General features: G+C 41.8%; 213 protein-coding genes, 15 tRNA genes, 6 rRNA genes, 1 other RNA gene and 2 pseudogenes (2 of these 237 running past the window's edge). 35 read left to right on the top strand and 202 right to left on the bottom strand.

What is annotated here, in order from left to right:
• The 4 genes in view from LPB220_RS03090 to LPB220_RS03075 are tightly spaced (at most 2 nt apart) and all read left to right on the top strand, a layout consistent with a single transcriptional unit that may run on beyond the window.
• Nucleotides 1–319, top strand: the final stretch of a protein-coding gene (locus LPB220_RS03090) for a helix-turn-helix domain-containing protein (RefSeq protein WP_041826243.1). It extends 359 nt beyond the left edge of the window; 319 of the gene's 678 nt are visible here — the last part of the coding sequence; the start codon falls outside the window, past its left edge; the stop codon is at nt 317–319.
• Nucleotides 320–321: 2 nt separating this feature from the next.
• Nucleotides 322–1,734, top strand: a complete 1,413-nt coding sequence (locus LPB220_RS03085) for a Y-family DNA polymerase (RefSeq protein WP_150905480.1) — start codon at nt 322–324, stop codon at nt 1,732–1,734.
• Nucleotides 1,731–2,102 (top strand): hypothetical protein, encoded by a 372-nt coding sequence (locus LPB220_RS03080; RefSeq protein WP_013903193.1) that lies wholly within the window; start codon nt 1,731–1,733, stop codon nt 2,100–2,102. Before LPB220_RS03085 ends, LPB220_RS03080 begins: the two co-directional genes overlap by 4 nt.
• Entirely contained in the window at nt 2,083–2,409 is a 327-nt protein-coding gene (locus LPB220_RS03075) for a DUF5960 family protein (RefSeq protein WP_003005875.1), read from the top strand. The genes LPB220_RS03080 and LPB220_RS03075 overlap by 20 nt, the downstream gene beginning before the upstream one ends.
• A 52-nt stretch (nt 2,410–2,461) precedes the next feature.
• On the opposite strand, the gene LPB220_RS03070 is transcribed toward LPB220_RS03075, so the two are convergent.
• The 12 genes from LPB220_RS03070 to LPB220_RS03015 form a co-directional block, all read right to left on the bottom strand.
• Nucleotides 2,462–3,178 (bottom strand): YebC/PmpR family DNA-binding transcriptional regulator, encoded by a 717-nt coding sequence (locus tag LPB220_RS03070; RefSeq protein WP_049514178.1) that lies wholly within the window; start codon nt 3,176–3,178, stop codon nt 2,462–2,464.
• A 174-nt stretch (nt 3,179–3,352) separates the two neighbouring features.
• The gene (locus tag LPB220_RS03065; protein WP_013903192.1) at nt 3,353–3,607 is read right to left on the bottom strand and encodes a Txe/YoeB family addiction module toxin; all 255 of its coding nucleotides are present in this window, start codon (nt 3,605–3,607) and stop codon (nt 3,353–3,355) included.
• A 3-nt stretch (nt 3,608–3,610) separates the two neighbouring features.
• Nucleotides 3,611–3,865 carry a type II toxin-antitoxin system Phd/YefM family antitoxin gene (locus LPB220_RS03060; RefSeq protein WP_191904618.1) on the bottom strand — a complete coding sequence of 85 codons (255 nt, stop codon included), beginning with the start codon at nt 3,863–3,865 and terminating at the stop codon, nt 3,611–3,613.
• Between the two features lie 229 nt (nt 3,866–4,094).
• Entirely contained in the window at nt 4,095–5,189 is a 1,095-nt protein-coding gene (locus LPB220_RS03055; protein WP_150905476.1) for a nucleotidyltransferase, read from the bottom strand.
• A 6-nt stretch (nt 5,190–5,195) separates the two neighbouring features.
• Complete coding sequence (locus LPB220_RS03050) at nt 5,196–5,936, bottom strand: class I SAM-dependent DNA methyltransferase (RefSeq protein WP_150905474.1); 741 nt, start codon at nt 5,934–5,936, stop codon at nt 5,196–5,198.
• A 208-nt stretch (nt 5,937–6,144) separates the two neighbouring features.
• Complete coding sequence (gene rsfS / locus LPB220_RS03045; protein ID WP_150905472.1) at nt 6,145–6,498, bottom strand: ribosome silencing factor; 354 nt, start codon at nt 6,496–6,498, stop codon at nt 6,145–6,147.
• A 14-nt stretch (nt 6,499–6,512) separates the two neighbouring features.
• A complete protein-coding gene (locus tag LPB220_RS03040) occupies nt 6,513–7,013 on the bottom strand; it encodes a cysteine hydrolase family protein (RefSeq protein ID WP_150905470.1) in 501 nt (166 codons plus the stop codon).
• Entirely contained in the window at nt 7,014–7,610 is a 597-nt protein-coding gene (gene yqeK / locus LPB220_RS03035; protein WP_150905468.1) for a bis(5'-nucleosyl)-tetraphosphatase (symmetrical) YqeK, read from the bottom strand. It lies immediately after the preceding gene.
• A complete protein-coding gene (locus tag LPB220_RS03030) occupies nt 7,607–8,239 on the bottom strand; it encodes a nicotinate-nucleotide adenylyltransferase (RefSeq protein ID WP_003012335.1) in 633 nt (210 codons plus the stop codon). Before LPB220_RS03030 ends, yqeK begins: the two co-directional genes overlap by 4 nt.
• Before the next feature lie 21 nt (nt 8,240–8,260).
• Nucleotides 8,261–8,572 (bottom strand): ribosome assembly RNA-binding protein YhbY, encoded by a 312-nt coding sequence (gene yhbY, locus LPB220_RS03025; RefSeq protein WP_150905466.1) that lies wholly within the window; start codon nt 8,570–8,572, stop codon nt 8,261–8,263.
• Between the two features lie 225 nt (nt 8,573–8,797).
• Nucleotides 8,798–9,904 (bottom strand): ribosome biogenesis GTPase YqeH, encoded by a 1,107-nt coding sequence (gene yqeH / locus LPB220_RS03020; protein WP_150905464.1) that lies wholly within the window; start codon nt 9,902–9,904, stop codon nt 8,798–8,800.
• A 2-nt stretch (nt 9,905–9,906) separates the two neighbouring features.
• Nucleotides 9,907–10,434: a YqeG family HAD IIIA-type phosphatase gene (locus LPB220_RS03015; protein WP_045759146.1), complete on the bottom strand. Its 528-nt coding sequence runs from the start codon at nt 10,432–10,434 to the stop codon at nt 9,907–9,909.
• 182 nt (nt 10,435–10,616) lie between these two features.
• Here LPB220_RS03015 and LPB220_RS03010 point away from each other — a divergent pair, with 182 nt between their 5' ends.
• Entirely contained in the window at nt 10,617–11,231 is a 615-nt protein-coding gene (locus LPB220_RS03010; RefSeq protein ID WP_150905462.1) for a TVP38/TMEM64 family protein, read from the top strand.
• Nucleotides 11,232–11,299: 68 nt separating this feature from the next.
• On the opposite strand, the gene LPB220_RS03005 is transcribed toward LPB220_RS03010, so the two are convergent.
• From LPB220_RS03005 to rlmD, 13 genes are all read right to left on the bottom strand, one after another.
• Complete coding sequence (locus LPB220_RS03005; protein ID WP_150905460.1) at nt 11,300–12,874, bottom strand: hypothetical protein; 1,575 nt, start codon at nt 12,872–12,874, stop codon at nt 11,300–11,302.
• Between the two features lie 77 nt (nt 12,875–12,951).
• Entirely contained in the window at nt 12,952–14,172 is a 1,221-nt protein-coding gene (locus tag LPB220_RS03000) for a DNA cytosine methyltransferase (protein WP_150905458.1), read from the bottom strand.
• A gap of 46 nt (nt 14,173–14,218) precedes the next feature.
• Nucleotides 14,219–16,717, bottom strand: coding sequence for a DEAD/DEAH box helicase (locus LPB220_RS02995; RefSeq protein ID WP_150905456.1), 2,499 nt, complete (start codon nt 16,715–16,717; stop codon nt 14,219–14,221).
• A complete protein-coding gene (locus tag LPB220_RS02990) occupies nt 16,710–17,486 on the bottom strand; it encodes a hypothetical protein (protein ID WP_150905454.1) in 777 nt (258 codons plus the stop codon). Before LPB220_RS02990 ends, LPB220_RS02995 begins: the two co-directional genes overlap by 8 nt.
• Nucleotides 17,487–17,558: 72 nt before the next feature.
• Complete coding sequence (locus LPB220_RS02985; RefSeq protein WP_150905452.1) at nt 17,559–20,210, bottom strand: valine--tRNA ligase; 2,652 nt, start codon at nt 20,208–20,210, stop codon at nt 17,559–17,561.
• Nucleotides 20,211–20,237: 27 nt separating this feature from the next.
• A complete protein-coding gene (locus LPB220_RS02980; RefSeq protein WP_150905450.1) occupies nt 20,238–20,807 on the bottom strand; it encodes a GNAT family N-acetyltransferase in 570 nt (189 codons plus the stop codon).
• A complete protein-coding gene (locus LPB220_RS02975; RefSeq protein ID WP_049473000.1) occupies nt 20,794–21,372 on the bottom strand; it encodes a flavin reductase family protein in 579 nt (192 codons plus the stop codon). Before LPB220_RS02975 ends, LPB220_RS02980 begins: the two co-directional genes overlap by 14 nt.
• Nucleotides 21,373–21,745: 373 nt before the next feature.
• Nucleotides 21,746–22,093 (bottom strand): helix-hairpin-helix domain-containing protein, encoded by a 348-nt coding sequence (locus LPB220_RS02970; RefSeq protein WP_021152722.1) that lies wholly within the window; start codon nt 22,091–22,093, stop codon nt 21,746–21,748.
• 180 nt (nt 22,094–22,273) lie between these two features.
• Nucleotides 22,274–22,528: a DUF1912 family protein gene (locus LPB220_RS02965; RefSeq protein ID WP_021152721.1), complete on the bottom strand. Its 255-nt coding sequence runs from the start codon at nt 22,526–22,528 to the stop codon at nt 22,274–22,276.
• A 2-nt stretch (nt 22,529–22,530) separates the two neighbouring features.
• Nucleotides 22,531–23,877, bottom strand: coding sequence for a DUF438 domain-containing protein (locus LPB220_RS02960; RefSeq protein ID WP_150905448.1), 1,347 nt, complete (start codon nt 23,875–23,877; stop codon nt 22,531–22,533).
• Nucleotides 23,874–24,110: a DUF1858 domain-containing protein gene (locus LPB220_RS02955; protein ID WP_003014300.1), complete on the bottom strand. Its 237-nt coding sequence runs from the start codon at nt 24,108–24,110 to the stop codon at nt 23,874–23,876. Before LPB220_RS02955 ends, LPB220_RS02960 begins: the two co-directional genes overlap by 4 nt.
• Before the next feature lie 13 nt (nt 24,111–24,123).
• On the bottom strand, nt 24,124–24,567 hold the full coding sequence (locus tag LPB220_RS02950; RefSeq protein WP_150905446.1) for a cytidine deaminase family protein: 444 nt from the start codon (nt 24,565–24,567) through the stop codon (nt 24,124–24,126).
• A gap of 7 nt (nt 24,568–24,574) precedes the next feature.
• Nucleotides 24,575–25,927, bottom strand: a complete 1,353-nt coding sequence (gene rlmD / locus LPB220_RS02945) for a 23S rRNA (uracil(1939)-C(5))-methyltransferase RlmD (RefSeq protein ID WP_150905444.1) — start codon at nt 25,925–25,927, stop codon at nt 24,575–24,577.
• Between the two features lie 37 nt (nt 25,928–25,964).
• Here rlmD and recX point away from each other — a divergent pair, with 37 nt between their 5' ends.
• Both recX and LPB220_RS02935 read left to right on the top strand, forming a co-directional pair.
• Nucleotides 25,965–26,747 carry a recombination regulator RecX gene (recX, locus tag LPB220_RS02940; RefSeq protein ID WP_150905442.1) on the top strand — a complete coding sequence of 261 codons (783 nt, stop codon included), beginning with the start codon at nt 25,965–25,967 and terminating at the stop codon, nt 26,745–26,747.
• Between the two features lie 95 nt (nt 26,748–26,842).
• A complete protein-coding gene (locus LPB220_RS02935; RefSeq protein ID WP_118396820.1) occupies nt 26,843–27,376 on the top strand; it encodes a DUF402 domain-containing protein in 534 nt (177 codons plus the stop codon).
• Nucleotides 27,377–27,472: 96 nt separating this feature from the next.
• Here LPB220_RS02935 and LPB220_RS02930 read toward each other — a convergent pair.
• From LPB220_RS02930 to LPB220_RS02850, 17 genes are all read right to left on the bottom strand, one after another.
• A tRNA-Pro gene (locus LPB220_RS02930) sits at nt 27,473–27,546 on the bottom strand.
• Nucleotides 27,547–27,565: 19 nt separating this feature from the next.
• A tRNA-Arg gene (locus tag LPB220_RS02925) sits at nt 27,566–27,639 on the bottom strand.
• 36 nt (nt 27,640–27,675) lie between these two features.
• Nucleotides 27,676–27,749, bottom strand: a tRNA-Arg gene (locus LPB220_RS02920).
• 19 nt (nt 27,750–27,768) lie between these two features.
• Nucleotides 27,769–27,854, bottom strand: a tRNA-Leu gene (locus tag LPB220_RS02915).
• A 7-nt stretch (nt 27,855–27,861) separates the two neighbouring features.
• Nucleotides 27,862–27,933: transfer RNA gene (locus LPB220_RS02910), tRNA-Gly, on the bottom strand.
• Nucleotides 27,934–27,956: 23 nt separating this feature from the next.
• Nucleotides 27,957–28,029 (bottom strand) — tRNA-Thr (locus LPB220_RS02905).
• A gap of 17 nt (nt 28,030–28,046) precedes the next feature.
• A tRNA-Leu gene (locus LPB220_RS02900) sits at nt 28,047–28,128 on the bottom strand.
• Between the two features lie 6 nt (nt 28,129–28,134).
• Nucleotides 28,135–28,207: transfer RNA gene (locus LPB220_RS02895), tRNA-Lys, on the bottom strand.
• A gap of 24 nt (nt 28,208–28,231) precedes the next feature.
• Nucleotides 28,232–28,304: transfer RNA gene (locus LPB220_RS02890), tRNA-Asp, on the bottom strand.
• Nucleotides 28,305–28,306: 2 nt separating this feature from the next.
• A tRNA-Val gene (locus tag LPB220_RS02885) sits at nt 28,307–28,379 on the bottom strand.
• Nucleotides 28,380–28,510: 131 nt separating this feature from the next.
• Nucleotides 28,511–28,626 (bottom strand): 5S ribosomal RNA (gene rrf / locus LPB220_RS02880).
• Nucleotides 28,627–28,705: 79 nt separating this feature from the next.
• Nucleotides 28,706–31,605 (bottom strand): 23S ribosomal RNA (locus LPB220_RS02875).
• A gap of 124 nt (nt 31,606–31,729) precedes the next feature.
• Nucleotides 31,730–31,802 (bottom strand) — tRNA-Ala (locus LPB220_RS02870).
• A gap of 53 nt (nt 31,803–31,855) precedes the next feature.
• A 16S ribosomal RNA gene (locus tag LPB220_RS02865) occupies nt 31,856–33,403 on the bottom strand.
• Together the 16S, 23S and 5S rRNA genes with 11 tRNA genes alongside form the textbook arrangement of a ribosomal RNA operon.
• 310 nt (nt 33,404–33,713) lie before the next feature.
• Complete coding sequence (gene hpf / locus LPB220_RS02860; protein WP_021154569.1) at nt 33,714–34,256, bottom strand: ribosome hibernation-promoting factor, HPF/YfiA family; 543 nt, start codon at nt 34,254–34,256, stop codon at nt 33,714–33,716.
• An 81-nt stretch (nt 34,257–34,337) separates the two neighbouring features.
• A complete protein-coding gene (locus LPB220_RS02855) occupies nt 34,338–35,003 on the bottom strand; it encodes a ComF family protein (protein WP_150905440.1) in 666 nt (221 codons plus the stop codon).
• Nucleotides 35,000–36,298: a DEAD/DEAH box helicase gene (locus LPB220_RS02850; protein WP_061591378.1), complete on the bottom strand. Its 1,299-nt coding sequence runs from the start codon at nt 36,296–36,298 to the stop codon at nt 35,000–35,002. Before LPB220_RS02850 ends, LPB220_RS02855 begins: the two co-directional genes overlap by 4 nt.
• A gap of 55 nt (nt 36,299–36,353) precedes the next feature.
• Between LPB220_RS02850 and LPB220_RS02845 the strand changes: the two genes are divergently transcribed.
• The 3 genes from LPB220_RS02845 to cysK all read left to right on the top strand — a co-directional run bounded on the left by LPB220_RS02845 (nt 36,354) and on the right by cysK (nt 39,482).
• Nucleotides 36,354–36,995: a YigZ family protein gene (locus LPB220_RS02845; RefSeq protein ID WP_070664862.1), complete on the top strand. Its 642-nt coding sequence runs from the start codon at nt 36,354–36,356 to the stop codon at nt 36,993–36,995.
• A 70-nt stretch (nt 36,996–37,065) separates the two neighbouring features.
• Nucleotides 37,066–38,414 (top strand): IS3 family transposase gene (locus LPB220_RS02840; protein WP_118398572.1). Its coding sequence is split into 2 segments (ribosomal slippage): nt 37,066–37,507 and nt 37,507–38,414, totalling 1,350 coding nucleotides; the frame shifts between segments, so codons are not numbered across the junction.
• A 144-nt stretch (nt 38,415–38,558) separates the two neighbouring features.
• On the top strand, nt 38,559–39,482 hold the full coding sequence (gene cysK, locus LPB220_RS02835) for a cysteine synthase A (RefSeq protein ID WP_003004014.1): 924 nt from the start codon (nt 38,559–38,561) through the stop codon (nt 39,480–39,482).
• A 50-nt stretch (nt 39,483–39,532) separates the two neighbouring features.
• Here cysK and LPB220_RS02830 read toward each other — a convergent pair whose 3' ends face one another.
• The 13 genes from LPB220_RS02830 to LPB220_RS02770 form a co-directional block, all read right to left on the bottom strand.
• The gene (locus tag LPB220_RS02830; protein WP_023920312.1) at nt 39,533–39,898 is read right to left on the bottom strand and encodes a S1 RNA-binding domain-containing protein; all 366 of its coding nucleotides are present in this window, start codon (nt 39,896–39,898) and stop codon (nt 39,533–39,535) included.
• A gap of 1 nt (nt 39,899) precedes the next feature.
• Nucleotides 39,900–41,300, bottom strand: coding sequence for a bifunctional Cof-type HAD-IIB family hydrolase/peptidylprolyl isomerase (locus tag LPB220_RS02825; protein WP_150905438.1), 1,401 nt, complete (start codon nt 41,298–41,300; stop codon nt 39,900–39,902).
• Between the two features lie 44 nt (nt 41,301–41,344).
• Nucleotides 41,345–41,977: a response regulator transcription factor gene (locus tag LPB220_RS02820; RefSeq protein ID WP_021154562.1), complete on the bottom strand. Its 633-nt coding sequence runs from the start codon at nt 41,975–41,977 to the stop codon at nt 41,345–41,347.
• Complete coding sequence (locus tag LPB220_RS02815) at nt 41,974–42,990, bottom strand: sensor histidine kinase (RefSeq protein ID WP_150905436.1); 1,017 nt, start codon at nt 42,988–42,990, stop codon at nt 41,974–41,976. Before LPB220_RS02815 ends, LPB220_RS02820 begins: the two co-directional genes overlap by 4 nt.
• A complete protein-coding gene (liaF, locus tag LPB220_RS02810) occupies nt 42,987–43,682 on the bottom strand; it encodes a cell wall-active antibiotics response protein LiaF (RefSeq protein WP_049474474.1) in 696 nt (231 codons plus the stop codon). Before liaF ends, LPB220_RS02815 begins: the two co-directional genes overlap by 4 nt.
• A gap of 116 nt (nt 43,683–43,798) precedes the next feature.
• Entirely contained in the window at nt 43,799–45,670 is a 1,872-nt protein-coding gene (gene pknB, locus LPB220_RS02805; RefSeq protein ID WP_150905434.1) for a Stk1 family PASTA domain-containing Ser/Thr kinase, read from the bottom strand.
• A complete protein-coding gene (locus tag LPB220_RS02800; RefSeq protein ID WP_021154558.1) occupies nt 45,667–46,407 on the bottom strand; it encodes a Stp1/IreP family PP2C-type Ser/Thr phosphatase in 741 nt (246 codons plus the stop codon). Before LPB220_RS02800 ends, pknB begins: the two co-directional genes overlap by 4 nt.
• Nucleotides 46,408–46,428: 21 nt before the next feature.
• A complete protein-coding gene (gene rsmB / locus LPB220_RS02795) occupies nt 46,429–47,742 on the bottom strand; it encodes a 16S rRNA (cytosine(967)-C(5))-methyltransferase RsmB (protein ID WP_150905432.1) in 1,314 nt (437 codons plus the stop codon).
• Entirely contained in the window at nt 47,732–48,667 is a 936-nt protein-coding gene (gene fmt / locus LPB220_RS02790) for a methionyl-tRNA formyltransferase (protein ID WP_150905430.1), read from the bottom strand. Before fmt ends, rsmB begins: the two co-directional genes overlap by 11 nt.
• An 11-nt stretch (nt 48,668–48,678) precedes the next feature.
• A complete protein-coding gene (locus tag LPB220_RS02785; protein ID WP_150905428.1) occupies nt 48,679–51,087 on the bottom strand; it encodes a primosomal protein N' in 2,409 nt (802 codons plus the stop codon).
• A 63-nt stretch (nt 51,088–51,150) separates the two neighbouring features.
• The gene (gene rpoZ, locus LPB220_RS02780; protein ID WP_003010339.1) at nt 51,151–51,465 is read right to left on the bottom strand and encodes a DNA-directed RNA polymerase subunit omega; all 315 of its coding nucleotides are present in this window, start codon (nt 51,463–51,465) and stop codon (nt 51,151–51,153) included.
• Nucleotides 51,466–51,490: 25 nt separating this feature from the next.
• Nucleotides 51,491–52,123 (bottom strand): guanylate kinase, encoded by a 633-nt coding sequence (gmk, locus tag LPB220_RS02775; RefSeq protein WP_003003905.1) that lies wholly within the window; start codon nt 52,121–52,123, stop codon nt 51,491–51,493.
• A 106-nt stretch (nt 52,124–52,229) separates the two neighbouring features.
• Complete coding sequence (locus LPB220_RS02770; protein ID WP_049492366.1) at nt 52,230–53,837, bottom strand: ribonuclease Y; 1,608 nt, start codon at nt 53,835–53,837, stop codon at nt 52,230–52,232.
• Between the two features lie 234 nt (nt 53,838–54,071).
• Between LPB220_RS02770 and LPB220_RS02765 the strand changes: the two genes are divergently transcribed.
• On the top strand, nt 54,072–54,554 hold the full coding sequence (locus LPB220_RS02765; RefSeq protein WP_150905426.1) for an S-ribosylhomocysteine lyase: 483 nt from the start codon (nt 54,072–54,074) through the stop codon (nt 54,552–54,554).
• Between the two features lie 356 nt (nt 54,555–54,910).
• On the opposite strand, the gene LPB220_RS02760 is transcribed toward LPB220_RS02765, so the two are convergent.
• The 5 genes from LPB220_RS02760 to LPB220_RS02740 form a co-directional block, all read right to left on the bottom strand.
• The gene (locus LPB220_RS02760) at nt 54,911–56,335 is read right to left on the bottom strand and encodes a cell division site-positioning protein MapZ family protein (RefSeq protein ID WP_150905424.1); all 1,425 of its coding nucleotides are present in this window, start codon (nt 56,333–56,335) and stop codon (nt 54,911–54,913) included.
• 11 nt (nt 56,336–56,346) lie between these two features.
• Entirely contained in the window at nt 56,347–57,504 is a 1,158-nt protein-coding gene (locus tag LPB220_RS02755; protein ID WP_150905422.1) for a THUMP domain-containing class I SAM-dependent RNA methyltransferase, read from the bottom strand.
• Nucleotides 57,505–57,570: 66 nt separating this feature from the next.
• Nucleotides 57,571–57,936, bottom strand: an RNA gene (gene rnpB, locus LPB220_RS02750) — RNase P RNA component class B.
• A gap of 16 nt (nt 57,937–57,952) precedes the next feature.
• Nucleotides 57,953–58,294: a cell division regulator GpsB gene (gene gpsB, locus LPB220_RS02745; protein WP_003010351.1), complete on the bottom strand. Its 342-nt coding sequence runs from the start codon at nt 58,292–58,294 to the stop codon at nt 57,953–57,955.
• A 69-nt stretch (nt 58,295–58,363) separates the two neighbouring features.
• Nucleotides 58,364–58,891, bottom strand: a complete 528-nt coding sequence (locus tag LPB220_RS02740; protein ID WP_023920293.1) for a DUF1273 domain-containing protein — start codon at nt 58,889–58,891, stop codon at nt 58,364–58,366.
• A gap of 64 nt (nt 58,892–58,955) precedes the next feature.
• Here LPB220_RS02740 and recU point away from each other — a divergent pair, with 64 nt between their 5' ends.
• A complete protein-coding gene (recU, locus tag LPB220_RS02735) occupies nt 58,956–59,549 on the top strand; it encodes a Holliday junction resolvase RecU (protein ID WP_003010355.1) in 594 nt (197 codons plus the stop codon).
• Entirely contained in the window at nt 59,550–61,667 is a 2,118-nt protein-coding gene (gene pbp1a / locus LPB220_RS02730) for a penicillin-binding protein PBP1A (RefSeq protein ID WP_150905420.1), read from the top strand.
• Nucleotides 61,668–62,101: 434 nt separating this feature from the next.
• Here the strand turns inward: pbp1a and pepC are convergent, their stop codons facing one another.
• The 33 genes and pseudogenes from pepC to LPB220_RS02560 form a co-directional block, all read right to left on the bottom strand.
• Nucleotides 62,102–63,436 (bottom strand): aminopeptidase C, encoded by a 1,335-nt coding sequence (gene pepC / locus LPB220_RS02725; RefSeq protein WP_009732326.1) that lies wholly within the window; start codon nt 63,434–63,436, stop codon nt 62,102–62,104.
• Between the two features lie 67 nt (nt 63,437–63,503).
• Nucleotides 63,504–64,055, bottom strand: a complete 552-nt coding sequence (locus tag LPB220_RS02720) for a GNAT family N-acetyltransferase (RefSeq protein WP_031575284.1) — start codon at nt 64,053–64,055, stop codon at nt 63,504–63,506.
• Between the two features lie 209 nt (nt 64,056–64,264).
• Complete coding sequence (nadE, locus tag LPB220_RS02715) at nt 64,265–65,089, bottom strand: ammonia-dependent NAD(+) synthetase (RefSeq protein WP_150905418.1); 825 nt, start codon at nt 65,087–65,089, stop codon at nt 64,265–64,267.
• Nucleotides 65,086–66,546, bottom strand: coding sequence for a nicotinate phosphoribosyltransferase (locus LPB220_RS02710; protein WP_023920286.1), 1,461 nt, complete (start codon nt 66,544–66,546; stop codon nt 65,086–65,088). The genes nadE and LPB220_RS02710 overlap by 4 nt, the downstream gene beginning before the upstream one ends.
• Nucleotides 66,547–66,685: 139 nt before the next feature.
• Nucleotides 66,686–67,597: a thioredoxin-disulfide reductase gene (gene trxB, locus LPB220_RS02705; RefSeq protein ID WP_125826973.1), complete on the bottom strand. Its 912-nt coding sequence runs from the start codon at nt 67,595–67,597 to the stop codon at nt 66,686–66,688.
• Nucleotides 67,598–67,655: 58 nt separating this feature from the next.
• Nucleotides 67,656–67,883 (bottom strand): DUF4059 family protein, encoded by a 228-nt coding sequence (locus LPB220_RS02700; protein WP_003003995.1) that lies wholly within the window; start codon nt 67,881–67,883, stop codon nt 67,656–67,658.
• Between the two features lie 81 nt (nt 67,884–67,964).
• Entirely contained in the window at nt 67,965–68,708 is a 744-nt protein-coding gene (locus LPB220_RS02695; RefSeq protein ID WP_003003991.1) for an amino acid ABC transporter ATP-binding protein, read from the bottom strand.
• A complete protein-coding gene (locus tag LPB220_RS02690) occupies nt 68,708–69,508 on the bottom strand; it encodes an amino acid ABC transporter permease (protein ID WP_049498839.1) in 801 nt (266 codons plus the stop codon). The genes LPB220_RS02695 and LPB220_RS02690 overlap by 1 nt, the downstream gene beginning before the upstream one ends.
• Nucleotides 69,509–69,704: 196 nt before the next feature.
• Entirely contained in the window at nt 69,705–71,048 is a 1,344-nt protein-coding gene (locus LPB220_RS02685) for a DEAD/DEAH box helicase (protein WP_150905416.1), read from the bottom strand.
• Between the two features lie 134 nt (nt 71,049–71,182).
• Nucleotides 71,183–72,175 (bottom strand): phospho-N-acetylmuramoyl-pentapeptide-transferase, encoded by a 993-nt coding sequence (mraY, locus tag LPB220_RS02680; protein ID WP_009732320.1) that lies wholly within the window; start codon nt 72,173–72,175, stop codon nt 71,183–71,185.
• Between the two features lies 1 nt (nt 72,176).
• The gene (gene pbp2X / locus LPB220_RS02675; protein WP_150905414.1) at nt 72,177–74,459 is read right to left on the bottom strand and encodes a penicillin-binding protein PBP2X; all 2,283 of its coding nucleotides are present in this window, start codon (nt 74,457–74,459) and stop codon (nt 72,177–72,179) included.
• Nucleotides 74,452–74,787 (bottom strand): cell division protein FtsL, encoded by a 336-nt coding sequence (ftsL, locus tag LPB220_RS02670; RefSeq protein ID WP_003003929.1) that lies wholly within the window; start codon nt 74,785–74,787, stop codon nt 74,452–74,454. The genes pbp2X and ftsL overlap by 8 nt, the downstream gene beginning before the upstream one ends.
• A gap of 11 nt (nt 74,788–74,798) precedes the next feature.
• Entirely contained in the window at nt 74,799–75,749 is a 951-nt protein-coding gene (gene rsmH / locus LPB220_RS02665) for a 16S rRNA (cytosine(1402)-N(4))-methyltransferase RsmH (protein ID WP_024054758.1), read from the bottom strand.
• A 587-nt stretch (nt 75,750–76,336) separates the two neighbouring features.
• On the bottom strand, nt 76,337–77,719 hold the full coding sequence (locus LPB220_RS02650; RefSeq protein WP_150905410.1) for an amino acid permease: 1,383 nt from the start codon (nt 77,717–77,719) through the stop codon (nt 76,337–76,339).
• 163 nt (nt 77,720–77,882) lie between these two features.
• Nucleotides 77,883–78,140, bottom strand: a complete 258-nt coding sequence (locus LPB220_RS02645) for a DUF896 family protein (RefSeq protein ID WP_003010384.1) — start codon at nt 78,138–78,140, stop codon at nt 77,883–77,885.
• A gap of 33 nt (nt 78,141–78,173) precedes the next feature.
• Nucleotides 78,174–80,210 carry a glycine--tRNA ligase subunit beta gene (gene glyS / locus LPB220_RS02640; RefSeq protein ID WP_150905408.1) on the bottom strand — a complete coding sequence of 679 codons (2,037 nt, stop codon included), beginning with the start codon at nt 80,208–80,210 and terminating at the stop codon, nt 78,174–78,176.
• Nucleotides 80,211–80,418: 208 nt separating this feature from the next.
• Entirely contained in the window at nt 80,419–81,336 is a 918-nt protein-coding gene (gene glyQ, locus LPB220_RS02635) for a glycine--tRNA ligase subunit alpha (RefSeq protein WP_002886077.1), read from the bottom strand.
• 509 nt (nt 81,337–81,845) lie between these two features.
• On the bottom strand, nt 81,846–86,276 hold the full coding sequence (locus tag LPB220_RS02630; RefSeq protein WP_150905406.1) for a S8 family serine peptidase: 4,431 nt from the start codon (nt 86,274–86,276) through the stop codon (nt 81,846–81,848).
• Between the two features lie 269 nt (nt 86,277–86,545).
• The gene (locus LPB220_RS02625) at nt 86,546–87,388 is read right to left on the bottom strand and encodes an aldo/keto reductase (RefSeq protein ID WP_150905404.1); all 843 of its coding nucleotides are present in this window, start codon (nt 87,386–87,388) and stop codon (nt 86,546–86,548) included.
• Nucleotides 87,385–87,603: a hypothetical protein gene (locus LPB220_RS02620; protein ID WP_049515157.1), complete on the bottom strand. Its 219-nt coding sequence runs from the start codon at nt 87,601–87,603 to the stop codon at nt 87,385–87,387. Before LPB220_RS02620 ends, LPB220_RS02625 begins: the two co-directional genes overlap by 4 nt.
• Before the next feature lie 172 nt (nt 87,604–87,775).
• On the bottom strand, nt 87,776–88,933 hold the full coding sequence (gene nagA, locus LPB220_RS02615; protein ID WP_150905402.1) for an N-acetylglucosamine-6-phosphate deacetylase: 1,158 nt from the start codon (nt 88,931–88,933) through the stop codon (nt 87,776–87,778).
• A gap of 153 nt (nt 88,934–89,086) precedes the next feature.
• Nucleotides 89,087–90,718 (bottom strand): Na/Pi cotransporter family protein, encoded by a 1,632-nt coding sequence (locus LPB220_RS02610; protein ID WP_150906783.1) that lies wholly within the window; start codon nt 90,716–90,718, stop codon nt 89,087–89,089.
• Between the two features lie 450 nt (nt 90,719–91,168).
• Entirely contained in the window at nt 91,169–91,519 is a 351-nt protein-coding gene (gene rbfA / locus LPB220_RS02605) for a 30S ribosome-binding factor RbfA (RefSeq protein ID WP_003003976.1), read from the bottom strand.
• 73 nt (nt 91,520–91,592) lie between these two features.
• Nucleotides 91,593–94,085 (bottom strand): annotated as a pseudogene (gene infB / locus LPB220_RS02600) (translation initiation factor IF-2); the annotation flags it as partial.
• 98 nt (nt 94,086–94,183) lie between these two features.
• Nucleotides 94,184–94,307 (bottom strand): annotated as a pseudogene (locus LPB220_RS10960) (translation initiation factor IF-2 N-terminal domain-containing protein); the annotation flags it as partial.
• A gap of 16 nt (nt 94,308–94,323) precedes the next feature.
• Nucleotides 94,324–94,623, bottom strand: a complete 300-nt coding sequence (locus LPB220_RS02595) for a YlxQ-related RNA-binding protein (RefSeq protein WP_003010399.1) — start codon at nt 94,621–94,623, stop codon at nt 94,324–94,326.
• The gene (rnpM, locus tag LPB220_RS02590; protein WP_003010401.1) at nt 94,616–94,912 is read right to left on the bottom strand and encodes an RNase P modulator RnpM; all 297 of its coding nucleotides are present in this window, start codon (nt 94,910–94,912) and stop codon (nt 94,616–94,618) included. The genes LPB220_RS02595 and rnpM overlap by 8 nt, the downstream gene beginning before the upstream one ends.
• Before the next feature lie 14 nt (nt 94,913–94,926).
• Nucleotides 94,927–96,069 carry a transcription termination factor NusA gene (gene nusA / locus LPB220_RS02585; protein ID WP_031575236.1) on the bottom strand — a complete coding sequence of 381 codons (1,143 nt, stop codon included), beginning with the start codon at nt 96,067–96,069 and terminating at the stop codon, nt 94,927–94,929.
• A gap of 44 nt (nt 96,070–96,113) precedes the next feature.
• Entirely contained in the window at nt 96,114–96,593 is a 480-nt protein-coding gene (gene rimP, locus LPB220_RS02580) for a ribosome maturation factor RimP (RefSeq protein WP_101771032.1), read from the bottom strand.
• A 97-nt stretch (nt 96,594–96,690) separates the two neighbouring features.
• Nucleotides 96,691–97,326, bottom strand: coding sequence for a tRNA (guanosine(46)-N7)-methyltransferase TrmB (trmB, locus tag LPB220_RS02575; protein WP_101771033.1), 636 nt, complete (start codon nt 97,324–97,326; stop codon nt 96,691–96,693).
• The gene (ccrZ, locus tag LPB220_RS02570) at nt 97,323–98,117 is read right to left on the bottom strand and encodes a cell cycle regulator CcrZ (RefSeq protein WP_003003852.1); all 795 of its coding nucleotides are present in this window, start codon (nt 98,115–98,117) and stop codon (nt 97,323–97,325) included. Before ccrZ ends, trmB begins: the two co-directional genes overlap by 4 nt.
• Nucleotides 98,118–98,157: 40 nt before the next feature.
• A complete protein-coding gene (locus tag LPB220_RS02565) occupies nt 98,158–99,213 on the bottom strand; it encodes an ABC transporter permease (protein WP_150905398.1) in 1,056 nt (351 codons plus the stop codon).
• Nucleotides 99,210–99,941 (bottom strand): ABC transporter ATP-binding protein, encoded by a 732-nt coding sequence (locus LPB220_RS02560; RefSeq protein WP_024056396.1) that lies wholly within the window; start codon nt 99,939–99,941, stop codon nt 99,210–99,212. The genes LPB220_RS02565 and LPB220_RS02560 overlap by 4 nt, the downstream gene beginning before the upstream one ends.
• Before the next feature lie 67 nt (nt 99,942–100,008).
• On the opposite strand from LPB220_RS02560, the gene LPB220_RS02555 reads away from it, so the two are divergent.
• The gene (locus LPB220_RS02555) at nt 100,009–100,422 is read left to right on the top strand and encodes an HIT family protein (protein WP_003012582.1); all 414 of its coding nucleotides are present in this window, start codon (nt 100,009–100,011) and stop codon (nt 100,420–100,422) included.
• A 12-nt stretch (nt 100,423–100,434) separates the two neighbouring features.
• The gene (locus LPB220_RS02550) at nt 100,435–100,725 is read left to right on the top strand and encodes a hypothetical protein (protein ID WP_070659639.1); all 291 of its coding nucleotides are present in this window, start codon (nt 100,435–100,437) and stop codon (nt 100,723–100,725) included.
• A 21-nt stretch (nt 100,726–100,746) separates the two neighbouring features.
• On the opposite strand, the gene brpA is transcribed toward LPB220_RS02550, so the two are convergent.
• The 4 genes from brpA to LPB220_RS02530 all read right to left on the bottom strand — a co-directional run bounded on the left by brpA (nt 100,747) and on the right by LPB220_RS02530 (nt 104,532).
• The gene (brpA, locus tag LPB220_RS02545; RefSeq protein WP_150905397.1) at nt 100,747–101,940 is read right to left on the bottom strand and encodes a biofilm formation/cell division transcriptional regulator BrpA; all 1,194 of its coding nucleotides are present in this window, start codon (nt 101,938–101,940) and stop codon (nt 100,747–100,749) included.
• Between the two features lie 13 nt (nt 101,941–101,953).
• The gene (locus LPB220_RS02540) at nt 101,954–102,484 is read right to left on the bottom strand and encodes a GNAT family N-acetyltransferase (RefSeq protein ID WP_150905395.1); all 531 of its coding nucleotides are present in this window, start codon (nt 102,482–102,484) and stop codon (nt 101,954–101,956) included.
• Nucleotides 102,477–102,932 (bottom strand): tRNA (adenosine(37)-N6)-threonylcarbamoyltransferase complex ATPase subunit type 1 TsaE, encoded by a 456-nt coding sequence (tsaE, locus tag LPB220_RS02535; RefSeq protein ID WP_031575203.1) that lies wholly within the window; start codon nt 102,930–102,932, stop codon nt 102,477–102,479. Before tsaE ends, LPB220_RS02540 begins: the two co-directional genes overlap by 8 nt.
• Before the next feature lie 178 nt (nt 102,933–103,110).
• Entirely contained in the window at nt 103,111–104,532 is a 1,422-nt protein-coding gene (locus tag LPB220_RS02530; RefSeq protein ID WP_101771036.1) for an NCS2 family permease, read from the bottom strand.
• A 175-nt stretch (nt 104,533–104,707) separates the two neighbouring features.
• On the opposite strand from LPB220_RS02530, the gene LPB220_RS02525 reads away from it, so the two are divergent.
• The 7 genes from LPB220_RS02525 to serS all read left to right on the top strand — a co-directional run bounded on the left by LPB220_RS02525 (nt 104,708) and on the right by serS (nt 111,802).
• Entirely contained in the window at nt 104,708–105,520 is an 813-nt protein-coding gene (locus LPB220_RS02525; RefSeq protein ID WP_049471729.1) for a Cof-type HAD-IIB family hydrolase, read from the top strand.
• Between the two features lie 190 nt (nt 105,521–105,710).
• Nucleotides 105,711–106,733 (top strand): alcohol dehydrogenase AdhP, encoded by a 1,023-nt coding sequence (gene adhP / locus LPB220_RS02520; protein WP_150905393.1) that lies wholly within the window; start codon nt 105,711–105,713, stop codon nt 106,731–106,733.
• A 374-nt stretch (nt 106,734–107,107) separates the two neighbouring features.
• Nucleotides 107,108–108,097 carry a PTS sugar transporter subunit IIB gene (locus LPB220_RS02515; RefSeq protein WP_150905391.1) on the top strand — a complete coding sequence of 330 codons (990 nt, stop codon included), beginning with the start codon at nt 107,108–107,110 and terminating at the stop codon, nt 108,095–108,097.
• Between the two features lie 27 nt (nt 108,098–108,124).
• Complete coding sequence (locus tag LPB220_RS02510) at nt 108,125–108,928, top strand: PTS mannose/fructose/sorbose transporter subunit IIC (RefSeq protein WP_003003888.1); 804 nt, start codon at nt 108,125–108,127, stop codon at nt 108,926–108,928.
• 18 nt (nt 108,929–108,946) lie between these two features.
• Nucleotides 108,947–109,858 (top strand): PTS system mannose/fructose/sorbose family transporter subunit IID, encoded by a 912-nt coding sequence (locus tag LPB220_RS02505; protein WP_150905389.1) that lies wholly within the window; start codon nt 108,947–108,949, stop codon nt 109,856–109,858.
• An 80-nt stretch (nt 109,859–109,938) separates the two neighbouring features.
• A complete protein-coding gene (locus LPB220_RS02500; RefSeq protein ID WP_023920226.1) occupies nt 109,939–110,307 on the top strand; it encodes a DUF956 family protein in 369 nt (122 codons plus the stop codon).
• Nucleotides 110,308–110,524: 217 nt separating this feature from the next.
• Nucleotides 110,525–111,802: a serine--tRNA ligase gene (gene serS / locus LPB220_RS02495; RefSeq protein WP_150905387.1), complete on the top strand. Its 1,278-nt coding sequence runs from the start codon at nt 110,525–110,527 to the stop codon at nt 111,800–111,802.
• Between the two features lie 42 nt (nt 111,803–111,844).
• Here the strand turns inward: serS and LPB220_RS02490 are convergent, their stop codons facing one another.
• The 13 genes from LPB220_RS02490 to LPB220_RS02430 form a co-directional block, all read right to left on the bottom strand.
• Nucleotides 111,845–112,615: an acetyl-CoA carboxylase carboxyl transferase subunit alpha gene (locus tag LPB220_RS02490; protein ID WP_021154504.1), complete on the bottom strand. Its 771-nt coding sequence runs from the start codon at nt 112,613–112,615 to the stop codon at nt 111,845–111,847.
• Nucleotides 112,608–113,474, bottom strand: coding sequence for an acetyl-CoA carboxylase, carboxyltransferase subunit beta (gene accD / locus LPB220_RS02485; protein WP_003003810.1), 867 nt, complete (start codon nt 113,472–113,474; stop codon nt 112,608–112,610). The genes LPB220_RS02490 and accD overlap by 8 nt, the downstream gene beginning before the upstream one ends.
• A gap of 103 nt (nt 113,475–113,577) precedes the next feature.
• Nucleotides 113,578–114,942, bottom strand: a complete 1,365-nt coding sequence (locus tag LPB220_RS02480; RefSeq protein WP_003003860.1) for an acetyl-CoA carboxylase biotin carboxylase subunit — start codon at nt 114,940–114,942, stop codon at nt 113,578–113,580.
• 13 nt (nt 114,943–114,955) lie between these two features.
• Entirely contained in the window at nt 114,956–115,381 is a 426-nt protein-coding gene (gene fabZ / locus LPB220_RS02475; RefSeq protein ID WP_003004019.1) for a 3-hydroxyacyl-ACP dehydratase FabZ, read from the bottom strand.
• Nucleotides 115,378–115,866, bottom strand: coding sequence for an acetyl-CoA carboxylase biotin carboxyl carrier protein (gene accB, locus LPB220_RS02470; protein ID WP_049485573.1), 489 nt, complete (start codon nt 115,864–115,866; stop codon nt 115,378–115,380). The genes fabZ and accB overlap by 4 nt, the downstream gene beginning before the upstream one ends.
• 3 nt (nt 115,867–115,869) lie before the next feature.
• Nucleotides 115,870–117,102, bottom strand: coding sequence for a beta-ketoacyl-ACP synthase II (fabF, locus tag LPB220_RS02465; protein ID WP_003010454.1), 1,233 nt, complete (start codon nt 117,100–117,102; stop codon nt 115,870–115,872).
• 61 nt (nt 117,103–117,163) lie between these two features.
• A complete protein-coding gene (gene fabG, locus LPB220_RS02460; protein WP_003010456.1) occupies nt 117,164–117,898 on the bottom strand; it encodes a 3-oxoacyl-[acyl-carrier-protein] reductase in 735 nt (244 codons plus the stop codon).
• A gap of 12 nt (nt 117,899–117,910) precedes the next feature.
• The gene (fabD, locus tag LPB220_RS02455; RefSeq protein ID WP_118228674.1) at nt 117,911–118,831 is read right to left on the bottom strand and encodes an ACP S-malonyltransferase; all 921 of its coding nucleotides are present in this window, start codon (nt 118,829–118,831) and stop codon (nt 117,911–117,913) included.
• Nucleotides 118,832–118,853: 22 nt separating this feature from the next.
• The gene (gene fabK / locus LPB220_RS02450; protein ID WP_118228673.1) at nt 118,854–119,819 is read right to left on the bottom strand and encodes an enoyl-[acyl-carrier-protein] reductase FabK; all 966 of its coding nucleotides are present in this window, start codon (nt 119,817–119,819) and stop codon (nt 118,854–118,856) included.
• 114 nt (nt 119,820–119,933) lie between these two features.
• Nucleotides 119,934–120,158 (bottom strand): acyl carrier protein, encoded by a 225-nt coding sequence (locus LPB220_RS02445; RefSeq protein WP_003003892.1) that lies wholly within the window; start codon nt 120,156–120,158, stop codon nt 119,934–119,936.
• Between the two features lie 54 nt (nt 120,159–120,212).
• A complete protein-coding gene (locus LPB220_RS02440) occupies nt 120,213–121,190 on the bottom strand; it encodes a beta-ketoacyl-ACP synthase III (RefSeq protein WP_150905385.1) in 978 nt (325 codons plus the stop codon).
• Nucleotides 121,190–121,624 carry a MarR family winged helix-turn-helix transcriptional regulator gene (locus tag LPB220_RS02435; protein ID WP_003003993.1) on the bottom strand — a complete coding sequence of 145 codons (435 nt, stop codon included), beginning with the start codon at nt 121,622–121,624 and terminating at the stop codon, nt 121,190–121,192. The genes LPB220_RS02440 and LPB220_RS02435 overlap by 1 nt, the downstream gene beginning before the upstream one ends.
• 96 nt (nt 121,625–121,720) lie before the next feature.
• Nucleotides 121,721–122,512, bottom strand: coding sequence for an enoyl-CoA hydratase (locus LPB220_RS02430; protein ID WP_191904617.1), 792 nt, complete (start codon nt 122,510–122,512; stop codon nt 121,721–121,723).
• Nucleotides 122,513–122,752: 240 nt separating this feature from the next.
• On the opposite strand from LPB220_RS02430, the gene LPB220_RS02425 reads away from it, so the two are divergent.
• Nucleotides 122,753–124,108 carry an aspartate kinase gene (locus LPB220_RS02425; RefSeq protein WP_003010473.1) on the top strand — a complete coding sequence of 452 codons (1,356 nt, stop codon included), beginning with the start codon at nt 122,753–122,755 and terminating at the stop codon, nt 124,106–124,108.
• A gap of 94 nt (nt 124,109–124,202) precedes the next feature.
• Here the strand turns inward: LPB220_RS02425 and LPB220_RS02420 are convergent.
• The 10 genes from LPB220_RS02420 to LPB220_RS02370 all read right to left on the bottom strand — a co-directional run bounded on the left by LPB220_RS02420 (nt 124,203) and on the right by LPB220_RS02370 (nt 135,925).
• A tRNA-Asn gene (locus LPB220_RS02420) sits at nt 124,203–124,276 on the bottom strand.
• Nucleotides 124,277–124,281: 5 nt separating this feature from the next.
• Nucleotides 124,282–124,397, bottom strand: a 5S ribosomal RNA gene (gene rrf, locus LPB220_RS02415).
• A 79-nt stretch (nt 124,398–124,476) separates the two neighbouring features.
• Nucleotides 124,477–127,376, bottom strand: a 23S ribosomal RNA gene (locus tag LPB220_RS02410).
• Between the two features lie 124 nt (nt 127,377–127,500).
• A tRNA-Ala gene (locus LPB220_RS02405) sits at nt 127,501–127,573 on the bottom strand.
• A 53-nt stretch (nt 127,574–127,626) separates the two neighbouring features.
• Nucleotides 127,627–129,174: ribosomal RNA gene (locus tag LPB220_RS02400) — 16S ribosomal RNA — on the bottom strand.
• Between the two features lie 250 nt (nt 129,175–129,424).
• Nucleotides 129,425–130,351, bottom strand: a complete 927-nt coding sequence (locus LPB220_RS02390) for an ATP-binding cassette domain-containing protein (protein ID WP_003010296.1) — start codon at nt 130,349–130,351, stop codon at nt 129,425–129,427.
• A 10-nt stretch (nt 130,352–130,361) separates the two neighbouring features.
• A complete protein-coding gene (locus tag LPB220_RS02385) occupies nt 130,362–131,429 on the bottom strand; it encodes an ABC transporter ATP-binding protein (RefSeq protein WP_150905381.1) in 1,068 nt (355 codons plus the stop codon).
• Between the two features lie 11 nt (nt 131,430–131,440).
• Nucleotides 131,441–132,367 carry an oligopeptide ABC transporter permease OppC gene (gene oppC, locus LPB220_RS02380; RefSeq protein ID WP_003010290.1) on the bottom strand — a complete coding sequence of 309 codons (927 nt, stop codon included), beginning with the start codon at nt 132,365–132,367 and terminating at the stop codon, nt 131,441–131,443.
• Nucleotides 132,367–133,866: an ABC transporter permease gene (locus LPB220_RS02375; RefSeq protein ID WP_150905379.1), complete on the bottom strand. Its 1,500-nt coding sequence runs from the start codon at nt 133,864–133,866 to the stop codon at nt 132,367–132,369. Before LPB220_RS02375 ends, oppC begins: the two co-directional genes overlap by 1 nt.
• Before the next feature lie 73 nt (nt 133,867–133,939).
• Complete coding sequence (locus tag LPB220_RS02370) at nt 133,940–135,925, bottom strand: peptide ABC transporter substrate-binding protein (RefSeq protein WP_150905377.1); 1,986 nt, start codon at nt 135,923–135,925, stop codon at nt 133,940–133,942.
• Between the two features lie 205 nt (nt 135,926–136,130).
• Here LPB220_RS02370 and LPB220_RS02365 point away from each other — a divergent pair, with 205 nt between their 5' ends.
• Nucleotides 136,131–137,372: a serine hydrolase gene (locus LPB220_RS02365; protein ID WP_150905375.1), complete on the top strand. Its 1,242-nt coding sequence runs from the start codon at nt 136,131–136,133 to the stop codon at nt 137,370–137,372.
• A gap of 56 nt (nt 137,373–137,428) precedes the next feature.
• On the opposite strand, the gene sufB is transcribed toward LPB220_RS02365, so the two are convergent.
• The 9 genes from sufB to LPB220_RS02320 form a co-directional block, all read right to left on the bottom strand.
• Entirely contained in the window at nt 137,429–138,841 is a 1,413-nt protein-coding gene (gene sufB / locus LPB220_RS02360; protein WP_150905374.1) for a Fe-S cluster assembly protein SufB, read from the bottom strand.
• Between the two features lie 32 nt (nt 138,842–138,873).
• Nucleotides 138,874–139,308 carry a Fe-S cluster assembly sulfur transfer protein SufU gene (gene sufU, locus LPB220_RS02355; RefSeq protein ID WP_003010276.1) on the bottom strand — a complete coding sequence of 145 codons (435 nt, stop codon included), beginning with the start codon at nt 139,306–139,308 and terminating at the stop codon, nt 138,874–138,876.
• Entirely contained in the window at nt 139,295–140,521 is a 1,227-nt protein-coding gene (locus LPB220_RS02350) for a cysteine desulfurase (RefSeq protein ID WP_150905372.1), read from the bottom strand. Before LPB220_RS02350 ends, sufU begins: the two co-directional genes overlap by 14 nt.
• A 9-nt stretch (nt 140,522–140,530) precedes the next feature.
• Complete coding sequence (gene sufD / locus LPB220_RS02345) at nt 140,531–141,793, bottom strand: Fe-S cluster assembly protein SufD (protein WP_024056229.1); 1,263 nt, start codon at nt 141,791–141,793, stop codon at nt 140,531–140,533.
• A 66-nt stretch (nt 141,794–141,859) separates the two neighbouring features.
• Nucleotides 141,860–142,630 (bottom strand): Fe-S cluster assembly ATPase SufC, encoded by a 771-nt coding sequence (gene sufC / locus LPB220_RS02340; protein ID WP_003004238.1) that lies wholly within the window; start codon nt 142,628–142,630, stop codon nt 141,860–141,862.
• Between the two features lie 135 nt (nt 142,631–142,765).
• Nucleotides 142,766–143,923 (bottom strand): glycosyltransferase family 4 protein, encoded by a 1,158-nt coding sequence (locus LPB220_RS02335; protein ID WP_042760185.1) that lies wholly within the window; start codon nt 143,921–143,923, stop codon nt 142,766–142,768.
• Nucleotides 143,920–144,657, bottom strand: coding sequence for an adaptor protein MecA (gene mecA / locus LPB220_RS02330; RefSeq protein ID WP_049503933.1), 738 nt, complete (start codon nt 144,655–144,657; stop codon nt 143,920–143,922). The genes LPB220_RS02335 and mecA overlap by 4 nt, the downstream gene beginning before the upstream one ends.
• 135 nt (nt 144,658–144,792) lie before the next feature.
• Nucleotides 144,793–145,629, bottom strand: coding sequence for an undecaprenyl-diphosphate phosphatase (locus LPB220_RS02325; RefSeq protein ID WP_003010265.1), 837 nt, complete (start codon nt 145,627–145,629; stop codon nt 144,793–144,795).
• 108 nt (nt 145,630–145,737) lie between these two features.
• The gene (locus LPB220_RS02320) at nt 145,738–147,645 is read right to left on the bottom strand and encodes a DUF2207 domain-containing protein (protein WP_150905370.1); all 1,908 of its coding nucleotides are present in this window, start codon (nt 147,643–147,645) and stop codon (nt 145,738–145,740) included.
• 117 nt (nt 147,646–147,762) lie between these two features.
• Between LPB220_RS02320 and LPB220_RS02315 the strand changes: the two genes are divergently transcribed.
• Together LPB220_RS02315 and LPB220_RS02310 are read left to right on the top strand one after the other, a co-directional pair.
• The gene (locus LPB220_RS02315) at nt 147,763–149,325 is read left to right on the top strand and encodes an ABC transporter substrate-binding protein/permease (protein ID WP_049497670.1); all 1,563 of its coding nucleotides are present in this window, start codon (nt 147,763–147,765) and stop codon (nt 149,323–149,325) included.
• Nucleotides 149,325–150,065 carry an amino acid ABC transporter ATP-binding protein gene (locus tag LPB220_RS02310; RefSeq protein WP_125826529.1) on the top strand — a complete coding sequence of 247 codons (741 nt, stop codon included), beginning with the start codon at nt 149,325–149,327 and terminating at the stop codon, nt 150,063–150,065. The genes LPB220_RS02315 and LPB220_RS02310 overlap by 1 nt, the downstream gene beginning before the upstream one ends.
• Nucleotides 150,066–150,182: 117 nt before the next feature.
• Here the strand turns inward: LPB220_RS02310 and LPB220_RS02305 are convergent, their stop codons facing one another.
• The 49 genes from LPB220_RS02305 to LPB220_RS02040 all read right to left on the bottom strand — a co-directional run bounded on the left by LPB220_RS02305 (nt 150,183) and on the right by LPB220_RS02040 (nt 195,822).
• Nucleotides 150,183–150,398, bottom strand: coding sequence for a hypothetical protein (locus tag LPB220_RS02305; RefSeq protein ID WP_006594972.1), 216 nt, complete (start codon nt 150,396–150,398; stop codon nt 150,183–150,185).
• 108 nt (nt 150,399–150,506) lie between these two features.
• Complete coding sequence (locus tag LPB220_RS02300; protein ID WP_003010253.1) at nt 150,507–151,400, bottom strand: SPFH domain-containing protein; 894 nt, start codon at nt 151,398–151,400, stop codon at nt 150,507–150,509.
• 110 nt (nt 151,401–151,510) lie between these two features.
• Nucleotides 151,511–152,761 carry a threonine ammonia-lyase IlvA gene (gene ilvA / locus LPB220_RS02295; RefSeq protein WP_150905368.1) on the bottom strand — a complete coding sequence of 417 codons (1,251 nt, stop codon included), beginning with the start codon at nt 152,759–152,761 and terminating at the stop codon, nt 151,511–151,513.
• A gap of 76 nt (nt 152,762–152,837) precedes the next feature.
• Nucleotides 152,838–153,860, bottom strand: coding sequence for a ketol-acid reductoisomerase (gene ilvC / locus LPB220_RS02290; protein WP_003004157.1), 1,023 nt, complete (start codon nt 153,858–153,860; stop codon nt 152,838–152,840).
• Nucleotides 153,861–153,928: 68 nt separating this feature from the next.
• The gene (ilvN, locus tag LPB220_RS02285; protein ID WP_003010242.1) at nt 153,929–154,405 is read right to left on the bottom strand and encodes an acetolactate synthase small subunit; all 477 of its coding nucleotides are present in this window, start codon (nt 154,403–154,405) and stop codon (nt 153,929–153,931) included.
• On the bottom strand, nt 154,398–156,098 hold the full coding sequence (locus LPB220_RS02280) for an acetolactate synthase large subunit (protein ID WP_023919317.1): 1,701 nt from the start codon (nt 156,096–156,098) through the stop codon (nt 154,398–154,400). The genes ilvN and LPB220_RS02280 overlap by 8 nt, the downstream gene beginning before the upstream one ends.
• A gap of 188 nt (nt 156,099–156,286) precedes the next feature.
• The gene (locus tag LPB220_RS02275; protein WP_150905366.1) at nt 156,287–156,886 is read right to left on the bottom strand and encodes a response regulator transcription factor; all 600 of its coding nucleotides are present in this window, start codon (nt 156,884–156,886) and stop codon (nt 156,287–156,289) included.
• Between the two features lies 1 nt (nt 156,887).
• Nucleotides 156,888–157,613 (bottom strand): sensor histidine kinase, encoded by a 726-nt coding sequence (locus LPB220_RS02270; RefSeq protein WP_225305924.1) that lies wholly within the window; start codon nt 157,611–157,613, stop codon nt 156,888–156,890.
• Nucleotides 157,614–157,981: 368 nt separating this feature from the next.
• Nucleotides 157,982–158,722: an ABC transporter permease gene (locus LPB220_RS02265; protein ID WP_150905362.1), complete on the bottom strand. Its 741-nt coding sequence runs from the start codon at nt 158,720–158,722 to the stop codon at nt 157,982–157,984.
• Nucleotides 158,691–159,608, bottom strand: coding sequence for an ABC transporter ATP-binding protein (locus LPB220_RS02260; RefSeq protein ID WP_150905360.1), 918 nt, complete (start codon nt 159,606–159,608; stop codon nt 158,691–158,693). The genes LPB220_RS02265 and LPB220_RS02260 overlap by 32 nt, the downstream gene beginning before the upstream one ends.
• The gene (locus tag LPB220_RS02255; protein WP_150905358.1) at nt 159,595–159,792 is read right to left on the bottom strand and encodes a hypothetical protein; all 198 of its coding nucleotides are present in this window, start codon (nt 159,790–159,792) and stop codon (nt 159,595–159,597) included. Before LPB220_RS02255 ends, LPB220_RS02260 begins: the two co-directional genes overlap by 14 nt.
• Nucleotides 159,789–159,980 carry a hypothetical protein gene (locus tag LPB220_RS02250; protein WP_014712940.1) on the bottom strand — a complete coding sequence of 64 codons (192 nt, stop codon included), beginning with the start codon at nt 159,978–159,980 and terminating at the stop codon, nt 159,789–159,791. Before LPB220_RS02250 ends, LPB220_RS02255 begins: the two co-directional genes overlap by 4 nt.
• Nucleotides 159,981–160,115: 135 nt before the next feature.
• On the bottom strand, nt 160,116–160,670 hold the full coding sequence (locus LPB220_RS02245; RefSeq protein ID WP_070449821.1) for an SP0191 family lipoprotein: 555 nt from the start codon (nt 160,668–160,670) through the stop codon (nt 160,116–160,118).
• Nucleotides 160,671–160,954: 284 nt separating this feature from the next.
• Nucleotides 160,955–162,619 (bottom strand): DAK2 domain-containing protein, encoded by a 1,665-nt coding sequence (locus tag LPB220_RS02240; RefSeq protein WP_150905356.1) that lies wholly within the window; start codon nt 162,617–162,619, stop codon nt 160,955–160,957.
• 2 nt (nt 162,620–162,621) lie between these two features.
• Nucleotides 162,622–162,987 carry an Asp23/Gls24 family envelope stress response protein gene (locus tag LPB220_RS02235; RefSeq protein ID WP_003004393.1) on the bottom strand — a complete coding sequence of 122 codons (366 nt, stop codon included), beginning with the start codon at nt 162,985–162,987 and terminating at the stop codon, nt 162,622–162,624.
• Between the two features lie 142 nt (nt 162,988–163,129).
• Entirely contained in the window at nt 163,130–163,318 is a 189-nt protein-coding gene (gene rpmB, locus LPB220_RS02230) for a 50S ribosomal protein L28 (protein ID WP_001140948.1), read from the bottom strand.
• Between the two features lie 118 nt (nt 163,319–163,436).
• On the bottom strand, nt 163,437–164,132 hold the full coding sequence (locus tag LPB220_RS02225) for a LiaF transmembrane domain-containing protein (protein WP_150905354.1): 696 nt from the start codon (nt 164,130–164,132) through the stop codon (nt 163,437–163,439).
• Between the two features lie 4 nt (nt 164,133–164,136).
• Complete coding sequence (locus LPB220_RS02220; protein WP_003004160.1) at nt 164,137–164,583, bottom strand: LytTR family DNA-binding domain-containing protein; 447 nt, start codon at nt 164,581–164,583, stop codon at nt 164,137–164,139.
• Between the two features lie 300 nt (nt 164,584–164,883).
• On the bottom strand, nt 164,884–165,195 hold the full coding sequence (locus LPB220_RS02210) for a LiaF transmembrane domain-containing protein (RefSeq protein WP_191904624.1): 312 nt from the start codon (nt 165,193–165,195) through the stop codon (nt 164,884–164,886).
• Nucleotides 165,196–165,391: 196 nt separating this feature from the next.
• Nucleotides 165,392–165,464: transfer RNA gene (locus LPB220_RS02205), tRNA-Thr, on the bottom strand.
• Nucleotides 165,465–165,510: 46 nt separating this feature from the next.
• Nucleotides 165,511–165,972 carry a GNAT family N-acetyltransferase gene (locus tag LPB220_RS02200; RefSeq protein WP_150906781.1) on the bottom strand — a complete coding sequence of 154 codons (462 nt, stop codon included), beginning with the start codon at nt 165,970–165,972 and terminating at the stop codon, nt 165,511–165,513.
• 38 nt (nt 165,973–166,010) lie between these two features.
• Nucleotides 166,011–166,796, bottom strand: a complete 786-nt coding sequence (locus LPB220_RS02195) for an ABC transporter permease (protein ID WP_003004561.1) — start codon at nt 166,794–166,796, stop codon at nt 166,011–166,013.
• A 1-nt stretch (nt 166,797) separates the two neighbouring features.
• Complete coding sequence (locus tag LPB220_RS02190) at nt 166,798–167,616, bottom strand: ABC transporter permease (RefSeq protein WP_003017344.1); 819 nt, start codon at nt 167,614–167,616, stop codon at nt 166,798–166,800.
• Between the two features lies 1 nt (nt 167,617).
• Nucleotides 167,618–168,610: an ATP-binding cassette domain-containing protein gene (locus LPB220_RS02185; protein ID WP_013904684.1), complete on the bottom strand. Its 993-nt coding sequence runs from the start codon at nt 168,608–168,610 to the stop codon at nt 167,618–167,620.
• A gap of 359 nt (nt 168,611–168,969) precedes the next feature.
• Entirely contained in the window at nt 168,970–169,908 is a 939-nt protein-coding gene (locus LPB220_RS02175) for an alpha/beta fold hydrolase (RefSeq protein WP_150905350.1), read from the bottom strand.
• A gap of 83 nt (nt 169,909–169,991) precedes the next feature.
• Nucleotides 169,992–170,873, bottom strand: a complete 882-nt coding sequence (locus LPB220_RS02170; protein WP_003004573.1) for a class II fructose-bisphosphate aldolase — start codon at nt 170,871–170,873, stop codon at nt 169,992–169,994.
• Between the two features lie 191 nt (nt 170,874–171,064).
• On the bottom strand, nt 171,065–171,517 hold the full coding sequence (locus LPB220_RS02165) for a hypothetical protein (protein ID WP_150905348.1): 453 nt from the start codon (nt 171,515–171,517) through the stop codon (nt 171,065–171,067).
• 81 nt (nt 171,518–171,598) lie between these two features.
• Nucleotides 171,599–171,684 (bottom strand) — tRNA-Leu (locus tag LPB220_RS02160).
• A gap of 124 nt (nt 171,685–171,808) precedes the next feature.
• Nucleotides 171,809–173,422, bottom strand: coding sequence for a CTP synthase (locus LPB220_RS02155; RefSeq protein WP_003004055.1), 1,614 nt, complete (start codon nt 173,420–173,422; stop codon nt 171,809–171,811).
• A gap of 173 nt (nt 173,423–173,595) precedes the next feature.
• A complete protein-coding gene (locus tag LPB220_RS02150) occupies nt 173,596–174,291 on the bottom strand; it encodes a B3/4 domain-containing protein (protein WP_150905346.1) in 696 nt (231 codons plus the stop codon).
• A gap of 387 nt (nt 174,292–174,678) precedes the next feature.
• Nucleotides 174,679–175,263: a DNA-directed RNA polymerase subunit delta gene (gene rpoE / locus LPB220_RS02145; RefSeq protein WP_021154455.1), complete on the bottom strand. Its 585-nt coding sequence runs from the start codon at nt 175,261–175,263 to the stop codon at nt 174,679–174,681.
• A gap of 370 nt (nt 175,264–175,633) precedes the next feature.
• Nucleotides 175,634–176,917: a trigger factor gene (tig, locus tag LPB220_RS02140; RefSeq protein ID WP_003004508.1), complete on the bottom strand. Its 1,284-nt coding sequence runs from the start codon at nt 176,915–176,917 to the stop codon at nt 175,634–175,636.
• Between the two features lie 128 nt (nt 176,918–177,045).
• Nucleotides 177,046–177,609 carry a TIGR01440 family protein gene (locus LPB220_RS02135; protein ID WP_150905343.1) on the bottom strand — a complete coding sequence of 188 codons (564 nt, stop codon included), beginning with the start codon at nt 177,607–177,609 and terminating at the stop codon, nt 177,046–177,048.
• Nucleotides 177,610–177,612: 3 nt separating this feature from the next.
• Nucleotides 177,613–178,083 carry an ECF transporter S component gene (locus tag LPB220_RS02130; RefSeq protein ID WP_150905340.1) on the bottom strand — a complete coding sequence of 157 codons (471 nt, stop codon included), beginning with the start codon at nt 178,081–178,083 and terminating at the stop codon, nt 177,613–177,615.
• The gene (locus LPB220_RS02125) at nt 178,073–178,834 is read right to left on the bottom strand and encodes a bifunctional hydroxymethylpyrimidine kinase/phosphomethylpyrimidine kinase (protein ID WP_150905337.1); all 762 of its coding nucleotides are present in this window, start codon (nt 178,832–178,834) and stop codon (nt 178,073–178,075) included. Before LPB220_RS02125 ends, LPB220_RS02130 begins: the two co-directional genes overlap by 11 nt.
• The gene (truA, locus tag LPB220_RS02120; protein WP_003004657.1) at nt 178,827–179,573 is read right to left on the bottom strand and encodes a tRNA pseudouridine(38-40) synthase TruA; all 747 of its coding nucleotides are present in this window, start codon (nt 179,571–179,573) and stop codon (nt 178,827–178,829) included. Before truA ends, LPB220_RS02125 begins: the two co-directional genes overlap by 8 nt.
• Nucleotides 179,574–179,862: 289 nt before the next feature.
• A complete protein-coding gene (locus LPB220_RS02110) occupies nt 179,863–183,399 on the bottom strand; it encodes a family 20 glycosylhydrolase (RefSeq protein WP_150905335.1) in 3,537 nt (1,178 codons plus the stop codon).
• 161 nt (nt 183,400–183,560) lie between these two features.
• Nucleotides 183,561–184,694 (bottom strand): molecular chaperone DnaJ, encoded by a 1,134-nt coding sequence (gene dnaJ, locus LPB220_RS02105; protein WP_150905333.1) that lies wholly within the window; start codon nt 184,692–184,694, stop codon nt 183,561–183,563.
• 216 nt (nt 184,695–184,910) lie between these two features.
• Nucleotides 184,911–185,543, bottom strand: a complete 633-nt coding sequence (locus tag LPB220_RS02095; protein WP_150905329.1) for a DJ-1/PfpI family protein — start codon at nt 185,541–185,543, stop codon at nt 184,911–184,913.
• A gap of 214 nt (nt 185,544–185,757) precedes the next feature.
• Entirely contained in the window at nt 185,758–187,581 is a 1,824-nt protein-coding gene (gene dnaK, locus LPB220_RS02090; protein ID WP_150905327.1) for a molecular chaperone DnaK, read from the bottom strand.
• A gap of 367 nt (nt 187,582–187,948) precedes the next feature.
• Entirely contained in the window at nt 187,949–188,473 is a 525-nt protein-coding gene (gene grpE / locus LPB220_RS02085; protein ID WP_301355021.1) for a nucleotide exchange factor GrpE, read from the bottom strand.
• Nucleotides 188,474–188,497: 24 nt separating this feature from the next.
• Nucleotides 188,498–189,532, bottom strand: a complete 1,035-nt coding sequence (hrcA, locus tag LPB220_RS02080) for a heat-inducible transcriptional repressor HrcA (protein WP_150905325.1) — start codon at nt 189,530–189,532, stop codon at nt 188,498–188,500.
• A gap of 168 nt (nt 189,533–189,700) precedes the next feature.
• Nucleotides 189,701–190,474, bottom strand: a complete 774-nt coding sequence (locus LPB220_RS02075) for a M15 family metallopeptidase (protein ID WP_037607303.1) — start codon at nt 190,472–190,474, stop codon at nt 189,701–189,703.
• Entirely contained in the window at nt 190,464–191,165 is a 702-nt protein-coding gene (locus tag LPB220_RS02070; protein WP_150905323.1) for a histidine phosphatase family protein, read from the bottom strand. The genes LPB220_RS02075 and LPB220_RS02070 overlap by 11 nt, the downstream gene beginning before the upstream one ends.
• A gap of 123 nt (nt 191,166–191,288) precedes the next feature.
• A complete protein-coding gene (locus tag LPB220_RS02065; protein ID WP_150905321.1) occupies nt 191,289–191,978 on the bottom strand; it encodes a histidine phosphatase family protein in 690 nt (229 codons plus the stop codon).
• Between the two features lie 81 nt (nt 191,979–192,059).
• Nucleotides 192,060–193,397 (bottom strand): PFL family protein, encoded by a 1,338-nt coding sequence (locus LPB220_RS02060; RefSeq protein WP_150905319.1) that lies wholly within the window; start codon nt 193,395–193,397, stop codon nt 192,060–192,062.
• Nucleotides 193,398–193,415: 18 nt separating this feature from the next.
• Complete coding sequence (locus tag LPB220_RS02055) at nt 193,416–193,682, bottom strand: ACT domain-containing protein (RefSeq protein ID WP_003004214.1); 267 nt, start codon at nt 193,680–193,682, stop codon at nt 193,416–193,418.
• Nucleotides 193,683–193,965: 283 nt separating this feature from the next.
• Nucleotides 193,966–195,087, bottom strand: coding sequence for a VanZ family protein (locus tag LPB220_RS02045; protein WP_070449772.1), 1,122 nt, complete (start codon nt 195,085–195,087; stop codon nt 193,966–193,968).
• Between the two features lie 144 nt (nt 195,088–195,231).
• On the bottom strand, nt 195,232–195,822 hold the full coding sequence (locus tag LPB220_RS02040) for a rhomboid family intramembrane serine protease (protein WP_150905317.1): 591 nt from the start codon (nt 195,820–195,822) through the stop codon (nt 195,232–195,234).
• Nucleotides 195,823–196,148: 326 nt separating this feature from the next.
• Here LPB220_RS02040 and LPB220_RS02035 point away from each other — a divergent pair, with 326 nt between their 5' ends.
• Complete coding sequence (locus LPB220_RS02035; protein ID WP_150905315.1) at nt 196,149–196,352, top strand: CsbD family protein; 204 nt, start codon at nt 196,149–196,151, stop codon at nt 196,350–196,352.
• Nucleotides 196,353–197,056: 704 nt separating this feature from the next.
• Here LPB220_RS02035 and LPB220_RS02025 read toward each other — a convergent pair.
• The 8 genes from LPB220_RS02025 to LPB220_RS01990 all read right to left on the bottom strand — a co-directional run bounded on the left by LPB220_RS02025 (nt 197,057) and on the right by LPB220_RS01990 (nt 204,507).
• Nucleotides 197,057–198,106, bottom strand: a complete 1,050-nt coding sequence (locus LPB220_RS02025) for a DUF389 domain-containing protein (protein WP_150905313.1) — start codon at nt 198,104–198,106, stop codon at nt 197,057–197,059.
• Nucleotides 198,103–198,426, bottom strand: coding sequence for a potassium channel family protein (locus tag LPB220_RS02020; RefSeq protein WP_001253404.1), 324 nt, complete (start codon nt 198,424–198,426; stop codon nt 198,103–198,105). The genes LPB220_RS02025 and LPB220_RS02020 overlap by 4 nt, the downstream gene beginning before the upstream one ends.
• Before the next feature lie 13 nt (nt 198,427–198,439).
• A complete protein-coding gene (locus LPB220_RS02015; RefSeq protein WP_000397556.1) occupies nt 198,440–198,781 on the bottom strand; it encodes a hypothetical protein in 342 nt (113 codons plus the stop codon).
• A complete protein-coding gene (locus LPB220_RS02010) occupies nt 198,706–199,008 on the bottom strand; it encodes a TMEM175 family protein (protein ID WP_004240734.1) in 303 nt (100 codons plus the stop codon). Before LPB220_RS02010 ends, LPB220_RS02015 begins: the two co-directional genes overlap by 76 nt.
• A 620-nt stretch (nt 199,009–199,628) precedes the next feature.
• On the bottom strand, nt 199,629–200,264 hold the full coding sequence (locus LPB220_RS02005; protein ID WP_225305923.1) for a PBECR4 domain-containing protein: 636 nt from the start codon (nt 200,262–200,264) through the stop codon (nt 199,629–199,631).
• Between the two features lie 390 nt (nt 200,265–200,654).
• The gene (locus tag LPB220_RS02000) at nt 200,655–201,821 is read right to left on the bottom strand and encodes an HNH endonuclease family protein (protein ID WP_150905309.1); all 1,167 of its coding nucleotides are present in this window, start codon (nt 201,819–201,821) and stop codon (nt 200,655–200,657) included.
• Nucleotides 201,818–202,984 (bottom strand): adenine-specific methyltransferase EcoRI family protein, encoded by a 1,167-nt coding sequence (locus LPB220_RS01995; protein ID WP_150905307.1) that lies wholly within the window; start codon nt 202,982–202,984, stop codon nt 201,818–201,820. Before LPB220_RS01995 ends, LPB220_RS02000 begins: the two co-directional genes overlap by 4 nt.
• A gap of 179 nt (nt 202,985–203,163) precedes the next feature.
• Nucleotides 203,164–204,507, bottom strand: a complete 1,344-nt coding sequence (locus LPB220_RS01990; protein WP_150905305.1) for a hypothetical protein — start codon at nt 204,505–204,507, stop codon at nt 203,164–203,166.
• A 174-nt stretch (nt 204,508–204,681) separates the two neighbouring features.
• On the opposite strand from LPB220_RS01990, the gene LPB220_RS01985 reads away from it, so the two are divergent.
• The 6 genes from LPB220_RS01985 to LPB220_RS01960 all read left to right on the top strand — a co-directional run bounded on the left by LPB220_RS01985 (nt 204,682) and on the right by LPB220_RS01960 (nt 209,938).
• Nucleotides 204,682–204,996 carry a hypothetical protein gene (locus LPB220_RS01985; RefSeq protein WP_150905303.1) on the top strand — a complete coding sequence of 105 codons (315 nt, stop codon included), beginning with the start codon at nt 204,682–204,684 and terminating at the stop codon, nt 204,994–204,996.
• On the top strand, nt 204,983–205,324 hold the full coding sequence (locus tag LPB220_RS01980; RefSeq protein ID WP_150905301.1) for a hypothetical protein: 342 nt from the start codon (nt 204,983–204,985) through the stop codon (nt 205,322–205,324). Before LPB220_RS01985 ends, LPB220_RS01980 begins: the two co-directional genes overlap by 14 nt.
• 250 nt (nt 205,325–205,574) lie before the next feature.
• Nucleotides 205,575–206,672 (top strand): cell division protein FtsK, encoded by a 1,098-nt coding sequence (locus LPB220_RS01975; RefSeq protein WP_225305922.1) that lies wholly within the window; start codon nt 205,575–205,577, stop codon nt 206,670–206,672.
• 279 nt (nt 206,673–206,951) lie between these two features.
• The gene (locus LPB220_RS01970) at nt 206,952–208,325 is read left to right on the top strand and encodes a Rep family protein (RefSeq protein WP_150905297.1); all 1,374 of its coding nucleotides are present in this window, start codon (nt 206,952–206,954) and stop codon (nt 208,323–208,325) included.
• A 63-nt stretch (nt 208,326–208,388) separates the two neighbouring features.
• Entirely contained in the window at nt 208,389–208,649 is a 261-nt protein-coding gene (locus tag LPB220_RS01965) for a helix-turn-helix domain-containing protein (protein ID WP_150905295.1), read from the top strand.
• Between the two features lie 71 nt (nt 208,650–208,720).
• On the top strand, nt 208,721–209,938 hold the full coding sequence (locus LPB220_RS01960) for a tyrosine-type recombinase/integrase (RefSeq protein WP_150905293.1): 1,218 nt from the start codon (nt 208,721–208,723) through the stop codon (nt 209,936–209,938).
• Nucleotides 209,939–210,049: 111 nt separating this feature from the next.
• Here the strand turns inward: LPB220_RS01960 and rpsI are convergent, their stop codons facing one another.
• From rpsI to rlmB, 5 genes are all read right to left on the bottom strand, one after another.
• On the bottom strand, nt 210,050–210,442 hold the full coding sequence (rpsI, locus tag LPB220_RS01955) for a 30S ribosomal protein S9 (protein WP_002893764.1): 393 nt from the start codon (nt 210,440–210,442) through the stop codon (nt 210,050–210,052).
• Between the two features lie 18 nt (nt 210,443–210,460).
• On the bottom strand, nt 210,461–210,907 hold the full coding sequence (gene rplM / locus LPB220_RS01950; RefSeq protein WP_002876943.1) for a 50S ribosomal protein L13: 447 nt from the start codon (nt 210,905–210,907) through the stop codon (nt 210,461–210,463).
• Between the two features lie 152 nt (nt 210,908–211,059).
• A complete protein-coding gene (locus LPB220_RS01945; RefSeq protein ID WP_134974611.1) occupies nt 211,060–211,923 on the bottom strand; it encodes a DegV family protein in 864 nt (287 codons plus the stop codon).
• Nucleotides 211,923–212,435 carry an NYN domain-containing protein gene (locus LPB220_RS01940; RefSeq protein WP_003004212.1) on the bottom strand — a complete coding sequence of 171 codons (513 nt, stop codon included), beginning with the start codon at nt 212,433–212,435 and terminating at the stop codon, nt 211,923–211,925. Before LPB220_RS01940 ends, LPB220_RS01945 begins: the two co-directional genes overlap by 1 nt.
• 18 nt (nt 212,436–212,453) lie before the next feature.
• Nucleotides 212,454–213,182 carry a 23S rRNA (guanosine(2251)-2'-O)-methyltransferase RlmB gene (gene rlmB / locus LPB220_RS01935; RefSeq protein WP_031576142.1) on the bottom strand — a complete coding sequence of 243 codons (729 nt, stop codon included), beginning with the start codon at nt 213,180–213,182 and terminating at the stop codon, nt 212,454–212,456.
• Between the two features lie 96 nt (nt 213,183–213,278).
• On the opposite strand from rlmB, the gene LPB220_RS01930 reads away from it, so the two are divergent.
• Both LPB220_RS01930 and LPB220_RS01925 read left to right on the top strand, forming a co-directional pair.
• Nucleotides 213,279–214,241 (top strand): aromatic acid exporter family protein, encoded by a 963-nt coding sequence (locus tag LPB220_RS01930; protein ID WP_150905291.1) that lies wholly within the window; start codon nt 213,279–213,281, stop codon nt 214,239–214,241.
• A gap of 114 nt (nt 214,242–214,355) precedes the next feature.
• Nucleotides 214,356–217,577, top strand: a complete 3,222-nt coding sequence (locus LPB220_RS01925; protein ID WP_150905289.1) for an LPXTG-anchored zinc carboxypeptidase — start codon at nt 214,356–214,358, stop codon at nt 217,575–217,577.
• Nucleotides 217,578–217,636: 59 nt separating this feature from the next.
• On the opposite strand, the gene LPB220_RS01920 is transcribed toward LPB220_RS01925, so the two are convergent.
• From LPB220_RS01920 to LPB220_RS01865, 11 genes are all read right to left on the bottom strand, one after another.
• Entirely contained in the window at nt 217,637–219,304 is a 1,668-nt protein-coding gene (locus tag LPB220_RS01920; protein ID WP_150905287.1) for an alpha-glucosidase, read from the bottom strand.
• 66 nt (nt 219,305–219,370) lie between these two features.
• On the bottom strand, nt 219,371–220,501 hold the full coding sequence (locus tag LPB220_RS01915) for an ABC transporter ATP-binding protein (protein WP_003010064.1): 1,131 nt from the start codon (nt 220,499–220,501) through the stop codon (nt 219,371–219,373).
• Between the two features lie 124 nt (nt 220,502–220,625).
• Nucleotides 220,626–221,486, bottom strand: a complete 861-nt coding sequence (locus LPB220_RS01910) for a helix-turn-helix domain-containing protein (RefSeq protein WP_049516411.1) — start codon at nt 221,484–221,486, stop codon at nt 220,626–220,628.
• Nucleotides 221,483–221,881, bottom strand: a complete 399-nt coding sequence (locus LPB220_RS01905) for a Mini-ribonuclease 3 (protein ID WP_003004765.1) — start codon at nt 221,879–221,881, stop codon at nt 221,483–221,485. Before LPB220_RS01905 ends, LPB220_RS01910 begins: the two co-directional genes overlap by 4 nt.
• Nucleotides 221,874–223,217 (bottom strand): cysteine--tRNA ligase, encoded by a 1,344-nt coding sequence (gene cysS, locus LPB220_RS01900; RefSeq protein ID WP_049516408.1) that lies wholly within the window; start codon nt 223,215–223,217, stop codon nt 221,874–221,876. The genes LPB220_RS01905 and cysS overlap by 8 nt, the downstream gene beginning before the upstream one ends.
• Before the next feature lie 20 nt (nt 223,218–223,237).
• Nucleotides 223,238–224,104, bottom strand: coding sequence for a GNAT family N-acetyltransferase (locus LPB220_RS01895; protein ID WP_049516407.1), 867 nt, complete (start codon nt 224,102–224,104; stop codon nt 223,238–223,240).
• Nucleotides 224,105–224,116: 12 nt separating this feature from the next.
• A complete protein-coding gene (cysE, locus tag LPB220_RS01890; protein ID WP_049516406.1) occupies nt 224,117–224,734 on the bottom strand; it encodes a serine O-acetyltransferase in 618 nt (205 codons plus the stop codon).
• A gap of 24 nt (nt 224,735–224,758) precedes the next feature.
• The gene (pnp, locus tag LPB220_RS01885) at nt 224,759–226,981 is read right to left on the bottom strand and encodes a polyribonucleotide nucleotidyltransferase (RefSeq protein ID WP_150905285.1); all 2,223 of its coding nucleotides are present in this window, start codon (nt 226,979–226,981) and stop codon (nt 224,759–224,761) included.
• A gap of 584 nt (nt 226,982–227,565) precedes the next feature.
• Nucleotides 227,566–228,303, bottom strand: coding sequence for a hypothetical protein (locus LPB220_RS01875; protein ID WP_150905283.1), 738 nt, complete (start codon nt 228,301–228,303; stop codon nt 227,566–227,568).
• 18 nt (nt 228,304–228,321) lie between these two features.
• Nucleotides 228,322–229,647 (bottom strand): DUF6287 domain-containing protein, encoded by a 1,326-nt coding sequence (locus LPB220_RS01870; RefSeq protein ID WP_150905281.1) that lies wholly within the window; start codon nt 229,645–229,647, stop codon nt 228,322–228,324.
• Between the two features lie 77 nt (nt 229,648–229,724).
• Nucleotides 229,725–230,686 carry the end of an SEC10/PgrA surface exclusion domain-containing protein gene (locus tag LPB220_RS01865; RefSeq protein ID WP_150905279.1) on the bottom strand. Its footprint extends 1,684 nt past the window's final position, so the window shows 962 of its 2,646 coding nt (coding positions 1,685–2,646); the start codon falls outside the window, past its right edge — the gene reads right to left on this strand; it ends in the stop codon at nt 229,725–229,727.

Below are 230,686 nucleotides of genomic sequence, written 5' to 3'. Positions count from 1 at the left end.
CGAAACGGACTATGAAACCGTCTATTTTGACCAAGAGATCCAGCACGATTTCGCTTCTTGGGTATCCGGAGATTCGATGGAACCTCTCTATCCCAACGGCTCTGTTGCCCTCATGAAGCAGACTGGGTTTGACTACGATGGGGCAGTCTACGCCCTCATGTGGAACGGGAAGACCTATATCAAGAAAGTCTATCGGGAAGCGGAAGGTTTGCGCTTAGAATCCATCAACCCTGACTACGATGATTTATTTGCTCCCTATGAAGACGAGCCCAAAATCGTCGGCATTGTGGTCGGGCATTTTCTTCCACTCGAGGTTTAAATATGCTATTTGATTATTCACGTGAGCCTCATTCTGATATTGCTTTTGTGGATATGAAAAGTTTTTATGCTAGCTGTGAATGTGTCCGTCTGGGGCTCAATCCCTTGACGACTTCCCTTTGCGTCATGAGTCGGAGTGACAATTCTGCTGGTCTGATTTTGGCGAGCTCTCCCGTTTTCAAACAAGTCTTTGGCAAGAAAAATGTCAGCCGTAGCTACGACCTACCTTTTGACCTCAAAACTAGAAAATTTAATAGCTACGTCGCCCAAAAGCAAGGATTGCCAACGGATCCATCCTTTGTTTCCTACATTGAATCCTGGGCCAAGAGGACCCTGATTGTTCCTCCACGGATGAATGCCTATATTCAGGTCAATATGGAAATTCAGAAGGTCTTTCAGGAATTTGCGGCACCAGATGATATTTTCCCTTACTCGATTGACGAAGGCTTTATCGATCTGACTTCTTCCTTAAATTATTTTATTCCAGATCCCTCCCTCTCTCGAAAGGAGAAACTGGATCTCCTTTCTGCCAGGATCCAAAAAAGGATCTGGCAGGAAACTGGAATCTACTCTACCATCGGCCTCAGCAATGCCAATCCCCTTCTTGCCAAGCTAGCCTTGGACAATGAAGCCAAGCATTGCCGAAATATGCGCTCCAATTGGTCTTATGAAGATGTAGAAAGTAAGGTCTGGAAACTTCCCCAGCTCACTGATTTTTGGGGCATTGGACGTCGTACGGAAAAGCGATTGCAAAAGATCGGGATCACGTCGATTAAAGAACTGGCCCAGGCTCACCCAGATCTCTTAAAGAAAGAATTCGGAGTCATGGGCCTGCAACTCTGGTTCCATGCTCATGGCATTGATGAAAGCAATGTCCACAAGCCTTATCGTCCGAAGTCACGAGGCATTGGCAATTATCAAATCTTGCCCTATGACTACCACCTACAAACAGACATTGAACTGGTGTTTCGTGAGATGGCTGAACAGGTGGCTATCCGCTTGCGACGGAAAAAAAAGAAGACCCAACTGGTCTCCATTCATGCCTCCTACTCCAAAATTGAGGGGCTTCCGTCCATTCATTGTCAGCAAAAGATTGAACCCACGCAATCCACCAAGATTTTATCCGATACTGTTCTGCGGCTCTTTCGCTCCAAGTACGAGGGCGGAGCCATTCGGCAGATTGGTGTTTTTTATGGCGAACTTGTCGAGGAATCTCTCCAACTTTTTTCTCTCTTTGATGATCCGATAGCCCTAGAAAAAGAGGAAAAACTCCAGCAGACCATTGACCGCATTCGGGATCAATTTGGCTTTACCTCTCTTCAGAAAGGCTCCTCATTACTAGAAAACTCACGCGCCATTGCACGCAGTAAACTAACAGGCGGACATTCCGCAGGAGGCTTAGATGGATTAATATGATCGACCGTTCTTATCTCCCTTATCAATCCGCCCGAGAATTTCAAGATCGTGGCATGGCCAAATGGGCCGGCTTCTTTTTATCCGAGCACACAACCGCCCTGCAGACAAAAGAAATTGACCGCAGTCAGCTCACGGTTCTTCCACTTGCTGAACAGATCCAGCTCCTGGAGCAGGCCTTTCAACAACAAACGACGATCTCGATCACAACTCTAGAGGGGAATCAATTTGCAACCTACACAGGTTCGATTCACACCTTATCTGCTTCTGAGCTTCTTCTCAAAAGCGATGGCCACTACCACCGTCTCCTCGTAGACTCTATCATTTTTATTGAATCTGAGGAAACACCCTATGAAACCTATTCAGACTAAACACGAATTACAATTTGATTATTTTTCGGAGAATTACCACCAATTTGAGATGGACTTTTACAAGTGGGCCGCTACTTCTACGCCACTCGTCTTTTTAGAAGACGATATTCTCCACTCTATGGCAGCAGGCCAGCGAAACTACTTTCGTCTTCACCACACCAAAAGTCGGGATCATCGAGACCATTATTTCTATTTTAAAGTTTCCACACTCTCCCAATCACCCCTGACCCGTATTTACGCTTATACAGGACATCACTTACAAAAGATAGATCCTCATCAGACAGAGAAAAAGGATAGCTTGATCTGAGAAGCTATCCTTTTTCTTAATTTATGGGATTCACTACAGTCCTTACGAGTGATTAGAATCCATCTACGTTTGTGTAGATTTTTTGTACGTCCTCGTCGTCTTCAAGAACGCTGTAAAGTTTTTCAAATGTTTCCAAATCTTCACCTGACAACTCAACTTCTGATTGAGGAATCATTTCCAATTCAGTTACTTGGAATTCTTCAACACCTGATTCACGTAAAGCAACGATTGCTTTGTGAAGATCAGTTGGAGCAGTGTAAACAGTGATGCTTCCTTCTTCTGCTTCAACATCATCTACATCCACATCTGCTTCAAGCAAAAGCTCAAAGATCGCATCCGCATCATCACCAGCAAAGACAATGACACCCTTGTTGTCAAAGAGGTAAGATACAGAACCAGAAGCTCCCATGTTACCGCCGTTTTTACCAAAAGCCGCACGGACATTGGCAGCTGTACGGTTAACGTTTGACGTCAAGGTATCAACGATCAACATGGAACCATTTGGTCCGAACCCTTCGTAACGCCCTTCTGTAAAGGTTTCGTCAGTGTTTCCTTTTGCCTTATCGATCGCTTTATCAATCACGTGTTTTGGCACTTGCGCTTGTTTAGCACGGTCGATAACGAATTTCAAAGCAGTATTCAATTCTGGATCTGGTTCACCCTTTTTAGCGGCTACATAGATCTCAACACCAAATTTGGCATATACTTTTGAGTTAGCACCATCTTTGGCAGTTTTCTTGGCTACAATATTGGCCCATTTACGTCCCATGAGGATTCTCCTTAATTTTTTTCAAATTATTTTCAATCTTTAACATTATATCACAAATCGTCCACATTAGACTAGATTTTTCTATTTTTAACGGGTGAATTCATGGGAATTTTCTATGAGTGGGATACTTTAAAATAGCTATTCTAACCATCAAACATCTCCTCTTTTAAAGACTTAATAATGATCTTTAAATGACAGAAAGGCAACTCCTGACTCATCTAGCATATAAATCAGGCGATTTTCTGCATCAATCCGCCTTGACCATGCTCCTTGAAAGTCATATTTCAAGGGCTCAGGTTTACCAATCCCTGCAAATGGATCCCTTTGGATCTCCTTAATCAGGGTATTGATTCGCTTCAATGTCTTTTTGTCCTGACTTTGCCAGTAACAATAATCCTTCCAGGCATCTTCTGTAAACTTGAGTAACATCCGTTACCCCTCAATCTCATGGAGTTGAACCTGGCCAGCTCGGACTTCTGCCATGCCCCGCAAGACCTTATCCGACAATTCCTTGTTCTGGGCTAGTCTTAGGGTTTCTTGAATGCTATCCCACTCGCTCTTAGAGATGACCACAATATCTTCATCTGGATTCTTATTCACAACCGTCAAAGGCTCAAACTCATCGTTCACCTTCTTCATATAATCCTTCAAATGATTGCGGAATGTTGAATAAACGACTGCTTCCATTACCATACCTCATTCTACCTCTTTTCTTTTATTATACATGAAAAAGATAAACTTGTCAGGAACTTGTACAAGTTTATCCCCCTCCACCTAATTATTCGTAAAAGTTTCTAAATTTGGTAAAAAAATCTACTGTCTAAAAATTTTTGACAGTAGATTAATACTGGTTTCGTGCACCATCACTTTCTTGCCTAACGTGAATGTGGGCAGAGAAAATTTTACGTAAGACTGTTTATTCTTCTACTCTCACTGGCACGCGACCCCAGGTTTGTTCCGGTAGTTGGGGATGGCCTAGCTGATACACCTGATCCGCTTGCTGGCTCAAAACATCCCAAGGTTCCTTACCAATCCGCGTTACCAAGTCCACTTGACCTTTTAGTGACTTGAGGTGGGCCTGTCCTTTTTCAGTGAAACCCAAGACATGGATAGCGGTCGGCAAGATTTCTTCTTTCGCACCTACTAAAATATAAGTCAAAATGCGGCGGACACGCGCCTTGGTATAGCGCTTGGTTGCGACTTTCTCCACCAGATCTTCCACAGAGCTAGCACTTCGAATCGCATCCTTTATCCGATTGGCCAGTTCCTCATTGACCTGAAAAATCTGTGTCAGATCCGGATGGGTTAGGATTTGATAACGGAGCAGTTGGTCATAATCCTCCCAAGACACCTGCGGAGCCGACTGAAAGAGTTGGCTATTAGGCATAAATTTGTCAACAAAGTCCTGATCATCCTTGTGTAGGCGTAGACTAGTCGCAGAAGCATAGGCCACTTCTTTTTCTTCCGAATGGTAACCCGCACCTTGACGTTGGATAGGCTTGAGCGCAATCCCCTTCCCAGCACAAGCCTTAGCATAAGCCAGCCCTAGAATATGATTGGGAGTATCCCCTGTGAACTCCACTCCAGCAAAGGTTTCCCACATTTTTTGGGTCTTTTGTGGATAGGATAAGTCTTCTGGAAGATTTCGCAAGAAAGCTTCCATTTCCACTTCTTTCTCAGAGTAAATAGTTGCAATCGCTTGGTAATCTAAGACCTCTTCTGTCCCAAAGGTCAATTGGTCGATTCCCAGACGGGACAAGATCTCCACCGCTCCCTTGGCAAAATGATCCGCCGACTGAACAGATACGAGAAAGGGGAGCTCGACCACCAGGTCCGCTCCATTTTCCAAAGCCATCTGCGCCCGTGTCCACTTGTCTACAATGGCAGGCTCACCACGTTGGACAAAATTTCCAGACATGGCAACAATCTTCAGCCCTTCTGCCTGTTTCAGCAGGTACTTATGTCCATTATGAAAGGGATTAAATTCTGCAATAATACCTGTAACTGTCATGCCATCCTACTTCTGCGCTACGAAAAACCATCGTTTGCTGGTCTTTGTTGGCTCTTTATCTTCAAAGTCAGCATACAATTTGAAAGATTTAAAGCCAGCCTGCTCCAGCAAAATGTCATAAGTTAAGACCTCATAGGTCCGCTCCTCATGAACTTCATCGTGCCGACTAAAGGATCCATCTTCTTCTTGGACAAAGAAGGTCAGCTCATGGACAATCGAGTGAGGGGCTTCATCCTCATAGGTATCCCAGAGCATGGCAAAGTCTTCTGCATTTTCGTGATAAGAATAGCCCGGGAAAACCTCATCCGTCTGGTAGGTCGAATGCACATCAAAGATAAAGACCCCGTCTTCCTTAAGAGCATTGTAGACTTCTTTGAAGACATCTCCCACTTCCACCTCGTCCTGCATATAGCAGATGGAATCAGAGTAGCAGGTCACAAAATCGTAGGTACCCGCTTGCGACAGGTCCAGCATATTGCCCTCTATAAAATCAATCTTTTGCTTGGCTGAAGCCGCTCTTTTTTCAGCAATCTTCAGCATGTCAGCACTCAAGTCTAATCCCGTCACATCAAAACCGGCTTGAGAAAAACGTACAGACTGAATCCCTGTTCCACAAGCCAATTCCAGTAATTTTTTCTTATCTTTTGTCTTTGGGAGATGGCGGAGGGAAAAATCCGTCCACAAATCATACAGACTGTCATCCATGACCGCATCATAGACCGCTGCAAACGTTTCATAAGTCGCCATAAATCAAGATACAAAGAGCGTTAAAAGCATAGAGAAAATAGGAAACTTTCCGCCGTATCGCCAGATACAAAGGAAGTTACTCTTTTTCTCTCAGCTTTTAGCTCGTGTTCCGTTACCAAACTGACTTAACACGAGGCCCCATCCTTTCTTTCCATAGAATTTCAATTTAACCAACAAAACTCAGTTGCTACCAACTGAGTTTAGCTGCTTATGCTAAGGCTGCTGAAAGATCGACAGCACTTGCTTCGTGCCATAGCTTTTCTAGGTTATAGTGGGCACGCATTTCTTCTGAGAAGACATGGACCACCACACCACCTAAGTCAAGAAGGACCCAACCTCCTGCTGAGTCACCTTCGACGTGGCTTGCATTGCCACCACCTTCAACGACTTTCTCGCGAATATTTTCTGCGATCGCTTCCAATTGACGGCTGTTCATAGAGCTTGCGATAACAAAGTAATCCGTCACACTGGTCAAGCTTTGAACATCCAAAGCTACAATGTCTTCTGCACGTTTTTCATCGGCAGCTTTAACAACAAGTTCAAGTAATTCTTTTTCTTTCATTTAGTCCTCTTTCTTTAAAAAATTGTTTTGTAGTCTAAGACATCCGCAAAACGTTCTGCCCAAATATTTTCATAAAATTCATTGAGGGTTTCTGCTGGGATGTCCTCTCCATCAAAGGTTGTGACAGCTCCTTCTGGAATGACCAGCTTATAGCCGTATTCAAACCCCACTTTGACGGATGTATCGACACAATATTCTGTCTGCATGCCACACAGTACCAGTTGTTCAATCCCTTGTTGATCCAAGTATTCTTTTAATCCTGTCTCTTTAAACATACTATTGTATCGCTTCTGAAATACCTTTTCATTCGCCTGTCTCTTCAACAGAGGCGATAACTGCCAATCTTCTGAAGTTAAAGCCTCTGGCGTTTCAATATGCTGAATGTAGATGATTTCAATCTGCTGTTTTCTTGCCTGATCTTGCAAATAAGCAATCTTCTCTAAGAGCTTATCTGTCTCAAAACCTGTCTCCACGAGGATATTTTGTACATCAATAATGATTAAAGCTGTTTTCACTCACTGCTCCTCTTTCAAATACTTCACAAAGGCATTGTAGGTTTCAAGGGTTTTGGGATAAATAGGCAATCCTTGGTGAGCCAGGTGTTCGACTGTGCGAGCCGTCTCATAGGCCACGGCACGATCCAAGGAGACTTGAGCGATGTCACGTGCTTGCTCTACCCCCGGAAAGACCCGATTGTGCTCAATGTAATCTGCTACATAGACAATCTTATCTAAGGTTGACATTTGCCCGCTCCCAACCGTGTGAATCTCAATACTGCGAAGAATGGCTGGATCTGTCAATCCCAGATCTTCTTGGATCTTATAAATCCCGACCATCCCATGCCAGACATTATTGCCCCAGTTCTTTAATGCTGGATCCAGCTCATAGCGATCAATCAAGTCCAAAAATTCCTGATCCGATAATTTCTTGGCGTAGTCATGTAACAAACCTGCTAGACCAGCCTGCTCTTCATCAGCCCCATAGCGTTTAGCCAAGTCACGCGCAGCCTTCTCAACCCCTAAACAGTGGGTTAGCCGTTTTTCTGGCAGGATTTGACGCATTTTTTCAAGCAAGACCTCACGAGAAAAGCCTAGGTAGTTTTCATAGGTCATTGATACAATCCTTCTTTCTTGATGTAGTCCAAGACTGGTTTTGGCAACATAAAATTCGGCGTCCGACCTTTGGCTACAAAATCACGCACCATACTAGAAGAGATGTCCATGAGAGGAACATCCACCCAGATCACCGGATAAGAAGTCCCCGCCTTATAGCGTGGCCGCTGGACCCCGACAAATTGCACAATCTCCACCAATTCATCGATGCGGTGCCATTTTGGTAAATAATCTACCATATCTGCACCAATAATGAAGTAATAATCTGTGTCTGGATCCCGTTCATTGAGCAAGAGCATGGTGTCGTAGGTATAGGAAATCCCTTTACGCTCGAGTTCAATCGTCTCGATCTCCAGACCTTCAATGCCTTCAATGGCTAATTCCAACATCTTGAGACGATGGTGCTCTGCAATCGTCCCCTTAGCATCGACATGCGGCGGCTCATACTCAGGCATCAAGAGCACCTTATCTAACCCTAATTGTTGGCGCACTTGATCCGCAACGACCAAATGGGCATTATGGACCGGATTGAAATTTCCACCCAAAATACCAACTTGTTTGCGTTTCTTGTCTTTGATCTCTGGCTCTAACTCTACCTTGGTAAAGGGAGTCAATAGTTCAATTGCCATAGGTTTGCTCTCCTCAATGTCTTAGATTTCTTTTACTTTGACTGAAATCTTCCGATTTTCTTTTTTGCTCGATTGTTTGAACAAGATGAGGATGCGTCCAATTTTTTGAACCGTATCCACACCGATTTCTTCTTCCAAGATTTCCGCTACTTCATGGATATTCTCGTCCGTATTTTGAAGGAGGGTGACCTTGATCAGTTCGCGAGCGTCTAGTGCTTGGCGAACACTGGTTTTGATTTGATCGTTAAGCCCGTTTTTCCCGATTTGGATAATCGGTTTGAGGCTGTGGGCTTGGCTATTGAGGAAAGCCCGTTGTTTGGATGTTAATGTCATGTTTTTACTTCCTTATTTTTTGATCGTTATTTTAAGTGGTAGGGACGACCGGAACTAATTTTTCAAAGATCTCATCTTTGAAAAATGGATTTTCTTACCTCAAAATGGAGCCTTGGTCTCCATTTTGCCCTTGCCAATCTATCGATTGGCAACTACACCACGGCAATAACGATCCCTATTTGAGCTCACTTCGTTCGCTCTTCAATTTCATTCTATTTCAAATTTTTAAATAATAGCTTTGCGACTTACGACGGCGACGCCTTCTGGTGCCCACACAGCTACTTTTGCTTTCCCATTGACGCGGATCCAGCCGAGTCCTGAGATGACGAGGTCTGTCTTGTCCTTGATGGTAAACTCATGGGAAACCAAGGGTGGAAATTCTTCTTTTTCCTTGCTGTTAGGGGGTGTTAGTAAGCTACCGACATGCTTGTCATAAAAGGCGGTCGCTCCTTCGAGTTTGGTCCGATGAAGCTTGAGTTCGTTATCAAAGAAGGCGGTGAAACCTTGCTTTTCTCCCTTGATAAAGTCAAAGCGTCCCAGACCACCCAAGAAGAGGGTTTGCTCTGGATTGAGCTGGTAGGTCTTGGGCTTGATTTCTTTTTTAGGGCTGACATACTTGAGGTTTTTCGCCGTCAAGTAGTGAGCCATCTGGTGGCGATGGATAATCCCTGGTGTATCATAGATGTAGGATCCATCGTCCAGAGGGATTTCGATCTTGTCCAGTGTCGTCCCTGGGAAGCGAGAAGTTGTAATAATATCCTTATCGCCTGTGATTTCTTGGATAATCGCATTGATGAGGGTCGATTTCCCTACGTTGGTCACACCCACCACATAGACATCACGTCCCTTGCGGTGCTGCTCAATTTTTTCCATCAAGTCCTTAATGGCACTCTTGTTTTGGGCAGAGGTGAGGACCACATCGACAGGACGCATACCTTCTTCATGGGCCCGCTCCATCAACCAGTGGGTCACCTTGCTGTCCTTGACAGACTTGGGCAAGATATCTTTTTTGTTCCCGACCAAGAGGACATCATTTCCTGCTACAAAACGGGGCAAGCCAGGAATGACGGAGCCATTAAAGTCAAAAATATCGACTACATTGACCACAAGAGCATCACTATCTCCTACCTCGTGTAGCAATTTCAGGAAATCATCATCTGTCAGATGCACATCTGTGATTTCATTGTAGTGACGAAGACGGAAACAGCGTTGGCAATAGACTTCGCCTGTTTCCAAGCCCTTTTCAAGAGCTGATTGGGGAGTATAGCCTAGCCCCTCTTTGTTTTCTGTCTGAATGGGGGCTCCACAGCCAATACAGAATAATTCTTCCATTCTTAAATTCCTTTTTTGTATACAATTGGACCATATTTTTCGGCCATTTGCTTCATGACACGGCGTTCACGCGCCCGGTTGATCTGCGTCTTGATCGAGTCATGCTCAACCAAAGGCTTGACCAAAATCGAACGAATGCCTGCACGATGGGCAGCCCGGATATCCGTCATCAGTTGATCCCCGACCATGACCACTTCATTTTTCTCATAGTGGAAACGTTTGAGGGCACGATCAATCCCAAAAGTAAAGGGCTTAAGCGACCAGGCTTCATAGTCAATATCAAATTTCTCAACAGCGCGCTTGACCCGTTTGGGACTATTATTAGACACCACGATAACCCGAATCCCGCCATCACGAAGGTCATGCAACCACTGGCGCATCTCAGGAGTCCCATCCGGATTATTCCATGCAATCAAGGTGTTATCCAAATCCACGAGGACTGCCTTGATGCCCTGTTTCTTCAAGTCTGCAACGGTGAGATCATAAGCTGCTTCCACCGCAAAATCTGGTTTGTAATTTTCGATTGACACGTTTTTCTCCATTTTTTATACTCCTTTCATTGTAGCATAAAAAGGCCCGTTTTGCACTCGCTTGACGACTAAAACAACGACAGACTCCTATCAGGTTAATTTCACTGCTCAAAAAATAGACAAAATCCTTACAAAGTTCCAAAAACATGGTATAGTAGAAGAAAAAGAACTCGGAATTTTTTATGAAACAAACAAGCTTAAAAGAGGTCTCTCCTCTTCTCCAGCGCATCATTAATTGGTCCTCCATCATTGGAGCTCTTGGGACCTTGGCCTTTTGTATCTGGGCCTACTTTGCTGGCATCCTTCAATCCAAGGAAACTTTGTCAGCTTTTATTCTCCAAGCAGGCATCTTTGGACCCCCTCTCTTTATCTTTCTTCAGATCCTTCAGACAGTGGTCCCTATTATTCCCGGCGCCCTGACATCTGTAGCAGGTGTTTTCATCTACGGCCATATTATCGGGACTATTTATAACTACATCGGCATCGTAATTGGTTGTGCTATTATCTTCCATCTCGCCAGAATGTACGGACCTAAGTTCGTCCAATCTATGGTCAGCCAGAAGACCTATGACAAGTACATCGGCTGGCTCAATGAAGGCAAGCGGTTCGATCGCTTCTTTATCTTCATGATGATTTGGCCGGTTAGTCCCGCCGACTTCATCTGTATGCTGGCAGGTCTGACCAATATGACCTTCAAACGCTACATGACCATCATCATCCTCTGCAAACCTATCACCCTCGTCATCTACACCTACGGCCTGACCTATATCATCGATTATTTCTGGCAAATGGTCTAAAGCATAACACCACCTCCTAAAGACTAGGAGGTGGTGTTTTTGTAGTTCTATGAATAGTTTATTACTCTCTATTTCGCAACCCAACCAATCGCGTCTGCAGGAGGATTGTCCACATCGATCCAGATGAAATCAATGCCGATTTCACCGTTTTTGAATTTAGTAAGACGGATACCATTGATTTCTAACTGAGATAATTTCTTACCCGTTAAGATCTCTCTGTCTTTTAACTGAAAGACCCCACGAAGAATCCAATTTCCAAGGATTTCTTGCTTATCAGTTGATTGAATGGCCTTCCCAGCTTCTTGGTTGATATAGGCCGTAATCACATCACCTGATGATAAAAATCGTAGCTTAAAGGTCCGTTCTTCTTTTGGGAGCACAAGTTTACTTGTACCTGTCTCAAACCTTCCAATATCTTTACCAAAAAAGTCCGGACGCTCCTCATGAAAATGTTTGGAGTCTGGAAGAGGAATATACACTTCACTGACTGGACGATACACCAGCTGTTCAATTTCTTTGATTAGTTTTTCATTCCCCGTCTCGTGTACAAAGCGAATCAAGTCTTCACGAATGGACTTCATCTGGGCTTTTTCTTCCTTGGTAGACCATTTTTTCAAGAGGATTTCTTCTAAAGAAAAAGTCACAAAAGCTAGTTCTTCTGGAGCCAGACTGTCTTTAAATTTTTCCTGAATCTTTAAAATCCGTGGCAAGCGATCCTTCTTGGCCAACTTTGATCCACCATTAAAGGCATTAAAACCAGAATTTTCTTCTACATTTCCATGCTTGTCTATGATCACCCACGACACCGTCTCAAGAATCTCAGTATCACTTTTTTCTGAGGTCAATAAGTGAAGATGTTCAAAGAGATAAAAGGGATCTTCGACATAATTCACATCCCAGGTATCAACCACAATCTCCTTATTCCTAAAGGTCATATGGAGCTGACTATCTGCAGCCGTATATTTGTAATCATGCTGGCCGTCCGTAAAACGGAAATTTGTCGGATTGTTTTTGGTCGTTGATCCTAGAATCTTGAGATGGTCTAAATCAACCGGCAAATAAGTTGTCTCTCCTACATGGATCTGAGGCTTGTGTCCTTTCGAGGTCGGCATCAAAACATGATAGACGGCTTCTACATGACTAGCATCATCATGAAATCCCTTTATAAGTGCTTTGGAGGATTCAATCCGTTGATTTCGCAAAGACGCAATCTCACGGGCCAGTTTTTCATAACGGGCATCATTTTCTTTATCAGCTGTTTCCTTGTCCGGTGAAATCTCAGCCTGAAATCGGATTTCACTCAACAGCTCATTCCAAGACTGCGAATCTTTCTTAAACTGAGCAATCTTTTGATCCCCTGAATCCAAACCAAAGGATTTAATCCCAACCAAATACTTATGTTGCTCATCAACGACAACCGAAGCATCATAGGAGGTATTAGCAATATCCTCACCAACCGCATGAAAAGCTTTTTGGAAAACAGTCTCTTGGAATTTTGAATTGACAATCGGAGCAACATAGCTTTCTCGATCATCAGAATCTTCACCTTCTGCTTTTTGAGAAAATGCTTCACTCAGACTAGCAAAATTGGTAATGAGAGTCTTATATTTCTCTTTTTGTTCTTTTTTTAAGTGTTCCCACATCTATTCATCCTCACTTCTTATTTAAGTATATCAAAAGAAGACTAGATTTTCACTAGTCCTCTTACTTATATAATTCGTTAAATAATGCTGTAAAACTCCAAATTCCCACGTTTTTTTACCAATCTGAAATAATCTTCATCTGATAAAATTGCAAGCCCATCCTCATAGGAGGCAATCTTCTTCTCTGCTTCCTCATAAGTGGAGACAAAATCTTTCACATAAGACTGACCTTCAAATTGACCATTCATCTTGGTGTAGATAATGGCAAATTTTCCTGAACGATCCAGTTGAGACGGCCCATTGCTCTCATTAAGGGCAAAAGCAATCCGCTCTGCAATGCGTTTAATCACAGGAACAACTACGCTATTTCCAGCTTGTTTGTAGAGCTGACCATTGGAAACCCCCTCAGGGATTTTAAAGGATTTAGGATAGCCTTGAACATTAAAGGTTTCTTTGGGAGTTAACTTCCGAATCTCGCCACTGTCTGTCAAGATCAATGGAACATTGTGTCCACCTGTTCCCATATTGGCTGTCAAGGTAGGGACTACACCGTTTTTGTTTTCACGGACATACTGACGACGCCATTGATAAACCGTATCTTGACTAGTCACTTCAAACTTCAACTGATCGTAGAAATTTTGTTTCCCTTCTCGATAATAGTAGGCCTCATCAGGCTTGGCACCAAAATCAATGACATCAGCCAAGGTCGTTGTTAGTTTGATTTCCTCTGGGAATTCAAATAAGTCGTAGGCTTCTTTAGTATCAAAACCAACAATGTAGATCCGCTCACGGTTTTGTGGGATATTTCCATAGTCTTTCCCATTGAGTACCTTCCACTTGATGAAGTAGTTGTTCTCAGTCAAAGCCTCACGAATAACCTTGAAGGTATTGCCATGGTCATGACCGACCATGTTTTTGACGTTTTCGATGAAGATGGCACGAGGTTTACGTCCTTCAATCATACGAAGCAACTCAAAGAAAAGATCGCCACGATCATCATCAAAGCCCTTGCGATACCCCGCAATACTAAAGGCCTGACAAGGGAAACCTCCCATAATGACATCCACGCGCTCAGCTGGAATTTCTTCCGGCTGCACCGCATGAATATCACGACTATCCAAATGCGTATTTGGATAATTTAAACGATAAGTCTGACGCGCATACTTATCAAATTCATTGGCATACACCACTCTGAACTCGTTGGTCTGTTCAAATCCCAACTCAATTCCCCCAACACCTGAGAAGAAAGCTGCAATGTTGTACTTCTCAGGTCGGCTCGAACTTACAGAATTTGTCATGTAGTAACCTGCTTTCTAAAATAAAAGATATATGGCTCTATATAGTTTATAAAAAATATTGTTCTAATTCAAATTTTTCAATTCCTTGCTTTGAAAGTATGTACTCTCTTAAATGTTGATTTGCTCTTGGATTATAAAAATCATCAAACTCTATGTTTTGAATTTGGTTATCCTTTTTTAGCGTGTTATATAGATTTTTACTTAATCCTAGTTGCGAAATTTGCAACTCTTTTATGTCATTTGTTCCAAACATAAACAAATTATACAAATCATCAGAGATAATATTAAATTCTCTTAATGAATTTACTAATAAACCAATTTCAAAATCTACAAATTCATCATCGATTTGGAGTTTAATAATGGCGATGTTATACATATCATATTCTCTAGTTTTATAGTCATTTAAATCTATATAGACTTTTGCCCTGGAATCATTATAATCATTCGACTGATATGCCTTTTCTCCAAATTGGCTACCAACATATTGCATTAAATTTTTTTCATGATCCGAAGGAGAACTTAAAATATCTTTCCAATATGATACTAAATTATTTACTCTATCCTTTAGAGGAGAATAGGCGCTTGGAATAAAACCTGAATAATAATTAATCGTAGGTTCAAACCGCAAACGTTTGACATTGTTATTCGGATGAAAATACCTATAGTCTATATCTCTATCGACACCTTCAGAAACAAAATTATCAAAAAAAACTTCCTTAACTTTAAGCAAAATTTCTTTGTAGACATTATCAGCATTATGGATAATTTCTGTCTTATTTATAATTTTCTCTAATTTTATTAAACCTAAATCAGTATAATTTAATAGTTGCTGAGCTCCAGATCTCGTGAGACGAGAAATAAAACTAGGATTATCAAAATCATTAACTATATTACTTTCTAAAGCTAAAATTTTCTCAGAATTTTCTAAATTAGATCTATTTACTACAGAATTTTCTAACAGTGGATTTTTTACAGAATCCTTAATATTACTTCGTAAAGATTCAACTGTTTTCTTTAATTGACCATTTCTATTTTGAGGATAGCTATCAAGTTCCACAAAGTGTACAGGAACTAAGATTTTATTTAGTTCACCATTATTTGAAAAAATCTCATTCAATCTATTGACTCTACCAACTAAGTTTATTAGTTCATTAGTAGCCGAAAAACCTGAAATAAAGAATAAAGAGTCGATAGGCATATTCATACCAGCGAGAATAACTGAATTGGCAATTAAATGTTTAATTGAAGTATCATCTCTAAAACATTTTAGAAGATAATTCCTTATATTATTTGGTAGTCTACCATGTAAATATAGAATTCCTTTTGATAAAAATTCAATTAGCTTAAATTTAGGATGAACTATATACTTCAATTCTTCAATTAAATTACCGAGTGAATTTGGTAACTCATCATACTCAGGTAATTGGTCAAATAATTCTTTAGCGTAATGTTCTATATAAATAGGCCTATATAAATAATGCAAATTTTTTTTGTAATTTTTACTACAGTTAACAATATATTTTAAATTATTTTCCGTATTAGGTAATTTAAAAAAGTAACCCAGATATTGCTCGAAGACAAATTGTTCATTGGAATTACTAACATATCTTATATCTAAAACCTTCAAATTATTGTTAATTTTATACTGCTCTATATCCCCTTCTTCATCTTTTAACAATAAATTCTTAACATTTTGAATTAGAGGTGAAAAATAGTATATATTTAGTCCAGGATTTAGTTTCTTGTTGAGTTTAAGTAATCTTGCTAATAATAGGCTTCTATTTGCATGTTTCAAACCGAAATCAAAGTTAAACAGTTCATGCGCTTCGTCTATATAGAGAGAATCGAATATTAAGTGTTGTTCAATTAATCGCAACGCTCTCTCCTGTGTAACAATCGCAAGTACTCGTCGATCAGAATCATTATAATTCTGTTCATGAGTTATAATTTTCCTATTTAATTCTCTTAACTTTTTTGCTTCTCGGAGTACTTGGTCAATCAACGCTTTAGTAGGTACTATAATTCCAATATTGTCCAACTCATTATTTTTTAAAATATGTTGATAAATTATTTCGCTTTTTCCATATGATGTTGGAGCAATAAAAGCAAATGTTTTATTTCCTGAAGTAATGATTTCCTTAGATACTTTATCTTGTTCAAACGTGTTCATTTTATCACCATTTGAGAATTGAGCAAGTTTTAAATCCGAAAGAAAATAATTCAATATTCCTTCATCTACCAAACCACTTTTTAAAAGTTTTCGTGCAATTGGATAATAACCAAAATTAACTGAAAAATCGTATAGAGCTCTGTAATCTTTGATTTTAAAGCATGTTCTAACAATAATTGAATACGCAAACTCTATATAATAACTTCTGGATCTGTTTTTTTCAAATTCTTCAATAAATAACAATGATATTGCAAATAAATATTCTGCGTCTCGATTAGTTAATTTCTCTTTTATAAACAATAATTCTAAGATTGTATTTACAATCTCTTCTCTTTTAGAGAGTGTTGTCAATGTACTTTTTCCATCGCTACTCATCAATGATTTCCTCTAAGTATTCCAAAAAAATTTCAATAGTTTGTAAATTAATTGCGATAATTATTTCATCTTTTGATTGATGATTTTTTATAAAATTATTTAAGGTAGAAATCTCAAAATTAATTTCATTAATATGATGGTTCCCTCTCTTATCTGGTATAATCGTCGATCCTATAATAACGTTATTATCCTCAATTTTAAAATAATTTCCATTTGTATAATCTGTTGATAATTCCGCAACTTTTTGAACTAAACTATGTGGTGATTGAGCAATCTTTGTATGATTATATGCATTCCGCCACGGATTATTGATTTTTTCATTTTCACCAGATAATTGCTTCTTTAACCCATTGTATGCTCTATATACTGTATTCCTATGACTGTTATTATGTCCTATCTGACTAGATTTACTCTCTAACAACCAGAATCTTTCCCCCTCAAGTACAAGACCGTCAAACCCTTTTTTAGCAGAATTTTCTTCTAAATTTCTAAAGCAATATTCTTGAGAAAAACCTTTCGTTCTCAATAAACATATGACGACTAATTCCGCTATTGCTCCATTTCTTTTGTTAATGTCAATTCTTCTAAGATAATTTAGCAATTCTCTTGCTTCTTCCTTCAAAGATAAGGAACTTTCACGTCCCGAAATAATCGTTAACAAATTCTCTTTAATAAAAGTTTTATCCGTTTCAGATAACTGTTCAATAGCTAGTCTTAAGTAACGGTAATTCTTCTCACTACGTTCAAACTCAATATCTGATATAGACAATTTAATAACCTACTTTAACACTTTATTTTCCATTATACCAAAAAAACACGGCATACCGCCGTGTTTCTAGGTTTATTTCACCAACTTCTTCATCTCATCAATACGTGCAACAGTCGCGTCGTATTTCGCTTGGTAGTCGGCTTGTTTGTCGCGTTCTTTTTGGACGACTTCTGGTTTGGCGTTGGCTACGAAGCGTTCGTTAGAGAGCTTCTTACCAACCATATCCAGTTCTTTTTGCCATTTGGCTAATTCTTTTTCAAGACGAGCCAATTCTTCTTCAACATTAAGAAGGTCAGCAAGTGGCAAGTAGATTTCTGCGCCTGTGATGATGCTTGACATAACCAAGTCAGGCACTTCGACATCTGCTGCAATTTCCAAGTGTTCTGGGTTTGTGAAGCGTTTGATGTAGTTGACATTATCATTAAAGAAAGCATCGAGCTTGCTGTCGTTTGTCTTGATCAAGATAGTGATTGGTTTACTTGGCGCTACGTTCACTTCTGCACGTGAGTTACGAACGGAGCGAATCACATCTTTAAGAGCTTCAACGCCGGCTGCTGCTTCTTCGTTTTCAAACTCTGGACGAACCACTGGGTATTCCGCAGTCACGATTGTTCCTTCAGAGATTTGACCGTAGATTTCCTCAGTCACGAATGGCATGATTGGGTGAAGGAGACGCAAGATTTGATCCAAGGTGTAAAGAAGAACCGAACGAGTGATGACTTTTTCGTCCTCATTGTCGCTGTATAGCACTTCCTTAGTCAACTCAACATACCAGTCCGCAAACTCATCCCAGATGAAGTTGTAGAGGATGTGACCAGCCACACCGAATTCAAACTTGTCAAAGTTTTCAGTAACTTTTCCAATAGTTTCGTTGAGGTTGTGGAGAATCCAACGGTCTGTCACGTTACCTGCTTGACTAGCAGCGACTTTAGCCACATTTTCACGTGCTACATCCAAGGTCAATCCTTCATTGTTCATAAGGATATAGCGAGAGATGTTCCAAATCTTGTTAATGAAGTTCCAAGACGCATCCATTTTCTCATAAGAGAAACGCACGTCTTGACCTGGTGCAGAACCGTTTGAAAGGAACCAACGAAGGGCATCAGCACCGTATTTCTCAATAACATCCATTGGGTCAATCCCGTTACCGAGTGACTTAGACATCTTGCGTCCTTGCTCGTCACGAATGAGACCGTGAATCAGAACGTTTTGGAATGGCTGACGGCCTGTGAATTCCAATGATTGGAAGATCATACGAGATACCCAGAAGAAGATGATGTCGTATCCTGTTACCAAGGTTGATGTAGGGAAGTAACGTTTGAAGTCTTCTGAGTCGACATCCGGCCAGCCCATAGTTGAGAATGGCCAAAGGGCTGAACTAAACCAAGTATCCAAGACATCTTCGTCTTGTTTCCATCCGTCACCTTCTGGTGCTTCTTCACCAACGTACATTTCACCCTCAGCATTGTACCAAGCAGGGATTTGGTGACCCCACCAGAGCTGACGAGAAATTACCCAGTCATGGACATTTTCCATCCATTGAAGGAAGGTATCGTTGAAACGAGGTGGGTAGAATTCTACCTTATCGTCTGTGTCTTGGTTAGCAATGGCATTCTTAGCTAATTGATCCATCTTCACGAACCATTGCGTAGACAAGCGTGGCTCAACCATAACTCCTGTACGCTCTGAGTGACCAACTGAGTGGGTCATCTTCTCAATCTTAACAAGGGCACCAATTTCTTCTAACTTCTTGATAACAGCCTTACGAGCTTCAAAGCGGTCCATGCCGTTGAATTCGCCAGCCAATTCATTCATGGTACCATCATCGTTCATAACGTTGACTTGCGGAAGATTATGACGTTGACCAACCAAGAAGTCATTAGGGTCATGGGCAGGAGTGATCTTCACCACACCAGTACCAAATTCAGGGTCTGCGTGTTCGTCCCCTACGATTGGGATTGGCTTGTTCAAGATTGGCAAGATAACATTTTGACCAATCAAATCTTTATAACGGTCATCATTTGGGTTAACCGCTACAGCAGTATCCCCAAACATAGTCTCAGGACGAGTTGTTGCTACTTCAAGAGCACGTGAACCGTCTTCCAACATGTAGTTCATGTGGTAGAAGGCACCTTCGACATCCTTGTGAATCACCTCGATATCAGAAAGGGCTGTACGGGCTTTTGGATCCCAGTTGATGATAAATTCACCACGGTAAATCCAACCTTTTTTGTAAAGCTCTACAAAGACCTTACGAACCGCTTTTGACAACCCTTCATCAAGGGTAAAACGCTCACGAGAATAGTCTACAGAAAGCCCCATCTTGCCCCATTGTTCCTTGATAGTCGTCGCATATTCGTCTTTCCATTCCCAGACTTTCTCAAGGAATTTTTCACGACCCAGGTCATAACGAGAGATGCCATCTTCAGCCAAACGCGCTTCTACTTTAGCTTGAGTGGCAATCCCAGCATGGTCCATACCAGGAAGCCAAAGCGTGTCGAAACCTTGCATGCGTTTTTGGCGGATGATGATATCCTGTAAAGTCGTATCCCAAGCGTGACCAAGGTGAAGTTTCCCGGTTACGTTTGGTGGTGGAATCACGATGGAATAAGGCTTAGCCTTTTGATCGCCTGAAGGCTTGAAAACATCCGCATCAAGCCATTTTTGGTAACGACCAGCCTCAACCTCGGCTGGATTGTATTTAGGTGAAAGTTCTTTAGACATGTGTGTGTCCTTTCTAGTTATTTCTTTTTAATGTTGATTTTGAGCTTCCCACTCACTCTTTAGCAAGCCGTATCTCAAATCATCACAGCGGTTGCCTTGAGCATCTTTGCGGTCTCTTATGCGAGCTTCGAGGGTAAAGCCAAGCTTTTCCGCGACTCGTTGACTCTGAAGGTTGTAACCAAAGCAAGACAATTCTATCTTGTGAAGGTTCAATTCTTTAAAAGCTAGATCAATCAAGGTACGCGCTGCTTCGGGTACATAACCCCGGCCCCAATAGTCTGGGTGCAAGGTATAGCCAATCTCCAGCACATCGTCTTCGTGGCGATGGTTGAAGTCAACAGAGCCAATGATTCTATCGGTTCCTTTGACCACAATGCCGTAACCAGCTGGAAGATTTTCTTTTTGATTGCGATCGGGAATGATATGCTCTAGGTAATAGATCTCGTCTTCCAAGGTCTTGACGGGTGGAAAGCCTGCTGGGTAAGAGACTTCTGGAAGACTGGCGTAAGCATGGATATCCTCAGCATCAGCCACTGTTCGGACTCGTAAGACTAGACGCTCCGTTTCGATTCGTTCTGGCAGTTCAGCTCTTGTCATTCTTCTTCCTCGCTTTCTTCATAAAGCTCCCCATGGAATCAACTCGATCATCTAGATAACGATAAACGCGCTGATGACCGTCCCCCATAAAGTAAGTCGGTGCAAAATGGTCATTTTTAAAATGCCCCTTGTCATCTAAGAGCTCTGGATCAGCCAGACGGTCTATAATCTTGGCAAAGATATGGCAGATGCCATCTTCCTCGATAATTCGATCTACCTGGCAATCCAAAACGACTGGACAAGCCTCCAAAATCGGAGCCTGAGTCCGTTCAGAAATTTCGTAGTCTAGCCCTAAGTGATTCAACTTCTCCCGATGGCTGATAAAACCAGCCTGCTCCATCTCAAGCATAAAGTTTTCATCAGGGATGTTCACGCTGAACTGTTGATAATGCTTAATCTGGTCAGCCGCATTTTCCTCAGCACCAACCCCTATGACGAGCCAATCTCCCAGGCTATAAGAGGAACTGCAGGTCGTGATATTGTGCCCAAAGTTCTGGTCCTGATACCCTAAAATGAAAATCGGAAAACCATAGTAGAGTTTACTAGTGTTAAAAGATTGTTTCATGACAAGCTCCTTCAGCCAGGGTTGCAAAAGAAAAATCGCCCCTGTCAGATTAATGACAGGGACGAATGTGTTGATCCGCGGTACCACCCAATTTCGGGCAGATGCCCGCATCTTTAATCTTCTTGTTTCACTTTTATGACGTCGTGAGCTCGTCTTGGTGTACTTCAGTACAACCTGCAACTCGCCGCCTAGTCCTAAAAGGAAACAAAAAGATTTGTATTTCATTTTTTAATTTCATCCATTAGCAACTAGTTTTGACACATTTGTGGACTTCTCAGCACCGCCACTTTCTGTAAAATGTGGGATTCAAAACACCTCTAATAGGTTCATTTTAGCAAGTTTTCCTGGAAATAGCAAGAAATCATAAAAGCGATTATTTAAATTTAACGCCTAGTTCTTTCAATTTCTTGATTGTAGCTGGGCCGATTCCTTTAAGGGCCAACAACTCTTTTTCTGTCCAGTTTGCGAAGTCCGCAACAGAGCGAATACCTTCATCATAGAATGTTTGCGCACGATCAAGTGCCACACCTTCCAAACTTGCAGCAAATTCTTCCACTGAAGAAGCCGCTTGTTTCACTTCTTTCGCCACTGCTTTTGTAGCTTTCTCAACCTTTTTAGGTGTTTCTTTCACAGCTGCAGTTACAGTTGCGACAGCTTTTTTCAAAAGATGTCTATTTTGATGTTTGTATTGTTTCGCACGGTTTACGTTCTTCTTTGCCATTTTTCCTCCTAAATTCAGTGATCAATTCCTAAGGCAACAAGGTTTCATCACTATCATTCCATTCAAAAATCCGTTGATGTCATTTCAACTTTTTTATTGTATCACAATCCCCTAAAAAATCAAGTCATTGCTCAATTTTCAGGTAAATCTAGCTAGTAAAACGCCTTCAATAAGGTGTTTTTAATATTTTCTTTCACCAAAGAGGCCATCTGGTAAATCATGAAATCCTTTTCCAGCATGGAAATTTTCAAACTTCCCTTGCAGGAACTGATAAGCGTCCAAACGGCTTTCATAGCGAATCATGGCGATTTTAGCTCGTTCATCCTGGTCTTCCTCAAAAACCTTCTTACTCTCTTCGAGAGCCATTTCATTGATCATGACTTGGGTCTTGATCCACTCCTCAAACTCCTTCATAAACTCTGTTTCGTAACTCATCTTTACTCCATTCCTCTATAAAAATCCGTATCGATCTCTCGATAAGGTTGAATGTCCTGAACATATTCCAAGACACCTTGGAAGTCTCCAGCTTCATCACGCACGGCTGCATAGGTAACATGGACAAATTTCCCACGCGATTCTGATTTGAACCACATTTCATACTTGTCTTTTTTCCCTTCACGAAGCCCCTGCATGATGGCTTTGACCTTCTCCAAATATTTCGGTGGGTGACACAGCTCAACATTGCGTCCTACCTGCGATGGCGTCCTCTTAAAAATCATTTCCTCAAAAGGCGCAGCATCATTGTAATATTGGAAAATATCATCCTTATTGACAAAGGTGATCTCCATTGGTAACTGGTTCAAGATTAAATTCGCTTGCTCCACCGATAAAAATCCATGACCAAAAGCTTGTGGCTGCTTGCGATCGAAGCTCTCTTCTTTTTTCTTAGGCGTGAAGGTAATGGTCAATTGTCCCTCAGGAGTCTCAATGACCTGACGGTGCTCTTCTCCATTTGAAGAAGGAAGCGGTTCAGTTGAACCTTCTGACTCTTCAGACGCTTCCTCCTTGAAGTCCACGCGTTTTGGCACCCATTTCTCACTTGGGAGAATAATGGCATAACCATAAGCATCACTTTCTTCTGCAATGGAGAGCCAGTCATCCTGGGTAAAGGACTCCAGCAAAATCATCAAGAGGATCGACTCTTCCTTGAAGATCATGCCCTCAAACTCTTGCGCAAAGGCTTCAAAGCATTCCTTGACTTCAGAAATACTAGAATCCGGTAATTTCTTGGCCACATCCAAAGCTTTCGCAAAGAGTTCCCGAATCTGGTCATCTACTCCCCACATCACTTTTGGTGGGGAATCATGCCCATATTTTTCCATAATCGGAAACATCAACTCTTCCTTTCGACGGTAATGCCGGTCAAATTGACCCACCAAGCCCAGCTGACGTAACAAGCCCTTATGAATCTCCTGAATCATCTCAGGATCCTCAGTTGTCTCATAATTGTCTAGCAAGCGGCGTACCCGCATCATAGCCGCACGAAGGGCTAAGTTCTCCTGTTTAAAGATTTGAACAGGATGACCAGGGTGGTCGGTATCTGCTACTTCGACCCCTTGAACCGCATTCTTAAAGAGATTGGCATGGACATCACAAAGCTCCATAACATCTTCAAAAGTAACCCCTGCATCGGAGTTCATCAGTTCATGCTCCATAAGAGAGATTTCAATCGCAGAAACCCCTGCAAAGGTCGCATCAAAGCGCTCCTGAACCGACTCAGGGGAAGCTCCATGATGAAGCTCTAATAAGATATCTCTTAAGACATGAATTCGTTCATCACTCATTGATCTAGCCCCACTACTTCATAGCCATTGGCCTCTAGTGTTCGCACAATCTTCTCCATAGGAGTACCTTCTAATTTTGATCCTTGTTTTAAGGAAACCTTGCGCCCAACTGTATTTCGCATGATCGGATTGGCTAAGGGTTTAAAGCCCAACTCCACCAACAAATCCAATACCTCCGGATGTTGATCAATAACTTGAGCAACTGGAATCGATACATCAATAACATTGTCCATTTATTTATTTCCTCTACTCATTCCCTTTATTTTCTCTTTGACGAGCCCGTTCTTCTCCCCACCAAAGAGGCATCAATTCACCTAAAGTAATGGTCTTACGACTCTCATAATCCACCATAAATTCTAGATGACGATTCTCAGCATCTAGCTCAAGGAGAAATTCACGACAGGCCCCACAAGGCATCCCAGAACCTTCTCCATAAGGAGGTTTGTCTCGAAAAGCAATAATGCGCTTGACCTTGGTTTGTCCTGATTGTTGATACATGTTGAAGAGGGCTGCTCGTTCGGCACATAAATGAAAGACGCCACAGGTTCCTTCCATACAAAAGCCCGTAAAAATCTGACCATCTGCAGCCTCAACAGCAGCAACCACATGTCGAGCATAGACAAAATCTGAAACCTCGTGAGGCGCATAGAGAGCTTTCGCCTCAAGATAAAGTTTTTCCCAAATATCCATTCTTCTTTCACTTCTTCACTAATTTCACAACTGCTTCTGTCCGTGCAGTATGGGGGAACATGTCCACTGATTGAATGTATTCAACCTGATAAACCTTCGTCAAAGCCACTAGATCCCGTGCCAAAGTCGATACATTACAAGAGACATAGACCATCTTTTCAGGTGCATAGTGCAACAAGGTCTCGATTAATTTTGCCCCCAAGCCCGTATGAGGTGGATCTACGATCACAGCATTAGCCCGATAGCCTTCCTGGTACCAGCGAGGAATGATCTCTTCTGCTGTCCCAGCCTCATAGTGGGTATTCTCAAATCCCATCCGTTTAGCATTGTATTTGGCATCTTCAATCGCTTCAGGAATAATATCCATCCCCCGAACACTTTTCACTCTATTAGCAAAGGCAAACCCAATCGTTCCAACCCCACAGTAGGCATCAATAAGATGATCCTCTGGAGAAACATCTAGAGCCTTGACAGCCTCACTATACAATACTTCAGTTTGTTCCGGATTCAACTGGTAAAAGGCTCGAGGAGACAGGGAGAATTCATAATCCAAAACACCTTCCAAAATGGCCTCTTCTCCCCAAATAATCTGTGTTTGTTCGCCATAGATTTCACTGGAGCGAGACGTATTTTTATTAACAGCAACGGTGACAATCTCAGGGTGTTTCTTAACCAAGTCTTCCACTAAATCCTTTAAATTAATCTGCCGACTAGTGACCACAATGATCTGAACCTGACCAGACTTCCGAGCTCGTCTAACCATCATAGTTCTGACACCCAGTTCTTTACGCTCATCAGCAATCGGAATCTGGTAGTAAGTCAATAAATCCGCAAGATCATTGGCAATCGCTTGAATAACCGGATCTTGGACCAAACAATCTTTTAATTCTACCAAATAATGTGAATTTTGAGCATAGAGGCCCGCCTTGACTTGGCCCTTGAATTTCCTTGTTTGAAATTGCAATTTGGCCCGATAGTAAAGAGGCTCCTGCATTCCGATTGTCGGCCGAATAGCATACTGTTCAAAGCCTTCAGGCGAGAACTTTTTCAAGGCCTGTTGCAACAAATCTGTCTTAAACTCCAGCTGCTTGTCATACTTCAAATGCATGATTTGACAGCCCCCACAGGTCTCATAGATATCACACATGGGCGTCACACGAAACTTAGACGCCTTATTCACAGATAAGAGTTTGGCTTCCGCAAAATTTTTCTTGACACTTGTAATTTGGCAGAAGATATCTTCTCCCTTTAAAGCACCTGGCACAAAGACAAGTGTTTTTTTATAAAAGCCAATCCCTTCACCGTTAATTCCCATTCGTTTAATTTTCAAAGGAATTTTTTGTTTTACTTTAACGTTCATATCCCTATCTTAACACATTTTTCGGTATAATAAAAACATGAAAATTACAAAACTAGAAAAGAAAAAAAGACTCTACCTCCTGGAATTAGACAATGATCAAAAACTTTATATTACAGAAGACACCATCGTCAAATATTTCCTTTCCAAAGATAAGGAAATCAGTGAGGAGGAATTAAAAGAAATCCAAGAGTTTGCTCAATACTCCTATGGTAAAAACCTGGCCCTTTACCATCTTTCTTTTAAAGCTCGGACAACAAAAGAAGTCCGAGACTACCTGACAAAATATGACATTGAAAGTGACATTATTGATAAAGTGGTCCAACACCTAAAAGAAGACAAGTGGTTAGATGATCGTCAATATGCAAGAAACCTGATAGAGGCTAACCTTCTCAGTGGCGATAAGGGCCCTGCCTTATTACAACAAAAAATTCAACAAAAAGGGATCTCAAAATCTATCCTTCAAGAAATTCTTGCAGACTATGATTTTTCAGAAGTGATCGACCGTACCGCAATAAAACTCGTAAAAAAATACCAAGGGAAATATCCGTTAAAAGCTATTGAAACTAAAATCATCCAAGGACTCATTTCAAAAGGCTTTACATACAATCAAGCAAAGATAGCATTCCAAAATCTCGAGCTCGAAACAGATGAAGAAACAACCAATGAGCTCATTCTAAAAGAGTTAGAAAAACAATACCGTAAATACAGTAAAAAATATGAAGGCTATGACCTCAAACAACGCTTGACTCAGGCACTAGCCAGAAAAGGCTACGACTACAGTGATATAACGTCAGCCATTAGAGAATACTTAGATTCATAAACCAAATTGAAAATTAAATAGAAAAATAAGAAAAAATTTGAAAAAATATGATACAATATAGAGGATATACTTAGATTGTAGAAAGTTGGTAAGTTATGAAACTACCTAAAGAAGGCGACTTTATTACAATTCAAAGTTATAAACATGATGGCAGTTTACACCGTACATGGCGTGACACCATGGTATTAAAGATAACTGAAAATGCAATTATTGGAGTAAATGACCATACACTTGTGACTGAAAGTGATGGTAGACGTTGGATCACACGTGAACCAGCGATCGTATATTTCCATAAAAAATATTGGTTTAACATCATCGCCATGATCCGTGACAATGGTGTGTCTTACTACTGTAACCTAGCAAGTCCTTTTCACATTGACCAAGAAGCCTTAAAATATATCGACTATGATCTCGATGTCAAGGTCTTTACCAATGGTGAAAAAAAATTGTTAGATGTTGAAGAATACGAGCAGCACAAAGAAAAAATGCACTATTCAGATGACATCGACTTTATTTTAAAGGAAAATGTTAAGGTTCTAGTAGATTGGATAAACCAAAGCAAAGGTCCTTTTTCTGAGGAATATATCAAAATTTGGTATAACCGTTATGTTGAACTGCGAAATAAATAAAGTTGGAAAGAGCGAAAGCTCTTTTTTCTTATAAATTAATAAAAAATAACTACAAAAAAAGTCTAATGTCAACCATTAGACTTTTTCGATACACTATCGGGAAGACAGGATTCGAACCTGCGACACCTTGGTCCCAAACCAAGTACTCTACCAAGCTGAGCTACTTCCCGATCTAAAGCTACTGCTTTATGCACCCTAGAGGAGTCGAACCTCTAACCGCCTGATTCGTAGTCAGGTACTCTATCCAGTTGAGCTAAGGGTGCTCGTTCCTATTCAATTATTACATAGCCTTGCGACCATGCACCCTAGAGGAGTCGAACCTCTAACCGCCTGATTCGTAGTCAGGTACTCTATCCAGTTGAGCTAAGGGTGCTTCTTTCAACCTTTGTCTATGCCGAGGACCGGAATCGAACCGGTACGATCGTTACCAATCGCAGGATTTTAAGTCCTGTGCGTCTGCCAGTTCCGCCACCCCGGCCTCCTCAAGCGAACGACGGGATTCGAACCCGCGACCCCCACCTTGGCAAGGTGGTGTTCTACCACTGAACTACGTTCGCATTGCTTTCTTTATATAAAAAAATGCCGGCTACATGACTTGAACACGCGACCCTCTGATTACAAATCAGATGCTCTACCAACTGAGCTAAGCCGGCTCATTATTATTCTCTTATGCGGGTTAAGGGACTTGAACCCCCACGCCGTAAAGCGCCAGATCCTAAATCTGGTGCGTCTGCCAATTCCGCCAAACCCGCAAAATATGACCCGTACTGGGCTCGAACCAGTGACCCATTGATTAAAAGTCAATTGCTCTACCAACTGAGCTAACGAGTCTTAAAATAATTTTCATTATTTTAACGGTCCCGACGGGAATCGAACCCGCGATCTTCGCCGTGACAGGGCGACGTGATAACCGCTACACTACGGGACCTATGGGAGTTAACGGGATCGAACCGCTGACCCTCTGCTTGTAAGGCAGATGCTCTCCCAGCTGAGCTAAACTCCCAAATGGTCGTTTAACTCACTGGATCCCTGTCGTGCACTGACTTACGTCAGTTTCGACAAAGTCGAACTTGCGTTCTCCTTAGCTGAGCTAAACTCCCAAATGAGCCTAGTATCTACTAGGCTCAATCTCTTGCTAAGCGACTACCTTATCTCACAGGGGGCAACCCCCAACTACTTCCGGCGTTCTAGGGCTTAACTGCTGTGTTCGGCATGGGTACAGGTGTATCTCCTAGGCTATCGTCACTTAACTCTGAATGATTAAACATTCAAAATTGAACATCTATATTCTAACAAGTTAACCTTACATTGTCAATATCTTCTGACTCTTTGGATAAGTCCTCGAGCTATTAGTATTAGTCCGCTCCATTGCTCACACAACTTCCACTTCTAACCTATCTACCTGATCATCTCTCAGGGCTCTTACTGATATAAAATCATGGGAAATCTCATCTTGAGGTGGGTTTCACACTTAGATGCTTTCAGCGTTTATCCCTTCCCTACATAGCTACCCAGCGATGCCTCTGGCGAGACAACTGGTACACCAGCGGTAAGTCCACTCTGGTCCTCTCGTACTAGGAGCAGATCCTCTCAAATTTCCTACGCCCGCGACGGATAGGGACCGAACTGTCTCACGACGTTCTGAACCCAGCTCGCGTGCCGCTTTAATGGGCGAACAGCCCAACCCTTGGGACCGACTACAGCCCCAGGATGCGACGAGCCGACATCGAGGTGCCAAACCTCCCCGTCGATGTGAACTCTTGGGGGAGATAAGCCTGTTATCCCCAGGGTAGCTTTTATCCGTTGAGCGATGGCCCTTCCATACGGAACCACCGGATCACTAAGCCCGACTTTCGTCCCTGCTCGAGTTGTAGCTCTCGCAGTCAAGCTCCCTTATACCTTTACACTCTGCGAATGATTTCCAACCATTCTGAGGGAACCTTTGGGCGCCTCCGTTACCTTTTAGGAGGCGACCGCCCCAGTCAAACTGCCCGTCAGACACTGTCTCCGTAGATGATGAACCTACCGGGTTAGAGTGGCCATAACACAAGGGTAGTATCCCAACAACGCCTCCATCGAAACTGGCGTCCCGATCTCAATGGCTCCTACCTATCCTGTACATGTGGCACAGACACTCAATATCAAACTGCAGTAAAGCTCCATGGGGTCTTTCCGTCCTGTCGCGGGTAACCTGCATCTTCACAGGTACTAAAATTTCACCGAGTCTCTCGTTGAGACAGTGCCCAAATCATTACGCCTTTCGTGCGGGTCGGAACTTACCCGACAAGGAATTTCGCTACCTTAGGACCGTTATAGTTACGGCCGCCGTTTACTGGGGCTTCAATTCATACCTTCGCTTACGCTAAGCACTCCTCTTAACCTTCCAGCACCGGGCAGGCGTCACCCCCTATACATCATCTTACGATTTAGCAGAGAGCTGTGTTTTTGATAAACAGTTGCTTGGGCCTATTCACTGCGGCTGACTTAAAGCCAGCACCCCTTCTCCCGAAGTTACGGGGTCATTTTGCCGAGTTCCTTAACGAGAGTTCTCTCGCTCACCTGAGGCTACTCGCCTCGACTACCTGTGTCGGTTTGCGGTACGGGTAGAGTATGATTAACGCTAGAAGCTTTTCTTGGCAGTGTGACGTCACTAACTTCGCTACTAAACTTCGCTCCCCATCACAGCTCAATGTTACAGAATTAAGCATTTAACTCAATTCACACCTCACTGCTTAGACGTGCACTTCCAGTCGCACGCTTTAGTTAGCCTACTGCGTCCCTCCTTCACTACATACTCTAGTACAGGAATATCAACCTGTTGTCCATCGGATACACCTTTCGGTCTCTCCTTAGGTCCCGACTAACCCAGGGCGGACGAGCCTTCCCCTGGAAACCTTAGTCTTACGGTGGACAGGATTCTCACCTGTCTTTCGCTACTCATACCGGCATTCTCACTTCTATGCGTTCCAGCGCTCCTCACGGTACACCTTCTCCACACATAGAACGCTCTCCTACCATACCTATAAAGGTATCCACAGCTTCGGTAAATTGTTTTAGCCCCGGTACATTTTCGGCGCAGGGTCACTCGACTAGTGAGCTATTACGCACTCTTTGAATGAATAGCTGCTTCTAAGCTAACATCCTAGTTGTCTGTGCAACCCCACATCCTTTTCCACTTAACAATTATTTTGGGACCTTAGCTGGTGGTCTGGGCTGTTTCCCTTTCGACTACGGATCTTAGCACTCGCAGTCTGACTGCCGACCATAATTCATTGGCATTCGGAGTTTATCTGAGATTGGTAATCCGGGATGGACCCCTCACCCAAACAGTGCTCTACCTCCAAGAATCTTAATGTCGACGCTAGCCCTAAAGCTATTTCGGAGAGAACCAGCTATCTCCAAGTTCGTTTGGAATTTCTCCGCTACCCACAAGTCATCCAAGCACTTTTCAACGTGCCCTGGTTCGGTCCTCCAGTGAGTTTTACCTCACCTTCAACCTGCTCATGGGTAGGTCACATGGTTTCGGGTCTACGACATAATACTAATCCGCCCTATTCAGACTCGGTTTCCCTACGGCTCCGTCTCTTCAACTTAACCTCGCATCATATCGTAACTCGCCGGTTCATTCTACAAAAGGCACGCTCTCACCCATTAACGGGCTCGAACTTGTTGTAGGCACACGGTTTCAGGTTCTATTTCACTCCCCTCCCGGGGTGCTTTTCACCTTTCCCTCACGGTACTGGTTCACTATCGGTCACTAGAGAGTATTTAGGGTTGGGAGATGGTCCTCCCAGATTCCGACGGGATTTCTCGTGTCCCACCGTACTCAGGATACTGCTAGGTATAAAGACTATTTCGAATACGAGGCTCTTACTCTCTTTGGCTGACCTTCCCATGTCATTCTTCTATAATCTTTAAGTCCACATTGCAGTCCTACAACCCCGAGGAGTAAACTCCTCGGTTTGCCCTCCTGCCGTTTCGCTCGCCGCTACTCAGGCAATCGCTTTTGCTTTCTCTTCCTGCAGCTACTTAGATGTTTCAGTTCACTGCGTCTTCCTCTACCTATCCTTAACAGATAGGAGTACTAGCCATCAGCTAGTGGGTTCCCCCATTCGGACATCTCTGGATCGTCGCTTACTTACAGCTCCCCAAAGCATTTCGTCGTTTGTCACGTCCTTCTTCGGCTTCTAGTGCCAAGGCATCCACCGTGCGCCCTTATTAACTTAACCTTATTTTTGGTCTTGCGACCTAAACTCTTTAAATATTTACAGCGTTTCGGTTTATTTTCTTGTTACTATTTGATATAGATATTCAATTTTCAATGTTCAATCTTAACACTCCTTAAAGTGTTAATGGAGCCTAGCGGGATCGAACCGCTGACCTCCTGCGTGCAAAGCAGGCGCTCTCCCAGCTGAGCTAAGGCCCCACAAGACCTCTCAAAACTAAACAAGACCAACGTACAGGTTTCCTTTTCCTTAGAAAGGAGGTGATCCAGCCGCACCTTCCGATACGGCTACCTTGTTACGACTTCACCCCAATCATCTATCCCACCTTAGGCGGCTGGCTCCAAATGGTTACCTCACCGACTTCGGGTGTTACAAACTCTCGTGGTGTGACGGGCGGTGTGTACAAGGCCCGGGAACGTATTCACCGCGGCGTGCTGATCCGCGATTACTAGCGATTCCGACTTCATGTAGGCGAGTTGCAGCCTACAATCCGAACTGAGACTGGCTTTAAGAGATTAGCTTGTCGTCACCGACTCGCGACTCGTTGTACCAGCCATTGTAGCACGTGTGTAGCCCAGGTCATAAGGGGCATGATGATTTGACGTCATCCCCACCTTCCTCCGGTTTATTACCGGCAGTCTCGCTAGAGTGCCCAACTAAATGATGGCAACTAACAATAGGGGTTGCGCTCGTTGCGGGACTTAACCCAACATCTCACGACACGAGCTGACGACAACCATGCACCACCTGTCACCTCTGTCCCGAAGGAAAACTCTATCTCTAGAGCGGTCAGAGGGATGTCAAGACCTGGTAAGGTTCTTCGCGTTGCTTCGAATTAAACCACATGCTCCACCGCTTGTGCGGGCCCCCGTCAATTCCTTTGAGTTTCAACCTTGCGGTCGTACTCCCCAGGCGGAGTGCTTAATGCGTTAGCTGCGGCACTGAGTCCTGGAAAGGACCCAACACCTAGCACTCATCGTTTACGGCGTGGACTACCAGGGTATCTAATCCTGTTTGCTCCCCACGCTTTCGAGCCTCAGCGTCAGTTACAGACCAGAGAGCCGCTTTCGCCACCGGTGTTCCTCCATATATCTACGCATTTCACCGCTACACATGGAATTCCACTCTCCCCTTCTGCACTCAAGTTAAACAGTTTCCAAAGCGTACTATGGTTAAGCCACAGCCTTTAACTTCAGACTTATCTAACCGCCTGCGCTCGCTTTACGCCCAATAAATCCGGATAACGCTCGGGACCTACGTATTACCGCGGCTGCTGGCACGTAGTTAGCCGTCCCTTTCTGGTAAGTTACCGTCACAGTGTGAACTTTCCACTCTCACACTCGTTCTTCTCTTACAACAGAGCTTTACGATCCGAAAACCTTCTTCACTCACGCGGCGTTGCTCGGTCAGGGTTGCCCCCATTGCCGAAGATTCCCTACTGCTGCCTCCCGTAGGAGTCTGGGCCGTGTCTCAGTCCCAGTGTGGCCGATCACCCTCTCAGGTCGGCTATGTATCGTCGCCTTGGTGAGCCGTTACCTCACCAACTAGCTAATACAACGCAGGTCCATCTCTTAGTGATGCAATTGCACCTTTCAAATCAATATCATGCGATATCGACTTTTATGCGGTATTAGCTATCGTTTCCAATAGTTATCCCCCGCTAAGAGGCAGGTTACCTACGCGTTACTCACCCGTTCGCAACTCATCCGCTCGGTGCAAGCACCAAGCTTCAGCGTTCTACTTGCATGTATTAGGCACGCCGCCAGCGTTCATCCTGAGCCAGGATCAAACTCTCATTAAAATAATTGTTTGTCTTAAACTCATTCTGTCACTGACAGATTTATTGTTTTTTTATTGTTCAGTTACTATAACCTTAGTTATAGCGCCCTGCACATTGGTTCGTCTTGTTCAGTTTTCAAAGGTCTTTGTCGCTCTCGCGCGACAACTATATTAGTATATCATGACCTACCCTTACTGTCAATACTTTTTCTTAAAAAAATTTATTTTTTTGAAAGTTTTTTTACTTTTTTGGTTTATATAAAAAAATCAGGAGCATAAATGCTCCTGATTCCTCTATAATTAATTGATGTTTTCGATCTCTTTTTTGATCTCTATTCTTTTACTTCCAATAGACCGATGTCTCCATCTTCTCTACGGTAGATCACATTTGTTGTGTTATCCTCTGCATCACGATAAATGAAGAAATCGTGTGCTAATAGATCCATTTGAAGGATCGCTTCATCTAAATCCATTGGTTCTAGATCAATTGTTTTTGAGCGAACAACTTTTTCTGTGGTTGCTGCTTCTTCTACAACTGCATCGGTAAACAATTTACCTGCACCAGATTTAACACGATTTTTCTTTTCGATTTTTGTTTTATTCTTACGAATTTGACGTTCAATTTTATCTACAACCAGATCAATTGAACCGTACATATCTTGAGAGACATCTTCTGCACGCAGTGTAATAGATCCAAGTGGAATGGTTACTTCTACTTTTGCGGTCTTTTCACGGTAAACTTTTAAGTTTACTCGAGCGTCTAGCTCTTGATCTGCCTGAAAATATTTTTCAATCTTTTCGAGTTTAGAAACGACATAGTCGCGAATGGCTTCTGTTACTTCTAGGTTTTCACCACGGATACTATATTTAATCATATTAGTACCTACTTTCTAAACATTATGTTTTTATTTATATGTATATTATAACGCTTTCATAAAGTTTTTGCAAATCTTTTTTTACCTTGCGATTGAAAATGTCTTTATTTCTTTCACACCTTTTTCAATTAGTAGGCGCTTCATTAATTCGATTGTTTTGCCCGTTGTGTAGATATCATCGAAGATTAGATATTTCTGCTTTTCTGAAATTTCTCCTTTTAATTGAAAGTGCTGAGTGGTTTTTAATCTTTCTTCTCTTGTTTTTTTTGATTGGGCTAAAGTGTCTTCTTTTTGGAATAGACTGTTGTACTTTATCTCTGCAAAATCTAGTATAGTCGATACTTGATTGAATCCTCTTTCCTGCTTTTTTTCATGGCTGATTGGAGTCGGTATTATCGTATAGCTTTTATACTTTTTCAAGGCTTTTTTGATTTCACATGCAAATACCATTCCTAATAAACGATCTCCTTCAAATTTATATCGTTTGAAATAGTCCTTCATTGCTGCATTATATCTATATAATGCTTCATGTTCTACCATATTCCCCTTTTGTATCCAGTATTCGCAATCTTTACATACTTTCTCCTCCTTATCTTTATAACATCTAGGACAATGGATTTCGCCAATTTGTTCGAAGCCTTCTTTGCATTCTTTACAAATCCATTCTTCTTGTTGATTCATAATTATAAGATCTATGAAATGTTCACCAGTTTTCAACTCTTTAGTACAAAGCAGACATTCTTTCAAAATCCAGCCTCCTGATTCATTTCCTTTATTTCTTTAATCGCTTTTTTCATTCCTCGTGTTATACCATCTGATAGAAAAAGTAGTTCACCTGTTGGTCTTTCTTTACTTCGACCGACCCTTCCTGAAATTTGTACGAGGGCACTTTTAGTAAATAATTTGTGATTACTTTCTAAAACAAAGACATCTACAAATGGAAAAGTCACTCCTCTTTCTAAAATTGTTGTCGAGACTAGCATGGTTATGGCTTTGTTTCTAAACTTTTCTACCATTCGTAGGCGGTCTGTTGTCTGTGAGGATACAAAACCTACTGTTTCTTTGGGAAAGTATTTTTTTAAGTTCTCAGTGAATTGTTGTCCTAATTCTATTTCAGATACAAAGATTAACAATGGGTAGTGAGTCTGTCTTTGTTTCTTGATCAGTTGCAATAGTTCGTAAGGGATTCTTCCTTTTTCAATTTTTTCTCTAATTTTCGGCACCCATTTTATTTCAGGGACCACTAGTGGGTTCCCATGAAATCTTCTTGGAAGACTATAACGAATGATTTCTTTTTTCTTAACCTTTTTATCTAGCTCATCTGTAGAGGTTGCTGTCAAATATAGGGTATTCCCCTCTTTTTTTATTGCATTCTGAGCTGCTTTATATAAGATTGGATTATCCACATAGGGAAAAGCATCTACCTCATCTATAATAAGGAGATCAAAAGCCTGATAAAACTTTAGCAATTGGTGGGTTGTAGCGATCACTAAAGGCGTTCTAAAATAGGGCTCCGATTCTCCATGAAGCAAAGAGATGGGGCAGGAAAAATCATCCTTCATTCTTCCGTACAGTTCGATACAGACATCGATTCTTGGGGTAGCAATACAGACTGCTTTTCCTGCCTTGATAGCTGTTGCTACAACCTGATACATCATTTCCGTTTTTCCAGCTCCTGTCACAGCATGTACCAAGGCATGTTTTCCTGCTTTAACTGCTTGGATAAGTCCTTCAGATACCTCTTGTTGATAGGAAGTCAAGGTCCCTTTCCAGTTTAGCACCTCTTGACCTTCAAAGTCTTGCTGTGCAATAGCATAAAGTTTTTGATCACTCCGGATCCTTCCTAATTGGATACAGGCTCTACAATACAGTACCTCTTCACTCAACTTCCACAGTTTTTGATCAATCATACTGCCACATCGAAAGCATTGGTACCTTCCATTCTGTTTTTCTATAGCTGGAAGTTCTTGAGCAATTTCTTTTAGATCATTTGTCATTTGACTCTCCGTTAAGAGTCTTCCATAAGAATCTTCTATCTTCATACTTATTAATTCGCAAAAGTTGGAGAAAATCATTCTTTTTTTGTAAAATAAGAATATGGAATATGTTACATTTAAAGAGAACGGCACTGTTCAAGAAGAAATCAAAAAATCAAAATTCATTTGTCATGTCAAGCGAGTCTCCTCTGAAGAGGAAGCAAGAGATTTTATCAATGCCATCAAAAAGGAACACTATAAGGCTACACATAACTGCTCTGCTTTCATCATTGGAGAACAAAGTGATATCAAACGGACCAGTGATGATGGAGAGCCTAGTGGAACCGCTGGGGTACCGATGTTAGGAGTTTTGGAGAATCATCGCATCACTAATAGTTGTGTCGTGGTTACTCGCTATTTCGGAGGTATTAAATTAGGTGCTGGCGGTCTGATTCGTGCTTATGCTGGAAGTGTGGCACAAGCAGTTCGAGAGATTGGACTGGTAGAAATCAAAGAGCAAGTGGTTCTTGGGATCACACTTTCTTACTCCCAATACCAAGAATTTGCTAATTTCTTAAAAGACCATCAATTGGCGGAACAAGATCCGATGTTTACAGATCAGGTAATGACAACGATTTTTGTGGATAAAGAAAACACAAACTCTATCACAGCAGCTTTAGTCGAATTTTACAATGGCAAAGTCATTATTGAGGATCACGGAATTCGTGAGGTTGAAGTACCCCTACTTTCTGTAGAAAAATAATCAAAGAAGCTATTGAACTGCACCCCAAAAGTTAGACAGAAAAAAATCTAACTTTTGGGGTGTTTTTATTATGAAATTAACTTATGAAGATAAAGTTCAGATCTATGAACATAAAAAACAAGGGCGAAGCTTCAAAGAGCTTTCAAATCAATTTGGGATAAACATTTCTAATCTTAAGTACATGATTAAATTGATTGATCGTTATGGAATAGAAATCGTCAAAAAAGGAAAGAATTGTTACTATTCTCCCGAACTAAAACAAGAAATCATTGATAAAGTTCTGCTTGAAAGTCGTTCACAAATAAAGGTATCTCTAGATTATGCTCTTCCAAGTGTTGGAATGTTGCATAATTGGATAGCACAATATAAGAAAAACGGGTATACTATTGTTGAGAAAACAAGAGGAAGGATACCTAAAATGGGACGTAAGCCAAAGAAGAAACCCGAAGAGATGACAGAACTAGAACGTCTTCAAGCAGAAAATGAGTACTTGAGAGCGGAGAATGCGGTTCTAAAAAAGTTGAGAGAACTCCGATTGAGGGACGAAAAAGAGCAAGAAGAAAAACGGAAATTGTCCGAGGATTGGTAACAGAGTTTGCTTTAGAGATTCTTCTAAAGATTATTAAGCTTGCCCGTTCAACTTATTATTATCATTTAAAACAGCTCGATCAAAGCGATAAGGATTATGATGTTAAAGTTGAAATTCAATCTATTTTTACTGAGCATAAAGGGAATTACGGCTATCGTCGAATGACTCTTGAATTGAGGAATCGTGGTTTTGTAGTGAATCATAAGAAGGTCCAACGTCTGATGAAGGTCCTTGGTTTAAGTGCTCGTATTCGTCGTAAACGGAAGTATTCTTCATACCAAGGAGAGATTGGTAAGAAAGCAGATAATCTTATTCAACGCCAATTTGAAGCAACCAAGCCAATGGAAAAGTGCTACACAGATGTGACCGAGTTTGCCATTCCAGCAAGCAATCAAAAACTTTATTTATCGCCAGTTTTAGATGGTTTTAATAGCGAAATTATCGCCTATAATCTTTCGACTTCACCGAATTTAGAACAAGTGAAAGCTATGTTAGACCAGGCCTTTACTGAGAATCATTACACAAATACAATTCTTCATAGTGATCAAGGATGGCAGTATCAACACCAGTATTATCATCGTTTTTTAGAGGATAAAGGAATTCAACCGTCCATGTCACGTAAAGGAAACAGCCCAGACAACGGCATGATGGAATCCTTCTTTGGCATTTTGAAATCGGAAATGTTTTATGGTTACGAGAATACATTTAAGTCACTTAACCAATTGGAACAAGCTATTGTAAACTATATTGACTATTACAACAACAAACGAATTAAGGTAAAACTAAAAGGACTTAGTCCTGTGCAATACAGGACTAAATCCTTAACTTAAATTATTTGTCTAACTTTTTGGGGTCAGTACATATCGGCAACGATAGTTTTTTTTTATCACACCCATAAAATTTCTATATTTTACATTCTTCTCGCAAGAGACTATACTTGTTAGTATCAAGAAAACCTAGAACTGAGGTATATTATGGCTATTTATGAAAATATTACAGAATTGATTGGGAACACTCCGATTGTCAAATTGAATCGTCTTGTTCCTGAAGGAGCTGCAGATGTCTATGTCAAACTCGAAGCCTTCAATCCTGGATCATCTGTCAAAGACCGGATTGCTTTGAGCATGATTGAAAAAGCTGAAGCGGATGGCTTGATCAAACCAGGTGATACCATTGTCGAAGCAACTAGTGGGAACACAGGGATTGGTTTGTCATGGGTTGGCGCAGCTAAAGGCTACAAAGTTGTGATTGTCATGCCTGAAACCATGAGTGTGGAACGTCGTAAAATCATCCAAGCCTATGGAGCTGAACTCGTTTTGACTCCTGGAAGTGAAGGAATGAAAGGCGCTATCGCTAAAGCTGAAGCAATCGCTGCAGAAAGAAATGGCTTCCTTCCTCTTCAATTTGAAAACCCTGCTAACCCAGAGGTACATGAAAGAACAACAGGACAAGAAATCGTTGATGCCTTTGGAAAAGATGGTTTAGATGCTTTTGTCGCAGGTGTTGGTACTGGTGGTACTGTTTCTGGTATTTCTCATACTTTGAAAAAGAATAATCCTGCTGTCAAAGTCTATGCCGTTGAGGCCAATGAATCTGCAGTCCTTTCTGGTGAAAAACCTGGACCACATAAAATCCAAGGGATTTCAGCTGGTTTTATCCCAAATACTTTAGACACTAATGCATATGATGGTGTTCGTCGCGTATCTTCAGAAGAAGCTTTCGAACTTGCACGCGCTATCGGTGGAGCTGAAGGATTCTTAGTCGGAATCTCAAGCGCAGCTGCTATCTATGCTGCTATTGAAGTCGCAAAAGAATTGGGTAGCGGTAAAAAAGTTCTTGCTCTTGCACCAGATAATGGAGAACGTTACCTTTCTACTACCCTTTACGAATTTGAATAATTCTCTATATTAAAAAAACTTCGGTAGGTTTCATCAACCTATCGAAGTTTTTATTTTTTTTCTTGTTTGCTAAAGAATACCTTTCCTTCTTTGACCCAGGTCGGCATCTGTTGAGCTAAGGGTGCAAAACCACTCTTGTGGCGGTCATTTGAAAAACGATGGTGTCGAATACTTCGTTGTGGTGTTTCTTCTAGTGTTCTCAGAGAGAGGCTAGCTTTCTTAGAATATTCATCAACATCGATGACTTGGACAAAGACTTTTTCTCCAATTGAAAGAATATCATGAATATTACTTACATAACCACTTCTAATCTCTGAGATATGAATCAAGCCTGTGACACCCGACTCTAGTTCGACAAAGGCACCATAAGGTTGAATGCCTGTAATGGTCCCTTCTAACTTATCTCCAATTTTCATATTAGTCCTCAATCTCGATGGTTTCAATCACGACATCTTCTACTGGCTTATCCATCATCCCGGTCTCAACAGCCGCGATCTCATCCAACACAGCAAAAGAAGCTTCATCCATCAATTGTCCAAATACGGTATGGCGTTGATCTAGGTGAGGAGTTCCCCCTTCTGTCGTATAGATTTCAGCAATTTTTTCAGGCCAGCCACCGCGGACCAATTCCTTTTTCGAATATGGAAGATGTTGATTTTGTACAATAAAGAATTGGCTGCCATTTGTGTTTGGTCCAGCATTTGCCATTGAAAGGGCTCCGCGAATATTGTACAATTCTTTTGAAAATTCGTCTTCGAAGCTCTTCCCATAGATGGATTCGCCACCCATACCTGTACCTGTTGGATCTCCCCCTTGGATCATAAAATCTTTAATAATCCGATGGAAAATGACACCATCATAATAGCCGGACTTAGCAAGAGCTACAAAGTTTGCAACTGTTTTTGGTGCTTGATCCGGGAACAATTGAATGTTCATCTCACCGTGATTGGTTTTGATCACAGCGACAGGACCGTCAACCGTAGCAAGTTCTAACTGTGGTAATGTCAATTCTTTTTCAACCATATTTAACTCCTCTAAGGCATAGAATATGCCATCTTCTTCTAAATTCTTAGTGATATAATCAGCTTTTTCTTGTAACTCTGGAGCAGATTTTCCCATTGCGATACTAATTCCAGCATAATCAAACAGTTCTAGATCATTTAATCCATCCCCAAATACTAAAACATTCTCTGGCTTCAAGCCCAAATGATTTACAAGATGAGAAACTCCTGAAGCTTTTGAAGCTTCAAAGCGAACAACATCTGACGAATGGGGATGCCACGAAACTAGGCGCAAATCCTCTTGCAAAGAAGGGGGCAACTCTAGCTCACTATCCTGTTCATCAAAGGTCCACATTTGGAAAATAGGTTCTTTCAGATGCAGATCTGGATCTACAGGTAAGTTGGGATAAATGATGTCAATAGCATCACTGATCAAGGGTGTCCGATTAGACAGGGCAGCTTGATGACTAGCCACTAACCCATAATCAATCTCAGATTTTTTGGCCCAATCTACAAAAGAAGAAACGATTGCTTCATTGATTGGTGATTGGTAGATCACAGTTCCTTTTGTATCTTCTATATAGGCACCGTTTAAGGTTACCAGAAAATCCGGCTTTAAGTCCATGATTTCAGGAACAACCCCAAAAATCCCTCTGCCGGTTGCAATCCCTGTTCGGATTCCTTTTTCTTTCAACTGATGAAAGACTTCTTTGACAGATTCTGGGATCAATCCAGTTTCTTTTGCACGTAATGTATCATCAATATCAAAAAAGACGATTTTAACTTTTTTGGCTTTATAACGTAATTTTGCGTCCACTTGTCTCCCCCTTATGATCATGCTCTATTATAGCATGTTTCCCTTTAAAAATCTTCTTGATTCACCAGATGGTGTCGGAAGGCATAGACGACTGCTTGCGTCCGATCACTGACTTCTAATTTGGATAAGATGTTGGAGACATGGGTCTTCACTGTTTTTAAAGAAATGAAGAGTTCATCTGCTATTCGTTGATTTTCATATCCTTTCGTCAATAAAGCCAGAATATCTCGTTCTCTAGCTGTCAAATCATCATGCAATTCAGCATGGTTCTTTCGTGACTCAACTTTTTGACTAACTTCTGTCTCAATTGCAAATTCTCCCTTTGCAACCTTTCTGACAGCCTGTAAGATCTCAGTTGCTGACGAGGTCTTTAAAATATATCCTTTTGCACCGGCATCTAAGACAGGGTAAATCTTTTCGTTATCTAAATAAGACGTCAAAATGACAATTTTAGCTTCCGGCCACTCTTTTAGGATGGCTAGAGTCGCATCGATTCCATTTAGCTCTGGCATCACAATATCCATGATGATGACGTCTGGTCTTTCTTTCAGCGCCAACTCCACCCCTTCTTGCCCATTTTTCGCCTCTAAGACTTTCTCAATATCGGTTTGCATGGACAAAAAGCTTTTCAATCCCAATCGGACCATTTCATGATCATCTACTAATAATACTTTCATACAGTTTCCTTTTCATTTTTATCTTTTACAAGGAGGGGAACACGAATATCTACAGCCACTCCCTTTTGAGGACTCGTTCTTATTTTAATGGTTCCCGCCATGTCTTCTACACGTTCTTGAATATTTTTCAACCCATAACTCAATCGTTCCAATTTTTCCTGCTCAAAGCCGATTCCATCATCTACCATCCGTAAATGAAGTTGTTTTCCTTCCTGATGCAAAAAGACATCCATTTGTTGAGCTCTAGCGTGTTTCAAGGTATTGCTGACAATTTCTTGGACGATTCGAAATAGATGTTCTTCCATATCTTTTGGAATGCTCACGTCATTATGATGGAAGACAACTGTTAGGTTACTCTTTTCCTTCAATTCTCTAAAAATCATCTCCATCCCTTCTACCAAACTTTTTCCTTCCAATTCTGTAGGACGAAGATGTAGGAGCAAGACGCGTAAATCATTTTGGGCTGTACCTAGAATATCCGATACACCATTGAGTTGCTGCTGGATCTGACTTTTCTCTAACTCAAGGGCCTGTGCTGCCACGCCAGATAAAATCATATTGGCTGCAAACAATTCTTGACTAACCGTGTCATGTAGATCACGCGCAATTCTCTTACGCTCGATTTCCACAATTTCTTCCTCATTTCGCATCACACGATTTTCACTTTTTTGTAAATTTTCTTCTAGTCGAAGCAATTTGCTGTCCAATAAATCTAACTGTTGATTCAATTCTTTGGGGGCAATTTCTTTTCGCTGTGAAGCAGTCAGGATCGCTTCTACCTTTTGTTGTACTGCATGAACCGTTACAAATTGCGTGATTTTAATAATTAAGATAACCAAAGCCGTCAATGCAAGCGTCAGACTAAAAATCAAAAATAGGAATGATTGAAGCAAGGAAAGATCTGAGAGAAGTTTGCCCCACTGAAAACTAACAAAATGGAAAATGGTATGACAAATGACCGCAACCACCATTAGGGAATAGAAATACAATAGGAGATAGTCTAATTTCTTCATGCGCGAATCACCTCAACATCCCCAACAATACCAACTAACACAATTTTTACAGAACGGTGCGATCTCCGATAATGTGCCGTTTCAATATCTATGGTTTCATTTCTCATTTTACGGACAGGAAGATCCAAAAACTTCAGATCTCCATACAGGGTGTTAATTTGTAAATGCAATTCCAAATCAATCGGTAAGATAATTTTTGTATTTCCAAACCCTTTCCGAATGATCACTACATTGTCCCAATTGCAAATGGCTACCTCCTCTAAATGGAGGGTGTCATTCCCAAAAACTCGGATCACATTCAGATCTCGATACCCTCGACTTTGCTTTGAAAAATGTTGTAAATCACCAATCCATCTAGTTTTTTCCTGACGAATTTTCGTATCCTCTTCAACATCAAACACAACTGCTTCATTTTCCTTATACATATAAGGGTAAGCGATCAATAAACCATAAACCACCGCAAATAAAATAGCTGCAATCACAAAAGGATTCAGCATCACGATAAAAAACAAGAGCACACTCAGCGCGATTAATAGAAAATTCGCTTTTTGTTTGCCAAAATAGTAATACAAAAGGAGCAAAAAGAGAACCATCAAGACAACAAATCTGGAAAAATCGATTGATAAAATGGTGATCGCTGCTAATGTTAACAAAACGGCTTCAACGAAAATAAAAATTTGTATTTTCCACATAGTCTACCTCATCTTTTCCTATTTTATCAAATTTTTCCTCATTTGACTTCCGTCTGTGGTTGGATAATAGCAGACAATCAAAAAGACTCAGAAATCCATCTGAGTCTTAGACTGATTTATGAATCTCCACCAGTTGCACTACTGCTAGAACTTTCTGTATCTGATCGTTCACCAGAGGATGAACTAGATGTATCAGAACTTGATGAGGCTTTCGTACTTGAAGAAGCTGTCACTTTAGGCTCATATACAGTCAAAACAATTCGTGTTCGGTTAATATCCACCGTACTCGAAACTTCTGGAGTTTGACTGACAATTTGACCTGCAGAAACAGATACTCCATCAGGGAGATGTTCTGTTTTTCTTAATTCGATATTGGCTTCTTTAATACCATAGATCTCAATCAAATTACTTCTAGCAAAATCATAAGTTGATCCAACATAGTTTGGCATTTCAATTGAAGTTGTTTCTTTCGCTACTTTCAAAACAATCTTAGTTTTTGAATTCAGAGAATATTGCTCTCCTGGAGCTGGAGTTTGTTCAAGAACTGTCCCTGCAGCATAATCGAAGGTCTCAACTTCTTCAATCGTGATCATTTTGCTTGATACTTTATAAGTATTTTTCAAATCTTCTTCTGCTTTTGCCCGTGTTTCACCCACGTAATTTGGCATTTCAAAGCTGTTTGGTCCTTTTGAAACAATCAAATCAATTCGACTTTGTTCTTTCTTTTGGGCCCCTGCATTTGGATTGGTTCGAATGACATAGCCTTCTGCAACCGAATCACTGTACTCTTCTTTCTCTTCACCGACTTGAAGGTCCTGTCCCTCAATAACCGCTCTAGCTTCGGCAATGGTTTTGCCGGAAACATCTGGAACTGTTTTATTGGCTGGGCTCATATACAACAAGAAAGTAAAGGCTGCAAGAACTAGAGCAATGGCAACAAACAAGACCTTGTAGCGCGCCCGCAAACGTCTTCTTGGCTTTTTACTTGGCGCCATTGTCTGCTGATCAGATAATGGTCGATTAGGATCTACTGAACTGATTTCACTGCGTACTTCAGAGATTGGAACAGGAGCCGTTTTTGGAGTTGGACTCACTTTTGGAAGAGTCTTTGTATCAGCTTTCGCTTGGTCTTCAAAAACCAGTTTTTTCTCATTTCTTCTCTCATAGGACAAGCAACTTGAAAGATCCACATACATCTCTGCCACTGATTTATAGCGATCCGTCAGTTTTTTAGCTGTCGCTTTGATCACTACATTTTCTAAAGCTTGTGGAACATTCTTATTTTCTTCACGAATAGATGGGAGTGGCTTTTGAAAATGCTGCAAAGCAATTGTGACTGCACTATCTCCATCATAAGGAATGTGTCCTGTCAACATCTCATAGAAAATGATTCCCATAGCGTAGATGTCACTTTGCACCGTAGCTTTTGAACCACGCGCCTGCTCAGGGGACAAATAATGAACCGACCCCAACATCGAGTTGGTCTGGGTCAAACTAGTCTCTGCAAAGGCCACTGCAATCCCAAAGTCTGAAACTTTTGCTGTTCCATCTGGTGTCAAGAGGACATTCTGTGGTTTTAAATCTCTATGGATAATGCCACGCGTATGGGCAAGACGCATAGCTAGAAGGATCTGCCCCATCAAACGAACAGCTTCTTCATTTGATAAAGGAGCATTTTCTTTGATATAGCGTTTCAAGTCTAAACCTGCAACATATTCCATTGCAAGGTATTGTTGTCCTTCTTCTTCGCCAATATCTGTAATCCGAACGATATTTGGATGGTCCAGCTCTGCCATCGCCTTTGCTTCACGCTGAAAACGCGCAACTGCAATGGGATCCGTCTGGTAATTCGTACGCAGTACCTTGACTGCAACTTCTTCCCCATCTAAAATCAAATCACGCGCAAGATAAACATCTGCCATCCCGCCGCGTCCAATTTGTTGGATGATTTTATATCGCCCGGCAAAAATTTTGCCGATTTGAATCATGCTGCGTCCTCCTCAGTAAAGTGGAGCAGTACAACAGTGATATTATCCAAGCCTCCAGCATTATTGGCAAAACGAATCAAGGTTTGAGCTTTTTCTTCCAGTGAAACATCACTCAAGACAATATCTCTGATTTCATCCGGGCCAATCATATTAGTTAAACCGTCACTATTGATCAAAATATAATCATCTGCTTCAACCGTCACCAAACCATAATCCGGCTCCAACTCATCTTTTTGGCCAATGGACTGAGTGATGATGTTACGTTGAGGATGATGGGCTGCTTCTTCCTCTGTGATTTGACCTGCTCGCAAAAGAGCATTTACAAGAGAATGATCACTGGTCAACTGCTGGTATTCGCCCTGACGAATGAGGCCAATCCGCGAATCTCCAACATGGGCATAAATCACTTGTCCTTCTACAAAAGCCAAAGCTTCCAGTGTAGTTCCCATTCCTTTGTGCTCATCATCTTGCCCAGCTAAATGGATCCGACGGTTCACAGCTTCTAAATGTTCTGCAAACCATTCCCGTACTTGATTAACCGTCTCGATCTCAGAAGAAACCCAAGCCGCACCTAGATCTGTGACTGCCATTTCACTAGCAATATTTCCGGCACGGTGTCCTCCCATACCATCAGCAAGTAAAACCATAGATTTTCCTGCCTTGTTTTTATATTGATTTGCATAGTCTTGGTTATTTGTCCGTCTTTGACCTACATCGGTTAAGATCGTAATATCCATACTGTCAGTTTCCTCCTGATATTATGAGATTCTCTTAAAACGACTGATAAAGAAGCCGTCGCTTCCATATAATTCGGGTGTAATAAGGATACAATCATTTTTAAGAATATCTTTTCTTTCGTGATCCAATGGGACTTGTTCGAAATTTGGATGGTTTTTCAAAAATTGGTCCACCACTTCAAAATTCTCTTTACCCATAATTGTACACGTACTGTACACTATTATACCACCTTTACGCACACTTTGACAAACACTATCCAGAATGGCCAATTGAATAGCTTGTAAAGATACAAAATCTGCACTCTCTTTATTGTACTTGATATCAGGCTTTCTCCGGATCAAACCAATCCCTGAACAAGGCGCATCCACCAAAATTTTATCGAAAGCATCAGGTCCAAATGTTTCAAAGACTTTTGTCGCATCTAACTTCTTTGTCAAAATTTTGTCCGCAACATGGAGCCGATTAGCATTTTCTTGAATCAATTTGAGCTTATGGTCATAGAGATCCAAGGCTGTGACTTTCCCAGTTGTGAGATAAGAAGCCAGGTGAGTCGTCTTTCCACCTGGCGCCGCACAGGCATCTAAAACCCACTCATCTCCTTGCAAATCCAAAGCCGGTGCCACCAATTGACTGGACTCGTCTTGAATAGTAATGCGCCCTTCTTTGAACAAGGAATGCGCTGCAAAATGTCCCTGTTCTTTCACGAGAGCGGACGGAGCAAGTAGAGAGGAGGTTGCTTCGAGTAGCTGAGCCAACTCTTCTTTTTCGTCCAGATCAATCACACGAATACTGGATTTATTACGCTGATAGAGACTCTTAAAAATAGCGCAAGCACGTTCTTCACCGTATTCTTCGATCAATGCTTTGACCAACCATACAGGTAGGGAATACTCTACCGAATAACGTTTGTTCTTTCGCTTGATCGTATCAACAGCTGGTAGCCCCTCGCGGAGGAGCTTTCTAAGAATAGCATTGACAAACTTCTCACTGCCTTCTTTACGACGTTTTGCTATCCGGACGGCTTCATTGACGATGGCATGATCGGGAATTCGGTCTAAATAGACAAGTTGATACAAACTCATCATCAAAAGATAATAGAGCCAAGGATCTAATTTCGTCCGGTCTTCAATTACGTGGGCGAGATACCACTCGAGTGTTATCTTCCGTGCGACAGTACCGTATACAACTTCCGTAACAAAGCTTCTATCTTTATCTGAAAGTTGAGAGTGTTCTAGCGCTTGATTTAGGGCAATATTAGAATAAGCTCCCTGTTCAAAAACCTCTTCTAACACTCGAACGATCTGTTCACGCGCATTCATTTGTTTAACTTCCAAAGTGATCTCCTACTTTCAATTGACGGCCAGCGCCATTCAAAAAGTCTGTGATGGACATTTTTGGTTTTCCTGCTGGCTGCACAACTTTGAGGGATAGCGCGCCTTCTCCTGCAGCGACCAGCAACTCTTTTTTGCTCAAAGCTATCACTTCTCCTGGATTTCCATTTCCTTCGCATAGCTCTGCTTCATAGACTTTGAAGCGTTGACCATTTAATAACGTATGAGCGACTGGCCAAGGATTCATCCCCCGAATCTGGTTAAAGACTTGGCGATTGGTTTTTGTCCAGTCCAAAACCTCTTCTTCCGGTAAAATATTCGGTGAAAACGTGACCAAACTTGGATCTTGTGGACTTGGCTTGATCTCCCCTGCCAGGTAAGCTGGCAAAATATCTAAGAGTAAGTCACGTCCAAGGAGTGCCAATTTTTCAAACAAAGTTCCCACATTGTCCTCATCTAAAATTGGGAGAGAACGAGCTGCAATCATGTCTCCGGCATCCATTTCCTTGACCATTTCCATAATTGTAACCCCAGCTTCTTCGTCACCATTGATCAGGGCATAGTGAATGGGAGCTCCACCTCTATATTTAGGCAATAAAGACGCGTGGACATTCACCGCAAACTGGAAGTTCTCCAACAATTTTGTCGGTAAAAATTGTCCAAAAGCAGCGGTCACAATTCCATCTGCATCTAGTGATAAGAGAGTTTCCATTTCTGGACTACCCGATAATTTCTCCGGCTGAAGAACCGGTAGTTGATGTTCCAAAGCTACCTGCTTCACCGGGGTCATTCGAATCTCTTTTTTGCGACCTACTTTACGGTCTGGTTGCGTCACAACTGCCAAAATTTCATAGCGCGAATCTGCTAACAATCCCTTTAAAACCGTCGCTGAAAAATCAGGCGTTCCCATAAAAATTAATTTTGTCATTTCTTTCTTCCTTACATAAAACTTTGAGGTTCATTATCAATACTGACACGTAGATCTTGGTTGCCTCTTTCTTGTGTAAATTCTAAGATTTGATTCAAGACCTGAGTCATGCCTTCTTCGAAACGATATTTCACAATGATTTGATAATGATACAAATTATGTGTGCGTGCAATTGGTTTAGGTGTTGGTCCTAAGATTTGGACCTGATCAGATAAGCCAGATCGGAGAATTTCCATGACCTGATGTGACTTCTCCATCACAATTTCCTCACTCTTATGGGATAGGGTTAACCCAACTGTGAAGTAATAAGGCGTATAGCCCAGCTGCCGGCGAATCTGCATTTCATAGGCAAAAAAACCTTCATAATCTTGGTCTTTGGCAAATCGAATCGCATAATGATTGGGGTTATAGCTTTGAATGATAACCTCTCCTTCTTTCTCTGCTCGTCCGGCCCTTCCTGCCACCTGAGTCAAGAGTTGAAAGGTTCTCTCAGAGGATCGATAATCCGGTAAATTTAAAGAAGTATCCGCATTCAAGACACCCACTAAGGTCACATTTGGAAAATCCAACCCCTTGGCAATCATTTGCGTCCCTAACAAAATATCCGCTTCTCCATTCCCGAAAGCATCTAATATTGCTGCGTGGCTCCCTTTTTTTCGGGTGGTATCCACATCCATGCGCAGAATTTTAGCTTCAGGAAAGATCTCTTGTAATTCATCATAGGCTTTTTGCGTTCCTGTCCCGTAATAACGAATAGAAGGACTTTGGCAATTTGGACAGTGTCGAGGAATCGCTTTACTATAGCCACAATAATGACAGTTCATGGTTTTAGTATCCATGTGGAGGGTCAGTGAGATGTCACAATTGGGACAAGTATCTACAGTTCCACACTCGCGACACATGACAAAGCTGGAATAACCACGGCGGTTCAACATCAAGACAACCTGCTCTTTTTTCTGCAAGCGATCAGCAATAGCTTCCACTAGAACCGGAGTGAAATTACCAGCTTCATTTTGGCCAATATAATCACGGAAATCAACGACTTTAACTTCTGGAATTTTGGCTGCCGGATTGGCCCGCTGGGTTAGACGAATTAATTCATAAACCCCTTTTGTTGCACGAGCTCGCGATTCCAAACTTGGGGTGGCCGATCCAAGAAGCAAAACTGCTTGATTGTACTGAGCCCTTAGGACCGCGACTTCCCTTGCGTGGTAGCGCGGATTACTATCTTGTTTATAGGATGCCTCGTGCTCCTCATCAATGATGATGGCTCCGATGTTTTTTAAAGGAGCAAAGATTGCTGAGCGCGCTCCAACGACTACCTTAGCCTCCCCACGTTCAACTTTCCGCCATTGATCATACTTCTCACCATTTGATAAGCCCGAGTGTAGAATGGCTACTTCCTGACCAAAACGCGAGATAAAACGGTCTGTCATCTGTGGTGTCAGGGAGATTTCAGGGACCAACATGATAGCTGTTTTTCCCTTATTTAGAACTTCCTGAATAATCTGCAGATAAACTTCTGTTTTCCCACTTCCAGTCACACCCTCTAATAAAAAAGGCTTTGATGTTTTCCCAATTTGAGAAACTACTGTTTCGACAGCTTTTGCTTGCTCTGAATTTAAAAGCAGAGCCTGGGTCTGTTCTTTGCCTTCATAATATGCAGCCGCCCGATTCACTTCTCGTTCTGTTATTTCTAAAACACCCTGATCAATAAAATAAGCCACTACTTCTCGTGAAAATTCCTGATACAATCCTGCTAAGGGTTGCTCCCCTTGCTCTAGTAACAGGCGCTCTTTTAATGCGAGCCTTTTTTTAGCTCTCTCTGATGGTTGAAGTTCTTTTAATCCTTCCAGGTTAACGCGATACCGTTTTTCTGTTTTAATTTGTTTCTTATCCTTGGCCTTGTATTCAAGTAGCAAATCCCCTTTTCTGACCAACCGCATCACTTGGGCTTGATCGGCCGCATCTAGAGAAGAAAAAGAAACTTCATTTTTTTCACCAAAAAGTTTCACTTTGAGAGTGGGATCTAAAGAAGGTTGAGGATACAAAATCTTATCATAACTTGAATTGAGGAGAGAAGGAAGCATGGTTTTTAAAATCGTAATCTTATATGAAAAAACACTTTTTCGTAATTGATCTGCCAACCAGAACTGCTCTTGATTTAAGACCGGAGTGTAATCCAAGACCTCCACAATTGCTTTTAATTCCTCGCTTGTGTCTGCCTCTTCTAAAACACCTACCACAATCCCTTGAATGAGGCGATTCCCTTTACCAAAGGGGACATGAACTCGCATACCTGCCTCTACCATATCCTCAAATTCTGATGGAATCTGATACGAATAGGGTTTATCTGTCTGCATCAATGGGACATCTACGATGACTTTTGCTATCACTTTTTCACCTCCAGCCTCTATCATATGAGCTTTACTTTATCACGGAACCCTTTAAATAGCAAAAAATAAGATTGAGAAGCCCCAACCTTAAATTTTTTCACCATCTTCTTTTTCTTTGGCAATTTGTTCCTTAATTTTGCGCTCTTCTTCTTCTTTGCGAATCCGCTCTGCTTCAATCCGACGACGAAGCGCTTCACGTTTTGCTTCTGGATCCGGGTGAACAACTACGTTCCCAGACTCGATTTCTTCAAGCGCTTGTAATGTTGATTTAACTGATTGGAATTCTTGAGTTGGCACTGCACCACTTTCCAATTCGTGGGCCCGTTTTGCCTCAAGAATGACCAATGAATATTTTGATGGTACTTTGTCAAGCAACGTATCAATAGAAGGTTTTAACATCATATTCCTATACCTAATTTCTAATTATTTATCTCTTCACAATAGTTTGTGTTTTTGGTAACATATCCAGATAATGGCCAATGACACGGTCTACACGGAAATGCTCTGCTTCGATCACACGTTTGACACGCTCTGCAGCAAGAGGAACCTCGTCGTTCACAATGGCATAGTCATATTCACGCATCATGGCGATTTCTTCTTTTGCTTTTTCAATCCGTTGCGCAATGACTTCTGCACTATCTGTCCCGCGACCCACTAATCGATCTTGCAATTCATCCAAATCAGGCGGAGTTAGGAAAATAAAAACTGCATCTGGAACTTTCTTCTTTACTTGAAGTGCACCCTGAACTTCAATTTCAAGGAATACATCGATTCCCTTGTCCAAGGTTTCATTCACATAGGTTAAAGGAGTCCCATAGTAATTTCCAACGTACTCAGCGTACTCCAACATTTGCCCTTGACGGATCAAATCTTCAAATTCTTCACGTGTACGGAAAAAATAGTCGACACCATCCACTTCACCTGGACGTTGTGCACGCGTCGTCATCGATACAGAATACTGAAACTGATTGTCCGAGTTTTCAAAAATTTCTCGTCTAACCGTTCCTTTTCCAACCCCCGAAGGGCCAGAAAATACGATTAATAAGCCACGATCCGCCATGATTTCTCCTTCAATGTCTTTCTATCTAGTGTAACAAAAATCGGCCTAATTTTCAACTGATTTTTTCATTCAAAAAGCTTGAGATGCTAGATCTCAAGCTTTTTGTTTATTTTGCGTAATCGACTGCACGCAATTCTCGAATAACGGTAACCTTAATGTTTCCAGGATATTCAAGATTGGACTCGATCTTCTCACGAATATCATGAGCCAAGATCGTCACTTTATCATCCTTAATTGCCTCAGGGCTAACCATAATACGGATTTCACGACCCGCTTGAAGGGCGAAACTTGTCTTAACTCCTTCAAAACTATTTGCAATTTCTTCAAGATCTTGCAAGCGTTTGATGTAGCTTTCAAGTGACTCACTTCGTGCTCCAGGTCGAGCTGCACTCAAGGCATCCGCCGCAGCGACAATGACTGCAATGACACTTTCTGGTTCCACGTCCCCATGGTGACTGGCAATGGTATTGACCACCACTGGGTGTTCCTTGTACTTCCGTGCCAATTCAGTTCCAATCTCGACGTGACTTCCTTCCACTTCACGGTCAATCGCTTTACCGATATCATGTAAGAATCCTGCACGTCGTGCCAAGGTAGCATTTTCACCCAACTCGCTAGCAATAATACCAGAAAGTTTAGCAACTTCAATGGAGTGACGCAAAACGTTTTGACCATAAGAAGTACGGAATTGCAACCGTCCCATAATTTTCATCAAATCTGGATGGAGGTTTGGCGCACCGATTTCATAGGCAGCCGCCTCACCGTATTCACGAATCCGGTTGTCAATTTCCTGGCGGTTCTTCTCAACCAGCTCTTCGATGCGGGCTGGATGGATCCGACCATCTTTGAGAAGGCTCTCCATTGTCATGCGGGCGATTTCACGACGAATCGGATCAAACCCTGACAAGGTCACCACTTCAGGCGTATCATCAATAATCACATCGACACCTGTCAAACTCTCAAAGGTACGAATATTGCGACCTTCACGACCGATAATCCGACCCTTCATACTATCGTCCGGCAAATGAACGGTTGAGTTTGTTTGCTCAGCAACAAAATCACCCGCCATTCGCTGCATAGCTTGCACGAGAATGTCTTTTGCGATTTTATCAGAACGTTCTTTCACTTCCAATTCAGCATCACGAATCCGTGAGGCAATTTCTTTTGAAAGTTGCTCTTCCGTCTGACTCAAAATAATGTCACGCGCTTCTCCTTGACTTAGAGCAGCGACACGTTCCAGTTCTTCTACTTTCTTGTGTTCAAGCTCTTCCAGCTGTTGTTCACGCGCATCAATGTGTTTAGTTCTATCTGTAAGACTTTGCTCTTTGTGTTCAAGAGACTGTTCTTTGCTTGTTAAAATGTCGTCTTTGCGATCAAGATTGCTAGCACGTTCTGCCAAACGGCTTTCTAATTGCTTCAATTCTTGTCGTTCTGACTTAAACTCAGCATCGACCTCTTCACGATATTTTCTGGCTTCTTCCTTTGCCTCCAAAAGTGCTTCTTTTTTAAGTGAACTTGACTCATGCTTCGCCTCTTTTAAAATCAAATCGGCTTCGCGTTCAGCCTGTCCACGTAAATTCGTTGCTTCTTGTTCAGCATTCAAAAGGGTGAGTTCCGCAGCTTCTTTTGAAGCTTTCATTTTAAGAGCAGTTCCCACATATCCAATGACTAAACCAATGACCGCGGCAAAAACACCTGTAATAACAAAATTCATGCTTTTACCCCAAATCTATTTAATTAGTTGAATTAAAAATTCTTTTACATTTTACCATAAATTACTAAAATTAACAATCTAAAAAAACAGGAAAAACCTTTTATATTTTTGCTTAACGCTTATTCTTTTATCGTCTTTTCTTTCATGGAACATCTGTGAGGAATTCATTTATTTCCACTTTGTTGAATCTGTTTTTTTATGCTATAATCAAGAAAAACAAAGAAGGATTTGAGTATGACAAAAGAAGTAATTGTTGAAAGTTTTGAATTGGACCACACGGCGGTGAAGGCTCCCTATGTACGCTTGATTGGGGAAGAAACTGGACCCAAAGGAGACATCATCTCTAACTTTGATATCCGTTTGGTGCAACCCAATGAAAATGCGATTCCAACTGCAGGGCTCCACACGATCGAGCACCTTCTTGCGATGCTTATTCGCAAACGCATCGATGGTATGATTGATTGTTCCCCATTTGGATGTCGCACCGGTTTTCATATGATCATGTGGGGACAGCATTCGAGTACGGAAATTGCTAAAGTGATTAAAGAATCTTTAGAAGAAATTTCATCAGTCAGCACTTGGGAGGATGTCCCAGGCACAACCATTGAGTCTTGTGGAAATTACAAGGACCACAGCCTCTTCTCAGCCAAAGAATGGTGTCGCTTGATTCTAGACCAAGGAATTTCTGACGATCCGTTTGAACGTCATATTGTTTAATACGAAAAAGGATGAACCTATGGTTCATCCTAGAATGTAGACAAACTATTTTAAAGTAAAATAAGCTAAGTGATTCTGCAAAAAAATAAAATTGAGTCCCAATTTTTAAATCGATTTAAGAAAATACTGAAACTTTCCGCTGTGAGAAAAGTGTCTGAAACAATAACGTTTCAGACACTCGGAATTATTGAGACCGTAGGCTCAATAATTAGTCATGGAACTTCAAAGAAGTTCGCTGACGTCCGTACTCACCTAAGGAAAGTTTTTAAGATGATTTTGTCTTCAATCTGAGATGAACCTCTGGTTCATCCTTTTTTATTGTCATTTTTCCCAAAAAGGGGATGTCTGATCAAGCATTAATAATCCAGAGCATCTGAATGACCTTTTCCGTTTCCTACGAAATAACCAGTCTTGGCATTGATACTAAAGAGATAGGTTCCATCTGGTTTGAAGAGGTTGTAATAGCCATTACCGTTAATGATATTGACACGCTCTAAAATGTATTGATTGCCAGTGATATGTCCACGTTTACGAGCAATATTCAATACTTTTTCAAGGATCCCATCACCAAATACCCAAGCTGGGTTATTGACATCATTGATAGCTGCTTGGTTATATGGCACACGACTCAAGTTCCGCTGAAGTGGGACACCATCGCTTGGAAGACCGTACCCTGAATAGCCTGGGTTTGCCGTTCCTGCACTACCTGTAGCAGCATTGACAGCTGGGGCCGTAGGCGTTGCTGCTTGAGCTGGGGCTGGAGTTGCATTAGAAGTATCTGTACCACCTGTCCCTGTCACTGGTGCCGGTGTCGCAACTTGTTGTGAACGTCCTTGCGCAACCGCCTCATTCAATAAGCTATCTAATTTTTCATTGCCTGTCTTTGTTTCTGCAAAGGTCGCATCACTTTTCGCTTTGGCAGTTGCATCAAGAACTCCATCTTTGATGACTGGAGAACTAAATTGAGAATTCACTTTTTGAATGGCAGAAACTTGCTTCACAAGGTCTTCATATTTTGTTTTAGCCGCATTATAATCACTGCTTCCTTCTAATTTGTCCAGCAGTTTCTTCAGATTTTCCAAGTCTCCGAATTTATCATTTTTAAGAGCACTTTTTGATTCATCTACAAAAAAGGCATCGTAGGCTTTGGTAAACTCTTCCAATTTTTGAGCCTGTGTTTCACTGCTACTTGATTTAGAAGTAGAAGATGACTTGCTAGATGAAGACGATACAACAGTTGTACCACCAGATTTTCCACGACTGTGCATCCAGTTATAGGTCACAAAAATGGCCGAACCGACAATCGCAAGACCTAAGGCAGAGTATAGAACCGCTTTGATTCGTTTGCCCGCATTGCTTGGTGTTTCCTCAGGAAGTTCCTCAGCTTCTACAATTGGTTCAGTTGGTGTGGGGCCAAATTTAATCTTAGCAGGTAATTCAGTTGAGATAGCATCCATTTCAGGCCTTTGTTCCAAGACTGTTTCCGTTACTTCCGGTGCCTCCACTGCTTCAGCTACTTCAGCAACTGTTTCTGAAGCTGCCAACTCTTCAGCTTTAGCCAATTCTTCTTTGGCCAAAATTTTTGTATCGTATTTTTCAGCTTCAATTTCTGCCCGGTGTTGTTTGATGTATTTGTCTAAGACATTATCACCTTCAGTTACACCTGCTTCGATTTCTTCTGCCTTTCGATTGGCCTGCCCAATCGTCATCTCTTTAGCATCTTCAAAGTCTAAAATTGATTCTGTTTCTTGCTCTAATGGCTTTTTATCCTTCTCTGTCATAAAAATCCTTTCTATGCCTTTATCTGCCGTTTTACTCGTTCCCCAAAATATTGGTAGAGATCAACTTTTAGGGTTCCGTTAAAAAGTTTTCGTTTTTTATCTGCTTTACTACCGAATTTAGATTCAAAACCTTCATCACTGGTTAGGATGAATTTACTCCAGGTTTTGAGAGGTGCAAATACGTGCCCCATTTCAGTATACAATTTCGTCACACCCTCATCATCGGATAAGCGTTCTCCATATGGAGGGTTGGAGATAATCACCCCGTTGATCTTATCTGAGTGAAGATCTTGGACTCGCATTTGTTTGAAAGTAATGTCACTGCTAACGCCCGCTTTCTGTGCATTTTCTTTGGCAATCTCAACCATCCGTGCATCGATATCGGTTCCCATAATATCCAATTCGATCTCGCGATTGATTTTTCTGCTTGCTTCTTGACGGACTTCATGAATCAAGCGATCATCCATCCAGTTCCATTCTTCAAAAGAAAAGGTCCGACGTAAACCAGGTGCCATATTTCTCGCAATCATCGCCGCCTCAATACAAAACGTTCCAGAACCACATGTCGGGTCAATCAAGGGTTTATCTGGATACCAGTTTGACAGCATAAGAATTGCCGCTGCCATATTTTCCTTAATAGGGGCTCCCCCTTTTTCAGTCCGATAACCACGTTTGAAGAGGCTACTACCAGTGGTGTCAATCAAGACGGTGGCTTGGTCTTTAAGGATTGATACTTCGATCTTAAACTCTGCCCCATTTTCCATGAGAGGAACACCTTCTGGTCGGGCATAGTGTTTTTGTAACTTTTTAACCACTGCTTTTTTCGAAATAGCCTGAACGCTAGGTTCATTATGAAGCTTTGATTTGACACATTTAGCCTTAGAAATAGGAAAACGTGCTCCTAAAGGCAAATAGTTTTCCCAATCCAAAGCAAAGACACCTTGAAAGAGTTCTTCGAAGGTTTTGGCTGGAAAAGTCCCAACCACAATTTTCACACGATCAGCCGCGCGCAACCAGAGGTTGGTTTCTATGATTGCTCGACGGTCTCCTTGAAATCGAACCCGTCCATTTTCAACCTGGCAATCGTAACCGAGATCGCGTAGTTCTCGACCAACAACAGCCTCTAGGCCAGCAGCGACCGTTGCAATCAATTCAAATTGTTTTTTCATCTTATTCCTATCACTTTAAAAAAGGAGGTTGAGATCTCTCTCCACCTCATCAACCTATATGCAATTTTCTATAAGCCATGTTTTGTTCCAGAAATGACTAGGTACCATTTCCTTCGATAATCATCTGTCTACTGTTTCCAGTCAGAATGCTATGTTCGTTTCCACGCATTCCATGCCCCGACCAAAGTTTGGGTTGCTAGCTTGAGGGGTTTACCGCGTTCCACTTTTTAGGTTTCCCTAAAAACTACGTCACTGTGGCACTTTCAGAGTTACTAGAGCATATCCTTAGACTTAGCTCCTTCACTCGCCGTAACTTGAATACCAAGTCCCTAGGCTTATGGATTCACCTAGCACAAACACTACAGGCATCACAGCCTGTGCTAGCATGGACTTTCCTCATGAGAGCATTCTCTCACGCGATTATCCAAAAATTGCACGATCTATGGAATTAATAATCGCGATCTACGATCTGTTTCCCAAAAACTTCTTTTTCCAAACGATTAAGACGTTTGAGAATATCAAAGTTCGTCGCTGTTGTCACTTGCGGGAATTCTTGCGTAGCAGTGCTAGCAATCGGAGATGTTTGTGGTGTTTCCTGTGCTTTTTGGGCAAGTTCTTCACGAAGGCGGGCGTTTTCTTCACGCAATTCCTTCACCAAAGCAGCATAGGTTTCATAGTCTTTTATGACATCATCCAAAAATTCATTTACTTCATCTTTATTATAACCACGAACTTCTCGTTTGAAATCTTGATCAAAAATATCTTTCGCAGTAAAAATAATACTCGCCATTACTCTCTCCAATCTAGTTCATCATCTCAATTATATAAAAAAATGGTAAGAAAAATCAAGGTATAACACTTAGTTTTCGTAAAAATTTTCAGCAAGTTCATTTAAGTCATCAAAACTTAATTGTTTGACATAAAATGGTTCTTTTTCTACCATCATTTTGTAAAGATATTTTAAATTGGTTTCATTTTCTGGATCATAAAAAACATAAGCTCCATCCGCGTTATCTATCAAAAACTGATTGTATTCTTTTAGTTGACCCGGATTGCTATAGTGGGGATAGGCATATTTCACGAAATCCACCTGTTTGAAGCGTGCTAATAATTCCTGATTGCTTTCATTCCAATTTTCGCCAACATTCTCAAATAGGAAGATCGTCGCCATTTGAAAATCGTAATCTTTTTTTAATGCAAAGGCGACCTCTAGTACCCAAGCCTCAAATCCCAAATTACCAGAAAAGACCAGCCATTTCACTCCTTCTTCAAATAGACGACGAAGATCTCTTTCAATGGCTTTTTTGATAATGGTCAGTCGAGGGTCTTTATTGGAAAAGACTCCCACATCAAAACTCTTATAACCTGCAACAAGTATGGTATTCATTTTTTCCTCATTATTCTAATTTATGATATAATAGAGTGATGTAATTGTACCAATAAGGAGAACTATGGTCAACTATCCACATAAAGTAGCCAAAAAAACCTTGGTCTCTACACAAAGGAAACATCCAGTCGACTTTGCGAATCGTGGGATGACATTTGAAAAAATGATCAATGAAAGCAATCAATACTATCTTTCTCGAGGTCTAGCAGTCATCCATAAAAAACCAACACCGATTCAAATCGTGAAAGTGGATTATCCACGTCGCAGTCGGGCAAAGATTGTTGAAGCCTATTTCAGGCAAGCCTCAACGACGGACTATTCTGGAGTATACAAGGGACGCTATATCGATTTTGAAGCGAAGGAAACACAGCAAAAGCAATCCATGCCGATGAAAAATTTTCATCAACATCAAATCGATCATATGGAGGCAGTTGTTCAGCAAGGCGGTATCTGTTTCGTTCTCTTGCATTTTGCAAAGTTGAGTGAAACCTACTTACTTCCTGCTCCTGCATTAATTCACTATTACAACATCGATCATGGTAGTAAATCCATGCCCCTCTCCTATATTCAGGAGCACGGCTTTCTAGTAGATAAGAATCGTCTTCCAAGCGTTCCTTATCTTGATATTATCGAACAGAAACTTCTAGGCGGTATTTAAATGAATAAACAAACAGTCATTCAATGGTTGAAATATGTTGCCATCGCAGCCATTTCATTTTTCTTACTTTTATTTGTCCTCGGTGGACTGATATTTAGTTACTATGCTATGAAAGCACCAACCTTGTCTGAAAAAGATTTGGTTGCAACAACATCTAGTAAGATCTATGACAACCAAAATAACTTGATCGCGGATTTGGGAGCTGAGAAACGAATCAATGTCACAGCCAATGAAATCCCTACTGATTTGGTCAATGCTATCGTTGCGATTGAAGACCACCGTTTCTTCAATCACCGTGGGGTCGACATCATTCGGATCGGCGGTTCCTTCCTTCACAACTTACGAGGAGGAAGTCAAGGTGGGTCAACCTTGACGCAACAATTGATCAAGTTAACCTATTTCTCCACTTCAGCCTCTGACCGTACCCTCTCTCGTAAGATCCAAGAAGCTTGGTTAGCAACCCAACTAGAAAAGAAAGCAACCAAACAAGAAATCTTGACCTATTACGTCAATAAAGTATTTATGGCGAATGGGAACTACGGAATGCAGACGGCTGCGAAAAGTTATTACGGAAAAGATCTAAAAGATCTTTCGCTCCCTCAATTAGCACTCCTTGCAGGAATGCCCCAAGCACCAAACCAATACGACCCATACTCCCACCCTGAAGCAGCACAACAACGCCGAAACTTAGTATTAAAAGAAATGCTCGATATGAAGACCATTTCTAATAAACAATACGAAGCAGCGGTCAACACACCTGTTACAGATGGTCTACAAAGTCTTAGTTCTTCAAGCAGTTATCCCGCCTATATGGATAATTACCTGAAAGAAGTGATCGAACAGGTCGAAGAAGAAACGGGCTACAATGTATTGACGACAGGGATGGATGTTTATACTAACGTTGACACTGAAGCCCAAAAGAAATTGTGGGATATCTACAATACAGATGAATATGTCAACTATCCAGATGATGAGTTGCAAGTAGCTTCTACTGTTATTGATGTCAATACTGGTAAAGTCATTGCACAACTTGGCTCTCGTCACCAATCTAGCAACGTTTCCTTTGGTACAAACCAAGCCGTTGAGACTAACCGTGACTGGGGTTCATCAATGAAACCAATCACAGATTACGCACCAGCTCTTGAACATGAGGAATATACCTCTACAGCAGCTACTACAACAGATGCGCCATACAACTTCCCTCATTCATCAACGCCTGTCTACAACTGGGACCGTTCATACTATGGTAGCATGTCCATTACCTACGCAATTCAACAATCTCGTAACGTGCCTGCGGTGAAGGCCCTGGAAAAAGTTGGTCTTAAACAAGCTAAGAAATTCCTCAATGGATTAGGGATCGATTACCCAGAAATGGTTTACGCCAACGCTATCTCGAGTAACACTAGCGATTCTAGCAACAAATACGGAGCCAGCAGTGAGAAAATGGCAGCTGCCTATGCTGCTTTTGCCAATGGCGGTACCTATTACAAACCATCCTATGTTAGTCGGGTTGTCTTTAGTGATGGCACAACCAAGGAATTTGAGTCCGAAGGAACTCGTGCAATGAAAGCAACAACTGCCTACATGATGACAGATATGATGAAGACAGTTCTCTTGTCTGGTACCGGTACAAATGCTGCCATTTCGGGAATCTACCAAGCTGGTAAGACTGGTACATCAAACTATGATGATAACGAGGTCAATAAGTTAACAAAAAATACAGGTTATTCAAGTATTGCGACACCAGATGAATTATTCGTAGGATACACACCTGAATATGCTATGGCCGTCTGGACGGGTTATTCCAATCGCTTTACACCAGTATTGGATAATGGAATACAGGTCGCAACGGATGTCTACCGTCAAATGATGCTCTATCTTGCTAATAATAATAACTCTGGTCATACGGATTGGACGCAACCAAGTGGACTGTATCGAAGTGGTTCTTATCTCTACTTAAACAATGGTAAGAACAACTACAATAACTACTACTATGAGCCAAGTTATTCCACTGATCAGTATTCGTATGAAGAACCATCGTCTAGCTCTTCGAACGAAGAAAATCAATCTAAACCATCTGAGCCTTCTTCGCAAGACTCTAACAATCATAACGAATAATAGAATGGAGAAGTCGGGCTTTTGCCCGGCTTTTTTTAAAACAATGGTTAAAAAACCAGAACGAATAAAATCTGATTTATTTAGTTAGACTTCCCAGCTTTTTTATTTTTGAGTATATAAAAAAAAAAGAGCCTTTCGGCTCTTATTAGAATGTAGACAAACTATTTTAAAGCAAAATAAGTTAAGTGATTCTGCAAAAAACAAAATTGAGTTCCAATATTTAAATCGATTTAAGAAAATACTGAAACTTTCCGCTGTGAGAAAAGTGCTTGAAACGTTATTGTTTCAGGCACTCGGAATTATTGAGACCTTAGACTCAATAATTAGTCATGGAACTTTAAAGAAGTTCGCTGACGTCCGTACTCACCTAAGGAAAGTTTTTAAGATATTTTGTCTTCAATCTGAAAAGAGCCTTTCGGCTCTTTTCTATATCATTATTTTGCTAAAGCTCCCATTGGATCCCACGGTGCTAGGACAATTGGTTCTGCTTCATAGGCTGCTAATTCGTCTGCTGTTAGGAATTCTTTACGAACCACGATTTGATAGGTATATTCATCCATCCAAGCATCAGAAGCCACAAAGTAACCATCTGTACCGACCTTGTCTCCCCATGAATTTTCAACCTTCCATTTACGAGGCTGACCTGCTTCGTCTAAATCAACCCCTGTCAAGACCATAGCGTGTGTCATGAGACTTTCTGCATAGTCCAAGCGACCCGCCTTGTCTTGTGTCAAATGAATGTCCATGCCTGCTTCAAAATCGTAGACATCTGTTGCCAGGATTCCGGCTTTACGGTTGCTGACTTGGCCTACATCTGAACCAAACCAGACAGTTTCTCCTGCTTTCATTTGAGCAATAGCTAATTCTTTCAATCGATCCATTGGAACATTTAGGTAGCGGACTGGACGGCTACCAACCACATTGCCCAGCATATCTACGGTGTAAGATTTTCCATATGGCTTATCTGTAGTTGGGGCATTGATAATGGAGACGTAATCGTCTAATTGAAGGTCTACATATTTTTTGTAGAAGCTTTGTGGAGTTAAGCCACTTTCGGTATGGAATTGGTTGTCCTTATCACGGTATGAAAAGTCAAATTCACGCGGAGGCAATCCTAAAGACATAGCCAAGAAGTTAAAGATTTCTTGCAACAACGCTTGTTTCTTGCTCGCAACTGCCTCACTATCTGCGCCTGAGTGAATCAAGTCACGCAAGATTTGCGCATCTTGACGCAAGAGTTTATTGAGGTAGGTGTTCAATTCCCGGCTATTACTTGAAGAAATCGATTCCGGATAAACTGATTTTGGAACCACTCCGTATTTCTCAAAGAGGGATACCACCATATCCCATTGACCACCATCTTGTTGTGGGGTTTGTAGGAGAAAAGCCACCTTACGGCTGGTCAATTCTTGATCTGCTGTAGCAATCACTTGCTCCAAAAACCAGTTTGATTTTTCATACTTATCCCAAAAGAAAGTATGTGCTTGAGACAATTCAAAATCCTCCAATTGGAAGCTTGAAATCATCTTGTGACGGAAGGTATTTAAAGCCGCAAACATCCAACAACGTCCAGATGCTTTTTGGTTTGTCACCTTATCCTTGGTCAAATCAAGTGAAAAAACTGGTGTATTTTCTACTGCACTCTTGCGCGTTTCAAGCGATGCATGGATCCCATTGTGGGTAACAGCATTTTCAAGAGCCGCATATTTCACATTTGCTTCATAATTAGCATAGAGCTGGTCTGTAAATTCTTTCGTTAATTCTGACATAGCAATCTCCTTTTTTCATTATTTACTATTATAATCCTTTGAGCAGAATCTTCAAGTAAAAATCACCCTATAGAGAGGGATTCTGTTTAGAATAGATGATTTTATCCCCACAATATCCTTTGCGTTGAATGGCATGAGGGATGGTTTCTACATACTGCATTCCTGCCTTTTCCATGACTTTCCCTGAAGCAGGATTTAAACTGACATAAGTGGCTTTGATTTCTTTAAATCCGACTTTGTTCAATAAGAAATCCAAAACAGCTATGACGGCTTCTGTCATGAATCCCCGCCCCCAGAATTTCTTGCCAAGGATATAACCTAGCTCGCATGATTGACTTTCCTGGTCTTGAGAAACCACACTAATATCTCCAATTACCTGATCCAGTGATGTTTTCAAACAAAGCGCCCATTTATAAGTATCTGGTTTACGATACTGTTCGATCCATCTTTTGATCGATTCTCTGGTTCTCTCAGTAGATGCATGGGCATCCCAAGTGACATATTTCAGGGTTTCAGGATCCGAAGCCCAATTTTCAAACATCGCTGGTGCATCTTCCAAAACGAAAGGCCTCAAGTATAAATGCTCTGTCTCTATGACAAGACTTCCAAGATGATTCATAGATTGTCTCCCTTCATTTTTTCATGCAACTTGAACGTTGCAAGTTGGTTACTTTAATCTAGAAGAAAAGGACGGATGAAATCGCCCTTCTTTTTGATGCTTTTCACAATATTGTATGGTGAGACTACGAAATCGAACTCTGCGAGTTACCGATTTCTGTCTCGTTTTCCTATTTTAAGACTCGGGCTAAAAAGGTCCAGTGGACCTTTTTACTCCCAGAAATGATCAAATACTGTGATTGGCAGGTGGCGTTTGTGTTGGCCTTTGTACCACCATTTTTCAATAGTGGCTTGAGCTTCTGGGCTCACTTGTTTGCCTTCTAGGTAATCATCGATTTCATTATAGGTGACACCCAGCGCTACTTCGTCTGCTATTCCTGGTTTTTCTTCTTCCAAATCTGCAGTTGGGATTTTCTCATAGAGAGCAGGATCAGCTCCCAAGGCTTTAAGCAATTGTTTTCCTTGGCGCTTGTTCAAACGGAAAAGGGGTAAAATATCTGCACCACCATCTCCAAATTTTGTGAAGAAACCTGTAATATTTTCCGCTGCATGGTCCGTCCCAATAACGGCTCCACTCCGCGCACCTGCTAAAGCATACTGAGCAATCATGCGACTGCGAGCCTTGATATTGCCCTTGTTGAAGTCGGAGATATCCGTTCCTGTTGCTTCGACAGCGCGTTCCATGGCATCAACTGATTCCTTGATGTTAACGACTAGGCTGACATCTGGCTGGATAAAGGTCAAAGCTTTTTGAGCATCTTCTTCATCTGTCTGTACCCCATAAGGAAGGCGAACAGCAATAAATTGATAGGAGGTATCTCCTGTCTCTGCGCGCATTTCTTCTATGGCTAATTGAGCTAACCGTCCAGCAAGAGTCGAATCTTGTCCTCCTGAGATCCCTAATACAAATGTTTTCAAAAAAGGATGTTTTTTTAGATATCTTTTTAAGAAATCAACCGAGCGGCGAATCTCTTCCTGAGGATCAATGCTAGGCTTGACACCCAATTGTTGGATAATCTCTTCTTGCAAACTCATTTTGCTTCTCCTTCTCCATTAGCTTTGTTACGCATTTCCTCGATCAGGTCCATCTTGTCCTGCCAAATATCTTTCGCCAAGTCAACTGGGTAATGCTGTGGATTAAGGACACGCTTGTATTCATCCCACAATTGATCGTAATTTTTACGAGCATATTCTTGAATTTCTGATAATGGTGGTAGTTGATAAACCAATTGACCCTCTTTAAAAATATCCACTAAAAGAGGAATAGCTTCAAAGTTTCGGACCGTTTTATTAATGTAGGTATAAGTTGGATGGAACATTTTAAGTTCTGTCAGTTGTGAAACATCTACTCCATCATAAGTGATGTAGTCCCCTTCTGACTTACCTTTTTCACGGCTCGTAATCCGCCAGACTTGCTTTTTACCTGGAGTAGAAACTTTCTCTGCATTATTGGAAAGCTTGATGGTATTGATCATCTCTCCTGCTTCGTTTTCAACAGAGACAATTTTGTATACCGCTCCAAGCGCTGGTTGATCATAGGCTGTGATTAGCTTGGTTCCCACACCCCAAACATCAATTTTTGCTTTTTGCATTTTCAAGTTGAGGATGGTATTTTCATCCAAGTCGTTAGAAGCGTAGATTTTAGCATTTGTAAACCCAGCCTCATCTAATTGCTGGCGAACTTTTTTAGAAATATAGGCAATATCTCCTGAATCAATCCGAACGCCTAAGAAATTGATCTTCTCTCCCATTTCACGCGCTACCTGAATAGCTGCTGGTACCCCAATACGAAGGGTATCATAGGTATCGACGAGGAAGACACAATCTTTATGGGTTTCCGCATAGGCCTTAAAGGCTTGGTAGTCATTTCCATATACCTGTACAAGAGAATGGGCATGGGTTCCTAAAACAGGGATTCCAAAGAGTTTTCCTGCCCGAACATTACTAGTCCCATTAGCACCTCCGATGACTGCCGCACGAGTTCCCCAAATCGCAGCATCCATTTCTTGCGCGCGACGTGTCCCAAATTCCATCAAAGGCTCATCTTCAATGACCGAACGAATGCGTGCAGCCTTTGTGGCTATCAAGGTTTGAAAGTTGACTATATTTAAGAGGGCTGTTTCCACCAATTGACACTGAGCCAGAGGACCTTCGACCTGGACAATTGGTTCATTGGCAAAAACTAAGTCACCTTCTTGAGCCGAGCGTACTGTCAGTTCCAATTTAAGATCACGGAGATATTCCAAGAAGGCTCCATGATAACCAAGTGACTCTAAATAGGCAATATCGCTCTCAGAAAAACTCAAGTTTTCCAAATATTTCACAATTCGCTCTAAGCCAGCAAATACAGCATAGCCGTTTTTAAAAGGCTGTTGACGAAAATACACTTCAAATACAGCATGTTTATTGTGGATACCTTGATCAAAATAGACCTGCATCATGTTGATTTGGTATAAATCAGTATGCAACGTTAAACTGTCATCTGGATACATATGAATACCTCTTTTTTTAGATTTGTTCTATGAATTCCTACCATAAAATTAGTACCATTATAGCACATTTCAGCCCTATTGAATACTGAAAGGAAAGCACGAAAAAAATCTGAGGCACAAACCTCAGATTTTTTAAGCATTAAAAGTTTTCTGTGATATATTTATAAACTTCTTGGCCAGCAATCGCACCGTCTCCGACTGCTGTCGTCACTTGACGTAGGTCTTTTTGACGAACATCACCAACCGCAAAAATACCTGGGACTTTGGTTCTCATATGATCATCCGTCACCACCCAGCCATTTTCATCTAAAATACCAAGTTCCGTCGCAAAATCACTGACAGGATCTAAACCGACATAGATAAAGACACCACCGAAGGCCTGCTCTCTAACCACTCCTGTCTTCACATCTTTTAAAAGGACAGACGTTACTTTTTGTTCACCTTTAATTTCTTCAACAACCGTATTCCAAGCAAAGTGAATTTTATCATTGGCAAAGGCACGGTCTTGAAGAACTTTTTGGGCACGCAACTGATCACGACGATGGGCAATAGTCACTGTTTTTGCAAACTGCGTCAAAAAGACAGCTTCTTCTACCGCAGAATCGCCACCACCAACGACCAAGAGATTTTCATCTCTAAAGAAAGCTCCATCACAAACAGCACAGTAGGAAACTCCTCTACTGTTCAGCTCCTCTTCACCAGGGACATTCAATGGACGGTGGTTAGACCCTGTTGCAATCACCACGGTTTTAGCTTCAAATTCCCCATCATCTGTGACAATCTTTTTGGTTGCTCCGAGGTCTTCGATGCGCTCTACCTGACCAAACAAATGTTCCACACCAAGATTTTCTAAAGGCTCAAACATTTTTTCAGCCAAGTCTGGGCCACTAATATTCGCATAGCCAGGATAGTTTTCAATGTCAGACGTATTGTTCATTTGACCGCCTGGAATTCCTCTCTCAATCAATGCGACCTTTAAATTGCTTCGTGCTGCATAAAGGGCAGCAGTCATCCCTGCAGGACCTGCTCCAATAATCACTGTATCAAACATACTCAACCTCTTTCTGTTTTGTTGTAACCATTATAATTCTAACACGGTCTTTTTGCAATTATCGTGCTTGAAAGATAAACAAAATCCCTATGACCGCAAAGGTTAAAATAGGAATCGTCATGATATCAATTAAGAGGATATCATACAAATGGGCTTGTCGTTGCTTGGCTGTTTTATCTTTCTTCTTAAGGGCACGGTAGCCAATCCAAATACAAGAAGCGATCCCAACTAAAATCGTTGTCGTCACTAAACTTTGTAAATATAAGGACAATAATTTATTTAACATCACGACTCCAAATATTTTTACATTTTCAGAAAACAAACCCAGCTAGCATCGCCAGCTGAGTCTTACCTCTCCTCTATTATATCAAACATAGGTCCGTTTGTAACTAGCAAAGAATTCTTTTGTCCGTTCTTCTTTTGGATGTTGCATGATTTCCTCTGGTGTTCCAGATTCAATAATCCGTCCTTTATCCAAAAATAGGACCTTATCTGCTACTTGCGCTACAAAAGACATATCATGGCTGACCAGTACCATGGTTTGTCCTGATTTTGCTGCATTGGCAATGGATTTTTCAACTTCTCCAACCAATTCTGGATCCAAGGCCGAAGTCGGTTCATCCAGCAAAAGAACCTCTGGTTTCATGGCCAAGGCACGGGCCAAAGCCACCCGTTGTTTTTGTCCACCTGAGAGGTGACGAGGATAGTGATTTTCACGATCCGATAAACCGACTTTTGCCAGTTCTTCTCGAGCAATTTTCGTTGCTTCTTGATCGGATAGGCCCTTCACAACAATGAGCCCTTCTTTCACATTTTCAAGGGCTGTTTTTCTACCAAACAAATTAAACTGTTGGAACACCATGGCCAATTTTCTTCTTAAGGTTAAGATTTGATCTTGGGTAATGTGCTCAAAATCAACTTCGAAATCATCAATCTTAATTCTACCACTATCTGGTGCTTCCAAATAGTTTAAACTGCGTAAGAAGGTTGATTTACCAGCTCCCGAAGACCCGATTAGGGCCACGACTTCCCCTTTTTGAATTTCCAAACTTAGATTATTTAAAACCTTTTGACCTGAAAATGTCTTTGATAATTCTGAAATATAAATCATTAGATCCGGACCTCCTGATCTGGTAAATCAATTGCTACGGGAGTCTCAATATCCAGTCGACGTTCAATGTGACGGCCTAGTATTTCAATGAGAATATTCACAATCCAGTAAACAATCGATACCGTGATAAAGCGTTCAAAGTACTTCAAATCGCTCCCCCCAATAATCCGTGCTTGGGCAAAAATTTCAACCACACTGGCACTAAAGGCTAGCGAGGTCCCCTTGGTCAAGCCAATGAGAGAATTGATTAAGGTTGGAGTTGCAACGACTGCTGCATTGGGAATAATAATCCGGCGATAAACTTGACGGTTGGTCATTCCAAGACTACGCGCTGCCTCAATTTCACCAGGATCAACCGATAAAATGGCTGCCCGGATGGTCTCACTCGCATAAGCTGCCTCATTAAAGGCAAGAGCTACAATTGCAAATAACTCAGCTGGAATGGCATTAATATTAAAAGCTGTTCCATAAGACTGATTGATCGCTTTTAAAATAAGAGGAATCCCATAATAGGTCAACATCAACTGAACCAACAAAGGAGTCCCCCGTAAAAAACTGACAAAAACAGCTTGAATCGGGTAAAGAATTCGTACACGATTAATTTTGACCAGAGCAAAAATCATGGCAAAAATAATCCCAAAAAATGCGCCTCCTAGGGCTAATAAAATCGTCACAGGCAATTTCCCTATGACAGCCGGAAATGCATCCAATACGGCTCTCAAACTAAACAGCTTGCTATCTGGAACGTGTTTTAAAAAGTCAGCATACCAGTTGGCAGTTAAAAGATTAGTTGTAAACATTTTTGTTACTTCCTTTCTCGAACATAAACATTCTATCACATTCACTATCGGAATTCCAAAAATTGCTACAGAAATAGAAAAATGATAGACTACTCAAATTTAGTCTATCATAATTTTAGACAAGTTCCTAATAGTTTTTCTTTATGGAGTTCATAAAGAAAATCTATGTTTTCTTCTGAACATTTGAAAGAAGGGGTTAGAAAGTTTGACGTTTGGCCTTTCTTTCTGCCCGACCACGCGCACGGTTTTCAGCTCTTTTAGCTTTTCTCCGCTTTTCATCAACTGCCCATTTGATTTTTTTCTTGTAGCCTGGTTTGATTTTTTTCTTTTTCTTCTTCACCAGACCAATCATTTCGATATCAAGTTTCTCTTGCTTCTTCTCACGATTCGCCCGTCTATCCCGATCATAGGTATCTTCAATAACCCCATTTTTCAACACTTTCGGTACGAAACGAATGCCCATTTTTTCTAGTTCACGGATATCTGAATCATCACTTGGTTGATAAAGAGTAATAGCGACACCTGGCAGGCCATTGCGGCCTGTCCGGCCGACACGGTGAACAAAGAAAGAAAGATCTTGAGGAATGGCATCGTTGATGACATGACTTACCCCTTCGATATCAATTCCACGCGCCGCCAAATCTGTCGCTACAATGTACTCAAAATCAAGATTTTTAACCTGATTCATGATCCGTTTCCGTTCACGTGGTGGGATATCTCCGTGAATCTTCGCCACTTTGAGTCCCTGAGCTACTAGATAGGCATGGAGATCATCTGCTCTCGTTTTTGTATTAACGAAAATCATGGCCAAATAAGGTTGCAAGGTCTTGGTCAATTGGTAAATTTGCTCATTTTTATCCCGACCCTTGGTCGAAACCAGCCAATTATCGATGGTATCTGAAATCACCGTCTTGGTCTTAATTTGCTCCATAACAGGGTTTGAGAGATATTTTTTCAAGAAAGGCTGTAATTTTTGTGGAATGGTAGCTGAAAACACCAAAAACTGCAGTTGTTGAGGTAGTCTTGAAGCAATCTTATCTACGGTAGACAAAAATCCCATATCCAGTGTCATATCTGCCTCATCTACCACAAAGGTATGAGCCTTATGAATAGCCAGATCACCGGATGCAACTAGATCATAGATCCGACCTGGAGTTCCAATCACGATATGCGGCTGTTTGACCTGCAATTTTTCAATCTGACGGTTTTTATCCGTTCCTCCAACATAATTTACAATCCGAATTTCTTTGTCAGAATGACTAGCGATTTGACGAGCAGCATGGTAAATTTGCGTTGCCAACTCCCGACTAGGAGCCGTGATGACCGCTTCAACTTGCTCACTGTCTTCATTTAAGGTTTGAAAAATCGGCAAGAGGAAAGTATGGGTCTTCCCAGAACCTGTCTTTGACTCTCCAACCAAATCATTTCCATCTAGGACAATCGGAATTAGTTTTTCCTGTACTTCGGTTGCTTCTCTAAAATTTATTTCTTTCAGTGCCTCTTGAATATAGGGCTTAAAATTAAACTCTGTAAATTTCATTTTCTCAGTTCCTTTCATGATCTCTATTATTATATCAGAAAAGCTGTCTTCTTGCCTCTCTTATGAGTCATTTTTCCTAACCAGCGAAGTCTCTCTGAGTCAGTAAAAAAACGATGGGAAAGCCCACCGTCGTTTTATAGGTAGAGAAGAACTAGAGTCACGACACTTGTCACCAAGGCAATGCTCCACATAAAGGCATCCACTTTCCATTCTGACCAGTTTTGCCCATTGCCAAAAAGGCCACCCAGTTCTAAATGATGGTGGAAAGGAGTCATTCGGAAAATCCGACGTCCTTCCCCGTACCGTTTCTTGGTCCATTTGAAATAGGTCACTTGTAGCATCACTGAACCTGTTTCAATGACATAGACCAGACCAATCAAGAGCAACGTCCACTCGACATGCAGAGCCATTGACAAGGCTGCAAGCATCCCTCCAAGAGCAAGACTACCGACATCGCCCATAAAGATTTTAGCCGGCTTGTGGTTGAAGACAAAGAATCCAAGCAAGGCCCCAATCATACTCAAAGTCACAAAGAGAATGTCCCATTTTCCTTGCATATAGGCAATAAAGGAATAGGCACTCAGGCTAATAGCAACGGAGATGCTGGCTAATCCATCAATCCCATCTGTCAAATTGACCGCGTTTGAAAATCCAACCAACCAAAACAAAGCAAAGAGAATGTAGAAATGGCCCAAGTAAAGATCGTAACCAAAGACATTTAAAAGGCTTCCTGCACCGTGGCGTTCAGAAAAAATATAGAAGATGATTCCACCAACAAGTTGAAGGGCCAATTTTTGTTTTGGATTGAGACCTTCATTAATCTTACGAAAGACTTTTAAAAAGTCATCCAAAAATCCAACAATTCCATATAGAATCAAGATAAATAGAATCAGTTGAACAGGGCGCGTGAAATTTCCAGTCAATACGGTAACGACAAAACTAACTAGAACGGCTGTAATGAGAAATACAACTCCACCCATTGTCGGAGTGCCAGCTTTCGCTTTGTGTTGTTTCACATCTTCGTGCATTTGTTGCCCGGAAATATGAGCACGATGGTAAAATCGAATAAAGGCTGGAATAGCAGCCACTGTTAATAGAAACGATACAAGGATCGTAGCAATATACATCTTAGTCTCCTAATGTTAACGTAATCTTTTTAGTTTTATTGAGTGAGGTGTTCATTTTGACACTTTGTTTGGTTACTTTCTTTCCACTACCTTTATAGGTAATCTCAATTCCAGTCCATTCTCCAAAGATGTCCGCATTTTTCTTTGTCCAACCATACATATCCGGAACCGCATCAAAGTCTTCTGTCAATAACAATACTTGCTGATTGGCTTTGACTTTAGAGCCTACATCCACAGACATCTTGCGGATATTTTTCCCAGTTCCTAGGACAATTGGTTGCACCAAATTGCGACGCAATTCCTCTGAATAAGCACCTGGGCTCAGATTTTGTTTCAGATTCAACTCCTTAGAGAGAGTTTCTACTGAAGGGATTTTGTAGGTCGTTTCTTTGGTCACATCATCCAAAGTTGGTGCCTCTGATGTCAAATGCAATTCGTCTTTTAAAGCAACTGCATCTTCCAAAATAGGATTAACCAGCTCTTCCCAGCTGGTCGCTGAGAATTTCACTTCTGGTTGTTGGACCGTCACATACATAATGAATTCAGGATCTTCTGCAGGTGTCATGGCTACAACCGAGTTGATATAATCATTTTCTCCTTGCAAGTATCCTTGATCTGTCGCCATTTGGGCAGTCCCTGATTTCACCGCAACGTTTTGACCGGGTACCTGAATGATGGGTCCATCACTGTACAAGGTTCCATACTCTGGATCTGTTCCGACGGTGATCATATAGTTCCGTGTCTGTTGTGCAGCTGATCCTGAAACTGGTTTTCCAACAACTTCTTTTTTTGATTTGCGGGCTGTGTCTGATTTTTTATCGTAAATAGCACTAATAAACTTCGGCTCCAACATTTGCCCATCATTAGCGATGGCACTAAAGGCCCGCAACATCTGCGTTTGGGTGACAGATATCCCTTGTCCAAAGGCAGACATAGCTTGAGTAACATAGTTATCACCCGGAAGGCTTCCAAAACTCTCATCGCCCATGCCAAAACGGGTAGAGAGACCAAATTTGAAGCGGTGGAGGTAATTCATCCAGACGTTATTTCCCATCTTCTGCTCTAGCTTGGTCATCCCAATATTACTAGAATAGGCAAAGCCCTGAGCAATGTTCATATAGCGTCCATCCATCAAGCCCATATTGACATCCCAGTCACGAATCGTCGCATCTTTTACTTGTAGTTCGTTACTGTAGTATACTTCATTATAGGCTGGGAAGGTTCCATGATCAATCGCCGAAGCTAATAACATGACCTTCATCGTTGAACCCGGTTCATATTGACCTTGATAAAGGATGGTATTCCAGGTTTTCAAGTTTTTCAGATCCAACCCTTGTTTGGTATCCGCATTATAGGATGGACGTTGCGTTGTCGCCAGGATTTCTCCAGTTTTTGCACTCACAAGAGTCGCACTAACATACTTTCCTTTTACTTTTTCTTGGAAAACATCCATTCGCGTCTCAAGGTAGGTTTGTAATTCTGCTGAAATGGTCGTATAGACATCTTTTCCATCTTCTGTTTTGACAGAAACCTTATCTGAACCAGGAACGATATTCCCGTTTCGGTCTTTGTCATAGGTGATGACTCCATTTTGACCAGCGAGAATACGATCGAGGGATTTCTCCATTCCTGATTGCCCCTTCAAGGTTTTATTCCCCTCTTTATCTTCTTGAAGAGAGGCCTGCCCTATAAATTGAGAAGCAAAAACTCCATTTTTATAGCTCCGATTTGGACTAGTTGTAAAAGCAACCCCTTCAATTTTCGCCGCTTCCATGGCCTCACGGATGGCCGTCATATTGCTATAAGTTATGCCGTTTCCGTTCGACCCAAAAGAAACCTGTTTCAATTTCTTTTGCGACAACTGTTGAATGACGTAATCCTCATCCATCCCTAAGTACTGCTTAAAGATTTCTGCTACTTTTTTAAATTGGCTCTCTTCTACATAAAGGATTTTCCCAGTTGCCGATTTGTACTTTTTATCAATAATGGCATAAACATTATAGGTCGTCGCATCTTCAGCAATTACTGCTCCATTTCGGTCGTAGATCGTTCCACGTTTTGCAGGAACAATGACCGTCTGCTCATGGACTTTTTTTGCTTGATCCGATAAGGTCACACCAAATTTTTTGTCAGTCCCAATGATCATTGCAAAATTAATCAGAAAGAGAAAAAAGAGGAAAATCGCCAGTACACTGAGATTTTTCCCAACTTGTTTTCGGTTCTGATCCGGCAAGCGACGTTTCTTTATCGAATACCCGATCAATAATTTTTTGAATTTATTCATCACTACTTGCACTCACTGTTTTTCGATTTTCTTTTTGCAGCTTCATTCCTTGGGAGCTAGCCAACTGTGATAAGCGGTCATAACGTGTTAATTCATTGACCTCTTGACGAACATCTGCCAATTCCGTCTTCTTGGCTTCTAGTTCCGTATTCAAATCCGTCAATTCACTTTGAACTTGTAAAATCCGTGTCTGCATAAAGACGATACTAATGGCTAAAATCACAGCTGTTAAGACAATCGACCCATAAAAAGCCTTTTCTACTCTAGAGAAACGGCGAAAGCGGTCTTGCAGTACCTGTGTTCTTGTTCTCTCATCTCTTGCTGCCATATCAATTCCTCTTACTTGTGTATTTTTCGAGCAACCCGTAGTTTTGCTGAATGGGATCGATTATTATCCTCAAGCTCTTCATCACTTGGCAAAATAGGTTTCCGGTTGACCAACTCCATCTTTGGTTTCAAATCATCTGGAATAAAGGGAAGTCCCTTTGGAACCTCAACCGTCGAAGCTTCTTTAAACAATTGTTTGGTCAATCGATCCTCTAACGAATGAAAGGTAATCACAGAAATACGACCATCGAGGGCCAACAAATCCATGGCTTGCTGAATCGATTCATCTGCAGCTCCCAGTTCATCATTGACTTCGATACGAATGGCTTGGAAAATCTGTTTAGCAGGATGGCCCTTTTTCTTGAGCTCCTTAGCTGGTTTAGCAGATTTAATAATCTCTGCTAATTCAGTCGTCGTTTCAATCGGTTTAATTGCTCGTGCTTGCTCAATTTTCCGCGCAATTTGCTTGGAAAATTTGTCCTCTCCATATTTGAAAAAAATACGGACTAGATCATGGTAATCGTAGCTATTTACGACCTCATAAGCCGTTAAGGAAGCTTCTTGATTCATCCGCATGTCCAGAGGCGCATCTTTCTTGTAAGAAAATCCGCGTTCCCGTTCATCTAACTGAGGACTAGAGACACCTAGGTCATAACAGATTCCATCAATTTCAGTCACACCCAATTCGTTTAGACGTTCCTTCAAATGACGAAAGTTATCCTTAATGAAGGTCACCATGCCTTTCTCAATGAAAGGTGCCAATCGAATCTTAGCATTCTCAATCGCATGCTGATCTTGGTCAAAGGCATAAAGATGGCCCGATTCATTTAATTTTGTTAACAAATATTCGCTGTGGCCTGCCCCACCCAATGTGGCGTCTACATAGATCCCATCTGGCTTAACATCCAGCATATCGATCGTTTCATGAAGCAAAACCGTTACATGATGAAATTCTTTACTCATATCTTTACTATTTTACCACAAATAGGACCAAGATGCACTCCTGAAAGAAAATTCACTAACTAATCCTATCGGACCTTTTCGGATCCTACAAAATACCTAGAAAGGCTTTATTTCACTTGTTTCCTCTAGAATTTATGATACAATATTCTTATGAAAATAAGAAAACAGATTCTCATCCCACTTTTATTGGTCGATGCTATCGCTCTTTACTTTTTTCTAACCACTATTGAGGCTTGGATTTTTTGGCTTGCTGCCCTGATCCTAGTTGGCTCACTTTTGTGGCTCAAAAAAACCATTCAAAAACAAAAAACAGAGATGGAAGAAAACTAATTTCTTCCACCTCTGTTTTTTTCTAATCCCCCAAGAAATTTCTTACCAAAAGGAAACTAGCTCTGAAATAATAAAGAGAGTGGGACAGAAATCGGTAATTCGTTAGAATTCGATTTCGTCGTCCCACCTCCGCACAGTTGAGTAGGGCTGTAAAAGCTGATGAAATCAGCGTAGTAGAGCCCACTCAACCACTGCGTCTTGCTCGACAATCCAAAAACAATTGAGTGGCTAGGACTTCTGTCCCACTCTCTTGCGGTTTATTGATTATGTTTCCAATTGCTGTAAATCCCAAAAAGAATGATCCAGATGGTTGCTCCAATCGCTCCAATGTATGTTGATTCTTGCAAGAAGAGACAAACGAATACAAAGAGGAAGAAAACAATGGTCAATGGATTCAACACTTTATAGGCTGGCATGACAAAACCATCTGGCATAAATTCTTTCGATTTACGGTACTTAAGATGGGCAAGCATAGTCAAAATGTAAATAGCAATGTAGACACCAGAAGAAGATGCCGTAATCAAGGCAAAGGCATCTGAGACACCTGGCAAGACATTGATAAAGGCTGAAACAGCAACCACAATCGCAGAAAAAATAATCGCCCGACTTGGAATTCCCATACGAGATAAGCTATTCAGTTTCAAACGATTCATCACTTTACTGTTTGGTGTTTCTTTTGCAATCTGGTACAAGTGACGCCCTGTTGAATAGAGAGTAGAATTCAAGGAAGATGCCGCAGCTGTCAGTACAACAAAATTAATCAATCCTGCTGCCCACTTGATTCCTACCATCTGAAAGACTGTTACAAACGGTGACTTATTGACAGGAAGCTGTTGCCAAGGGAAAATAGCCATAATCGCCAACAAAGCTCCTACATAAAAGATCACAATCCGGATTGGAATTTCTTTAATAGCTTTTGGCAATACTTGTCGGGGATTAGCTGTTTCAGAAGTAGTAATTCCAACAAATTCGATCGCTTGGTAAGCAAAGAAGACCATTTGGAAGGCCATGACGAACTTGACCCAACCATTTGGAAACATTTGAAAACCATTTGTAATGTTACTTAAGCTAGCGTGTCCAGCTGGTGTTTCAAAGTTCGTCGTCACCATAAAGATCCCTGTTGCGATCAGGGCTAAAATCGTGACAATCTTGATCATTCCAAACCAGAATTCAACCTCTCCAAAAACCTTCACAGCGATCAAGTTTACACAACTTAAAAGCGCTAAAAAGATAATTTGAATCTGCCAGGCTGGCCAATTTGGAAACCAAAGCTGGACATAGTTGGAAACAGCGGTGATCTCTGCCATTCCCAAAAATACCAAGGAGACCCAATAGGACCATCCTGAAAAATAACCCCAACCTTTTCCTAGATACTTGGTGATAAAGTTGATAAAGGTGTGTTGATCAGGATCCATATAGAGCATTTCTCCGATCGCCCGCATCATCAAGTACATGAAGGCGCCAGTCAGCATATAGACTAAAATAATAGAGGGACCTGTCAAAGAAAGGGAACGACCAGCTCCAAGAAAGAGCCCTGTCCCGATGGTTCCTGCAATAGCGATCAGCTGAACATGCCGATTTTGCAGACCACGAACCATCCCATTTTCGGTTTCTTGACTAGGATGATGTTTTTTTGACATATGATTACTCCAATTCTTTTTCTGTACATTTTCAGAAAAGTATACTTCAAATTTTCACACAATCTACTATACCATGTTTTTAAAAATTGGTCAATCTAGTCCAGAATATTCTGAATTTTATAGATTAAAAAGAGTGCTGGAGTCTCTTCCAGCACTCTTTTGCTTATGAATTAGGGTCATCGAGGCTACGGCCATGCAAACCTTTTTCCCGTTGCACTTGGCGTAGTTTCTCAGGTGTTACATCGTTACCTTCTTCATCCACAATTTTGATCCCTTCAATGTGGTGACGAACCGAACGACGATAACCTTCAATATATTCTTCACGAAGTTTTGCTTGCTCCACTGTTTCTTCTGGCGTCAAACCTTCTGTTTTTTTCTTTTTAGCAAGCTCATTGATTCGAGCGATTTTTTCAGGTGTCATAATAAAACCTACTTTCTACCTGTCATCAGGTACTTATTTTGTGTTCAATTGATTAAAGGCTGCAACAGCATTAGCTTTCGCTACAAGGCCTGCAAGAAGGGCCAAACGGTTGTTTTTAACAGCCTCATTTTCTGCCATCACCATGGTATTGTCAAAGAAAGCATCAATGACTGGGCTAAGAGCAAAGAGTTGAGCCAATTTATCACTAGCTGAACCAGTCAATTCAAGCTCTTCAATCGCTTTAGAAAGGGCTTTTTCTTGATCATTTTCAAAGAGACTAGCATCGACCGCTACTGAAGCATCTGCTTTTTCTGCCAAGTTAAAGGCACGAGAGAGGGATTCAACAGCTGCCTTGTAACCATCCGTCTTCGCAGCTTCTGAAAGAGCTTCAGCTGCTTCCAGCATATCTGCCACGACAAAGTTTGAACTAGCAAGAACAGCTTCTTTGATATCTTTTGGTGTGCGTCCCATCATCTTGTCCACGCGCGCCTTGATGAAGTTGAGCACTTCTGCTTGATTGTCATATGAAAGACTATCAAATGAAAGTCCGTAGAGGCTGTCAATCAACTCATCCATAGGGATATGCCAACCAAAGGCATCCAAGATACGAACAATCCCTTGTGTTGCACGACGAAGCGCATAAGGGTCATTTGAACCTGATGGAATCAAGCCAACTGAGAAGAAGGAAAGGAGGGTATCCAATTTATCTGCAAGGGCAAGAATGGCACCAACCTTAGTCTCTGGAAGGGCTCCGTCTGCTGAATCAGGAAGGTAGTGCTCACGGATAGCTGTCGCAACCGCAGCATCTTCACCAGCGAGGAGGGCGTATTTTTCACCCATGATTCCTTGCAATTCATCGAACTCTCCGACCATACCCGTCAAGAGGTCAAATTTGTAGATTTCAGCTGCACGAGCAACGGCTGCTGTTTCTTCAGCAGTCAAACCAGCTTGTTCAGCTAGTGAAGCGGCAATAACACCAGCACGGGCCATGTGTTCTGAAAGGGAACCAATTTTTTCATGGAAGGTCACGTTTGCCAATTTAGCCACGAGGTCTTCAATCTTGAGTTTTTGGTCTTCACGCCAGAAGAATTCACCGTCTTCAAGACGTGCCACCAAGACTTTTTCATTTCCTCGAACGACATTTTCCAAGTGCTCAGCGTTCCCATTACGGACGGAGATGAAGTTTGGTTTAAGCTGACCATCAAGGTCACGTACAACAAAGTAACGTTGGTGCGTTTCCATTGAGGTCACCAAGACTTCTTCTGGAACGTCCAAATATTTAGTGTCAAAACTTCCCATAAAGGCAGTTGGGTATTCGACCAAGTTCAAGACTTCATTCAAAAGTCCTTCTTCGATTTGGACTTGAACACCTTGTTCTGCTTCGATGGCTTTGATTTGCTCACGAATCATGTTTTCACGTTCTTTGCTATCCGCAATCACGTAAACGGTACGAAGGTCTTCTTCATAAGAATCCGCATTAGTAATTTCTACTTCATGTCCAAGAAAACGGTGTCCACGGCTCACACGACCTGAATGGATATCCAAGAAGTCAAGGTCGAGCGCTTCGTCGCCCAAAAGAACGATCAAGGTGTGAACTGGGCGAATGTATTCAAATGTGTTGTTAGCCCAGTGCATGCTTACAGGGAAGGTCAATGAAGCAAGCACTTCTGGAACGCCAGCCAAGACTTCTTTGGCAGGTTTACCAGCTTCGTGTTTCGTGACATAAACGTACTCTTCACCTTTGACTTCACGGAATTCGATATCATCAACCGTCAAGCCTTTCCCACGGACGAATCCTTGAGCCGCTTTTGAGAAGTTTCCATCTGCATCCAAGGCGATTTTCTTAGAAGGTCCTTTAAAATCTTCAGTCAAATCAGATTGTTGATCTGCTAAACCAATCACACGGACAGCTAAACGGCGTGGTGTTGAGAAGGTTTGAATGCTTTCGTATGAAAGACGGTTGTCATCCAAGAAGGCTGCCATTTTCTCACTGAGTTGTTTTTCACTTGGTGTGACAACGTAGGCTGGCAACTCTTCAAGTCCAAGTTCTACTAATAAGTTTTTTGTCATGTTTTTTCTCCGAAAAATATCTTTTTTTCCAGTTTGCCTTATGTGATTGGCACGCAAGCAACCGACTGCGTCGTTTCATTGCTAAAATCGGAGCCTAAGGTCTCCAATTTTGCCTGGTATCGTTAGTTTCTCTAACGATACCTCTATCACTGCGGCAACTGGTTCTGTAGGATCCCTCTATAACCCAATCCTATTTAATATACTCTCTTTATTCTTCCTCTTCTGCTAGGAGTTTGGCGCGTGTGGCTTCGTCAAGAAGTGGGTAACCGAGTTTCTTACGTTCTGCAACGAAGGTCTTAGCTACGACACGGGCCAAGTTACGGATGCGGGCAATGTAACCGGCACGTTCTGTAACGGATACTGCTCCACGTGCATCAAGCAAGTTGAAGGTGTGTGAACATTTCAAAACGTAGTCATAGGCAGGGTGAACAAGGCCTAATTCCAAAGCACGCCCTGCTTCTTTTTCAAATTTTTCGAAGTTTTCAAGAAGCATATCTTGGTCAGAAACTTCAAAGCTATATTTTGAGTGTTCATATTCTGGTTGAAGGAAGATTTCTCCGTATTTAACGCCTGGAGCCCACTCAATATCATAAACTGAGTCTACTTCTTGGATGTAAGAAGCCAAACGTTCCAATCCGTAAGTGACCTCAGAAGTTACTGGGCCAGTTGCCAAACCACCAACTTGTTGGAAGTAGGTGAACTGAGTGATTTCCATACCGTCCAACCAAACTTCCCAACCAAGACCAGCTGAACCAGTTGATGGATTTTCCCAGTTATCTTCAACGAAACGGATATCGTGCTCCAAAGGATTGATCCCCAATTTTTCCAATGACTCAAGGTAGAGCTCTTGGATGTTTGATGGTGATGGTTTCATCACCACTTGGAATTGGTGGTGTTGGTAAAGACGGTTTGGGTTTTCCCCGTAACGACCGTCCGCTGGACGACGAGATGGCTCTACATAAGCCGCATTCCATGGCTCAGGACCAATGGCACGAAGGAAAGTGTAAGGACTCATGGTTCCCGCACCTTTTTCATTATCATAAGCCTGCATGAGCATACAACCCTGGTCATTCCAGTATTGTTGCAAAGTAAGGATGATTTCCTGGAAAGTCAATTTTTTAGACATTATTTACTCCTTTTTCTATAATTTCTTGCGACACGAGTCTGTCTCGTTGATCATACGAGGCAAGACGAGTTAGTACTGCGTCTAGCTCAGGCACCTTAATGCTGAGCGTTGGGCAGTCCGACTGTAAGGAGGTATCTGCCACTAACGCAGTGAAAGGTTAGTTTTTTTGACATTGAATACTCCTTATTCATAAAGTTTCTTGTGACTTAGGATACAAAAAGAACCGTGTCTCTACTCCTAAGTCTATGACCTAGGGGCGTTAGAAACGCGGTTCCACCCTAATTTATTACTTCATTTTATTTTACTTTACTCAGCTTTTTACTGAGAGAAAGCGCCACTTGCTTACCTTGCTCTACTTGGCTCTCACTATCCCAAGCTCGCTAGAAAAACGCCGTAAGCCCTTCTTTCTTGACTAGTATTATAGCAGATTTTTAGTGACTTGTAAATTAAAATCCGCATGAAACAATCGTTTCATACGGATTTTAGGCTAACAAACAATGTTGTTTTTCTTATGGACGTCTTGCAGCTTTTGGTTTTTTACCATGAAGTTTTTTCTTGGCATTCTTCAAGGCTGTCAAAGCATCTTTCACATCTTGTTGGCTTGCTCCTGGATTTGAAAGGATGGTTTGTGCATCCTTGAAGGCTACTAGGTAAGCTTCTTTTTCTTCATTTCCAGCATAGATGAATTTCGCATTCTTTTCTTGGAACTTCAATTCTTCCTTGATGTATTTTTCAAGACTTGAAAAATCAGTTGCTTTCCCGTTTAATTTTCCTTCTGCACGGCTAAGCTCAGCAAGTGCTTGATTGATTTGTTCTTGTTTCACAGTTGGATCAACTGCAAGCAAGGCTACTGTTTGGAAAGCACGATCGTAGTCGCGACGTACTTTTTCTTTGGCATTGGCATAACGACCAGTTTTTGTCGTAGCATCGTAAGCCTGCATAGCTTCTTTCAAGGCCGCAACGTTTGAATCTTTCCCATCCAAAGCTTGGCTGGCAGCTTCAAGACTAGCTAGAGCTTGGTTGACTTGCTCTTGACTAACCTTGTTGGTCAAGGCTGCTTGGGCCGCTTGCAAGGCTTGATCATAGGCTTCCTTCTTATCCGCACTGGCATTGAAGTATTGCGCTGTCTTTGTAACATCTGCTTGGTTGTTCAAAGCAGCTAAGAGATCCACTTTTGAGATCACTCCAATACGGTAATTGTTGTTGCGCCCTGCGACAACTGAAATCACTGGTGCTTCCTCAGCTAGTTCATAGCCTGTAGGAAGAGTTGCAACCAAGGTATATTGACCAGTTGCTACAGATTTACCAAAGCCATTTTTACCATATTTTTCAGCAGGCAAGACAAAGTTTTCACCATCTGCCCCTTTTAATACAATCGTAGCCGCTTTTGAAACCGGTTGATCAAAGTTGATGCTAACTGGTGCATATTCTAAAGTATTGGCAAGAAAAGCGATCGTTTGGAAACTATTATCCTCTGTCAAATCAAATTCTTGCGTCAAGCTGCTGACAAATTTCACTTCTGTACGATCATACGTAAAGATTTCTGCAGTATAATGACCAAAGTTCAAGAAGTTAATATCTTTTGTCTTATCAACTGATACGTATTGACCATTGCTATCTTTGATTCGGTAAACATACATAGTATCCAAATCTTTGTTCGTTTTAGCGTCACGAACTGCAATTTGAACCCGACCACTATTTTGATCCCGAACTAAATCAGCTAGTGAAACATAATCTACGTTACCCGCAAAGTCTTCTACATAGTAGTAGATATTCTTCTTATCGATATTTTCAGGAAGATCGAAGCTACCATCTGCATTGGCCTTGATCACATGGTAATTTTCAAGCGCACGTGTACCATTCTTATCTTCACTGGTTTGGACCATTGTCCCCTGATCATCGAATGGAGTCACGTAGACGAGTTTTTCAGTTAAGATACCACCATCGCCAACATCTTTGGCTTTACGTGCTATAAACTGTTGAGCCCCATCCTTGAAACGGATATATCCAGATGTGATCACTGGTTTTTGAGTATCGACTTGAACCTTGAAGGTTGTTGATTGCTCCTCAGCTCCAGGAACCATTGGGGTGTAACGAATGACATAATCATATACACCATCTGCTACTGCTTTCCCATTTGCATCGGTACCGTTCCAAGCAGTATTATCTAGTGTGTAACTGCGTGGGTTCTTTTCATTGCCATCAAAGAAGTTCTTACGATGATCAGATGGAGTTCCTTCCCACAGCGGATTTTTATGTTCCGTATCGCTTGCTGCGTAGACAGTTGCATGAAGGTTTTCAATGTTTCGAAGAGCAACCGTCTTGTATTCAACGAGGTCTTTATTTCCATCTTCATTTGGTGAAATGGCAATGCGAACATTTCCATTCTCATCTAGTTGAAGAGCATGAGTTCCTTCCGCATTTTCTTCAATACCAAGAACGGTAATCCGACGACCATCACGTTTCCCTTGTGTAAGGAGAAGGTCATTTTGAAGGGTGACGAGCGCAGAAACATTCGCACTCGATGAGATATTCAAATCTTTTGGAACATGATAGTAGAAGCCATCTTTTCCTTCACGAACTAAATCATAGATTGGTTTTTCAACCGCTGGAAGGTTTTGGAATTCTCCCTTGAATCCCATAAATGGCAAGCTAACCACATCCCCATCATCTGCTGGATCGACAAAACGAACAAATCCTTCAAGGAAATAGCCATTTGGCATTTCTTTGCTTAATTCTTCTGTGAATTTACTTGTGTCGACTTTCACTGTAACTGTTTCAGAACTATGTGCTTTCACGGTTACTTCAGGCCAAGCAGTTTCTGTTAATTTACGTGGACGAAGGGTAAATTTACCATCCTTCACTTCATCTGTGTCAGTATTCACCAACATTTTCAAGGTACGATCGGTATCTGAAATATTGTGAACCGTCACATTAAATGTAAAGCTATCTCCAACGTTACCAAGAGTAACGCTTGGATAGTTGTTTTCACCAGTCACATACAAGTCTGTTGAAACGGCTGCAGCTGTGTCTACAACCCCTGCTCCTTGTTGACGTGGAGAAGTATAAACACCGGTTTCTTTATTAACATGTGGTTTAGCCGTAGACATAATCAAGGCTTTGACAGTTGCAGAAACTTGTTCTGGAGTCAATTCTGGGTGATGCTTCACAAGGTATTCTTTGACCAAGGCGGCGACACCTGCCACGTGAGGTGAAGCCATACTAGTACCACTCATATCCCCGTAGGTATTGTCATTCAAAGAAGAGAAGATATTCCCACCAGGTGCTGTGACATCTGGTTTCAACTGACCATCTGTTGTCACACCCCAGCTTGAGAAATCAGACAATTGGTCTGCTTCTGGAGATGGACGGTTAGCCATGGTATTGTTAAAGACAACTTTGTAAGATCCAGCTTTAAGAGCTTCCCCATAGCGTTTTGAAATGAAGACAGATGGAATTTTCTTAGCATCTCCATCAATTGCCATTCCAAGATTAGATCCTTCTACATTATTGTAAACCATGGCCCCTACTGCACCATGATGGAGGGCATTGGCAATCTTTTCTGAGAATGGAATTTCCCCGCGTTGGATAAGCGCCAATTTACCGGTAAGATCTAGATCTTTGAAATCATCTTCTTTCCCAAGACCAACTGATACATACTCATATTCTTTACCTTTTTCAAAGTCTGTATCTGTTGCAGATTTACTGTAGTCAAACTTCCCGTTATCTACTTCTGCATTACCTTCTAGACCTTTGACTTCGAAAACCTCTGTGGTAATGATTTTATTATTGATTGAAGCAACAGAAATAGAGTCCTCTACTGTTGATGGGTTTCCGACCAAGCCGTAATCTGGATTTTCTGCAGCTGGTCTTGAATAGCCATTCCCAAAAGTATTGCTATTTCCTGCAGAAATTAAGACAGATACGCCTTTAGCGCGCGCTCGTTTAATGGCATCCACAATATCTGAATCCGCATTGACCGTAGAACCAGTCGTAGAGCCAAGACTCATGTTGATAGTATCTGCACCAAGAGCTACAGCATCATCAATTGCTTTTACATAAAGAGCAGATCCCGTTGTTTTTTGACGATCTGAGAAGACACGCATAAACATAACTTGCGCTTCTGGTGCTACACCATAAATCTTTTCTCCGTTGCCTGCTACTTTATCAGGATTCCCCGTCGCAATCCCTGTAACGTGCATCCCGTGAGAATCTCTTTCAGCCTCTTTGATATTATCTGTACCATCAAAATAGTCATAGGCATAGACAACTTTGTCGTTGTACCATTTACCGTAATCAATTCCTGCTGCTTTCTTAGCAGCTTCGATTTCTTCTTGGTTTTTAAACTTAGCTTTTGAAGGATCGGTAATCCGAAGAACCTCGTGGTTCACATCCAAACCAGAGTCGATGACGGCGACCACCATCCCTTCCCCTTTATAGCCTTGCTTCCAGGTTTGGGGAACAGTAATGATTTCGTCACTTCCAATACTTTGAGGCTTTTCAGCCACATCATGACGCTCAGTGGTTTCCGAACTTGTCGCAGTAGCCACTTCTGTCGCTTTTTCTACAGATTTTTCTACAGGTTTTTCCGCTACTTCCAGTTTTGTTTCTGGGACAGTGGCTGTCTCTTTAGGAGCTTCTGCTTTTTCAACAACAGTAGCTTCTTTTGTATCAACTGTCTTTGCTGCAACAGCTGCGTCTTTTGTAACTTCAACTTTCTCACTAGCAACTGCTGTACTTGCTTCTGTTGCTTGTGAATGCTCTTCTTCAGCAGGTGCCTGTTGAGTAGTTGCTACAAGCTGTGTTCCAGCACTCGTTTGGCTCGCCGCTTGTTCTTCTGCACTCGCTTGTGCAGATCCAAATACCAAAACAGCCCCTAATAAAACTGAGGCTACACCAAATTTGTATTTTCTTAATGAAAAACGTTCTTGTCTATTCATAGAAACTCCCCTTTTATTTTAATAGTAACTATTATAACGCAAAATTGTCTGAAAATTCATTCAAAAATGAATTGTAACACAAATGTAATATTCGCGAATGTTACTAGTTATTGATTTATTTTTGTTCGGAAAAATGTTAGTAAATGCGGAAAAGTATTATAGAACATCTGTTTTTTGTTAGAGCTTTAAAATTATTTAATCATTGAAAGGATTTTAAAAACCGAGAACAAAACTGTCCTCGGTTTTCATTAATGAATAGAAATGCTCTTTTAAAAATCTTTGGTGTCCGGATCTGGTGCACCTGCTTCAACCGGAAGATGGCGAAGGAGTTCCACATCATCTGCCGTCAATTCAAAATCAAAGCAATTTAGATTACTTGCAATCCGCTCAGGCGTAACCGATTTGGGCAATGGAAGGAAGCCTTCTTGCAAACTCCATGCCAGGGCTAGTTGAGCGACAGTCTTTCCATATTTGGCAGCCATTTCTTTTACTTGTTCATTTTGGAACAATTCTCCTTGGCCAAAAGGTCCCCAAGCTTCTAGTAAAATACCATCTTTGCGACTTGCTGCAATGGCTTCGCTTTGGTAAACCCCAGGGGCTAAACGAATTTGGTTCACAGCCGGTATGACGTGAGCTGTTTCAAGGAGGGCTTCCAAATGATGAGGCAGAAAATTGCTAATACCAATAGCCCGAACCTTGCCAGCAGCTAGCATATCTTCCATTGCTCGCCAAACCTCAGCATTTCGTTTTTTCCAAGCATCATTTTCTCGAAGGGGCTTTGGATTTGGCCAATGAATCAAATAAAGATCGACATAGTCCAAGCCCAGCTTTTCAAGAGACGCTTCCAAAGCAGCTTGAGCATCTTCATAGGTATGATTCGTATTCCAAAGTTTGGTGGTAATAAACAAGTCTTCACGCTTAAGACCACTATCCTTGATCGCACGCCCTACACTCTCTTCATTTTGATAAATCGCAGCTGTGTCAATATGGCGATAACCTGCTTTTAAAGCAGCTAAAACAGCTTGATAAGCTTCTTCTCCATCCGCTGCTTTCCAAGTTCCAAATCCCAATACAGGAATCTCCACTCCATTATTTAAACGATAATGATTCATTTTTTCTTTCCTTTCTTCGATTTCGGTTTCTTAGGCCCTCGAAGCTTGAGCTCTGGCTTAAAAATATTCTTCTTGGTTGGCTCCATCTTCTTGCTATAAAAACTATAAACTAAAAATGCCCCACCAACGATCACAATAAAGATATTTTTTCTTACAATACCATAGAGCAAGAAAAAAATTCCCATCAATAAAAAACGTATATCAATTGCCTTCATAAGCTACCTCACATTTCAATTCCCATTATAGCATGAAAAGACAGCATTCACAAAATTGCACTACCATTGGTAAAAAAAAGCCCCTACAGACTGTTTAAAACCTATGAATACGTCACTAAAACCTCTCCAGCTATGACCTAGAGAGGTTTTACTCTATCTTTGATTCTTGAGTCTAGTTCGTAGCCTGGTAACGTTTGACCCCATCGAGATAGGTCGCCACCAGATCCAAATTTTGGTCAAGCACGATGAAGTCTGCATCATATCCTTCACGGATTTGACCACAAACATCATCAATATGGACTGATTTTGCCGGATTAAGACTGGCCATCATCACTGCCTCATGAGGGTTGGCAATGCCCCACTCTACAACATTTTTTATTCCATCTTTCAATTTCAAGATTGAGCCAGCCAGATTGCCAGTTGATTTCAAACGCGCAGTCCCTTCGGCGACCACAACTGGGAATTCCCCAAGCATGTAGTCCCCGTCTTCTAAGCCCCCAGCTGTCATACAGTCAGTAATCAAGGCAACATTTTCTTTCCCTTTTTGCTTCATCAGGATATCACAAGCTAGTGGATCAACGTGATGACCATCACAGATCAACTCTGCTGTAGTATGAGGCAACTCATACATGGCACCAACCATACCGAGTTCACGGTGCGTCAAACCACGCATACCATTGTAGGCATGCACCCAGACACTCGCACCTGCATCAACCGCTTTTTTAGCTTCTTCAAAAGTAGCATTGGAGTGTCCCAAAGCGACAGTCACTCCTTCTCCTGTAATGGTCCGAACAAAGTCTTCTACCCCTTCACGCTCAGGAGCAAGGGCAATCTTATTCAACAGACCATTGGCAGCTTTTTGCCAAGCACGGAATTCTTCCATACTTGGATCCTTCATATAAGCTGGATTTTGAGCTCCCTTGTATTTTTCTGTAAAATAAGGTCCCTCAAAATAAATACCGCGAATCTTAGCGCCTGTTGCTTCTTTGTAGCGTGCACCGATATTTTCAGTTACCGCCAAAAGCTGTTCGTAAGAGGAAGTCAAGGTCGTAGGCAAAAAGCTCGTAACCCCTGTACTCAAGAGACCTTCACTCATGGTATGGAGAGTGCCTTCGATATTATTATCCATAACATCTACCCCACCAAAACCGTGAATATGGGTATCTACCAGGCCTGGGGCAATGCTATAACCAGAATAATCCAGCACATCCGCACCTTCTGGTAAGCTTTCCACATGTTTTCCAAACTTGCCATCAACGAGTTCCAAATAACCTCCGCGGCGAATTCCATGTGGGTAATAAAATTGATCTGCTTTAATATATGTAGACATAAAATCGTCCTTTCCATTGTAGGAACTGTGTTCCATTTATATTCATACATATTATATCGCTTTCAGTTCCATTTGTAAATGGTCTAGACCTATTTTTGAGAAGGATCAAAAAAAAACAGAGTAAGCTTTCAACTTACTCTGTTTGACTCTTACTTAAATTTGCTCGATTTGTACTTTTTCGGCGAGATTCATGGCATGGTCTGCAACACGTGTATAGTGAGAAATAATATCAATAAAGTTCACTCCGGCTTGTGGCGTACATTCGCCTTGGTTCAAACGACGAATATGAGTTTTCCGAAGTCTTTTCTCCAACTTCTCAATTGCCTCATGACGTACTACCAGTTCGTTTGCAAGAGTCACATCATTGTTCTCAACAGACTTTAATGCATCCTCCACGAATTCTTGAGTCTGGCTATAAATATCTTCCAACTCAGCCAAGGCAGCTTCTGAAAAAACGACTTTCTTGCGAATCAAATAATCGGTCAGATTGATCAAAGATTCCGCGTGATCTCCAATTCGCTCCAAATCCCGTGAGGAATCCAAAATATTGGTGAGAACTTCACTTTCTCTCGGACTCAAGGCTTCACTCGACAAACGAATCAAATAACGAGTCAAATCCTCATCAATAGTATTGATGGCTTCTTCTGTCTTATGACCTTTTTCAGCTGTTTTTTCATTTTGATGAAGAATAAATTCATAAGAAAGACTAAAGGCTTTTCTTGCATAACCACCCAAATGAAGCAATTCTTTTTTCGCGTTCCCAAGAGCAATCGAAGGCGCTTGAGTGATCAAGTTTTCATCCAAGTAGAGTGGCTCATATTTGACAACCTCATCCTCACCAGGAATCAGTTTGGTTACAAAGTATGCCAAAGCTCCAATGAATGGGAATTGAATGATGGTATTGGTTATATTAAAGGTTCCGTGAGCAAAGGCTATGGTCATTTCTGGGGATAAATGAAGAGTCGTTTCAAACCATTGAATCAAAGAGGTAAACGGAACAAGGAAGACAAGACAGATAATGGTTCCGATAACATTAAAGGCTACATGGGCACCTGCCACACGTTTGGCCGCAATATTAGCTCCCAAGGAAGCAATGATAGCTGTAATGGTCGTTCCGATATTATCACCAAAGAGAACTGGGAGGGCTCCTTTCAGGTCAATCAAATGACTAGCATAGAGATTTTGCAAGATACCAATGGTTGCAGAAGAGGCCTGAATCAAAAGTGTTAAGCCTGATCCAACAAAGACACCCAAGATAGGACTTTTACTTAACTGCACCATATAGTCACGAAAGACTTGCAAATCTTTAAGAGGTTCCATAGCCCCACTCATCAAGTTGAGGGCAAAGAAGATACCACCGACACCAAAAACGATTCGTCCAACATTATTAACCAAACGATTTTTGGTAAAGAAGAGACAAACCGCTCCGATAAAGAGCATGGGAAGAGCGTAGTCTCCTAATTTAAAACCAATGATAAAGGAGGTAATAGTCGTTCCAATATTGGCCCCCATAACAATACCAATAGCTTGACGGAGGGTTAGAAGTCCTGCACTCACCAGACCGACCGTAATCACTGTAACCCCTGAACTCGACTGAATCAAGGCAGTCATCCCAATCCCTACTAGAACCCCTAGAAAGGGATTACTCGTATATTTATCAATATAGTAGCGAAGTCGATCTCCTGCAGCCTGTTGCAAGCCTTCTCCCATGGTTTTAATACTATAGAGAAAGAGCCCCAGGCCTCCCAAAAAGTTAAATACAATTTCCTGCCAGTTAATCGACATGTTCATTCCTCCAAATTTGAGATCAGAAATAAAACTCCTCTCCTATTGTAAAGGATAATTTCCAATCACACAAGAGATTTCTGTAAATTTCTATTATTTTTTGAAACCGTTTTTTCCTTCTGTTTTATTTTCCTCGTTTTAAGAGCCAAAAAAAGAGGGTGGAAAATTTCCAACCCGAGACTGTAGACAAACTATTCTTTTTTATAAATCTAATAAATTCTATAAAAAGAAATGTTACTCGTTAGAGTGATTCAATCATCTACTGAAACTTTTCGTCGTGAGAAAAGTACCTGAAACTTAATAGTTTCAGGTACTCGGAATTATTGAGACCTTAGGCTCAATAATTAGTCATGGAACTTCGAAGAAGTTCGCTGACGTCCGTACTCACCTAAGGAAAGTTTCTAAGAAGACTTTGTCTTTCAATCTGGGCGTGGAAAATTTCCAACCTCTCTAGTCTTTGTTCAAATTGCGTAACATCTCATCGATCTTGTTACCGTATTCGATAGACTCGTCTTTGACAAAAGTAAGATCCGGAATCTTGTACAGTTTCAAATTCCGACCTAATTCACGCTTGATGGTTCCTGTTGCTTTTTCAAGGCCTGTCTGAGCCTTTTGATTGTCTGAAGCCAAATCACTCATAATTGAATAATACACTTTGGCCATAGACAAATCACCTAGCATTTGAACATCCGTAATAGTAACGCCTTGAACACGCGGGTCACGGACTTTCTTTTGTAAAATCTCATTGACTTCACGCTTGATTTCCATCCCTACTCGATCTGTCCGAAAATGACTTGCCATAGGAACTCCTTTCTGCTTTGTGTTTAAAAACTAGGAAATCAGAGAAAAGTCCTCTTTTTTCCTAGTCAGCCTCTTATTTTTTAATTTCTTCCATGATGTAGGCTTCAATGGTATCGTCTGTCTTGATATCATTGTAGCCTTCAATCATCAATCCACCTTCACGACCATTTGTCACTTCTTTGACATCATCTTTGAAGTGTTTCAAGCTTGCAAGAGCACCGTCATATATCACGACACCGTCACGAATGACACGAACCTTGGAATCACGAGTGACCTTACCACTGAGGACCATAAATCCACCGATGGTACCCACTTTAGAGACTTTAAAGGTTTCACGAATAACCGCTTCCCCGATAATTTTCTCTTCAAACTCAGGATCCAACATTCCCTTCATGGCATCTTCCATTTCTTCAATCACTTTGTAGATGATTGAGTGAAGACGGATTTCTACCTCATCAGCCTCAGCTTGTTGACGCGCTTGTGGCGTAGGGCGAACGTTAAATCCAATGATGAAGGCATTTGAAGCTTCCGCAAGGGTCACGTCTGATTCGTTGATGGCACCAACTGCTGAGTGAACGATGGTAACCTTGACACCTTCTACTTCAATCTTTTGAAGAGAAGCAGCAAGAGCTTCAACCGAACCTTGTACATCAGCCTTGATAATGACATTAACAGATTTCACTTCACCAGCCTTCAAGGTATCAAAGAGATTTTCAAGGCTGACACGGTTGGTCGCTTGACGTTGTTTCATCAGCGCACGTTTCGCACGTTCTTCACCGGCTGCACGCGCAGATTTTTCATCTTCATAAACCGCAAAGTGGTCACCCGCCATTGGTGCTTCGTTCAAACCAGTAATTGAAACTGGAGTAGATGGTCCAGCCACTTTCACGCGGCGTCCAAGATCGTTTGTCATGGCACGAACACGTCCAAAGGTATTTCCGACAACGATTGGGTCTTGGACGTTCAAAGTACCTTGTTGAACCAAAAGGGTTGCAACCGCACCTTTTCCTTTATCCAAGCGCGCTTCGATAACGGTACCGATGGCACGAACAGTTGGATCTGCCTTGAGTTCTTGGATTTCAGCCACAAGAAGGACCGTTTCCAAGAGTTCATCGATATTTTGGTTGAACTTAGCTGAGATTTCTACAAACTCAGAATCACCACCCCAAGCTGTTGACATAACTCCATGCTCTGCCAATTCACCGATGACACGCTCTGGATTAGCTCCTGGTTTATCAATCTTGTTAATAGCCACAATGATTGGAACATTAGCCGCTTTTGAGTGGTTGATGGCTTCGATAGTCTGTGGCATCACCCCGTCATCTGCTGCTACAACCAAGATGGTAATATCGGTAACAGATGCACCACGAGCCCGCATAGAAGTATAGGCTGCGTGTCCAGGTGTATCCAAGAAGGTAATCTTCTTACCATTTTCCACGATTTGGTAGGCACCGATATGTTGAGTGATTCCTCCCGCTTCACCTGTTGCTACACGTGAATTACGAAGGGTATCCAAAAGGGTAGTTTTACCGTGGTCAACGTGTCCCATGATGGTGACAACTGGTGGACGCTCTACCAACTCATCTGGATTCAAATAACCATCTTCAACGAAGAAGCGTTCGATATCGGCATTGTCCACTTCAACCTTTTTCTTGGCTTCAATTCCATAATCCACCATCAAGAGTTCAATCGTATCTCCATCCAGCGATTGATTTTGAGTCGCCATGACTCCCATCATAAAGAGTTTCTTGACGATTTCAGCCGGTTCACGCTTGATGCGTTTTGCGATTTCGGCAACCGTCATTCCATCCGTATACTCAAATTCACTTGGTAATTCATGGAATTTACGCTCTGTTACTGGTTTTGGAGCATCATTACGGTTGTTCTTTCCTTTTTTATTTTTCTTATTGTTATTCCAGTTACTATTTCTCTGATTTCTCACTTGATTTTGACTATTTCGATTCCTTTGTTGTTTTCTTGGACCATCTTCTTCACGATCAAAATCATCGCGTTTCTTATCTGGTCGCGCTTGTTTCTTACGACGTGTATCGACTTGAGCTGGAGCAGCAGCAACAGCTGGTTTTGTATGGTTCTCAACAGCTGGCTCCTGTACAGGTGCTTTCACTTCTGGTACTTCTACCCGTTTCCGGCGCTGTTGACGTTCTTGTTCTGCTTTTACAGCTTGTTGTTTGTAGCGATCTTCACTTCCACGTGCGTATTCAGCATTTTGTTCAGCTTTCAGTGCTGCTGCACGCGCTTTGAAATCAACTTTTGGTGCCACTTGGGGCTGTGCACCACGTCTTTGATCTGGTCGGTTATTACGACGATCAAAACCTTGATTACGCTGTTCATTTCGCTCTTGTGGTCGTTGATTTCGGTTGTCACCATGACGCTGATTGTCTTTGCGATCGCGTTTTGGACGATTGTCTTGTTGTTTCCTACGTTCAGCCTGCTCTTTTGCACGCGCTTCTCGTTCCGCTTTAAAGTTACGACTCTTTGGTTTAGCAGCTGGCGTTACTGATTTTGTCTCAGTTGCTCCTTCTTTTTTGACGGGCGCTGCTTCTTTTTTCTCTGCGACAGCCGTTGTCTTGGCAGCCACTTCTGCTACTTTCTTTTCGACTGTTTCTTTTTTCGCTGAAAAGCTCTTGATCAACTTTTCAGCAACATCAGTATCGACACTAGATGCATGACTCTTGACGTCAAAACCTAATTCTTTCGCTCGAGTGACGACTTCCTTACTTTCCTTGCCCAATTCTTTGGCAATTTCGTATAATCTTTTCTTAGACAATTGCTGTCCTCCTCTTCTATTCCATAAGAGACCTCATTTTCTTTGAAAATCCAGCATCTACAACAGCGACGACCTTACGGGCACGTCCAATTGCAGTGCTTAATTCTAGTGTTGAAAACACGGTAGATACTTGAACCTCATAATAGTGACCCTTATCTGTCACCTTTTTTGTCAGGTTACTAGCTGCATCATTTGCCAGAAAAACTAATTTTGCTTTTTCTTCCTGGATTGCTTTGATCACGAGTTCTTCTCCAGAAATGAGTTTTCCTGCTCTTTGCGCCAAACCCAACAAATTACTTATCTTTTGCTTATTCAAGGCCTAACTCTCTTCTCTTCACCTTATGATCTACATAAGCGATCAATTCATCATAGAAAGCTTCTTCCACTTCCATATTAAAGCTACGATTAAAAACTTTCTTTTTCTTAGCAAGTGCCGCTTCTTCATTGTCTAGCTTGATGTAAGCACCTCGACCATTGGCTTTGCCAGTTGGATCGATAAAGACTTGTCCTTCTTTATTTTTGACAATGCGGAGCAAATCGCGCTTATCAATAATTTCATTTGAAACGACAGATTTTCTTAAAGGGATTTTTCTTGTTTTTACCATTTTCCCTCCCTCTCTTAATCGACTTGCTCTTCGTCACTTTCTACTTGGTCTTCAAAAGTTTCCTGAGCTGCTTCCATTTCTTCGAACTCACTAGCAGATTTGATATCGATGCGGTAACCAGTCAAATGAGCTGCTAAACGAACGTTTTGACCACGACGACCGATGGCAAGAGATAATTTGTTATCTGGGACCACAACGAGAGCATGTTTGCTATCTTCATCATCAAAAATAACTTGGTCCACTTCTGCAGGAGCGATCGCATTGTAGATAAATTCAGCTGGATCTGGAACCCATTCAATGACATCGATGTTTTCTTCTGTTGGAACCATACGGTCTAATTTTTGATCGTATCGAGCTGGGTGGAACTTGCTGGTAATCTTTTTAATATTCGATCCACCACGACCAACGATAGTCCCAATCGCATCTACGTTTGGATTATGGCTGCGAACCGCAACTTTTGTACGATCTCCAGCTTCACGCGCTACACTCATAATCTCAACAGTTCCATCATAGACTTCAGGAATTTCTTGTTCCATCAAACGTTTGATCATTTCAGGATGGCTTCGACTAACAAAGACATTGACACCACGTGGATTATCTTCTACCTTGTAGACAAAGACTTCAATCCGATCATGAGATTGGAACACTTCTCCTGGAATTTGATCTTGCTTAGACAATTGAGCTTCGATCGAACCAAGATTGACATAGATAAAACGATTATCAAAGCGCTCCACTGTTCCACTCATGATTTCATTTTCATGTTCTTTATAAGTGTTATAGGTGATGGTGCGCGTTTGCTTACGCATTTTTTCCATGATCGTTTGTTTAGCAGATTGAGCTGCTACACGACCAAATTCAGCTGGTGCTTCTTCAAACTTGATCTTGTCCCCCAACTCATAAGCAGAGCTAATGGCTAAGGCATCCTTCAAGCTGATTTCTAAGCGACTATCAAAGACTTCATCCACCACTTCACGAACCGTATAAACACGGAAATCTCCAGTTTTTTCATTGAATTCAATCGCTGCACTTTCTGATTGTCCATAACGACGGCGATAAGCTGAACGCAATGATTCTGTGACGGCTTCAATGATATCTTCTTTTTTGATCCCTTTGTCTTCTTCCAAAATGCGGAAGGCTTCTAGCATTTCTTTACTCATGTTTTTCTTGCCTCTATTATAAAGGCATCCTTTCTTTCATTCTGTTACAATTTTACAGCCAACCTTGCTTTGGACACAAGGTTATAAGGAATTTCTACAGTTTTCTTTCGTGTTTTATCCATATACTCAATGGTCAAAACATCCTCTTCAAAACCTACCAAGTTCCCCTCAAAAACCTTTTGTTTTTCAACAGCCTTATACAAGCTGATATTGACATACTTGCCAACAGCTCCCTCGAGTGCTTCCTTGGTTTTCAATGGTCTCTCCAGGCCAGGACTGGTAACTTCTAAAAAGTACTGTTCTGGAAATGGGTCTGGTTTGATTTGATCCAATAGCGGGCTAATGATTTCTGTCAAATCCGCTGTATCATTCAGTGTGATCCCTTCTGGTTTGTCTACGAAAATGCTTAAGACGTAGTCACCACCCATTTTGCCATATTCAACATCGACCAATTCAAATGGTTCCTTTATAGCTGCCTGAATCACTTCTGTTACTAAGTCAACAATCGTTGCGATGGTTGCCACCTCCTCATAGATAAGAGGCGAAGATATTTCCCCGCCTCTCCTTTTCTATTCATTTAAGGTATTATAACACGATTCCCCAATGATTGCAAGGAATATGCTAAAACTGTGCTTCTACACGGTAAATGACCTGTCCTTTACTTGAGAACTTTTTCTCATATTCCGTCATGACATTCCCCTCAAAATCACTAGCATGAAGGTCTAGCCAGACACCCTTCAACGTCATACCATACTGTGAAAAGCTCACCAAACTGTATTCAAACAGACCTCGATTATCTGTTTTAAAGTGAATCTCCCCATGTTCTGGAAGAATTTGCTTGAAGGTATCCAAGAAGGTCTTGTATGTTAAACGACGCTTCTCATGACGTTTCTTAGGCCAAGGATCTGAAAAATTCAGATAGAGTTGATCAATTTCCCCATCTTCAAAATAGTTGGTCAAGCTATCTCCGTCTACCCAAAGCAATTTAATGTTAGGAAGATCAGCTTCTAAGACCTTATCTAAAGCATAACTCAAGACCGATTTTTGAATATCAATTCCAATGTAGTTGATCTCTGGATTGGCCTTAGCCATCCCAGTAATAAAGGCCCCTTTTCCGCTACCCACTTCGATATGAATAGGATGGTCATTTCCGAAAATCTCGTGCCACTTTCCCTTGGCATCTTCTGGATTTAGGACCACATATTGCGGGTTCGCTTCTAATAATTCAGTCGCTCCCTTGCGATTTCTAACTCTCATATTTCCTTTCCATATTTCAACCGGAAATTGCGCAGAGCATAGATCTCGCGATTGACATTTTCTAAATCATTATTTTCATAGTATTTAGCAATTTGGCACAAGAAAGAGTATTGACCAAACCAATAGAGTTTATCAAATACTTTTTGATTGTACTTGTAGCCATAATAGCCTAACCAATCGCGCCAATTAGAATCTGGGATATAGTGACTCAAGATATGCGCCACATCCAACATCCGGTCTGTCAAACGAACAGAGTCCCAATCGACTAGATAAATCAAGCCGCTCTCTGTCTCAATCCAGTTACTATGACGAACATCTCCGTGGACGATCGTCGCATAATCCTCCCGAAAGGCAGGCACTGTCTTACGTAAATTCTTTACGACCGATTGGATATAGTGGTTCTGACGTAGGGCAATTGGCAACCGGTTACTCCACGAATTGAGCAACTCTAAAGGAGATTCCACCGGATAGCCAAGTTTTTTCAATTGGGTCATCAAAGGTCTAGAACGGTGCAATCTCGTTAAAATATTGACGACTTGTTTTTTCGACATCCCATTAGGCGTGAGAATTTCTCCATTCAACCATTCTTGGGCACTCATCACATTTCCATCTGGCAAGCGTCGACTCCATAACAATTGAGGAGCAATCTGTTCTTTTGCTAGACCCGCAAGGATTGGGGTCGTATTCATTTTTACAAAAACGCGCCCACCATCTGGGTAGGTCCCCATGTAGGCCTTCCCACTCTTCCCAGGAATTGGGGTGAGGCTTAGCTCTTTTTCATTCGAGTCCATCTTTTCCTCCGTAAAAAGTTTCCAATCTATTTTACTAATTTTAACGATTTTCGTCAACCAAGCGCGCCATCTTAAATGGAAGATAGAGTAGGATTAAAGCAACTGTATAAGCCAGTAGACCTAACAACAGGACTTTATCTGAAATAAAGACCAGGCCAATTCCCCCTTCTATCACCGTTATCATCCCCATGACCAGCTGAATCGTTTTGTTCAACCCTGCCTTTTTACTGCCCTGTTTCATCGGGAAAAGAAGGGTCAAGGGTTGGTAATCAAAAGCACTGTAAAGCCCCAGTAATTGAAAAATAACCAAGTAATTGAGCAAGGCTACAAGGGCAATCACTACGAGAGGTTGGGGAATAAAAATGATAGCGAGAATGGAAAGAGCCAAGAGTCGGAGAGTCATAGAGAAAAGATCTCCATTCCGTAGGAAGGAGCGCATATATAAGTGAAGCCACGTATTGCCATGTGTTTTGGGAAGAAGCCCTAAGAAACCATCCAAGTAAGCTCTTCTTTTGACACTGTTGGTAATACCTTTTACCGTTGTAAACAAGGCAAAGAAACGAAGAATCAATTGTTTCCTTGCATTCTCACGAGCAATGACCAAGGTCCAATTCAAATTTCCATCCTGGTAGAAGCGGGCTTCCTTCCAGCTAAAAACAGCCCCTTTAGCCAATCCTAAGACAAGGATATAAGCTACAATAGCAAGGTTACCCAGCCCCGTTGCCAGAAGAAGAGGCACAAATAATAGAAGGACAAAACTTTGAATCAAAAACCAAAACACAAAAGACTTCTTGGCCTGCCCTTTGATATAACGTTTCACTTCCTCTTCCTTTACTAAAAGGAATAAAGCATCGGGCTTCTCTAAGTAGGTCGCAATGGAGCCTATCGGAACCAAGAGGAGCAAGCCAATCATGAGACTCCAGCGGATCAGGCTTGTATCTTTGGGGAGATCTTGCAAGAATTGGCTGTATTGAACCGCCAAAAATCCTATGAAAATCAGCATAAAGAGGACGAAATGATCATTGAGAACATAGCGGCTATATTTTACACATTGAGTTCGAAACGTTTCTTGCCGTTTTTTCATCAACTCTTTCATGCTGTTTCCTCTTCTGTCAAGGTCATGTAGATATCATTTAGACTTGCTTTCTCATCCCCAAAAGTTGAGCGCAGCTCGTCCAAGGTCCCTTTTGCTCGGATCTGACCCTTATGTAGGATCACAAAACCATCACACATCTTTTCAGCCGAATCCAGAACGTGGGTACTCATCAAAATCGATTTTCCTTTTGCTTTCTCATCGGCCAATAACTGAATCAAATCTGCAATCGCAACAGGATCCAATCCCAAAAAGGGTTCATCGACAATATAAAGACTTGGATCCACTGCATAGGCACAAATAATCATGACCTTTTGCTTCATCCCTTTTGAAAACTGGGTCGGGAACCAATCTAATTTTTCAGCCAAACGGAATCGTTCCAACAAAGGCTGGACGCGCACCATGACCTGATCCATGTCTAAATCATAGGCCATAGCTACGGTCTCGATATGCTCTCTCAGGGTTAATTCTTCATATAGGCTAGGGGTTTCTGGAATATAGCCGATTTTTTTACGATAGTCAGTTGGAGCTTCTTGAAGACTCAAGCCGTCAATCCGTACTTCCCCAGCATAAGGATGCAGGAGACCAATAATTTCATTAATCGTGGTTGACTTCCCAGCTCCATTTAGTCCAATCAAACCAATCAGTTGGCCGTCCGGAACTGAAAAACTCACCTCTTTCAGGACAGGGATGTTGACATAGCCCCCTGTCAACTTGTTGATTTCTAACATATTTTCTCCGATTTCTGGTATAATGTTCTTATATTATAACAAAATTTAGTCTAAATGAGGTGTATTTATGGTTGACGATTGTATTTTTTGTAAGATTATAGCTGGCGACATTCCTTCCTCCAAAGTCTATGAGGACGAGGAAGTCCTCGCATTTTTGGACATCTCTCAGGTTACACCAGGTCATACGTTAGTAGTTCCAAAAAAACACGCTCGCAACCTCTTAGAGATGGACGAAACCGCCACAGCTCAACTATTTGCACGTGTTTCTAAAGTTGCTAAAAAAGTAGAAGCTGCTACCCAAGCTAAGGGAATGAATATCATCAGCAACATGGAAGAAGTTTCTGGACAAACCGTATTTCACACACATGTCCACATTATCCCTCGCTATTCCGATCAAGATGAGCTTGCCATTTCATTTACTGAACACGAGCCTAATTTTGAACAACTAGCAGTTCTCGCAGAAACCATCAAAAACAGTTAAAAAGGAGGCCATATGAAACTCAAAAATCTCTTTTGGTTTGCAACAGGAGCTAGCATTAGCTACCACCTAGTAAAAAACCGCAAAGAAATCAAAACAGAGGTGACTGAATCCAGCCAATTGATCAAGGGAATTCAAGATAACCTAGCAAAAATCCAACGCAATCTGGATATTATCCAAGACCAAAAGACCAATCTTCAAGAATTGGTAACGGATTTCCAATACAAGACCAAACTATTTAGTCAACAAGCAACAGCCTCTCTAAAAGAAATTCAAGACATCTGGCAACCAAGTAAAAACGATTGAGAAAACTCAATCGTTTTTTTCTTATTCTGAAGGTACCGTAGGTGTCACACTGCTCGACTCTGTAGCTGCAGGAGCAACTGGTGTTACTGGTGCAACAGAACTTTGAGGCGTCACCACTCCCGTATCCTGGGTCGATGGTACAACTGGTAGTTGGTTAAACTCTTGGTAAACAGGTGCTTCCTCAGATGATGCCGCTGGCGTATCATTTTGAGAAGAAGTATTCTTCAACTCTTCATCTCCATCTAATAGGTAAGCATTGGTTTTCAATGTTTTAATTTCTTTCATCCCCAAAGCTTTGCGGATGATATTTTGAATTTTCAAGAGATGTTTTGAAGTGACAATCTGATAACTTCCGCCATCTGCTAAGGTGGCATCTTCTCCTTTCAACTGGTACTGATGAATCGTTGAAAGGGCGTCTTTATATCCTAGCAATTGAAGAAGACTGTTGCTATCAAGTGAAATGTTGGTTTGCATATTGTCACTAACAGACTCAATGATTCCTTTGTAGTGACTCAAACTATTGAGGCTTAAAACTTTCTCAACAATCTTTTTGATCACTTCACGTTGACGTTTTTGACGTCCATAGTCTCCTTCTGGGTCTTGGTAGCGCATACGTGAATAAACGAGAGCTTGGTCCCCATTAATCTCCTGACGTCCTGGTGCAATCTTAGCCGTATATTCTGGCTCATTTTCCTCGATCGAGATATCGAAGTCAAATGGATTGTTAACCGTGATGCCACCAACCTTATCCACTAATTGAACCAGCCCCTTCATATTGATCATGACATAGCGGTCAATATGGATATTCAAAAGATCTTGAATGGTCTTAATGGCTAACTTCGCACCACCTTGAGCATAAGCTGAATTCAATTTTGCTTGGACCGTTTGACCATCTGAAGTAATATTGGTTAGGATATCTCTTTCCAAGCTTGTCATGGTTGTTTCTTTTGTTTGAGGATTAACAGTCACCAAAATCATGGTATCACTATTTCCGGCCCAAGGATCTTCCCGAGAACCGCTACCTGTATCAACCCCCATCAAAAGGATAGTCATCGGCTTGTTTTCTGCAATAACATTGGTCTCATTTCCAAAGCCCTTATAAGTCTTACTGAGGGTCCCTGTTGTTTGATTGAGGATAGTGAGGCCATAGGCCCCGATCCCAATCACTGTTACCGTCAATAAGCTCAAAAACATCAAAATAATTTTTTTAACCATTTAGAATCTCTCTCTAATCTATCAGTTTCCCCATAAGGTAAACATCTAAGAATTCTCCTTCAGCTGAACAAGCTCCACGAGCTTGGCAACCTTCGATCTCAAAACCTAACTTTTTATACAGGTGAACCGCTCGTTCATTGCGCACTTGGACATTCAAGACTAGTTTCCTAAGAACACCGGTCGAGTGCGCCCACTCGATCCCTTCTTCCAACAAAATCTGTCCAAGCCCTTGATTCCAATAAGCTTTGCGAACCACAATAAAGACATCACCAATATGCCGAACAGACCGTTGAGAAGCTGCAGTGATATTTAACAAAGCTGCCAGTTCCTGATCTAAAAATAGCAAGAGGCAAATCCGGTTTTCCGCCATCTCTTGCACCATCAGAAATTGCTCCATGTCTGCTGGAGACATGCCAATTCCAGCTTCATCTAGCGTCATGTAATCTGACTCTTTCCCAACTTGATTTAAGAAATAAACGACAAGAGCCGCGTCTGCACTGTCAGCTTGCCGAATTTCCACTGTCACTTCCTTTTCCTTAGTCATCGGTTTTTTCCACCTGCTCAAAGGATGCTAGTAAAGCTTCCGCACGCGCTCCATGAGCCTCAAAAGCCAACTCTCGCCCATCTTCCAATTTTCGGATAAAAATTTTTAGATAAGCATCCGAGAGACTCGGCTCAATCAGCTCTCCCCATTCAATAATGGTCGCACCATCTCCAAATAGAAAATCATCTAAATCAATAGAATCTGGATCATTCCCAATCCGGTAAACATCCAAATGGTATAAAGGCAAGCGACCTTCGTATTCACGAACAATGGTATAGGTCGGGCTCTTAATCATCTGATCAATCCCTAACCCCTTTGCAATTCCCTTGGTAAAGGTCGTTTTTCCTGCTCCTAGATCCCCTGATAAGATAATCACGTCTTGCTTTTCTAAGAGTTTTCCTAGCTGTTTTCCTAGAGCGATCAGCTCCGTTTCATTGTGACTAATCATTTCTCTATTATACCAAACTTTTTAAAAATCTGCTCTTTCTTTTAGCAATTGTTCGACTCCGGTTTGTTTTTGAGAAAAAGGAATCAAAGAAAACAGGAAACTCTCCCATTCATTCCCTCAATCCATCTAAAAAGGAATGGGAGACAACTCCCATTCCTTTTTGGCACTTTTCTGATACTTAATTCAAGGCCATACTAACGTAGTTTAAAATAAAGAGAACATCTAAAATCCAAATCATGCTGTGCACTTCTTTGGCTTCTCCTTTAACCACTTTCACTAAGCTATAGGTGATAAATCCAGCAGCGATCCCTTGTGTAATCGAGTAGCTGAAGCCCATAAAGATAGAGGTGAAGAAGGCAGGAACTGCTTCTGACATATCTTCCCAATGGATATTTTTCAAGCCACTCAACATCATGATCCCAACAACAATCAAAATTGGGGCTGTGGCAGCGGTCGGTACAATCGCCAATAAAGGACTAAAGAGACTTGAAATAGCAAAACAGATCGCTACAACCAAGGCTGTCAGACCAGTGCGTCCACCAGCTCCAATACCAGCTGCAGATTCAACATAAGTCGTTACGTTTGAAGTTCCTGCAATAGCTCCGACTGAAGTCGCTACAAGGTCTGAATAGAGGGCCTTATCTAATTTCGCTGATTGATGGTTTTCCCCATTTGTCGCAACAATCCCAACTTTTTCACCCGTACCGATTAAAGTTCCAATTGTATCAAAAATATCCGTCAGGGAGAAGGCTAAGATGGCCATTAAGGTCTCAGGCAAACGAGACGTATTGGAAATCAACGAACCCAATCCTTTCGATCCCAAAGCTTGACCAAAGATCGTGCCTAAATCATTAAAGGCAGCTCCTAGATGGTTACTTGCAAAGTCAATTTTAGTGATATCAACAACATGGATGAGAATTCCAAGCACAGTCGTTACTAAGATAGAAAGGATAATCCCTCCCTTAATCCCTTTGACAACAAAGAAAATAGTAATCGCAAGACCAACAAGAGCCAAGAGGACAGCTGGATTGTTAAAATCAACCAATCCTGGAACAGCAGATGCATTGGCTGAGATCGTTGCATTCCCCTTATCTGCTCCTTCCCCGACCACTGTATAAGTATGAGGGTCAATCGTGAATTTCAAAAATCCTGCATTCTTAATCCCAACATAGGCCAAGAAAATCCCGATCCCCGCTGAAATAGCAGAGCGTAGAGCTGTCGGAATTGATTCGATGATCATTTTCCTTACTTTTGTTAGTGTGATAATTAATGAAATCACACCACAAATGAAGACCATTCCTAAAGCCTCTTGCCATGAGTAGCCCATACCAAATACAACAGTAAAGGTAAAGAAAGCGTTCAAGCCCATCCCTGGTGCTTGTGCATAAGGCAAATTGGCATAAAAAGCCATCATCAAGGTTCCGACAACCGATCCAATAATCGTTGCAAGGAAGACCCCTTGAGCTGGCATCCCTGTTTGTGACAACATTTGAGGGTTTACGAAGAGGATATAACTCATCGCAAAAAAGGTTGTCAAACCAGCAAGAACCTCTGTACGAACAGTGGTTCCATGTTCTGAAAGTTTAAAAAACTTATCCATTTCAGAATAAACTCCTTTTTCATCATTCTCGCTCCCAATCAATTTGCGAACGTTATTTCTATTCTACCAAAAGATCTTTCGTCTTTCAAGAAATCCCGCTTCTCTTCTCGATTTTTGAGCGCTTTTCCGATTTTTCTGATATAATGGTCTCATTCTTCTCGAAAGGAACTGAAATATGCATAAAAAGATGATCGCTCTAGATCTAGACGGCACTCTCTTAAATTCCGAAAGCAAATTGAGCGACTTTACCATTGATACGATAAAAAAAATTAGTGCTCTTGGCCATAAAGTCATTATTACAACAGGCCGCCCCTACCGTATGGCACATACCTATTACAAACAACTAGAGCTAGATACTCCGATGATCAATTTTAACGGCTCCCTTACGCATCTACCTGAGAAAAAATGGGCAGATGAACAATGTTTGACTTTAGATAAAAAATACCTGTTAGATATGGTAGCTAACCGAGACACTATCCAAGCGGACTTTATAGCAGGCGAATACCGCAATAAATTCTTTATTACCGATCCAAATGAGCACGTTGCAGATCCTAAATTATTCGGGATTGAATCTTTCCAACCAGAAAATCAATTCAATCCCGAGCGGGTAACGAGCGACCCAAACTGTATTCTCTTTCAAACGAAAGCGGAAGACAAATATGCTCTGGCAGATGAAATGAATCGTCATTATGACTACAATCTGTCTATCAATACTTGGGGTGGTCCCTTAAATATTCTGGAATGCAATCCCAAAAATGTGACCAAAGCATCTGCTCTGACCTACCTTCTAGATAAACTCAATATGGATCAGAAGGATTTGATTGCCTTTGGAGACGAGCACAACGATACCGACATGCTAGCTCTCGCTGGTCATGGATACGCTATGAAAAATGCCAGCTCCGTCCTTCTCCCTTATGCAGACTCCGTCACAGATTTCACAAATAACGAAGATGGTGTCGCGCGCCAACTCATTCAATTATTCTTATAATAGGAACAGACATGAGCTATCCCCTCATGTCTTTTTCTGCGCCAAATCCTTAATCGGTTAATCAATACCGCCCTTTTTTTCCATTTTTTTCATTGCCTCGTCATCTAGTTTGTGATATTATTAACATAGTTATTAAAGAAGCGCTTTCAAAAATTCTAAACCGCTTCTCGTTCACTTAAGGAGGAACAAAATGAAAGCTGTTGTTGTAAATCCAGAAGGTACTGGTGTTGAAATCGTTGCAAACAAAGACATGCGTCCACTTGAAACAGGGGAAGCACTTGTTCAAATCGAATACTGTGGTGTCTGCCACACTGACTTGCACGTTGCTCACGGGGACTTCGGTAAAGTTCCAGGCCGTGTTCTTGGACACGAAGGAATCGGTATTGTTAAAGAAGTTGCTCCAGATGTCAAGAGCCTAAAAGTTGGGGATCGTGTCAGTGTCGCATGGTTCTTCGAGGGATGTGGAACTTGTGAATACTGTACAACTGGTCGTGAAACTCTTTGCCGTACTGTAAAAAATGCTGGTTACTCTGTTGATGGAGGGATGGCTGAACAATGTATCGTTACTGCAGATTACGCAGTGAAAGTACCTGAAGGATTAGATCCAGCCCAAGCATCTTCTATTACGTGTGCAGGTGTTACCACTTATAAAGCCATCAAAGAAGCCAAAGCTGAACCAGGACAATGGATTGTTATCTATGGAGCTGGTGGACTAGGAAACTTGGCTGTTCAATATGCTAAGAAAGTCTTCAATGCACATGTCATCGCTGTCGATATCAACAATGATAAACTAGAATTGGCGAAAGAAGTTGGTGCAGACTTTGTCATCAACGGTCGCGAAGTTGATGATGTCCCAGGATTGATTAAAGAAAAAACAAATGGTGGAGCTCACTCTGCTGTCGTAACAGCTGTTTCTAAAGTAGCTTTCAACCAAGCAGTAGATTCTGTTCGTGCAGGCGGCCGCGTGGTTGCAGTTGGTCTTCCTTCTGAAATGATGGACCTCAGCATTGTGAAAACTGTATTAGATGGTATCCAAGTCATTGGTTCTCTTGTAGGAACTCGTAAAGACTTGGAAGAAGCCTTCCAATTTGGTGCAGAAGGCTTGGTAGTCCCTGTCGTTCAAAAACGTCCAGTAGAAGATGCAGTCAAAGTCTTTGACGAAATGGAAGCTGGAACCATTCAAGGACGTATGGTACTTGACTTTACAAACTAAACAACTGAACCTACAGGACTAGCCCAACTGGGCTAGTCTTTTTGAGTGCTCTCAATCACTCTATTTTACAATTTATTATATATTTATTTTTTATTTTTGCGGATATAGATCGATTGTTGGAATATTTTATTGAAATTCAAATCCTATGAAACCTACATATCATTGATTTCTTCTGCCATTATCAACTAATAAACAAGAGCCATTCAATAGCATTCAATTTTTATTTACCGATAATTTAATATAATAAATCAATGTTTTTACATCGAGATTTTGATAGAAAAATTGACTTAAGTGTGGAAACGATTTATAATAAAGTAGCTTAAAGTTTTATTAAACTGAAAGTCAAACAAATTTTATAAGGAGGAATGTCAATAATGAGTATTGGTATCATTATTGCTAGCCACGGTGAATTTGCAGCTGGAATCCACCAATCCGGCTCGATGATCTTTGGGGATCAAGAGAAAGTTCAAGTGGTTACGTTCATGCCAAGTGAAGGCCCGGATGATCTCTATGCTAAATTTAATGCAGCTGTTGCCGCATTTGATGCAGAAGATGAAGTCTTGGTTTTGGCTGACCTTTGGAGTGGTTCTCCATTTAACCAAGCAAGTCGCGTCATGGGAGAAAATCCAGATCGTAAATTTGCGATCATCACAGGATTGAACCTTCCGATGTTGATTCAAGCTTATACAGAACGGTTGATGGATGCAAATGCCGGCGTTGATCAAGTCGCTGCAAACATCATCAAGGAAGCAAAAGAAGGTGTCAAAGCTCTTCCAGAAGAATTGAATCCTGTTGAAGAAGCTAGTACAGCCACTGCTGCTCCTGTAGCCCAAGCTGCTATTCCAGAAGGAACGGTTATCGGAGATGGAAAACTCAAGATTAACCTTGCCCGCTTAGATACACGTCTTCTTCATGGACAAGTCGCAACTGCTTGGACACCTGATTCAAAAGCCGATCGGATCATTGTTGCTTCAGATTCTGTTGCTAAAGATGAACTCCGTAAGGAATTGATCAAACAAGCGGCACCAAATGGTGTGAAAGCAAACGTTGTCCCAATTCAAAAATTGATCGACGTTGCAAAAGATCCACGTTTTGGAAATACCCATGCTTTGATCTTATTTGAAACACCTCAAGATGCTCTTCGCGCCATCGAAGGTGGTGTTCCGATTAAAACCTTGAACGTTGGTTCAATGGCCCACTCAACTGGTAAAACCATGGTTAACAATGTGTTGTCAATGGATAAAGATGACGTGGCTACATTTGAAAAAATGCGTGATCTTGGAGTTGAATTTGACGTCCGTAAAGTGCCAAATGACTCTAAGAAAGATTTGTTTGACTTAATTAACAAAGCTAACGTTCAATAATCGATTACTTACGAAAGGATTTTAAACATGTCTATTATTTCTATGGTATTAGTGGTCGTTGTTGCCTTCTTAGCAGGTCTTGAAGGTATCCTTGACCAATTCCAATTCCACCAACCCCTTGTTGCTTGTACCTTAATCGGTTTGGTAACAGGTAACTTGACTGCTGGCATTATGCTTGGTGGTTCACTTCAATTTATTGCACTTGGCTGGGCAAACATTGGTGCCGCAGTTGCACCCGATGCTGCCCTTGCATCTGTCGCTGCTGCCATCATCATGGTACTTGGGGGAGACTTCAGTACAAAAGGAATCGCTGTCGCTCAAAGTGTCGCTATTCCACTTGCAGTTGCTGGTCTTTTCTTGACCATGATCGTCCGTACCCTTTCCGTTGGTTTGGTTCACACTGCCGACGCTGCTGCTAGAAAAGGGGATATCAAAGGTGTAGAACGCGCTCACTTTGTGGCCCTTCTTCTTCAAGGTCTTCGTATCGCCATTCCTGCAGCCCTCTTGTTGATGATTCCTGCTGAAACTGTCAAAACTGCTCTTGAACAAATGCCAAAATGGCTCTCTGATGGAATGCAAATCGGTGGTGGTATGGTTGTAGCCGTTGGTTATGCCATGGTTATCAACATGATGGCGAGCCGTGAAGTATGGCCATTCTTTGCCATCGGTTTTGCTCTTGCAGCTGTTAGCCAATTGACCTTGATCGCCCTTGGAGCAATTGGTGTTGCCCTTGCCTTGATCTACCTTACTCTTTCTAAGAAAGGTGGCAATGGAGGTGGCGGTGCCGCTACTTCTAACGATCCAATTGGCGACATTCTCGAAGACTATTAAGAAAGGTGTGACACTATCATGACTGAAAAATTACAATTATCTAAATCAGATCGTCAAAAGGTTTGGTGGCGTTCAACCTTCTTGCAAGGTTCTTGGAACTATGAACGGATGCAAAACTTGGGTTGGGCATACTCATTGATCCCAGCTATCAAAAAACTTTATACGAAGAAAGAAGACCAAGCGGCTGCTCTTGAGCGTCACATGGAATTCTTTAACACTCACCCATACGTTGCCGCTCCTATCATCGGGGTAACGCTTGCTCTTGAAGAAGAAAGAGCAAACGGTGCCGCTATTGACGATGCTGCCATCCAAGGGGTTAAAATTGGTATGATGGGTCCTTTGGCGGGTATCGGAGATCCAGTCTTCTGGTTTACAGCACGTCCTATCCTTGGTGCCCTTGGTGCATCACTTGCTGCGTCTGGTAACATCCTTGGCCCACTCATCTTCTTTATCGCATGGAATGCGATTCGTATGGCCTTCTTGTGGTACACGCAAGAACTTGGTTACAAAGCAGGTTCTGAAATTACCAAAGATATGTCTGGTGGGATCTTGCAAGACATCACTAAAGGGGCTTCTATCCTTGGGATGTTCATGCTCGCTGTCTTGGTAGAACGTTGGGTATCTATTAAATTCGTCTTCAATGTTTCTTCTGTCAAATTAGACGACAAAGCTTATATCCACTGGGATAAACTTCCTGAAGGATACAAGGGTATCCAAGAAGCCTTCGCTCAAGTTGGTTCAGGCCTATCTCAAACACCTGAAAAAGTTACAACTTTCCAACAAAACTTGGATTCATTGATTCCTGGTTTGATGGGATTACTTCTTACTTTTGCTTGTATGTGGTTGTTGAAGAAAAAAGTATCTCCAATCACCATCATCATCGCTCTCTTTGTAATCGGTGTACTAGCACACGTTGCTGGCTTGATGTAAGCAAAGATCAACTAAAAAGAAGGTTTCGGCCTTCTTTTTATTATGATATAATGGAGTGAACAGCAATACAGGAGGATCTCATGGCTCAATCATTGAATAAAACCGTTGAATTCCATACTACAGGGGTTTCTTACCTTGGAGTGGGGGGAAAGGTTGGAAAAATCCTAGTCGGGAATGCCGCTTTTGAATTTTATGCGGATGCAAATGTAGAAGACTACATCCAAATTCCCTGGCAAGAAATCGAGCGAATCGGAGCCAATGTATCCGGACGTAAAATTAGCCGCCATTTTGAAATCTATACCAGAGAATCAAAATTTCTCTTTGCTTCAAAAGACTCTGGAAAAATTTTAAAGATTGCTCGGGAACATCTAGGAAATGATAAAATTGTCAAACTTCCTACGTTGATCCAAATCATCACGGCTAAAATTAAAAATCTATTTGCAAAATAGAATCTTTTCTTGTATAATAGACGCAAACGGATAAGTAAGTTAAGAGGTTCTTTCAGAAAGTCTGCGGTTGCTGCGAGCAGATAGAAATCTTAATTGAAATTCTACCGTTTCTTTAAAATACAATATCGAATCAAGTGCACACCTGTGAAGTTGGATGGAACCGTGGCTCTGCCACTCCAACACTCTAACAGGTGTGTTTTTTGTTAAAGGAGAAGCTATGTTAGATATTAAACGGATTCGTACAGACTTTGATGCAGTTGCAAAAAAATTGGCAACACGTGGAGTAGATGCGGCTATTTTGAATGAAATGAAAGAAATCGATGCCAAACGTCGAGACATCTTAGTCAAAGTAGAAAATCTCAAAGCAGAGCGCAACACCGTATCTGCTGAAATCGCACAAGCTAAACGCAACAAGGAAAATGCAGATGATAAGATTGCTGCCATGCAAACCCTCTCTGCAGAAGTCAAAGCATTGGATACAGAATTGGCTGAAATCGATGCCAAATTAACTGAATTCACTACTACCCTTCCAAATATCCCTGCTGATAGTGTCCCTGTTGGAGCAGATGAGGATGACAACGTTGAAGTTCGCCGTTGGGGAACTCCTCGCGAGTTTGACTTCGAACCAAAAGCTCACTGGGATTTAGGTGAAGACCTTGATATCCTTGACTGGGAACGCGGAGCTAAAGTCACTGGTGCTCGTTTCCTCTTTTACAAAGGACTTGGAGCTCGCTTAGAACGCGCTATCTACAACTTCATGTTGGACGAACATGGCAAGGAAGGCTACACTGAAGTCATCCCTCCTTACATGGTCAACCATGATTCTATGTTTGGTACTGGTCAGTATCCAAAATTCAAGGAAGATACTTTTGAACTTAGCGATACCAATTATGTCCTCATTCCAACTGCTGAAGTTCCTTTGACGAACTACTACCGCGATGAAATTCTTGATGGAAAAGACCTTCCAATCTACTTCACCGCTATGAGTCCATCATTCCGTTCAGAAGCTGGTTCAGCTGGTCGTGATACTCGTGGATTGATCCGTTTGCACCAATTCCATAAGGTTGAAATGGTGAAATTTGCTAAACCAGAAGAATCATATGATGAATTGGAAAAAATGGTTGTCAATGCTGAAAATATCCTTCAAAAACTGAACCTTCCATACCGTGTGGTAGCTCTCTCAACGGGAGACATGGGCTTCTCAGCTGCCAAGACTTATGACTTGGAAGTATGGATTCCAGCGCAAAACACCTATCGTGAAATCTCAAGCTGTTCCAATACAGAAGATTTCCAAGCTCGCCGTGCGCAAATCCGTTACCGCGATGAAGCAGATGGCAAGGTAAAACTCCTTCACACTTTGAACGGTTCTGGATTGGCAGTCGGACGTACCGTCGCTGCTATTCTTGAAAACTACCAAAACGAAGACGGTTCTGTGACCATTCCAGAAGTCCTTCGCCCATACATGGATGGCGCAGAAGTCATCGCACCAAAATAAAGTTTAAAAAAACTGAGTCTTGCAAATTGCAAGCTCAGTTTTTTAATATTTACGAAAACGTTGGTAGCGTTGCTCCAGAAGCTCTTCGAGAGGTAAAGCTTGTAAAACCTTTAACTCTTCCTGTAATTCCTTCTTCACTTGAGCCAGTAGTTCTCCATTTGAAAATCCATGCTCGGGAATCACCTTATCGACAATTTCCATATTTAACAATTCGTGAGAAGTAATCTTCATCAACTCTGCTGCTTCCATGGCACGACTTCCATCTTTCCAAAGAATAGAGGCAAAACCTTCTGGACTCAAGACTGCATAGATGGAGTTCTCAAGCATCCAAACCTTATCTGCTACAGCAAGAGCCAAGGCACCACCAGAGCCACCTTCTCCGATGATAATCGCGATAATTGGAACTTTTAGATCACTCATTTCCATGAGGTTGCGGGCAATGGCTTCCCCTTGTCCTCGTTCTTCAGCTCCAACACCAGGATAAGCACCCGCTGTATTGATAAAGGTCACAACTGGACGGCCAAATTTCTCTGCTTGCTTCATGAGGCGCAAAGCTTTTCGATAGCCTTCTGGATGTGGTTGTCCAAAATTACGTTTTAGATTATCCTGAAGATTTTTTCCTTTTTGGATCCCAACGACTGTAACCGTTTGATCGCCTAAGCGTCCAATCCCACCAATCACCGCACCATCATCACGGAAGTTTCGATCTCCATGCAATTCGATAAAATCATCAAAAATTCCTTGAGCAAAATCAAGAGCAGTCAATCTTCCTTGGTCACGTGCTTCTTTAATAATCTGTGTTATTTTACTCATGTTTACCTCCATGAAGGGCCAATAATTGTCCAACTGTTGCTCGGATTTGGCTTCTCTCCACGATCAAGTCTACAAATCCATGTTCTTGTAGAAATTCTGCTTTTTGGAAATCATCTGGCAATTTTTCACGCACAGTTGATTCGATCACGCGACGACCGGCAAACCCGACCAAGGCCTGACTCTCTGCCATGATAATGTCACCTTCCATAGCAAATGAGGCTGTCACCCCACCAGTTGTCGGATCTGTCAATACTGTCAAATAGAATAATTTTTCTTTGGAATGACGTTGAACAGCCGCAGAAATCTTTGCCATTTGCATCAAACTCACGATTCCTTCTTGCATCCGAGCACCACCGGAAGCGGTAAAGAGAACAACTGGCAATTTTTCTTTTGTCGCAAATTCAAATAAACGAGTAATTTTTTCGCCTACTACAGAACCCATTGAAGCCATGATAAAGTTGGAATCCATGATCCCAAGCGCAACTTTTTGACCTTTAATCAAGGCAGTTCCAGTCAGGACAGCTTCATCCAGTCCTGTCATTTCCCGCACTGCTGCTAGTTTCTTCTTATAATTTGGGAAATTCAAAGGATCTGTCGTTTCGATTCCTGTAAACATTTCTTCAAAGCTAGCTGGATCCACTGTCAGCGCCAAGCGTTCTTTAGCAGAAATACGGAAGGTATAGCCACAATTCGGGCAGACACGCTCACTACCTAAATCCTTTTGGTAAATGGTATGTTTACAACCTGGGCATTGTGAAAATAGTTCATCAGGAACTTCAGGTTTTGGCTGAGGCTCCTTCCAGGCTGACCTATTCGGATTGATCCGAATATATTTATCTTTTTTAGAAAATAATGCCATTACTTACTCCTTATAATATGCTACAGTATCTGCAGCATTACTATAAAAGCCTGAAACTGTGAAGATGATGTTCATACTTCCCTCACAACTCCAGGCTTTTTCATCATTCCTTATTATAATTTGGAAGGAATTGTTCCATCAAAAATGCAGTGTCGTAATCACCAGCGATCACATGCGAATCTGAGATCAAATCCAACTGGAAACTACTATTGGTGGTGACACCATCGATTTCCAACTCATAAAGAGCACGCTGCATTTTCATCAGTGCATCAAAGCGATTTTCCCCATGGACAATGATCTTGGCAATCATACTATCATAGTATGGTGGAATCGTATAACCAGGATACACAGCAGAATCCACACGCAAGCCAACCCCACCACTTGGAAGATAGAGATTAGTGATCTTACCTGGGCTTGGTGCAAAGTTGAAGGAAGGATTTTCCGCATTGATCCGGCATTCAATCGCATGGCCTTTAATGACAATATCCTCTTGAGTAACGGATAATTCTTGTCCAGCTGCGATTTTAATCTGTTCCTTAACGATATCAACTCCTGTTACAAATTCCGTGACAGGATGCTCTACTTGCACACGGGTATTCATTTCCATAAAGTAGAACTCACCCTTGCCTTCATCATACAAAAATTCAATCGTTCCAGCATTCTCGTACCCAACTGATTCAGCTGCACGAACAGCAGCAGAACCAATTTGATTACGAAGAGTTTTTCCAATAGCAATCGAAGGGGATTCTTCTAGAACTTTTTGGTTATTTCGTTGAAGAGAACAATCGCGTTCACCTAAGTGAATGACATGTCCATGCTGATCCGCTAAAATCTGTACTTCAATGTGGCGTGCCGGATAAATCACCCGTTCCATATACATGGCACCATTCCCAAAAGCAGCTTGAGCTTCTGAGGAAGCAGATTCAAAAGCAGCAACCAAATCTTCTGGTTTTTCAACCTTCCGAATTCCCTTACCACCGCCTCCTGCAGATGCTTTCAACATCACAGGGTAACCAATACGCTCTGCAATCTCGAGGGCTTCTTCAGCAGTATACACTTCACCATCTGATCCAGGAATAACAGGCACTCCTGCTTTGATCATCTGTTTACGAGCATTAATCTTATCCCCCATCAAATCCATGACTTTAGCAGAAGGACCAATAAATTTAATGCCCACTTCCTCACACATGGTCGCAAATTTTGAGTTTTCACTTAAAAATCCAAAACCAGGGTGGATAGCTTCTGCTCCTGTTAGAACAGCTGCAGACAAGACAGCACTCATATTCAAATAAGATTCTGTTGATTTAGCAGGGCCAATACAGACTGCTTCATCCGCTAGTAAGGTATGCAAGGCTTCTTTATCAGCAGTAGAATACACCGCAACCGTCTCGATGCCAAGTTCACGAGCCGCACGAATAATGCGTACTGCAATCTCACCACGATTGGCGATTAAGATCTTACGAAACATAGATAGGCCTTTCTTAATTTCCAATTGCAAAAGTAAGCGTTCCTGAAGCTGCAAGCTTACCGTCTACTTCTGCTTTCGCTTCAACAACAGCAATTGTTCCACGACGTTTGACAAAAGTAGCTGTCATCACCAGTTGATCTCCTGGAACGACTTGTTTTTTAAACTTCACCTTGTCCATCCCTGCATAAAAGACTAATTTTCCTTTATTTTCAGGTTTTGACAACTCTAGTACACCTGCTGTTTGTGCCAAAGCTTCCATGATGAGAACACCTGGCATAACAGGATATTGTGGAAAATGTCCATTAAAAAATGGTTCATTAATTGTCACGTTCTTAATGGCAACAATCGTATCTTCGCTTGTTTCCAATACGCGATCCACCAAAAGCATTGGGTAACGATGCGGCAAAGCCTCACGAATAGCATTAATATCAATTGTCATTTGATTCGAACCAATCCTTTTCCAAATTCAACCATTTCTTCATTCGTTACCAAAATTTCAGTGACTACCCCATCTTTAGGTGCTGGGACTTCATTCATCACTTTCATGGCTTCGATAATCAAGAGTGTTTGACCCTTAGTAACTTTGTCTCCTACAGATACAAAGGCTGATTTATCCGGTGCTGGCGACAAGTAAGCCACCCCAACCAATGGACTTTCAACCACATCACCTTCTGCAGCCTGAGCTGGAGCAGCAACTGGTTCAGTCGCTACAGCTGGAGTTGCTGGGGCTTCAACAACAGGGGCTACTACAGGAGTTTGAGGAGTTGCTACCACTTCAACTGCAGGAGCAACCGGTGTAGCCGCAACTGAACTCGTTTGGTTTTTACTCAAATTCAATTCTTCGCCATTATTTTTATATGAGAATTCACGCAAAGTTGACGCATCAAATTGAGCCAACAAATCTTTGATTTCAGAAATATTCATGAATTAACCCTCCCAACGTTTAAAGGCCAGAACAGCATTGTGTCCTCCAAAACCAAAGGTATTTGAGATAGCATACTGAATATCCGCTTCTTGACCTTCACCATAAACAACGTTTGCTTCGATATAGTCAGACAATTCTTTGGTACCAGCAGTTTTTGGTACAAAGCTGTGACGAATCGCTTCGATGGTAGCAATCGCTTCAACCGCACCAGCAGCACCAAGCAAGTGTCCTGTAAATGATTTAGTAGATGATACAGGAACTTCTTTACCAAGTACAGAAACAATAGCTCCGCTTTCACCTTTCTCATTGGCAGGTGTAGAGGTACCATGCGCATTGACATAATCGACATCTTCAGGTTTGATACCAGCTTCATTAATAGCCAATTTAATTGCTTTAGCCGCACCTGAACCATCTGGTGTTGGTGTTGTCATGTGGTAGGCATCACAGTTTGAACCGTAACCAACTATTTCAGCTAAAATATTAGCACCACGTTTTTGGGCATGTTCCAAACTTTCGATGACAAGAACCCCTGCACCTTCCCCCATCACAAAACCATTGCGGTCTTTGTCAAATGGAATAGATGAGCGTTCTGGGTCTTCCGTTGTTGAAAGGGCCGTAAGGGCATTGAAACCACCGATACCAATCTTAGTAATCGAAGCTTCAGCACCACCTGCCAAAACAACATCATGCATACCAAATTTAATTTCACGGAAAGCTTCACCAATTGCATCATTGGCAGAAGCACAAGCTGTTGTCACGGATTTACATACCCCTTGAGCCCCAATCTTAAGTGCGATATTTCCAGCACCCATGTTTGAAAGAGCTTTTGGAATAAACATTGGTTGGATTCTCTTCATCCCACGTTCATGCATCCGGATAATTTGATCTTCCAATTCTTGCAAACCACCGATACCAGATGATACAATCACACCTACACGATCGCGGTCTTCTTCTTCCATGTTCAAGCCTGAATTTTCAATAGCTTCCATCGCAGCATAGATTGCATACAATGAGTAAGTATCCATACGATTTTGATCTTTTTTCACGAAATATTTATCGAATGGGAAATCTTGAATTTCACCAGCATTAAAGACTGGAATTTCAGAAGCATCAAATTTCGTAATGGGCTTGATTCCAATTTTTCCTTCATGAAGGCTATTCCAGAACTCCTCTGGTGTATTTCCGATTGGTGAGGTTACACCGTAACCTGTAACAACAACACGATTTGTAGACATATATATTCTCCTTTTGTCGGATGGATATTTAAGTAAGTGATTTTCGATCAGTAAGCATTCATTATTGCATAGTCATGCCGCCATCAATGGCAATTGTTTGACCAGTTAAATATTCTTGACCTGCCAAGAAAGCCGCAACTTCTGCCACTTCTTCAGCTTGACCAATTCGTTTCATTGGCACTTGAGCTAGCATGGCATCTTTCATTTTCTCTGGAATAGCGTCTGTCATATCTGATTCAATGAAACCAGGTGCAATGGCATTCACACGAACGCCACGAGCCGCAACTTCGCGCGCAACGGATTTGGTAAAACCAATCAATCCAGCTTTTGAAGCTGCATAGTTCGCTTGACCAATATTCCCCATTAGACCAACAACAGATGACATATTGATGATGGCACCTTGACGAGCTTTAGACATCGGTTTTAAGACAGCTTGAGTCATATTAAAGGCACCGGTCAAGTTGATTTTCAAGACCCGTTCAAAATCTTCTTCAGTCATTTTCAACATCAACTTGTCGTTTGTAATGCCAGCGTTATTGACCAAAACATCAACACTTCCAAGCTTTTCAATTGCTTCAGCCACCATACGTTGCGCATCTTCGCCATTAGAAATATCTCCAGAAATACCAACAACAGTCACACCATAGTCAGCAAACTGTGCAAGCAAGTCCTCAGAAATTTCAGAACGTCCATTTAGGACAACATTGGCACCGAGACTCGCAAATTTATGAGCCACAGCCAATCCAATTCCGCGTGTTGAACCTGTTACAAAAACATTTTTATTTTTAAGTTCCATCTTTACCTCGTTTTAAGCATTCAGAAGTGCATCTAGACTAGCCTGATCTTCGACGTTATGAGTTGGAAGAGTTTTATCAATTTTCTTCAAGAATCCTGACAAGACTTTTCCAGGTCCGATCTCGATGACCTCATCTACACCAAAGTCTTGAATCGTAGCAATTGAATCATAGAAACGAACCGGTTCTTTTACTTGACGGGCCAAAAGTGCTTTCACATCTTCTGACTTCATGATAGTCGCTTCTGTATTCCCAACTAAAGGAAGATCAAAATCATTAAATGATACTTTTTCTAGTTCAGCCGCCAATTTTTGACTAGCAGATTCCAGTAAGGCTGTGTGGAATGGACCTGACACATTCAAAGGGATCAAGCGTTTGGCACCTGCTTCCTTCAATAGTTCCACAGCATAGTCCACAGCCGCAACCTCACCACCAATCACAATTTGTGCTGGCGTATTGTAGTTAGCTGGTGTTACTACACCCTTTTCGGATGCTTGTTGACAAATCTCTTCGATCAAACTTGGATCTGTATTCATAACAGCAACCATTTTCCCACTTCCAGCAGGAGCTGCCGTTTCCATGAATTCACCACGTTTCGCAACCAAAGCTACTGCATCTTCAAACGAAAGAGCTCCAGCCGCAACTAAGGCAGAATATTCCCCCAAAGAGAGGCCGGCAACAATATCAGGAGTGATACCATTTTCTGCTAAGAGACGATAAATGGCTACTGACGTTGTCAAAATAGCTGGTTGAGTATAGCGTGTCTGATTCAGTTTTTCTTCGTTAGAATCAATCAATTCACGCAAATCATAACCTAGAATACGACTAGCCGTATCAAATGTCTCTTTAACAACGGGATAAGCCGCATACAAATCGCTCGCCATGCCCAATTTCTGAGCCCCTTGACCAGCAAATAAGAACGCACGTTTTGTCACTATCCTAATCCTTTCGACGTTTTTAGACGTTTACATCTGCCCAACGAGCAGCCTCTTTTTGAATTACCTTGGCTGCACCATAATAGATATCTTCTAGAATTTCAGCACAGGTTTCTTCCTTGCTCACAAGACCAGCAATTTGACCTGCCATTACAGATCCATTGTCAACATCTCCATCAACAACGGCATTGCGAAGAGCACCTGCCCCTAATTCTTCAATTTCTTCTTGAGTCTTCTTACCTGCCAAGAAATCTTTTTCAGCTTGGTTATAGGCAGAAGCCAATTTATTCTTGATCGCACGAACAGGGTGTCCAACAACTGATGCTGAAACTACCGTATCAATATCTTTCGCTTTCAAGATTTTATTCTTAAAGTTTTGGTGAGCATTAGATTCTTTAGCAACCACGAAACGAGTTCCCACCTGAACAGCTTCGGCACCTAACATAAAGACAGCTGCAGCACCGGCACCATCAGCGACACCTCCAGCACCAATTACTGGAATAGAAACAGCTTCAACCACTTGACGAACCAAGGTCATGGTCGTCAATTTACCAATGTGACCTCCAGCTTCCATCCCTTCTGCAATCACCGCATCGGCACCCAATTTTTCCATCCGTTTTGCAAGGGCAACAGATGGAACAACAGGAATGACAGTGATCCCTGCTTCATGGAAACGATCCATGTATTTCCCAGGATTTCCAGCACCAGTTGTAACAACCTTTACACCTTCTTCAATCACCAGGTCAACAATGTCATCCGCGAATGGGGACAAAAGCATGATATTTACACCAAAAGGTTTATCTGTAATAGACTTCACTTTATCAATGTTAGCCTTTACAACTTCTTTTGGAGCGTTCCCGCCACCAATGATTCCAAGACCACCGGAGTTTGATACTGCTCCAGCCAAATCACCATCAGCGACCCATGCCATCCCACCTTGGAAGATTGGATATTTAATATTCAATAGTTCAGTAATTCGTGTTTGCATTATACCTACCTCTTTTTTCGCTTAAGTAATAGTTTGAGTTTAAAAGATTGTTTCTTTGAGCCTCAAACTATTACCTAAACAAGAGAGAATATCTTTCGATACTCTCATCTATCATTATTTTGTTTTTTCTTCTACGTAAGCGACAAGGTCACCAACTGTAGACAATCCTTCTTCAGTTTCGATTTGGATGTCAAAAGCATCTTCAATTTCAGAGATAACTTGGAACAAATCCAATGAATCTGCTTCTAAATCTTCGAATGTAGACTCAAGAGTTACTTCTGATGGTTCTTTACCAAGTTCTTCAACGATAATTTCTTGTACTTTTTCAAATACTGCCATGATAGGCCTCCTTAAAAAATAATATATAAATTTTTAAAATGTGTTTCCACATGTTTAACTAAATTGAACAAGAAGTGTGCCCCATGTCAAACCTCCACCGAATCCTGTTAGAAGAATTTTTTGACTTCCATCCATCTTGATTCGATGATTCTCGACACACTCCGATAATAGAATGGGGATACTAGCAGCACTAGTGTTCCCATATTCCATCATATTTGCTGGGATTTTCTCTCTAGAGACACCCAGCTTCTTTGACATCTTATCTAACATTCGGTCATTCGCCTGGTGTAACAGAAAATAGTCAATCTCTTCTGCTTCCATAGAGGCGTCTGCTATCATTTTTTGAATACTTTTCGTGACATCACGAATGGCAAAATCAAAAACTGCCCGTCCATCCATCGTCAGATATCTTCGATCAGAAACTTCCTCTGAATATGGGGAAGAGAGACCCAAATAGCAAGACTCAAGACTAGTACCTCGGCTACCATCCGTAAAAAGATTTTCAGCCAAAAACGATTTTTGGTCACTTGCTTCAAGCAAGACACCACCAGCTCCATCTCCAAAAAGGACTGAAGTGGAACGGTCTGACCAGTCTAATACTTTTGAAAGCGTCTCACTACCGATCACAATTCCTCGCCGGTACATACCTGAAGAAATGTATTTTTCAGCAGTGGCTAATGCAAATACAAATCCGCTACATGCTGCAGTCAGATCAAATGCAAAAGCTCGAGAAGCTCCAATATTAGCTTGTACTCGGGCTGCAGTTGATGGCATTAAGCTGTCTGGAGTAATCGTAGCAACAACGATGAAATCAATTTCCTCAGCATCTAAGTTTGCTTTTGCTAATAATCTTTGTGCAACAATTGTTGCTAGATCACTTGTCGTCTCATCTTTTGAAATGTGACGCCGAAGGATACCTGTCCGACTACTGATCCATTCATCACTTGTATCCATGATCTCAGCCAAATCATCATTTGATACGACTTGGTCAGGTGCATAATGAGCAACTTGACTAATTTTAGCAAAGACCATTATTTAATTTCCTCCAAGAAACGATACAGATTTTGCAATCCTTTTTGCATCACTTTCTTCTCTTCGGGACTCATATCTCCAATAATCTGGTTGACCATCCGTTTATGGAATTGCTGATGAAGACGATAAAGTAGACGACCGTTCTTCGTTAAACTCAAGTGTACAACCCGGCGATCAACTTCCGATCTTCTTCTTTCGATATACCCTTTGCGCTCAAGATTATTCAAACTTGTCGTGACAGTCCCCAAAGTCACCATCAACTCCCGTGAAATATCACTCGGGGTTGCATTCGGTGTCGAACCAATCACATCGATCGTATGCATTTCTTTAATAGAAACATCTTTGAATCGACTTGCTCTTAGGCTCGACTCCTCAATAACCAAAACATTATTAAAGATGGATGTTAAATAGTCGTTAACTAATTGGTAATTCAAAACTCCACCTCCTAATTTTACTTTGATAGTCAAATTTTATCAAAAATGAAAATAATTTGCAAGCTTTTTTTCACAAAACATGGAAAAGATACAAATTTATTTTCCTTTAAATTGTGGCCGACGTTTTTCAGAGTAGGCAATAACCCCCTCTTTAAAATCTTCTGTAAATGCTAGTTTCTTTTGCAAATTTAATTCAAGATTCGCATATTGGTCCCATTCTTTCAAGAAGGCTTCCCAAACCATTTCTTTCATAGCAGCATAAGAATTTGAAGATCCTCTTCTTAATTTTTTAAGCAATTGATCAACCGTTTTCTCAAGTTTTTCAGATTCACAAACGCGGTAAGCTAGGCCATACTCCAATGCTTTTTCTGCAGTCAAAGCTTCACCTGTCATTACTAAATGAGTAGCCCGAGACATACCAATAGCTTTTCCTAATAAGAATAACCCACCCGCATCCGGTGCTAAACCAACCCCAACAAAGGCTTGGATAAATTTAGTACGATCACTAATAATACAAAAATCAACAGCTACTGCAATGTTAGCAGCTGCTCCAGCAACCGCTCCATCTGCCACCATAATAACCGGTTTTGGCAATTGCTTGATTTTCTTTGAAATCGTATTAACTAATTCGGCAATTAAAACAAGAGACTCGATGTCATCCGCATCGACTGCGCGTTTCATTTCGCTCAAATCTCCACCAACTGAAAAGATTTTCCCTTCTGCTGATAGAATAATGAATTTTACTTCCTCATTTTTTTCTGCATCTTCCAGGGCAGCTAAAATTTCCTGACACATTGGAATGTTAAAACCATTGGATACTTCAGGACGATTTAAAGAGATTGTCGCGAGGTCGTTTTCGACAGAATACAAAATTGTTTCAAACATCACAGACTCCTTTTGTTTAAATATAAAATATTTTGATATTAAAACTTTTGAATTATAACATATCATACCACAAAAAAGTAAAATAGTAAAATATATCTATAAGATGTAACAAAATTGTAAAATTTGAATAATTACAATTTCTCTCCTCTACAGAATCAATTATTTTATGCCCTATCTGTAAATACATTGTATCAATAACTGAACTTTGGTATAATGTATTAATGAAACTATTAAGGAGAAAATATGAAAGTAACTAAATTCGGTGGAAGTTCTCTAGCATCAGCTTCTCAATTAAAAAAAGTACTTGATATCATTAAAGATGATCCAGAAAGAAGATTTGTAGTTGTATCAGCTCCAGGCAAACGCAACGCTGAAGATACAAAAGTAACAGACGCTCTGATCCGGTATTATAAAGAATTTACTTCAGATAAGGATGTCACACAAACACAACAGTGGATTATTGAACGTTATCGTGCCATTACAGAGGAATTGGGTCTCAAAGATTCTATTATTCAGGAAATTGCTGAAGATATCTATGATTTAACAAATTTACCTAAAAAAGGGAATCCATTTACATACGATGCATTCCTAGCAGCAGGTGAAAATAACAATGCTAAACTCATTGCTGCCTATTTCAATCAAAATGGATTAGAAGCAAGATATATCCATCCAAAAGAAGCAGGAATTACGGTCACTGCAGAACCTTCCAACGCTCGTATTTTACCATCTAGTTACGATAAAATTGAAGAACTAAAAGATTCAAGTGAAGTGATTGTCATTCCAGGTTTCTTTGGTGTTACTCAAGATGGCGACATTTGTACATTTTCTCGTGGTGGATCTGACATTACAGGATCGATCATTGCAGCAGGTGTAAAAGCAGACTTATACGAAAACTTTACAGACGTAAATGGTATCTTTGCAGCACATCCAGGTATTATTAAACACCCACATTCTATTCCCGAATTAACCTACAAAGAAATGCGTGAATTAGCCTATGCTGGTTTTTCAGTCTTGCATGATGAAGCACTCGTTCCAGCATACAGAGGTAAAATTCCATTAGTTATTAAAAATACAAATAATCCAGACCACCCTGGAACCCGCATTGTTTTGGAACATTCAAATGATCATGTGACTGTTGTAGGAATTGCAGGTGATTCAGGATTCGTTAGTATTAACACTACAAAATACCTTATGAACCGTGAAGTCGGTTTTGGTCGAAAAGTCCTTCAAATTTTAGAAGATCTCAATATCAGTTGGGAACATATGCCAACAGGAATCGATGACTTGTCCATCATTTTGCGTTCTCGTGAACTGACTCCAATCAAAGAACAAGAAATTTTAAAACAATTAACGCAAAAGCTCGAAGTTGACACAGCCGAAATTGAACATGATCTTTCCATCATTATGATTGTTGGTGAGAAAATGAAGAGTCAAGTGGGGGTTACTGCCACTGCAGCCAAAGCACTATCAGAGAATGAAGTGAATATTCAAATGATCTCGCAAGGTTCTAGTGAAGTTTCCATCATGTTTGTTGTAAGTAAAGATCAAGAAGAAAAAGCAATTAAAGCCTTATATCAAGCATTTTTCCCAAATAACTAAATAGAGAAAAGCTCCGTTAACTAAACGGAGCTTTAATTAACATTAAAATGAAAAGTAAAAAAGAGATCAATTACTTGATCTCTTTTATTCTATACTCCGCCAGTAGGACTCGAACCTACGACATCATGATTAACAGTCATGCGCTACTACCAACTGAGCTATGGCGGAATCAAGCTAAGCGACTACCTTATCTCACAGGGGGCAACCCCCAACTACTTCCGGCGTTCTAGGGCTTAACTGCTGTGTTCGGCATGGGTACAGGTGTATCTCCTAGGCTATCGTCACTTAACTCTGAATGATTAAACATTCAAAATTGAACATCTATATTCTAACAAGTTAACCTTACATTGTCAATATCTTCTGACTCTTTGGATAAGTCCTCGAGCTATTAGTATTAGTCCGCTCCATTGCTCACACAACTTCCACTTCTAACCTATCTACCTGATCATCTCTCAGGGCTCTTACTGATATAAAATCATGGGAAATCTCATCTTGAGGTGGGTTTCACACTTAGATGCTTTCAGCGTTTATCCCTTCCCTACATAGCTACCCAGCGATGCCTCTGGCGAGACAACTGGTACACCAGCGGTAAGTCCACTCTGGTCCTCTCGTACTAGGAGCAGATCCTCTCAAATTTCCTACGCCCGCGACGGATAGGGACCGAACTGTCTCACGACGTTCTGAACCCAGCTCGCGTGCCGCTTTAATGGGCGAACAGCCCAACCCTTGGGACCGACTACAGCCCCAGGATGCGACGAGCCGACATCGAGGTGCCAAACCTCCCCGTCGATGTGAACTCTTGGGGGAGATAAGCCTGTTATCCCCAGGGTAGCTTTTATCCGTTGAGCGATGGCCCTTCCATACGGAACCACCGGATCACTAAGCCCGACTTTCGTCCCTGCTCGAGTTGTAGCTCTCGCAGTCAAGCTCCCTTATACCTTTACACTCTGCGAATGATTTCCAACCATTCTGAGGGAACCTTTGGGCGCCTCCGTTACCTTTTAGGAGGCGACCGCCCCAGTCAAACTGCCCGTCAGACACTGTCTCCGTAGATGATGAACCTACCGGGTTAGAGTGGCCATAACACAAGGGTAGTATCCCAACAACGCCTCCATCGAAACTGGCGTCCCGATCTCAATGGCTCCTACCTATCCTGTACATGTGGCACAGACACTCAATATCAAACTGCAGTAAAGCTCCATGGGGTCTTTCCGTCCTGTCGCGGGTAACCTGCATCTTCACAGGTACTAAAATTTCACCGAGTCTCTCGTTGAGACAGTGCCCAAATCATTACGCCTTTCGTGCGGGTCGGAACTTACCCGACAAGGAATTTCGCTACCTTAGGACCGTTATAGTTACGGCCGCCGTTTACTGGGGCTTCAATTCATACCTTCGCTTACGCTAAGCACTCCTCTTAACCTTCCAGCACCGGGCAGGCGTCACCCCCTATACATCATCTTACGATTTAGCAGAGAGCTGTGTTTTTGATAAACAGTTGCTTGGGCCTATTCACTGCGGCTGACTTAAAGCCAGCACCCCTTCTCCCGAAGTTACGGGGTCATTTTGCCGAGTTCCTTAACGAGAGTTCTCTCGCTCACCTGAGGCTACTCGCCTCGACTACCTGTGTCGGTTTGCGGTACGGGTAGAGTATGATTAACGCTAGAAGCTTTTCTTGGCAGTGTGACGTCACTAACTTCGCTACTAAACTTCGCTCCCCATCACAGCTCAATGTTACAGAATTAAGCATTTAACTCAATTCACACCTCACTGCTTAGACGTGCACTTCCAGTCGCACGCTTTAGTTAGCCTACTGCGTCCCTCCTTCACTACATACTCTAGTACAGGAATATCAACCTGTTGTCCATCGGATACACCTTTCGGTCTCTCCTTAGGTCCCGACTAACCCAGGGCGGACGAGCCTTCCCCTGGAAACCTTAGTCTTACGGTGGACAGGATTCTCACCTGTCTTTCGCTACTCATACCGGCATTCTCACTTCTATGCGTTCCAGCGCTCCTCACGGTACACCTTCTCCACACATAGAACGCTCTCCTACCATACCTATAAAGGTATCCACAGCTTCGGTAAATTGTTTTAGCCCCGGTACATTTTCGGCGCAGGGTCACTCGACTAGTGAGCTATTACGCACTCTTTGAATGAATAGCTGCTTCTAAGCTAACATCCTAGTTGTCTGTGCAACCCCACATCCTTTTCCACTTAACAATTATTTTGGGACCTTAGCTGGTGGTCTGGGCTGTTTCCCTTTCGACTACGGATCTTAGCACTCGCAGTCTGACTGCCGACCATAATTCATTGGCATTCGGAGTTTATCTGAGATTGGTAATCCGGGATGGACCCCTCACCCAAACAGTGCTCTACCTCCAAGAATCTTAATGTCGACGCTAGCCCTAAAGCTATTTCGGAGAGAACCAGCTATCTCCAAGTTCGTTTGGAATTTCTCCGCTACCCACAAGTCATCCAAGCACTTTTCAACGTGCCCTGGTTCGGTCCTCCAGTGAGTTTTACCTCACCTTCAACCTGCTCATGGGTAGGTCACATGGTTTCGGGTCTACGACATAATACTAATCCGCCCTATTCAGACTCGGTTTCCCTACGGCTCCGTCTCTTCAACTTAACCTCGCATCATATCGTAACTCGCCGGTTCATTCTACAAAAGGCACGCTCTCACCCATTAACGGGCTCGAACTTGTTGTAGGCACACGGTTTCAGGTTCTATTTCACTCCCCTCCCGGGGTGCTTTTCACCTTTCCCTCACGGTACTGGTTCACTATCGGTCACTAGAGAGTATTTAGGGTTGGGAGATGGTCCTCCCAGATTCCGACGGGATTTCTCGTGTCCCACCGTACTCAGGATACTGCTAGGTATAAAGACTATTTCGAATACGAGGCTCTTACTCTCTTTGGCTGACCTTCCCATGTCATTCTTCTATAATCTTTAAGTCCACATTGCAGTCCTACAACCCCGAGGAGTAAACTCCTCGGTTTGCCCTCCTGCCGTTTCGCTCGCCGCTACTCAGGCAATCGCTTTTGCTTTCTCTTCCTGCAGCTACTTAGATGTTTCAGTTCACTGCGTCTTCCTCTACCTATCCTTAACAGATAGGAGTACTAGCCATCAGCTAGTGGGTTCCCCCATTCGGACATCTCTGGATCGTCGCTTACTTACAGCTCCCCAAAGCATTTCGTCGTTTGTCACGTCCTTCTTCGGCTTCTAGTGCCAAGGCATCCACCGTGCGCCCTTATTAACTTAACCTTATTTTTGGTCTTGCGACCTAAACTCTTTAAATATTTACAGCGTTTCGGTTTATTTTCTTGTTACTATTTGATATAGATATTCAATTTTCAATGTTCAATCTTAACACTCCTTAAAGTGTTAATGGAGCCTAGCGGGATCGAACCGCTGACCTCCTGCGTGCAAAGCAGGCGCTCTCCCAGCTGAGCTAAGGCCCCACAAGACCTCTCAAAACTAAACAAGACCAACGTACAGGTTTCCTTTTCCTTAGAAAGGAGGTGATCCAGCCGCACCTTCCGATACGGCTACCTTGTTACGACTTCACCCCAATCATCTATCCCACCTTAGGCGGCTGGCTCCAAATGGTTACCTCACCGACTTCGGGTGTTACAAACTCTCGTGGTGTGACGGGCGGTGTGTACAAGGCCCGGGAACGTATTCACCGCGGCGTGCTGATCCGCGATTACTAGCGATTCCGACTTCATGTAGGCGAGTTGCAGCCTACAATCCGAACTGAGACTGGCTTTAAGAGATTAGCTTGTCGTCACCGACTCGCGACTCGTTGTACCAGCCATTGTAGCACGTGTGTAGCCCAGGTCATAAGGGGCATGATGATTTGACGTCATCCCCACCTTCCTCCGGTTTATTACCGGCAGTCTCGCTAGAGTGCCCAACTAAATGATGGCAACTAACAATAGGGGTTGCGCTCGTTGCGGGACTTAACCCAACATCTCACGACACGAGCTGACGACAACCATGCACCACCTGTCACCTCTGTCCCGAAGGAAAACTCTATCTCTAGAGCGGTCAGAGGGATGTCAAGACCTGGTAAGGTTCTTCGCGTTGCTTCGAATTAAACCACATGCTCCACCGCTTGTGCGGGCCCCCGTCAATTCCTTTGAGTTTCAACCTTGCGGTCGTACTCCCCAGGCGGAGTGCTTAATGCGTTAGCTGCGGCACTGAGTCCTGGAAAGGACCCAACACCTAGCACTCATCGTTTACGGCGTGGACTACCAGGGTATCTAATCCTGTTTGCTCCCCACGCTTTCGAGCCTCAGCGTCAGTTACAGACCAGAGAGCCGCTTTCGCCACCGGTGTTCCTCCATATATCTACGCATTTCACCGCTACACATGGAATTCCACTCTCCCCTTCTGCACTCAAGTTAAACAGTTTCCAAAGCGTACTATGGTTAAGCCACAGCCTTTAACTTCAGACTTATCTAACCGCCTGCGCTCGCTTTACGCCCAATAAATCCGGATAACGCTCGGGACCTACGTATTACCGCGGCTGCTGGCACGTAGTTAGCCGTCCCTTTCTGGTAAGTTACCGTCACAGTGTGAACTTTCCACTCTCACACTCGTTCTTCTCTTACAACAGAGCTTTACGATCCGAAAACCTTCTTCACTCACGCGGCGTTGCTCGGTCAGGGTTGCCCCCATTGCCGAAGATTCCCTACTGCTGCCTCCCGTAGGAGTCTGGGCCGTGTCTCAGTCCCAGTGTGGCCGATCACCCTCTCAGGTCGGCTATGTATCGTCGCCTTGGTGAGCCGTTACCTCACCAACTAGCTAATACAACGCAGGTCCATCTCTTAGTGATGCAATTGCACCTTTCAAATCAATATCATGCGATATCGACTTTTATGCGGTATTAGCTATCGTTTCCAATAGTTATCCCCCGCTAAGAGGCAGGTTACCTACGCGTTACTCACCCGTTCGCAACTCATCCGCTCGGTGCAAGCACCAAGCTTCAGCGTTCTACTTGCATGTATTAGGCACGCCGCCAGCGTTCATCCTGAGCCAGGATCAAACTCTCATTAAAATAATTGTTTGTCTTAAACTCATTCTGTCACTGACAGATTTATTGTTTTTTTATTGTTCAGTTACTATAACCTTAGTTATAGCGCCCTGCACATTGGTTCGTCTTGTTCAGTTTTCAAAGGTCTTTGTCGCTCTCGCGCGACAACTATATTAGTATATCATAACCTTACCTTACTGTCAATACTTTTTTCCAAAAAATTTTATTTTTTTGAAAGTTTTTTTGAATAAAGAAAATAGAGAGGGAATCCTCTCTATTTATATTCTTGTCTGTATTTGTTTTCTTCAGCTTTGTTAGCCCATACATAATGACCTGGTTTAATTTCAACCATTTGTGGTTTATCTTCAGAGTAATCATGTTGTTCTGGATCGTAGATTTTTAGAACTTTTTTACGTTCTAGAATTGGATCTGGAATTGGGACCGCTGAAAGTAGGGATTGGGTGTATGGATGGATTGGATGGTTAAATAGCTCTTCAGTTTCTGCCACTTCTACAATAACCCCTTTATAGATAACTGCAATACGGTCAGAAATGAAGCGTACAACTGACAAGTCATGGGCGATAAAGAGGTAGGTCAAGCCTAATTCTCTTTGGAATTTTTTCAAAAGGTTCAAAACTTGCGCACGTACTGAAACGTCAAGGGCTGAGATTGGTTCATCCGCAATGACAAATTCTGGTTCCATGACAAGTGCACGGGCAATACCGATCCGTTGACGTTGACCACCTGAGAATTCGTGAGGGTAACGTGTCAAATGTTCTGCAAGAAGTCCAACTTCATGCATAATATTTTTCACTTTTTCCTGACGTTCTTCTTCACTGTTAAACAAATGGTGGTTGATCAAACCTTCAGAGATAATATAATCAACTGTTGCACGTTCATTCAAACTTGCTGCTGGGTCTTGGAAGATCATTTGAATTTTACGGATCAACTCTGATTTTTCACTATGAGAGTTTTTTCCGTTGATCTTGCGACCGTCATAAATAATTTCTCCAGCACTTGTATCATTCAGACCGATGATCGCACGTCCAATTGTTGTCTTCCCACTTCCAGATTCACCAACAAGCGAGAAAGTTTCTCCCTTATTAATGAAGAAGTTGGCGTTCTTTACAGCAACGAATTTTTTACTTCCTTCACCGAAGGAAATTTCTAAATCTTTAATTTCAACTAATTTTTCAGTCATTTCCTTCCTCCTATTCTGTAATGTGAGTGAAGCCCATTTTTGAGCCAATCTTTTCGTGAAGGTTTTCGATTACTTCTGGTTTATGAACTGTTGGTGCATCTGGATGGAGCAACCAAGTCTTAGCCCAGTGAGTATCGGTCACTTTGAAAGCAGGTGCCTCTTCTTCAAAATCAATCTGCATTGCATAGTCTGAACGAAGTGCAAAGGCATCTCCTTTGATTGGAGCATACAATGATGGCGGAGTCCCTGGAATAGAGTAAAGATCACCATCTGAGGTTGACAATTGAGGCAAGCTTGAAAGCAAGCTCCATGTGTATGGATGTTTTGGATCATAGAAAATTTCTTCTACTTTACCAAACTCAACAATTTCTCCAGCATACATAACGGCTACTTTATCTGCAATACTTGCAACCACACCTAAGTCGTGGGTGATAAAGATAACTGTAAATTGGTATTCTTTTTGAAGGGATTTCAACAAATCAATGATTTGCGCTTGAATGGTTACATCAAGGGCTGTTGTTGGTTCGTCACAGATTAAGATATCTGGACGGCAGGCTAAGGCGATGGCAATAACGATCCGTTGACGCATCCCACCTGAATATTGGAATGGATACTCATCAAAACGACGTTCAGCATCTGGAATTCCAACTTTCTCCATATAGTCCAAAGCCATTTCTTTGGCTTCTTTAGCTGTTTTCCCTTGGTGTTTGATAATGACTTCTGTAATTTGTGATCCAATTGTGTTGATTGGGTCCAAACTTGTCATTGGGTCTTGGAAAATTGTAGCGATCTTAGATCCACGAATATTTTCCCAATCTTTATTCGATTTTAAATCTGTCAATTCTTGACCACGGTATTTAATCGAACCTTTGGCAATACGGCCGTTATCTTCTAACATTCCAGTGAACGTTTTTGTCAAAACTGATTTCCCTGAACCTGACTCACCAACTAAGGCAAGAACTTCACCTTCTACTAGCTCAAGCGATACGCCACGAATAGCTGTCAGCACGCGATCGCGCACGTCAAATTCCACTACGATATCTTGAGCAGATAAAATAATATTGTTATTTGATGTCATATCTACTCCTCCTATCTATGTGTACGTGGGTCGCTGGCATCGGCCAAGTTTTGTCCGACGATAAAGAATGACAAGGATACTAAAATCAAAACAGTAAGCGGAATCCAGAATAGGTAGGCATTTGTAGTTACGTTTTGAGAATAGTCAGAAATCAAGCGTCCCAAACTTGGAACTGTGATTGGAAGACCAAGTCCGAAGAAGGAAAGGAAAGCTTCGTAAGAAATAAAGCTTGGAAGCAACTGTGATGTTTGCGTCACGATAACAGATACCAATTGAGGCAAAATATTTTTCGTAACAATTTTCAACGTTGGTGTTCCTAATGTTCGGCTGGCAAGGTTGTACTCCAAATCACGGTAACGCATAATTTGGACACGAATGGTATAAGCAATTCCGATCCATCCTGTTAAGGACATGGCAAGAATCAAGTTCCAGAAACCAGATCCCATTGAGTAAGTCAAGACGATAACGATCAACATAAATGGAATGTTTGAAATAACGTTATAAACTTCCATCATGATACGGTCGATAGATTTTGAGATCCCCCAAATTCCACCAACGATGACTCCGACAACCACGTTAATAACAGTGGCGATGAAAGAAATGATAATTGAATTCCGAGCACCAAACCAAACTCCATCAAAGAGGGATTTACCGTTATTATCTGTACCAAAGAAAGCTTTGGCACTTGGTGGATTCAAACGTGCTGAAAAGTCATTTACCTTACTTACGTCGTTGTAATCAAAATTTGAAAACATAGGATAGACAAAGCTCATCAAGAGAATCCCAATCAAAATAGCAAGCATAATGATAGTGGTTCTTTTTTTCAAGAATTGTCTAAATACAGATTTCCAGTATGAATACGCTGGAGCATCGATTACTTCAGAGGCAAAGTCATCGCGTTTTACAAACTGAAATTTATTTTTATCGATTGTAGCCATTATTTGCCTCCTTTCGTATTCGTTAATTTAATCCGTGGGTCAAGTACTGTCATCAAGATATCACCTAACATGGCAGCAAAGATACCAAGCGATGTGAAAATGAAGACAAGTCCGATGACCATGGTGTTGTTTGATGCTTTAATAGAGTCAATCAACATTTTACCCATACCTGGGAAAGCGAAGACTGTTTCAGTCAGCGTCGCACCTGAGATAACTCCGATAATAGATGTCGGAATACCCGATACCAATGGAACCATCGCATTTTTGAAGATGTGTTTTCTTGAGATCTCACGTTCTGACAATCCTTTTGAACGAGCAAAACGGACGAAATCTTGCGAGTGGATATCGATCATGTAACGACGAATCCAAACTGCGATAAATGGTGCACTCAACAAACCAAGAATCAGAGATGGCAATACATATGAACGCCAATCCTGTGCTCCAAGAACTGGGAATGAGTCTGGAAGCCCAAAGAAAGAACCTGCTAGACGCACAATGTAAACAAGGGCAATAGTTGGAAGAGACATCATAAATGTCAAAACAGCTGTCGAGATGCTATCAAACCATGAGTTCTTGAACAGAGCCATGTAAGATCCTAATGGGATCGCAATCAAGTAAGCAATCGCAATACCAATCAAACCAATGATTGAAGAAGATGCAATCATGGATGGATTCTCATAATTGCTCAAAGTTGCTGTATAAGCATCCCCTTTACCAAATCGACTGATATCTTGTGAATCTGCCTTACTTGGTGATTTGTAGGTACGTGAGTAGATATCGATGGAAGATGTCTTTTTACCTGTTGGGAAGTTCACTTCACTCTTCTTGGTTGTTCCTTGTCCTTGGGTAATTACTTGAAGAACTGGGGTATTAGAATAAGTTGGATATGAATTTCCAAGGTTTAAGGTTACAAAGTTTTGGTGTACATATGGGAATTGACCATTAAAGTACAAGAGGTATTTGTGTTTCGTACCAGAACCTACAACTGACCAACCAATAGATGGATCATTTTCAATACGGATATAGCGTTTGAGATTTGGGTTTGAGGCATCTTTCACCCAACCTGGATGATCAAATTGAATCAAATTCGCATAGAAGCTGATGACACGTTCAAAAACCGGAATTTCACGCACCGCATAAAAAGACTTACTTTCTGGGAAACGTTTCAACTGCCAACCATGACCTAATTTGTTAATGTATGCCTTATAGATCTTTTCATTAGCAGTCGTCGCATCAACTGTTACAGAAGAATCTTCTTTACTTGCTTTTTGTTGCAAGCTCTTTGAATCCATGTATTCCAAATAACCCATGCGATCGTAGACAGTATTTTCGTAGTTGATCTTCGAATCTTTTGTCTTCGCTACTTTATTGTAGTTGGGGTCATTTTTAAAGATGAGATTTCTCGGTGTTAGCGTATAGATAATCATGTAGGTTAATGTCGTGACGAGAAAGATCGACACTAACGAACGCAAAATACGCATAAAAACATATTTTTTCATATTTCATTCCTTTAATGTCCAAAAGAACTTTCTCCCCTAGAAGAGAAAGTTCTAATGAAAAGCAATAATTTAATTATTTAACGTGTTTTTCAAGATCTTGTTGAGCTTTTTTGTTTGACTCAGCTTTTTCTTTTTGCCATTTTTCACGTGCTTGTTCGTATTGTTTCTTAGTAACAGGTTCATCCTGAACTTCAACATATTTGAAGTATGCTGATCCTTTGTTACCTGTTTGAGATGATGGGCCAGAGAATGGTACCACTTTGGAAACAACAGTTGCTGCACCTGTACTTGACATTGTAGGAATTACCAAGGCACTATCACTCAACCAAGCTTGAGCAGCTGCGTATTTTTCATAACGTTTAGCTACATCAAGTGATTCGCTATTAGCGTCTGCAAGAAGTTTTGCATACTCATCCAAGCCAACTGCTTTGGCTGAAGCATTATCTACACCACCTGCAAAACCAAGGTAGACTTTTGTTTGGTCTTCTGATGATGGTTGAAGAGTATCAAGGTAAGTTGATGGATCATCATAGTCTGGGTTCCATCCAACCAATCCTTGAAGATCCCAATCTGCATCTGCAGCTGATGGAACATTCAATGTGATGTTCAACACTTCGTCTGAGTCCATCATTTGAAGGTCAAGAACGACATTGTCTTTACCAAGAGTATCTTCCACTGTTTGTTTCAATGATTGCATCCGTGAAACAAAGTTTGTAGAGTTTTGTGCTACTGGTACGTCAATATGAATTGGGAATTGAACGCCATCTTTTTGAAGTTCAGCTTTTGCTTTTTCAAGTTGTGCTTTTGCTTTGTCTTTGTTATAAAGACCATCTTGACCATCTGCTAGGTTGACACCTTTCCATTGATCACCATATGTGCTCAATTTATCTGCAACCACATCTCCAAAGTCTTTTCCATTTACTTGCACAAAGGCTGGAGCTGTGTAGGTATTACGGATAGCTGGTTTAGCAAATGCTTTACTATTTACTTGCGCTGAGTAGTTTTCACGGTTCAAGGCAAAAGTGATAGCTTGACGGAAATCTTTGTTCAAGATTGCTTTCTTAGTCGCAGTCTTTTCAGCATCTGATTTCTTAGCAGTGTGTTTGTATGATTGACGGTCAATGTTGAAACCAAGAACCGCTACCCCTGAACCAGCCGGTGTATTATAGATGTTGTCTTTGTATTTTTTAGATACAGTTGCAAAGTTTGAACTTGCCGGGAAAAGACGAGCAGCTGTATAAGCACCATCAGAGAAACCACGCGCCAATGAATCTTGGTCTGATCCATCATAATAAGTGAGTTTCACTTCTTTAAGGTGAACATTTTTCTTATCCCAGTAGTTGTCATTCTTTTCAAATACAACAGATGATTTTGAAGTGATTGATTTAAGAAGGAAAGGTCCGTTTGCAAGGATTGATTTCACATCGTTTGGTTGACCAAAATCATCTCCCTTACTCTTCAAGAACTCTGTGCTAATTGGGAACAAGATTCCGTTTGTTGTTTTAGAGTTCCAGAAGGTTTCAGGTTTATTCAATGTATATTGAAGTGTGTAATCGTCAACAGCTTTGACACCAACTTGGCTAAAGTCTGTAGTTTTTCCTTGTACATAATCATCCAAGCCTTTGACAGAACCTTGAACAAGTGAAAGGGTTTCAGATTTTTTATCAGCAGCGTGTTTCAAACCAGTTACGAAGTCTTTGGCAGTCACTTCACCATGTTCTTCACCATCTGCATCGTACCATTTAACACCCTTACGAATCTTGTAGGTATAAGTCAAACCATCTTTTGAAACAGACCAATCTTCTGCAAGTGATGGCACAAGATTTCCATACTTGTCATTTGCCATCAAACCATCTACGACATTTGTAGTGATATCATGTGTAGCAGCTTTAGAAGATACAGTGTAGTCCAAAGTTTGAGGATCATCTGTGTAGACATAACCATAGTTTTTGTCTTCACCTGAGCTTGCTTTACTAGTATTTGAACCAGAACATGCAGCCAACAATCCAGCTGCAAGGAGTGTTACTCCGGCAACTGCGAATACTTTACCTTTTTTCATAGGAATTCTCCAATAGTTTTTTTAGATTTGTTTAAGATTATATCACAAGTAGAAAAAAAAGTAAACTAAATTTTCTGAATATTTGCTTCAACCCCATCCAAAAACCTTGTTATGATTGACTTTTTAGCCTAATTGATGATTTTACGATTTTCCATTGATCATTTGTATGATACAATAGAGAGGACTAAGCAACGAGGAAACAACTGTGAAAAAATTCTTTCTTTCTTTTTTAACCTTCATGCTGCTGTTATGCAGTTTACCTTATCAAGTCGTTCTAGCAGATGATCTGGATCTTCCTGCTCAAAGCGCTATTGCTGTTGAAGCTGATACAGGTAAAATCTTATATGAAAAGGATTCAGAGAAAAAGCGAGATGTGGGGGGACTATCTACACTCTTGACCACTTATCTGATTTTCGAAGCCATTCATGAAAAAAAACTTTCTCTAAAAGATCCTATCAAATTGTCTGAGAAAGCTCTGGCCTTAAATGATATCGAAGGTGCTGGTACTCTTCCTATGGAAGCGAACCAATATACAGTTGAACAGTTATTGACTGCTCTTTTAGTTGGAAATTCTAGCACTGCTGCCTTGGCCTTAGCTGAGAAAGTGGGGGGCTCCGAAAAAAGCTTCGTTGAAAAAATGAAGCAAAAACTTGCTGAATGGGGCATTCAATCTCCTCATTTAATTAATGCTACCGGATTAAATACTCAAACCATCAGCGGAGATCCTGACGGGAAAGGAGACGAAAATCAATTGAGTGCTTATGATATTGCTGTCATTGCCAAGCACTTACTCCAGGATTTTCCTGAAGTGACCAAATATACTTCAAAACCCACTGCTCTTTTTTCAAACACGCAGATTGAAAACCCCAACCTGATGCTAGAAGGCATGCCGAATTATCGTTCTGGAGTTGATGGCCTACGGGTCAGCAACTCTACCAAAGGTGGCATCACCTTTGCTGCATCGACGACGCAAAATGGCATCCATATGATCACGGTTGTCCTAGGAGTGGAGGCAGTTGACGGTGATCCATATGCACGCTTTGTGGCTACTTCTTCTCTGATGAACTACGTGGTACGGACCTTTGTTTCTTCCATTGTCGTCAAAGAAGGAGATCCCTACGGAAAAAGTAAGGCAACTATCATGGATGGGAAGTCAGAGACTGTTTTAGCTGTTGCAAAAAAAGACTTCTATATCGTTGAAAAGCAAGGCAGTCAAGCAGAACCAAAAATTCAATTCAAGAGTGACCAAGAATCATTCCGAGCACCTGTCAAATCAGGCACAAATCTTGGAAAATTACACTACACTGATCCAGATAAAATCGGACGTGGCTACTTAGAAGATCAAGAACCAACAGTCGATATGGTAGCAGGAAGAACCATTGAGAAAAGCTTTTTCTTAAAGGTTTGGTGGAATGAATTTGTTCGTTATGTCAACGAAAAATTATAAGTAAAAAAATCACAATGGAGTCAAATCCATTGTGATTTTTGATTGATGAAAATGAATTATCCTACAGATCCTTCCATTTCGTAGCTAATGAGTCGGTTTAACTCAACGGCGTATTCCATTGGAAGTTCTTTTGTAAAGGGCTCTACAAATCCCATGACAATCATTTCTGTCGCTTCTGATTCAGACAAACCACGACTCATCAAATAATACAGTTGTTCTTCTGAAATTTTTGAAACCTTGGCCTCGTGCTCCAAAGCAACTTGTGAGTTGTGGATTTCATTAAATGGAATCGTGTCTGATGCAGATAAATCATCCATGATAATAGTGTCACACTCAATGTGAGAAACTGATTTCTTAGAGTTCTTGTTGAAAGTCACTTGTCCACGGTAGTCTACCTTTCCGCCACCCTTCGCGATGGATTTGGATACGATAGACGAGCTAGTGTGAGGGGCATTGTGGATCATCTTGGCACCTGTATCTTGGTGTTGACCTGCATTCGCAAAGGCAATGGACAACATGGTCCCACGCGCTCCTTCTCCATCTAGATAAACAGATGGGTACTTCATGGTTGTCTTCGCTCCTAAGTTCCCGTCGATCCACTCAACTGTAGCATCTTTTTGAGCTTTGGCCCGCTTGGTGACCAAGTTGTAGACATTGTCAGACCAGTTTTGGATGGTCGTGTAGCGCATATAAGCACCATCCAAGGCAAAGATCTCAACAATCGCTGCATGGAGGCTATTGCTTGAATAGGTCGGTGCTGTACAGCCTTCTACATAGTGAACACTTGCTCCCTCATCCACGATAATCAACGTGCGCTCAAACTGACCTGTATTTTCATTGTTGATACGGAAGTAAGTTTGAAGGGGAACGTCTACTTTTACGCCTTTTGGCACATAAATGAAGGTTCCACCAGACCAGACTGCTGAGTTTAGGGCAGCCAATTTGTTATCCGTTGGTGGCACTAACTTCGCAAAATACTGTTTGAATAGGTCTGGATATTCTTTTAGGGCAGAATCTGTATCGGTAAAGATAATCCCCAACTTTTCAAACCCTTCTTTCATATTGTGGTAAACCACTTCTGATTCATACTGAGCAGAAGCTCCCGCTAGGTAAGCACGTTCCGCTTCAGGAATCCCGATACGCTCAAAGGTTTCCTTGATTTTCTCTGGGACTTCGTCCCATGAACGGGCAGGTTTATCCGAAGGTTTTTGATAATAGATCAAATCATCAAAGTCAATTTCTGATAGATCGGCTCCCCAGGTTTGCATGGGCATCTTTTTGAAGGTTTCAAAAGATTTCAAACGGAATTCGAGCATCCATTCTGGTTCATTTTTTGCTGCAGACAATTCACGAATAACCGCTTCATTCAATCCCTTCCCGGTAGAGAGAATGGGTTGAACGTCATCGTGAAATCCAAATTTATATTCACCGAGATCAATTGGTTTCGGTTCGACTCTTTCTTCAGCCATAATTTCCTTTCTTTCTCTGTTTCTTCTTTTAATTATTTGCTACGTTCGATCGCTTTTTTGAGAGCATTCCAGGAGAGGGTTGCACATTTAATCCGTTGTGGGAATTTTGAGACTCCAGATAAGAAGGCTGCATCTCCCAACTCCTCTTGGCGAGGATCTGATTGGCCTTGGACCATTTCTGAAAAGACCTGTGCCAATTCTTCGACTTCCTCTTTTGTTTTTCCCATTACAGCATCCGTCATCATACTAGCTGAAGCCGTTGAGATCGTACAACCTGAATTCACAAAGGCAATATCTTCCACCCTGTCATTCTCATCAAATTTCACACTCAACTGGATCACATCTCCACAAGTTGGATTGTTGAGTTGGATCTGATCAACATCTTCAATCTGCCCTTGGTGATGGGGGTGTTTTGAATGGTCGGCTACGACCGCCATGTACAGCGAATCTAATTTAGAAAGTGCCATTGAAAAACTCCTTTGCTTTGATCAATGCCTCAATTAATTTATCACAGTCCGCTTTGGTGTTGTAGATATAAAAACTTGCTCTCGTTGTCGCTGGGACTTGTAGGTATTGAAGAAGCGGTTGTGCACAGTGGTGACCTGCACGAACGGCAATCCCTTCATAATCTAGTGCTGTTGCTAAGTCATGCGGATGGAGATCTCCTAGATTAAAGGAAATGACGCCAGAACGTTGGGCTAAGTCTTGGGAACCATAGATGGTCAAGCCTTCGATAGCCTGTAATTTTGGAAACACATAGGCAATCAGTTCTTGCTCATGCGCTTCTACCTGGTCCATACCCAGCTCTTCTAAGTAATCGATTGCTGCACCAAGACCAATTGCTCCCGCCATATTAGGTGTTCCAGCTTCAAATTTCCAAGGCAATTCCTTCCAAGAGGCAGATTGTTCGTAAACAAAGTCAATCATCTCGCCCCCATACTCGATTGGAGACATTTGCTCTAAGATTTCTTCCTTCCCATAGAGGACACCAATCCCTGTTGGTGCAGCCATCTTATGGCCAGAAAAAGCAAAGAAATCCGCATCTAAGTCTTGTACATCAATGGCCATATGAGGGGTTGATTGAGCCCCATCTACGACCATGATCGCTCCAACTTCATGGGCTAATCGAGCAATTTCCTTGATCGGATTGACCACCCCTAAGACATTCGAAGCATGGGTGATGGAGACAAATTTTGTCTTCTCACTAAGCTTGCTCTTTAAGTCCTGCATATCCAGTAAGCCATCTTTTAGATAGACATAGACCAGTTTTGCTCCTGTCTTCTTGCAGGCTTGCTGCCAAGGAATGATGTTGGAATGATGTTCCATGATGGAAATCAAGACTTCGTCCCCTTCATTTAGGACTTCTTCTGCATAGCGAGCTACCCAGTTGAGTCCAGTCGTTGTCCCTCTTGTAAAGAGCACCTCCTTGGTTGATGAAGCGTTGATAAATTTTCTGACTTTCTCACGCGCCGCCTCATAGGCTGCTGTCGCTCGTTCAGCCAAAGTATGAACTCCACGATGAACATTGGCGTTATCTTGCAAATAATAGTGATTAACTGCTTCAAGAACAGGTTTAGGTTTTTGCGTCGTTGCTGCATTATCTAGATAAACCAAAGGCTCATCGTGAACTAGTTGATCGAGAATGGGAAAATCTTGAGCAATCGTATTTTTATCTAGCATTGTTTCTCCTTAGCGTTGAGATAACTTTTCTTCGATGGTGGCAATCATTTCATCACGTACTTCTTTAACTGGAATTTCAACAATAACAGATCCCAAGAAACCACGCACCACTAAGCGTTCTGCTGTGTGTTGATCCAGACCACGACTCATGAGGTAATACATATCTTCTGGGTCCACTTGACCGATCGATGCAGCATGGCCTGCTGTGACGTCATTTTCATCAATCAAGAGGATTGGGTTGGCATCTGAACGTGCTTGATCCGATAACATCAAGACACGGCTTTCTTGCTGAGCATCTGCTCCTTTAGCCCCCTTGATAATATGACCAATTCCATTGAAGGTCAAGGTTCCTTTTTCAAGAATAACTCCGTGTTGCAAGATATTTCCGATCGAGTTGCAACCAAAGTTGGTCACGCGGGTGTCAATTCCTTGTACCTGACGACCGCTTGATAAGGCAACGACTTTCAAATCTGCATGACTACCGTTTCCAACCAAGTCACTGTCAAAGTCCGCAACCACATTTCCTTCATTCATAACACCGATAGCCCAATCAATGCTGGCATCCTGTCCTAGTTTTCCACGTCGACTGATGTAGGCTGTGACATTTTCACCCAGACGGTCAATCGCCGAAAATTTCACTTGGGCACCTGAGCGAGCGATCACCTCAACCGTCACATTCGCAGTTGCTGTTGCTGAGCCTTCACCTTTTGATTCTAGGCGTTCCAAATAGCTAAACTTGCTGTTTTTGCCTGCAATAATCAAAATGTGTTTATTAAAAGGTACATCACTATCACTATCCTGGTAGAAAACACCTTCGATTGGTTCTGAAATTTCGACGTTATCTGGAACATAAAGGACAGCCCCACTATTAAAATAAGCTGTGTGGTAAGCTGCTAGCTTGTCGTCATCGTATTTGACTGAAGACATGAAGTAGTCTTCCACCACCTTTGGAATTTCTTCTAGGGCAGTATGGAAATCTGTGAAAAGAACTCCTTGGTCTGCCAAGGCTTGTGGCACCTGTTCAAATACAGTTTGAGTTCCAACTTGGACCAATTTTAAGTTTGAATCGAGGGCTGTAAAATCGGGAACATTGGCAGAAGCCTCGCTTTCTGTGATCGTTCCATCGCCAAGATTCCAGCGGTGGAATTTGACGCGTTCAATCGCTGGTAATTCCAACTGATCAATCTTGTTAAAAGCTTTTTTTCGTAAATCCTGCAGCCAGCTTGGCTCAGCATGCAGTTCCGAAAAGAGGGTAATATTTTCAATACTCATTTTTTTCTCCTAATAAAGATACTATCTGTTTGATTTTTTGACAACATTAGATCACTTGTCATCAGGTTATAGTTCTTCTTTATAGTCGTAACCGAGTTCTTCTGCGAGTTGGGCATATCCTTCACGTTCCAAGCGTGCAGCCAATTCTGGTCCACCTGAAAGCACGACACGACCTTCCATCATCACATGAACGACGTCAGGAGTAATATAGTTCAACAAACGTTGGTAGTGGGTGATGATCATCGCTCCAAAACCTTCACCCCGCATTGCATTAACCCCTTTAGATACGACCTTAAGTGCATCGATATCCAAACCAGAGTCAATTTCGTCCAAAAGGGCAAATGTTGGCTCCAACATCAACAATTGAAGGATTTCATTGCGTTTTTTCTCACCACCTGAGAAGCCTTCGTTCAAATAGCGTTCTGCCATTTCTTCTTTCATGTTGAGCAGTTCCATCTTTTCATCCAATTTTTTGATGAAATCACGAATAGAGATCTTCTCGTCCTCTTCTTTACCAGCATTCATGGCTGCACGTAAAAATTCTGCATTGGTAATCCCTGGGATTTCTGAAGGGTATTGCATAGCAAGGAACAAGCCCATCCGTGCACGTTCGTCTACTTCCAATTCCAAGATGTTGACACCATCAAAGAGAATCTCACCTTTGGTTACTTCATAATTTGGGTTTCCCATAATGGCAGCTGACAGAGTAGATTTCCCTGTTCCGTTTGGTCCCATGATGGCTGCGATCTCACCAGTTTTTAGGGTCAGGTTTACACCTTTTAAAATTTCTTTGCCTTCAATTTCAACGTGAAGGTCTTTAATTTCTAATGTCGACATTGCATTCCCTTTCTTTTTACTTTGAAGTCTAGAAGGTTCTCAAAGCATCGATTCCTTCATCACAAAGTATTTTTTTTACCTTTCAAGTATATCAAAAAAAAGCCTAAATGGCTTTTCTTTTGATTAGAACTATTCTTATTTAGTTTTTTCTTTTCGTTTTTGACGAACTTCCTCCCGGTAGGAAGAATTCCCTATATAGCGCAGAAGATTTAACAAAGGACTGTGATGTGGCCCCAGAACCCCGATCAATTCTGCTAACAGCTCTACTCCAAACAAGAGCCCGATCACAAGTAGGACACCCCCAATGCGACTCGAGATGTTGAGCAAGAGAGAAATCAAGGAGAAGATCATCGAAATTCCATAGATCACAAGTACAGTTCCCCGATGTGTCAAGCCCAGAGAAAGAAGTCGGTGGTGCAAGTGATTGCGATCCGGTTTATAAAATTTTTGACCAGAAAGAGTCCGACGGATAATGGCTAAAAAGGTATCTGTAATCGGCACTCCGAGGATAATCATTGGGGTAACTACTGCAACAGCTGTCGCATTTTTCAAACCTTGCAAGGATAAGACAGAAATCATGAATCCGATAAACAAGGCACCAGTGTCTCCCAGATAGAGAATGGCCGGATGGTAGTTAAAGGGAAAGAAACCTGCGATGGACGCAACCAAGACAAAGATCGTCATGGTCAGAAAGAGATTGGGTACTGGAAGAAAGAAATAGGACACAATCCCCATTGTCACTAGGGAAATAATAGAGACCCCACTCACCAATCCATCTAATCCATCAATCAGATTGACCGCATTGGTAATAGAAACAATCCAAATCACCGTCAAAAGATACGATAGCCATGGTTCAAAATGAAGTAAGGGACCACCGAATGGAATCTTAAAATCATTCAGCCGAAAATCTGTCAAAAACCAGACCAGACTCGCTGCCAGCAGGATGCCGATCATCTTTTTCTTGGCAGACAACTCTTTTACATCATCGATCAATCCTGTGAGCGCGATAATCCATCCTGCGCCCACGACCGGCAAGGTATAGGATAGGTAACTTTTGATTGGTGCGGTGGTGGATGTCAGCATAGGAATAAACACAAGAGTCGCAATTGAAAAAGCAATCACGATAGACAGTCCACCCGCGCTTGGCATAGGCTTGGTATTGATCCGACGCGCATTCGGATAATCTACGGCATCAATCTTAAAGGAGAATAGGCGAACCAAGGGCGTCAATACCAAGGCAATCATAAAAGTTCCAATCAGCACCAGAACAAATTGCAAGGAAAAGGACATCATAAGCTAGCAACTTTCTTCAAATTCTCAATCGCACCAGACACCATTAATAAATGACCATGTTCCTGCAGAACTGCCCGTGTCACTTCTGAATCATCCGCATACTCCCGAATGATAGCAAGTAACCAGGTTGGATATTGATTTGGTTGATCCTCTGTATCGATCAAGACGGTTAAATAATAATCGGATCCCATTTTGTATAATTCAGAGGTATCCACTGGAAAGCTTACCGTTTTTGAAAAAGCAACTGCTTGCTGGATATTGGAAAAACGCAAAATGTAATAAATATACTGGCTTACTGGTGCTTCAGATGTCGAATCTTGTTCTTGATTGTCCCGCAACTCTTCTTGTTCCAAATGGTGAATGGCTTCTGCATCCCCTTTTGTCTTATCAGAGATTGTTTTTTCCAAGGTTTTGATAAATTCATCTGGCGTCATGCGCGACAACTCTTCCATATCAGGAAGATCTGACAAATCCTCAAAATCCAATTGTTGGTCAATTTTTGATTTGGTAACAAAAACATCCAATTTATCTGGTTTTGGTGTCACACGGAAACTCAGCATCCCGCTATCCAGGAAGCTTTCAGGCATTTCGAGCTCATCCAAAATAGTGTAGAAAAATTCTTCTGTTTTTTCTTGTGGGACAAGGAAATCAGCAATTTCCATCCCACGTTCTTCTAAGTCTTCTAGTTGGATTGTGATCTTAATTGTTGAATCACTAATTTGCTTCATCTTCATAGCATAACCTCATACTTCTAGTCTTACTATTATACTAAAAAATTGGATAGAATTCAAAAAAAGGATGCATCGAAAAGAGGTCGGGACAAAAGTCTCCAACCTCGAAAAATAATTTGATCGAGTTCAACCGATCTCTTAGAAAATAACACGGAAGAGTCCATACAATAGCAAGATGGAACCAAGAACGATCCGGTATTTCCCAAAGACGGTGAAATCATGATTTTTCACATAATCTGTCAAGAAGCGGATGGCGTACATGCTGACCACAAAGGCCACTCCCATCGCTACCAGTAGAATAAAGAGTTGCCCCAGTGCTAGTGAATGCCCGCCAAGAGCGAATTTCCCAACCTTTAAGAGGCTAGCGCCAAACATGGCTGGGATCCCCAAATAAAAGGTAAATTCTGTCACCACTGGGCGGCTAACACCATTGATCAAGCCACCTACAATCGTAGCACCTGAACGGCTTGTTCCTGGAAATAGCGATAAAACTTGGAAGAGTCCGATATAAAGAGCTGTTCGATAAGGTAGCTTATGCAATTCCGTTACTGCTGGCTCAACTTGTTCCCGTCTTTCCAGATAGATAAAGGCAATCCCGTAGGTGATCAACATAATCGCAACGGAAATCGAATTGTGGAAATGCGCCTCAAACCAATCATCCAATTTAAAAACAAAGACAAGCGGGAGCGTTGCAACCGCAACTTTTGCCCATAATTGCCAGGTCCGCCGTACTTCGATTGGAGATTTACCAGGTTTGAAGGGATACAATTTATCGAAATAAATCACCACAACCGCTAGAATCGCACCCAATTGGATCACGACATTGAACATCTCCATAAAGGCTGGATCTTGATTTTTAAACTGCACAAAATCCTGTAACAGAATCAAGTGACCTGTACTTGAGATCGGCAACCATTCTGTAATCCCCTCGACAATCCCAAAAAGAACCGCCTTGATTAATTCGATCAGAAACATCTTTTTCTCCTAAACTTACATTTGCTCTATTATATCATAATTCTATGGACTGGACCAGGCCTTCTAAACTAGAAGGGAAAGAGCGACCAAGACCATTCTCAGCGCTACTTAGAAGGCACCAAAGCCTCCTCCGCCTCCTCCGCCAGAGAAACCTCCTCCACTACCAGAGGAAACTGTGAAATGACTAGCTGTCGATGCTGTCGATCCATAAGTAGACATGGCATGACTTGAGTGGGTCACATCATGATAGAACGGGGTGTAAACGAAGGCGTTTAAGGCTTGATTTTCTAAATGAATATTCCGAAGTTTCATGACCTTTGTGACCTGATCAGCTACACCATACAAGGCCGCATAGACCAATAAGCGATTCCATAGGACCAGAGACTGCAACTCTGCATCGTTGAGGTGGGCAATCTCTTTCAACATCCGACCAAAACTATCCCAGTAATAGCGTTGCTCAGCACCCGCAAGATTGACAACCCCATCTCGTAGGCAGGCTTTAAAGACACCATTGAAGCGCACTGGCATAAACCAAAGTATGAGGATCCCTATCAAACAAGGAACAGAGAACCAACCCATCCCAAAGATAGCAAAGATTTCTGCTCCAAGGGCGATAAACCAAGCAGCCCAACCAAAGAAGAGACTTCGTCTAGCTTGCGCTTCTTCTTTTGCTTCTAAAGGGCGATAGTAGCTTGGCAAATGGAGATCTTCCACCTTGCGATGAACATCTCGGGCCACTTGGTTGACAGCCGTATCAAAACGAGCCTGAGCCTTACTTCCTAGTGAACGAAACGCATCTTGATCTGCTTTTTTAGCATGTTTGTATACATCATCACTAAATTCATAATTCTCAAAGAGACGGTTAACAGGACAGGAAACTTGATCCCCAAAAGCCATATTCATAAAGGAGCGTTCAAAATCATCCACATGTCCATGAGACTTTCTCGTCAAAACCACTTCATTTCCTTGTTGCTCGTAGACAATCACTCCACGATCCATCAAATCCAGCAAAGTGGCTTGAAGCATTTTTTCAAATGTAAATACCGGAGGAGTCGCCTTCTCTTTATTGGTAGGGGAAGCCTCATCTAGTTCAGCTGAATAAACAACCGAACTCATAATCAGAGGTGCAATGTCCTGTGGAATCTCATAAAGACGAGTATCGGTCGGGTAGGTAACACCAGGCCAAATCATTTTTTTGAACCGATTGCGACCCAAGAGAGAAAGAAGCCAGAGTGCAATAATTAAGGCTGGCAAGATCCATTTCCAAAACATGCGTGTCCAGTATTTTTCTTGTTCAATTTTGGCTTGGTTCTTATGAAATTCATCCAATTTGGTCAATCCTGTATTTCGACCAGAATCATACAAAGTAGATAAGTCTGACTTCAACCAGTATCCATACAACTCCACCGCTTTTCCCTTGCCTAAGTTATAGAAAGTAGCAGAATAGATTCCATCTTCTTTTTTTACAGTCACATCTGGTCCCATAAAGGCTGTATGGATATACAGTTCCGATTGGGCATTGGCTGGTGCGAACTTAGGAATGACACGAAATTGAACTTCATCCACCTTCTGATCGCCATCTGTGATTGGTTTCCAGTTTAACTGCAAGATATCCTTGTGTGAATAAAGAAGATTTTTTAATTTCCATGTGACTTTAATTTTGACTGTATCTGTCGCCACACCACTGTTATAAATTTTCACTCGGTAGCCATCACCTAGATTCGTAATCTCGGGTTCTCTTTGAAGATCACGGCCTTCCACCTCAACCTTTGGCGGCATCTCAATTGCGAAGCCTTGTGGCATATTCCCCGCCGTTCCTAGACTAACATACTGCCCTCTGTATGAATCTTTGAAATAATAGACCAACTCCTCCTCATAGGTGGCATCGTCCCAGGTGTCCAAGGTCAAGGTTCCACCATAGTACAATACATCATAAGAGGGGCTAGATGCATGGACGTTCTGACTGACAAAAAGGCAGGCCAGAAAGGCGAAAAAAACATACAAATACTTTTTCATTTGATCACGCTCCTTTGTATTATTATAGCATTTTTTAAATAAAAAGAGGAGCATGCTTGAAATGCAACCTATTTTACCGTACAATAGGAAGAGTTAAAATAAGGAAGAGGAGAAAAAATGAAAAAAACATTATTCGCGCTCTTAACAGGGCTTTTCATTTGCCTAGGCATCACACAGGTTGCTCATGCAGATGACTATTTACGAATCGGAATGGAAGCGGCCTACGCTCCCTTTAACTGGACCCAGGAAGATGATTCAAATGGAGCCGTGAAGATTGATGGTACCAACCAATATGCCAATGGGTACGATGTCCAAATCGCCAAAAAAGTTGCTGAGGATTTAGGTAAAAAACCTTTGATCGTGAAAACATCTTGGAACGGTTTAATTCCAGCACTCACATCTGGTAAAATCGATATGATTATCGCCGGGATGAGTCCCACTGCTGAACGTAAAAAAGAGGTCGCCTTCTCTAATAGCTACTATACCAGCGAGCCGGTCATGCTGGTCCGCAGAGACGGAAACTATGCGAATGCTACTAGTCTAGATGACTTTAAAGATGCAAAGGTTACCTCTCAACAAGGGGTCTACCTCTACTCGCTCATTTCTCAACTCAAAGGGGCAAAACAAGAAACCGCCATGGGAGACTTTGCCCAAATGCGTCAAGCGCTTGAATCCGGCGTCATCGATGCTTATGTTTCCGAACGACCAGAAGCCCTAACCGCTGAGTCCGCTAATTCAAAATTTAAGATGATCCAATTCAAAAAAGGATTTGAAGTTGGAGAAGAAGATGCGACCATCGCTATCGGGATGAAGAAGGGTGATACTAGACTTGACCAAGTAAATGCCGCACTAGCTAAGATTTCGTCTGAAGACCAAGTCAAACTCATGGATGATATGATTAAGAAGCAACCAGCTTCCAGTGATGCTAGTGATGATAAGCAGACATTCTTTAGCCAAATGATGAAGATTTTAAAGGATAATGGCCCACAGTTCTTACGGGGAACTGGAATGACCCTCTTAATCTCTATGACTGGAACTATCGCTGGGTTGATTATCGGTTTGTTAATCGGTGTCTTCCGAACAGCTCCAAAGGCTAAAAATAAATTCCTTGCTGGATGTCAAACTGCCTTTGGTTGGTTCCTCAATGTCTACATTGAAATCTTCCGTGGAACTCCGATGATCGTTCAATCCATGGTCATTTTCTATGGTTCCGCCCAAGCCTTCAACATTTCCTTGGATCGTACCTGGGCCGCCATCTTTATCGTATCAATCAATACCGGAGCTTATATGAGTGAGATTGTTCGTGGTGGGATCTTAGCAGTGGATCCAGGTCAGTTTGAAGCAGCGACTGCTCTAGGAATGACCCATGGACAAACCATGCGCAAGGTCGTCCTTCCACAGGTTGTTCGCAATATCTTGCCAGCAACAGGGAATGAATTTGTTATTAACATCAAGGATACATCTGTTTTAAATGTTATCTCTGTAGTTGAACTGTACTTTACAGGAAATACGGTCGCAACTCAAAACTACCAATACTTCCCAACCTTTACGATCATCGCTGTGATTTACTTCGTTCTCACCTTTACCATCACACGAATTCTTCGCTACATCGAACGTCGCTTAGATTCTGATACTTATACTACAGGTGCCAATCAAATGCAAGTCAATGAGGTGAAATAATGGCAGAAAAAATTCTTGAAATTCAACATTTAAAAAAATCTTATGGTCAAAATGAGGTTTTGAAAGATATTTCGCTCACGGTTGAAAAAGGAGAGGTGATCTCCATCATCGGGAGCTCAGGTAGCGGAAAATCAACCTTTCTTCGCTCCATCAATCTTCTAGAGACTCCTACTGATGGAGAGATTCTCTATCGTGGGCAAAATGTTCTTGATCCTGAGTATGATCTTACCCACTACCGCGAGAAATTGGGAATGGTTTTCCAAAGCTTTAATCTTTTTGAAAATTTAAATGTCTTGGAAAATACGATCGTTGCACAAACAACCGTCCTCAAGCGTGATCGTGAAACCGCAGAAAAAGTTGCCAAAGAAAACCTTGAAAAAGTCGGTATGGGATCTCAATATTGGGCTGCCCGTCCGAAACAACTTTCAGGAGGCCAAAAACAACGGGTTGCTATCGCACGCGCCCTCTCTATGGATCCTGATGCCATTCTCTTCGATGAACCCACTTCTGCCCTAGACCCAGAAATGGTTGGGGAAGTCTTGAAAATCATGCAAGACCTAGCAAAAGAAGGTCTCACCATGATTGTTGTCACCCACGAAATGGAATTTGCTCGCGATGTCTCTAGCCGGGTCATCTTCATGGACAAGGGTGTCATCGCTGAGCAAGGAGATCCGAAAGAAATCTTTAGCAATCCAAAAGAAGAACGGACCAAGGAATTTCTTCAACGCTTCTTACATTAATCTCTTGAAACAGTTTGCTTACCAGTATGGAAGCAAGCTGTTTTTGTATCGCTTCTGCTTTTGAGGCATCGAAAAAACCAGAGAGCACACTCTCTGGTTTTCAATTGGAACAACAAATTAATTTTCAAATTTTTGATGATTTTTGTCATAAAAATCAATCAATCCAAGTGCAGTTTCAAACGAGATGTTCTTTACTTTTGCACGTCCTTGAGCCAAGGCAATGATAGACATTTCACGGGCATTTGTTTCTTTGCTGATACGATACCCTGTAATTTTCTTATCACGTACCCATCCAACAACTGATTCTACTTTTTCAAAGTTCGATTTAGCCATGATCTTTCTCCTATATTATTATTTCCAATACTAATATAAATTTTTTTGCACATTTTGTCAACTAAAATCGCTGAAAATACGAACCTTTTTTAAAAAATGATAAAAAGTTTACTTTGCTTTCAGGGCTGATAATATTTGTGTACGAATGTTTTCAACGCCATCAGGGTTTGCTGGTAGGAAAATCGTATTATTCCCTTCTTTATCTGCAAAATTATTTAGGGTATCCAAGTACTGGTTGGTTAAGAGAATTGACATGATTTGTTCTTCGGTCAAGTCTACATTCGCACCTTTTAACTCTTTAATAGAGTCTGCCAATCCATCGACAATGGCCTTCCGTTGCTCGGCAATACCAACCCCGTGCAAACGGTCTTTTTCCGCCTCAGCTTCGGCAGCAGTAACGATCTTGATCTTGTCTGCTTCTGCCAACTCCTGAGCTGCCACGCGTTTTCTTTGCGCTGCATTGATCTCGTTCATGGATTGTTTCACTTCGGCATCTGGCTCAACTTTGGTGATCAAGGTTTTAACAATAATATATCCATAAGTTGACATTTCTTCTGCCACTTGTTTTTGAACTTCAAGAGCGATTTCATCTTTTTTCTCAAATAATTCATCCAAGGTCAACTTAGGCACAGAAGAACGAAGAGCATCTTCAATGTATGATTTAATCTGTGATTCTGGACGCATGAGTTTGTAGTAGGCATCCTTTACGTTGCTTTCGTTCACTCGGTATTGTGTTGCCACATTCATGGTAACGAATACGTTATCCTGAGTTTTTGTTTCAACCACGATCTCGCTCTGCAAGACGCGCAATTGAACTCGCGCTGCAATTTTATCGATACCAAAAGGCGCTCGCATATGAATGCCACTATCGCTAATTTTTTGATAACGTCCGAAACGCTCGATGATGGCAACAGATTGTTGCTTGACCACATATAGTGAGCTGATCACAATGAATCCTGCAACCATTAGCAAGAATAAAATAAAGATAAAAAATCCAGGCATAAAAAGTTCCTCCTTTTAATTTACGCATATCATATCACAAGTCTTCATAAAAAAGCAATATATTCCATAAAAATATATTGCTTAAATAGTTGATTGTTTCTGTATGATACTCAGACCAGCATATTATAGAGAGTTTCATTTCCGTTCAAGTTAATGAAAGACGGATCAAAACGCTCAATACGATTGACCAAACCTGCATAGTCATGCTTATTGGCTAAAGTAACCCCAATCAAGACAGGGCCTGTTCCTTTACTAGCACGCTTGATGTATTCAAAACGTGTAATATCATCATTTGGCCCTAAGATATCATTTACAAATTCACGAAGGGCCCCTGGACGTTGTGGGAAATTGACGATAAAGTAGTGTTTGACCCCATCGTAGATCAAAGCCCGTTCTTCCATCTCAGGCATACGGTTGATATCATTATTCCCACCTGAGATAATACAACAAATGGTTTTCCCCTTGATGTATTCGCGCAAGATTTCAAGGGATGCTACACTGGCCGCTCCTGCTGGTTCAGCTACGATCCCTTGTTTGGAATAAAGATCAATCAAAGTCTCTGAAATCAAGCCTTCATCGACCCCAACCAAAGTTTCCACATGTTGACGGGTCACTTCATAAGTCAATTGTCCCACTTTTTGCACAGCAATCCCGTCTGCAAACTTATCAATTTCTGGTAATTTGACTGGACCACCTGCTTCAAAAGCAGCCTTCATGGAGCGCGCTCCTTCGGCCTCTACCCCAATGACTTCAATCCGAGGATCTGTTTCTTTGATATAGGTAGAAACACCTGAAATGAGGCCTCCTCCACCGACAGGGACAAGGACAGCATCAAAGGCAATCGATTCTTTTCGAGCTTCCTCAAGAATTTCATAGGCCACTGTCCCTTGGCCAGCCTGTACATGTGGATCATCAAACGGGTCAATAAAGGTCCGTTTTTCTGAAAGAGTAAATTCTTGGGCCGCCTTAGCTGATGCATCAAAGGTATCCCCCACCAACTTAATCGTTACATAGTCCCCACCAAAGAAGCGGACTTGGCCGATCTTTTGTTGCGGTGTTGTAATCGGCATGAAGATGGTTGCTGGAATCTTCATTTCATTACAAGTATAAGCAACCCCTTGCGCATGGTTTCCCGCAGAAGCACACACTACCCCACGCTCACGCTCTTCTTTTGAAAGTTGAGAAATTGCAAAATACGCTCCACGAATCTTGAACGAACGAACACGTTGGGCGTTTTCTTTTTTCAAATAAATCTTTGCCCCATATTTTTCAGATAAATAGTGGTCGTATTCAAGGGGCGTATTGACAACGACTCCACTTAATATTTTATGGGCCTTGGCCACATCTTTTGCTGTTATCATTTCATACCTCTGTTGCTGTGTATTGATCAAAAAAGCAAGCTAGGGTGTCCCAACTTGCTTAGTCTTCTACAGACAATTAGTTGTAGATTTTGAAGGCGTCATCGTCGTTTTGACCAACGAATGGCATTGCTTTACGCAATTCAGCACCAACTTTTTCAATTTCAAGTTCTTCAGCTTGTTTGCGGAAGGCTTTCAAACGTGGGAAACCAGCATCGTGGTCTTCAACGAATTCACGTGCAAATTTACCTGATTGGATATCAGCAAGGGCAGCTTTCATGTTTTCTTTTACTTCTGGACCGATAACACGAGGACCAGTTACAAAATCACCAAATTCTGCAGTATTTGAACATGATTGACGCATTTTCTTGAAGCCACCTTCGTAGATCAAGTCAACGATCAATTTCATTTCGTGAAGGACTTCGAAGTAAGCCAATTCAGGTGCATAACCAGCTTCTGTCAAAACTTCAAATCCAGCTTCTATCAAGCTTGTCAAACCACCCATAAGAACGGCTTGTTCACCAAACAAATCTTCTTCTGTTTCTTCTTTGAAGGTTGTTGAAAGAAGACCAACACGTGCTGAACCAACACCTTTTGCCCAGTCCATTGCGATGTCTTTCGCGTTACCAGTAGCATCTTGGTAGACAGCGTAAAGTGCTGGTACACCAAATCCTTCAGTGTAAGTACGACGTACCAAGTGACCTGGTCCTTTTGGTGCCACCATGAAGACATCTACGTCTTCAGGAGCTTTGATGTAACCAAAGTGGATATTGAAACCATGGGCAAAACCAAGAGCTTTACCAGCGCTCAAGTTTGGAGCGATTTCATCTTTGTAGATATCTTTTTGGATTTCGTCTGGTGCCAAGATCATGATGATATCAGCCAATTTAGTTGCTTCTGCAACTGGGTAAGCTTCAAATCCATCTTCTTTTGCTTTATCGAATGATTTACCAGGACGCACACCGATGATGACATCATGACCTGAATCACGCAAGTTTTGTGCGTGTGCATGACCTTGTGAACCATAACCGATAACGGCGATTTTTTTACCATCAAGTGCTGGTACTTTAACGTCTTTTTCGTATTCCATTTGAACTGCCATAAGTAAAATCTCTTTTCTATTATATTATTTGCCTTTTTAAGGCGGGGTTAACAATGTTAAGGTGAGAATTAATCTCGAGTAAATCCGGTTGCACCGGTGCGGGCGATGTTTTTAATCCCATAAGGTCGAATAACACGAATGAGGGCTTCGCTCTTTTCTGCATTTCCCGTCATTTGAACGGTGATAGAGCTTGGGGCTACATCGACCACGGTCGCACGGAAAGGTTGAATAATGGCCAAGATTTCTGCTCGCTTCTCAGCAGGTGCAGAAACTTTCACCAGGATCACTTCGCGCTCCAAGTGTGGTTTATCAGTGATATCCCGGACACGGATCACATCCACTTGGCGGTTGAGCTGTTTGATGATTTGCTCTACTTCATCATGCGAAGCAACATCAATGATAATGGTAATCCGCGATACATTAGGGTTTTCTGTTGCGCCAACAGAGATGCTTTCGATATTGACTTGACGTCTCGACAAGACTCCAGTAAAGCGGTTCAGAACACCTGAGCGGTTTTGAAGTTTGGCTGTTAACATTCTACGCATTAAACTTCACCCCTAACATCTCATGATTACTCTTACCAGCTGGTACCATCGGCAAGACATGCTCTTTCCGAGAAATGTCTACTTCGATGAACATTGGTACATCTTCTGTGATGACTTCCAAATCCTTCTCCAGAGTATCAGGATTATCAAATTTATAATTCTTGATCCCGTAGGCTTGCGCCATCAATTGGAAATCTGGAAGGCTATCAAAGACTGACTCTGACGTCCGACCATCATAGAAGGCTTCTTGCCATTGACGGACCATTCCAAGCGAGTGGTTGTTGAGCATAACGACCTTGATCGGAACCTTATAAATATTTAAGATTGCCAATTCTTGATTGGTCATTTGGAAACCACCATCTCCGACAAAGAGAACAACTTCTTTATCTGGATTGGCAATTTTCGCTCCGATAGCTGCAGGAACACCGAATCCCATCGTTCCTAGACCACCAGATGTTACCAATTGGCGCTCATTTTGGTAAGGATAGTATTGAGCTGCCCACATTTGGTGTTGTCCAACGTCTGTGACGACAATAGCGTCTCCCTTGGTCAACTCTCCAATGCGTTCAATCACAGCTTGTGGTTGCACAACCCGTTCCTTCTTATCGTAAGAACGAACCCGGTTCTTATCTTGGGTCACCTTTTCGATCCACTTTTCAGTGTTATTATGAACCGTTGGCTCTGCTAGCAACTGTTGCAAGGCTTTCTTTGCATCGCCAACCACAGGAATGTCGACAGCAATGATCTTCCCAATCTCTGCAGGATCAATGTCGATATGGGCAACCTTAGCATTTTTAGCGAAAGTCTTTGGATTCCCTGTCAAACGGTCGTCAAATCGACAACCAACACTGATCATGAAATCTGTCTCTGTCATAGCGATATTGGCCGCGAAGGATCCATGCATTCCTCCCATTCCTAGGAAAAGAGGATGACTGGTCGCAATCGTTCCTTGACCTAAAAGACTGGTCACTACTGGAATCTGATAGCGCTCTGCTAGAGCAATCAACTCTTTTGCAGCTCCAGCGTAACTCACCCCACCACCAGCAAGAAGAACTGGTTTTTTAGCCTTACTCAATTGCTTCAAAATCTTTTTGATCTGCAATTCATTGGGTTCAATGGTAGGCTGGTAGCTTGGAAGCTTCACACTTGGTTCATAGATGAAATCTGTCTCTAAAGCAGACACATCCTTTGGAAGGTCAATTACCACAGGGCCAGGACGGCCGGTCGTCGCAATATGGACAGCTTCTGTGATAATTCGCGGAATATCTGCCGTCTCACGTACTTGATAGTTGTACTTGGTGATGGGCATGGTAATTCCCACAATATCTGCTTCTTGGAAGGCGTCTTTCCCGATCCCAGCACGATTGACTTGACCAGTGAAGACTAATAAGGGAACGCTATCGCTCATGGCATCTGCAATCCCTGTAATGGCATTGGTCGCCCCCGGTCCACTAGTGACGACTGCGACACCCAGCTTTCCAGTTGATTTAGCGTAGCCTTCAGCCTCATGCAAGCATCCTTGTTCATGACGACCCAAGATATGCTGGATACCCTCAAAGCTATAGATGGCATCGTATAAAGGCAAAACGGCTCCACCAGGATAACCAAAAATCGTGTCAATGCCCAAATCACGCAGGGTTTCAAGAACGAGCTCTGAACCGGTTTTTGCAGTTTCTAAGGTAATTTTCTCCATGTCTCTCCTTTCCAGTACTTTGTATATCAAATTAGCATGCTACTATCATACCATTTTTAGAAAATATTTCAAGTAAAAATAGTAAATTTTCTGAATTTTCTATCCAAATCCGAATGATGAGAGTTTTTCTAAAAATGCTAGGTCTATCAGAAAAAAAGTCTCTAGGAAACCCTAGAAACTTTTCTTCCTTATAACCAACCCTTTTCTTGGGCAATTTTTGCCGCCTCAGTCCGGTTTTCCGCATCCAACTTGGTCAGAATGGCTGACATATAATTGCGGATGGTCCCGTTTGAGAGGAATAAGCGATCAGCAATTTCTTGGTTAGAAGCCCCTTTTGCGACTTCTTTTAAAACTGCCTTTTCTTGAGGGCTTAGAGGATTGGGATGGGTCAAGATCCCTTCCATTAATTCAGGCGAATATTCTTTTTGCCCTGCTAAAACTGCATGAAGAGTCGCCATCAAATCCGTAATGCGGCGTTCTTTTAAGACATAGGCATCCACTCCAGCCTTGAGGGCCCGCTCAAAATAGCCCGGTCGCTTAAAGGTGGTAACGATGACGACCTTGAGCTGGGGTTGTTGACTTTTAGCCCATTCCAACACTTCTAACCCTGTTTTGATGGGCATTTCGATATCTAAAATCGCAATATCGACTGGATGTGTTTCGAGTAAATGAATAGCCTCTTGCCCATCGCCAGCCTGCAAGACATCTTCCACATCCTCTTGTAGGAGCAAGAGCTGGCAGAGCGCATCGCGCAACATACTTTGGTCTTCAGCAACTAATAAGCGCATCTTATTTCCTTTCTTGATAGGGGATCCGTATTTCTATCCGGGTCGGCTTGTGTTGATGACTGATCTCCAGCTCTCCTCCCAACAAGGCAATCCGTTCGCGAATCGAGTGCAGGTCTTTATCGGAGACTGTGGCAAAGCCGATGCCATTATCTTCTGCGACCATTTCCACACCTGTCTCGGTGGAGCGATAAGAGAGAAGGGCCTGCGTCGCTTTAGCGTGTTTGATCATATTGGTAGCTAATTCCAGAGATACCATGGCCAGAGTAGATTCTAGAATCGGCGAGATGCTGGCTGTATCAAGCTCATTTTGAATCTCAACTTTGATTTGAGCCACTTCCAGCATTTGCTTGACGGTTTCTAGCTCTCTTGCCAGGGTTCGCTGCTTCAAGTTCTCGACAATCTCTCGGACTTGGTGCATGGACTCTTGACTGATGGCTTGAATCTCTTGCACCTGCTCCTGGGCCTTCTCAACCTGACCCAATGCTAAGAATTGATCAGCTAGGTCCGCCTTGACACTGAGCATGGCAAAGGTGTGTCCTAGACTGTCATGCAGATCACGGCCAATCCGATGGCGCTCGTTTTCTGCCAACAAGAGATTGATCTGGGCGTTTTGCTTGGCATGGTCAGCTTTCAACTCTTCCATCATCTCCATCCGGACCATACTAAAGGTCATAACCGCGATAAACAAAGAGACGATCAGGACAAAAAGCCAATCATTTTCTCTCATCTCCCTATTAAATAACAAGGCTCCCAAAAGGATCAGTTGTGATAAAAAGGCCGTCCAAAGAAAGGGAGAGCGAAAATTGTGGACTCTAAAACGATAAACTAAAATATTGCTTAGATAATAGTAAAACCAACAAAAACCTGTCCCAACATATAAGGTATTTCCACCTATGTAAGCCAAAAGATACATCCAAAATATCCAGGTCAGTGTCCTATTTTCAGTAATGAGGATTCCAAGATAGCTCACCATAAAAAAGAGAGCTAAAAAGGAATGCCACCAAGGAATTTGCCCTAAGAAAATAGAAGCAAAGGGAAAGACCATAAAGATTAGGCCTACGTAAAACATATGGTGAATATGTTTGAGTTTTTCAATCATGAACGAACCTCAGAATGACGACGATAGATGATAACAAGGGCAAACAAGACCAGGGTAAACAAGGTTAAATAGACACTCGCAAAGACATTGACCTGCCCCTTGTTTAAAAAGGTCTTGATCAGTTCCATCAATTGATAGGTTGGCAGGCATTTGCCAATGGCTTGCATCCATTCTGGAAAGAGGCTAATGGGCATCCAAAGGCCACCCATGACAGCCAGCCCCATGTAAAGGAGATTGCCCGCGACCGACATCAATTGACTAGAAGGAAGCAGGGTCAAAACGAGGCCGATCGCTACAAAAGCTAGGCTTCCTAGGATGAGAATAAAGGCCGACAAGACCCAATCCTGGAGGGGCATGTCCACATGGCGCACCACATGGCCCACGGTAAAGACAACTCCAATCGATAGAAGAAAATCGACAAAGAGACCCACAACCTTTATTAAATAATATTCTACCATAGATACGGGGGTATGGCGCAAGACTTTTTGCCAATTGTTGAGTCGATCGGTTTCAAGAACTGTTGGAAAAGAAAAGATAGCCGTAGACATCATAGAAAATGCCGTCATGGAGAGGAGATAATCCCTCATAAAGTGAGCGGGTGCCCCTGGTGTGTCCTGGTACATCCCTGAAAAGAAGAGATAAAAGGCCGTAGGCATCCCAATTGATAACAAGTAATAAATGGCTTGGCGTTTAGTTAAATGCCACTCAACCACGCCAAGAGCTTTCATGCGTTTCATCTTCTCTACCTACTTCCTTTGTATTTTCAAAAATAGAATCCAATAAACTTCTATTGGTCACTTCAATCTCTTGGATTGAACAGCTTTCTTCTTGCAATCGCCTCCACAAACGATTGGCGTCCCGTGTCACAACCTGAAGGGCATCGGGTTTAATGACCACTTGACCAATGTCTTCCATCTCTGCCACTAGAGCTTGGTAGCGCAAAGGCAAGGTAAAATGTTTTTCTACCTCTTCGCTTCTCATAGCTAGTGGAGTCGTATCCCGAAGCAAATGCCCCTGATGCAAGACCAAAATTCGATCGGCTGTGTGCTCTACTTCCTCGATGTAATGGGAAGAATAGACAATAGTTACACCTTGGTCCTTTAAATGCCCGACGATTTCCCAAAAGCGTTGGCGAGTGGACGTATCCATTCCCGCAGTTGGCTCGTCCAAAAACAAAAGACTCGGACAACCAATCAAGGTTAGAACAAAGGATAAGAGGCGCTTTTGACCACCAGACAACTTACTAGCCAATTGCTTCTTTTGTTCCAGACTGAATCGCAATAGATCATCAATTTCTTCCCATGTTAAGGGGTTGGGATAAATAGAGCGAAAGAAGTTGATCAGTTCCTGCACGGTTAGCTTTTGCACGATGGCATTCTCTTGAGGGAGATAAGAGACACTAGCCTTTAACTGAGGATGACCAGGAGCTTTTCCCTCTACTTCAATAGTTCCAGAAGTCGCCTTCCTATCTCCCAGCAGACAGTTCATCAAGGTTGTTTTCCCAGCTCCGTTTGGTCCAATCAAGGCCAGACAATCCCCTCTCTCCACTGTGAAAGAAAGATCTTCTAGGATCACCTTTCCTTTGATACTTTTGTTCAAGTTCTCTACTCTAATGACACTCATGAGACTCTCCTTTCAACCAGATTTGACCAGCTGGAATGATGACAAAGACGACCAAGGTCACTCCCCAAACTGTTTGGAAAAACCAGCTAGGAAAATGGGCAGAAAACCAGCCCGTCATCATCTCAGTTGCCCAAAGGAGCAAACACAAAACAGCTACCAATCCAATTTCAAACTTCTTTTTCATTGCTCCATCTCCTTTTTAACAGCCTTGATCATTTTCAATCCTTCTTGAACCGCCCAGCTCATGATGCCAATCCCAGCAAATAATTCCCAAGGAAAATGGTAATAGAGACTATCATCCTTTGAAAAGATCAAATAGACGACCATCCCCACCACTGTTAACGTAAACACTTTATAGAACCATTGTTTCATTTTTCCTTACCTCTTACTTTCTGACTATATTATAGCGAAAGAAAATAACAGCCACTAGATAATTTTGTCACTCGCTCACATGACAAAAGTCACTAAAAAAAGCCAAGTGACTTCACTCGACTTTTTCTATTCTTCTTACTGACCTTCTTCTTTCATACCATGCAGTTTCAAGGCCTTGACCAAGGCATCTGCCTTCATGTTTTTCAAATCATTGAGACCAGCATCTTTGAAGTAAGAAATTTCTTCAAGAGACTTGGCGTCAATTTGGTTGAGGTCAATCACACTGGTTGAGAGCAATTTTTTTTCTGGTGTGACTGTGTATTCCAAACTAAAACCGGGAACGGTTTTTAGCTTCTTGTAGTCTTCATTTTGCTCCAGCAAAGCTTGAATGGCTGCTGTAAGTTCTTCAGGTGACTTCTCTGCTGCGATAGTTCTAAGTTGTTGGGGCAGATCAGCTGTCACTTCGATACGAAGGTTTTCAACCTTATCTCCCTTAGATTTGATGATATCCCGGTGTTTTGTTCCATTGATATCTCCTACTAAGGTTGTGGTTTTTTCTTCATTTTTTACTTCTTTTTTAACAGTGGAACTGCTAGATGAGCTAGCGGTTGTAGTTTTCTTCGTTTGGGATTGCGAACAACCAGTCAATACCAAAATGGCTAGCCCAAGGGTTACAAAAAATTTCTTCATTTTTATAACTCTCCTTTCACATACTGATACCAGTATAACATATCGCGTCTTTCTTGTCTAAAAACTCCACTGCTCAAACCATTTCCCCCTCTTTTCAAGCTCTTCCATTTGAATAAAAAACTGATGAATGTGAGACTTTTTGCAGAAACCTCTTTTTCTCACGAATAAAGCTTCCGTGTAGGGGTCACTTCAATCTCAATTCCTCTGAATCACGCTGATTTCATAGGGAATCTCCTCGTTTTTCTATATACAAAAAAAGGTTCCGAAAGGAACCTTCTGTTCAATTATTCTACACTAAACAAGTATGGGTAGACAGGTTGGCCACCTTGGTGGATTTCTACTTCTACATCTTCGTATTTTTCAGCAAGGGCTTGGGCCAATTCATTTGCCAACTCCTCACTTCCGTCTTCACCGACATAGATGGTCACAATTTCACTGTCTTCATCCAACATATGAGCGAATGTTTCTTCCAAGGTTTCCATCATATCTGGGTTTGAAACAACGATTTTGCCATCGACCATTCCAAGATTATCATTTTCATGGATTTCAAGCCCATCAATAGTGGTATCGCGAACCGCTGTTGTCACACTACCAGACACAACATCGCCCAATGAAGCGCTCATGCGTTCGTAGTTTTCTTCGATTGATTTGCTTTCATCAAAGGCAAGAAGACTAGTCAATCCTTGAGGGATGGTCTTGGTCTCAACAACTGCTGCAGGTTGCTCAATCACTTCTGCTGCAGATTGAGCGGCCATCAAGATATTTTTGTTGTTTGGCAAGATAATGATGTTGCGCGCATTCAACTCTTCAACTGCTTTGACAAAGTCTTCTGTCGATGGGTTCATGGTTTGACCACCAGAGATGATGTAATCAACTCCTTGCGCTTTAAAGATATCAGCCAATCCATCACCAGCAACTACTGCGATGATGGCATATTCTTTTTCTTCAACTGGTTTGGCTTGACGTTCTTCTTTTTCAACTTGCGCTTCGTGTTGGTTACGCATGTTGTCGACTTTCACCTTGACCAAGCTTCCGTACTTAAGACCTTCTTGCATGACAAGACCTGGATCTTCTGTATGGACGTGAACTTTGACAATCTCATCGTCATTCACCACCAATAGAGAATCCCCAAGGTTGTTCAAATAGTTACGGAATTCATCATAATCGAAGTCTTTGACATAGGTTGGACCTTGTTTCAAAGCGACCATGATTTCTGTACAGTAACCAAACTTGATGTCTTCAGTTGCGACATGGCCAGCGACTGACTTGTGGTGTTCTGCATTGATCATTTCTGACATGGTTGCAGGTGTTGCTTGGAACTCTTCAGAAGCGATGAATTCACCTGTCAAGGCTGACAAGAATCCTTCATAGATGAAGACCAACCCTTGACCACCAGAGTCTACCACGCCAACTTCTTTCAAGACTGGCAACATATCTGGAGTCTTCGCAAGAGCAGTTTTAGCTCCTTCAAGAGCGGCACGCATAACTTCTACTGCATCGTTGGTAGATTCTGCTTTTTTCTTAGCCCCGATGGCTGCTCCACGAGAAACCGTCAAAATGGTTCCTTCAACCGGCTTCATAACGGCTTTATAAGCAACTTCTACCCCAGATTGGAAGGCTGCTGCAAGTGCTGCTCCATCCAATTCTTCTTTGTCTTTGACACTTTGAGAAAATCCGCGGAACAATTGAGAAGTGATGACTCCTGAGTTCCCACGCGCACCCATCAAGAGACCTTTAGCGAAGATCCCTGCTGCTTCTCCAACAGTTGATGCAGAACGGTCAGATACTTCTTTGGCCCCATTTTCGATGGTCATTCCCATATTGGTTCCTGTATCTCCATCTGGTACAGGAAAGACGTTCAAAGAGTTTACATATTCCGCTTGTTTATTTAAGCGCGTAGACCCCGCTTGAACCATTTCTTGAAATAAACTTGTAGTAATATTAGCCACGATTATTCTCCCACAATCTTGATATTTTGAATATAGACATTCACAGTATCCGTAGTGATTCCAAGTTGATTTTCCAAACTAAATTTCACACGTTCTTGAATATTTTTTGAGACTTCGCTAATCTTTGTTCCATAGCTCAAAACAGTGTAAACATCAACTGCGATAGTTCCTGCTTCCGTTGTTTTGACAACAACACCTTTAGAGAAGTTTTCTTTCCCTAGGAGGGCTTGGAAATTATCTTTGATCGCATTTTTGCTGGCCATTCCAACCACACCGAATATCTCAGTAGCAGCACCGCCTACAACAGTTGCGATAACCTCATCAGTCAATTCAATTTGACCGTCCTTTGTATTGATTTTTACTGTCATAATTTCTACCTCAAAAGTATTTTATATTCTATTTTACCATAAAAGAGATCAACTGTAAAAGGGTAGGGACTATTCTTCTCCCACTGTGACAGCTGTCTCTAGAGAAAAAGAAAAGAACCTCTATGAGGTTCTATATTCTTTATTAAACGCGTTCTACTTTACCAGATTTCAATGCACGAGCTGAAGCCCAAACTTTTTTAGGTTTACCATCGATAAGGACAGTTACTTTTTGAAGGTTTGGTTTTACGGCACGTTTTGTTTGGTTCATAGCGTGTGAACGGTTGTTACCTGATACAGTCTTACGACCTGTGAAATAACATACTTTAGCCATTTCTGTGTTTCCTCCTATTAGATCTAATATAACGGATGTGCTAGCACCACATACCGTACTATATTACCAAAAAAAATCTCTCTTGGCAAGCTTTTGGCCAAAGTTTTTCATTTCCGACTTAAGAAAACGAATTCGCTCCCACATAGATAATTTCCAGATTTCCTAAGGAGACATCGCCTGTAATGTAGAAATCCTTGCTAGTAAGAGCACTTGGATTTTCCTGATGTTGGATCGCTGAGAGGGAATTATCCACATGAACATGGACACGCCAATCACTTGGTACATAGAGACTCAAACTTCCAAGGGAAACATCGACAACAAACTGGGCTGACGGACCTTCGATGCGGCAATTGTCAAAATAAACCGAAGCTTCTCCCATACTCACATCTGCACTTCCGTGAGTAAAGTGTTGGTCATTGAGATACTTTGTCACTGTTGAAAAAGTGACATCGATGTCATTGCTATCCGACTTATTCATGGATCCAGCAGAATAGGAAGCTAGGCGGGCTTTTGTTTTCTTAGAGGGTTTAAACAAAATATTGAGCCCAATCACTGCGAGAATCGAGGAAAGGATGACAACTGAATTGGACACCGGAAGGAAATGGTATTGCCCATTGAGACAAAAGAGGGCTAAAAGTCCATAGATGAAGCCCCAACCAAAATGGCGTTTTAAGAAACTAGAGAGGGATAGGACGGCAAGCAAGGTAACCCAAGCTAAGGTCCAGATGCTAATGTCCCATTTTACAAAATAGCCTTGTAAAAGGAGTAAGGCTGCTAAAAGGATTAAGAATACTCCAATTAATTTTTTTCTCATGATATTACCTCATTTCATTTAGTCGTTCTTTTAAGAGTTGATAGTAGCGTCTAGATACATGAACCTGCTTATGGGTCTGATAGAAATTGACCGTGCTGGTCCCTGAAAAAGACTTTTCCAGAGAATAGATCTGCTTTGCGTTGACAATGGTGGATTTGGATATCCGACAAAAAGCGATGGGAAGCAGCTCCTCCAACTCGTAGAGCTTCTGCTTGACCTCATAGGCCTCGTCCTTGGTGTGTCCAAAAATCTTCTCCCCATCCGTCTCAAAAAAGAGGATCGATGCCACATCCAGAAAATACTCACTTCGATCCTTGTAGAAGGCTAAAGGAGCGACTTTTTGTTCTAGGATTCTCTCTTGCAGCTGGGTCAACTCCGGGGTCAAGCGCGGAGCTCGAATCAAGATCTCAGGCTCATCCATTGATGGATCCAATTCGATTCTAACTTTCATAAAACTCCTTTCCCAACGTTTTGATAGTACCATTATAACAGCTGTTGAAAACAAAACAAGGGCTTTTCAGTAAGTGGCACGTTTTCCCCATCAAGAGGTAGTTTTTGAGAAGTAAAAAAGAGAGTGGGACAGAAATCGGTAATTCGTTAGAATTCGATTTCGTCGTCCCACCTCCGCACAGTTGAGTAGGGCTGTAAAAGCTGATGAAATCAGCGTAGTAGAGCCCACTCAACCACTGCGTCTTGCTCGACAATCCAAAGACAATTGAGAGGCTAGGACTTTTATCCCAGCCTCCTTTCTTTATTTATTACTTACCTTATCCGGTAAAAGAAAACTAAGACCTACGCAAGCAAGCACACCTGCTGTGATGACCAAGCCATTTGAGACCGGTAAAAGATCGTAAATCGCATTTGCGATCATCAGCGCAATCAAGGCACAAATAACACTTGCCTTGTAATCTTTTTTCAAGAGATTTTCAAGAGTAAAGAAAGCAAATAAGAGAACGGGAAATAAAGGCCAGATATTCACATCGATCTTTGGAAAGCCAACCATTCCCATTATCACAACCGCAAAAGCAGCAAGAATCAATGAAAGTCCAAGTAATTTTTTCATCATATACCTCGTTTTCAATATTCGGAAGTTTTTTTCCTTTGATGATTCTATGATAACAGAGAGCCCCTAAGGCAACAAGGACTTTTGACTAAGTGGTCAAAAATGGCGCCTATGCGGTCAAAAAAAGGAGCGAGACCGAACGAATATGTGATCACCATCATTCGTCGTCTTGTTCCTTTAAAGCAGTTTCTTCCTATGCCGATTGCAGGGATCGAACCTGTGACCTACGCGTTACGAGTGCGTTGCTCTACCAACTGAGCTAAATCGGCGATTACCTTCTTAGTATAGCACTCTGATAGCGGATGTCAAGCACTTTTAGTTGATCTTTTTAATCAGAATCTGACATGGATTCTGTGGATCCCATAAAGATGGAAAAATCTCTAACTTTTTAAATCCAACACTACGATAAAAGACATTGGTTCGATCGTAGTTCTTATTAGAACCTTCTGCTACAGTTTTTACTTGTAGATAATCAACAGTTTTAGCAGTCTCTGATTCTAAGGTAAAAAGCAACTGACTGCCAACCCCTTGCCCTTGAAAGTTTTTCTTCACTCCGAGACAGTCAATTTCAGCACAATCTTCACTCGAATATGATAAACTTATAAACCCTACTACATCACTTTCTTGATAAGCAGCCCAAACTCGTAAATCCTTAGCTCCTTCAATGTAGGCTTGCGTGCTTTCTGGTATTCCAAACCATTCTGGCAAATCCCTTAAAATCTCAGCGACAACTGCCATTTTTTGATCTTCACCCTTGACTTCTTTAATTACAAACATCATAAGTTCCTTTCTTGATTTTAGTCTTACTTTACCTCTTACGAACCAGCACTTTCGTAGGCATCCAATCCCCTGTTCCAAAGTTTGAGGGAAATAACAAAGAAAACAAGGGAAATCAGAATCAAACCACCAATATTAAAGAGTCCATCCTTGTCCTGCAAGAAATAGCTGGCAGGATAGTAGGCCGTAAAGGCAAAAGGTACAATAAAGCTAATTAACCAACGAAGGAGCGAATTGTAAATAGAAATAGGATACTTGGCAAAATCATTAAACATATAGAAAATGTAAATCATGGCACCTGACTGCTTGGTCCAAAAAGCGATGCTGGCTGTAGCAATTTTCAAGGAAGTATAAATCAAGGTCGCAAAAGGAATACAAACTAGAAAAATCAGGAATTTTGGAAGAGTCCAAGCAATGCTAGTCGCCGTTGTCGCTAGTAAAATTCCACCGACCAAAAGTTCACCCAAGGCATCAATCTGAAAGGTCTCAACGAGGATGTGAAAGAGAGGATTGATAGGACGAGTCAGATACTTGTCAAACTCCCCTTTTCGAACTAGTCGTTGACCTAAAGCCCAGAGATTGTCAAAAAAGAGATGATCTAGTCCCTTTGGAATTAAGGAAAATCCATAGATAAAGGCAATTTCTTGAAAAGTCCAACCTTCTAGGGAGGGAATGTGTTGAAAGATGACATTGAGAAACAAGAGGTTCAGGCCTTGAGTCAGAAAGACTCCCAACACACCAACCACAAAATCTACCTTGTATTCCATGATTTGCTTGATGTACTGTCTGATAAAAATCAGATGCATGCGTTGATATTTTTTCATACTAACCTCCCTGAATGGTGATAAATGACTGGACTCGTTTCCAAATCAACTGAGACAAGCCCACCATCACTATAAGCCAGAAAAGCTGAAGCAAAAGTGCTTGAAGAATCTGACTAGCATCGTATTTCCCAACAATAATCATGACCGGAGTGTAAATTAAGGATGAGAAAGGTAAGAAGGACAGAATATCTGAAATGACCTTTGGAAAGAAAGCCAAGGGAATCAAACTCCCAGACATAAAGGCCACTATGGAAGTCTTAAGTAGGTTGGAACCCCAAAGATTTTTAAATACAAAGGCTGAAAATCCAAAGCAGATATTAAAGAAAAAGTTAATCAGATAGGCCAGTGTTAAGCTAAAAAGATAAAGGGTAGTTAGTCCCAGCACTTCTACAATCCCTTGCCCAGATAAGATTTTCATCAAAACAATGACACTTAAAAACGGCAGTCCAACAGAGATAAAAATCAACCACTTGGAACCAAGCTCCGTAAATAGGTAAGAAGCCGCAAAATGCACTGGTCGCAACAAGCGCATGATAATGGAACCATCCTTGACCTCATCACCAATCATAAAGGAAGAATCCGACCTAGTCAGAAGATTAGTCACAAAACTCATGATGATGTAGAGGGTGATATCCGCCATACTGAAGCCCTGAATCAAAGGCTCCTGGGAAGAATCAAAGACAGCCTTCCATAGATAAAAAGCCACAAAAGCACCCATGACATCGCCAATCCGATAAAGAATAAAGTTGACTCGATAGCTAATCAACTCCTGAATCCCTGCATTGATAAAGGGTTTATAACGTCTCCACAATTTGACCATCTTAGAGCTCCTTTCGATAGAAGCGACGGATAATATCTTCAATATCCGTATCTACCATCTTCAAATCACGGACCTCAAAATCAGATAAGGTTTGCTTGATAATATCGGCCGACTGGTAGCGGGAACTATCGAATTCAATATTGAGAGTATTTCCTTGTCTATCAATGGACATATCAGGCAAACCCTCATAATGAGAGACTAGATGATTTTGACCTGGCGTCAGGTCAAAGGAGAGAGTCTTCATCTTTCCAAAGGTCTCCTTGAGCTGGCTAACCGTTCCATCAAAAATCTCTTGCCCCTTATCAATCATAAAAATCCGATCACAGAGTTGCTCAATATCACTCAGGTCGTGAGTGGTCAGGAGAATAGTAGTTTCTTCCTCTTGATTGATCTGGGTAATGGCCCGACGAATGTTATCCTTGACCGACACATCCAAACCAATAGTCGGCTCATCTAAAAAGAGAACTTTGGGATTGTGAAGCAAGGAAGCCGCAATATCCGCCCGCATCCGTTGACCTAGTGAAAGAGTCCGCACAGGATCCTTGATAAATTCCTTCAAATCCAAAACTTCATTCAAAAAGTCCATGCGCTTATGGAAAAGCGAGTCCGGTACATCATAGATCTCTTTCAAAACCGTGTAGGTCTCTTGCAGAGCCAAATCCCACCATAGCTGGGTGCGTTGTCCGAAAACGACTCCAATATCCTTGACATAATCTTGGCGATTGTCCTGTGGAATCTTGCCGTTAATCCGACAAAAGCCAGATGTGGGCTTCAAAATTCCTGTCAGCATTTTGATGGTGGTTGACTTCCCAGCACCATTTGCCCCGATAAATCCTAAAATCTGCCCTTTTGGAACTTCAAAAGTTAAATCCTTGACCGCTTCAAAGGTCTGCTTTTCAGGATGAATAAAGGAGCGTAAGGCTCCCTTTAACCCCGGCTCCTTAACTGTCTTCACAAAATTTTTCCGAAGATGTTGCACTTCTATCATTGCCATATCTATCTCCCTATCGTAAGAAGCAACATTGTATTTTTGACTACAAATATTCTAAATCCTTACTTTCTACACTTTCTCAATATTATTACAGAAGGCTTTATACCAACCTATTATAATCTAATAAAAATAGGAATGCAAGCGTTTGCTTATTGATTATGAAATGAGAGATTTCTCTCTTAAAATGAAACTTTTAATCAAAAATTCTGTTAAATAGTTTCCTTAAGACACCAAAAAAACCACCCTCACGGGCAGGTTTATTGTTAAGAAAAAGAATTTTTTTAATCGAAAAAATTAACGATTCTACTGTTAATCCTTCAGCATTTAATTATTACCATCAGTCTCAATGGATTTTTAAGTCCTCAATTATTCTCTAAAAATTCTTTAATGCGAGAAACAATAGCATTGCTTTGATAATGATAGAGGTCGTGAGGCACATCCATATAGACGACTTGAACATTAGACTGGTCGCTTGCAAATCTCTCTGCATAACGTTGCCACTCTGATTGGCTAAAGGTCGTGCCTTCACCGTTAGAAACCAGGAGTAAGGCTGGAATTTTCGGATTAATGCTAGATGGAACTTTCTTGGCATTTTCCTTTGCCAAACGGGATTCATGAAGCATGGCTTGTGACATCAACTGCTTATATGCTAGTAATTTATATTGTTGTCGTTCAGTTTCAGTCAAAGTTGGATTTTTAATATAAAAGGACTCAGGGAAATAGCGTAATAAGCCAATCTTACTGCTCCAATAAGCTACAGTAAGCAAGGCCTGATTATCCTTTAAATCCTCATAACTTGCTGGTAATGCCCAATCCAGGCCAACCAAGGCTTTCACTTCATCAGGATACTTTTCCTGCCAAGCAAGGCTCTCCAGGCTAGCCATTGAATGAGAAACAATCACATAAGGCCCCGAAACTTCGGCTTGAGACAAAGCTTGACGGGTCTCAGAAAGAACCGTCATCACATCTCTTGATTGATCACTATCTTCACTAAAACCATAGCCAGCCCGCTCTACGACGACTACTTTGTATTTTTTGGATAGGGAATCTGTTAGATTCTTAAAGTCTAATATAGGTGAAGCAATACCTGCACCTGAAAGAAATACTATCGTTTCAGATCCTTCTCCTTTAACAGAGACGTTCATTCGATGTCCATTGACCGTGACCTGTTGACCAATGGGAGTGAGTAGCTTACTTTCTCTTCGCAAACTGAATTGATGAAAGATAAATGTAGCACCTAAAAAGAGCAAAAGAAAAACAAAAACGATCCAGCTCCACTGTTTGAATTTTTTCATAGCCATATTGTACAAAAATTAAATCCCGGAAGCAACCTTCCCATACAAAAAAACAAGATCCACATGAGACCTTGCTTTCCTGTTTTTAATTAAGCTTTGCCTTCTGAACCGAATACGTCGATACGTTCTTCAACAGCTGCTGTAATTGCTTCGAAACCTGGTTTCAAGAATTTACGTGGGTCGAAGAGTTTCTTCTTGTCGTATTCTGCTTCGTTTGCATCATATTCACGTACGAATTGACGAGTAGCATTTGCAAATGCGATTTGGCATTCAGTGTTCACGTTAACTTTCGCAACACCAAGTTTGATCGCTGCTTGGATTTGATCATCAGGGATACCTGATCCACCGTGCAATACGATTGGGAATCCTGGAACAGCTTCAGTCAATTTTTGCAAGTGGTCAAGGTGAAGACCTTTCCAGTTTGCTGGGTAAGGACCGTGGATGTTACCGATACCTGCAGCCAAGAAGTCGATTCCTGTAGCAACCATTGCTTTAGCATCTTCGATTGGTGCCAATTCACCATCACCGATGATACCGTCTTCTTCACCACCGATAGTACCAACTTCAGCTTCTACTGAGATACCTTTAGCATGAGCTTTTTCAACGACATCTTTCGCCAATTTAAGGTTTTCTTCAACTGGAAGGTGTGAACCGTCAAACATGATTGAAGTGTAACCAGCTTCGATACACTCAAGAGCATCGTCGTAGTGACCATGGTCAAGGTGAATAGCAACTGGTACAGTAATACCCATTGATTCTACAAGGTTTTCAATAAGGGCTTTACATACTTTGTAACCACCCATGTATTTAGCAGCACCCATAGAAGTTTGGATAAGTACTGGAGCTTTCTTAGCTTCTGCTGCACGCAAGATAGCTTGAGTCCACTCAAGGTTGTTTGTGTTAAATCCACCAACTGCATAACCATTGTCACGAGCTGCTTGGACAAATTTTTCTGCTGAAACGATTGCCATTTGTTATAGGCCTCCTATAAATTTTTGTGGGGCTAATCCCACTTACATTGTTTATTTTATCACTTTTTAGATGAAATTGCTAGCTTTTCCTGTAGCTTTAAGCGATTTCTTCCGATAAATAGGACGGAATCTCCTATCTCCTAAGACTCTCATCCTAGCAAACAAGTAAAAGAAGGGGACTTACACCCCCTTCAATTCTCTTCTTTAAATTTTTTTAATGAAAGGAGAAAGGCAATCCCGCAAATCATAAGGGATACCGATGCAACCCATTGAGAATAGAAATAAGCGGCAAATAACTGACTGTCGGTAAACATTTTTCCAAGAAGTCCGTTTAGCAATTCCTCAAGAAAGGGAATATTCTCACACACAGCAAGGATTGAGGCAAGAAAGAGTATACTGCCTGCTATCAGAAAAAGATGAAGAATCCATTTTTTGATTCTTTTTTCATCTCTGAGCAGATACTTAGAAGCAATCGTCACTAAAAAAATGAAAACATTCCATATGTTTAAGGCGATAAAATATCTAAAAGTATCCTTGTATGCGCCTATCGCCATAGCTAAAATCAGGATAGGACCGAAAAAATTAATGGCACTTCCCAATAGTGCAAAGAGGCCATCGGCCAAAACCAGATACTTCTTCTTCATGTTCTCACCTCATCTCACACCTATTCTACCACAAAGAAATTTGAAAACAAAAAAAAGATAGCCGAAGCTATCTTGATCCGATGCGGAGAGAGGGACTTGAACCCTCACGACCTAAAGCGGTCACAGGATCCTTAGTCCTGCGCGTCTGCCAATTCCGCCATCCCCGCGATTGAGTACTTTACTAGTATATCAATCAACGACTTTTTTGTCAAGATTTTTTTCAAACTTTTTTCAGAGTTTGTCATTTTTTCACAAAAAGGGAGCAGGTCCTTCGACCTGCTCCCTTGATTTTTATTTGCTATCGTGGTTTTCAACTGCCGCTGTGATAAAGGCTGTGTAAAGTCCTTCTGGGCGGTTTGGACGGCTTGACAATTCTGGGTGGTATTGGCAAGCAACAAAGAATTTGTTTTCTGGGATTTCAACGATTTCGACCAAACGGTTGTCTGGTGAAACGCCTGAGAAGACAAATCCTGCTTCTTCGAACTGTTCACGGAAAGCATTGTTAAACTCATAACGGTGACGGTGGCGACGTTGTACCACTTCTTGATTGTCATAGGCAGCGGCTGCTTTTGATCCTCGTTTGAGTTTAGATGGGTAAAGACCGAGACGGAGCGTTCCTCCCATGTCTTCCACATCAATTTGGTCCCGCATGATATCGATAATTGGATACTTGGTTTCTGGATCCAATTCGGATGAATTGGCCCCTTCCAAGCCTAAAACGTGACGGGCAAATTCGATACAGGTTAACTGCATACCCAAGCAGACACCCAACATTGGGACGTCTTGTTCACGCGCATACTTGATGGCTTGAATTTTTCCTTCTGTTCCCCGTTGACCAAAACCACCTGGGACAATGATCCCATCCGCATCTCCAAGGAGTTCTGCCACATTTTCAGCTGTCACATCATTGGCATTGACCCAATTAATCTTGACCTCTGCATCATTGGCATACCCTGAGTGCTTCAAGGCCTCAACGACAGAAATGTAGGCATCTTGCAATTCTACGTATTTTCCAACCAAGGAAATCTTGACCTGCTTCTTGAGGTTCATGACCTTGTCGACCATTGCAGACCATTCTGTCATATCTGCTGCAGGAACATCCAATTTCAAATGGTCACAAACGATTTGGTCCATATTTTGTGCTTGCAAGTTCAATGGGATTTGGTACAAATGTTCCACATCAAGTGACTCGATGACAGCTTCTGGTGCCACATCACAGAATTGAGCCAACTTGTTCTTAATTCCTTGACCAGCTGGTTTTTCTGTACGGATGACCAACATATTTGGTTGAATTCCAAGACCACGCAATTCTTTCACAGAGTGTTGGGTCGGCTTGGTTTTCATTTCTCCCGCAGCCTTCAAGTAAGGAAGAAGAGTCGTGTGGATGTACATAACGTTTTCAGCACCAACATCTGCCTTCATTTGACGAAGAGCTTCAAGGAATGGAAGGGACTCAATATCTCCAACTGTTCCCCCGACTTCTGTGATGATGACATCTGAATCCGTCGTCGTCGCTGCTCGTTTGATCTTTTCTTTCAAGGCATCTGTAATATGAGGAATCACCTGTACCGTCGCACCCAGGTATTCTCCACGACGCTCCTTACGAAGGACTTCGCTATAAATTTTCCCTGTTGTCACATTTGAGTACTTATTCAAATTGATATCAATAAAGCGTTCATAGTGACCAAGGTCCAAGTCTGTCTCTGCGCCATCGTCTGTGACAAATACTTCCCCGTGTTGGTAAGGGCTCATCGTCCCTGGATCGATATTGATATAAGGGTCAAATTTTTGGATCGTCACTTTCAATCCACGATTTTTGAGCAAGCGACCAAGACTTGCTGCGACAATCCCTTTCCCGATGGATGATACGACACCACCCGTGACAAAAATATATTTTGTTGACATGTGCTTTCCTCTTCTTCTAATGTTGTAGAGGCCATTCCTCTTTGCAGAAAAAACAAAAATAGCTCCCTAATCCTTAGGGAGCTCCGACCTCAAAATGAGGTGCCCGAACAATATCTTACCGCAAATGGATTACTTTGTCAAATTGAAAATTTCATGAAAATGATTTTCGCTGTTTACACGACCTTTTCCACTCCATTTTGTGTGACGAGAAATTTCTCAAATTGAAGCTGAGGCATGCAAAGAGCAAGGTCCTTGTGGATTCGTTCTAGCGCTTCTAAACGCATCTCGACTGACGTCTCGGTATTTCCTTGGATGACAAAGAGGGCGTTTTGCGTAGTCTCCTCAAATTTGTAATGGTCACTATCGCGTACATCCAACCAAGCCAGAACTCCTTTTTGATCCCGGTAGACAGGATCTGTCGGTGCGACATGTTTTTCACTAGAAAGGATAGGGAGGAAGAGATCGTCTCTTTGACTCACTGTAAATTCAATCGGTCCCTCAATCTTATCTAGGTCATGTCCTCCAATTGCGAGAAAGGACTTCAGAGATTCGACATTATAGATATCGATGATGCTATTGATCTGAGGAAGAGCTCCTCGATGCTGGATGTTTCGGATGAGAGCAAGGACTGTTGGTGGATTTTTCTTGATGCTACGCCCTACTTTTTGCAAGAGGTCTGTATAGCCTTTGACGACAGGGGATGCCGCTACTTCTTCTGTCTGACACTGGAGCGCCCATTGTTCAACTGCTTTCTTCTTTTCAAGAAAAGAAGGGGGCAAGACTGCTTGGGGATCCACATTTCTAGCAATTCCGACCACAACCGTATCAATACCAAGAGCTACTAAACTTTGATCTAAACGAAAGTCCATCTGAACACCTCCTATTTGGGAAATACTTACATGTTCATTATACTCTAACTTGCCACCGTTTTCAATGCAAACAAAAAGAAACAAGGAACAATTGTTTTTTTTCAGAAGATAGATAAACTATTTTTATTGACATATAAGTCAATAAATTACTTGCAAACCATCCTCTACTTTTGAAAAATCAAAGGATATTCTGAAACTTTCCGCCGTGAGAAAAGTGCCTGAAACTTCATAGCTTCAGGCACTCGGAATTATTGAGACTTAAGGCTCAATAATTAGTCATGGAACTTCGTAGAAGTTCGCTGACGTCCGTACTCACCTAAGGAAAGTTTCTGGGAAAACTTCGTCTTCAATAAAAAAACAAGGAACAATTTCCTTGTTTCATATGATTTATTCTTCTTCCTCGTCTTCAGAATCCTCTTCTTCGTCGTCTTCTTCGCTTAATTCAACTTCCTCACCCAAATCATCTGGTACGATTTCATTGATTTCAGCATCGTAAGCTTCGACTTCACTCTTTTCATCGTCTGGATTTTCTTCATCATATGAAAGAGCTGGATCTGCTTCGTAAACTTCTTCGTCTTCTGGATCGTCGTCGTTGTAGTCGATCGCATCCTCGTCTCCATCCATGAAGGCATTGACACGTTTTTTCTTCCGTTTCTTAGGAGCTTCATCTTCGTCTGTTTCTTCAAGAGCGATGATTTCTTCGTCAACTTCATCGATGGCATACCATGAACGAAGACCCCATTTGTTATCTCCAAGTGGGATAAAGCTTCCATCTACATTCAATTCTGTGTAGAACAATGGAAGAGCTTCACGGATCTCGCTGTTTGATTTTTCAAGGTAATTTTGAATTTCATTTACAAGATCGCTAAAGTACATTTCATGGTCACGTCCGCGTAATTCTAAAATCGCACGCGCCACTTCAATCATAGAAAGTTCACTTTTTTCTTGTCCAGCAAATACTTCTAATTCCAAGGGTAAATCTCCTTATGTTTCATTTCCTAAATGGAGAAGGATCCGGTCTTAAACCTCATCCTATCCTCAATGATAGATTAAAAACTTCTCGTCACTAAATCTATCACGCATTTTATCGTTACACTCTATTGTACGATAAATTTCCCCTTTCGTCAAAGGAAAATTCCAGGATTCTCCATGAAATCAGAAAAGGGAGTGGGAAAGAACTCCAACTAGTTAAAAAGAGTTCGTTTTCCCACCCCCGCACAGTTGATTAGGTCATCTTTGGAGCTTAAAGGCGAACAAAGATGCCAATCAACCACTGCGTCATACAGTTATTTCTATCAAACATCAAAGGCTGGACAGTTGTTGCCCAGCCTTTTTATCTCAATTATTTTACTTTTGCTGTGCTTGTGATTACGTTCACTGCTTTCTTCACTGTGATGTCATGTTTCAACATTTCTGGTGAAAGAAGGTTGCGAACTTGTTCAACTGGCATGTTGTAATCTGCTGCCAATTGTTCGATTTCAGCGTTGATTTCTTCTTCAGTTGCTTCGAAGCCTTCTGCTTTCGCTACTGCTTCAACCACAAGGTTTGTCTTCGTACGGCTTTCAGCTTCTGCTTCGTATTGTTTGTGAAGATCTTCTTGAGTTGTTCCAGTGATTTGGAAGTACATTTCAGGTGAGATACCTTGACGTTGCATGTTTCCAAGGAACTCGTTGATTGAACGGTGTACTTCTTCGTGGATCATTTCTTCTGGAAGGTCAACGATTTCAGCGTTTTCAACTGCAAGATCGATTGCTGCTGCTTCTACTGCATCGTTGTATGCTTCTTCTTTAGCTGCTGCCAATTCTTTGCGGTATTTTTCTTTCAATTCGTCAAGAGTTTCAACTTCTTCGTCGATGTCTTTTGCCAATTCATCGTCAAGAGCTGGTACTTCTTTTGCTTTTACTTCGTGGATAGTTGTCACGAATTTCGCTTCTTTACCTGCAAGGTCAGCTGCTTGGTAGTCTTCTGGGAATGTTACGATCACATCAACTGTTTCACCAGCAGAGTGTCCAACCAATTGGTCTTCGAAACCTGGGATGAATTGACCTGAACCAAGTCCAAGTGAGAAGTTGTCACCTTTACCACCGTCGAATTCAACACCGTCGATAGAACCTACGAAGTCGATCACAACTGTGTCACCTTCTGCTGCAGCACCTTCTTTAACAACCAATTCAGCCAAGTTGTTGCGTTCGCGTTCGATACGAGCATCCACATCAGCGTCTGTTACTTCTTTAGAAACTTCTACTGATACTTCAAGGTCTTTGTAAGCACCCAATTTTACTTCAGGTTTTGTTACAACAGCTGCTGTCAATGTCCAGTCTTGACCTTTTTCCATAGATACAACATCGAAAGTTGGTTGTGCTACCACTTCGATTCCAGCTTCTTTAACAGCTGCTTCATATGCTGCTGGAAGAAGATCGTTCAAAGCATCTTGGTAAAGTGCTTCTTCACCAAAACGTTGGTTGAAGATTGGACGTGGAATATGACCTTTACGGAATCCAGGTACGTTCAAAGTTTTCTTAACTGACTCAAACACACGGTCCAAAGCAGGTTTGATTTGCTCTTGGCTGATTGTGAAAGTCAATACACCGTGGTTAGTTTCTTTGTTTTCAAATGATACAGACATTCTGTCTCTCCTTAAAATAATATAGTCATTCCTTATAATTTTACCACAAAACTTTGAAATTGCAAGTTTTAAAACGTTTTTGCCTCTCTTTTCATCCAAAAAAACTAGCCCTTAAAAGCTAGTTCTATTTATGATTTTCGGATAGGATCATCTAGGTAGAGAGCACGGGCGCCACCGATCAATTTTGGGCGACTGGCGAGGGCTGTGACATGGGCTCCACCTAGTTCACGCAAGATAGGGCGAATTGGAACTTGCACGTGTTTGACATGCATCCCTACTGAGGTATCTCCAATGTCTAACCCCGCTTGAGCTGTGATGAATTCCACTTCAACAGGATCCTTAAAATACTTGAAAGCTGCGAGTTGTCCGGCCCCTCCTGCATGGAGACTCGGAAGGACATTGACGATTTCTAGCTCCTTCTTGTCCGCCAATTCTCTTTCGACCACCAAGGCGCGATTGAGATGCTCACATCCTTGTACCGCCAGATAAATCCCTCTTGGATTCAACTCATCTAGCAAGGTCTGGACAATAGCTTCAGCAATGTCGATGTTGGAGGCCTTTCCAATTTGCCCTCCTGCAACTTCACTTGAAGACATCCCGAGGACTAGGAGCTGTCCTTGGTGGAGACGGCTTTTTTCCAAGACATCTACCAAGATTTCTTTTGTATCCTTCTTCAGTTGCTCCAGATCCATGAATTAGCTTCCTTTCTTTTGAAATGCATAATAGACCACATAGCCTAAAGCCATTCCAACAAAATTCTGGGCGAGGTTATTCGGAATGTCCGAGATAGCAGCACCCCAACCATTGCCTAAAAAGAGGGCAGAAGCTAGTGCGTAACCGCCTACCATCACGACTGTCGCAAGGAGCAAGCCTAGGTAACGAGCTTTGCCCTTGAAGCCAGCGAAATAGCCTTGTCCCCCGTGAAAGAGGAGGCTAAAGAACATCCACTGAGGATAGCCTGAAATCAAATCCAATAAGAAGGCTCCGACACCACCTACAATAGCACCTTCCTTGCGTCCAAAATAGAAGGCTGTGAAATAAACTCCAAGATCTAGCAGGGTGACGATCCCTGTAGGAGTTGGAAGTTTTGTATAGTAGCCGAATACAACTGTCAAGGCTGTCAAAATGGAAAGGCGGGCAATGAGTTGAGTTCGATTAGAGGTCATATTGTACTACTCCATACTGGTCTGAATGTTGAATCGCTTGGAAGACAAAGTCTTTAGAGACTTTAACAGCTTCAAGCGGTGATTTCCCTTTTACCAACTGGCTGGAAATGCTAGACGCAAAGGTACAACCAGCTCCTGTATTGTTCTTTTCTAAGACTGGCTCTTCAATAACAGTGAAGTCTGTCCCATCATAAAAGACATCGATGGCTTTTTCCTTGTTAAGACGATTGCCCCCTTTGACCACGACAGTCGCTGCTCCTAATTCATGGAGCTTACGAGCAGCCTCTTTCATATCATCGAGCGATTCAATCTTGCTTTGGGTCAAGATCTCAGCTTCTGGCAAGTTCGGCGTGATGATCGTCACATAAGGGAAGAACTTAATCAATTCATCTCGAAGAGCTGAAACTTCTACATCATGGCTTTCCTTGCAGACCAAGACAGGATCTAGTACCACAGGGATCTCCGCATGGGCTTTGACATAGTCCAAGGCTAAGTCTGCCACTTCAACATTTGGCAAAAGACCGAGTTTAATAGCAGAAAAAGGAACATCCTTGAGAGAGTTGAGCTGTTGAGCAAAGGTCGTCGGATCCACCGGAATCACTTCAAAACCGTGCTCCGTCATAGCGGTCAAACAAGTCACCGCTACAAAACCATGCTGTTTGTTAGTCGTATAAGTTGCAAGGTCTGCGTGAAGACCTCCCCCACTAAAAATATCATTTCCTGAAATAGCTAGAATCAATTCATTACTCATAACGGATCTCCTTTAAATATAAGCCATTTGGCGCTGCTGTAGGACCTGCTAGATTGCGGTCCTTCTTTTCTAAAATTAGATCGATCTGCTCGATCGGCATCCGATCATTTCCAATCTTCAACAAAGTTCCCACCATATTGCGGATTTGCTTGTAGAGAAAACCATTGCCCGAAAAGGTAAAGACAAGGCGATGATGTTCTGCATCCTCGACCAAGCGAGCCTCTGTAATCGTACGAACCTTGTCTTCCACACTGGTTCCTGAAGCTGTGAAACCGGTGAAATCATGGGTTCCCTCCAACTTTTGGATGGCTGCTTGCATCTTTTCCACATCCAAAGGATAAGGATAGTGGGTGGCATAGTGGCGCATCATGGGGTTCTTGGGACGACCATAATCCACGATAAATTCATAGGTCTTGCTGTGCTTCTTGTAGCGTGAGTGAAAGTCATCTTCTACTTGCTCCACTCGGATGAAATCAATATCCTCTGGGGTTTGGGTATCGAGGGCAAAGCGAAGCTTCTCCTCGTCCCGCGCTTGGGGGAGATCAAAATGAATCACCTGGCCAAGAGCATGGACACCGGAATCCGTTCGCCCCGCTCCATGAACGGTAACAGGGGTTCCTTGATTGAGGCGCGTCAAGGTCTTCTCGATTTCCTCTTGCACACTACGGGCATGCGGTTGGCGTTGAAACCCTGCAAACAAGGTCCCGTCATATGAAATGGTTGCTTTGTATCGTGTCATGGTTTTATTTTAGCAGGATATAGAAGGGGTTACAAGAGTGAAAAATTCAAACTGTCCGGGTACAGTTTTGCAAGTACAAAAAGAGGCTGGGACAAAAGTCCTAGCCTCTCAATTATTTTTGGATTGTCGAGCAAGACGCAGTGGTTGAGTGGGCTCTACTACGCTGATTTCATCAGCTTTTACAGCCCTACTCAACTGTGCGGAGGTGGGACGACGAAATCGAATTCTAACGAATTACCGATTTCTGTCCCACTCTCCCAACTTCGACCTGTTACAAATCTACTAGGTCTTATTCTCTTTTTTTATTTTTCAAGTCCATTCCTGTTGCTCCCAAGATCGCTCCTAGTAAAGCGAGTCCAAGTGCAGATTCCACTCCTGTTTCTGGAAGTTGCTTGTTAGAAGATACTGCTTCTGAACGAACCTCTTTTTCCACAGCTGCTGGAATTGGTGTTGGGGTATTTTCTGGTGCTACAGGTTGAGCCTTCGAGATCACTTGAGGTGTTGACTGATCTGGAACCCCTTTGTTCACAAGCACGTCTGACTTCACTGGTGCTTCTACGGAAGGGCTTGCTGGAGTCACAACCTCTTTGGTACCGACTTCAATAATTTCTGCAACCGGCTCTGTTGCAACTTCTGTAGCGATCACTTTTCGACTTTGATCAAGTGCCGAAACCTCTACATACTCAAGACCTTGCCCTTTAACCCCAGCCTGGATCACTCTGCGTTCTCCTTTAGCGAGATCTGGATTGGTCCGTTCCACAAGGTCAAAATCAAGTTCTTTCTCCACGATTTCAAGACTTGGTTTGTCTTCCACTAGGGCTTTGACGTCATTTTCAGCCAAGCTACCTACTTGCGTGATTGGCTTGAGCCCCGCAAGGGCTTGGGTCAGAGCAGCCACTTCTTGATCCACCTGATCTTGATGAGCACGGCTCACATTCCAATTCAAGCTATCTAAGACTTTCGCAAGTGCTGCGCGAGATTCTGGTGTGTAAATAGCTAGATCTGTTGGCACCGTAGCAACTGCTTTTCTAAGAGCAGTGAAGTCTGCCTTGAAATAGTCCTTGTTATGGTTGGCAAAAGCTTCCATAACCTGGAAGACTTCTTCTTCCTTGTATTCATTGGCCGGCTCATCAGCCCAAATTCCCAACATACTTCCGGTTGTCGGTAATTTGACATCAGGGTACTTGGTTGAAGCTAACTGTTCAAATGGAACAGTTTCTGTATTTTGGATAGCTTTTTCGAGCGGATAACTTTGATCACCTTTGTGGCCCAAAACATAATACCAGTCTCCGTTGGTGTTAAGGAATTTGTAGCCCTTGTCTGCTAGGTACTGCGGTGATGCGAGGTTATAGCCCCACCATCCTTTAGACCAGTATGAAATCAAGACGTCCTTGTCAAAAGCAACATCATCTTCATCTCCATAATAGAATCCATCGTTAAAGGCCATTGGCTGCAAGCCTTTTTCACGCGCCATCGCTGCAAGACTATTGGAATACTCCGCAAACTTACCATAGAGGTCATACCACTTGAGGTAGTACCAACCTTGCGCACTGGTAGCATCATTGGCATATTCATCTGTTCCGTAGTTAAAGATCTTAGACTTGTCTTTGAAGTAATCCATGTACTTGCCAATTAAGGCTTTGGTAAAGTTGACTGCTGCTTCATTGGTCAAATCCATGGTTGTTTTTGAAACCGTATCAAAGCTGGCTTGTGAATTTTCAATGCCCAATTTTTCCATGGCAACCAACAAAGCATCCATGTGGCCAGGACTATTGACTGCCGCAATCAAGCCGATTCCTTTAGCAGTCGCATAAGCATGGAGTTCATCCATTTCTGCTTGAGTCAAGGCTTGACCATTTGGATCATCGTAATAGGCCTTGGTGCCTTCTAAAATGGCTTTTTTTACATCATCACTGGCATAGGTTTTGCCATTGGCTTCCACCGTCATGTCATCGAGCACGAAGCGCATGCCATCGTTTCCAACAAGGAGGTGCAAGTCAGAATAGCCAAGCTCACTGGCCTTATCTACGATCCGTTTCAACTGATCCAGCGAGAAGTATTTGCGACCTGCATCGATCGAGATGACCTTCTTCATAGCAAGTTTTTCTGCCACTTCTTTTGCTGCAACTTCTTTCGCGTAGCTTTCCGTATACACCAAAGCATCTTGAGCTGCTTTGAGATGGTCGATCAAGGTTTTGGCCTCTGCTCGAGTGGTGTTTGCTCCTGCCCCTTCTAAAGCTTTTTTAGCTGCCGTAAAGGCTACTAGAGATTCCTTTGTATAGTGGTCCAAATCAGTTGGAGCTTCCGAAAGAGCTTTTTCAACGACTTCAGGATCTGCTACAAAGTAGTCCGCATTCTTGTCCGCGAAGGCATGCATGAGCTTAAAGAGAAGGTCTTTTTTGTAGGTTGCAGATGGCGTATCTGCCCAGGCAGCTACCATCCCACCGATGAAGGGCACCTTAGCCCCATCATTTTTTTGAACCACATCAATCGCTGACTTGGAAATTCCTTCGAGACCTTGATCAAGGTTGTACCAACCAGATCCAGCCTTGTCCCGTCCAAGCACATAATACCATGCATCATTGGTATTAAGAATCTGATGACCTAGTTCAGACAAGAGTTTTGAAGATGCGACATCATAGCCGTTCCAGCCACCTGTCCAGTAGGAGACAATGATATCCTTGTCAAAAGTACCATAGGAAGTATCGCCATTGTAGTAGATTCCATCATTGAAGGCCATTGGTTTCATCTTGTGTTTTTTCACAATAGCTGCTAGATCATTAGCATATTGGATGAATTTTTCATAGCCTTTTTCTGGATAGCCTTCACCTGGCCAATGCTTGCTAGCTTGGAGAACCTGCCAACCATGGGCATCTGTGGCATCGTTGGCATATTCATCCAAACCAATATTGAAAATATCAGCCTTGCCGCTGAAATAAGCTGCATACTTGTCTACCAAGGCTTTGGTAAAGTCTAAGGCTTTTTGGTTGTCCAAATCAACTGTCCGAGCTGATTTTTTAGTGCCAAAGTAATTAAAGTGAGGGTTTTCGATGCCCAATTGTTCCATGGCCTTCAGAATCGCATCCATGTGACCTGGACTATTAATGGTTGGGATGACGCCTACTTTCTTCGATTTGGCGTAGGCTAAAATATCATCCATTTGAGCCTGGGTCAAGGCTGTCCCGTTCGGATCATCGTAATAAGCTTTGGTCCCTTTTTCAACCGCATCCGTCACGGCTTGGCTAGAATAAGAAGTATCTCCCACTTTCAAAGACATATCATCCAGCACAAAGCGCAAGCCGTCATTTCCAACTAGAAGATGCAAGTCTGTATAGCCCGTTTTACTTGCTTCATCAATGATTTCCTTGATTTGGTCTGGTGAGAAGTACTTGCGACCGGCATCGATAGAAACAATCTTTTTCTTGGCTAATTTTTCTTCTTGGTCAGGATCTTTAGCAGGCGTTTCCGTCGCTGCTGTCGCTGGTTGAGCTACCACATCCGACGCTGCGACCGAGCTTGCTTCTTCGCGAATCAAACGGTCAAGATCTGATACCCGCAGTTCACGATCAGGCAGTGTCGGTTGACTTTGATCGACGATTGGGGCAGGAGCCGTTGGTTTTTCTACTGTTGGCTGAGAAGCTTCCTCATTAAGAGAAATCGTTGACTCACCTTCGCTTGGCTGAGTTGGAACTGTCGTTGAAGGACTGTCTGTAACGCTCGGCGTATCTGCCGCTACAACCTGAGCACCAGCAAAAAATCCTATGAGCACCGAAGCAGCTCCTACTGCATACTTGCGAATCGCATAACGTGGTTGATGTGATTTCATCAGGACCTCCTAAATTGTCTTTGTAATCGTTTTCTTAAATTTACCACGATATCTTAATAAATTCAATGAAGGTTCTCATTATTCTTTAATTAGGAGAGGAAGTTCTTGGATTCGATCCAAAATAAAACGAGCTCCTTACTCAAAAGGAAACTCGTTCATTCTTATAAATCATCTAAAGCATCTTTGACCTTGTCAAAGAACCCTTTTTTCTTTGGGTTGACCTTCAAATCACTTGCTTCCGCAAAGGCTTGAAGGGCTTCTTTTTGCTTGTCATTTAAACCAGTTGGGGTGACGACATTGACAGATACATATTGATCCCCCATAGCACCACCACGCAAGCTTGGAGCCCCTTTTCCACGGAGGCGGAATTTCTTACCGGTTTGGGTTCCTTCAGGAATGACCAAATCGACATCTCCGTGAACAGTTGGCACATGGACCGTATCTCCAAGAGCTGCTTGAACAAAGTTCAAGTCTAACTTGTAGTAGATGGTTGAGCCATCTCGTTCGAAACGATCGCTCGGCTCAACATTGACAACAACATACAAGTCCCCGTATGGTCCACCGTTAAAGCCAGCTTCTCCTTGACCAGCTAAGCGGATTTGTTGACCCGTTTCAACTCCGGCAGGAATCTTGACGTTCACGCTATGAGCTTGTTTTTCATGACCTGTTCCACGACAAGTCGTACATGGATCCTTGATTTCTTGACCACGACCATGACAGACATCACAGGTCACTTGACGTCGCATCATCCCAAGAGGGGTTTGCGTATCCACATTGATGACTCCAGAACCATGACAGCGTCCACAGGTCACCGGACTAGTCCCTGGCTTAGCCCCAGAACCATGACAGGTATGACAGCTAGCTTCCCGATGGTACTTGACTTCTTTTTCCGCACCAAAAATTGCTTCTTCAAACTTGAGATTGACGCGGTATTGGAGGTCATCCCCTTGACGAGGTGCATTTGGATTACGACTTGCACCGCCACCAAAGAAGCTAGAGAAGATATCTTCAAAGCCACCAAAACCAGCACCATCAAAGCCACCAAAACCACCTGCTCCGCCATCGAAGCCACCATTGGCACCCGCAGCACCATATTGGTCATAAGCAGCCCGTTTTTGCTCGTCACTCAAAGTCTCATAAGCTTCTTGAACTTCCTTATACTTTTCCTCAGCACCAGGCTCCTTGTTGATATCTGGGTGATATTTTTTAGATAATTTCCGATAGGCTTTCTTGATCTCATCTTGAGATGCATTCTTTGAAACGCCCAAACGGTCATAAAATTCAGTATTGTTCATACAAGATACTAAGAGCGAACAGAAAGCGACTGAAATTTAGGAAACCGACAAGAAATCCTGATTTCTTAGGCGGTTTATCTAATTTCCAAGCTTTCCGCTCGAGTTCAATTCCCCGAACGCTCTTTGTTCCTTTCTTTCATATTGAGTAAGAATTTCTGGAACCCGTGTTCAGTTACGAACACTCTTTGTTCCTTTCTATAATTTTCATGTACATCTTTAGAGGCTGTTTTCTATACTTTGCTTCACTTGATCAAACTCTTGGTCTGATAGAGTAAATATCAAATCCTCTTCTGAGTAGTCGTTTCGTTCTTTAAAATAGTTGTCCGTATTCTCTGCCAAGCCTAAACTTAGAATCACTTTCCTTGCAAACTCTTGATGGGCAAAACCGATAGCCGTAATGATCTGTTTATCTTGCACAACCACTTTCGGTTGGAAATTCTCACGTGGAAGAAATTCAAAATAATCAAAGAAGTTTTGCCAAATTCCACCTGTAAATTTCGTATCGTTCAGCAAACCTGCTTTCGCTAATAAAAGAGGCGCTGAAGAAATGGCTGCAATGAGGATATCTTGCTCACCAAGGTCCCTCAAAAACGAAATCAATTTCTCATCCTGTAGAGCAGGCCCTATATTGACCATTCCTGGCAAAATCACACAAGAATACTCTTCTATACAGATTTGATCTAGTGTTTTGGTCGGTTGACAGAGCAAGCCATCCTCAGAGACCACCATCGAATGATCTGAAGCGACATAATCAATCGTGACATCAAAAGACAGAGCTAAAGTACTTGTTAAAGCGGTTATCTCATAAAGAGAAAAATTAGGATAAATGATACAAAGTACTTTTTTCATAGGCAACATCCTCTATTTTACCGAAAAACAGAGGCTGGGTTGCAACCTCTGGATTTCTTCTTATACTTACTAGTTTAAGTTTTAAAAATCAAACTAGTAATGCTGAATTGAGCACGCCCTAACCTCTTGGTGAAAAAGATAAATCTTTCTAGAAACTAAAGTTTCTGCGTCAGATTTCCTATTTTCACTGTGAGGTTTTAACGGGCTTTGCATCTTATTTTTCTGTAAACTCTCCGTCTACGACATCATCGCCTGCATTTCCTGATGCTTGTGCGCCTTCTGCTCCTGCTTGGGCTTGTTGCGCTGCTGCAGCTTGTTCGTAGAGTTTAACAGCCAATGCTTGCGCTTTTTCGTTCAAGGCTTCAAGTTTTGCTTTCATTTCTTCAAGGTTACCTGATTCTTGAGCTTTCTTAAGATCATCAAGTCCTGCTTGAGCTGCGTCACGTTCTGCATCAAAGCCTTTGCCTTCAGTTTCTTTGATTGTCTTTTCAGTCGCAAAGATAGCTTGGTCTACTTCGTTACGAAGGTCAACTTCTTCTTTACGTTTCTTATCTGCTTCAGCGTTTGCTTCTGCATCTTTCATCATGCGATCGATTTCTTCGTCTGTCAAACCTGAGTTTGATTGGATAACAATTGTTTGTTCTTTTTGAGTTCCAAGATCTTTCGCCTTAACAGATACGATACCGTTCTTATCGATGTCAAATGTAACTTCGATTTGCGGGATACCACGAGGTGCAGCTGGGATATCAGTCAATTGGAAGCGTCCAAGAGTCTTGTTATCTGCTGCCATTGGGCGTTCCCCTTGAAGAACGTGGATATCAACGGCTGGTTGGTTATCTGCTGCAGTTGAGAAGACTTGTGATTTAGATGTTGGAATCGTAGTGTTGCGATCGATGAGTTTTGTAAATACTCCACCCATTGTTTCGATACCAAGTGACAATGGTGTTACGTCAAGAAGGACAACGTCTTTCACATCACCAGTGATCACACCACCTTGGATCGCAGCACCCATGGCAACTACTTCGTCAGGGTTCACTGATTTGTTTGGTTCTTTACCAGTTTCAGCTTTAACAGCTTCTACAACGGCAGGAATACGAGTTGAACCACCGACAAGGATGACTTCGTCGATATCTGACAAGCTCAAACCTGCATCTGAAAGGGCTTGGCGAACTGGAGTTTTCGTACGTTCTACAAGGTCACGAGTCAAATCGTCGAATTTCGCACGAGTCAAGGTCATTTCCAAGTGAAGAGGTCCAGCAGCGCCTGCAGTGATGAATGGCAAGCTGATTTGAGTTGAAGTCACACCAGAAAGGTCTTTCTTCGCTTTTTCAGCTGCGTCTTTCAAACGTTGAAGCGCCATCTTGTCTGTTGACAAGTCGATACCATTTTCTTTCTTAAATTCTTCAACCAAGTAGTCGATGATTTTTTGGTCAAAGTCGTCACCACCAAGTTTGTTATCCCCTGCAGTTGCCAATACGTCAAAGACACCATCACCCAATTCAAGGATAGATACGTCGAATGTACCACCACCAAGGTCGAATACCAAGATTTTTTCTTCTTTATCAGTCTTATCCAAACCATAAGCAAGGGCTGCTGCAGTTGGTTCGTTGACAATACGTTCTACTTCAAGACCAGCGATTTTACCAGCGTCTTTAGTTGCTTGACGTTGAGCATCGTTGAAGTAAGCTGGAACTGTGATAACTGCTTTGGTTACTTTTTCACCAAGATAATCTTCAGCGTAACCTTTCAAGTATTGAAGAATCATAGCTGAGATTTCTTGTGGAGTGTATTCTTTGCCGTTAGCAGAAACTTTTTCAGAAGTTCCCATCTTAGATTTGATAGAGATCACTGTATCTGGGTTTGTGACTGCTTGACGTTTTGCAGCGTCACCAACGATGATTTCACCATTTTTGAATGACACAACAGATGGAGTCGTGCGGTTTCCTTCTGGGTTTGCGATGATTTTTGATTCAGTTCCTTCAAGAACTGCCACTGCTGAGTTTGTTGTACCTAAGTCAATACCGATAATTTTAGACATATGTTTTTCTCCTTAAGTTTTATCTTCTTTTTTTCTTTTTGATACTCTTCTTAAGTGGCGACGCCGTCAGAGCTTGACTTCGTCAATCTCTTTGACTAAACTTTGAGCCTAATGTCTCAAAGTTTGCGAAGATAGCGCCACGGCGAAGAGTATCGCCTTTGGTTCGCTTCGCTCACTATTGGTAAAGCTGAACCATTGTTTATCTTTCTTTCATAGTTTAGTGTCGTTTCGGACAAGGTTTCTATTATGTTACGACACGAGGAGTCGAAATCGATATTATTTCGACGACGAGTTAGTAAGGAGGCTAGGCAAACGCCATAGCGATTGCCGTTTTCTGACGAGTTGCTTTAGCTACCGTCAGAATTGCCTAGTTATAAACCACTACCATGGCTGGGCGTAGGATGCGGTCATGGAGTTTGTAGCCTTTTTGGAAGACTTGTGCGATGGTGTCTGCTGGATGTTCGTCATCTGCAGGCAAGGTTTGGATGGCCATGTGGTAGTTATGGTCAAAGGCTCCGTCCGCTGGAATTTCTTCAATTCCTTCTTCTTTCAGAGCATGTACCAAACTTTCTTGGACCATTTCTAAGCCCTTCTTCACATCATCTGTCAATCCTTCTACGGCAAGGGCACGTTCGAGGTTGTCCAGTGATGGTAAGATCGCTTTTGCCAAATCTTGGCTACGGTATTTTTGTAATTGTTGACGTTCTTCATTAGCACGGCGCTGAATATTTTGCATTTCTGCATGAGCACGAAGGTATTTGTTTTCAAATTCTTCGGCACGCGCTTGTGCTTCTTCTAACTCAGAAGGTTGGTTGCTTTCCTCTACAACTTCTTCAGTTGTTTGGGCAACTTCCTCTTCTTTCACGTCTTCTTTTTTGATATCTTCTGTCAAGGCATACACCCCTTTCATTTGGTCTTAATTTACTTCATAATGGTTGCTATTGAGGTAACGGTAGTAATCCGTCAACTTCATGACCAGTACTCGGCCGATAACATTGACCAGGCTTATCACACGCCTGTAGTCCATCTCTACGGGACCGATCACATGCATGAGGGCCATCCCACGATAAGGAACTAAGAACTTGTGACTAATCACTGTCACATTTTTCAAGGCCTTCTCTTGGGATTCCGCAACCAGGATCTGGGTCATTTGGTCTTCTGGCATTCCCCCTCGCAACTCCAAGGCCACATGTTGGGGATTGTCTAAGAACTGATAGGTCTGAAGATCGGCGTAGGTTAATGATGAAACCTTTCCTTCTACAAAGACCAGTTCTTGAAACAGTTGCGAGAAGACGTAATCAAAGAGATCCAGCACATTGTCTGTCGTCTTGAAATAGCGCTGTACAATCTGTGGAATCTCCGTCCGCAAGCGGTAGTGGATATCCAAAACTGTATTTCCAATGAAGCGTTCTTGAACCAGCTGATGGAAGATTTCCAAGTCACTGGTTAAGAAATTCTTTGGAATGGCAAACTGGACGGTGACAGGCTTTGATTCATCCAAGGTCAGAACTGCTAAGGCATCGTGATTGGATAATGGAACAATTTCAAAACCAGTCAAGCGCTGACGTGTCGGTTCAACATCCTGAATCACTGCGGTGTAACCCGTCATCTGGGCTAGTAACTTGGCCGTAGCATCCAAGATATCGTCTAACTTAAAGGCTTCGAAATCAAAGGCTTTCACCACCTGGTAGACATCTTGCTCATCAATCAGCTCTAGATCAAGCGAGTTCTGAACAAAATATTGGAAACCAGCTCGGCTAGGCAGCCGTCCACTCGAAGTGTGGGCTTTTTCTAGTAAGCCTTGCTTTTCGAGAGCAGCCATGTCATTTCGAATGGTCGCACTACTGGATTGAATGACATCTTGTAGCGCTTTTGAACCGACTGGTTCGTGGGTCTTGGTAAAGATATCGACAACAAGATTGAGAATCTCATTTTGACGTTCTGTAACCATGACCTCACCTCTCTTTCATTTTTTAGCACTCTAAACACTCAAGTGCTAAACCATGATTCTATTATACACCCATCCAAAAGAAAGTCAAGAGAAAAATCCAAAAAATTAGCACTCTTTTTTCAAGAGTGCTAAAAATCATTCTTAAGACCTAGAGAAGTAAATCTCCTCTTATTTGCCAGCTTTTTTCAATAGCTGAATATATTCTTCCAATACTAGCTGATGCTTGGCCATATACTGAGCATTTTCTACGCCAACATAACGGAAATGCCAATTCTCAAAATTCACACCCGTGATGTTGCTCTTCCCATCTGGGTAGCGAAGCACAAAGCCATATTGCGGTGCGATGGCAGCCAGCTGCATGCCCAACTCATCACTTTGGCCAGCTTCGACACTCATATCAATGGCAAGTCCTGTCTGGTGTTCACTCGCACCAGGGACCTGTACCTGGGTCTGCACCTGCTTTTCAGCTTCTTCGTGCGAAAGGCCGCTAGCCTCTAGTTGCGCAACACGCTCATTATAGAGCTCTGTTTGCTCGGCCACACTTCGATAGCCTGATATCAAGGTTTCTTCTGGGGCAATTTTTCGAGCCGCTTCTAAAAATTGACGAGTTGGTTCTACAATCCGACTATCCACTTTGATAGCATCCACATCTGTCAATTGTGGGTTCAACTCAGGCTTCACATTATCACGATTGACCAAGATCAACTGCCAGTCTTTTGTCGAAACGGCTGGTAAATCTGATTTTTCTTTCTTTTTCTTAGAAGAAGAGGGAGTCGTTACAGCTGTTTTTTTAGCCTTCCAAAACTGAAGCCCTGAAAACAAGCTTGGCTTCGCTAAGTAAGCACCAATTCCCGATCCAAGGACCACAAGAAGAAAGAAACTCAATAGGTAAGGCCACCATTTCTTACGTTTTTTTCGTGCGCGTCTATACTTATTCGTCATGACCATCCTCTAGGAGTTTTGCTCCAACCTTACGATAAGATAGATCCCCAATCTTTTCAATATGAAAGGCGCTATCTTCATAAGACAAAACCGTTACGCTTCCGTTGTCCAAGACTAATTCTTCGACCGCTTTTGGATCGATGAGATAAATCAAGGTCGTAATCGTCATGCCATGGCTAACCACAATAGCATTACCACCGCCAGCTGCTTCGACCTCTTTTGCGATAGCTTCAAATCCTTCTAGGATCCGGCCACTCAAGGTTCCCCAGGATTCAGCCCAACCAGTGGTATCCACTTCGACGATTCCTTCTGCTAACTCCATTAGGCTCAACTGATGGAAATCATCGACCTTAAAGACACGAGGTAAGACCCCCATAAAGAGATCACCATCATAAGCACCGTCAAAACTACCAAAACACCACTCGCGGATCCGTTTGTCATAACGATAAGGGATTTTTCCTGTCAGACCAAGTTCTTGAAGAATAATTCCCATAGTTTGAATGGTGCGTCCAGAATCACTCGAAACAGCCTCTTCAAAAGAAAGCCCAGCTTCCTTGAGACCAAGTCCTAATTCTCGAATTCCACGCTCTCCTGCTTCTGTCAGCGGAGTGTCTGACCAGCCCTGTGCCCGCCCAATGGTATTAAACATGGTTTTTCCATGATGAGCAATATATAATCTGGTTTTTGTCATTGTATTACCTCCGTATGTATCTCTTTCATTATATCATTTTTTGCAAAAAGAAAGTAGGAAAGCTCTTACAAGTTTTGTGAAAAAGAAAAGGCCATGACCAAAGGGTCAGCCTTTCATTATGGACTAGGATTCTTGCATGCTTTCACCGACCTCACGGTAACTGCTATCTCCAACTTCCTTAACCGTCAATTTTCCATCTTCATATTCTACAAGGGTAGCACTACCGTTTGAAAGAGGCAGATTGAGATTTGGTTTTCCTTCGATCAAGCAAACCAAGGTCTGAATGGTCCAACTATGGCTGACCACCAAGGCATTGCCTCCACCATTTTCTTCTACTTCTTTGGCAATAGCTTCAAAACCTTCTAGAATTCGGCTTTTCAAAACTTCCCAAGGTTCAGCCCAATTCGCTGTGTCCACTTGGCAAATGCCATTGGCCAAGTCTTCCAAGGTCAAAGTCTTATAGTCTTCTACATCCAGCACGCGCGGCACGACACCGTGAAAGAGTTCCCCACCGTAGGCCCCATCAAAGCTACCAAAACACCACTCGCGGATCCGTTTGTCAAAGCGATAAGGAATCTGGTCTTTCAAGCCCAATTCATCAAGAATGATCCCCATTGTCTGAATGGCACGGCCTGAATCACTGGAATAAGCTCGAGTAAACTCCAAACCGGACTCACGCAAGCCGATTCCTAGAGCTTGAATCCCTCGTTCTCCTTCTGCTGTCAAGGGTGTATCGGACCAGCCTTGAGCACGGCCAATGGTATTAAACATGGTTCTCCCATGACGAATCACAAATAATCTTGTTTTAGCCATCTTGTCTCCTTTTGCAAGAAAAAAGTCTGGAGTTTCATCATCACAGACTTTTCTATTTTCTACTATTATACTAGATTTCTCTTAGTTTTTAAAGCTATGAACCGGAGCTGGAATTTGACCACCACGGGCAATGAAATCAGCTGACGAAGCCTTGTTGACCTTCATTACCGGAGCAGACCCAAGAAGTCCTCCAAGCTCTAACATATCGCCTTCCTTGCCATAAGGAATGATGCGAACCGCTGTTGTCTTTTGGTTGATTACCCCGATAGCAGCTTCATCTGCGATCATGGCCGCAATGGTCGTAGCTGGAGTATCAGCTGGGATGGCAATCATATCCAGACCGACGGAACAGATAGCCGTCATGGCTTCCAATTTTTCCAGGTTGATATGACCCGATTGAACCGCTGCAATCATCCCTTCATCTTCTGAGACCGGAATGAAGGCACCTGACAACCCACCGACTTGGTTACAAGCCATGATACCACCTTTTTTCACTTGGTCATTGAGCAGAGCTAGCGCTGCTGTAGTTCCATGGGTTCCTACTACTTCAAGCCCCATGGCTTCAAGGACACGGGCAACCGAATCCCCAACAGCTGGTGTTGGCGCGAGAGACAAGTCTACAATTCCAAACTCAACACCGAGACGTTCACTAGCCATTTGACCCACTAATTGCCCAACACGGGTAATCTTGAAAGCTGTCTTCTTGACTGTTTCAGCCAATACATCAAAGCTTGCTCCCGGAACTTTTTCAATCGCCCGTTGGACGACACCAGGTCCTGAAACCCCAACGTTGATGACAACATCCGCTTCACCGACACCGTGGAAGGCACCCGCCATAAAAGGATTATCTTCTACTGCATTGGCAAAAACTACGAGCTTACCAGGCCCCATTGGATCTGCTTGGGATGCTTCTTTAATGATACGGCCCATGTCTCGGACAGCGGTCATATTGATCCCCGTCTTGGTCGATCCAATATTGACTGAAGAGCAGACAAAATCTGTCTCCGCAAGGGCACGAGGAATCGAATTAATGAGGATTTCATCCCCTTTTTGGTAGCCTTTTTGAACAAGGGCTGAGAAGCCACCGATAAAGTTAACCCCAACTTCCTTCGCTGCACGATCCAGCGCCTTAGCAAAGGGTACATAGTCTGTCGCATTGGTTGCTGCACCGATAATGGAAATCGGAGTGACCGAAACCCTTTTATTGACGATAGGGATCCCAAGTTCTGCCGCAATCTCGTCCCCCACAGCCACCAAATCTTTGGCCTTTGTCACAATCTTATTGTAGACTTTTTCCGCTGCCTTTTCGATATCCGGATCAATACAATCTAGAAGCGAGATCCCCATGGTGATGGTCCGAACATCGAAGTTCTGCTCCTCAATCATGGCAATGGTTTCTGTTACCTGTCTAATGTCCATAAATTCTCAACCCCTATCTTACAAATTGTGCATAGCATCAAAAATCGCTGCGCTTTGGATATTGATTTTCACATGCAGAGACTGACCGAATTCTTCCAACTCTGAACGAAGCTGTGTGAAATCTTTTTTCTCATCTGACGATACGACCGCCATCATGGTAAAGTATTCATCCAATACAGTTTGAGAGATATCATCGATATTGAGTCCTAATTCTGCTACTTTCGTTGCAACACCCGCTACGATTCCTTTTTGGTCTTTACCAACGACTGTAATAATTGCTTTCATTTCACTGCTCCATTCTATCTATTTGCTTCCATTGTAGCACAATCCCCTTAAAATCGCCCTTCTCAACTGGGAACGTTCGTATATTTTTATGTGTATAAAAAAATAAAGAGGCTGGGACAAAAGTCCTAGCCTCTCAATTGTTTTTGGATTGTCGAGCAAGACGCAGTGGTTGAGTGGGCTCTACTACGCTGATTTCATCAGCTTTTACAGCCCTACTCAACTGTGCGGAGGTGAGACGACGAAATCAAATTCTAACGAATTACCGATTTCTGTCCCACTCTCTCTATTTTGATGATTCAGTTTCATCCTTTAAGAGCTCTTTCTTCACGCGCACCGTACTCTCATACTCAGCCCCAGCTAGACGGTCAAAGGGAAAGCGACGATTGAGTAAGACGATGGCAAGAGTGAGAATCAGGTACAATAAAAGCATAAAGAAGAGCAATAAAATCATGGACAGGGTTAAGAGGGAATTGTCCGTCAAGTCGCTATTCAAGAGCGAAATCAAATAGAACAACCCTTGAGGAATCAGATAGAAATAACCTACTACTAGGATTCCCCGCCAGATGGTGCGAAGCCATTTTTGCTTGTCAAAATGCAAGCGGAATTTCAATAAAGCCATTCCCAAGGTTTTGCCCCGCCACAAGGGAATCAAACCAAAATAAACAGCCAAAACCGCTACATAAGGAATCGTCTCCAAATGCTCGATTACCTCGTAAAGCAAGGATAGCATCACAAAGTCGATCAAGAAGGCAAGACCCATCCGAAAACCAGATACTCTGGTCCCTACTCGGAAAGAATGTTCGTCAATTTCGTCTCGTGTTGGCAATAACCAAACCAGGAACCAACCGAGCAAATAGCCCACTCCACCACCGGTGGTATTTTGAATAATATCATCGACATCTGCTAGGCGGTAAGGACCCGGATACAGAAAATAGAGACCTGATAACTGGGTCAGCTCCAAAAAGAGACTAAAGAGGGCTGTCAGAAGAATCGTTTTCTTAAAACCACACTTAAAATAATAGCGCAGATACATCCCAAAAGGAATCAACATCAGGACATTAAAGGCAGGCACATAAAAAGTTGGATGCTTAAGGGCTTGAATCCAAGTACCAGTCTGCGCTAAATCAAAGGGGCTCTCCTTGAAAAAATCCACCACAAAAGCAAAGGGATGGAGATTGACCATTTCCGAGTAGCTAGTATGAATCTTACTTGGATCTGGCAGAGGCAAGATCACCAAGAGATAGACCGTCATCAAGTAAAGCATAAAAGAATAGAAAATCAGCACCCGCAATTTATTGACCGAACCATATTTTCGATAATTCAAAATCATGTAGGGCAAGGTCAGCAAAAATGCCAGGAAAGGAAAGAGCTGAACAGCCGTTTTAATAGTAGAGATATACCCCATTGTGTCTCCTTTTTTTCGTTATAAAATCACCCTTTGCACAATGACAAAAGGTGATTTCTTCATTGATATAGAATATTATACGGCCTGGTAGAGGAAGAGTCAAGGAAGTACGATGAAAACCTCACTAAGTAGCCGTCTTAATGGTTAGCTTCTCCCCTTCAAGACTTTACTTCCGATAAAGACCAATAGATAACTCACAATCCCTGAAAGATGCAATAGTGTTGAGATCCATCCGGTGATTGCTGGTAAGAGCATGAGGCCAGATAGAAAAATTAAGAATAGATAAAACAGTTTTACGGTGCGTGAAAATTCTTTCCACACGTTTGGCAGGAGCATGACTCCACCGGTTACAAAGGCGTATCCTACAGCAGAGATCCCTGTTGCCTGAATGTCTTGCCCCTGGGTTAAGAGGTGAAAAACGATGGAAGGAAGGACTGTCGCCGTCACAAAAACAATCAAGACTTGTCTGGAGCCTCTTTTTCTTTCTAGCAGTCCTCCGAAAGGAAGGATCATGAGTCCATTTAACAACAAATGGACCCATAAAAACCAGATAGGTGCGCCTTTACTACCGTGCATCAGGGTCCCACTGACATATTGCCAACCATAGACCGGCTTCGAATGAAAGGCCAATAGGTCATACATAGCATCCCCATTAAAGGAAGTCAATAGACCAAGCAACAAACAGATTAGAGCTAAAGTGCTGATAATAGGGTAGGTTGTGAGGATTCTTTTCATATTTATCTTCTCTTTTTCAAAAAACAGCGTTACGATGTTTCCATTCACGATTATTATACCATTTATTTCATTGGAGACAGAAAAAGTTTTTTGCTTCTTTCATTTCAAATCTTTGCTGTAAAAACGAAATATCGTGACTGATTAGTCGCTCACGATTTGCCTTCAGATCAAAAATCGATCCTGCTTTCAGAATACCGTAGCGAAAATTTGACTTTCCATTTCAGAAGGCATATACTTATATTAATCTGAGCTAAATAGTTTTAATTTTTTAAATGAACTGTCTTAAATTCAGATTAAAAAACTATTTACTTAACGGAGGTGACGCTATGTCATTAGAAGAAAAATTGAACCAAGTGAGGGGTTCTGTTAAAGAAGGCTTCGGTAAATTAACCGGTGATACAAAAACAGAAGCTGAAGGCACTGCTGAAAAAGTTGCTTCAAAAGCAAAAGAAGTTGCTGAAGATGCAAAAGAAGCTGTCGAAGGAGCTATCAAGGGCGTTAAAAATATCTTTCATAAAGACGACAAATAGTCTTTAACATCCTAGACCCACTCTATTTTCTACAGTCATGTTTGACCGTGGAAGATAGGGTGGGTTTTATTTGCTTCAAATTCAGTTATACAAAAAGAACACCCCGAAGGGTGCTCTTTGTAAGTATAGTAATTCTTTCGAATTAACATTTTGCGTGCAGTGGTTGCCATCCATTCAAATATCGCTTCGCTTGTTTTCTTGGGGCAACTGTGCATAGCATATCTCTATGCGACTAAAGTCGCTAGAGCTATCCTAATTGCGCACCGCCAGTTCTCATACAAAAAACACCTTGCAAGATGCAAAGTGTTTTCGTTTGTATTCTGCTTTCCAGCAACGAATTAACGTTTAGAGAACTGGCTAGCTTTACGAGCTTTCTTAAGACCTGGTTTGGAAAGTATGAATTTCAGTTGGACTAAAAACAGCGTAATATCAAGACTTTTCTCCGCTTTTATAAAAGCTTTTTTCCAATCAAATTCAACTAATTTTATCCGAATGGTGTGGATTTTACCCCCAAAATTACAGAGAATGGAGCTGATAAACACTAAACGTTCACACCATTAGTTAAATGATTTTTTGTTCATCATTTTTCTTAGATGATAGAACTTCTAATTTATTTCTTATTCAAGCAAAAACAACCTGCTATAAGTAAGAAAGAGGAAGATACAAGAAAAACACGGCGTAAAAACCGATTCAGTTCATTGTCCTCAATCCTTGTCTGCTTCATTTTCTTTTACGAGATCGTTTTGTGAATCTTTTTCAGAGAGTTTTTGATCAATATACTTGTCAATGTTTTCATAAAATTCCTTGGTCGCTTCACTATCTAATGTTGGCGAGTTCTGAACTTGATTCACTTTCAATTGAACAGATTGAATACCGTAAGAGGCTGGTTTTTGGTGGAGTGTTTCTAATTCTTCTTCTGAAATCGGATCTCCAACAACCGTCAAGACCAATTCATTGTTACTTGACTTGTAGACTTGATTAATAACCGTATAATTGGCGAACTCTTTTCCTACAAACTGTTTGATCCCTTCTTTGCGCGCTTGTTCTATTGTCAGAGTAACTGCCGAATAGCTAGCTGGAAGAATCAACAATACAATCAAAGAAATCAAGCCAATTCTCATTTTAATGCTCAGCTCTTTAAATGAAGTTAAAGGAGATTTTCTCATCAAAATTCTTGTTCCAACAATGTTGGCTAGCATGATAAAGACACAGTTGATCAAGAAAAGATAGAGAGCCCCCAATAAAAATCGTACATTCCCATTAGCTAAACCATAGCCAGCAGTACAGATAGGCGGCATCAAAGCTGTAGCAATGGCTACTCCTGGCACGATATTGTTTGCTTCTTTTTTCCTTGAACCGATCACACCAGCAATCCCACCAGCAATAGCAATGAGAACATCCCAAATGGTTGGAGAGGTTCGTGCGATCAACTCGCTACTTGCATAAGACAAGGGAGAAATCCAGAAATACAGAGTCGAGACAAGCAAACTGACCAACACTTGAGTCAATAAAACCTCTAGAGATTGCTTGATTAAACGCGTATCAAAAATAGCTAAACCGAATCCCAGTCCAACAATCAGTGTCATGAGAGGTGAAATTAACATGGCTCCAATAATAACAGCTGTTGAATTCATATTTAGACCGATAGAGGCAATAAAAATTGCACACATCAAAATCGCTGTATCTCTCAATCGAACATGAAGGTCATCGTATAATTTCTCACGGTATTCCCGTGTTGAATAATTGGCAGTCATTTGTCCTCTCCTCTTTCCTTATTTAAATCGGTATAATAATTAATAATAACAGCTGATAAACAGCCAAAAAATATGAGCCCATAAATCGTCAAGAAGACACTGGTAATCCTTCCAATCAAGGTCACAGCTAGGAGATCCCCGTAGCCGACAGTCGTCGAAGTCACAAAAGCATACCAAAGACCGTCTCCGTAATTTGTGATAGCAGGTTCAACTAGGAAAAGCACGCCTCCTGACCCAAAAACAAAGGTCACAAAACTCAGAGCAAACCGAGTAAAACCCGTAACCTGTATAATATGCCATAACATTTTTAAACGTCTCATTTGTTCTCCTTATTCATACTAGCTCCTGACCGAGCCGTTTTTTCCAATAATCAAAGTGAAGATAGGACATGATCTCCATCAGAGAAAGATAGACAAACTGATAGATCTGATTTAAGCTGATTATCAACTGATATTGTTTGAAAAATGACTGGAAGAAAGACCAGATATGACTGTCTTGAATCAGTCCCTTCTTAACATCAGACAGGATATTAGCTAAAGCTCCCAAGGACTGAAACGGTAAATCCTTGACATTTATATAGATCCGGTCCACCACATCATTCAGACTGGTATCTTGGATGGCATGAAATTCTCCAAAGAGAACTCCTGCCGCTCCAAGAGTAGAAACAAATTCCACCAAATAATTTCTGAGGAAATTTTCTCAACCTTTTCCCATAATGTGTTTAGTGCCATCCATAACGATCCCAACCAGAAAAAGGAAAGAAAACAAGCAAAGAAATTTTGCCGTAAATCCCAAAAAGCTTCAAGACTTGGTGTTGTTGGTTTTTCTAACTCTAAAATCAAGATGGTCATAATAATTGCTAGAACAGCATCTGTCAATACAATTAATCTGTCTTTCTTCATCGGATTGCATCCCCTTTCTTTTTTGTAACATTCTATCTTATCGCATAATATTGGATATTCTTTCATAATCCGACTACAAACAAAAATAAACCAAAAAGTCTGTCCCTATTATGCTATATTTAACTCTAGAAGTATTCATCCATCTAATTAATAAATATATCATATTTCACAATAAATGAATACTATCAAAGATTCATCCCCTTTCACTTCATCATTTAGTGTTGCTTAGATTTATCAAAAACAACCAAATTTGTATTAATTTCAAGTATCACCTAGTTACAAAAATTTGGGGTGAACAGAAAAAGCATCCCGTATTTTTGATACGAAATGCTTTCAATAAGTTTAAATAAGTTTTAACGTTTACTAAATTGTGATGCTTTACGAGCTTTTTTCAAGCCTGGTTGGAACATCTCATATTTGAATAGATTTCAATATCCGCTTAAAATCAATGTTTTCCCACATTTTCAGAAAACAGAATTTCATCTAATTTGAATAACTTTCAGTTGAATGGTGTGAATTTTACCCTAAAAATACATAAATTGAGCTAGATTTTACCAAAAAGTTCACACCATATATAGCAACAATCACTATCAAAAAATAGCTTCTTGATGTCAAGTAAGCTATTTTTTATATAGTGTAGTAGTAGTGGTCCCCTGTATTTTTTCAACTTTCACTAAGTTGATAAGAGTTTGACTCATTTCATAATGTTTTGCGGTATTCCCTGCTCTCATTTCGCTCTGTATTTTTTTTCGAAAAACTGAAACTGGGTAGCAAATATCAGTATTCTTAACCTTCTTAGCGGATTTATCAAATAAAAAATAAAATTCCTTATCCCTATATTGAAAATGCAATAAATACTTTGCTTTAATATTAGAACCTATTTTTTTGGGATCAAAATAATACAACCCCTTTAAGTTGCCCCTTATATTATCCAACATCGTATAAATTAGATTCAGAGAAGTTGCCCTAGATAAAAATGCGGCCTTGTGCTGAGATGTATCTTTATCTAAATCATAAAAAGTAATATGATTTCCCAAAATTTGGTTATATATATCCTGAGCTGTCTTACCGTTGAAACACTTGACTTTATCTACCCCTTTAAGCTTGTGCAAACCTATAAGATGATGGAAATTCGGTTCTGTGAAGCTTAATTCAATATATTTTTCTGTAGTTTGTCCAGAAATGGTCTGAGTAATAGTAAATTTATACTGAGTGTCCATTAACGTCCTATAACTAAGAATTAAATTCCTTAACATATTATACCTTTTCTCAAAAAAATAAAGAGGCTATTTACACCTCTTTCTACGATATATTTATTCGTCTGCTTGCGGAAAATATATAAAACCCAAATAAGCCTATCTACAAACCACTGACCAAAACAGACCGACCAGTGATTCTTTGGCTACGCTAAAAGCGATAGTTGTGTTCTACAATTACTATACTACCTAATTTCCATCACTTTGTCAAGTAAAAATTTTAAAAAAACTTTTTAATCAATACGTTCAAGAATTTTTATGACTCAAATTTTCATCTAATCTAACTAATATAATCTGATAAGTAAAAATCTCTACAAATACATAAATTAGAACATATCTTACCCAAAAGTTCTCTCCATTGATAATATTAGTCTCAAGAATTAAATTTTCCTAGTAATTAGATTTTAAACTATTGTGGTGCTTACACAACATTTGAAGATTGTTACGCTCTGTTTTTCCGCCTTTACTCCATGGTACAATATGGTCACCAGCCATTTCGTCATATGCCCATATATGAGTCATGTGGTCATACGGTATATCTGTATTACAAACAGGACAATTTGAGATGTTTGATTTTTTAGCTTCGTTTGATTGTTCTCTATATTTTGACTTTTTATCTGTTTCTGTAAACGCTCGGATTGATAGTAATTTTATCAATTCAGGTTTTTCTTTACTTAATAAATATTCATAAATACCCGATTTCTTTGAAACATCACTATCCTCATATAATTCAGATAGTCTTTGTTCAATTTCAGTAGGATTATACGAATTATTATGATATTCTTCGTACAATCTTCCCCACTCTAATCCACGCATTTCTGATTCAACATTTACAAAAACACTAGATACCCAATCAATAACTGTCTCAAAATAAGTCTTTAATTCATTAATGTCTGTATCATTACGATGTTTCGACATATAATCATCGATATTACCCTTACTTACCCATTTTAAAGCTTCTTCTAGAATTTCTTGCCTATTAGGTACACCTTTTATATATGTCTGCCATTTTTGTTGATTGGCATTTTGAGAATTAGAAAACTCTTGTTTAGCCAATGTTACAAATGTACCAGAATAAATAGCATTTCTTAGTTCTTGCTGATTCAATGGAACACCTGAAATATTGATTGTTTTAAACCATTCTTTTATTTCTGTTTCAGTACCTTCACACTCATAGACTAGTAAAACTGAATTTAAAATAAGTTCTTGTTGTTCCCTACTTAAGCCTGAAAAATAATGTTTATTACCATTCAGTTCTATTGCAAACTTTCCATTCACATACCTACCTATAGATGTAATCCGCTGTTGACCATCTAAAACCTCATATTTATCTTTGTCTACCTTATTGAAATAAATTAGTCCTAATGGATACCCCTTCATTAGCGAGTCAATACAGGCTACATCTCTTTTACCATCAGCATAAATATAATTTCTTTGATATTCAGGTTGAATTGTTAATTTTCCAGCTAATCCAAAAAGACCCTTACCTTCAAATTCGTTGTAGACAAATCCTTCTGTAATCTCTTTAACTGTGTAAGTATTTAATTCTGTTTTCATTTATTCACCTTTTTGATAAAGATTCTTCTATACTTTGTTTTACCATTTAATAGAGGACCATGCCCAATAAATTCATCGGTTGGGTTATCTAGACCTAAAATTTCAAATTGCTCTGGATTGAATTTATCAAGAAATGATATCGGTACTCCCATTATACCTGAAAAATCAGATGGTATTGCATCTGTGTATGGTACCTCTATAGCATCAAAATTATCATAAGTGGAATACTCATGACCTTTCACATTCTTATGTTTACTAAACTTAATATTGTCTTCCATAGTCATTAAAGATAGGGGCTGATGCCTCTTTCCATGGTCTATGTTAGTCATCCAAAGGGCATTATTCGTTGCTATAATCCTATTACCATTCTCAATCCTTGCTTCTGTACCATACAGTTCATATGTTTCTGGCACGATAAAACCTGATATCCAGCGTCCCATTCCTGTACCAAGCCAAATTTTATTTTCCTTAATCAATGGAAATACTTCTTTATAGGTAATTGCATTCATATTTCCAATGATTAAGAATTGTTTCTCCAGTGGATTAATCCAACTTAAAAACTCACGAAATAGGGAAAATGGTGGGTTAGTAATTATCATATCTGCTTGATTTCGGAGTCCAGTTACCTCTTCACTTCTAAAATCACCTGCAGAAAACCTGCTAATGCCATCTGGGTTATTATCTCCCTTCAAATATGATAAAATTTGACTATTTTGGCCTGAATCTATTAAATCTTTTTCTTTTTGTAAACGTTTTATAACATCTTCTATATTAACTGTACCAGTCCCATCTTCATCAATCACTTCATTTAATTCTATTTTGTATGCTCCTTTTATCTGCTTATCACCAGATACTTCAAAATCGATATCCGGAATTAGTTCAGGTAGCAAACTTAATTGGGTATTGACAATAGGGCTCGGAGCAAATGAGGTCGCTATCAGCTTTTTGATTCCGAATTCATTAAACTTTGTCGCAAAAAACTTAAAAAAATTGCTCTCAAAAGGGTCATCAGCTGGGAGTAAAATTATTTTGTTACGAAAAACATCTGGATTATATTCGATATATGCATTAACCTCTTTTTCTATATCCGACCACTGGGTATAAAATTCATCATTCTTTCCTTTTTTTGCTTTTGTCAAATGTGCTTGACGAGAATTAGCCATACAGTTTCTCCTATTATCTTGAGATTTCTTAATGAATCATTTCTTTAAATATCAACGTTAAAAAATATATTTGTTAAACTTTATACTATATTTCTTTTCTTTAATTATATCATGTAGTTCCCATAAATAGAAAACTAGAACCGATAAAAGCTTAGATTTCTTATTTTATTATCATATTCTCATTTATCAAGCAGTTCATCGTATTCATCAGCTTCCATATAATATCCATACTCGATTAAGTCAATATTCGAGAGATAACTATTATACTTCTTTAACCAATCACTATGAAGATTTTCAATATCTGAACACGCTATATAACATCTTTCTAGATCCTTTTGAGCAGAATCTACTAATCTTGCTCCATCTGTAAGCCACTGAATATATTTGAGATCAGATATGTAAGCTTTGGTAGTTTGCAACCACTTCTTATACATGTTACTATTCGGATTTGTAGTATCATCAAATTGTTCTTGAGAAACTTTACTTGCGTAAGAAAAAATACTTTCAATATCTGTTTCAATAATATTTTTTACTCTATATCCAAGCGAGTAGTTTTTAAACTCATCCGAATTGCCTAATAATTCCTTGAAAAACGGTGTTAGAATATCCAAAGTAAATTTAGATATTTTTTTATTTAAAGATTTAAAATTATCCAGTTTATAAAAATAATCTTGAAACAATTCAAGTAAACTATCAAAATTTGTATAAATGATACGGCCAATCGCCTCTCTCCTGAAGTATTCTATATTTGTTCTTAATATCTGAAATGAACTAAAAACAGAGTGTATATCATTTCTATCCTCATTTTTCCCAACCAAATCCATTATAAAATTAATTGTTGCATACATGATAATTACCAAATAGTCTCCTTTTTGTAAACTATTAATTAGGTATTCAAAATCATTATCTAACAAATCAATAAATGTATTCCATATTTCACTATTTTTCTTTTTAATTCCCATCAAATCTGACTGATCTGAAGATTCACTATACTGTTCGATACATCTCTCTACAATCATTTGGTAATACGCTAAATCTCTAGAATAAGGAACATAATCTATTAAACACAAATTTAGTATCTCACTCAATTCCGACTGATTATCAGCCAATACTTCTTCAAACAAATTTGTATAAAAAGTCTTTGCTATATATTCAGTTTCAACAGATGCTCCCCAAAATAGCTCGCGTTTACTATTAAACTGTAACTGTTTTACTAATAATTCTTCATATGAAGGTGGGATCAAAAAAGGATTCGGGGAGCTTCTTCTTCCAATCTTTCCCCTCTCATTATTAATAATTCGTGAAATTAAAGTAGAGTCAAATTTCGTTTTCTCTATATTATCCTCACTTATAAATTTTTCAGGCTCATCTTCATCTGTTGCCCAATCCTTATACGCCTCGTAATGCACAAAAATTTTTTTTCTAGCAATCACATCATTTGTTAATTTCAGCACTTCTCTACGTCTTTTCAACCTATCTGCTGTATATTGGTAAAATACATTACTACTATTAATAAAATCCATCTTCCTCACCTTTGGTGTATTTTTTTTATTAAACCATCTGCATTCTACACCAAAATACACCAAATGGCAAATGATACAATTAAATCACAAAGAAATCTTGAAAAGAATTTTTTTGTGATAACATCTCCTGTTGGCGGAGAACTTGCCAACTAGAATTTTAACGAGGTTAGTAACATGGTTACAAATTTAAAACAAACACTTCGCGATTTACGCACTAATCGCTTGGTAAATTACGGAAATACGGCATACCAACGAGCGAGTGGCGATTATCATTTTAAAAATGTACCAATTGAACTGAGAGAGCTTTGGTATGGACAAAATGGTTTGTCGTTCTTAACTTTATCTAAAGCTTATGTAGGTATTGACGTAATGTCCAAAAATGAGCTACTAGATCTGATTGATAAAGAACGTCAGATTAATAACAGTCTGGAAGAGATTTTTTCCAGCCTTGAAAAAACGAAAGCAGGTAAGAGCTATGGCAAAAACTAACTGGAATCGGACTCTTGCGGAGGTTCTAATGCATGAGACTCAACCAAAAGTAATGACTAGTGAAAAAACTGGAAATGAGTATACAACTGATGTTATCCCGACTTTAAAAGTAGTCTCAATTGGTTCAATTGAGGAAATTGATGGCAAATACAAGTATTCTGTCGTAGACACCACCCACGACCTTGAATATACCATTAAAGCTCCTAACAAAGTCGAAGTTAAGTTCGGTACCATTCTTCAATTCAACATTGTACGTGGTGGTGCAACTGCAAATGGTATCGGTTGGTATGCTGCTGATTCAGTATCTGTGGTCCCACGTAATGCGTAGACATAAATACCGAAGAATCAGACCTATACCAAATTGTACACCTCAGGGCTATCAACTCTCTCTGATAGCCCTTACGGTTACAATTGGGTTAACTGGATTGATCCTCTGCATACATCAAACAATAACGGTACTGTCAACATATCTGGTAAAACCATTGATATACAGTATCGCCGTAACGATCATCACATTCATTATGCTATTGTATACTTGGTTCCAACGTGAAGAAGTTTCCTCTATTGAGATACCGCCTATGTCAAACAAAGCGCGAAAATTAGCAAAGCAATTAACACGTTTAATCAACGACAAACAAATCACAGATGTCCTCGAGTTATCTAATACTACACGCTACGGGCAGGAGATGCCAGAAATACGTGTCTGGATAGACGAAGACCTACTGAATGGTTATATCGCCATCGAGAACATAGCAAATTGGGAACGTGCTAACCGTGATAAATTTGAGCAACGTGTATCGGGAATCTTAGCAGGCAAATATCAAAGATTTGCTGTTATTAACTCTGAACTCACAGCTGGTGATAGCTACATCATTTTTTTCATCGAAGATACGCTTACTTCACAGCGTTTGTTTGTAAAAGACTGTACAGATTCATTACAGCCATTTGTTAACGATGATAGACATGCGATACAACTTTCAAAAGACCTAGTATGGCATTCGGATATTGTACCTCATTTGAGCATCATTGCTCGCACTCGAGCAGGGAAATCCGTGCTTGCTGGTCGTTATATGGCTCGTTTAATGTTGTTACAAGGTTGGGTTGTTGAATATAATTCCGCTAAGTATGATAGATACGTTAAGGAGTTTGATGGTCAATCAGACCCTGTTAAAATTGTAGAGCGTGTTGAGTTTTGGTGTTCTGTAATGGACGAACGGCTTGCTGAAATCAACGAAGCTAACAAAGAAAAGTACCTCGAAATGGAGAATATGCCGGATATTGGACTTTTCGTAGACGAGCTAGGAAACCTAAACGCTTCTCTCGAATCTTTGGATAAAGTGGATAAAAATCTAAAACTCACGTCACGCTGGACTACTGCTATCAACCGTCTTTCCGCTACTGGCGGGTCTGCTGGGATTCATATTATCGCTATATCTCAATATGCTACTAAAGAGGGATTCTTACCTAGTTTATCTCGTGTAAACTGTTCTGATGCTGTTATTATGCTTGGTGGAGCTGCCGACAGCGCCTCAGAACGTCAATATTTAATGAGTGGATTCAGTGATATGCCTAAACGCTCATATGATAAAGGGCAAGGTCTAGCAAGGATTGTTGGAAGCGGAAGAAAATGGGAAAATGAACCTCATTTTTTTGAAACACCTTGGTTTGAGGATTAGATAATGGGAAATCCATTTGTATTCCAACTAGCTAAGTCTGTTGAAGCAAGAAATGGATTCATGACGAAGCCGATAATTCACAATCGGTCATTTTGAAAAAATGAAACAAAACTAATTCTAACTATTCCAACGCCTGCACGGCACTGGGCTTGTCAAGTGCCGTGCATACCAAAAAACCAGATAGAACAGGGCTTTGAGCATTCTTGATAAAAATCAAATCCTTGCTCTATCACGGGAATAGTTAGAAGAATAATAAAATTAAATGAGGTAACTATAACCATGGGGAAGAAAGAAGCAAATCTTACTGCAATTATGTTGGTCCAACAATTAGAGGATGAACATTGGAAAACTTGGGATGATATAACATCCGTAAAGCTAGCCAGAGATGGTGATATACGTCCTTTACTTGAAACGGTGATTAATAAGTTAAATAAAGCTAATATCACCGTTAAAGAAGCTTATGGTATTAAACACGACAAAGATGAAGTACGTGTTTGGGATCAAAAACTAATGAAAAATTCTATTGAGAAGAAAGCAATTCACGTTCACTTTCTCTTTAAATTTGAGAGGGGAGCTTCTTTAAATAAAATAGCCTTAGCTATAGGGATTGAACCTCAGTACTTAGAAAAGCTCAAGTCCGGTAGGTATGGTTATGACAATTGCTTAGCATACTTGACACATGCAAAAGACGAAACAAAATATCAATACCGGCCAGAAGAAGTCACCACCGTCTTAGGAGAAGATTACACAAGCATCTACAATCGAAGCATAGAGACATGGCTTAAAGGTAGAGCAACAAAAAAAGCTAAGGAAACAAACCTCAGTGTTGATTGGCTAGTTGAACGGATATTAGATGGTGAAGTGACTAAGCGTAATATCATGCTAACAGATGAGTATTATGCTATCTACGGCCAACATAAACGCAAAATAAACGAAGCCTTAGAAACTGCTGGGGAGCGTAGAAGTTACCGTACAATAGCAGAACTTGAAGCAGGAAAATTTAAGAAGACAGTAATTTTTATACAAGCTAGTAGCGGTGTAGGAAAAACGAAACTCAGCAAAGACTTGATAGAGCTTATTCAAGCAAGCGCAGTGAAAAATGGATTAAATTGGGAAGCATGTATGACTGCTTCTACAAATGCATTCGACGAATACAGCGGTCAAGAAATTCTATTCCTTGATGATATTAAAGGAAATAGTTTCACTGTTTCCGACTGGTTAAAGTTATTAGATCCATACACAATAAGTCCAATATCAGCTCGTTATCATAATAAAATGGGCTCAGCAAGAGTGATTATAATAACAAGTACAAAGTTACCAGTTGAGCTATTCTATTTTGCGAATGGAAACCACAATGAAGACTTAGGACAATTTGTACGAAGAATTGACTTGTTAGTACACATACACAATGACATTTTTCATGTTTGTCCTCACGAAAAAACAGCAGAGGAAAGCACAATAGAAGCCTTCGGAACTAACATTCGGGTCCACCATTCTTACACTTTTCAAAAGTCTCCTGCTATTCAGCGAGATGAGGCGTTAGAAGAAATTCTAGAAACAGTGACGACAAATATGAATTGGAACAAAACAAAAAAGGTTATCGATGCAAGCGACCAAACGAACAACGATAACCCAAACAATCAACAAAAATAGCACAACTACTTTTGTTGTTGCTATTATCTCATACTAACATTAAAAACTCAAGCGAGGTAAAACATGGAAGTCATTCTACCAGATGAACAGATTCACCAAATTCAGCATTTGATCGCTGACTTAATCAAGCAAGAAATTGAAAATCGACTAGATAATAGCAATATTGATAGTCCATTTATGAACAAGCAACAAACCTGTAACTACCTAAGTATTTCGAACAATACACTAGATAACTGGATTAAAAAAGGTTTACCCATCATTCGAGTTGGTAAAACTGTTCGCTTTAGCAAATCTGAAATCAATCGTTGGTTACAAAATCAGTAGCATTTTTACCGTGGTTTGTTTATAATAAAGCCACGGTATTTTTCTAGCTCAATTCAAAAAAGGAGAATACTATGTCAATTACAAAAACTAAAAACGGAACTTATCGCTTACGTATCTATGTCCCAGAAGAAGTCAAATCCTCATTGGGAATTAATAAAAAAGTGATAGAAAAACGGTTCAAACAAAGGAGTGATGCTAAAAAATACGAACTCGAATTACAAAATAAATTTGATAGAATCCTAAATGGTGAATCAGCTTCTTTAGAAAATAGCGATTCAATGCTATTCTCAGAATTCTACCAAAACATTTGGTGGGAATCTTACAAGGCAGGTCAAACAACCTCAACTACAAAACCACCATCACAAGCAACAATTGACGGAACAGAAATTGTCTTTAGGAAGCATATCTTACCTATGCTTGGCAATTATTCCATTGACTTTCTCAACCAGAATAAACAAGTCGTCTTGAACCTCTTAACCCAAAAAGCCGAAGAATATGCAAACTTTAGGGTGATTAAAAGCTATGTTAATTCAATCTTTGATTGGGCTGAGGAATTGGAATATATCGAAACTAACCGACTATCAAAAACAATAAGTCGTATCAAAGCCACTAAGAAAATCAAGTTACAAGAAGCTAAAAAAGACGAAGATTTATATCTATCTCAAGAAGAACTTCAAGCATGGTTTACAGCGTTTGAAGATGACTTAGAAAACGGTAAGCTTTCATTCAAGGATTATGTGCTATTCTACACCACCTTTTTCTTAGGAGATAGAAAATCCGAAAGCTATGCTTTGCAATGGAAACACATCAACACTATGAAGCATGAAATCCAATTAGTCCAAGCTTTAGACAAATACAAACATCCAAAATCTACAAAGGGGAACAAAAAAACGATTTTTTCGATTCCACAAGAACTTACCGGCTTGTTAAATTCTTGGAAGAAGCAACAAAAATCTGAACTGGCTTCATTTAACATCATGCAAACTCCTGAACAGTATGTTTTTACGTATATTGATACAAAAGGAAATGTAAATAGCCGACTACATGCCGATTATCTTAACAACAAGATGAAGTCAGTCAGACGTCGTCATCCAGAACTTGCACATGCAACACCCCATAAATTAAGACATACAGGCGCAACACTAGCTAGACAGGCTGGAACATCTATTGAAGCTATTTCCGAAGCGTTAACGCATAGCGATACTCTCACAACTAAGACCTATGTCAACACTTCAAATGTCATACCAATGGCTGTTGGTGAAATTGCCTACCGTAACCTTAAAAAGTAATGGTGTGAATTTGGTGTGAAAAGTGGTGTGAATTTTGCTAAAAAAAACATCAAAAAACACCCCATGGTGTGAACCATGAAGTGTTGATAAATGCTGTATTGTAGCCGTTTCTTAACGTTTAGAGAACTGGCTAGCTTTACGAGCTTTCTTAAGACCTGGTTTCTTACGTTCAACTTTACGTGAGTCACGTGTAAGAAGTCCTGCGCGTTTCAATGAATCGCGGAAGTCTGGGTCTACTTGAAGAAGGGCACGAGCGATACCGTGACGGATAGCTCCTGCTTGACCAGCGTATCCACCACCTACAACGTTAACGAAAACGTCGTATGAACCTGCAGTTGAAGTAACTGCGAATGGTTGGTTGATTACAAGACGAAGGTCAGCGTGTGGGATGTACTCTTCAACATCTTTTTTGTTAACAGTGATTTTACCAGTTCCTGGAACAAGGCGAACGCGTGCAACAGCGTTTTTACGACGTCCAGTACCTGCATATTGTGCTTGTGACATACTTTATTGTTCCTTTCCTTAGATAAGTCCTGAAATATCAAGAACTTCTGGTTGTTGTGCAGCGTGAGTGTGCTCAGCTCCAACGAATACTTTCAATTTCATACCTTGAGCGCGGCCAAGAGTATTGTGTGGAAGCATACCTTTAACTGATTTCTCGATCAAACGAACTGCATTTTTAGAACGAAGTTCACCAGCAGAGATTGATTTCAATCCACCTGGGTGGTTTGAGTGAGTGTAGTAGATCTTATCAGTTGCTTTTTTACCAGTCAATTTAACTTTTTCAGCATTGATAACGATTACGAAGTCACCTGTATCAGTGTGAGGTGTGAATGTTGGTTTGTTTTTTCCGCGAAGCACGCTAGCAACAACTGCTGAAAGGCGTCCAAGAGGTACATCAGTTGCGTCAACAACGTACCATTTGCGTTCTACTTGGCCTGGTTTAGCCATGAATGTAGTTTTGTTCATGATTTCTCCTATATGAATGTCGTTTTTGTTTACAGGGCGGATGTTCCGGTCCGCGAGTTATTTGAAAGGTTCCGGGGCCTTACAAATGGGGTAAACAATACCGCCTACTATTGTATCAAAATTCTAAGATAAAAGTCAACCGATTTGGAAAATTATTTACGATTTTCTTTTCCAATGACAAATCCGATCAAGGAATTCGGGCCAACGTGGGCTGAAATAACTGGTCCAAGAGGCATCACGAGGACTTCATCAATGCCTTCAAGTGCAAGCATTTCTTGCTTCAGTGCTTCTGCTCCTTCTAGATCGTTGGTATAAGACACCAAGGCTGTGCTTCCACCGATATCGGCTTTGATCAACTCCAGTAATTCTCGGACAGCTTTTTTGCGCCCCCGAACCTTGCTGATAGGAACTAATTTTCCTTCCGCATCTATCCAGAGAATGGGTTTGATGCTGGCTAGACTTCCCATGATCGCGGCACTCTTTGAAAGGCGACCGCCACGCATGAGGTGGTAGAGGTCATCGACCAGGAAATAGGTCCGAAGTTTTGGCGCTAGATCCATGATTTCTTCCTTGGCTTCTGCTAATGAACGGCCCGCATCACGCGCAGCTACTGCTCGCATGACCAGATAACCCTCTCCAATCCCAGCAGCCTTCGGATCGACAATCTCGATCACGGCTTCCGGGTAGTCTTCTAAAACCAGGTCTCGTGCCATGACTGCACTCTGATAGGTCCCAGATAAGACAGATGAAAAGGCTACATAAAGTACAGCTTTTCCATCTTTTGCAAAGTGCTTAAAGGTCTCCTGAAATTGGCCCACATTGACCTGACTGGTTGTCGGTTTGGCCCCATTTTTCATGGCTTCTAAAAGCTCAGGGCTGGTCAATTGAGCTTGGCCTACTGTCTGGTAAACCGTCCCATCTAACTCAATGGTCAAGCCAAGAATGGTCACCTGATGTTCCTTGGCCCAGTTTTGGTCTAAATCTGCGGTCGAATCTGTCAAAATAGCAAATGTCATTACTTGTCTCCCATCATTTCTTGTAATTGTCGCAATACTTCGTGATCGAGTGGTCGCATGGGTGGTTTTTGATCGTTCACCACTCGCTGCGCTTGATTAAGGTTTCCTTTGACGACTGCGACCCGTTTTTCTAACTCTCTGGCAGATACCCGAAGGGCTCCTTGAGCAAAGACGGTCCATTGCTCATTTAAGTCACTGGTTGCTACCGATACTTGGTGGAGGGGCGTGTTAAGCTCTGCCGCCAAGCGCTCGATATAGTCATCTGCCGTCTCATCCTCACCGGTAAAGACCACCTGAACATTGAACTCCTCATAGGTCTGCCGCACTCCTGGCATATACTGGGCATCAAAGACACAGATGACTTCGATCCCTTCAAAGCTAGCATAGTGGCTCAGTTTTTGCAGGAGGATATTGCGGGCTGCATCGAGCTCACTTTTTTGAAAGAGCTGGCGGGTCTCCTGCCAAAAGGCAATCATATTATAGCCGTCAACCAATAAGATTTTTCGTTTCATATCATTGCCTTTCTAGGATTATAGTCGATTGCGAAAGACCTCATACATAAGGATGGCTGCTGCCACACTGGCATTGAGGCTTTGCACATGACCATTCATGGGAATGGTAATCATCTCATCGACTTGCTTTTTGATGTTGGCTGAGATTCCTTTTCCTTCATTGCCAATGATCAAGGCTAACTTGCCTGCCGTATTCCACTGGTGCGATGGCGTGCCGTTCATGTCGGTTCCAAAGACCCAGAAACCCTCTTCCTTTAGCTTGTCTAAGGTTTGGCTAAGATTGGTCACACGCGCAATGGGAATGTGTTCCACTGCTCCGGTAGAAGTTTTAGAAACCACTGGGGTTACCCCGACTGCCCGGTGCTTAGGAATGATGACTCCTGATACATTGGTCGCATCAGCTGTCCGTAGGATAGATCCAAGATTGTGCGGATCTGTTAAACCATCGAGAATCAACAAAAGCGGGTTCTCTTCTTGGGCTGTCTGTTTCAGAATCGCTGCCAAGTCTGTGTAAGCAAAGGCTGCCACACGAAGAACGAAGCCTTGGTGAACAGCTCCTTCTGTCATTTCCTGCAGGGTTTTCTTTGGCGTCCAAGAAATCGACACCTTCTTTTCAGCTGCTAAGGTCTTGATCTTATCGACATTTTTTCCTCGGAGGTCTTCTTGAATATATAATTTATTGCCTGTATTGGCTTGTAAAGCCTCGGTGACTGCATGGACACCGTATACGATATCGTTATTTTCCATAGAACTAGTATACCACAAGAAAGGAGGATGAGGCCAATTCATGATATAATGAAATGAAATCTATCTCAGCGAAACCAGCAAAATAGAAAGGAAGCCATGCCTCTTTTTCAACGAACCATCAAGCTCACCTTGGCCACCTGTTTAGCAGCTGCCCTTGCTTATGCTCTGGGCTTGACCTATGCCATCTCAGCTGGCGTCATTGCCATCTTGAGTATCTCTGATACGCGTCGCAGTACGATCAAGCAAGCCTATCAGCGTTTTATGTCGACTTTGCTGGCCCTTGTGATCGGAAGTCTCGCTTTTTCCTTTTTTGGCTTCAACCTTTGGGCACTGGGAGTCTTTATCGCTCTCTATGTTCCATGCGCCTTTCTAATGGGCTGGCAGATCGGCATCACCCCTAGTACGGTCCTCGTCACCCATCTCTTGATTGAGCAGTCTACCTCCTGGGGGCTCTTGCTCAATGAACTTGCCCTCTTTTTAATAGGAACCAGCTTTGCCTTACTAGCCAATCTCTATATGCCCTCTCACCAGGCAGCGATCGATCACTATCATGATGTTGTCGAAGACCAACTAAAGAAGATTCTTGCCCGTTTTGCGGAATTACTTGGTAAAGGGGATGGTCGCAACGATGCGCGCTTGATCAAGGAGTTGGATAGCATCCTACAGGATGCCTTGAATCTAGTCTATCTGGACCATTCCAACCACCTCTTTCACCAAACCAACTACCATATTCACTACTTCGAAATGCGCAAACGCCAAAATGATATCCTGCGGGATATGGCAGAAAATGTCAATCGCTGTCAGTTAGCGGCGAGTGAAAGCATAATCCTGGCACAACTATTTAAGAAGACGGCTCAACAGTTAAGCCAGGAAAATCCTGCCCAAGATCTTCTAGATGATATTAGTCAGTATTTAGCGATCTTCCGCGAACGCCCTCTTCCCAAGACCCGTGAAGAATTCGAAACACGCGCCACCTTGCTCCAACTCTTAAGAGACTTAGAAACTTTTATCCAAATCAAGGTTGATTTTTACCAACAATTTCATAAGGAGACAGAATAGACAAAGAAGCCCTTGCAAGATGCAAAGGCTTTTTTATTCAGGCAGTTGTTGTAAACGCTTTCCTAAAATGGTATACTAGAAATGGAAAATAACTTTTTAAGGAGGGTCTTCTATATGAAGTCTTCGTATAAGAAACATTTGTACACTACAACACTCAGCCTCTCAGCGGCTGTCTTGCTTTCCGTTATCGGTCATGGCCAAGCTTCAGCCGATAGCTTAGAAGCGCCTCAAGCGGAACCAAGCACGGTCCTTGAAGCGACACCTGCTACTGAGCAACCTGTGACAGCCGAGACGACCAGTCCTGCTACAGCCACAGAAGTAACTCCTGCTAGTCCTGCAGAAACAGCAGCGACTTCTGATGTGGCTTCTAGTACAGAAGTTGCTCCAGCCGCTAGTCCAGTCACTAACCGTGCGACAACAACCGCTGACCAAGCGACTCGATTGGAGAATAGCACCATTTATCTCTCTGAAAAGAGCACGATTGATGACAAAGTCCAAGAAAAAGCTCAAGCTGCTGGCAAGATCAACTGGACCTTAGACAATAAGCCACTCTCTGAGTGGAAAACTTGGGATATGGAGACAGGAACACTGAGCAAGGATCCATTCCTTACTATCACAGAGACCGCAAACGGCAATGATCTGGATCTCCACATCGACGTGCAGGATCTCTTTGGTCAAGATCTTAGTCTTCGTAGCCCAAATAATATTCGCCGGACTTACCGCAATTACATCGGCAACCATGAACTGGTCGGGACCAATGCAGACTTAGGAATCACCATCAATAAGACCCTTGTTTTTCGACCTTATCAGGACTACCATACGCATGAAGAGATGCTAGCTGCTATCGAAAAATCCAAGGAAGAAGCGAAACCCGATCGTTTGGTGCAGCTGGAAACTCTTGGAAAGAGTGCCCAAGGACGGGATATGAAGATGGGGATCGTGAGTAAGGACCAAGCCAGCATCGATCACTACCTGTCTAGTACCAACCCTACAGCTTTGACTAAGCCAAGCGAAATGCTGGCCGCACTAAAAGACAAGACCTTGGATTACAAATTACCTGTCTTAGTCCACAATACCCACGCGGATGAGCAGCCAGGCATTGACATTATCACAGGCCTCTTCAATACCTTTGCGACCAAGGAAAAGGTAACCTTTAACACCACCGATGAAGCTGGAAATGCTAAAACAGTCACGCTAGATATTCCAACCCTGCTCAATAAATTCATCTTCTTATTTGACTTCACGGAAAACCCAGATGGGGATGCTCTCAACCTGCGGGCCCTAGCAAACGGGCTCGATCCAAACCGGGATGCCAGCTACCAAACAAATCCGGAAGTTCGCACGGTTATCCAAATGATCAACAAGTGGAATCCGATTGCTCTCTACGACTTACACGGTTTTGTCAAAGAATTCTTAATCGAACCTGCAACGCCACCACATGATCCGAACTTCGAATACGATCTTCTGTCAGACCTGATGCTAGAAAATGCCCATCATATGGGACGGGCAGGAGTTGCCAATTCTAAATACAATAGTTACATCATTCCAAAACTGGATTGGGGCGATGGCTGGGATGACTCCTTCTCTGGCTATACAGGAGTTTATGCTGTCTACCATGGTATCTTAGGCCATACTATCGAAATTCCAGAAGGAAATGAAGAATCCTACAAAGCAGGTCGCAATGCTGTCCTAGGCGGAATTGACTTCCTCAACCAAGATCCGGACCGTCTCCTTGAGATGCGTCTCAACTTCTACCTGCGCGGTCTCAATAAAACCGAAGATCCAAAAGCTGAAAATGAACTGGTCGGCCCAAATGGAGAAATCGTGGGACGTGTGAAAAACGGTCGTCCGAAATTCTTCCCAGACTACTACGTCATCCCAATGAGCCTCGACAAAGACAACGATGCCCAAGAAGCCTTCAATATGATCGACTACTTCAAACGCAATGGTGTCCTCGTCAAAGAGCTCAAAAAAGATACAGGTCCCTACAAAAAAGGGGACTTGGTCATTGACATGGCCCAAGCCAAACGTGGCTATGCCAACCACATTCTCTACAAGGGCTCCAACGAATCTGCCTGGGCTGCTATGTACGCAGAGTTGCTGGTCAACTTCCCAGATATGAGAGGGTTCAAGTCAGAACCTGTCTTTGCGGATGGTCTTTTCAACGGAAAATTAGGAGAAGTCACCACCACCCGCGCCACTCGTACCTCTGAGATCGATCCAAAAGCTCCTTACTATGTGATCGCAAATACCTCAGCCAGTGCCGTTAAAGCTGTCAACCAGGCCATCGCGCAAGGAAAATCTGTCTACCTAACAGATGATGGCTACATCGTTGACCGCGATACCTTTGCTTCGCTCCTACCAAACTATGCCATTTATGGTGATGCCCTCTACAAGGTGCCAAGTGGACCAACCTTGAAACCGATGAAGGTTTACTCTCCGAACTACCACTATAATTGGGCTGGAGTAGATGCGCCTGCTCATACTAGTCTGGTCCTTGAAAAATTAGGCTTCCAAATCGTCAATACACCAGAAGAAGCGGATGTTGTTATTTTGGAAAGCAACCGCTTTGACGCTTCCATTTTTGGCAAGAAACCAACCCTTGTCATTGGTGGGGAAGCCATGCAAAAGCTGGAAAAATTGGGAGTTCTTACAGGATTTGACGCTGAAAAACTAAAAGGCGGTAGTGACTACGAAGGCTTGATGAAAGCGATCATTGATGATCAGGATCCATTGACCAGCGGATACAAGAAGAATACCCTCTTCTACTCCAACTCAGGAAACTGGATTGAAAAGGTTCCAGAACATTTCAAGACCTTGATGAGCATCGCTCCGAGCGATTATTATATTGCAGGTTGGTGGCCACATAATGATGTTCTGGCCAACAAAGTCATGGCCATCTCTGGAGAACTGATGGGACAACCACTCTTTGTCTATGCAGGAAATCCAACCAACCGTCAACACCCTGTCCACTTCTTCCGCTGGGTAACCAATGCGATCTTTGGCAGCAAGTTGGCAAGCTTGATGGATTACGTTCCAGCTAAAGAACCAGATCAAGTGGTGGTTCCAATTCATAACCAAACAAGCAATCCACAGCCAATCTTAGCCAAGAAGGATACTCCTAAAGTGCTCCTTCCACAAAAAGAAATGACAACAAAAAATGAAGAAAGCGTGCAAGCCTTGACTTACCAAGTAGGACAAAGCTTCCAAGAAAGTCCAGCCAAGGCACAATTGCCACAAACTGGAGAAGACACAACTGCGCACTTCATTCTTTCAGGCTTCTTGTTAGCCGTTAGCGGAGGCTTCCTCCTCTTGAAAAAGAAAGAAGTTGAGTAAGTTCCAGGTTTAGACTTGGATGACATGAAAAGAACCTTCGCCTCTGCGAAGGTTCTTTTCTATTCTGCCAATTCCAACACAACCGTTTGGTAAGGGACTAATTCGAGCACTTGGTTTCCTTCTTGGAATAATCCTGCTGTATTATTTAAAACGACCGTTTTAATCGGAGCTGGCAACTCTAAAGCGGCCTGGCGATTTTGGAAATTGCTGACAACCAAGAGACGCTTGTCCCCACGGCGTTCAAAGGCGATGATGTTTTCACGGTCGCGATACGCTGGGATCATATCTCCGAACCGGATAGTATTTCCATAGAGGGGATGGCGATACAAGGCCGTCAACTGGCGATAATAATTCAAGATGGAATTTGGATCCTTTTCCTGATCTTCCACATTGATGGCAATATCTGGTTTGGGACTGATCAACCAAGCTGCCCCATCGCTAAAGCCAAGACCTGGCTCTCTTGACCATTGCATGGGTGTCCGTGCATTGTCCCGGCTGTATTTGGCAATCGCAGCTAATGCTTCTTCCTCACTCAAACCAGCTTCTTTAGCAACATGATAACCATTGATGGTCGCAATATCATCAAAGTCCCCCACTGATTCAAAGACTTGGTTTTCCATCCCAATTTCTTGGCCTTGATAGATAAAAGGAATTCCCTTGCGCAAAATCTGTATGGTTCCTAAGGCCTTTTTACTGGTATCGTTTACTGGACCTTCAGCAATATAATGGGACACTCCACGAGGTTCGTCGTGGTTTTCAATGATGGTCGATAGAACCCCAATGCAATCCGCGCGCTCATGCGCTTGGAAAATACTTTCCTTGAGTTCATCCGCTGTTGGAAGAGCATGGTCGAACCAGCCTTTTCCTTCTTGCCCCAGCATGGTTTGTTTGAAGTCAAAGATGGAAGAGAAGACACCATCTTTTCCAATAAAGAAGTGCAACTCTTCGTCAGTTTCATTGAAAACTTCCCCTACTGTGAAGGCGTTGTACTTGGCAAAAGTCCGCTCCTTTAACTCTTGCAAGAAAGGTTCAATCGGTTGGGCATTGACCAGAGACTCCGGTACTGGAACCAAGCCATTTTCGCGATCGGACGGAAGCGAACGCCATTCTAAATCCTTTTTGATATTGATAATGGCATCAATCCGGAAGCCTGCAATTCCCTTGTCCAACCACCAATTGATCATCTTATATATCTCTTCGCGCAAGACAGGATTTTGCCAATTGAGGTCTGGCTGATCCTTGTGGAAAGAATGGAGATAGTATTTATTAGTGCCAGGAACCGGTTCCCAAACACTGCCTCCAAAGTAACTTTCCCAGTTGTTGGGTTCCTTGTCACTTTCGATGAAATAAAAGTAATCCGCATAAGGGCCATCTGGATCCGCTAAAGCCTTTTGGAACCATTCGTGATGACTGGAGCAGTGGTTGACCACCAAGTCCATAATGATGGAAATGCCTCGCTTCTTGCCTTCAGCGATCAACTCTTCCATATCTTCCATCGTTCCAAAAATAGGATCAATGGCATAATAATCGGAAATATCGTAACCCTGGTCAATAAACGGACTCTTGTAAATAGGGGATAACCAGAGAATATCAATCCCTAAGTCTTGAAGGTAATCGAGTTTCTCCGTGATTCCTTTTAAATCCCCAACACCATCTCCATTGCTGTCTTTGAAGCTTTTTGGGTAGATCTGATAAGCGACCTTCCCCTTCCACCAGTCTTTTTCCATGTTTTGTCTCCTTAAAATGAAAGAGACTGAGACATATCGTCTCAGTCTCTACAGTGTCAGCACTTATTAGTATACTGTTTTTTCAGTTTCTTTGTCGAAGAAGTGAGCTTTGTTCAAGTCAAATCCAAGTTCGATGGTTTCACCAGTTCCAAGGTAGTCACGCGCATCTACTTTAGCGATGAATTCGTTGTCACCAACTTGGCAGTACAAGTGAGATTCTGAACCAAGCAACTCAGATACAGAGATGGTTGCTTTCACGACTGATTCTGGGAATGTTTCAAGGAAAGCAGCTTCTGTATTCACGTCTTCTGGACGGATACCAAAGATCAATTCTTTACCATCATAGCCTTTTTCTTTCAAGACTTTCAAAGCACCTTCTGGAACTTTCAAGTTCAATCCATTGGCAACGATGTGTCCACCTTCCAATTTCACGTTAATGAAGTTCATGGCAGGGCTTCCGATGAATCCAGCTACGAATTTGTTGACTGGGTTTTTGTACACTTCTTGCGGAGTACCGATTTGTTCTACACGTCCGATAGTACCTGTACCAGCTGGGTTTTTAGTAGCAGACATAATAACGATACGGTCAGCCAATGTCATCGCTTCTGTTTGGTCGTGGGTTACGTAGATTGTTGTAGCTCCGATACGACGGTGGATTTTCGCAATTTCAGCACGCATGGATACACGAAGTTTAGCATCCAAGTTTGACAAAGGTTCGTCCATCAAGAACACTTTTGCATCACGGACAATGGCACGACCCATGGCCACACGTTGACGTTGACCACCAGAAAGGTCAGCTGGTTTACGATCCAAGAATTCTTTCAAGCCAAGGATTTCAGCTGCTTCTTGTACACGTTTGTCGATATCTTCCTTGCTGTATTTACGCAATTTCAAACCAAAGGCCATGTTATCGTACACAGTCATGTGTGGGTAAAGAGCGTAGTTTTGGAATACCATGGCGATATCACGGTCTTTAGGTGCCACGTTGTTTACAACAGTGCCATCGATTGAACATTCACCTTCTGTGATGTCTTCAAGACCAGCGATCATACGAAGAGTCGTTGATTTACCACATCCTGAAGGACCTACGAAAACGATAAATTCTTTGTCTTTGATGTCCAAGTTGAAGTCTTCAACTGAGTAATGTTCGCTATTTGGATATTTTTTATAAATGTGACTAAGATTCAATTCTACCATGATGGTACTCCTTTGATTTTTATAGTTCTATTGTAAATGAAAACGTTTTACAAATCTATGGCAAGTCTCACAAAAAAGAAAAAGAGTTTTGTGCAAGTTGCACAAAACTCTGGATTGATTCCGTTTAAATCACATCTTGTAAAACTAAATGATAGCACAGGGCTAGATCTGTCAGATTTTTCAACTGAAGACCCGTCAACTCCTCCCACTTGTCAATCTTATATTGGAGCGAATTGCGGTGGAGATAGAGTTGCTGGGCGGCCTTGGTGACGACTGCCCCATTGTCCCAAAGAGCAACAATGATGTCTTGCAATTGATCTTGACTTTCAATCAACTGATGCAAGCTTGCCTTGATTGGAGTGAGATCTAAATCTGCCTGCTCGATTCCCCATAGATAGAGTTGAGAAAAGCGATAGACACCTTGATGGCCTTCTCGAATCCAGGCTCGAAAGACCGCCCGTTCTGCTCGGATGACCGGAGACACTTTCCCGTCTTTAGACTCGGTCCATACTTGCCCGACCAAGATAGATAAACGAATATTGAAGTCATACTCCATGGCAGAGACGGTATCTTTTAAGATATCGGCCACAGGTAAAGACTGGTCTTGGTCCAGAATGAGCACATAATCTTGTCCGCTCAGTTGCAAGGTTGCTCGGAAGTTGGGCAAAAGTGTCTGCATCATCTCTAGCCAAGAAGCCGTCCCTTCCGCTGTCGAATGCGAAATGTGGCAATAGACAAGCTGCATTTTTTTGATGACTTGAGGGGCTTCTCCCTTTCCATCGATCAGGTACTGGTACCAAGGATTAGGGGCAACCTCTTCTTCACCGCCCAACCAGGAAATCAATTGTTTTTCTCGTTCGGTTAGCTCTTCTTCCTTCAGCAGCAACCATTGATGAGCCTGAAGGGGAATGGCTACATAACCAGCTGGTGGATTGGCTTGATCCGTCACCTCTGCATGAGGAAACCACTCTCTGATATTTTTCACTGCTTTCTTCCTTCTTCTACTTGCTGGATGCACCAGTCAATCAGCTCTTCTAGCCGAGAGAGCTCCCCCGTCATATGGAGATAGCCCATGACAGCCTCAAAGCCCGTCGACATCCGATAGGTCACGACATCCGCATTTTTGGCCTTGGTATGGCTATTGGTATTGCGACCGCGCTTGTAGATCTCCAACTCTTTTTCTGTCAGAATTTCTTGCTCCAGCATGCTTTCAATCAAGCTGGCCTGAGCTCTAGCAGAGACATAGCGGGTGGCAGCCTGGTGAAGCTTATTGGGCTTGGTCATCCCTTGAAAAATCAGGTGTCTGCGAATATACATGGAATAGACCGCATCTCCCTCAAAGGCAAGGGCAATCCCATTGATTAGATTGACATCAATCACGTGTCCACCTTACACCTTCTTTTGTATCCAAGAGCTTGATTCCTTGTGCAGCCAATTCATCGCGAATGGCATCTGCTCGCGCAAAATCTTTCTTAGCCCGCGCTTCCTGACGTTCAGCGATCAAGGCTTCAATATCTGCATCCAAGTCTTCTTCGACAAAGACCACTCCAAAGACTTCTAACATCTTGGTCAAGGCATCCTTGACGTCTTGATTGTAGTGACCTGAATTGATCCATTTAGCCAATTCAAAGACGACGGTGATGCCGTTTGCCGCATTGATATCTTCATCCATAGCCGCGATAAACTTGTCCACAAAGCCTTGTAAGTCTGCTGGATCCACTTCTCCTGTGAACGGTTGCTCATAGGTGTTTTTCAAATACTTGAGGTTGGTCTCCGCATCGCGAACCGCTTTTTCTGTGAAGTTAATGGGCTTGCGGTAGTGCTGGGTTGCAAAGAAGAAACGAAGCACTTGGCCGTCGATAGTCTTCAATGCATCATGCACAGTGATAAAGTTGCCTAAGGACTTGGACATCTTGACATTATCAATATTGACAAAGCCATTGTGCATCCAGTAATTGGCAAAAGTTTTTCCGGTCTTAGCTTCTGATTGAGCGATTTCGTTGGTATGGTGCGGAAACTCAAGGTCAGCACCACCACCGTGGATATCAATAGTATCCCCTAAAATTCCCGTCGACATGACCGAACACTCGATGTGCCAACCAGGACGACCAGGTCCCCAAGGGCTGTCCCAGGAAATCTCTCCTGGTTTGGCAGCTTTCCAAAGGGCAAAGTCAACTGGATTTTCCTTGCGGGCTGTTTCCTCATCTGTCCGACCAGAAGCGCCTAGCTCCAAGTCTTCTAGAGTTTTGTTGGCTAATTTTGCATAGTTGTGGGATTTTTCCACACGGAAATAGACATCTCCCTGGCTCTCATAGGCATAGCCTTTTTCGATCAAGTCAGCGACAAAACGAATGATGTCATCCATAAACTCGACCACACGAGGATGGCGAGTTGCAGGCTTCACGCCAAGAGCCGTCACATCCTCACGGAAGGCCGCAATATATTTGTCTGCCACTTCCTGAGGTGTGATGCCTTCTTCTTTGGCACGGTTGATGATCTTATCATCCACATCTGTAAAGTTGGAAATGTAGGCAACTTCGTAGCCACGATACTCAAAGTAGCGACGAATCGTGTCAAAGGCTACCGTTGAACGGGCATTCCCTACGTGGATATAGTTGTAAACCGTTGGTCCACAAACATACATGCGGACCTTTCCTTCCTCGATGGGGATAAATTCTCGCAGATCACGAGACATGGTATCATAAATTTTTAACACGCTTCATTTCCTTTCTGTTTCTACTCTTTTGGCTTCAAGTAAACCACCTGAGTCTGTTTGATAAAGCCAATCTTTTCATACAAGCGTTTAGCACCTACATTGTCATCTTCCACTGCAATCTGAAATTCCTTATCATTTTGCTCAATGACTTGGTTGACGACTGATTTTGCTAGATAGCTTCCGTAACCTTGCCCACGATAGACTTCAGCAATCGCAAGTCCATAAAGGTAATTGCATTTTCCAGATACATCGACCGTACAAACGCCAATCACTTGACCTTCTTTGAGTAATATGTAAAGCAGACTATCAGGATCCTTCAAGGCCTCTGAAATGTATCTGTGGCTCACTTCCGGTGCTTCCACTTCATCTGAGAAGGTTTGGTGGTGGAGCTGGGCAATGGCTTCAAGATAAGAAGGTTCCGCCAAGAGCACACCGACATCCGAACGGGAATCTAATGCATAAGCGGTTCGATCACGTCCTAACCAGGTTTCTGTTTCGCCATCCTCAACCAGTCCCCAATTGCTGGCAAAATCAGGATGATTCTCTAGAAAAATACGCTCTGTCTGAAAAGTCACAGACTCAATTGGATAAGATGCCGTTTCTTTCTCAAAACTTCCATACAAAGCACGCGCAATTCCCTGACGACGATAATTAGGATGGACCAGGATCGCCACATCCACATCTGGGTCATCTGCATAAACCGTTAATATGCCAATAAGTTCACCTTTTTCATAATAAAGGAAAAAGGCGGGCATATAGGGATCAAAATTGAGCATATTGGAGAGATAAGGATCCCGAAAAGTTCCGTCATCGTTCTGACAGATGGCAATAAGGGACTTTGCTTCCAGTAGTTGGTGGTCATTCAATGTATTGGTTGCTTGAATCACGTAGCGATCTCCTTACAAGCTAGAAGACCGATGACTGGCTTCCTTAGCATGCTCCATCTTATTCACGTAGTATTCGCGTTTTTCTTCTTCTTGGTGAATGATTGGCTCATCCTTCTTACCGTGCACACGAACAATTTTAGCAGGGACTCCGACAACGGTCACATCACTCGGTACATCGGAGACCACGACCGCTCCCGCTCCTACTTTGGCTTTGGCCCCAATCTCAATCGGACCGATGACCTGAGCATGAGCGGAGACCAAGGCTCCTTCACGAACCGTCGGATGGCGTTTACCGACATCCTTCCCTGTTCCCCCAAGGGTCACCCCGTGGTAGAGCATAACGCCTTTTTCAACAATGGCTGTTTCCCCGATAACAAGGCCCGCTCCATGGTCGATAAAGACACCAGAAGCAATAGTCGCACCTGGATGGATCTCAATCTGAGTCCAAAAACGCCAAAATTGGCTATGCATCCGAGCTAGAAGCTTAAAACCATGGTTCCACAAAAAGTGGGAAACACGGTGAGCTGCCAGTGCTTTGACGCCCGGATAGGTCAAAAGGACCTCCAGCGAGGTACGCGCTGCTGGGTCATTTTCTTTTACAATATTGATGGTTTCACGCCACCATCCCATACCGTGCCCCTCCTTTTCTAATAATTATTCTGAATCTTTTTGTGTAATGGTAAAGTCTTTTTTAGGTTTGTGGTCTTTATTGTGGTGACGAGGACGATCGCCATGACGAGGACCTTTTTCACCTTTTTCTTCTGAATGTTCAGGTTTTGGCGGACGTGGCAATAGTGCCTTCATAGAAGCATCGACACGACCTTTTTCGTCAATCTTGATAATCTTCACATCGACTTCATCGCCAATCGCTACCAAGTCTTCGACACGGTTGGTGCGCGTCCAAGCCATTTCAGAGATATGAACGAGGGCATCCGTCTTGTCAAAGAGGTTGACAAAGGCACCGAATTTCTCGATCCGAACTACTTTGGCATGGTAGACTTCATCCACCTTCGCTTCACGCACCAAACCAGCAATGATTTCCTTAGCACGGTTAATCGCATCTTGGTCGCTCGAGTAGATCGATACGTTCCCTTCTTCATCGATATCAATCTTAACGCCTGTCTCTGCGATGATCTTATCGATGGTTTCTCCACCCTTACCGATGACAATCTTGATCTTGTCCACATCAATCTTGATGGTATCAATTTTCGGAGCAGTTGGCGCCAATTCTGGACGAACTTCCGGAATGGTTGCTTGAATCACGTCAAGGATTTCAAAACGAGCTTTCTTGGCTTGAGCAAGCGCTTCTGTCAAGATTTCTGCAGTGATCCCTTGGATCTTGATATCCATTTGAAGGGCTGTAATCCCGTCACGCGTACCAGCTACCTTGAAGTCCATGTCTCCAAAGTGGTCTTCCAAACCTTGGATATCTGTCAATACGGTGTAGTTGTTTCCATCTGAGATCAGACCCATGGCAATCCCAGCTACTGGCGCCTTGATTGGCACACCACCAGCCATCAGGGCAAGTGTTCCCGCGCAGATAGAGGCTTGAGATGAAGAACCATTTGATTCCAATACTTCTGCTACTAGACGGATGGCATATGGGAATTCTTCTAAGCTTGGCAATACTTGAGCAAGGGCACGCTCACCGAGAGCACCGTGACCAATTTCACGACGACCAGGTGCACCATAACGACCTGTTTCACCAACAGAGTATTGAGGGAAGTTATAGTGGTGCATAAAGCGTTTCTTGTACTCTGGATCCAAACCATCAATGATTTGCGTTTCACCCATTGGCGCCAAGGTCAAGACAGAAAGAGCCTGAGTTTGGCCACGCGTAAAGAGACCTGAACCGTGCACACGAGGAAGGTAGTCGACTTGTGCATCCAAAGGACGGATTTCATCGACCTTACGTCCATCAGGACGAACCTTGTCTTCTGTGATCAAACGGCGCACTTCTGCGTGTTCCATTTGTTCCAAGATTTCAGCCACATCCCGCATGATCCGGTCAAATTCCTCGTGGTCTGCATATTTTTCTTCGTAAACTGCTGTGACTTGGTCTTTCACTGCTTGCGTCGCAGCTTCACGAGCCAATTTTTCTTCTACTTGGACTGCTTTTTGAAGGTCACTGTTGTAGGCTGCGATGATTTCAGCTTGCAAGTCAGCATCTACATGAAGCAACTCCACTTCTGCTTTTTCTTTACCGACTGCTGCAACGATTTCTTCTTGGAAGGCAATCAATTCTTTAACGGCTTCGTGTCCTTTCAGAAGAGCTTCCAACATGATTTCTTCTGACAATTCTTTAGCGCCAGACTCTACCATGTTGATAGCGTGTTTGGTACCAGCTACTGTCAATTCAAGAAGCGAGCGCTCAGCTTGTTCTTGCGTTGGGTTGATGACGATCTCCCCATCCACATAACCTACTTGTACTCCAGCGATTGGGCCATCAAATGGAATATCTGAGATAGACAAGGCCAATGATGAACCAAACATGGCTGCCATTGGTGCAGAGGCATTTTCATCGTAAGAAAGGACCGTATTGATCACTTGCACTTCGTTACGGAAACCTTCCGCAAACATAGGACGAATCGGACGGTCAATCAAACGCGCTGTCAAAGTCGCATCCGTTGAAGGACGTCCTTCCCGTTTCATAAAGCCACCAGGAAACTTCCCAGCTGCATACATTTTTTCTTCGTAGTTGACTTGGAGTGGGAAGAAATCCCCAGTTGCCATCTTCTTAGACATGACAGCTGCCGTCAAGACAGTTGACTCACCGTAACGCACGACAACAGAGCCATTTGCTTGCTTAGCAACCTGACCAGTCTCTACGATCAACTCACGACCCGCAAAAGTCGTTTGAAACACTTGTTTTGTCATTGTAATCCCCTTTGGATTGATAAAATTATACGACTTGCCTACAAAAATCAGGATACAAAGGGCGTGTAGAATCCCGTATGAAAATAGGAGATTGACGTAGTGTGCCACGCACACAAGGAAATCTATCTTTTTCACTAGGGATTTAGCCCGTGTTCAACTATCAAGATATTTTGGACGGTTCGGCTTGCCGAACATTTCTGTAGAAAAATAGGAAGGTGACGCCGCACTCGATGAGTGCTAGGAAGCTTATCTTTTTTCCTAAGAAATGAGGCCAAAATTCAATTACCCAAGATACTAAGCCGTTAAACAACTCAAAGGAAAATAGGAAATCCAACGACGGAGCGACCGCTCCTAGGAGGATTTATCTTTTTCAACAGAGTTGTAGGCGTATTCAATTACACATGATAGCATTGTTTTCAACAACCCATCTGTATGTTATATCCTCATCTTTGTATCCAAGCACGTATACCTTTTATTTTAACATATTCAAGCCCAAAAGAAAAAGGCTTTGAGAGCCTTTTTCTGCGAATCTTCCGTAAGTTCTATATAAAAATTTTAGAGCTAGGTATAGTCTCCATTTATTTTTACGATTTGACGAATTCAGTGCTGTCGACATAAAAGCGTGTTTTATGCGTTCCACCCTTATAGTCCTTATTGTTTCGCTTCAAGACAAAGCGTCTGTATGGTTCAGAAGTCCCTTGTATCGATGTGGTCACTTCAACCGAATCTTCATTGATCACCCATTCATCAGGTGAAGGAATCTCCATCGGTGGCATCGCTCCCCCACGACCACCAGGAACAATTTCGTAAAAGGCCTTGTCTTTTGTCGAATAGATCCAGCCGTCTTTCTTGTCATTTGTTAGTTGGATCAGCTTGTCTTGTGAAAGACTGCGGATCGAATCCGATGTTTCTTCTGCATTCAATTTATCAATGATATCTTGTAAATTATAGGTTCCCGGCGTGTAGGTATTGTAGTAATCAATGAACATGTCTTGCGGGTAGCCTTCAACTGCACTGTGGTCATTATTCAACTCCAGCAAACGAGTCGGTTGCACCTGAAGTGAATAGGTCAAAGACGCACTGTTTTCAATGATCGAATAGATATCCGCTTGGTCCGCTTTAGACAAGGTCCCAATGGCTTCTTTGTCATTTTCATCGGACTTAGCTTCTTCCGACTGCTCTTTTTCTTTGGCTTTGTCAGATGACTGTTTGACTGATGAAGACTCTACCGGACTGTGCTTACGCTCATAGCGTTTCGGAGCACAGGCAGCTAGGGAAAGTAATAGCACAGCAGCTAGTAAATAGGTTCCAAATTTTTTCATGTTTGTCTCCTTATTTTCTTAGTCCACACGGTAGAAGAACGAGTCAGTATCCCAAATATATTGTTGCCCAATCCATATACGATCTTTTGAGGTATCTGATGGATCACTATTCTGATCACTATCAGGCCTCATAGGTGTTCCTGCTGGCAAGAAAGAGATCGCAGCTCCACCAGCTGTATTTGGTTTTGAACTATGGATCCCCCCACTAATATAGCCGTGATCAGGATTAATTCTATCAACAACTCCACTTCCATCTGTTACAAATCCTTTTCCTGTCAAACCATCTTTATTAAATTCCAAAGTCCAACCTAGACCATTTCTCCAGGTTCCTGCAATACTTGAAAAATCACCGTTCTGAATTTCTTGAATATTCATTCCGCTGCTTTTCTTACTTGAGCTTGCTGCTTTAGAACCATCCACGCGCGTTGTGAAGTCAAGAGCGATCCAGCCTTGTCCAGATTCAAGCTTGCCCCAAGTATGACCATCCGCGTCTACTGTTTCCGTAATGGTATGAATACCTTTTGCGATCATTCCTGCAGATGAAGCAGAGGTTGAAGGCTCTTTGCGAATACGGAGATCCGACACACTGACTTGAACTTGGAAAGAACCTGTCTTCTTATCCTCCGCTTTAGCTGTTGATTTGGATTTCCCTGTACCGTCAAAATTTTTCCAATCGAGCTTAGTGAGGTCTAACTTCTTGGCTGAAATCCCAAGGGCTTGTTCTGCTGTTTCCTTCCCACCAATTTGAATGGTCGCTTTCTTTTCTTCCTTGGCTTTCCCTTTTTCTAAGGAATAAAGGGTCAATTCCTGCTCTGGATTCAGAGATTGCCAAGTGGCGTAGACAATTTGCCCATTGTCAAAAACATCTAGACTGGAGCGATAGCCCCCCACTGCAGCTGTGTAGGCCGTATGGAGCAATTCGGGTTCTTGTCCTTTTAAATAATAGATGGCAGAAACGTATTGTTTGTTTTCCGTGTATTGATTAGATACCAAAAGTTCATCGACACCATCTTGGTTAAGGTCTGCAAAGGCATACTGGAAAGTTACGGGAGTTCCCAAGCGTTCCAAAGCATCTAGATAGATATTTTCTTCTGAACCGGCTGGTACCTTCCCCAATTCCTTAGAGAGCCCCGTTTTATCGCCATTTTTAAGAGCTGTATCATACTTGGCATACCGCTCCAAGACCGCTTGATAATACTTTTGTCCCGTATCCTTCTTTTCTTTTTTGACAGTTGATGACGTTGCTGTCGTTGGTTTACTTTGGCGTTCGTAGCGTTTTGGAGCACAAGCCACCAAAGATAAAACGGACACACCCACCAGTAGTGAAATCATAACCTTTTTCATAAAAAATCCCCATTTGTTTATCTTTTTCTTAAAATTATACCATTTTAGGCTGGGTTCCCCCAGCCTAAATAGAATTTTTATTTTGTTTCGCGTTTGCGTTTCAATCCAGCAAGACCTAGAGCAGCCATTGCTACGCCCATAAGTCCAAGAGCACTTGCAGATTCACCAGTTGATGGCAATTCTTTAGTGTTTGCTTGTTTAACTTGAGGTGCGACTGGTGTAATTGCACCAGGTGTTACTGTTGTAGTTTTAGTTGTTGCTGTTGGAGCAGTTGTCTTGATTACTTTGTTTTGAGTAGATTCACGACGAACTGGTTCGTTACGACGAGTTTCGTTTTCGTGTTTGATACGTTCTTGTTCGCGACGAATTGTTTCTTCCAATTGTTTTGCTTGAACGAGTTTTTGGTAAGCTTCGAAGATACGTTTGTAATCTTCTTGAGACGCTTTAGCTTTCAACTTCAATGCTTCAAGTTTTGCAATTTCTGTTTCGAGTGTTGCTTTAGCTTCAGCTGTTTTAGCTTTTGCTTCAGTCAATACTTTTTCAGCTTCGGCAAGTTTTGCAGGTGCATTTTTAAGCAATTCAAGATAGTCTTTAGCTTCTTTGACTGCTTGTTCAGCTGATTTTACAGCTTGTTTAGCCCGTTCAACTTGAGCTTTAGCTTCAGTTGTTGCAAGTCCTTTTGCTTGCAAGTCGTTTTCCGCATCGATTGCTGATTTAAGAGCTACTTTAAGAGCTTCTTCTTGAGCAATCAATTTAGCTTTAGCGTCTTTCAATTCAGATTCGCGTTGCGCACGAACTTGTTGCAAGTTTGCAAGATTTGATTTAGCTGTTGCAAGTTCAGCTTTTGCAGCTTCGAGGGCTTTTGCTGTTTCATCAACTTTAGCTTGAGCCGTAGGTGTTTGTTCTTTAACAGCAAGAGCGTCCTCATATGCTTTTTGTGCTTTCGCGATAGCCTTTTGAGCAGCGTTCAATTTTGTTTGCGCCTCAATTTGTGCTGATTTTGCAGAAGCAACTTCATTTTCAGCAGCTTTAACCGCTT

Source organism: Streptococcus sp. LPB0220 (genome assembly GCF_008727815.1).
Lineage (GTDB): Bacteria > Bacillota > Bacilli > Lactobacillales > Streptococcaceae > Streptococcus.
The sequence above is the reverse complement of the archived record's forward strand: the minus strand, read 5'-3'. Positions and strand labels throughout refer to the sequence as shown.

Coding starts and splice junctions, on each gene's coding strand:
- LPB220_RS03085 (WP_150905480.1), top strand. CDS start 322: ATGCTATTTGATTATTCACGTGAGCCTCATTCTGATATTGCTTTTGTG.
- LPB220_RS03080 (WP_013903193.1), top strand. CDS start 1,731: ATGATCGACCGTTCTTATCTCCCTTATCAATCCGCCCGAGAATTTCAA.
- LPB220_RS03075 (WP_003005875.1), top strand. CDS start 2,083: ATGAAACCTATTCAGACTAAACACGAATTACAATTTGATTATTTTTCG.
- LPB220_RS03070 (WP_049514178.1), bottom strand. CDS start 3,178: ATGGGACGTAAATGGGCCAATATTGTAGCCAAGAAAACTGCCAAAGAT.
- LPB220_RS03065 (WP_013903192.1), bottom strand. CDS start 3,607: ATGTTACTCAAGTTTACAGAAGATGCCTGGAAGGATTATTGTTACTGG.
- LPB220_RS03060 (WP_191904618.1), bottom strand. CDS start 3,865: ATGGAAGCAGTCGTTTATTCAACATTCCGCAATCATTTGAAGGATTAT.
- LPB220_RS03055 (WP_150905476.1), bottom strand. CDS start 5,189: ATGACAGTTACAGGTATTATTGCAGAATTTAATCCCTTTCATAATGGA.
- LPB220_RS03050 (WP_150905474.1), bottom strand. CDS start 5,936: ATGGCGACTTATGAAACGTTTGCAGCGGTCTATGATGCGGTCATGGAT.
- rsfS (WP_150905472.1), bottom strand. CDS start 6,498: ATGAAAGAAAAAGAATTACTTGAACTTGTTGTTAAAGCTGCCGATGAA.
- yqeK (WP_150905468.1), bottom strand. CDS start 7,610: ATGACCTATGAAAACTACCTAGGCTTTTCTCGTGAGGTCTTGCTTGAA.
- LPB220_RS03030 (WP_003012335.1), bottom strand. CDS start 8,239: ATGGCAATTGAACTATTGACTCCCTTTACCAAGGTAGAGTTAGAGCCA.
- yhbY (WP_150905466.1), bottom strand. CDS start 8,572: ATGACATTAACATCCAAACAACGGGCTTTCCTCAATAGCCAAGCCCAC.
- yqeH (WP_150905464.1), bottom strand. CDS start 9,904: ATGGAAGAATTATTCTGTATTGGCTGTGGAGCCCCCATTCAGACAGAA.
- LPB220_RS03010 (WP_150905462.1), top strand. CDS start 10,617: ATGAAACAAACAAGCTTAAAAGAGGTCTCTCCTCTTCTCCAGCGCATC.
- LPB220_RS03005 (WP_150905460.1), bottom strand. CDS start 12,874: ATGTGGGAACACTTAAAAAAAGAACAAAAAGAGAAATATAAGACTCTC.
- LPB220_RS03000 (WP_150905458.1), bottom strand. CDS start 14,172: ATGACAAATTCTGTAAGTTCGAGCCGACCTGAGAAGTACAACATTGCA.
- LPB220_RS02995 (WP_150905456.1), bottom strand. CDS start 16,717: ATGAGTAGCGATGGAAAAAGTACATTGACAACACTCTCTAAAAGAGAA.
- LPB220_RS02985 (WP_150905452.1), bottom strand. CDS start 20,210: ATGTCTAAAGAACTTTCACCTAAATACAATCCAGCCGAGGTTGAGGCT.
- LPB220_RS02980 (WP_150905450.1), bottom strand. CDS start 20,807: ATGACAAGAGCTGAACTGCCAGAACGAATCGAAACGGAGCGTCTAGTC.
- LPB220_RS02975 (WP_049473000.1), bottom strand. CDS start 21,372: ATGAAACAATCTTTTAACACTAGTAAACTCTACTATGGTTTTCCGATT.
- LPB220_RS02970 (WP_021152722.1), bottom strand. CDS start 22,093: ATGGCAAAGAAGAACGTAAACCGTGCGAAACAATACAAACATCAAAAT.
- LPB220_RS02965 (WP_021152721.1), bottom strand. CDS start 22,528: ATGAGTTACGAAACAGAGTTTATGAAGGAGTTTGAGGAGTGGATCAAG.
- LPB220_RS02960 (WP_150905448.1), bottom strand. CDS start 23,877: ATGAGTGATGAACGAATTCATGTCTTAAGAGATATCTTATTAGAGCTT.
- LPB220_RS02955 (WP_003014300.1), bottom strand. CDS start 24,110: ATGGACAATGTTATTGATGTATCGATTCCAGTTGCTCAAGTTATTGAT.
- LPB220_RS02950 (WP_150905446.1), bottom strand. CDS start 24,567: ATGGATATTTGGGAAAAACTTTATCTTGAGGCGAAAGCTCTCTATGCG.
- rlmD (WP_150905444.1), bottom strand. CDS start 25,927: ATGAACGTTAAAGTAAAACAAAAAATTCCTTTGAAAATTAAACGAATG.
- recX (WP_150905442.1), top strand. CDS start 25,965: ATGAAAATTACAAAACTAGAAAAGAAAAAAAGACTCTACCTCCTGGAA.
- LPB220_RS02935 (WP_118396820.1), top strand. CDS start 26,843: ATGAAACTACCTAAAGAAGGCGACTTTATTACAATTCAAAGTTATAAA.
- hpf (WP_021154569.1), bottom strand. CDS start 34,256: ATGATTAAATATAGTATCCGTGGTGAAAACCTAGAAGTAACAGAAGCC.
- LPB220_RS02850 (WP_061591378.1), bottom strand. CDS start 36,298: ATGAAGATAGAAGATTCTTATGGAAGACTCTTAACGGAGAGTCAAATG.
- LPB220_RS02845 (WP_070664862.1), top strand. CDS start 36,354: ATGGAATATGTTACATTTAAAGAGAACGGCACTGTTCAAGAAGAAATC.
- cysK (WP_003004014.1), top strand. CDS start 38,559: ATGGCTATTTATGAAAATATTACAGAATTGATTGGGAACACTCCGATT.
- LPB220_RS02830 (WP_023920312.1), bottom strand. CDS start 39,898: ATGAAAATTGGAGATAAGTTAGAAGGGACCATTACAGGCATTCAACCT.
- LPB220_RS02820 (WP_021154562.1), bottom strand. CDS start 41,977: ATGAAAGTATTATTAGTAGATGATCATGAAATGGTCCGATTGGGATTG.
- LPB220_RS02815 (WP_150905436.1), bottom strand. CDS start 42,990: ATGAAGAAATTAGACTATCTCCTATTGTATTTCTATTCCCTAATGGTG.
- liaF (WP_049474474.1), bottom strand. CDS start 43,682: ATGTGGAAAATACAAATTTTTATTTTCGTTGAAGCCGTTTTGTTAACA.
- pknB (WP_150905434.1), bottom strand. CDS start 45,670: ATGATTCAAATCGGCAAAATTTTTGCCGGGCGATATAAAATCATCCAA.
- LPB220_RS02800 (WP_021154558.1), bottom strand. CDS start 46,407: ATGGATATTACGATCTTAACCGATGTAGGTCAAAGACGGACAAATAAC.
- fmt (WP_150905430.1), bottom strand. CDS start 48,667: ATGACAAAATTAATTTTTATGGGAACGCCTGATTTTTCAGCGACGGTT.
- LPB220_RS02785 (WP_150905428.1), bottom strand. CDS start 51,087: ATGATAGAGGCTGGAGGTGAAAAAGTGATAGCAAAAGTCATCGTAGAT.
- rpoZ (WP_003010339.1), bottom strand. CDS start 51,465: ATGATGTTAAAACCTTCTATTGATACGTTGCTTGACAAAGTACCATCA.
- gmk (WP_003003905.1), bottom strand. CDS start 52,123: ATGGCGGATCGTGGCTTATTAATCGTATTTTCTGGCCCTTCGGGGGTT.
- LPB220_RS02770 (WP_049492366.1), bottom strand. CDS start 53,837: ATGAATTTTGTTATTACAGGTGTTTTTGCCGCGGTCATTGGTTTAGTC.
- LPB220_RS02765 (WP_150905426.1), top strand. CDS start 54,072: ATGACAAAAGAAGTAATTGTTGAAAGTTTTGAATTGGACCACACGGCG.
- LPB220_RS02760 (WP_150905424.1), bottom strand. CDS start 56,335: ATGACAGAGAAGGATAAAAAGCCATTAGAGCAAGAAACAGAATCAATT.
- LPB220_RS02755 (WP_150905422.1), bottom strand. CDS start 57,504: ATGAAAAAACAATTTGAATTGATTGCAACGGTCGCTGCTGGCCTAGAG.
- gpsB (WP_003010351.1), bottom strand. CDS start 58,294: ATGGCGAGTATTATTTTTACTGCGAAAGATATTTTTGATCAAGATTTC.
- LPB220_RS02740 (WP_023920293.1), bottom strand. CDS start 58,891: ATGAATACCATACTTGTTGCAGGTTATAAGAGTTTTGATGTGGGAGTC.
- recU (WP_003010355.1), top strand. CDS start 58,956: ATGGTCAACTATCCACATAAAGTAGCCAAAAAAACCTTGGTCTCTACA.
- pbp1a (WP_150905420.1), top strand. CDS start 59,550: ATGAATAAACAAACAGTCATTCAATGGTTGAAATATGTTGCCATCGCA.
- pepC (WP_009732326.1), bottom strand. CDS start 63,436: ATGTCAGAATTAACGAAAGAATTTACAGACCAGCTCTATGCTAATTAT.
- LPB220_RS02720 (WP_031575284.1), bottom strand. CDS start 64,055: ATGAATCATCTTGGAAGTCTTGTCATAGAGACAGAGCATTTATACTTG.
- nadE (WP_150905418.1), bottom strand. CDS start 65,089: ATGAGTTTGCAAGAAGAGATTATCCAACAATTGGGTGTCAAGCCTAGC.
- LPB220_RS02710 (WP_023920286.1), bottom strand. CDS start 66,546: ATGTATCCAGATGACAGTTTAACGTTGCATACTGATTTATACCAAATC.
- trxB (WP_125826973.1), bottom strand. CDS start 67,597: ATGTTTGATACAGTGATTATTGGAGCAGGTCCTGCAGGGATGACTGCT.
- LPB220_RS02700 (WP_003003995.1), bottom strand. CDS start 67,883: ATGTTAAATAAATTATTGTCCTTATATTTACAAAGTTTAGTGACGACA.
- LPB220_RS02695 (WP_003003991.1), bottom strand. CDS start 68,708: ATGATTTATATTTCAGAATTATCAAAGACATTTTCAGGTCAAAAGGTT.
- LPB220_RS02690 (WP_049498839.1), bottom strand. CDS start 69,508: ATGTTTACAACTAATCTTTTAACTGCCAACTGGTATGCTGACTTTTTA.
- LPB220_RS02685 (WP_150905416.1), bottom strand. CDS start 71,048: ATGAAATTTACAGAGTTTAATTTTAAGCCCTATATTCAAGAGGCACTG.
- mraY (WP_009732320.1), bottom strand. CDS start 72,175: ATGTATATTGCTACGATCCTTGTATCGTTTCTATTAACAGTGGCTGCT.
- pbp2X (WP_150905414.1), bottom strand. CDS start 74,459: ATGAATAAATTCAAAAAATTATTGATCGGGTATTCGATAAAGAAACGT.
- ftsL (WP_003003929.1), bottom strand. CDS start 74,787: ATGGCAGCAAGAGATGAGAGAACAAGAACACAGGTACTGCAAGACCGC.
- rsmH (WP_024054758.1), bottom strand. CDS start 75,749: ATGAGTAAAGAATTTCATCATGTAACGGTTTTGCTTCATGAAACGATC.
- LPB220_RS02650 (WP_150905410.1), bottom strand. CDS start 77,719: ATGTCAAAAAAACATCATCCTAGTCAAGAAACCGAAAATGGGATGGTT.
- LPB220_RS02645 (WP_003010384.1), bottom strand. CDS start 78,140: ATGACACCTGAAAAAATCGCTCGAATCAATGAGCTTGCTAAAAAGAAA.
- glyS (WP_150905408.1), bottom strand. CDS start 80,210: ATGACAAAAAACTTATTAGTAGAACTTGGACTTGAAGAGTTGCCAGCC.
- glyQ (WP_002886077.1), bottom strand. CDS start 81,336: ATGTCTAAAAAATTGACTTTCCAGGAAATCATCCTTACTTTGCAACAA.
- LPB220_RS02630 (WP_150905406.1), bottom strand. CDS start 86,276: ATGAATAGACAAGAACGTTTTTCATTAAGAAAATACAAATTTGGTGTA.
- LPB220_RS02625 (WP_150905404.1), bottom strand. CDS start 87,388: ATGAATCATTATCGTTTAAATAATGGAGTGGAGATTCCTGTATTGGGA.
- LPB220_RS02620 (WP_049515157.1), bottom strand. CDS start 87,603: ATGAAGGCAATTGATATACGTTTTTTATTGATGGGAATTTTTTTCTTG.
- nagA (WP_150905402.1), bottom strand. CDS start 88,933: ATGTCTACATATATTAAAGCAGATCAATTTTATTACCCACATGGAATT.
- LPB220_RS02610 (WP_150906783.1), bottom strand. CDS start 90,718: ATGTCGATTAACTGGCAGGAAATTGTATTTAACTTTTTGGGAGGCCTG.
- rbfA (WP_003003976.1), bottom strand. CDS start 91,519: ATGGCAAGTCATTTTCGGACAGATCGAGTAGGGATGGAAATCAAGCGT.
- rnpM (WP_003010401.1), bottom strand. CDS start 94,912: ATGGTAAAAACAAGAAAAATCCCTTTAAGAAAATCTGTCGTTTCAAAT.
- nusA (WP_031575236.1), bottom strand. CDS start 96,069: ATGAGTAAAGAAATGCTAGAAGCCTTCCGCATTTTGGAAGAAGACAAA.
- trmB (WP_101771033.1), bottom strand. CDS start 97,326: ATGAGAGTTAGAAATCGCAAGGGAGCGACTGAATTATTAGAAGCGAAC.
- ccrZ (WP_003003852.1), bottom strand. CDS start 98,117: ATGGACTCGAATGAAAAAGAGCTAAGCCTCACCCCAATTCCTGGGAAG.
- LPB220_RS02565 (WP_150905398.1), bottom strand. CDS start 99,213: ATGAAAGAGTTGATGAAAAAACGGCAAGAAACGTTTCGAACTCAATGT.
- LPB220_RS02560 (WP_024056396.1), bottom strand. CDS start 99,941: ATGTTAGAAATCAACAAGTTGACAGGGGGCTATGTCAACATCCCTGTC.
- LPB220_RS02555 (WP_003012582.1), top strand. CDS start 100,009: ATGGTTGACGATTGTATTTTTTGTAAGATTATAGCTGGCGACATTCCT.
- LPB220_RS02550 (WP_070659639.1), top strand. CDS start 100,435: ATGAAACTCAAAAATCTCTTTTGGTTTGCAACAGGAGCTAGCATTAGC.
- brpA (WP_150905397.1), bottom strand. CDS start 101,940: ATGGTTAAAAAAATTATTTTGATGTTTTTGAGCTTATTGACGGTAACA.
- LPB220_RS02540 (WP_150905395.1), bottom strand. CDS start 102,484: ATGACTAAGGAAAAGGAAGTGACAGTGGAAATTCGGCAAGCTGACAGT.
- tsaE (WP_031575203.1), bottom strand. CDS start 102,932: ATGATTAGTCACAATGAAACGGAGCTGATCGCTCTAGGAAAACAGCTA.
- LPB220_RS02530 (WP_101771036.1), bottom strand. CDS start 104,532: ATGGATAAGTTTTTTAAACTTTCAGAACATGGAACCACTGTTCGTACA.
- LPB220_RS02525 (WP_049471729.1), top strand. CDS start 104,708: ATGCATAAAAAGATGATCGCTCTAGATCTAGACGGCACTCTCTTAAAT.
- adhP (WP_150905393.1), top strand. CDS start 105,711: ATGAAAGCTGTTGTTGTAAATCCAGAAGGTACTGGTGTTGAAATCGTT.
- LPB220_RS02515 (WP_150905391.1), top strand. CDS start 107,108: ATGAGTATTGGTATCATTATTGCTAGCCACGGTGAATTTGCAGCTGGA.
- LPB220_RS02510 (WP_003003888.1), top strand. CDS start 108,125: ATGTCTATTATTTCTATGGTATTAGTGGTCGTTGTTGCCTTCTTAGCA.
- LPB220_RS02505 (WP_150905389.1), top strand. CDS start 108,947: ATGACTGAAAAATTACAATTATCTAAATCAGATCGTCAAAAGGTTTGG.
- LPB220_RS02500 (WP_023920226.1), top strand. CDS start 109,939: ATGGCTCAATCATTGAATAAAACCGTTGAATTCCATACTACAGGGGTT.
- serS (WP_150905387.1), top strand. CDS start 110,525: ATGTTAGATATTAAACGGATTCGTACAGACTTTGATGCAGTTGCAAAA.
- LPB220_RS02490 (WP_021154504.1), bottom strand. CDS start 112,615: ATGAGTAAAATAACACAGATTATTAAAGAAGCACGTGACCAAGGAAGA.
- accD (WP_003003810.1), bottom strand. CDS start 113,474: ATGGCATTATTTTCTAAAAAAGATAAATATATTCGGATCAATCCGAAT.
- LPB220_RS02480 (WP_003003860.1), bottom strand. CDS start 114,942: ATGTTTCGTAAGATCTTAATCGCCAATCGTGGTGAGATTGCAGTACGC.
- fabZ (WP_003004019.1), bottom strand. CDS start 115,381: ATGACAATTGATATTAATGCTATTCGTGAGGCTTTGCCGCATCGTTAC.
- accB (WP_049485573.1), bottom strand. CDS start 115,866: ATGAATATTTCTGAAATCAAAGATTTGTTGGCTCAATTTGATGCGTCA.
- fabF (WP_003010454.1), bottom strand. CDS start 117,102: ATGTCTACAAATCGTGTTGTTGTTACAGGTTACGGTGTAACCTCACCA.
- fabG (WP_003010456.1), bottom strand. CDS start 117,898: ATGGAACTTAAAAATAAAAATGTTTTTGTAACAGGTTCAACACGCGGA.
- fabK (WP_118228673.1), bottom strand. CDS start 119,819: ATGCAAACACGAATTACTGAACTATTGAATATTAAATATCCAATCTTC.
- LPB220_RS02445 (WP_003003892.1), bottom strand. CDS start 120,158: ATGGCAGTATTTGAAAAAGTACAAGAAATTATCGTTGAAGAACTTGGT.
- LPB220_RS02440 (WP_150905385.1), bottom strand. CDS start 121,190: ATGGTCTTTGCTAAAATTAGTCAAGTTGCTCATTATGCACCTGACCAA.
- LPB220_RS02425 (WP_003010473.1), top strand. CDS start 122,753: ATGAAAGTAACTAAATTCGGTGGAAGTTCTCTAGCATCAGCTTCTCAA.
- LPB220_RS02390 (WP_003010296.1), bottom strand. CDS start 130,351: ATGACTGAAAAATTAGTTGAAATTAAAGATTTAGAAATTTCCTTCGGT.
- LPB220_RS02385 (WP_150905381.1), bottom strand. CDS start 131,429: ATGACATCAAATAACAATATTATTTTATCTGCTCAAGATATCGTAGTG.
- oppC (WP_003010290.1), bottom strand. CDS start 132,367: ATGGCTACAATCGATAAAAATAAATTTCAGTTTGTAAAACGCGATGAC.
- LPB220_RS02375 (WP_150905379.1), bottom strand. CDS start 133,866: ATGAAAAAATATGTTTTTATGCGTATTTTGCGTTCGTTAGTGTCGATC.
- LPB220_RS02370 (WP_150905377.1), bottom strand. CDS start 135,925: ATGAAAAAAGGTAAAGTATTCGCAGTTGCCGGAGTAACACTCCTTGCA.
- sufB (WP_150905374.1), bottom strand. CDS start 138,841: ATGGCTGAAGAAAGAGTCGAACCGAAACCAATTGATCTCGGTGAATAT.
- sufU (WP_003010276.1), bottom strand. CDS start 139,308: ATGGCACTTTCTAAATTAGATTCGCTGTACATGGCGGTCGTAGCCGAC.
- LPB220_RS02350 (WP_150905372.1), bottom strand. CDS start 140,521: ATGCTAGATAAAAATACGATTGCTCAAGATTTTCCCATTCTCGATCAA.
- sufD (WP_024056229.1), bottom strand. CDS start 141,793: ATGAGTATTGAAAATATTACCCTCTTTTCGGAACTGCATGCTGAGCCA.
- sufC (WP_003004238.1), bottom strand. CDS start 142,630: ATGTCGACATTAGAAATTAAAGACCTTCACGTTGAAATTGAAGGCAAA.
- LPB220_RS02335 (WP_042760185.1), bottom strand. CDS start 143,923: ATGATGTCCTTTTCCTTGCAATTTGTTCTGGTGCTGATTGGAACTTTT.
- mecA (WP_049503933.1), bottom strand. CDS start 144,657: ATGAAGATGAAGCAAATTAGTGATTCAACAATTAAGATCACAATCCAA.
- LPB220_RS02325 (WP_003010265.1), bottom strand. CDS start 145,629: ATGTTTCTGATCGAATTAATCAAGGCGGTTCTTTTTGGGATTGTCGAG.
- LPB220_RS02320 (WP_150905370.1), bottom strand. CDS start 147,645: ATGAAAAAGTATTTGTATGTTTTTTTCGCCTTTCTGGCCTGCCTTTTT.
- LPB220_RS02315 (WP_049497670.1), top strand. CDS start 147,763: ATGAAAAAAACATTATTCGCGCTCTTAACAGGGCTTTTCATTTGCCTA.
- LPB220_RS02310 (WP_125826529.1), top strand. CDS start 149,325: ATGGCAGAAAAAATTCTTGAAATTCAACATTTAAAAAAATCTTATGGT.
- LPB220_RS02305 (WP_006594972.1), bottom strand. CDS start 150,398: ATGGCTAAATCGAACTTTGAAAAAGTAGAATCAGTTGTTGGATGGGTA.
- LPB220_RS02300 (WP_003010253.1), bottom strand. CDS start 151,400: ATGCCTGGATTTTTTATCTTTATTTTATTCTTGCTAATGGTTGCAGGA.
- ilvA (WP_150905368.1), bottom strand. CDS start 152,761: ATGATAACAGCAAAAGATGTGGCCAAGGCCCATAAAATATTAAGTGGA.
- ilvC (WP_003004157.1), bottom strand. CDS start 153,860: ATGGCAGTTCAAATGGAATACGAAAAAGACGTTAAAGTACCAGCACTT.
- ilvN (WP_003010242.1), bottom strand. CDS start 154,405: ATGCGTAGAATGTTAACAGCCAAACTTCAAAACCGCTCAGGTGTTCTG.
- LPB220_RS02280 (WP_023919317.1), bottom strand. CDS start 156,098: ATGGAGAAAATTACCTTAGAAACTGCAAAAACCGGTTCAGAGCTCGTT.
- LPB220_RS02275 (WP_150905366.1), bottom strand. CDS start 156,886: ATGCGCTTATTAGTTGCTGAAGACCAAAGTATGTTGCGCGATGCGCTC.
- LPB220_RS02270 (WP_225305924.1), bottom strand. CDS start 157,613: ATGAGAGAAAATGATTGGCTTTTTGTCCTGATCGTCTCTTTGTTTATC.
- LPB220_RS02265 (WP_150905362.1), bottom strand. CDS start 158,722: ATGAAACGCATGAAAGCTCTTGGCGTGGTTGAGTGGCATTTAACTAAA.
- LPB220_RS02260 (WP_150905360.1), bottom strand. CDS start 159,608: ATGAGTGTCATTAGAGTAGAGAACTTGAACAAAAGTATCAAAGGAAAG.
- LPB220_RS02255 (WP_150905358.1), bottom strand. CDS start 159,792: ATGAAAAAGAAGTTTGAAATTGGATTGGTAGCTGTTTTGTGTTTGCTC.
- LPB220_RS02250 (WP_014712940.1), bottom strand. CDS start 159,980: ATGAAACAATGGTTCTATAAAGTGTTTACGTTAACAGTGGTGGGGATG.
- LPB220_RS02245 (WP_070449821.1), bottom strand. CDS start 160,670: ATGAAGAAATTTTTTGTAACCCTTGGGCTAGCCATTTTGGTATTGACT.
- LPB220_RS02235 (WP_003004393.1), bottom strand. CDS start 162,987: ATGACAGTAAAAATCAATACAAAGGACGGTCAAATTGAATTGACTGAT.
- rpmB (WP_001140948.1), bottom strand. CDS start 163,318: ATGGCTAAAGTATGTTATTTCACAGGTCGTAAGACTGTATCAGGTAAC.
- LPB220_RS02225 (WP_150905354.1), bottom strand. CDS start 164,132: ATGAGAAAAAAATTAATTGGAGTATTCTTAATCCTTTTAGCAGCCTTA.
- LPB220_RS02220 (WP_003004160.1), bottom strand. CDS start 164,583: ATGAAAGTTAGAATCGAATTGGATCCATCAATGGATGAGCCTGAGATC.
- LPB220_RS02210 (WP_191904624.1), bottom strand. CDS start 165,195: ATGAAAAAATTACTTGGACTTTCATTGATTCTTGCTGCTTTTGCGGTT.
- LPB220_RS02200 (WP_150906781.1), bottom strand. CDS start 165,972: ATGTTTGTAATTAAAGAAGTCAAGGGTGAAGATCAAAAAATGGCAGTT.
- LPB220_RS02195 (WP_003004561.1), bottom strand. CDS start 166,796: ATGAAAAAATATCAACGCATGCATCTGATTTTTATCAGACAGTACATC.
- LPB220_RS02190 (WP_003017344.1), bottom strand. CDS start 167,616: ATGGTCAAATTGTGGAGACGTTATAAACCCTTTATCAATGCAGGGATT.
- LPB220_RS02185 (WP_013904684.1), bottom strand. CDS start 168,610: ATGGCAATGATAGAAGTGCAACATCTTCGGAAAAATTTTGTGAAGACA.
- LPB220_RS02175 (WP_150905350.1), bottom strand. CDS start 169,908: ATGGCTATGAAAAAATTCAAACAGTGGAGCTGGATCGTTTTTGTTTTT.
- LPB220_RS02170 (WP_003004573.1), bottom strand. CDS start 170,873: ATGGCAATCGTTTCAGCAGAAAAATTTGTCCAAGCAGCTCGTGACAAT.
- LPB220_RS02165 (WP_150905348.1), bottom strand. CDS start 171,517: ATGAAGAAGAAGTATCTGGTTTTGGCCGATGGCCTCTTTGCACTATTG.
- LPB220_RS02155 (WP_003004055.1), bottom strand. CDS start 173,422: ATGTCAACAAAATATATTTTTGTCACGGGTGGTGTCGTATCATCCATC.
- LPB220_RS02150 (WP_150905346.1), bottom strand. CDS start 174,291: ATGGACTTTCGTTTAGATCAAAGTTTAGTAGCTCTTGGTATTGATACG.
- tig (WP_003004508.1), bottom strand. CDS start 176,917: ATGTCTGTATCATTTGAAAACAAAGAAACTAACCACGGTGTATTGACT.
- LPB220_RS02135 (WP_150905343.1), bottom strand. CDS start 177,609: ATGGATCTGGAGCAACTGAAGAAGGATACAAAAGAAATCTTGGTAGAT.
- LPB220_RS02130 (WP_150905340.1), bottom strand. CDS start 178,083: ATGACCTCTAATCGAACTCAACTCATTGCCCGCCTTTCCATTTTGACA.
- LPB220_RS02125 (WP_150905337.1), bottom strand. CDS start 178,834: ATGAGTAATGAATTGATTCTAGCTATTTCAGGAAATGATATTTTTAGT.
- truA (WP_003004657.1), bottom strand. CDS start 179,573: ATGACACGATACAAAGCAACCATTTCATATGACGGGACCTTGTTTGCA.
- LPB220_RS02110 (WP_150905335.1), bottom strand. CDS start 183,399: ATGAAATCACATCAACCACGTTATGCGATTCGCAAGTATGCAGTAGGA.
- dnaJ (WP_150905333.1), bottom strand. CDS start 184,694: ATGAACAATACTGAATTTTATGACCGTTTGGGCGTTTCAAAGAATGCA.
- LPB220_RS02095 (WP_150905329.1), bottom strand. CDS start 185,543: ATGAAAAAAGTACTTTGTATCATTTATCCTAATTTTTCTCTTTATGAG.
- dnaK (WP_150905327.1), bottom strand. CDS start 187,581: ATGTCTAAAATTATCGGTATTGACTTAGGTACAACAAACTCAGCAGTG.
- hrcA (WP_150905325.1), bottom strand. CDS start 189,532: ATGGTTACAGAACGTCAAAATGAGATTCTCAATCTTGTTGTCGATATC.
- LPB220_RS02075 (WP_037607303.1), bottom strand. CDS start 190,474: ATGACGAATAAGTATAGACGCGCACGAAAAAAACGTAAGAAATGGTGG.
- LPB220_RS02070 (WP_150905323.1), bottom strand. CDS start 191,165: ATGACAAAAACCAGATTATATATTGCTCATCATGGAAAAACCATGTTT.
- LPB220_RS02065 (WP_150905321.1), bottom strand. CDS start 191,978: ATGGCTAAAACAAGATTATTTGTGATTCGTCATGGGAGAACCATGTTT.
- LPB220_RS02060 (WP_150905319.1), bottom strand. CDS start 193,397: ATGGACATTAGACAGGTAACAGAAACCATTGCCATGATTGAGGAGCAG.
- LPB220_RS02055 (WP_003004214.1), bottom strand. CDS start 193,682: ATGAAAGCAATTATTACAGTCGTTGGTAAAGACCAAAAAGGAATCGTA.
- LPB220_RS02045 (WP_070449772.1), bottom strand. CDS start 195,087: ATGGGGTATATCTCTACTATTAAAACGGCTGTTCAGCTCTTTCCTTTC.
- LPB220_RS02040 (WP_150905317.1), bottom strand. CDS start 195,822: ATGAAAAGAATCCTCACAACCTACCCTATTATCAGCACTTTAGCTCTA.
- LPB220_RS02035 (WP_150905315.1), top strand. CDS start 196,149: ATGTCATTAGAAGAAAAATTGAACCAAGTGAGGGGTTCTGTTAAAGAA.
- LPB220_RS02025 (WP_150905313.1), bottom strand. CDS start 198,106: ATGACTGCCAATTATTCAACACGGGAATACCGTGAGAAATTATACGAT.
- LPB220_RS02020 (WP_001253404.1), bottom strand. CDS start 198,426: ATGAGACGTTTAAAAATGTTATGGCATATTATACAGGTTACGGGTTTT.
- LPB220_RS02010 (WP_004240734.1), bottom strand. CDS start 199,008: ATGAAGAAAGACAGATTAATTGTATTGACAGATGCTGTTCTAGCAATT.
- LPB220_RS02005 (WP_225305923.1), bottom strand. CDS start 200,264: ATGTTAAGGAATTTAATTCTTAGTTATAGGACGTTAATGGACACTCAG.
- LPB220_RS02000 (WP_150905309.1), bottom strand. CDS start 201,821: ATGAAAACAGAATTAAATACTTACACAGTTAAAGAGATTACAGAAGGA.
- LPB220_RS01995 (WP_150905307.1), bottom strand. CDS start 202,984: ATGGCTAATTCTCGTCAAGCACATTTGACAAAAGCAAAAAAAGGAAAG.
- LPB220_RS01990 (WP_150905305.1), bottom strand. CDS start 204,507: ATGGATTTTATTAATAGTAGTAATGTATTTTACCAATATACAGCAGAT.
- LPB220_RS01985 (WP_150905303.1), top strand. CDS start 204,682: ATGGTTACAAATTTAAAACAAACACTTCGCGATTTACGCACTAATCGC.
- LPB220_RS01980 (WP_150905301.1), top strand. CDS start 204,983: ATGGCAAAAACTAACTGGAATCGGACTCTTGCGGAGGTTCTAATGCAT.
- LPB220_RS01975 (WP_225305922.1), top strand. CDS start 205,575: ATGTCAAACAAAGCGCGAAAATTAGCAAAGCAATTAACACGTTTAATC.
- LPB220_RS01970 (WP_150905297.1), top strand. CDS start 206,952: ATGGGGAAGAAAGAAGCAAATCTTACTGCAATTATGTTGGTCCAACAA.
- LPB220_RS01965 (WP_150905295.1), top strand. CDS start 208,389: ATGGAAGTCATTCTACCAGATGAACAGATTCACCAAATTCAGCATTTG.
- LPB220_RS01960 (WP_150905293.1), top strand. CDS start 208,721: ATGTCAATTACAAAAACTAAAAACGGAACTTATCGCTTACGTATCTAT.
- rpsI (WP_002893764.1), bottom strand. CDS start 210,442: ATGTCACAAGCACAATATGCAGGTACTGGACGTCGTAAAAACGCTGTT.
- rplM (WP_002876943.1), bottom strand. CDS start 210,907: ATGAACAAAACTACATTCATGGCTAAACCAGGCCAAGTAGAACGCAAA.
- LPB220_RS01945 (WP_134974611.1), bottom strand. CDS start 211,923: ATGACATTTGCTATTTTGACAGATTCGACCGCAGATTTAGACCAAAAC.
- LPB220_RS01940 (WP_003004212.1), bottom strand. CDS start 212,435: ATGAAACGAAAAATCTTATTGGTTGACGGCTATAATATGATTGCCTTT.
- rlmB (WP_031576142.1), bottom strand. CDS start 213,182: ATGGAAAATAACGATATCGTATACGGTGTCCATGCAGTCACCGAGGCT.
- LPB220_RS01930 (WP_150905291.1), top strand. CDS start 213,279: ATGCCTCTTTTTCAACGAACCATCAAGCTCACCTTGGCCACCTGTTTA.
- LPB220_RS01925 (WP_150905289.1), top strand. CDS start 214,356: ATGAAGTCTTCGTATAAGAAACATTTGTACACTACAACACTCAGCCTC.
- LPB220_RS01920 (WP_150905287.1), bottom strand. CDS start 219,304: ATGGAAAAAGACTGGTGGAAGGGGAAGGTCGCTTATCAGATCTACCCA.
- LPB220_RS01915 (WP_003010064.1), bottom strand. CDS start 220,501: ATGGTAGAATTGAATCTTAGTCACATTTATAAAAAATATCCAAATAGC.
- cysE (WP_049516406.1), bottom strand. CDS start 224,734: ATGGGATGGTGGCGTGAAACCATCAATATTGTAAAAGAAAATGACCCA.
- pnp (WP_150905285.1), bottom strand. CDS start 226,981: ATGACAAAACAAGTGTTTCAAACGACTTTTGCGGGTCGTGAGTTGATC.
- LPB220_RS01875 (WP_150905283.1), bottom strand. CDS start 228,303: ATGAAAAAATTTGGAACCTATTTACTAGCTGCTGTGCTATTACTTTCC.
- LPB220_RS01870 (WP_150905281.1), bottom strand. CDS start 229,647: ATGAAAAAGGTTATGATTTCACTACTGGTGGGTGTGTCCGTTTTATCT.